Source organism: Bacillus sp. FSL R5-0560 (assembly GCF_037966305.1).
Lineage (GTDB): Bacteria > Bacillota > Bacilli > Bacillales > Bacillaceae > Bacillus > Bacillus mojavensis.
Genome location: NZ_CP150195.1, coordinates 235,172 through 465,857, shown reverse-complemented (window position 1 = coordinate 465,857; position 230,686 = coordinate 235,172). Strand labels below are relative to the sequence as shown.

The following is a 230,686-nucleotide window of genomic DNA, read 5'->3' as shown; positions in this document are numbered from 1 at the left end:
TGCAGTCATATACATAAAAAGGCCTCCAGACATTCGTGATGTGCGGATGAGGTCGCATGGAGATATAGAAAGAGGAAAAAGAGGTTTTCTTTATTAATATAAAACGCTTTCATATAGGATTCAATCACTTATAAATGGGAATTTGGCACTAAGCGGTGTGACAATATTGAAAAAGCATCAGCCGTTATGCTGATGCTTTTTCTTTATGGTATATCGTGGCCTTGTACGGCTGTATAAATACGGAACCACTGATCCTGATCAAGCTTATACGCCAAGGCGTTTACCGCGGCGGAAATCCGCTCGCGTTTTCCGCTTCCGACAATCGGCATGATGCCGGCCGGATGCGTGAAGAGCCATGCGTACATCACCTCGTCCAATGAGGCAGCACCGATTTCAGCCTGAACGGTTTCAAGCGCCGTGCGAATGCGGCGATCTTTTTCCGTGTTTCCGGCGAATACTTTACCGCCTCCAAGCGGCGACCAGGCCATCGGAGAAATCCGTTTTTCCTGACACAGGTTCAATGTGCCGTCCTGAATATTTTCTAATTCATATGCGGAAAGCTCAATTTGATTGGTGACAAGCTTTTCAGGCAGATACGATTCCAGCATCCGATAATGATAGCCTTTAAAGTTCGAAACACCGAAATATCTGACCTTGCCGGAGCTTTTCAGCGCATGAAACGCCTCAGCCACTCCTTCCGGATCCATGAGCGGGTCCGGTCTGTGAATCAGCAGCACATCGATATAATCCGTTCTGAGATTCAAAAGCGACTGTTCAACAGACGCCAGAATATGAGTTTTGCTTGTATTATAATGGTGCGATCGGTGAGCTGGGCGTTCAGGTGATTCAAGAACGATGCCGCATTTTGTGACCAACTCTATGTTTTCCCTTAATCCGGGTGAAAGAGCAAGAGCATTTCCAAACCGTTTTTCGCACGTGTAGCCCCCGTAAATATCCGCATGATCAAAGGTGGTGATACCTTGATCGACACACCACTCAATGAGACTGAGCAGCTCAGCGTCTGAATAGTTCCATTCATTCAGACGCCAAAGCCCGTGTATCACTCTTGAAAATTGAAGATCCTCCGCCAAATGAATACGCTGCATGCAAAATCCCTCTTTTCTTAATAAACCGGGTTTTTGCCCCTTACTAGATCATTCGGCCTCAGACGCCCTTTTTCCTTTCACTCCCGTTAAAAAGGTTTTATTTCGATTGAAATTGCTTTTTTGCTTTTTCGACTACGTAGTGGCTGCCGCCGTGATCTTGAACATTTTGAATCATCATCGCGACAAGCAGATCTTTGTTTTTATAGTCATAGCCGACGAACCAGCCATTTTCGGTGCCGTCTTTATCATCCTTTGATTTTTTCAGCTCGGCTGTTCCCGTTTTTCCAGCCACAGTGATTCCTTTTACGACAGGCTGATACGCTGACCCGCGTTCATCTTCGACTACGCCTTTCAACCCTTTTGTAATATCGGCGGCTCCTTCTTTCGTGAGCACTTGTTTGTGCCAGACATCAGCGGTTTGTGAGTCTTTCTTGATAAGCGTCGGTTTCACGAGGTCTCCATTATCGACAAATGGCGTGTAAGCTGCCGCTAGGTGAAGCGGAGACATTTGCATTTGTCCCTGTCCGTAGCCTGTATCCGCAAGCAAAATGTCTGAGTCTAGCTTGCCGTTTGCGATTGACGATTGCTGGACTGGGAATTCATATGGAATATCCTCTGCAAACCCAAATGTTTTCATGCCTTTTGTAAAGGTGTCCGCACCCATATCAAGCGCGTTTTGTGCAAAGTAAATATTGTCTGACGTGATCAGGGCATGTTCCAAATCCACTTGCTCTAGGCTGTCAGACACTCGTGTAACAGAATAGCCGCCCCAGCTTGAATCTTTCTGCCACTGTTTACCTTTGATTGTTTTCTTCTCTGCTGCTTTAAGCGTGCCGTTTTTCAGGCCGATGGCAGCAGCAATCGGTTTAATTGTAGATCCTGGCGCATATGTTTTGTTGAATTTCGCAGAAAACGGATTGTTTTTGTCTTCGTTTAGTTTTTTCCATTCTTTATCGCTCCATCCGAAAATAAATCCGTTTGGATCGTAAGAAGGCGCGCTGACAAGAGCCAGTGTTTCACCTGTCTGCGGCTGCAGTGCGACTGCCGCTCCGCTGTCATCCTTCAGTTCGTCATACAGCTTTGTTTGTGTTTTGATATCAATTGTGAGATGAAGATCCTCACCGTCTTTCGCTTTCGTTTCAGCGATGACTTCGCCGGTTTGCGGAACGTAGATTTTCCATCCTGTTGTGCCTCTAAGCTTGTCTTCATACACATTTTCAAGACCTGAGATTCCGATGTTTGACGTATCACTGTACGTTCCGTCTTTCTTTTTCTTCAGTTCTTCCCCTGTAATCGCACGAACGTAGCCTGTCAGATGGGCTGTTTTTTCGCCATACGGATAATAGCGTGAGCTGACATTTGTTCTTGTGACGCCTTTTAATGACGTCACTTCAGACACTAATTTTTCTTCGTCCGGCTTTACTTTTTTGACCGGCACGAATGAATCATCTTTGACCCAGCTTTGTTTCAGCTTCTGGTTGATGTCATCTTCAGTTACATCCAGTTTTTTCGCGAGCTCTTTTATGACTTTTTCTTTTTTATCGCCAAGCTCTCCGGGAACAATTCCGATTTCAGGAACATCTGTGTTGACGGCTAAGCCTTTCCCGTTTTTATCGTAGATTTGGCCGCGTTTCGGTTCAATGCTGGCGATTTGAACGGTTTTGTCATCAGCCAGCTGCTTGAAAATAAACGATGGGTCCCAATCTATATTCCATGACTCCTCGTCATCTGTTTTTTCTTTTTTCAGCACAGCGGTATTTTTAAAGCTGACTTTGCCCGCATTTGTGTCCATGCTGACTTTGTATGGGATGTGCTTCATCGTTTCATTGTCTTTATCATCCTCATCCACTTTTCCCGCAGTGACTTTCAGATTTTTTACGCCTGCCTGCTCATAGATGGTTTTATATCTGCTGACGAAATCCTTTTTGGAGATTTCTTTTTTTACATCTTTGGTCAGGCTTTGATACATGTCATCGAATTGCTGATCGTTCCACTGTTTTACGAATGCTTCCATTCGGTCCTCTGGTGAATCTGTTTTGGAGCATCCGATTAATCCGAACAGCCCGATACATAGAAATAATAGTAGAATACACTTTTTACACATGACTTTCCCCTGCCTTCCACTTGTTATTTTCTCTTAAATGAATTAGTACGCGCAAGATTTTTTTGAAAATGAAGGAAAAGGTTCATCGATTTTGCAGAAATCTCCTTTCGTTTCCTGTAAACTATTTGAAAAGAGGGAAAGAAGGGATCGCATGGTCAGAGAAGCAGCTATGCTTCATATTAAAGATGGACTTGAACAAGAATTTGAGGAGGCGTTCCGGCTGGCGGCGCCGATCATTGCCGGAATGAAGGGCTATATCACACATTCTTTATCAAAATGCATGGAAGAAACACATAAGTACCTGCTGCTCGTAGAGTGGGAAACGCTTGAGGACCACACTGAAGGCTTTCGCGGGTCTTCCGAGTACAAAGAGTGGAAAGCCTTGCTGCATCAGTTTTATTCGCCGTTCCCGACGGTTGAGCATTTTCTGGATGTATCATAGATTTATATCATATAAAGCGTAAAACCGATGAGAGAAACAGACCAAACGAAAACGGCAGTATAGATGTTAAATGCCCCTGAGCTGTCGTTTTCTTTTTTGCGTTCTTCAAGTCCCTGAATAAACATGACCGCGCCCAGAAATACGAGCATGACCGATTGGATAACAGAGGTGTGTTCCGTATAGTTAAAAGCGATAAGCGCCAGTATGATAATGATAACCGCAAAAGACATTTTAAAAATGCGAAACAAAAGGACCATCCTTCCTGATATACGAAATATTGAGCGTTATGCCTATATTTGCCTTTGCCCTCCATTATTCTAGCGCACTTTTTTTGTATATAGAACATGAGATGGGGAAATTTAAGTTTCTTTTAATATTTGAATTCATATAAAAAAACGCACCAGTGATCAGGCGCGTTTTCTATGAAACTGATCATTATCGATAACCTAGTCCGCGAAGCACTTCGGCCATTGCCTGATAGCCGCTGCTATTCGGATGGACACCGTCAAAAGACAGGTATTCCTGCTCTTTCCCTTTAAAGACACTGTAAACGTCAGCGATTTTAACATGAGCCGCTGAGGCCAGCGTTTTTAAATGCGAATTAAATGAAGTAATCCATTGATCAGCAATGCCAATGCCGGGGAACGGATTGTATAAATTAAAAACACGGATGGCGTAAGGTGATGGATCTGCCCCTTTGATTTTGGCGATTTGAGCAATCATCTTTTCAAAATTCTCATGACAATGCGCGGAAGCACGACTGAAAATCGTTTCATCCTGAGAAGATTGATAGGATAATACAGATTCAATGAGATCATTTCCGCACCCTGTGATCGTAATCATATCAGCGGCTTTAATTTGTTTTTGAACATAGGGATATGACAGGAGGCCGAGGATTTCCTCTGTATCAAGGCCGGATTTGGCGAAAACCGATACGGCTGTTTTTGATTTCAGATCGGCTTCCATCATGCCCCTGAAGCGCTGGACAAATCCGGCAGAAAACAGCCCTGAGCCTCTCCCCGTCGTTAAAGAATCTCCGAGCGCTGTATATTGAAGCACCATGATCTTTCCTCCACTCATGAACGTCGATACGTTAATGTACGCAGAAGAGAAAAGATCGGCTACTTATGGATACCCGATTTTTCTGGATATCTGCAAAGCGGCTTGTTTTACTTTTTCCGTTAAGTACGGCAGCCTGTCTTCTGTAAATCTCGCTTCAAACCCTGCAATACTGATACCTGCCGCCACCTGGTGATGATGGTTGAAAATCGGCGCACCAATGGCCGCCGTATAATTTTCGAGTTCTGAATAGCTGACGGTATAGCCGTTTTGCACCGAGGTATCAATCGCCTCAAGAAGCTTTGACGGATCTGTAATGGTCCCTGAACTGATCGGAATGAGCTCTGTCTGTTTCATGTACGCTTCAATTTCTTCACGGGGCAGAAAGGACAAAATGCTGCGGGCACATGCTCCTGCGTACAGAGGAGAACGCCGGCCGATTGCAGTGTACAGGCGAACAGTCTGTGTCCCTTCAATTTTCTCCACGTAGATTGCTTCATTTCCGTCCCTCATAATCAATTGAACGGCTTCATCTACTTCACGGCAAAGCTCCTCCATCACAGGCTTGGCTATTTTTCTGATATCGAGTCTGTCCGCGACAAGCTGACCGAATTCCAAAAACACCAATCCCAGCGTATAAACGCCGGATGGGTCTCGATTGAGGAACCCCATTTCTTCCAGTGAGCTGACCATTCGGTGAACAGAGGTCTTCGGCATTCCTGATAGGGAAACGAGTTCGCTTAAAGTAAGGCTTGGTTCATGCAAAAACAAATTGAGCAGCGCCATAGATTTTACTACGGTTTTGTTTTTATTCTGCATCATTCCATCCCCTTTGTTATGTCAGCCATTCCATTTTCATTCTTGTTTTCAGTTCTTTTAGATACTCTTCCCGTTCAATGAAAAGCGCTTCCGCTTCCTGAAGGGACACAGGCTCAAATTGGATGTGCTCGCCCGGCATGATTTGCGAGGCAATCGGAAGATCAGCTGAAATGATGTGAGCGATCCTCGGATAACCTCCCGTCGTTTGCCTATCTGCAAGCAGGATAATCGGATTGCCGTCAGGCGGCACCTGAACTGTTCCAAATGTAACCGCCTCTGACACCATCTCAAGCGGCGCCTTCAATTCAAGCGGTTCCCCTTTGAGCCTGTAGCCCATACGATCGGACTGCGGAGTGACACGAAACGTTTCTTCATAAAACCGCGTTTTCGATTCTTCTGTGAAAAAAGAGAATTGTTTTCCTTCCAGCACTCGGATCACCGGATTCTTTTTTAACGGCAGAAATCTGTATCGGCTGACTGACCAGTTCGGCGCCGCAAATCCTCGCTGGCCAAGGTGTTGGCTCAAGCGGGAGACGATGGTTTTCGAAAGAGATGACATCTCTCCGATCGGCAGTTCATCTTCCTTCTGAAGCGCTCTTCCGTGAAATCCGCCGATGCCCGCTCTGACATACGTGCTTTTGCTTTCCATGACAGCAGGTACATTGAAGCCGCCGGCTATCGCTACATAAGCACGGCTGCCGAGTTTGCAGGGGCCAAAGGTGATCGTGCTGTTTTCCTTAACGAGCACAGGTTTCCAAAGAGGCGCTTCTTCTTCATTCACACGCAGGGTAAAGTCCGCTCCTGTTACAGCAATCAGCGTTGGTTCTGACACATAAAGCGACGGGCCGGGACCCATCAGCGTAATTTCAAGGCCGGCTTCTTTTTCGCTGTTTCCGATCAGCAGATTGGCGATTCGAAGCGACACCGTGTCCATGGCGCCGCTTGCCAGCACGCCGTATTTTTGATACCCCGTTCTGCCTATATCCTGAACCGTTGTGAGCAGTCCGGGCTTTAACACTTTCATGCTCAATTGGACTCCTCCTTATAGGCGTGATAGTCATCCTCTGAGATGCGGGCAAATGTAACAATATCTCCTGCTCTTAATAACGTCGGCGGGTTTTCCTGCGGCCGGAATAGAGCCAGCGGCGTTTTGCCGATCAGCTGCCAGCCGCCCGGTGTCGAAATCGGATAAACGCCTGTTTGCAGTCCCGCAATTCCGACTGAACCGGCTGGTATTGATGGTCTTGGCGACGATTTCCTTGGAGCTGCGATACGTTTGGACATCCCGCCTAAGAACGGAAACCCCGGTGCAAAGCCCAGCATATACACCACATATTCGCCGCCTGTATGAATCTCAATGACTTCTTCGGGTGTCAGATGATTGATCTTAGCCACCTCTTCTAAATCAGGCCCGAATTCACCGCCATAGCAGACGGGAATTTCAACGACGCGGCGGCTGCTTTCATAATCAGCCGTTAGTTCTCCAAGCCGCTCATGAACATCACGTTTCACCTTCTCAAAAGGTGAGCTGATGCCTTGAGGCAAATGCTTGTACACTTCATACATATCATAAAATACGGTAAGACTCGTAAAAGCCGGGATACATTCAATGAATCCCGGAAACGGCTGTTCTTCTATATAAGCGGCAGCGGCATGGACAAGACCGTTTACTTGCTCGCTTATTTTTTCTCCAAATCGGATCATCATTGCAGAATCACCGAGCTGTTCGAATTGTAATCGTTCAGTCATCTTTCTCACCTCGTTTATTTCTCGTTCATCAGGAGGACGAGAGGTTACAGCACCGCAAGCGACTCGTCTCGAATATCTGTGATGAGCATATGCCCCGGCGCATGTGTGATGACCATTTCAGGTTTTACATTCATAGCCACAGCTTGCGGAGTGACCCCGCATGCCCAAAATACAGGAACCTCGCCTTCACGAACAGAAACGGCATCTCCGAAATCCGGATTGCCCAGATCCTGTATGCCGATCGCTTTGGGATTGCCGATATGAATCGGTCCTCCGTGCACAGCCGGAAAACGCGAGGTCACCTGTGCGGCGCGTACAGCGAGCCGTTCAGGAACCGGTCTCATACTGACAACCATCTGTCCATGAAACGGCCCCGCCGGAACACAATCTATATTCGTTTTGTACATCGGAACGTTCGTCCCCTCGTCGATATGTCTGACGGGTATTCCATTATTGATCAGCGCCTGTTCAAAAGAGAAACTGCATCCGATCAGAAAACCGACAAAATTGTCCTCCCAGTATGGCGTGATATCAGATGCTTCCTCCGTCAAAACACCGTGCCTGTATACACGGTATTTTGGAAAATCTGTTCTGATATCCGCATCTGGCGCAACAAGCGACGGCACAGGCGAACCGGATTCCGTCACATCCAGCACCGGACAGGGCTTTTGATTCCGCTGGCAAAACAGCAGAAAGTCAAATGCCAGATCTTTTTTCAAAATCACAAGGTTCGCTTGAGCATAGCCGCCGGACATTCCGGCGGTCGGGCCGTTTATTTTCCCCTCTCGTATGAGAGCGCGCACATCTCTTGGCGCCATCTTGTTCAAATGATCCACTCTTATCAGCTCCACAATTGAGGAAGTTGTGTAAATAACGTGTAGATGCCCATAATCGCCATAACGATGACAACCAGTGCACCTGAGCCTGTCAGCCAAAGCGGATGCTTATAATCACCGACAATGTTTTTCTTATATGCGGCAATGAGCAGCGTTCCAAGCGCAATCGGCAGAATCAAACCGTTCAGAGATCCGACAAGCACGAGAATTTTCGCCGGCTGGCCGATGGTGACAAAGGCTAATGTGGAAACGACAATAAATCCGATAATAATGCCGCGTGAATTCTTTTCAATTTTTGGAGAAAAGGTTTTAAAAAACGAAACAGACGTATAAGCGGCTCCGATAACGGACGTAATGGCTGCTGACCACATGATCAATCCGAAAATTTTATAACCGACATTTCCCGCTGCCAGCTGGAACACAGAGGCGGCCGGGTTGCTTTCGTCAATGTGCAGGCCTTTTGAAACAACACCGAGCACAGCTAAGAAAAGGGCGATTCGCATGATCGATGTAATTAAAATGCCGATAACTGAGCTTTTTGTCACCTGGGGGATGGATTCCTTGCCTTTAATCCCAGCATCAAGCAAACGATGTCCGCCGGCAAATGTGATATATCCTCCGACGGTCCCGCCGACTAATGTGACAATTGCGAATATACTGATATGTTCAGGGACAAATGTGTTCGCCACAGCCTGTCCGACTGGCGGCGCAGACGAAATTGCGACGTACAGCGTTAAGATGATCATGGCAAACCCCGCGATTTGCGTAAAACGATCCATCGCTTTTCCTGCTTCCTTGATGACAAAAATCAGAATTGCGATGACGGCGCTGATTAAGGCGCCTGTTTCTGGTGTAATGCCGAACAAGACTTGAAGTCCGAGCCCAGCCCCTCCGATGTTCCCGATATTAAAGGCAAGTCCGCCAAGCACGACGAGAATGGCGATGAAATATCCCAGTCCGGGAAACACCATATTCGCAATCTCCTGACCCCTTTTTCCTGAGACCGCGATGATACGCCATACGTTGGTTTGAGCGAAGATATCCAAAATAATAGAAATTAAAATAACAAAACCGAAGCTTGCTGCGAGTGTGTTTGTAAATGTTGCGGTTTGTGTCAGGAATCCCGGGCCGATTGCTGATGTTGCCATTAAGAAGGCGGCACCCATGAGCAATGACCAGCTGCCCGTTTTTTTCCCTGCTGTTTTTTTCTGCTGCTCCATCTATTTTCCTCCTTCTGATTACTTCTGGGCTGAAATAGCAGTCACTTCGATTCCCGCCGATGTAAGCTCTTTACGGATTTTTTGCGCAAACGTCAGCGCATGGGCACCGTCTCCGTGAATGCAAACCGTATCTGCTTTTAAGGACACATCTTGTCCTTGCTGAGATTTGACCGTCCCTTCTTTTACCATTTTGATCACCTGAGTGACGGCGGCATCATCGCTTTCAATGAGAGCGTCCGGCTGGGAGCGCGGTGTCAGTGTGCCGTCCGCTTGGTATGTTCTGTCGGCGAATACTTCGCTTGCTGTTTGCAGCCCGATCCGTTCTCCCGCTTTTATAAGCTCGCTCTCAGCAAGGCCGAAAAGAATCAGTCCAGGATCGACCTTGTAGACAGCTTTTGCAATGGCATCCGATAGCTTCTGATCGACTGCAGCCATATTGTACAAAGCGCCGTGCGGCTTGACGTGCTGCATGTGAAGACCTTCCGCTTTTAAAAATCCTGACAAGGCGCCAATTTGATAAACCACAAGATCATACGCTTCCTCTGGAGAAATCGCCATATTTCGGCGGCCAAAGCCGAGTAAATCCGGGAGTCCCGGGTGCGCGCCGATTGTCACGCCTTTTTCAGCAGCAAGGGCAACTGTTTTTCGCATGACACCGGGATCCCCTGCATGAAATCCGCATGCGACATTCGCCGATGTGACAAACTCTAAAATATCTTGATCAAGACCTATCGTATAGGCTCCGAAGCTTTCCCCTAAATCACAATTTAAATCAACTTGAAACACAGAATCCCTCCTGCCAAGCAAATGATTGCTTTATGTATTTTATTGTTCCGAAATTCGGAACGACTATTCCGAATTTTTGAACTTTATTTCATTATATTCAATCATATTAGTTTGTGAAATAACTTTGTTAGAAAACCTACCATGGACCTAGAAGAAAATCTCCCTGATTAAATAGAAAAAGAGTCCTTATCTCAGGACTCTTTTTCTTATAGTACCCAATGGCGTATCGCTTTAGCGACTCCATCTTCTATATTTGTGTCAGTGATCCAATCAGCCGTTTCTTTCACGATGTCTTGAGCATTGCCCATCGCTACGCCCAGCCCCGCTTCTTTGATCATCGCGATATCATTCAAGCTGTCGCCCATCGCCATGATATGTTCCATCGTAAAGCCGAGTTTTTCAGAAACCTTCGCAAGGGCTGCGGCTTTGTTGATGCCGAGCGCGTTGACCTCAATGTTTGTCGGGCTTGAGTTTGTGATTTCGAGCTCTTTATTTTTTCTAAGCTCCGCCAGCACTTCGTTTCGAATGTCGTCATCCTCTATGTCAAATCCGAATTTGAGCCATTCATGATCGGTGATGTTTTCCGGAAACTCGCCTCTCCACACCTTGTTAACGGTTGAAGCCCAGAAATTGGTGTTGTGTTTATTCCGCAAATCCCACATCATTTTGATATGATCCGTGTGGAGCAGCTTGCGTTCCACTAAATTAAAATTCGAATCCCAGATTTCGCTTCCGTTAGCTGTGATTAAAAAAGACGACAGCTCCAGCGACTCAGCCAGTTCCCGGCACGTCATCAGCGTACGGCCCGTGCTGATCACCACATACACGCCTTTATCCTCTGCTTCACGAATGGCTTTACGGTTTTCATCCGAGATCAGCTGCTCGTCATTCAGCAGCGTTCCATCCATATCAATTGCGATCAGCTTGATATCTACATTTTCTCTTTGAACAGACATATATGTACCTCTCTTTATCTTAATTGTGCTTCTTTCTATTCTAATACATTACACCGAGCAGAACAAAAAAGCGATTTCACATGTTTGAGGTGCACTGATAAGAGGAAAACAAATAGTGAGGTGATCAAACATGAAAGAAAGAAAACAGCAGAACCGCCCAAATGAAAATCCCGAGCATAATGACTTAACCGATCCGATACCGAATGAAGAGCTGAAGGAAAACATGAATGATGAAAAACACAAACGCCAGCAAAGAGATGACTCACAAAGCGAACGAGATTACGATACGAAATAATAGAACCCCTCACAAAAATGGTTGTGAAGGGTTTTTTTCATTTCTCAATATAGATGCCGATTTCAGCTTCAGCAACAGGACGCCCGCCCACTGACGCCTTGGCATGTCCAAACACAAACCCGCGGCGATTTCGCGTGACTTCAAACGATAGATCAAGCCGGTCACCCGGTACGGCCGCGCCCAGCTTTTCCGCTTTTTTCACGGATGACAATAAGCCCAAGCTGTTCTCATCTGTAATCCCTGTAAAAGCCGCGGTTTGCGCAAGTGCTTCAATCACAAGTGAAAACGGCATTTCTGTTTGCGTGTCAGTGATAAACCAGTCGTTCTCACTGACCAGCTTATAAGCAGCTGCATGTTTGCCGGGCTCACTTTCAATCACGCCATCAATAAACAAAAACGGATAGCGGTGAGGTAGCATATAAGGTTTCACCATTCTCCACCCTTTCTTTCATTTCATCAAGCATCATCTCTTTTTTGCGTATGTATTCATTTTGCTTGTCTCATCTCACCGAACGGATAAAAGACAAGAGACTCAGTACCAATGATATCTTCATCAGAAGGCATACCCATTCCATTTCTGCTGTCCACCGAATTGAGACGGTTATCTCCCATGACAAAATATTTGCCGGAAGGCACCTCAGCTTTAAAATCATTCGTGAGATTTTCCCCTAACGCTTGCATTTCTTGTTTATGTTCCTTTAGATACGGTTCGTCGACTTTCTTACCGTTTATGTATAGCTGATCATCCTTCATGATAATAGAGTCGCCCGGCAAACCGATTAACCGTTTTATAAATGAACGGCCGCTCTTTTCGTCATGAATCACGATGATGTCGCCTCTCTGAAACCCGCCTGTATATTTGGCTGCTTTGTCCACCAAAATCCGTTCTGAGTCTTTTAGCGTTGGAGCCATTGATGAACCTTCAACAAGATAGGGAATATAAAATGCCATTCTGATCATGAATATGATAGCCAGGATACATGCGATACTGAGTACAATAAATTTGGTTTTTGATTTTTTCTTTAATGTGATCGTTTTTGCGTTCAACTTCTTTCACCTGATACCTTCCTAAAGAATTCCATGTCATTATACAGCATTTGGGATCTTCTTGGTTAGGAATCTGTTGAAATGTTGTAAGTGGCCGAGGCAACTTCGCCCCGGCCTACATAATTATAGGTTTCTTAACCGCGCACAGATTTCGTCCGTGACCTCAGCCGTTGTGCTTTGCCCGCCAATGTCGCGTGTTTTGATGCCGTCACCCGTTACTCGTTCCATCACATCGAGGATCTTTTTCCCCAGCTCTTCCTCTCCGAAATGGTCAAGCATCAGCTTCGCTGTCCAAATCTGGCCGATTGGATTGGCAAGACCCTGACCGGCAATGTCGGGAGCTGAGCCGTGAACCGGTTCGAACATAGACGGGTATTTGCCGTCCGGATTGATGTTCGCAGACGGCGCAATGCCGATGCTCCCCATCAGGCTCGAGCTGATGTCGGTTAAAATATCACCGAACAGGTTGCTTGCCACAATGACATCAAACGTTTCCGGACGCGTCACAAAAAAAGCGGCCAGCGCATCAATATGCTGGGATGACGTTTCAATCTCGCAGTAATCAGAAGCAGTCTGCTGAAAGACTTCATCCCAAAACGGCATCGCGTGATATATGCCATTAGACTTTGTTGCACTTGTCACATGGCCGCGCCGTTTTTTCGCCAATTCGAAGGCAAAGCGCATGACTCGCTCTGTCGCTTTTCTGGTAAACACGGCATTCTGGATGGCAATTTCATCATCGCCCCTGTGAATGCGTCCACCAACTTCACTGTATTCACCCTCACTGTTCTCGCGAATCACCACGAGGTCAAAATCATTTGGATGCAGAAGCGGCGACGTAATGCCTGCCATTTGTTTGGCAGGTCTCATATTAATAGAAAGCTCGAGTTCTCTCCGGATTTTCAGGAGCAGCCCCCATAATGAGATATGGTCGGGAACAAGCTTCGGATTTCCAACCGCCCCTAAGAAAACCGCTTCAAATTGGGTGAGTGTATGTATTCCGTCCTCAGGCATCATTTCGCCGTGTTCCATGTAATAGTCACAGCTCCATGGAAATGACGTAAATGAGAATGACAAACCCCCGTGCACCTCAGCAGCTGTATGAAGCACTTTCTCAGCAGCCGCCACAACTTCTTTTCCTGCTCCGTCTCCCGGTATTGCCGCAATCTCGAATCGTTTCATCGTCATTCTCCTTCCCCTGCTATCGTAAGCGTTTTCTATTATACTAGATTACGAGATGGCAAAAAAAGCCCGTGACGTGCTGTCACGGGTTGGTTATTGATTCAGTTTTTTTAAAACGATGGCATGGAGCGGTTCATGGGACGGGATACCGCACACCTCGTGAAGCACTCCGCTGTATCCTTTTTCCGCGATCAGCGCTTGGAGCTCGACCGCTTCCGGATCACCGGCAAAGTCGAATCGCAGCGCCGCCGCAATGCCTTCAGCCAGTGCATTCGGCGCTTTGATTTTCTTCGCCGGACCTACAAGTCTGTCATTTTCTCCAAGCTTTCTGAGCGGCGATCTCGCCACACGGGTCACATCGTCAGTGATAAATTCATTTTCAAAGCGGCCGATGATTTTTTTAATATATTGCTCGTGCTCTGACTGCTTAAAACCGTACGTTTTGATGAGATAATCACCGGTTTCAAGCAGAGCCGAGTGAACAACACGGCGGATCTCCGGGTGATCGATCGCTTCTTTTATCGTTTTTAATCCGCGCTGATAGCCGACATAGGCCGTTACAGCATGGCCGGTATTTACGGTAAACAGCTTTCGTTCGATGTACGGCGTTAAATCATCAACAAACAGCGCCCCTTTTATTGCCGGTGTTTCCCCGATAAAGCCTGATTCATCGATGACCCATTCAAAGAACGGCTCAACCGACACTTTGAGCGGATCTTCATGATGCTGAATCGGCACAATCCGGTCAACCGCGGAATTCGGGAATCCGACAGTTTGGCCGACAGCCTCCTGTTCCGCCTCTGTTAAGTGGCTGTATACTTCTTTTTTTAAGAAGCTGCTTCCGCCGATCATATTTTCACAGGCAATGATATTCAGCGTGTCAGCACAGGTTCTCCGTCTTAAACCTTCTGCGATACTCGGAGCAATCAGCTTTAACACATTCGGGCCGACTGCCGTCGTGATGAGCGCCGCCTCTTTGATCAGCCGATACAGCTCCTCCGGCTGGCTGCCGCTGTTGATGGCGCTGACCGGGCCGATCACCTCTGACGAATGCCCTTCTTCTGCGAGTTCAACAGTGTATGCCCGTTTTTCATTAAGGAGGCCGACCATCGTGTCATTTACATCCGCAAACACCACTTCATAGCCGGAGTGGTGAAGCAGCGCACCGATAAAGCCCCTCCCGATATTTCCCGCACCGAAATGTAAGGCAATCATGCTAGTTCACCTCGTTGAAAATCGCGATCAAATCTTCTTCGCTTTTCGCAGAAATCAGGCGTTCAATGTTTTCTTCTTCTGAGCAGATGATGGCGATGTTTGACAAAATGTCTAAATGCTCGTTATTTTTTCCGGCAATGCCGAATACGACTTTAGCTATGTTTCCTTCTCCATACTCTACTCCGCCAGGAATTTGAATGATAGAAATTCCTGAGTGAAGCACCTCGCTTTTCGCATCTTCTGTGCCGTGGGGAATGGCAATAAAATTCCCCATGAAGGTAGAAGATGTTTCTTCCCGTTCAAACATTTTTTCAATATAATCGTCTGTCACGTAGCCGTTGTCAATCAGTGTTTGGCCGGCCAATCTGATCGCTTCTTCTTTCGTTGCGACCGTTTGATTAAGTTTGATGTTTTCTTTTGCGAGTACTTGCATGAGTATCACTCTCTTTCTATAAGATTACTTTTTCAGCTTTTCAATCAGCTCGTCGTATTTCGGGCTGTTTAAGAAGTTATCCACTGAGATATGCGTCGCATTCGGCAGCTTTGCTTTCGCGCGGTCTGTTAAATCTTTGTGGGTGATAACAATATCCGCGTCGCTTGGCAGATTGTTAATGGCCGTGTTGGTCACACTGATGTCAAGCTCCGCTTTTTTCACTTTGTTTCTTAAGATGGATGCCCCCATCGCACTTGATCCCATTCCCGCATCACACGCAAAGATAATTTTGTTCACGCTTTCAGGAGACAGCTCAGACGCTTCCTCTGCTTTGGCTTGTTCCGCCTCTAAAGCAGCTGCTGCTTGGCTTTTCTTCCCCTTCATGGACTGCATTTTTTCTGTTGCGGCAGCCAGGTCTTCTTCACTTGCTTTTGAGGATTTCAGGATCACTGCTGAAACGATGAACGATACAGCTGCAGCGACCAATACACCCGCCAATACGCCGAAATAGCCTCCTCTTGGTGTCATTGCCATCAATGCGATAATGCTGCCCGGTGACGAAGCTGCAACTAGACCGGCATTAAAGATAGAAAACGTTAGGAGTCCGCTTGCTCCGCCGGCAATGGCTGCGAGAATCAAGACCGGTTTCATCAAAATATACGGGAAGTAAATTTCGTGAATCCCTCCGAAGAAGTGAATGATTGCCGCTCCAGGAGCCGTTGATTTTGAAGATCCTTTGCCAAAGAACATGTACGCGAGTAAAATGCCGAGTCCTGGTCCAGGGTTTGCTTCTACTAAGAACAGAATCGATTTTCCCGTTTGGGCTGCCTGCTCGATTCCGATTGGGCTTAAGATTCCATGGTTAATGGCGTTGTTTAGGAACAACACTTTCGCCGGCTCCACGAAAACGCTTGCAATAGGCAGCAAATTAGCGTGTACAATGACTTCCACACCAGCTGCCAGCAATTTGTTTAACGTCAGGACAACCGGACCGATGGCGTAAAACGCGAGAATCGTCAAAGCCGCGCCGACTATCCCTGCCGTAAAGTTGTTGATCAGCATTTCAAAGCCTTGTTTGACTTTATCCTTGAACAATTTATCAATCTGTTTAATGAGGTATCCGCCAAGCGGCCCCATTATCATTGCACCTAAAAACATTGGAATATCCGATCCGACAATCACACCGATCGCCGCTGTCGCTCCGACGACTCCGCCGCGGTGGTCGTAAATCATTTTTCCGCCTGTATACGCTATCAAAAGCGGCAGTAAATACGTAATCATCGGGTTGACAAGTGTATTCAGCTGTTCATTCGGAAACCATCCCGCCGGAATAAACAGCGCGGTAATGATGCCCCAAGCGATAAACGCGCCGATATTCGGCATGATCATTCCGCTCAAATAACTGCCGAAGCGCTGAACTTTCACTTTCATGCCGCCTTGCTGCTGTTCTTGCTGCATATATAAATCCTCCCTGTTTTGTTTGTCGCTAAAAGAATGATAATGTCAGAGAATGATGCTTCCCTTTGACTCTATATTAAAACGCTTACAGTCCCTATACAATTGAAAGTAAAGAGGACTTTGGCACATGGGTGTGACAATTTTTTAAAAATAAAAAGACTCCTGGTTTCAGGAGCCTTTTCTCTTTCCTCTATAAATAATGTTTCCGTTTTGAATTACGTACTTTGCGATCATCCGCTCACTCACAATAAAAACGGGATAGGCGCACACAAGTGCAAAAACAGCCATCGGCACATGCTGAACGGCCGGAATCAATGAGCCTGCCGCATTGCGAAGGAGCAGCATCAGATAAATGAGCAGCACGATGACTGCTAATGATACCAGCATAATCGGTGCTGATACTTTATATTCATAAAGCCGTTCCCGGCAGTGTCCGCAGCGAAATTGGCACGGGACATTTGACGATCTGACCATATCGCCTGTCAAAGGTTTGCCGCAGTTCGGGCATACAGTTTCTTTCATATGGTATTTCACTCTCCATTCATATGTCCATTATACCAGAGACCACTCTGTTTCGTTTTGTTACTGTTCAACACATTTTCACATTTTTTATCATCAGCATACTTGTCTCAGTCTCTGAAATCCTCTACGCTTAAGAAGATCTTAATGAAGGGGATGTATGAATGCTTCCGATTAATAGACAGCAGCACATACTTGAGTGGCTGAAAGAAGAAGGCGCCCTAAGAATTTCTGATATCAGTCAACGGTTCGGTGTGTCAGAAATGACGGTATATAGAGATGTGAATCAGCTTGTCCAATCAAACCAGGTGATAAAAACAGCCGGCGGCATCACACTCCCAGTCCGTGCGCCTCAGACTGATCACATGTGCAGCTATTGCCTGAAGCCAGCGAATCAAGCTTATTCGGTCCAGCTGATCACGGTGACACAAGACATTGAACAGCTGTGCTGCGCACATTGCGCGTTTTTGCGGTATGCAGATAAAACGGAAGAGGTTTCTCATTTGATTTGCAGAGACTTTCTGTTACAAACTACGGTCAGTGCCGCTTCGGCTTATTTTGTTGTAAACGCCGAATTAAATCTGCACTGCTGCCAGCCGCAGGCCATACCGTTTGCGACTCTTGACCATGCTGAACGGTTTCAAAAAGGCTTTGGCGGAGCCGTCCGCACCTTCGATCAAGCGCTGGAAGACATGCTACGGGACAGAAAAAAACGCTGCACATGCACCAAGAAATAACACAACATAACTAGCGGAAGGTGGTGTCTGAGTAATGCAACGAAACAGATGGTGGATCTTCCTTCTGCTTTTTCTTGTTTTCCTGCCGAAAACAAGCTTTGCTCACGCCTATATTGTCAAATCTTCACCCGGAGAAAACAGTGAATTAAAAAGCGCTCCCGCACAGGTGGAAATTGAATTTAATGAACCTGTTGAAGAAGGCTTTCACTACATTAAAGTCTATAATTCAGACGGTGACCGGGTGGATACGGACAAAACAGAAATCAAAAAAGACAACAACCACATCATGACCGTGAAGCTGAAAAAAAATCTGCCTCATGACGTGTACAGAGCGGAATGGAATGCCGTTTCAGCAGACGGGCACCCTGTTTCCGGCGTCATTCCGTTCAGCATCGGCAAAGCGGAAGGAGGGTTCAGCAGCCAGAAAACATCAAGCTCAGCGCTTAATCCGGGAACAGCTGCAGACCGTGCCATTCTGTATACAGCCTTTTCTCTGTTTATCGGGACCGTTTTCTTCCATCTCTTCTGGTATAAAGGGGACGAAAAAAAACTCGCCAAACGGACGAAGCGTTTGCTTGTCATCTCAGTCACTGTGCTGGGACTGGCGCTCCTGCTTCAGCTACCGTTACAGACAAAAGCGAATACAGGGGGCGGCTGGGCCAACGCCTTTCAGCCGGGGTATATGAAAGAAACACTGTTTGAAACCGCGGGAGGCACAATTTGGATGATTCAAGCCGTGCTGTACGTACTGCTTGTCCTTTCTGCCATCCCAGTGTTACGCAAAAAGCGTTTTGCGTCCTTCGCATATTGGACAGCGCCGCTCATTTTCTTTTTCGGTCTTCTGCTTGCCAAAGCGTTTACCGGACATGCCGCTGTTGTAGAAGAAAAAACGGTCGGTATCCTGATGGATTTCCTACATTTATCCTCCGCCTCTATCTGGGTCGGCGGAATAGCGGCCATCGTTTTCCTGCTGTCACAGGAGTGGAGACAGCAGGACAAGACGCTTGCATGGGAGACGGTAAAACGGTTCTCTCCATGGGCGCTCACTGCAGTCGGTGTCATTTTGTTCTCGGGCTTGCTCAATGGATTTTTCATCATCCGGTCAATGGATTCACTTTTCCATACGGCGTACGGCCAAGCCTTGTTAGTCAAAAGCGGACTGTTTGTTTTAATGCTGATTCTGGGCGGTATTCATTTTCTGCTCACCAGAAAACGGAAGGGGTCCAAAATCACCCGCACGCTAAAAGCGGAATGGGCAATCGGCATCGCTGTCCTGATCACAGCCGCCGTATTTACAAGTCTGCCAAGTCCGCCTGAGCCTGCACCGGAACCGTTTTATCAAACCAAAGCGATTGAAAACGGGCAAAGTGTGTCTCTCAGCATCAGCCCGAACCAGCCCGGCAAAAACGTGTTTGAACTCAGGGTTACTGATCATAACGGAGACCCAGCAAAAAACATTCAGCAAATCACCTTGACCGTTTATAAAACGGGACTGTCCGGCAGTAAAAACAAAAGCACGTTTCAGTTGAAAGAAAAAACAGATGGTATCTTCCAGACTGAAAACCTGTCTATTAATGAAAAGGGAAACTGGAAGATCAAAGTCCACGGACTGACCGGCGACTTTAACGAAATCAATATCATGTTTACAAAGACAAATTAAGGAGTGTTTGAATTGTTTAAAAAAATCGCATTCACACTATGCCCAGCTGTTATCGGCTCTCTTTTATTCTTTACGGCGCCTGCCAGCGCGCACGTGTCTGTAAAACCGGCTGAATCAGCCGCAGGCTCATGGGAGACCTACACAATGAAGGTTCCTTCCGAAAAAAATCAGCCGACAACAAAGGTTGTTTTAAAAATGCCAAAGAATGTTGAGTTCCAGCAATACGAACCGGTTCCGGGCTGGAAGGTGTCTACTGCAAAACACGACGACAAATCAGTGTCCGTGACGTGGGAAGCCACTGGCGGGGGCATTCAGGAAGGCCAGTTCCAGCAGTTTACCTTTGTTGCCAAAAACCCTGATAAAGCGGATGAAGCCGCTTGGGATGCTTATCAATATTACAAAGACGGCAGCATTGTTGAATGGACAGGCGATGAAGATGCGGAAACGCCTCATGCCATTACAAAAATCACTACATCCAAAGAAGTAACAGACGAGCACGGCGCCACTCAAACGAAAGATGATTCTGCTTCTGCAGACTCAGGTTCATCGGCTCTTGATATAACAGCAATTGTGCTGTCTGCAGCCGCTATTATTTTATCTGTTGCAGCTCTTGTAAAGAAAAAGCGCGCCTAAAGAAAAAGCGATCCAGATGAGTTCTGGATCGCTTTTTTTTGATTTATCCGCGTCCTGCTTGGAAGGAAGGGTATTGTGTCATACCGCCGTCCGCAAATAACGTAATGCCTGTGACGTAGCTGGCTTCCTTCGAAGCAAGCCAGGCTGCCACTGCCGCAATTTCCTCCGGTTCACCGATATATCCCATCGGAATCATGCTTTCTACATCTGCTCTCTGCTTAGGATCAGCAAATTTTTCAGCATTGATTGGCGTGTTGATCGCGCCAGGCCCGATATTGTTGACACGAATGCCTTTCGGCGCATATTCCAGTGCCAATGTTTCCGTCATCAGCTTGATTCCGCCTTTACTTGCCGCATAGTGAACAAATAATGGCCAAGGAATCACTTCATGGACGCTCGACATATTAATGACGCTTCCTTTGATATCATTTTCAACAAAATATTTTATCGCTTCACGGCTTCCTAAAAAGGCGCCTGTTAAGTTCGTGCTGATGACTTTTTCCCAATCCTTGAGCGGCATTTCATGAGACGGTACAGGGTTTTCAAGACCGGCATTATTAATCATAATATCGAGTGTGCCAAACTCTTTAATCGCTGTTTGGACGATGTTTTTTACATCTTCCTCTTTCGTTACGTCTCCTTGGACGACAATGGCTTCACCGCCCGCCTTGATGACCTCTTCTTTTACCTCGTTTGGATCCTGCTTGTTACTGTAGTAGTTGATTACAACTTTTGCCTGCTCCTTGCCGAAGCGAATGGCCATTGCCTTTCCTAGTCCTGAAGCAGCTCCTGTAATAGCGACGACTTTTCCTTTTAAATCCGGATACATATCCATCCTCCTTAATTGTTATGAATTCGTTTTGGCGATTCCTAAGAATACGGCAGCCACAATAATCAGTGCAATCCCGATCGCAATCGCAATCAGCTGGCGTTTTGATTTCTTTTCACGCAGGATAAAAATACCGCCAAGCGTCGAGATGACAATTCCCATTTGAGAAAGAGAAAAGCTTGTGGCAACGCCGACTTTCGGCTGAGAAATAAACAAAAACATATTTCCCCCTGCCCAGATTAAGCCCGGGAGAATATTTCTGATGGCATACTTATTGAAGGGCTTGTGCTTATAGGTTAGTATGACCCCTCCAATGACCATCCCGATCGCCTGCGGCAACAGGGCGGACCATCCAGATACATTGAACAACCTTGCGACAACAACATAAATCAAATATCCCAGTGTCGAGACCAGAAGGATTAAAATGCCCTTTTTTAAGTTGCTCGGCTCTCCATCTTTTTTGTCTTTCTTATCTTCTAATGACGTGAGAACGATACCGACAATAATAAAGATAAGAGCGAGGATTCCAAGTGTAATCGCAATCGGTGTTGACCACTCTCGGAAAACGATGACACCGAACAGTGAGGTGGAAACAAGCTGCATCCCCGTGGAAATCGGCATCGTTTTGGACACACCCATTAACTGAATGCTTTTGAGCTGGTTGCTCTGCCCAAGTGACCAAAATAAGCCGGATATAATTCCAACAATAAAAATGCGCATGGACAGGACGGGTTGGACAAACAAATAAATAACGATAGAAACAATTAACGCCCCGATCGTCGTTCCCAATGTTTGGCTGTAAGGCCCGCCGCCTAATTTAACATTGAAGAGAACAATGCTCCCCCAAAACAAAGCAGGGAGAAGAGCCAGTAATAAATCCATTGTTGGGGAACCTTCTTTCAAAATGTATTTGCTGTTATTTTGGCTGGAATTGATGTGTTTATTCGCTGAAACACAAAAAGAGGTGCCGGATTTTCCGGCACCTATTTAGGAGCATATCATTTCGTTTATAAACCGATGGACATATATTTTGTTTCGAGATATGGTTCAATACCTTCTGAACCGCCTTCACGGCCGATTCCGCTTTCTTTCATTCCGCCGAACGGAGCTTGAACCGCGGACGGCCCCCCGTCATTCCAGCCGATAATTCCGTATTCAAGGTTCTCGGAAATATAAATGCCGCGACGGTAGTTTTCTGTGAAGAAATAAGCAGCCAGTCCGTACGGTGTATCGTTGGCAAGCTCAATGGCTTCATCAATATCTGTAAAAGTGACGATTGGCGCAACAGGGCCAAAGGTTTCCTCGTGCATGATATTCATGGACGTATCGACGTCAGCGAGCACTGTCGGATGGACAAAGTAGCAGCCTTTATCATCGTTTCGTTCATAAGTGCCCCCAGCAACAACCTTCGCTCCTTTTTCAACCGCATCATCAATTTGGCTGACGATTTTTTCAAAGCCTCTTTTGTTGATAATCGGACCGACGTTAACGCCTTCCTCAAGGCCGTTTCCAACCTTCAGCTTGGATACTTGCTCGCTCAGTTTCGCAGCAAATTCATCTTTGATGGATTCATGGACAATGAGCCGGTTGGCGCATACGCAAGTCTGACCCGCGTTTCGGTATTTGGACACCATTGCCTGTTCAACAGCAAGATCAATGTTTGCATCTTCATCCACAATCAGCGGGGCATGTCCGCCGAGCTCCATGGATACGTGTTTCACAGTATCCGCGCTGTTTTTCATCAGGATTTTCCCTACAGGTGTTGATCCTGTAAAGGTGATTTTGCGGATTTTCGGACTGCTTGTAAAAACGTTTCCGATCTCCTCGCCATCACCGATGACAACCTGAAGCACGTCTTTTGGGATACCCGCTTCGTACGCGAGGCGTGCAAGTTCATAGGCTGACAGCGGTGTATCAGGCGCCGGCTTGATGATAAACGTACAGCCGGCAGCAAGAGCAGGCGCCGCTTTACGTGTAATCATCGCATTTGGAAAATTCCATGGCGTAATCGCGGCAACTGGGCCAACGGCTTGGCGCGTTACGACAATTCGTTTTCCGGTTGTCGGAGCCGGAACGGTTCTTCCATACACACGCTTCGCTTCCTCTGCGAACCACTCGATATAACCAGCGCCGTACAGTACCTCGCCGACAGCTTCCTGGTACGGTTTTCCGTTTTCCTTCGTAATTAAATCTGCGAGTTCTTCTTTATGTTCAACGATTAGTTCATACCACTTTTTCAACAGAGACGCTCTTTCGTTCGCTGATGTTTTAGACCATGATTTAAACGCTTGATGTGAACGTTCAATGGCTTCTTCTACTTCTTTGGCTGATTGCTGAGGAATCGTTTTGATCGCCTCGCCTGTAGCCGGGTTGTAGACCGTTAATTGATCTGGCATATTGAACATTCCTTTCTATCTTGGATTTACTTAAAATGATAGCAGACCCGTGCGTATTCTTTCCAATGATTAAGCTCGCAGACCTGCTTCCACAATGTGGAGCCCTTCATTCAGAAGATCATCTGAAATAACCAGCGGCGTCAGGAAGCGGATGATATTGCCGTTGATTCCGGCTGTCAGCAGCAGCAATCCGTTTTGATTCGCGTACGCTGCGATCGCTGCCGCTTTCGCTTTATCAGGTTCACGTGTTTCAGGGTCTTTGACGATCTCGATTGCTGCCATCGCCCCAAGTCTGCGGATGTCACCGATAAACGGGTATTCAGTTTTCCATTCAAGCGCTTTTTCTTCAATGATCCTGCCGATTTCCTCAGAACGTTTATTCAGGCCTTCTTCTTCAATAATATCCAAAACAGCCAATGCCGCCGCGCACCCAAGCGGACTTCCCGCATACGTGCCGCCGAGCTCTCCGGGCGCCGCCGCATCAAGCATTTCCGCGCGTCCAATCACACCGCTTAACGGCAGACCAGCCGCAAGAGACTTCGAAACCGTGATCAGATCTGGGACGACACCAAAATGCTCGATCGCGAAATAAGTACCCGTTCTGGCAAATCCGGTTTGAATTTCATCGGCTACAAAGACGATGCCATGTTCTTTACAGAAGGAAGCAACATGCTGCACAAACCGTTTAGAAGGAATAATGAATCCGCCTTCTCCCTGCACCGGCTCCATCACAACACAGGCTACCGTTTCAGGAGCAACTGCTGCGATAAAGAAGTCATTGAAGGCTTGAATGACCATATCGTCATATGCATCGTCACTCAGTCCGGCAGGCTTCTGATAATAATATGGAAACGGCGCCTGGTATACCTCTGATGCAAATGGACCAAAACCGAATTTGTACGGCTTCACCTTGCTTGTCATGCTCATTGTCATATTCGTGCGTCCGTGGAACCCGCGTGTAAACGAGACAACGCCTTGGCGCTTGGTATACTTTCTGGCGATCTTCACTGCGTTTTCCACCGCTTCCGCTCCGGAGTTGAGGAAAATCGCTTTTTTCTCATGAGTGCCCGGCGCAATGCCGCAAAGCTTTTCAGCTAATTCAATATAAGACGGATACATCATGACGTTAAAGCCCGGATGGATCAGCTCCTCCGCCTGCCGCTTCACAGCTTCTACCACCTTCGGATGCGAGTGTCCGACGTTTAAAGTTCCAATGGCTCCAGCAAAATCAATAAATCTTCGGCCGTCCAAATCATACAGCTCTGCTCCCTCTCCTTTTACCGCCAGGCTGCGGTTTCCGTTGCTCACGCCCTTAGAAACAAATTGGTCCCGTTTTTGCTGCCACTCTGCGGTAGTGAAAGTTGATGCGGTTGTTTGACTCATGTGAATCCCCCCACTGTCATTGTTTTCTTATCATTCTGACTTCTTTTTGGTATGATGAAAAGTACCAATTATAACTTTTTAATGGTATCAGAAGGAGACACCGCAATGGACATCACAATCACTCTCGATCGCTCAGAAAAAGCGGATTATATCTATCAGCAGATTTATCAAAAACTAAAAAACGAAATCCTCAGCCGTAATCTGCTGCCCCACTCGAAGGTTCCCTCCAAACGTGAGCTGGCTGAAAAGCTGAAGGTCAGCGTAAACTCTGTGAATTCAGCCTATCAGCAGCTGCTCGCGGAAGGGTATTTGTACGCTGAAGAAAGAAAGGGTTTTTTCGTGGAACACCTAGACACATTTTCCTCTGAGGAACAGCCCTCATCTTCACTGCCGGATGACCTGAAAGAGGTTCATATCGATCAAAGTAATTGGATATCATTTTCACATATGAGTGCTGATACAGATCATTTTCCAATGAAAAGCTGGTTTCGCTGTGAGCAAAAAGCGGCTGCCCGCTCATACCGCACGCTCGGCGACATGTCTCATCCGCAAGGCATATATGAAGTAAGAGCCGCCATTACAAGGCTCATCTCTCTGACGCGGGGAGTGAAATGCCGGCCTGAACAAATCGTCATCGGGGCGGGCACTCAGGTGCTGATGCAGCTGCTGACGGAGCTTTTGCCTCAGGATGCGGTGTATGCGATGGAGGAGCCTGGTTACAGGCGAATGTACCAGCTTTTGCAACATACCGGAAAACAGGTGAAGACGATTATGCTTGATGAAAAAGGGATTTCCATTTCTGAAATCATCAGACAGAACCCAGATGTATTAATCACTACCCCTTCGCATCAATTCCCGGCCGGAGCGATTATGCCTGTATCCCGGAGAATTCAGCTGCTGAACTGGGCAGCGGAGCAGCCGAGCCGCTATATTATTGAGGATGATTATGACAGCGAGTTTAAATATGACGTAGACAGTATCCCGGCGCTCCAAAGCCTCGACCGCTTTCAAAATGTCATCTATATGGGCACCTTTTCAAAATCACTTCTCCCCGGATTGCGGATCAGCTACATGGTGCTGCCGCCGGAGCTGTTACGGGGTTACAAAAAGCGAGGTTATGACCTGCAGACCTGCTCGTCGCTTACACAGATCGCCTTGCAGGAATTTATTGAGTCTGGAGAATATCAGAAGCATATAAAAAAAATGAAGCAGCATTATAAAGAAAAGAGAGAACGCCTCATCTGCGCATTAGAATCAGAGTTTAGAGGAGAGATCACGGTAAAAGGGGCAAATGCGGGACTGCATTTCGTCACCGAATTTTACACCTGCCGCACGGAACAAGAGATACTCGCGCATGCCGCCGCCCAGCAGCTTGAAATCTTCGGGATGAGCCGGTTCCGCTTAAAAGAAAGCCGTCCGCAGCCGGACAAACCCGCGCTCATCATCGGCTTTGCACGGCTGAGGGAAGAGGACATTCAGGAAGGTGTGCGAAGACTTCGCCGCGCTGTTTATGGGACATAAAAAAATCCCCTGTTCAGGGGATTTTTTACCAGCGCTCCTGGTCCACGTTCAGCACTGCTTTAAGCAGGCCCGGAAATGCCCTTTCCAGATCTTCTGTGCGAAGCGAATAATAACGGCGCTTTCCTTCTATGCGTACTTGAGCGATGCCCGATTCTCTTAATACTTTAAAATGGTGGGACAAGGTCGACTTTGCAACCTGTACATCGGCACAGGTGCCGCACGTTTTCTCTTTTGCTTCGGCCAATTGCTTCACCAGCTCTAAACGAAGCGGATCACTCAGTGCGTGAAGAACCTTTGTCAGCTGCAACGTTTCTGTTTCTGGATGGTTTGGAATGTTCATGACACAAATGTATCACACAACAATTAGAATGACAATTTTACTATTTGAGGGTTTTTCCTTTACCTGATTTTGATTACATGGTACATTTAGTTCGATCAAATTCGAACAATAAATTCAAAAGACAAATGGAGGAGATTTACATGATCGTATTACAAGCTTATATCAAAGTAAAACCCGAAAAACGCGAAGAATTTTTGAGCGAGGCACAATCGCTGGTTCAACATTCAAGAGCCGAGGAAGGCAACGCCCAATACGACCTTTTTGAAAAAGTAGGCGAAGAAAATACATTTGTGATGCTTGAACAATGGAAAGATGAAGCGGCGATGAAATCCCACAATGAAACTGCGCATTTCCAAGGATTTGTAGCAAAAGGCAAAGAACTGCTGAGCGCTCCTCTTGATGTTGTCCGCACAGAACTCAGCGAGTAAGGAAAGGATGTCTCACATGAACGAAGTAATCAAATCATTAACAGATCACCGCTCCATCCGCAGCTATACGGATGAGCCGGTGTCAGAAGAGCAGCTAGACCATATTATACAAGCGGTGCAATCAGCCCCTACTTCTATCAACGGGCAGCAAGTGACTGTCATCGCGATTCAGGATAAAGAGCGGAAAAAGAAAATCTCCGAACTGGCGGGCGGACAGCCTTGGATTGACCAAGCTCCGGTTTTCTTGCTTTTCTGCGCAGACTTCAACCGGGCAAAAATTGCGCTTGAAGATCTGCATGACTTCAACATGGAAATCACAAACGGTTTAGAATCCGTTCTTGTGGGCGCTGTAGATGCCGGCATCGCACTTGGCACGGCGACAGCGGCAGCTGAATCACTCGGGCTTGGCACTGTTCCGATCGGCGCAGTTCGGGGAAACCCAAATGAACTGATCGAGCTGCTTCAGCTTCCAGAATACGTCTTCCCTGTATCTGGTCTTGTCATCGGCCATCCTGCTGATCGTTCAGCGAAAAAACCCCGTCTTCCAAAGGCAGCGGTTTATCATAAAGAAACGTATTTGCAGCAGGACGAGCTGACATCACACATTCAGTCATATGATGAACAAATGGCCGAATACATGAAGAACCGGACCAACGGAAAAGAAACACGAAACTGGTCACAAGGGATCGCCTCATACTATGAGCGCCTGTACTATCCGCATATTCGTGAAATGCTCGAAAAACAAGGGTTTAAAGTTGAAAAATAAGCCTCACCACAGCCTGTCGGAATTCCGGCAGGCCTTTTTATTTGTCCGGATAAAATCCATTGACTTTCATTTTGTTTATTTGGTAAAATTTTATCAATGTTACTCATTGGTTTTCTGTGAACCAATGGGTTTTCTATTGTTCAAGAAAGAAGGAAGCCATGAGATGCTTGATAAAAAAACAGAAATCTTGTTAGCCGCGCGGAAGCTGTTTTCTGAAAAGGATTTTACGTCGGTTTCCATGCAGGCAATCGCGGAAGAATGTAAGATGTCAAAAGCTTCTATATATAAGCTGTTTCAATCCAAGGAAGATTTGCTTTTGGAGCTGCTGACGTTTAACCAAAAGCAGATGGTGGCCGCGGCATCAAGACTGCAGGAAAATACCGCGCTGACACCGGAGGAGCGTTTGATTCAAAAGGTCAAAATGGAGCTGGAAGGATTCAGGCGGAATCAGCAGTTTTTTAATATGCTGACCTACGGAAACCCCAAGCTGCACAATGACCGTGTAAAACAGCATATCCATCAGACCAGATCGACGATTATCTGTTGGCACCGGGATTCGCTGATTCAGGCCTATGGAGAAACCATCCTCCCTTTTGTATGGGATTTGGTTATCATTCTTCACGGCATGATGCGGGAATTTTTAATGCTGATCAAAATAGAGGAAAAACCGCTTGACCTTGACCCGATTGCAGCGTTTATCATCAGCACCCTCAATCAGATTATCAAAAACAGAGAAACGCGGCAGTCCCTGCTTCCGCCTGAGACCATCGAGCTCTATATCCAATCGGCGTCCTCCTACCAGCCAAAGGATAAATCACTCCTGTTATCAGAAAGCCTGAAAGAATTACATAAAGGCATCTCTTCCCTGCCCGCCGCGGATTATGACATCGATGAACTGGCATCAGCTGCAGCCATGCTGGAAGAGGAAGCAAAAAAGGAAGAGCCCCGCGCCTTTTTACTGAAATCACTGATTGGCTATCTGGAACAAACCGGTGTTTTAACACAGCCTATTTCTATGTTAAAAACACTGTTAATTACTTAAAGAAAAGAAGGGATCTTATTGGACACAAGTATTGAAAAAAAACTGTTTAACCGTTCTGTCATTGTCGGCATTTTGTTAGCCGGGGCGTTTGTCGCCATTTTGAACCAGACACTGTTAATTACCGCTCTCCCCCATATCATGAGGGATTTTCATATAGATGCAAACCAAGCCCAATGGCTGACGACTTCATTTATGTTAACGAACGGTATCTTAATTCCGATTACCGCATTTTTAATTGAAAAATTCACGAGCCGTACGCTTCTCATTACGGCGATGAGTATTTTCACTGCCGGAACAATCGTTGGCACGTTTGCCCCGAACTTTCCGGTTCTGCTGGCGGCCCGTATCATTCAGGCGGCCGGAGCCGGCATTATGATGCCGCTCATGCAGACATTATTTTTAACGATTTTTCCGATTGAAAAGCGCGGCCAGGCTATGGGTATGGTCGGATTGGTCATCTCCTTCGCGCCTGCGATCGGGCCGACTCTTTCAGGATGGGCAGTAGAAGCTTTCTCATGGAGATCATTGTTTTATATCATTCTTCCGTTTGCCGTGATCGATTTGCTTCTCGCTATCATTCTTATGAAAAACGTGACGACATTAAGAAAAACACAGATTGATATTTTATCAGTTATCCTGTCGACCCTTGGATTTGGCGGGCTGCTGTATGGCTTCTCAAGCGTCGGCTCTTACGGATGGACCAGCTCAACGGTTCTGGTTTCACTGCTTGTGGGTGTGATCGCGCTGCTCTTATTTATTACAAGACAGATGAAGCTTAAAAAACCGATGCTGGAATTCCGCGTATTTACGTTTGGTATCTTCAGCTTAACAACCCTGCTGGGAACACTTGTCTTTGCTTTATTAATTGGTACGGAAACCATCCTCCCGCTGTATACACAAAACGTCCGAAACGTCACAGCCTTTGATACAGGGCTCATGCTTTTGCCGGGAGCCATTGTGATGGGCTTCATGTCCCCGATTATCGGAAGAATTTTTGACCGTGTCGGCGGAAGAGGCTTGGCGATTGCAGGTTTCTGTATCATCTTCCTGACGTCACTGCCGTTTATGCAGCTGACTGATCATACGTCACTGGCTTGGATTGTCGTTTTATATACCGTTCGTCTCTTAGGGACAGCGATGATTATGATGCCTGTGACAACAGCCGGAATCAATGCGCTGCCGCGCCACTTAATTCCGCACGGAACAGCAATGAACAATACGGTTCGCCAAGTCGGCGGCTCCATCGGAACTGCTCTTCTGGTATCTGTGATGAGCAACCAAGCGGCACATGCAGGAACCACAAATGTGAAACACGCCGCTCTGCACGGCATGAATGCCGCTTTTATCGTGGCAGCCTGTATCGCGCTTGCCGGCTTACTTCTATCCTTCACATTAAAAAAACCTCAGCGCCCTGCCGAACAGCAGCCGGCACGCTGATCCTATAAAAAAAGAGCCCCGCTTTGAGAGCGGAGGCTCTTTTTCATTTTACTTCTCTAAACCGTCTTTCACTTCTTTAATCATTTGCGTCATAGACTCAAGTCCGCCTCCTGATAAGTACCAAGTAGCTGAATCAAGGTATACGACATGATCATTTTTCACGGCGTTTACGTTTTTCACATAGTCGTTTTCAACGACTTGTTTTGTAGATGATGTTTCTCCGATTGCTGTACCGCGGTCAATAACAAACAGGTAATCCGGGTTTGTTTTTGAAATGTACTCATATGAAACGCTTTGTCCGTGAGTAGACGCTTTGATATTTTTATCAGCCGGTGTCACGCCGAATACGTCATGGATCAGGCCGTATCTTGATTTAGAACCAAAGGCGCTGATTTTGCCGTCGTTCGCCATAATCACAAGACCGTTTTTGTTCAGCTTTTCAGGTTTTTTCTTAAGATCTGAAATGGAGTTATCAATTGTTGCAAGTTCGTCTTTTACTTCATCTTCTTTATCAAAGATTTTACCGATTGTTTGTGCATCTGATTTAAATGATTCCATGTATTTCGCTGTGTCTACGCCAAGGTAAATCGTCGGCGCAATTTTAGAGAATTCTTTGTAAGACTCAGATTGTCTTCCTGAGATAATAATGAGATCAGGATCCAAGTCAGCTACTTTTTCAAAGTCTGGCTCTTTTAAGCTTCCGACATCAGCATATTTGTCATCTTTGAATTTGGACAGATAGTTAGGAAGGGCTTGTTTCGGAAGGCCCGCTACTTTATCATCAAGACCTAATTTATCTAATGTATCTAAGCTGCCAAAATCAAATACGACGACTTTTTTAGGATTTTTCGTCACTTTTGTGCCGTTTTTATCCAGCTGGTGTTTCACCGTAATTTGTTCTTTCTTCGTGTCAGATCCTTTGCTGCTTGAGCTTTGGTTTCCGCATGCAGAAATGACAACAGCTGTCACCAATGCGATAAATAGAATTGCAAACTTTTTCATAGTCTTCACCTCTTCTGTATTTTAAGAAAAATAAACACCTATTCTTTGGTTATCTATCGTCTGAATCGGGATGGTCATATCGTAGATTTCTTCGAGCACAGAGGTTTCAATGATCTCCTCCGGCGGCCCCTCTTTTACAATTCGGCCGTTTTTCAAAGCAACGATATAATCAGAGTAGACGGAAGCAAAGTTGATGTCGTGAATCACGATCACGATTGTTTTTCCAAGCTCCTCTACCAGCCTCTTCAGAAGCTTCATTATTTCAACTGAATGTTTCATATCCAGGTTGTTCAGCGGCTCATCAAGAAATATGTAGTCCGTGTCCTGGGCAATGACCATTGCGATAAACGCCCTTTGGCACTGTCCGCCGCTCAGCTGATCCAGGTACTTATCCTGAATCTCCTCCAGCTTCATATAACTGAGCGCCTGGTTGATATGAACCCAGTCTTCCTCTGTCAGCCGTCCCTGTGAATAGGGGAATCTGCCGAAACTGACAAGGTCTTTAATGGTTAGTCTGATATTAATTTGATTCGCCTGCTTTAAAATACTCATTTTTTTGGCAAGCTCTTTGCTGTCGCAGGTTCCGATCTCTTCTCCGTCTATGAAAATCTCACCGGAATCCTTTTTGATCAAGCGGCTCATAATAGACAGCAGCGTACTTTTGCCGGCGCCGTTAGGACCGATAAACGAGGTGATTTTGCCTTTTTGAATCGTGACTGACGTCTCTTCAAGGACAACTTTCCCTCCATATTGTTTGCTTACATTTTTGACCTCTACCATGATTTATTCTCCTTTAACAGCAAGTAGATAAAATAAATCCCGCCGGCAAAATTAATAATAACGCTCAGCGTCGTTGAGAAGGTGAATACTTTCTCAACCACAAATTGTCCCCCGACTAACGCAATAATGCTGATTAAAACAGAACCTGCGATTAAGTATGAATGCTTATATGTTTTCAGAAATTCTCTCGCCAGGTTGACGACGAGAAGCCCCAAGAACATAATCGGGCCGACAAGCGCTGTAGAAACAGAAACAAGGATCGCGATCACGATCAGCATCTGTTTAACAACTTTGTCGTAGTTAATGCCCAAATTGACAGCGTGTTCACGGCCGAGTGAAAGCACGTCAAAAAATCTCGTAAAACGCCAGACATAGATACCGGTCAGCAGGAAGATGATAAAGGCGAGCCATAACAGATCCGTGTTGATGTTGTTAAAGCTGGCAAACATTTTGTCCTGCACAACCTGAAACTCATTCGGGTCAATCAGCATCTGCATAAAGGAAGACAGGCTGCTGAACAGCGTGCCGAACACGATTCCGATGAGCAGAAGGAAGAAGATATTTTTCCCCTCACCTTTGAACATGATCTGATAGAGAACAAAAGAAAACAGCACCATCAGCAACACAGAGATGATGAAGTTGATGTTTTTATTCATGATTACGATATTCATTGAACCGAACAAAAAGATGATGACGGTCTGAATCAGCATATAGAGAGAATCAAGGCCTAAAATGCTGGGCGTCAGGATGCGGTTATTCGAGATCGTTTGGAAGATCATTGTTGAAAACGCAATCGCTCCGCCAGTCAGCATAATGGCAGCGACTTTTTTGATTCTTCTCGGCAGAGTGTAATCCCAATTGCCTAAGTCATAAAACAGAAATAAACCGATACATACAACAGCTATACCAACAAGCAAAGCAATTTTCATCTGGTTACGCATACGCTTTTCTCCTTAACAGCATAAACAGGAAAATGCCGCTGCCGATGATTCCGACCATCAGACCAATCGAGATTTCATAAGGGAAGATAATGACTCTGCCCAATATATCGCAAAACAGAACAAAAACCGCTCCCAGCAGCGCAGTGTGCGGCAGGCTGTTTTTTAGGTTGTCTCCTCTGTAAATCGATACAATGTTCGGGATGATTAAACCGAGAAACGGAAGCATACCGACAGTCAAAATGACAAGTGACGTAATCAGGGATACGATAATGAGCCCGATGTTCACAACCCTTTTATACTTGAGGCCGAGGTTGACAGAAAAGCTTTCTCCCATACCCGCCACTGTAAATTTATCCGCATAAACATAGGCAATGATGACAAGCGGAATACTCAGATAGAGAAGCTCGTATCTCCCTTTCACAACTAAGGAGAAATCCCCCTGAAGCCATGATGACACGTTTTGGATCAAGTCATATTTATACGCGATAAACGTCGCGATTGAGCTGACGATATTCCCGAGCATTAAACCGACAAGCGGAATAAAGATGGTGTCGTTAAACTTAATTCTTTCAAGAATTTTCATAAACAGAAAATTACCGACTAGAGCAAAGACAAAAGCAATCAGCATTTTCATTAATGGACTTGCCGATGTAAACAGAAGCAAGGATATTAAGATTCCCAGCCTCGCCCAGTCCATCGTGCCGGCCGTCGTCGGTGACACGAATTTGTTTCTGGTGATCTGCTGCATAATCAGGCCGCAGATGCTCATGCTCATCCCTGCAATTAAAATGCTGATCAGCCGCGGCAAACGGCTGGCAAAGAGCGTTGATGCCTCTTCTTTGCTTAGATCGAAGAGATCAAGCGGCGACAGATCTTCTACGCCGATAAATACAGAAGTGACTGCTAATATGATAAGTAGAAAAAATAAGTAACGTAGCTTCATGCTGCCTCCTTACATCCTTACAGCAAAAAGAACGTATCTCCTACTCCGCAAGGACTCAAAACAATATGGCCATATAGTAATTGATTATCATTATCATTTACATATTACCACTTTTCTAGTGTTAGTCAATATTCTTTAAAAATATTAACCTCGTTATCTATTCAATTTTACTCATAATTCAAACCATTTTCCATCACAAATCGTTAGTCTGTTTACCATATTTATCTTCACTATGCTTCAACTTCGTCATCAAACCTGACATAATTCCTCTCTGTGAATACAAATGTTCTTTCCACATAGAAATTTCCCCTTGATTTACAAAACTGAAAGAGGGATAATAAATACTAAATTTGTGTGAAAATTTTAAACATTAGGAGATGTAAACATGAAGGTCGTTAAATTCGGAGGCAGCTCACTCGCTTCAGGCGCACAGCTTGAAAAGGTGTTTCAAATCGTAACCTCAGATCCCGCACGCAAAGCTGTAGTGGTGTCGGCTCCGGGCAAACGCTATTCCGAGGATACGAAAGTGACTGATCTCTTAATCACATGTGCTGAACAGTATTTATCATCCGGAAGCTCCCCTGAACTGGCGGAAGCGGTAATTGAACGCTATGCTCTGATCGCAAATGAGCTTCAGCTTGAGCCGTGTATTATAGAAAAAATCCGCGATGATTTGTTTACGCTTTTAGAAGGAGATAAAAGCAATCCCGAACAATATCTGGACGCTGTCAAAGCAAGCGGTGAGGATAACAACGCTAAGCTGATCGCCGCCTATTTCCGCCACAAAGGCGTGAAAGCGGAATATGTAAACCCGAAGGATGCAGGCCTATTTGTAACAAATGAACCCGGCAACGCGCAGGTGCTGCCTGAATCGTATCAAAATCTCTATCAGCTGAGAGAGCGTGAAGGCCTCATCATATTCCCCGGCTTTTTCGGTTTCAGCAAGAATGGCGATGTGATGACATTTTCACGGAGCGGTTCTGATATTACCGGCTCTATTTTGGCCAATGGTCTTCAGGCCGATCTGTACGAAAACTTTACTGATGTAGATGCTGTGTATTCTGTTAATCCTTCCATTGTTGACAACCCGAAGGAAATCCACGAGCTGACATACAGAGAGATGCGCGAGCTCTCGTACGCAGGCTTTTCAGTGTTTCACGATGAAGCGCTCATTCCGGCCTTCAGAGCGGGCATTCCCGTGCAGATCAAAAATACGAACAACCCGTCGGCGAACGGAACACGCGTCGTCAGCAAACGCGATAACACAAACGGGCCTGTCGTCGGTATTGCCAGCGATACCGGCTTTTGCAGTATTTATATCAGCAAGTATTTAATGAACAGAGAAATCGGATTTGGCCGCAGAGCCCTGCAAATCCTTGAAGAACACGGTTTGACGTATGAGCATGTTCCATCGGGAATTGATGACATGACGATCATCTTAAGACAGGGTCAAATGGATGCTTCGGTTGAACGAAGCGTAATGAAGCAGATTAAAGAGGATCTTCATGCCGATGAAGTTATTGTCGAGCACAATCTGGCGCTCATTATGGTTGTAGGAGAAGCAATGCGTCATAATGTCGGCACAACGGCAAGAGCAGCCAAAGCCTTATCAGAGGCAAAAGTGAATATCGAAATGATTAACCAAGGATCTTCTGAAGTGAGCATGATGTTCGGCGTAAAAGAAGCCGAAGAAAGAAAAGCCGTCCAAGCATTATACCGGGAGTTTTTCGCGGGAGTGCTGGTCTCTTAATCTATACATAAAAGCGGGCGGCAGAGCCCGCCTTTTATATTGCCCGCGTCGATCGATGAATTTTTCATTCTTGCCTTGTCCACTATTCCCCTATTCATCTGGCCGATTCCGCATCCATCATAGAGAGGTCAGGATACTCTAACGGTGGCGGTTACGGCTTCGGTTCTTTCGCTTTAATCGTTGTATTGTTTATTCTATTAATTATCGTAGGTACTGCATTTACAAGAGGCTTCTAAGTCTGCAGTACAGCGCCGTAAGACAATATCATTGTCTTACGGCGTTTTTTTAGTTGTTTTCTTTATTTTTCAATCCCTATCCGAAAGCCCTGTCCGCTGCGTTTATGCAGCATATCATAAAGTAATCTCACAGGGAGGTGGCATCAGATGTCTGGTTACGGAAACTCTTTTGCTTTGATTGTTGTGTTATTTATCCTCTTGATTATCGTGGGAGCTGCATTTTTTAACGGAGGCTACTAAGAAAAAGGAATCTCCATGAATCAGGCGGCGCCGTAAGATCCATATCCTGCGTCGCTGTTTCTTTAGAAGAAAACCCCTTCTCTTATTGAGAAGGGGCCTGGTTCTTACGTCATTCCTCTTTCTGTGACATGGAAGTCGGATGCTTCAGCATGTGCAGAGACGCCAACCGCTGTAAAAACAGCTGCTGCAGCCAAACAAATAACAAATAACTTAGATTTCAATTTCATACAAACCTTCACTCCTTTGTATTTGTTTTCTTGCCTCTTCAACTCTAAGAAAGTAGGAAGCAGACAGTTCAAACCATTTTTGTTCATAGTAATATTTTGCTACTTCTAGGGCTAAATCCTCTATATCAGCATACATATTTTTATTTTTTAAGTATTGAAAACATCGTTCGATTCCTTCTGTATTGGGCTGTTCCTGATATAGGGATTGTAAAAACTCAAATTTTACCGCGTAATCTGCATCGTCTGTTTCTTTAGCATATTCATAGCCCCTCTTGTGATATTCCGAAGCCTTCTCATGTTTTCCGCGTTTATAATAAATAAGTGTTATTAAAAAATATGCCTGAGGCAGAGAATTGGTGATTCTGCTGTTTTCAAAAGTAGAAACCGCTTTCTCAAAATGGTCAATGGCAGGGTCGAGAAGGTCTTGATTGTAATAACACAGCCCCAAATTATAAAATGCTCTTCCAACCAATTGGGCTCTTTGTTCCGCTTCCGCCATCTCCAGCGCCAATTTAAAATGCCGTGCGGCTTGTTCGAAATTTCTCTCATCCATGAGGTTAACCCCGAACACGAAATGGCATTGGATAATCCGAACATTATAGGTTTCCTGCTCTACATAAATTTCATATGCATTCTTGATATGAATCAATGAAAAGTACGTTTGCTTCATATAATAATAAGCTTCCGCGATTTTAAAATAAAATTCAGCCCGTTCAATATGATCGGAAACAAAAGAAAGTTTTTTCTCCGCCTGTTTGTAATATGTAATGGCAGAAATAAATTCCCGCTTATCAAACTCATACATTCCGCGGAAGAAATTCACATAGTAATCAAGAAGCCCTTTTAGGTCAGCTTGGTTGCTGTCTATATTTCGTGATAATTCAGACAGGCTTGGCTGGTCTTCGATATTTAATTTCTCCAGCGGCTCGAGATAATCAAGCATAAGCTGGTGGCGAAATTCCATTAGTGAGTAATATAACAGCAAGTTGGAGTCATGCTGCATGTGTTTCAGTTCCTGCTGGATTTCAGCTTTTAGCACCTCGGCATCCGGTACACTGAAGGTCCGGATATATTTGTACCACTCGTTAATTTTTTGACCGACCGCTGAAGAAGGAATTACCCCGCTCTTCATTCCTTCACCCTCTCCCATCAAAAACTGTTTATGTCATATTTTATCATGTTTACAGACTGTCCTAACCCGAAAAACACGCAAACTTTATTTCGGGGGCACGCAATAAAAAAAGGAATACCGAAGCGATGTGAGAAAGAAGGCGGCAGCATCTGATGATATGCCGCCGCCTTACATGATTTATTGCTGTTTTGCAGGTAAAGGAAAGCGGATAATGAAAGTTGTGCCTTCCCCTTGTTCACTCTTAATGTCTATTGTACCTTGATGCATTTCAACAAGCTGCTTGACGATGGAAAGGCCGAGGCCGTATTCTCCGTACGCCGTGTTCGTTCTTGAAATATCAGCTTTATAGAACCGCTCCCAAATATGCTCGATATCCTCTTTTGAGATGCCGATCCCGGTATCTTCAATTTCGATAATGGTCTCTTTATATCCTTCTGTTCCCCGCAGCCAAATTTGCCCGTGTTGCGTAAACTGGATGCTGTTTTTCGTAATGTTCATGAGGATTTGAATTAACCGGTCATAGTCGGCATGAACGATCACGCTGTCCTCCACCTGAATCACCAGCTGATTTTGCTTTTCATCCGCCTGCTGTTCAAGGTGCTCTTTAATGATTTCGAATACCTCTATCAGCGGAACGTTAAGCTTGTTCAAAGTGATTTGCTGAGATCTGATCTTTTCGTAATCGAGATTTTCTTTAACGAGCCGCAGCATTCGTTTCGTTTCCTCACTGATGAGCGAGAAGCATTTTTCTTTATTTTCCTCTGGAATCGTATTGCTGTTCAGCCCTTCAACCAAACCGTTAATGGTTGTCAGCGGCGTTCTTAATTCATGGGATACATCGGCAATAAACTGCCTTCTCCGCTTCTCAAGCCGGTCGATTTCATCCCTTGACTGCTTTAATTTCTTTGCCATGATATTAAAGTCAGACGCCAGCACCCCGATTTCATCCCGATAGCTGTTTTCCAAGTGAATGTCATAGTCGCCGGAAGCTACTTTATCCGTTGCTTCTCTCAGCTTTTGAATTCGTTTCACATGGAATTTGGAGAGCAGCCAGCTGACGAGAATGGTAATGACAAGCGTGCTGATCATCGCGTAAAACATATATAGATTGACCTGATTAATCATTTGCTCAACGCCGCTGATCGGAGAAATCAACAGTACCGCACCTTTAAATTCATTGTTAACAAAAATCGGCTGTGCAACAAGGGAGACCTCATCGTTAAAACGGCCATCCGCTCTGTTCATGACCGTCTGCCCTTTTTTCAGCTTCTCCCACTCCGCTTTCTTCAGCTTTTCCCTTGGGTGAAAGTCTTCAGGGTGAAAATAAGGCACCTGTGCTTCATTAAAGATGATAAACTGTGTTTTTCTTGTCCTTAAAATATCCTGATATGGGTACAGCCGGCGTATATCAACCTGGCCGGTTTGAAATTCGCTTGCAATCTGCATCGCATATGACGTCAGTTCCTCTACTTTATTTTGGTAGGCAAACTCTTTCACGAAGTGAGAAAAAAGAGAAATAATGATAACAAATGCTAAAATTAATATGCTGACATGGCTCAGCAGCAGCTGATATAAATATTTAATCCTCATCAAATTTATACCCTACTCCCCATACAGTATATAGGAAAGGCCTGTCCTCACTTGCAAGCTTTTTCCGCAGCCGTTTAATATGGACATCGACAGTCCGTTCGTCTCCGTAGAACTGATAGCCCCATACCTGCTCTAGCAGCTGCTCTCTGGAAAACACCTGCCGCGGGTTCTGCACAAGGTAATAAAGCAGGTCAAATTCCTTAGGTGTAAGGTTTTCAACAGGCTTTCCGTTTAAAAATACTTCTCTTGTCTTTTTATTGATTTTAAAGCATTCCGATTCAATCGTATCTTCTTCTACTGCCGCCTTGCCCGTCGCCTGATATCTTCTGATCACGGCTTTGATGCGGGCAACCAATGTCAGCGGGCTGAATGGCTTCGTCACATAATCGTCCGCACCCATCTCAAAGCCGATCACCTGATCTGATTCGGTGTCTTTGGCAGTCAGCATGATAATCGGAACCGTGCTTGTCTCCCTTATTTTTCTGCAGATGGTTACGCCGTCCATAGACGGGAGCATAATATCCAGAATCACCAAATCCCAATTTCCTTCCGCAAAACGCTGATACCCCTCTAAACCGTCATGAACAAATTCAGCTTCAAAGCCTTCCTTAAAAAAGAACATTTCTGTCATCGTACAAACACTAACGTTATCTTCTATCATTAAAATTTTCATTGGTTCCTCCGATTGTTTAGATGCTTTTTTTATAATAGCACCATTTTATACAGAAGATTTTGGGTTTCACAATTGTTAGTTTTTATTTCATCAACTAGAAATAGATTGTTCATATTTTTTTCATACCTTTGGACTACTATAAATTTATCAACAAGCAGGCCTGCCTCACAGGCGGTCTTATCCATAAAAATACCTATACGGAGGAACATACATGAATTTTATCAAACGGGCTTTTTGGAACATGAGGGCCAAAAAAGGAAAAACGTTTTTGCAGTTATTTGTGTTTACAGTCATTTGTATATTTGTTCTGTCTGGCCTCACGATCCAGTCAGCAGCTCAAAAATCCAGCGACCTTGCCAGACAGGAGCTGGGCGGAACCGTTACCCTTCAAGTTGACCGCCAAAAACAAATGGAGAAGCAGCAGGACAGCGGTGAAAAACGCAGCTTCGAATCTACACCGATAAAAGTGTCTGATGCCAATAAGCTGACAGCGCTTGATCATGTGAAGAGCTACAACTTCATTACGTCAGCCTCAGCCAACGCCGGAAATTTCGATGCGATTGAAAGCTCAAGCTCTAGTGATTCGAGCACAGACTCAAGCTCAAGCGATACAAAAGGCGCTCCAATGCAAGGCGGGAAACAAATGGTTCAAGCCGATCTTTCGATTGAAGGTGTCATCAGCACGTCGCTGTTAGAGGAATTCTCTGACGGAGATGCAAAAATCACAGATGGGCGCGCGATTACAAAATCTGATGTCGGCAAAAAAGTCACAGTGATCAATGAAACATTAGCAGAAGAAAATGATCTAAGCGTTGGGGATTCCATCACAATTGAATCAGCAACAGACGAAGACACAACAGTCAAACTGAAGATTGTCGGTATTTATAAAACAACGTCTTCAGGCGATGACCAAGCCCAGAATTTCTCATTCTTAAATCCTTACAATAAGCTTTACACACCTTACACAGCAACAGCAGCTCTGAAAGGTGACGATTATAAAAATACGATTGATTCAGCTGTTTATGATATGGACGATGCTGAACATATTGATGCATTCGTTAAAGCAGCGAAGAAAACGTCAATTGACTTTGATACGTTTACATTAAATACAAACGATCAGCTTTACCAGCAAATGGTCGGCCCGATTGAAAATGTAGCTTCTTTCTCTAAAAACGTTGTGTACCTTGTATCAGCGGCAGGCGCTGTCATTCTAGGCCTCATTGTCATGATGTCAATCAGAGAGCGCAAATATGAAATGGGCGTGTTAATGGCGATCGGTGAAAAACGCTGGAAACTGATCGGACAGTTCTTAACTGAGATTCTGATCTTGGCTGTTATCGCGATTGGCATTGCATCATTGACGGGAAATCTAGTTGCGAACCAGCTCGGAAATCAGCTTTTATCCCAGCAGATCAGTTCATCAACTGATTCAACACAAACCGCAAGCGGCCAAATGCCCGGCGGCGGGGGCGGCATGGGCCGCGGAATGTTCGGCCAAAGCTCTTCAAACGCGGGCGTCATTGATTCACTGAATGTGGCCGTTTCTATGAACGATATGCTTGTTCTCGGCGGAATCGGAATGGTAATCGCTGTGATTGCAACGCTGCTGCCGTCTATTTCAGTACTGCGGCTCCACCCGAAAACAATATTGACTAAACAGGAATAGAAAGAGGCGAATCGAATGAGCTTATTAGAATTTCAACAAGTCGGCTATTGGTATAAAGACAAAAGCCAGCCCTTGTTTCAAGATATAAATATCAGCTTTGAAAAAGGTAAATTTTATACAATCGTCGGCACTTCAGGGACAGGAAAGACGACCTTCCTGTCTCTGGCAGGCGGACTTGACGCACCTAGAGAAGGACAAATTCTTTATGGCGGAAAAGCTGTTTCCAAAATCGGACTGACGAATTTCAGAAATAAATATGTATCAATTGTCTTTCAGGCGTACAACTTGCTTCCATATATGACAGCTCTGCAAAATGTGACAACCGCCATGGAAATCACAGGTTCAAAGGAAAAGAACAAAGAAGCATATGCGTTGGAGATGCTGGAGAAGGTCGGCATCAACGAAAAACAAGCCCGGCAAAAGGTGCTGACATTAAGCGGCGGACAGCAGCAGCGTGTTTCCATTACAAGAGCATTTTGCTGTGACACCGATTTAATCGCAGCTGATGAACCGACCGGAAACCTTGATGAGGATACGTCAAAAGAAATTGTGCGGCTCTTTCAGGATTTGGCGCACAAAGAAAATAAATGCATTATCATGGTGACGCATGATGAACAAATTGCAAGGGTATCTGATATAAACATCAGACTTTCACGAGGAAGCTTTACTGTGACGGAAAACGCCGCAGTCGTATAAAAAACGCGCCTCTGCCAGTGCAGACAGGGGCGCAACCTATATCCCCCTTTTATATAGATGTGAACGGTAAAAAGAGCGGCGGCTGCATCCCCCCGCTCTTTTTATTGTTTCTGTTTATCAGCTTGCTTTGATTTCTCTCTTCTTTTCTTTTTCCAAACAGCGAGGATAAACAGAAATAATGGAAACAGCAATTGAAAGGGCAAATGAATGTACAGCGGCACTACCTTCAGCCCTTCATTTAAATGCTCTGAAAAATTGGTGGCAATAGTGATGGAGAGGATGAGTATGCCCAGTCCCATTGGATATGCCAGCTGTGAAGGATTTTTTTCCTTAAAGAGAGTGGACGTACCCACCACCACCGCATACAGGTAGAGGCTGACTTTGAAGAAGCCGCCGATAATCAGTGCCAGCATAAAAAAAATATCAAGCCGATCCAGAAATTCCTCCACTTTGATTGTCTGAATCGTACTTAAAAGCGGAAACTGCGATCGCAATGTCAGATCAACATCAAGCACACTGATATTAATCGCTACGGTAAGCGCCACAATCAATCCGCTGATGACCATAGCGAGCATCCCCACTTTTTTGACATTCTTGCGATCATTGAGATTGGGGAAAATCATGACAAATAAAACAACTTCACCGAACGGCACATACATGGTTTGTGTAAAAACAGAATGAATAACAGGGAAAACCCCGTCTGCTAAAACTGGTTTTAAATTTTTCAGATCGATGGAACCCGATACAATGATCAGCACGAGACCGAGCGCACCCAATAGATACATGGCCCCGAAGAGAAGCTCACCCGCCCGCGCCAGCACTTCAATTCCTTTTCTGACGGCATATATGCAGACCACCATTAGTAAAGCATTTACGATGATAATCGGAGTATCATGGTAAGCAAATGTCAGCAGCATTTCTCCGAAATCACGCAGCACCCGGGCGGCAATATATGCAAAATATAAGATATATAGAAACGAAAAGGTCCAGCTCAGTTTTTTTCCGAGCATATCATCCATGTATTCTTTTGGGGAGAAATCCGGATAGCATTGATAGATCCCCTGATACAAGTAAAAAAGAAATAAACCAACTGCACAGCCTAATAGCACAGCGATCCAGGCATCCCGGCCCGCCATTGTTCCCGGGGTAATCAATAAGGAGCTGCCCAGCTCGAATATGATCATCATGACAAACAGCTGCCTAATGCTGATTTTGGCTTTTTCCATCTGTCACTTCTCCTTTCTCGACCTATTCATCGATTAAGCTGGTTTCTGAGCGGATTATTTCGCAGCCCTGTTCTTCTGATATAGGTCTCCGCCTTTACATCGACAGGCAGATCAGGCAAATATTCTTTGTCCCATGTATCCCTCATTTTTTCCCACTGCTTCGGATACTTTCTGTATATCGTGTCTCCGAATCCGATGAAGTCAATTTTATGTTCCTTTATGTTTTCAACCGCATGGCTGATTTCCTTTTCCAGCTGTTTATTGAGTGCTTTTTCGATATCGGCTAACACCTTTGGATCAGACAAATGAAATGGATATTTTACTGCGTCTATTATGCCTTCAACCGTCACGTGAACATGAATACGGGGACGGCCGTTTCGTATCTCCGGGGTAAGCTTTGTTGCCTGATGCGTGACCTGTAAGCTTACCGCATCTTTTGTCTTGCCCCAATCGGCATTAATAAAGGTGTGCTGGATTTGATTCTTAAGCCAGACGATCCCAACGCTTTCCTTATCCTCAATCCAATATTTTAAATGGCCTGTTTTATCAAACACCGCCAGACCGTTCGCCTGAAGAATGGCTTGCGGGTCAGTCGCCTGTGTGTTTTCCAGGCTGACTCCTTTTTTATCGTCCCCGATCATCCTGTATCCGGGGATCACCGGCGCTTCTGTGGTGATGGCAAGTGTTTTCAAGACATCTTGGATACTGGTTTTAATCACCCGCCCATATTGCGCTTGCGTGAAGTCGAGTGTTTTATTGACTTTATTGGACGGAATTTTATCAATCGGCGTAAGCGTTTTGACGATGTTTTCGGCTTTCGTTTTATGGGCGATGACAATCGTTGCCGTTGTCCTGAATTCCGTATCACGGTCAAGGTTGTCTAACACAAAATTCAAACCTTCCTCTCTCGCCAGCTTTTCACTAACCACGACCAGGTTGGTATGTGCAAAGTAAAGCCGCCTGGATACTTTCATAGAGGCTTTCCTCAGCGCTTCTGTCATGTTGTCGCCTACTATGGAATAGACGGATATAGGCGGTCTGTCCCCCGCACCCCCGCCCTGAAGCCCTCCGGCAACGTTTCCGGGATTAATGATCTGAAAGTGCAGGACGTAGTTCCCTTCATTTGTCCGATCAATACCGATTGCCGAAATAATCGCAAGATCTGTCAGCTCGCGCTTATCCCAGCAGCCGGGCAGCACAATGATGCTCAAAAGCATGATAACAGCTAATACACGTTTACGTATCATCATGATCTCCTTCTCTCAACTCTTTGTTCACCATTCCGCGTGAACCATCCGGCTGAGGACGCTGGTCTTTCCCCTGGCGAACCTTATCTTTCTTGCTGATGGATTCGGGCCTTTTTTGATCGGCCCACCAAGGAACACGGAACAGCGTGTCTTTCACGCCTTGTGAAGAAAAGGGCGCAAGCGGCGACATATAAGGAACACCAAAGGAACGCAGGCTGCATAAATGAACAAACATCATAATAATTCCTAATACCAGCCCGTAAAAACCCATTACGGCAGAAGCAATGATAAAAATAAACCGAATGAGGCGGGCAGATATCGCCATGGCAAACGCCGGCGTTGCGAAGCTGGCAATGGCCGTTATGGCAACGATGATGACCATTGCCGGAGACACGATACCAGCCTGAACAGCAGCTTGGCCGATAACCAGCGCACCTACAATGGACACAGCCGATCCCACAACCCTCGGCAATCTGACCCCAGCTTCCCTGAGAATCTCAAACGCAACCTCCATTGTGATTGCTTCTACAACGGCCGGAAACGGAACGATTTCCCGCTGGGCAGCAATGACGACTAACAGCTGTGTCGGAATCATTTCCTGATGAAACGTCGTGGCTGCCACATAAACAGCCGGTGCGACAAGTGAAATAAAAAAGATAAATATCCGCAAAATCCGTATACTTGTCGCAATGTCAAAGCGTGAATAATAATCTTCAACAGACTGAAAAAATTGAATAAATAAGGCTGGGGCAATCAGAACAAACGGTGTTCCGTCCACAACGATCGCAAATCTTCCTTCTAACAGATTTCCTGCGACGACGTCAGGGCGTTCCGTGTGATACATGGTCGGAAACGTCGTAAACGTTTCATCTTCGATCAGCTGCTCGATGTATCCGGATTCCAAAATACTGTCAATGTCTATTTTTTTCAGGCGCTGCTTCACTTCCTTCAGCACCTTTTCATCACAAATGCCTTGAATGTACATAAGCGCGATATCCGTATTGGTCACAGAACCGATTTTCATTTTTTCGACCCATACATTGGGATTTTTAATATATCGCCGAATCATGGAAATATTGGTTTGCAAAGACTCTGTAAACCCTTGGCGCGGACCACGGAATGACACCTGGGTGCTCGGCTCTTGAATGGAGCGGTGCTCTCCCCCCTGGGTGCTGCAAATAAGCGCCTCATCAGAACCGTCCGCAAAAACCAGCGCATTTCCAAGCATCAATTCAGTGAACAGCTTGTCCCAGCTCTTTTCAGCTTTTACGCCGCCCAGCGGAAGCGTTTTTTCAAGGATCTGCTTCATTGCATGGGCGTTTTGGATGGCTTGATCCTGAATTAAAGGCTCGATTAACGATTCATGAATCGTATTATTATCAACCAAACCTGCGACATAAATAATGGCCAGGTGAACATTATCCTGTTCCCCTGCTTTCACTTCCCGTATGATGACATCAGAGCTGCTTCCGACTTTCTTCTTCACGTCCGCCACATTTTTCGCCAAACTTGAGGAAGCCAGAACGGGCCCTTGTTCTTTTTTCTGCTGATTTCTATCTTCTTGTTTCTGGCTGTCTTTCGTCTCGGTATTTTTCTTTTGCTTAAAAAATGACGGCATACACAAAATACCTTCCCTAATCGTTTTCTCATATTCTTCCTGTTAGCCTCAGGATTATGCATGTGACTGGGCGATCGGGGTATAACTCTCTCATAAAGATAGACACTAAAAGCGGAGGGTGATGAAGGATGAAAATATTAGGCGTGACGGCTGTTTTATTAATTTGTTTGTTAGTGATTTCAGTTTCTATGGATATGCTTCAAGGATTCAGTTTGGGAAAAGCCATTTATAATAATATGTCCAGCTTCAAGATGACATCGGTTGCGGAATGGGCGATGCTTTTATTTTTTGTTTTGATATTGGCGAGAGATATATTCGCGATCTATAAATCGAACAAAAAGAGCCCCTAGAGCGAGGCGCTTTTGTTCAGACGATAATATTGCCGTTTACCTTATCTCTGCTGTTAGTGGTGATGGTTCCTTTGATGATTCGATTTCCGATAATGGTGGAATTCGTTGAGGTGTCCGTTTGAATAGCCACCGCCGTGCTTGGGGAGAGATTGTTGATGGTGTTTCCTGAAATGATAGAGCCTGAGGAGCCGTTGAGATAAATCACAATTGGTTTGCCGGCTGTTCTATTGACTGATATGGTGTTATCAAAAATATCATGAACGCCGGTGCTGATATAGATGGTTACTAGAAGAGGAGATCTTTCAAAGTGGTTTCCGATTATAGAGGTTTTTGCACTTGTCGTACAGTAAATCGGGTAATTTTTAAAGTTTTTAAATGTATTGTTTTTAATGATCGCGCCAGCATTGTTTGTAACAGAAACGGCATACGACTCAAGGGGCGCTTCAAACGCATCGGGGTTCAGTGTATTTCCTTCGATCACCGCGTTTCCTTGAGTGATCCAAATGCCGCGGCTGAATTTTCTCAGCACATTATCTTTAATAATCATATCGCCTCCTGAAATATTCACCCCGTCGATGACTTGAATAAGACAGTTATTCAGAAATGCGGTGTCATCAGACAGCACCGCCCGAAGACCGGTACTTCGCCTTGTTTCAGAGAGTCCGTTTTGAATCTGGTTGCCATCTACCTTTACGTCGGAAGACTGATAAACCAATATCCCAGTGTTTTCAAAATTGCTGATTTTGTTGTTTGTGACAAGAACGCTCTTTCCCCTGACATCAATTCCGGTTGAAAATCCGGTAATAAGATTGCCAGCGATCACTGCATCACTGCTTTCTTTTCCTTGTGAAACACCCAGTCCGGTAATCCCGACTCTAGGCGCCGCAGCCCCGTCTCCCGCCCTTCTGAGAATATTCCCCTTAATAACCGTTTGAGTGCCGTACCCATAGCTGATCGTATTGTCTGAGTGGTTTCCTTCTATTGAAATGCCGTACCCGTTAAAATTGGTCACAGAACTTGAAACGTTTCCATTAAAATAGTTATTGCGAATCGAAACATTGATCGGTTCCTCATAATCAATATTTCCTTCACCATATCCTTCAATGTCAATTCCGAATTTCGGCGCTGTTCCATTTCCCCTTCCGGCATCTTCAATCACGCAGCCCTCCACCGTGACTGTGTCACATCCGGTAATCGAAATGTTATTTCTTCTTGATCGCCGAACCTTACAGCGGCGGATGGTAATGTGCTTTGATGTTCGATAATCGTCATTTGTCGTTAAGCCCCGCGGACTGACAATGATCCCATCTCCGGTAAAATCAGAAATGTTGACATCCTCAACGACAACATTCGAACACCCTTCAATACAAATGCCGAAGCCCCATTCATGTGTTGACCTTACTCCCGCTGACGCATACGTATGCTCATCGCGCTCGCCGATAATTTGTCCACCGGAAATGGTTATATTCTCTTGCTTGCCTACATAAAATGCAGAATACCCCCATGAGCTGTTCGGAATGACTTTGATAATACACTCAGAATCCATGACAATATGAAGATTGCCGGGAACAATAATCCCAGCGTTGCGAAACACCTGATTCGCATCCCCTCCAAGCGTCCCGTCAATTAAATATGTTCCTTTCGGGAACCAGACTGTATGGTACCCCTTTGAAACAGCCGCCTTGAGGCATTGATTAATCAGTTCTGTCGAATCCGTTTTTCCGTCCCCTGAAATACCGAAATCTGCTGCATTCAAGATGAATTCAGCCAATGATCCAGCCTCCTCCTGCATGATTGTTACTATGATATTCGCGGCAGCCCGATCCGCTTGTACATTTCTCTAAAATTTTATTGAAAAAGTATAAAGAAATACTATCGTTAGAAAATGTAACAAAATGAGACATAAGGAACAGGAAAAACTCACTATTTTTATACCCTTATAGTTTTTCCATTCTGGAACTTCTTGAAATAAGTATAATTTATATTGACACAAGTATTATATAAGAATATGATTTTTATAATACACTTTTTTAAGAAAGGGTTTGGCTGACATGGCTTCGATTGATAACGAAACTATCATCAAAAGCGTCCCGCAAAAAGGGTTCTTTGGTCACCCGCGAGGACTATTTACTCTGTTTTTTACTGAATTTTGGGAGCGTTTCTCCTACTATGGCATGAGAGCACTTCTTCTTTACTATTTGTATACAGAGACAGTAAACGGAGGGCTCGGCTTTGACAAAGGCACTGCGGTTGCTATTATGTCAATTTACGGATCTCTCGTATACATGTCCACTATTATTGGCGGATGGCTCGCTGACCGGTTATTCGGTACTGCAAACACTGTGTTTTACGGCGGGATATTCATTATGTTCGGCCATATTGCACTCGCCTTTCCAGGCAGCACCACAGCATTCTATATCAGTATGGCGCTTATCATAATCGGGACAGGTTTATTAAAACCAAACGTTTCAAGCGTAGTTGGAGATCTTTATACAAAAGAAGACGCGCGTCGCGACTCAGGTTTTAGCATCTTCTACATGGGGATTAACCTCGGCGGTTTACTTGCGCCGTTAATTGTCGGAACACTCGGACAGAAGTACAACTATCATCTTGGTTTCGGAGTTGCCGCAGTCGGAATGCTACTCGGACTTATCGTATTTGCTCTGACAAGAAAGAAAAACCTCGGGTTTGCAGGTTCAAATGTGCCGAACCCGCTGTCTAAAAAATCAGCGATTGGCACTGGCATCGGGGCTATCATTGTGGCGATCGCAGTGATTATTGCTTTGCAAACAGGTCTGCTGACGATCAATCGGTTCATCGACCTTGTAAGTATACTCGGTATTTTGATTCCTATTGTTTATTTCATTATCATGTTTACAAGCAAAAAAGCGGACAAAACAGAAAAATCTCGTCTTGCCGCTTACGTTCCTTTGTTTATTGCTGCTGTCATGTTCTGGGCCATTCAGGAACAGGGAGCAACTATTCTTGCGCTTTACGCTGACGAACGCACAAGGCTTTCAGTGGGCGGATTAGAACTTCAGTCATCTTGGTTCCAATCATTAAACCCATTGTTTATCGTCATTTTCGCACCAATTTTCGCATGGTTTTGGATGAAGCTTGGCAAACGCCAGCCGTCTACACCAGTTAAATTTGCGTTCGGAATTATTTTAGCCGGCTTGTCATTTATTATCATGGTATTCCCTGCCATGCAAGGAAAAGAAGCACTCGTCAGTCCGCTTTGGCTCGTTCTCAGTTTCCTGCTTGTCGTACTGGGAGAGCTGTGCCTGTCTCCAGTCGGTTTATCCGTTACAACAAAACTGGCGCCAGCTGCATTCTCTGCACAGACAATGAGTATGTGGTTTCTGACGAACGCAGCAGCCCAAGCAATCAATGCCCAAGTAGCCGGGTTGTTTGATAAAATACCTGAAACAACTTACTTCGGTACCATCGGCTTGATTTCTATCATACTCGGCGGCATTCTGCTGCTGATTTCACCGATCATCAAACGTGCGATGAAAGGTATCCTATAATAAAGAAAATCCCGCAGATCAGCCCTGCGGGATTTTTATTCGTCTATCCATTTTATTAAGCTTTGCTCGAAGGTTTGCGGTTCCTCCAGCATCGGCTGGTGCCCGCTCTTTTCAAAGATGACCTTTTTCACATGCGGATATAAACCGTCAACGGCATCCCACAACGATACAGGAGCAACCAAATAGTCATACCTTCCTAAACCGATATAGACAGGAACACGAACGTCTGCTAACTGCTGTATGAGGTTCATTTGCGCGAAGGTATGTCCCCATAATTCATCTATGATTGGCATATTGGTGGAAACACCTTCCCATAAAGCTGCCGCATCCGGTCTCTCTTTATAAAAGCTTTTCGCTTCAGCGCGAATGCACATGTGCACGAAACGTCTTTCAGGATCTTTTTCTATGTCACCTGCTAAACTAGCAATATCTTTTTCGAAACGTTTCTTTCTCTCAGGACTGGCTGTTTCCCTAAAAAAAGCTTCACTGTCCTGCTGTCTCTTTTGACTGTTATCAGGCGCTGAATTGAGAAGGACGGCCTTCCGCACATGCTCAGGATATTTTCTAGCGTATTCTAATGCCATAAACGCGTGCCCCGAATGCCCCATGATGATAAAGCGTCTTATCGCTTCAATATCGTCCAACACCGCATCCAGGCTTTGATCTTCCGGCCGCAGCGCCCGCGCCGGCTTGGCAAAACCTCTGTGATCGGCAAAGACCCATTGATATTTCTGTTTGATATCCTCATGAAATAGACGCGGGTAGTAAACCGCACTGCCAATCACGAGAATCGGCGCACCCTCTCCTACAAGACAATAAGATAAATCAAAACCGTCTGAATGACAGATCCCCTTTGTGCCCATTCCTCACGCCCCTTTGTTTTTATATGTTTCATTATAAAATAAAAGCCTGACGCATGGCGTCAGGCTTTTTCATTTATCGTTTTAATTCCTCCAGCGTCACTTTCCATCTGTTCAGCACTTCGTCAGCATGGTGAAGCTGTATCCTGACGCCTGAAGTTACATCAGCGTACTTTGCAACATCCTCCTTAGCTGAAGCGATACGGCAGGCAAAGCGTTCCCTTTCATAGACCGCATCGTTCAGCGGCGGGAGCGGCTCACATTGCAGTTTCACGTAATGAGCAGCTCCCTTCCACCATGCTGTGAGCTGAGCTTGTCCCGTACGAAGGATATTTCCCGCTGTCTCTGTGTGTTTCCACAGGGCGATCCGGATATCCGTCCGATTCAGGGCGATGATTTCTCCTGCGCTGATCATGGCGGCATGCGGCATGCCGTCCTCTGATACCGTCTGCAGAACGAAGGCTTCATGCTGCTTCTCTTTCAGGCGTTCTCCGTCAAGCAGCTCAAAGAGACGGTCTGATAGTTGATTCACGCCGATCAGGCCTTTCGTTCCGGAACAGCGGGGACTTCAACCGCTGTTTCTGTTTCTTTTGGATCGATTTTAAAGGCTGGATTATATTTTTCCGGATTTGTAATGCTTTCTGGTTCACAGGATCTCCATGTGAAAAAACATGTTTGGCATTGATAGACTTCCCATGCGCCTTTTACAGGCGATTTGCTCATGACTTCTCCTTTTTTCGAATCACATCGAGGACATGTATGCATATCAATCATCCTTTCCTATTTATTCATCAAGTCCATTAGTTTTTGTTCCCATTCTTTTGTTGTTAATGGAGAATCAAGCGGCTGTGAGTAATGGCCTCTTGTTTCCGGCGCAACAGGTGTTGTGGCGTCAAGAATCATTTTGTGTGTGATTCCTGATGGATTTGATCCCGGGTCAAGCGGCAGAACTGATAAATCCGGTATAATGACCGCATCGTGTTTCGGATGCATTTTTGTAGAGAGCGCCCACATGACCTGCGGCAGGTTGAATGGATCGACATCCTCGTCGACAACGATAACCATTTTGCAGTAGCCTAGTCCGTGCGGGGTTGTGAGCGCTCGCATGCCGACCGCTTTCGCAAATCCGCCGTAGCGGTTTTTTGTTGATACAATCGCGATTAACCCGTGAGTGTACATGGCGTTCACAGCCACAATTTCATTCGGATACGCTTCTTTTAACTGCTGATACAGCGGCACACAAGTATTAATACCGATCATGTAGTCACATTCTGTCCACGGCATGCCTAAGTATAAATGTTCAAAAATCGGGTTGTTTCTGTGATACACACGTTTAATTTTGATAATCGGCATGCTGCGTCCACCGGAATAATGCCCAGTAAATTCACCGAATGGGCCTTCATATTCACGTTCTCCGGCAATGATTTCTCCCTCGAGCACAACTTCTGCTCCCCATGGAATATCAAGGTCAGACAGCTTTGATTTTACGATGCGGTACGGTTCTCCTTGGATTGCTCCCGCCATTTCGTATTCGGATTGGTCATAGAGAAGCGGAGTGGATGCCGCAGTTGTAATGACCGGTTCACATCCGAGCGCAATCGTGACCGGAAGATTGATGCCGCGTTCTTCCGCTTGGCGCAGATGGATCGCAATATCGTGCTGCGGCACAGGCTGTATGCCGAGGCGGTCTTTTCCCTTTACCTGCATTCTGTATATGCCGACATTCTGTTTGCCGAAGTTGTCAGGGTCCTCAAGATCACGAGAGATGACGCATGCTTTGTCTAAATAGTAACCGCCGTCTCCTTGGTTAATCCTGAAAAGAGGCAGGATATCGAACAAATTGATGTCTTCTGTGATTTCATTTTCATGAAATGGCGCTGTTTCTTCGCGTTTGACCTCCATCGGAAACTGTTCATATCGCTTCGCGAATTCAAAAAACTGCTCTTTCACCGGTGTATCTTTCGGCAGTCCGAGCATCATTGCGTGGTTCGGCCAAGAGCCGATGACATTCATCGCGATTTGCGCATTGTTGTAGCCGTAAATATTGTTAAATAACAGTGCGGGGCTTTTATCGCCGAGGTTGCTGGCTGCCCGTGCAGCTGCTCCCAGATCTGGCTCAGGCTTTACCTCTTCATTCACCGTTAACAATTGTCCCTCTTTTTCAAGGGCAGCGAGAAATTCTCTGAAATCTTGATAAGCCATCATCAAGCTCCTCCTTTTTGTTTTTCAATTCCATTCCAGCGCTTTGCCTCAGAAAGGCGTATGCCGAATTGGTCCAAAGTTCTGAATACAATATGGTCGACCATTTCTTCTAAGCTGCTCGGCTGATTATAAAACGCCGGCATGGGCGGAAGAATAATCGTACCCATTTTTGTGAGTGCAAGCATATTTTCGAGATGAATCTGGTTTAAAGGTGTCTCTCTTGTTAAGAGAACGAGCTTTTTTCGCTCTTTCAGCATGACATCCGCCGCGCGAGTCAGCAGATTATCCGCCATCCCGGTACGGATGCTCGCAAGCGATTTCATACTGCACGGCGCCACAATCATGCCATCGGTATCAAACGAGCCGCTGGAGATGGCCGCCGCCTGATCCTTATGCGAGTATGTGTATGTGGCCAGCTTTTCAACTTCTTTTAACGTATAACCTGTTTCATGTTTGATGGTAACGTTAGCCCAAGGAGACACAACGAGATGGGTTTCCACTTCCGTTGCCTTCAGCCATTCTAATAGCCTGACACCGAAAATAGCCCCTGTTGCCCCGGTCATACCGACAACGAGTTTCAAATTTTGCCCCTCCTTTACGCTTGAATTCTGTCTTCATTTCAATCATACTCCTGATATATCCATATGAAAAATATTCGTTAAATCTATATTCAATACCTAAAAGGTATATAAAAGGAGGCGCTTCTTTGGACATCCGTCAGCTGCGATATTTCATTACCATTGCCCAAGAACAAAAGATCACCTCTGCCGCCAAAAAGCTCCATATGGCGCAGCCGCCGTTAAGCAGGCAGCTCAAACAGCTTGAGGATGAGCTGGGTGTTGTATTGTTTGACCGCAATAAGAAAAAACAAATGACCCTTACATATGAAGGAAGCATTTTTCTCAAAAGAGCCAAAGAGATTCTGCACAGGTTTGAAGATGCAGTCATAGAGGTGCAAGAGCTCAGGGAGGAGGTTGCCGGCACGCTGGCTGTGGGTTCGACGATTTATTGTGCGGCTCTAATGCTTGAGAAAGTGACGCAAATGAAAGAAAGATATCCGCACCTCACCTTTAATATTTGGGAAAACGAGCCGGCAACGCTGTTAGAGCTGCTGGAAAGCCGGCAAATCGACGCCGCTGTCACGACAACCATGATAAAAAGCGATACCGTACAATTTAAAAAGCTTGACGACATTCCATGTGTGCTCGTTCTTTCTGATGATGCCGGGTATACATGCGGAGACACCATCCAAATGGAGGATATCCCTTCTTTCCCGCTGATTCTGCTGCGGCCTGTGAACGGAAAAGGTGTTTATAATCAGGTCATGAATGAATTTCAGCGTCTTCAGCTGGAGCCGCGTATTGTTTGTGAATGCCACGACTCAGCAACACTGCTCAGTCTCGTCTCATCAGGATTTGGCGCGTCCATATTGCCCGTCACCATGATTCCTGTTCATATGAGAAACCATATTCACACAGTTAAAATTAAAAACAATCCCTTCGTTATGACACCGGCTGTCATGTGGAGAACTGACAGTTATTTGCCAAAACCGGTGCAGCAATTTTTGAATTTATTTTAAGTGTTTTTGTCTCATGAAAACCAAATACTTGACTCATACTAAAAAAAAGTTATCCTTTAGATTTGTAAGCTATTTTTTTATTTCAATAAAATTAATCAGAAAAGTGGGGAATAGAATGAAAAAAGCACTTTTAGCTTTATTCATGGTCGTAAGCATTGCAGTTCTCGCAGCTTGCGGAGCAGGAAATGACAATCAGTCAAAAGATAACGGAAAAAACGGCGATCTTTGGGCTTCAATTAAGAAAAAAGGCGTACTGACAGTCGGTACAGAAGGAACGTATGAACCGTTCACTTATCATGACAAAGACAATGACAAGCTGACTGGCTATGATGTGGAAGTCATCACAGAAGTCGCAAAACGCCTTGGACTGAAAGCCGAATTTAAGGAAACACAGTGGGACAGCATGTTTGCCGGCCTGAATTCCAAACGGTTTGACGTCGTTGCCAACCAAGTCGGAAAAACAGATCGTGAAGACAAATATGATTTCTCAGACAAATACACAACATCAAGAGCCGTTGTCGTGACGAAAAAAGACAACAACGATATTAAGTCTGAAAAAGACGTAAAAGGAAAAACGTCAGCTCAATCACTGACAAGCAACTATAACAAACTAGCTACAAATGCCGGCGCGAAAGTAGAAGGCGTCGAAGGCATGGCGCAGGCCCTTCAAATGATCCAGCAAGGCCGCGTCGACATGACGTACAACGATAAGCTCGCCGTATTAAACTATTTAAAAACATCAGGCAACAAAAACGTAAAAATCGCGTTTGAAACAGGCGACCCTCAGGAAACGTATTTCACGTTCCGTAAAGGAAGCGGCGAGGCTGTCGACCAAGTCAACAAAGCATTAAAAGAAATGAAAGAGGACGGGACTCTTTCTAAAATCTCTAAAAAATGGTTCGGCGAAGATGTTTCTAAATAATATTCCGGCACTGACGCTTGGCACGGCGATCCCGTGGGATCTGGTGCAGCAGTCATTCTGGCCGATACTTGCAGGGGGAATCTACTATACGATTCCCCTTACGATTCTTTCCTTTATATTCGGAATGATACTGGCGCTGATTACGGCGCTTGCCAGAATGTCGAAAATGAGACCTTTGAGATGGGTGTTCAGCGTATACGTATCCGCCATACGCGGCACGCCACTTCTCGTTCAATTGTTCATCATTTTCTATCTGTTCCCGGCCTTTAACATTACACTAGATCCTTTTCCAAGCGCAGTCATTGCCTTTTCCTTAAACGTCGGCGCCTATGCATCTGAAATCATCAGGGCATCTATTTTATCCGTGCCGAAGGGACAATGGGAAGCTGGCTATACAATTGGCATGACACACCAGAAGACGCTGTTCCGCGTCATTTTGCCACAGGCGTTTCGTGTGTCAATCCCGCCATTATCCAATACCTTTATCAGCCTGATCAAAGATACATCGCTTGCATCTCAGATTCTCGTCGCTGAGCTGTTCAGAAAAGCTCAGGAAATCGGCGCGCGGAATCTCGATCAGATCTTAGTCATTTATATTGAAGCGGCCTTTATTTATTGGATGATCTGCTTCTTGCTTTCGCTCGTCCAGCATGTCATCGAACGGCGTCTTGACCGCTACGTGGCCAAATAAGGAGGTTCCGAGTATGCTTTCCGTTACAGGATTAAACAAATCATTCGGTCAAAATGAAATTTTAAAACAGATAGATATGAAGATAGAAAAAGGAAAAGTCATCGCTATACTTGGGCCTTCCGGTTCAGGGAAAACGACGCTGCTTCGCTGTCTGAACGCGCTGGAGATCCCGAATCGCGGGGAGCTTGCATTTGATGATTTCTCCATCGATTTTTCAAAGAAAGTGAAGCAGTCGGATATCCTTCAGCTCCGCCGGAAATCGGGAATGGTGTTTCAGGCGTATCACCTCTTCCCTCACCGCACAGCCCTTGAAAACGTCATGGAGGGCCCTGTTCAGGTGCAAAAACGCAACAAGGCAGAGGTCAGAAAAGAAGCGATTCAGCTTCTGGAAAAAGTCGGATTGAAGGACAAAATGGATTTATATCCGTTCCAGCTTTCCGGAGGCCAGCAGCAGCGCGTCGGGATTGCCCGCGCACTGGCCATTCAGCCGGAGCTGATGCTGTTTGACGAACCGACCTCAGCGCTTGACCCTGAGCTTGTGGGTGACGTGCTAAAGGTTATCAAGGATTTAGCCAATGAAGGCTGGACCATGGTCGTTGTTACCCATGAAATCAAATTCGCCCAGGAAGTGGCGGACGAAGTCGTCTTCATTGACGGCGGCGTCATCGTGGAGCAGGGGCCGCCGGAGGAAATCTTCTCCGCCCCAAAAGAAGAACGGACCCAGCGGTTTTTGAATCGGATTTTGAACCCGTTGTAAAATCCAAAACAGGGCGCCTGCCGGCGGCCCTGTTTTTTTGTTGAGCCTTGTTCGCCTATTCCGCGCTTCTGTCAGATATGCTACAATGACAATCGATTGATTTTTACGAAAGAAGGGACTTCACGTGAAGCGAGAACTTGTTCTGCGCTGGACATTTTATTTTGCCGGTCTGCTTATTTTGTCTTTTGGTGTATCCCTTACGATAGAAGGAAAAGCGCTAGGGATCAGTCCGTGGGATGCATTTCATTACAGCCTGTTTCAGCACTTCGGGCTTACGATCGGCCAGTGGGCCATCATTATAGGTGCGATCATCGTTGGGTTGACGTCATTGTTTACGAGAGCTTGGCCAAAAATCGGAGCGATACTGAACATGCTGCTCATCGGTATTTTTATAGATTTTTTCAATTTTCTCCTGCCTGAACCCTCCGGTTACATGGCTTCCGCTATTGTCTTCTCTCTCGGCGTGCTGCTGATTGGCTACGGCGTCGGTGTTTATGTATCAGCAGGTCTTGGTGCAGGCCCGCGTGATTCACTGATGATGCTGATTTCAGAAAAAACCGGCTGGAATGTGCAATGGGTGCGAAACGGCATTGAAATCACGATTTTGTTCGCGGCATGGGGCATGGGCGGACCGATTGGGATCGGAACCATTTTGACTGCGATCCTTACTGGGCTGATTTTGCGTTTTTCATTGCCGCAGTCCACACAATTATTACAATATGCTATGGCGAGACGGACAGCCGCTGCCAAAGCGACTCCGCCTCTGCACTAATCTACTGATACACAAAAACCGGACCAATTACATTTGTCCGGTTTTTTGCTTTTCACTCATGTTCTGCAAGCTTGTCTCATAGATTGGTACTATCTCATATAAGAGAAATACAAGAGACGGCAGGTATCATAATGGAAGTTATCCAACAATTTGCTAGACGCTCCTTCAGCATATTGCTCTTTTTCTTTCTACTCTATTGTTTCATCCTCCTTGAACCCGACAAGCTTTCTATTTCTGTTCCGAATTCCCTGCTTAACGTCAATACCATTTTTCTGAGTATTTTACTTGAGTCCATTCCTTTCATCATGCTCGGCATCTTTTTTTCATCACTGATTGACTTGTTCATATCCGATCAATGGATGACCAAATGGATCGTGAAGAACCCATATGGCGCAATTGGCTCCGCTCTCTTGATCAGCATTCTTTCTCCAGTGTGTGAATGTGCGGTGATTCCAGTGGTGCGCCGTCTGATCCAAAAAGGCATGCCTCTGCACGTCGGTACGGTCATTTTAGTCGGAGCTCCTATCTTAAATCCGATTGTCGTATTGTCCACCTACTATGCATTCAGCAAGAACCTGGAGCTTGTCTATGCGCGCTTCGGGCTGGCCGTCGTCATTTGTATCATCACTGGCCTTATGATGTATTGGTTATTCAGAAAGCAATCAATGCTGAAAGAATCTACATCAGACGCGCGGACAGAATACACCCCGCAGCAGCACAGAAACCGCTTGAGATCTATCGTTACCCATGCGATTGAGGAATTCTTCGACATGGGCAGATATTTAATCGCCGGCGCATTTATCGCCAGTCTTTTTCAAACCTTTTTAAATCGGGGAGCTCTCGCTGAACTGGGAACGAGTGATCTGTCAGGTTCGGCTGTCATGATGGGACTTGCATTTGTCCTTTCACTCTGCTCGCATGCGGATGCTTTTGTCGCTTCTACATTCGCCGGCACTTATTCTCACGCTTCCCTTCTCTCCTTTTTGCTGTATGGCCCGATGCTTGATTTGAAAAATATGTTTGTATATGCTTCATGTTTCAAAAAACGCTTTGTGATCGCATTTTTTCTGATCATTTCAGCTTCGGTGCTTGGAATCGCATGGCTCTATGGTGTCATATTCGGATAAAGGGTGGTTGAATTGAAACATACTGCAATGTATTCTTTTGAAGCTGTGGTTCGCGGACTTCTATTAATCGGCTTTGCTTTTATGACCTTAAAACTTTATCTGACAGGCGACATTTTACATTTCATTTCTCCCCGCATGATTTGGTTTACAAAGTTCTTTATCTTAACTGCTTTTACACTCGGGATATTGTCAATCATGTGGCGAAAACAAGACAATCGGTACAGCTGCTCCGTCTGTGCATGCAGTCATCAGCATTCACAGACTCACCCATGGCTGTACAGCTTTTTTCTGATACCTATCGCATCAGGCTTCCTTTTCCCAAACCATGTTTTGACAAATGAAATCGCCCAAAACCGAATGTTTTCCACAAATGGTTCGAAAAGCATTGATGACATCAAATCAGAAACAAAAGCTGGTGATGAAGGAACGACTTCTACACTTCCAAGCGGCTATGAAAAAGAACTGGCGCGGCAAATGGAGCAAGAAGAAACGATATCTGTAGTGGATAAATATTATGTTCCGGTCGTTCATCTTTTGATGGAGAATCCGGAATCTTATGAAGGAAAGGAGATTCATATCAAAGGGTTTGTCTATTTTGACGAACAGCTGAACCGCTATATTATCGGCCGTTATGGAATATCATGCTGTATCGCCGATGCCACGGTTTACGGGCTGCCGGTTGGTTTCTCTAAAAAACCTGATATTAAGGAAGGCGAATGGGTTTACCTAACGGGAAAGCTTACAACGATCGATCAGGACGGCGAACGTCTTCCAAACATTTCTGTGACAAACACACAAAAAATCAGCACACCTAAAAGCCCTTATGTATATGAGATCATCGAGGATCTTACTCCGAAGTAAATCAAAATATGATAGGATGGTTTTGACAATCTTTTGCAGACGGAGGATCTAGAATGAAAATTTACGGAATTTATATGGACCGCCCGCTTTCACAGGCAGAATCGGATCGGCTGATGTCTTTCGTTTCCGCTGAAAAACGGGAGAAATGCCGGAGATTTTATCATAAAGAAGATGCTCACCGCACCCTGCTGGGAGATGTGCTTGTCCGCTCTGTCATCAGCGAGCAGTACCAGCTGAATAAAGCCGATATCCGCTTCAGCGCGCAGGAATACGGGAAGCCTTGCATCCCTGACCTCCCCGATGCCCACTTTAACATTTCCCACTCTGGCCATTGGGTCATCGGCGCATTTGATTCAGATCCGATCGGCGTCGATATTGAAAAAATGAAGCCAATCAGCCTCGGGATTGCCGAACGTTTCTTTTCAAAGACCGAGTACAGCGATCTTTTATCCAAACATAAAGACGAGCAAAACGATTATTTTTATCATTTATGGTCTATGAAAGAAAGCTTTATCAAGCAGGAAGGCAAAGGCCTGTCGCTGCCGCTTGATTCTTTCTCCGTGCGTCTGCATGAGGATGGCCGAGTATCTGTCGAGCTTCCGGAACATCATACGCCTTGCTTTATCAAAACGTATGAGGTAGACCCCGGCTATAAAATGGCCGTGTGCGCCGCCCGCCCTGATTTCCCGGAGGACATCACGATGATCTCGTACGAAGCCCTTTTATAAATGGCTCATCAAAAGCTTAATGCCTCGCTCAATATCTTCCGTCTTTACATTGGAAATATTGATTTTTAATAGATTTTCTTTCGGATAGTCTGATAAATAATGGCGGTCAATTGCTTCAAGGAGAACCTCCTGCTTTTTCGCCTTTTGAATCACTCTTGATGCCGGCAGATCCTCAGGCAGCACCAGATGGGTATGCATGCATGGGGCTTGGCCGCTGGAAAATATAAAGCGGCCGCGGCTCGATTGTCCGTGTGTTTGGATGGCTTCATGAAGTCTGAGGGACCGTTCCTTATAGGAATTTCTGATTTTTTCCTTGTGCCTGCCGAACATTCCGCTTTTGATGTAAATTTCTAACGCAGCTTGAGAAATCATCGAGCAGTCAATATCGTTCAGCTTTTTATACGTATGAAATGTGTCAGTCAGCACATCCGGCAAAACGGCGGCACCCACGCGAAGACCGGGAAACATCATTTTTGAAAAGCTTTTTAAATAAATCACATGTGAGGACAGATCGTATGCGTACAGCGGGTCTGCCTTTTTATTTTCCTCAAGATCACCAAGGTAGTCATCTTCAACAAGATAGACGTCATAGGCTTCTGCCAATCTCACCAGCTCTTGTTTGTCCCGTTCGGCCAGTGAACTCCCAAGCGGGTTATGGAAGCGTGGCATCGTATAAAAAAATTTGATCGGTTCTGTTTGAAACAGCCGCTCGACTTCTGCTAAATCAAGCCCCTCCTCCGTTCTTTTTATCCCGATGGCGGGGATGCCCAGTGTCTCCAGCTGTTCAATCATCAAATGATAGCCTGGCTGTTCAATGGCGATCGTCTTTTTCCCATTGGGAAACGGCATTGCACACAGCAGGGAGAGTGCCTGCTGTACGCCGGATGTGATAAACATATGCCTCTCGTCCGCAAATACCTGCTGATCAGCAAACAGCTTTCGCAGAACAGAGATGAGCGACGGGAGGCCCTTCGGTGTTCCGTATAGAAACAAATCACGCTTGTATGTATCAATCGCTTTGTTGATGCAATGCTGAAAATCCACATACGGAAAAATATCAGGGTCTGGCGCAGATGTTGCAAAGTCGATTGGGCCTGCCTTGCCGTGATGCGGCTTCTTCGTCTTTTTCACAAGATAATAGCCGCTTTTCGGAACAGAATAGATGAGATGACGTTTTTCCAGCTCTTGCAGCGCGCGGATCACCGTGCTTTTGCTGACTTGATAGCGGGTAGACAGCTGCCGGATGGAAGGAAGCCTGTCTCCTTCTTGATAGACACTGCCTTGCATCATTTCCTCTATCTTTATTAAGAGACTGATATACTTCTCCATTCTTTCTCCCCCTGTTTTGTACCGGTACAGTTCATTGTTTTTCTCATTGTACCGTTCCGATCCTCCCCATACAATAAAAGGGAGCGGCCGGCTCTATTATTTATATAAAGGAGCACTTCCTGTATGTATAAAAATCAGCAAACCTCAGCTTATCTTGCAGCGTTGTTAAATGCATTAATTATCGGTTTATCCTTTCTTTTCGTGAAGATCGCCCTGCAATCGGCAGAACCGTTTGATATTCTTGCACATCGGTTCACCCTTGCGTTTGCAGCAGCTACTATCCCTGTCTTATTCGGATGGGTGAAGCTGTCCATCCGTTTAAAAGATGTAATGGCGATTTTGCCGCTCGCCCTGCTGTATCCGGCACTGTTTTTCAGCTTTCAGGCATTTGGCCTGGTGTACTCGTCATCCTCCGAAGCCGGGATCATTCAAGCAGCGATTCCGATTTTTACAATGGTTTTTGCCGCTTATTTTTTAAAAGAGCGATCGACGTGGGCCCAAAAAGGGTTCACCGTGTTATCAGTTGCGGGTGTCATGTTTATTTTTGTGATGAAGGGCGTGAACGTGGAATCGGCCAGCCTAAAGGGGTCTGTACTCATTCTATTGTCCGCGCTGTCTTCAGCTATGTACAATACCGCCGCAAGAAAAATGACACAGCGTTTCCGGCTGATGGAGCTTACCTACATCATGTCAGCGATCGGATTTGTCGTCTTCAATGCCATCGCTTTGGTGCGTCACGGTGCTTCCGGAACGGTCGGCACTTACTTCCATCCATTCAGGGAGCCCGGCTTTATCCTCGCGATTGTGTATTTGGGCGTGTTATCTTCGCTCGTGACTTCGTTTATGTCCAACTATGCGCTGTCCCGGATTGAGGCGTTTAAAATGAGCGCTTTTAATCATTTGTCCACCATCGTGACGATGATTGCCGGAGTTGCGATTCTGAACGAAAGCCTAGCCTGGTATCACCTTGCTGGTGCGGTTTGTATTATCATCGGCGTGCTAGGAAGCAATGCCGGTCTCCGAAAAAGAAAGCAAACCGAAAAATCCATTTCTATGAACAAATGAGATGTTATGTTAGAGTTGAAGGAAAAATGGTTTGAGGTGCAGTGTAAGAATGATTCAACACAGTGTCTTCCTAGAGGGAGCCATATCATTACAAGATATGAGATGTTACTTTTTATACCGGCAAAGAATATCAGCATTGTTTTCTTTTATTTATATTTTTCTTTTATCTTTATTGGTGTATTCACTTTATGGATTTCCGTTTACCGTTTATGACAGCGAAACACTTGAAGTGATATATAATGGTATTTTCATAGCCATTCTATCTTTAATCTTTACATTGCTTTTGATTGCTTTTCATTATATGCGGCTGCGTACCAGCTATAAGAACAATACACGGCTAAAACGCAAAAGGACATATACCATGAACCGGCAAGGCATTCAAATTCAATCCAAAAACGATGTTACGTTGTTTGAATGGGATGAAATAAGGGCAGTTGCAGAATATAAACACTTATTCTCTATCAAAACTTCTAGTCACCAGGTCATCTTAGTTCCTAAACGTTTTTTTGTATTCGAAAATGAGCTCCACTCATTCAGACAGCTTGTAAAAGAACATGTACGTGCCAAAAAAGGAAAACGACAAACTTAAAAGAGGGTGTTCCCTCTTTTATTTAATGAGATATTTTATCTTCTTTCCATCGAGTAACATTCTCTTCAGCTAATGGAGATTAATTTTCAACACTCTCTTCGTTATGAAAATGCTTGTTTTTTTTGATTGGCACCAGCTCCAATAATGCTGATAAACATACCAGCACCAAACACACAACCATAATCAGCAAATAATTATGATTCATATCAAAAAACAATCCGCCCACATACACACTGAGAGCGCCGGCGAATTGATGGATAAAGAAATTGATGCCTAGGAGCGAACCGATTAGCCCGGTTTGAAAGCTTTCAGAAATGGACGCAGCGGTCAGCGGAATCACGCCTGTGTAGCTGAGCCCGAATAACAGCGTAAAGCCCAGGTACCAAAGCTCACTGTTATGAATGCCGAGCGCGGGAATGAGCAGGCAGATCAAGCTAATGAGACGAATGAAAAACAAAATGGAGAGCATCACGCTTCTGCTGCCAAGCAAATCTGACAGCCAGCCTGCCAATAATCCCCCAATGATAATAAACGCCCCGAACGCAGCCATCATTCCGTTGATATGAGAGACATGCGCATCCTCCAGCATGGGAACGAGATGAGCATCAATGATTCCCATTGTAAATCCGCACGTAAATACGCCGAAGTACAGGATATGAATGAGGCGGGACTGCTTTAACACCTTCCAAAATCCTTGCCAGTCATAAGATTTTTTCACGGACTGTCCTTGGACATTGGGAGGGTGCTTCATTCCGAAGGCCAAAAGAGGCAGCAGAACAGCAGCTAAGAAAATGCCCAATATCGTATACGTAGTTTGCCAGCCTGCATAGTAAGGAGCTGCAGCCCAAACTGGTGACAGCAGCAGCAAACCGGCTGAATTTGCATTGGTCAAAATGGCGAGCGCCAAGCCTTTATGCGTGTCAAACCAGCGGCTGATAAAATACTGGGTCGTCACGCCAACCGCGCAGGAATAGCCAATTCCGCCGAGCACACCGTAGATCACGGAAAATATATGGACATTCGGTGAATGCGGGAGCGCCAAAAAGCTTGCGCTGATACAGATGGCGCCGATCCCCATAATCTTTCTGACGCTGAACCGGTCAAGAAAAAAGCCGACAAAAAACTGAACGACACCCGTCGTGATCATAAAAATGCTGACGGAAGCCGAAATCAGCGACCGGTCGGCGTGAAAGGTCTCTGCCATCGGGAGCATAAAAAATTGAAAGGAATTTCTGAATGAGTTCATTCCGATGGCGAAGACAAACGTGAACAGCAATACAAACCATTTCATCTTAGGAGACGCGTGAAGGATGTGCCGAGACATTTTTTCCTGACCTACCTTTATTTGAGTATTGCGACTATTATATCATGAAAAAATTTACATTCTATATCAAAAAAGCGAACAGCACAGCGCTGTTCGCTTCTTCATCAGGAACTGGAAATCGGATGCTGATTCAAAATCGCAAATATCCGTTCAGCCACTTCCTCCGTATGTGACAGCAGAAACATATGCCCGCCGTCAAATTCATGGAACGTGGTATGGTTCGCCCACTTCTTCCAACCTTCCGCATCCCGGATGCATTTTTCGTCATCCAGTCCGTTAAAGACATGGACCGGCGATTGGATCGGTGTCATGTCGTAAAGTTCGAATTGTTCAAGCGCACGGTAATCCGATCTGAACGAAGGCAGGAAAAATGACATGACTTCCTTATTTTCAACGAGCTCTGCAGGCATTCCGCCTAATTTCATAATATGATTGAGAAATTGATCATCAGGCAAATGCGATACTTTTTTCCGTTGAATATGCGGCGGCTGAATCGCAGAGATAATCACGGCCTGCGGAAAAATGCCTTCACGCTCCAGTTTTTGCGCCAGCCTGAAGGTGATCATGCCGCCCATGCTATGCCCGAACAGCACAAACGGCCGATCTGGATGCAAATGTAATTCTTGCTTGTACAAATCAGTCAGCTGCTCGAGATCCTCAACGGCTGACGTTTGATTCGTGCCGTGCCCCGGCGGTTCAGCTGCGAGCATTTCACACTCCCCCTGCAAAAAAGCATGGAGAGGGCGAAATGACGCCGAGTAGCCGCCGGCAAACGGAAAACAGATGAGCTGCGTTTTTTCCGACGCATCAAATGATTTGAACAGTTGGCTCATTGGCCGGCTCCCCCTTTCATCGCTTCCTTAAGAAAGCGTTATGGTTTGTTTATTTAGAAATTCGCGCAAAATCCCGGCATTCCTATCAAGACATTCGCCCTGCAGCATTTCGGCGTGTGTTCCGAAGCCTTTTTTCACCCGGTAAGCGCCCGTTGTCGCCTCTTCCCACGAGGAAAGCCATTCGGGCATTTCAAAGTCAAGATCAGAGGTCAGCAAATCAATGTCTGCTTTTACTTGGCCCGAGCTGATCAGGTTGACGTAGTATGAGTAGAAGGCATGTGTTTTTTTCTTGAGCCCCTGCTTGACGGCTTCACTGTTGAGCGCTTCATTGTCCCGATTTACATTCATCAGGGCTTCGACATCGTTTTCGACCGTGCGTCCGTCCAGATCACTGACGCCTTGTTTTTTATAGGAATCCACCATGATGATCCGCTGTACGGTGCGTCCTTGCTCTTCAAGTTTTTTAGCCGCTTCAAACGCCAGGCTGCACCCTGCTGAATAACCGAACAGTGTCACAGGCCCTTCCGGCTGAAGCTCCTTGATCAGAGCGGCATACCGGTCAAGACGGTTTTCCTCTTCAATAAAGTCAAAGGCGCACAGCTTGTATGACGGCAAGTGCTTGGCCAGGTTCTGATACATTAAGCCATATCCCAATACCGGAGGAAACGCGAAAATGATGTCATCCTGATCCGGATTCATGATTGTTACGTCCTGAAGTCCTTCTGAGCCCCCGTTTTTCAGGTATGCAGAAATGCCGGCAATCGTCGGCGCTTCAAACAAAAGCTTCACCGGAAGGTCAATTCCGAGCTCTTTTTTGATGCGGGAAGCGGCTGTCATCGCCTTTAAGGAATGACCGCCATGCTCGAAGAAATCGTCGTGGATGCTGACTTGCTTTCTCCCGAGAATCTCGGACCAGATTTGTGCAATTGTTTCTTCCGTTTCATCTCGAGGCCCAATCCATTCTTGCGTTATCTGATTTGGCTCCGGTTTTGGCAACAGACGTTTATTGACTTTTCCGTTTGTTGTTAAAGGAAGCTCGTCCAAGAACGTAAATGTCTGCGGCACCATATAAGCAGGAAGCTGTTTTTTCAGATGTGCCTTAACGTCTTCTGCTGAAAGCTGCGTCCGGTTCACGAGGTAGGCGTTGATTGATGCGTCCCCAGACTCATGGCGGTCCACTACGACAACCGCGTCTTTTACCCCGGGATATTCCTGCAGCTGCTTTTCGATTTCTTCCAGCTCGATCCGGTGCCCCCGTATTTTCACTTGATCATCAATACGGCCGGCGTATTCAATCGTTCCGTCAGGCAGCCAGCGAGCGAGATCCCCGGTTCGGTAAAGTGTTTCTCCGGGTTTGAACGAGTTGGCGGTAAATTTCTGCTTTGTCAGCTCGTCACGGTTAACATAGCCTTTTGATACGCCCATTCCGCTGATGCATAGTTCACCGACCGCTCCGAACGGCTGGAGCTGATTTGATTCATTGAGAATATAAACACTCGCATTGCTGATCGGCTTTCCGATTGGCAGAGAGGAGATAGTTCCCGGAATCTCGTGCACGACGTGAGCCGTTGCAAACACCGTGCCCTCAGTCGGGCCGTAGCAGTTAATCAGCTTGCCCGGCCCCATGATCTTCAGTGCTTTCCTGACGTGAGGCACAGACGCGCGTTCTCCTCCGAATAACACACAGCGAAGCCCCTTCAGCCAATCCTCTCCCGCATCTGTGAGAAGATTAAATAAAGCTGTGGTCGCAAACATGACGCTGACATTCTCTTGGCGGATGAGACTCGTGAGACGCTCTGGATCAAGCAGTGTATTTTCATCAGCAATAATCAGTCTTGCTCCATTCAGAATGGAAGCGTAGAAATCAAAGGTAAATGCGTCAAAAGCGTAATTCGATACAGATAAGAACGTGTCTTTTTCAGAAAACGTCATGTAATCAACGTGCTTCACTAATCCTTGAATATTGGCATGCGTCGTGATATTTCCCTTTGGTTTTCCGGTTGTGCCTGATGTATACATGATATACGCCGCATCATCAGGTGCAATCACGGTTTCAGGATCGCTTGCGTCTTCTTCAAAACGGATGGGATCATCAATGATGAGTGTTTGGCCTGTAAACGGTAGCTGATTCGCTTGCTCTTTCATCTCCTGATGTGTAAGCAGACATGCCGCCCCGCTGTCGGTCAGCATATATGAAATTCGGTCATTCGGCAGCTTAGGGTCAACCGGTACATAAGCCGCTCCCGCCTTTAACACACCGAGAATCCCAATCACCAGTTCCAGTGAGCGCTTTGTGTACAATGCAACAACAGAGCCTTTGCCAGCACCTTGCTTTTGCAAACGGCGTGCGAGGCGGTTCGTTTCCTCGTCTAATTCGTGATAGGACAGCGTTCGGCCTGGAAATGTGAGCGCCGGTGCACTTGGATTGACGTCCACCGCCTCCTTGAACCAATCTGTCAGAGGTTTTGGCTCACACGTTTGAGGTGTCGGATTTAAGCCGTTAAGCAAGTACTCTTTTTCTTTTTCATCAATGAAATCAATGGTGTTGACAGGCTGATCGGGATGCTGAATGAGCTGCTGAATCGCTGTGAGAAGCTGGGATTTTAAGCGCAGCATAAACGCTTCATCAAACACATGCTCATTATAGGCAAGCTTGATCAGCATTTCGTCACCCGGGGAGGCCATCAAATTGAGATCATAATTCGACTTCTCAAATACATGAACATCCTCCATATCGAATCCGTTTTGACCGCTTTCTTCATTGCTTGCATCCTGAAGCGGATAATTTTCAAACACGATAATGTGGTCAATCAATTTCGGCTGGTTGGCCTGGCTTTGGATGTCATAAAGCGGCACATATTGATGCGGTTCTGACTCAAGTGACTGTTCCTGAAGCTGCTTGAGCAAACCGTTGAAGGTCATGTTTTCAGCCAATTTCACTCTTCTAGGAACAACGTTGATAAACAGGCCGACCATATGTTCAACGCCTTTGATTTCCGCGGGACGCCCGGAAACGACTGTACCGAAGGTCAAATCGTCAGACCGCTGATAACGGCTGAGCAGTACGCTCCAGACTGCCTGCAAAGCGGTACTCAAAGTGGTGTGCTGAGATTTCGCAAGCTCTGTAAAAGCTTTTGTTTCCGCCTCCGGCAGTGAGAAGAGCAGTTCTTTCGGCTCGTATCCTTCCTTTTGTTTCTTTCTTTGCTCCGCAAACGTCGTCTGTCCTTCAAAGTCTTCCAAGTACTCGCGCCAGTAGCGGAGCGATGCTTGTTTATCCTGCTTTTCAAGCCACTTGATGTATTCCTTATACGGTTTGACAGGCGGCAGACTGTACGGCTTTTGTTCACGCAGGGCGTTGTATACCTTAAACAGATCCTGCACGACGATGCCGAAGCACCATCCGTCCAAAATAATGTGGTGGTAGCTCCACACCCATTCAAAGCTGTTGTCAGCTTTTTTGAAGATGGCTGCTCGCATCGGAATATCACGCGTTAAATCAAAGCCTTTGGTCTTATCCTGTGCTTTGTATTCATTGATTTTATCCGTTTGCTCTCTTTCGGATAAATGTGTCAGATCGATTTCTTCTATATGAAATTGACGTTTTTTTAATACGACTTGAACGGGCCTTTTTACTTTCTCGTGAATGAACACGGTACGAAATACATCGTACCGGTCCATGATGACATTCATGCTCTCTTCAAGGCATTTGATATTAAAGTCGCCCTTTACTTTCATCGTAATTTGTTCAAGGTAAAAGCTCTGGCCGGGATTCAGGATGCTATGAAACAGCATCCCCTCCTGCATCGGCGATAGGTAATACATATCTTGAACCTGATCTTTGCTAAATTGACTCATATGTTTCGCTCCCGCCTTCTGTAATTCCCTTGCATGTTTATTTCAAATTCTCCTCAAGCATGTCAAAGATATCGCCCATCTCATCCATTTCAAGGTCTCCCGCACTGAAGTCGCTCGGTGTGAATTCCTTGTCCTCTTTTTCCGTACAATGGCGGATGATCAGGAGGAGATTTTCTTTAAACCGCTCCATTTGTGCTTCGACCGTTGCTCTTTCATATTCCTTCTCATTGTAGGAGCAAGAAAGAACAAAACGTCCGTTACGGATCATGCCGCTGAAGCTTAAAGCGTACAGGGCTTCTGATTCTTCGCTCACTTGGCGTCCCATATCGAAAGCGGACGGTTCAAAGAAATCCGTTTTCACTTCACTGTCGAATTGGCCTAAATAGTTAAAGCTGATTTCCGGTGTGAAGCCTTGTGCTCCCGCTTGTTCTGTAAAGTAGCGGAGAATGCCGTATCCGACGCCTTTGTCCGGAACGCGGCGCAGGTTTTCTTTGACTGCTTTGATGACCGCCGAGACATCTGTTTCAGACATGTCGAGCACAACAGGATATTGTGCCGTAAACCAGCCAACCGTTCTGGAGATATTCACATTCGGGATGATGTCTTCCCGTCCGTGCCCCTCAAGATTGATGCCGATTTTGACACCGTCTGTCCATTCTTTCATCGTTAATCCGAGCGCGCTGAGAAGAATATCATTGATCTCGGTTCCATATGGCTGATGAACATCTGTTAAGAGGTGTTTAGTGTCTTCTTCATTTAATTCACAGATGACGGATGAGGTATGTTTGACAATCCGCTCCTCTGTTTCATCATCCTTCGGAACAGCAGAAACCTCTTCAGCGTCAATTTGCGCCCAGTATTCAGCCTGCTGCAAAAGGTGTGCTGATTGGCTGAATGCCGCCAATTCTTCTGCCCAATCCTTGAAGGAGTTCGTTTTTTGCGGGAAGACGATTTGCTCTTCTTTCTCCGCCTGCATATAGCCTGATGCAAAGTCTTCAAGTAAAATCCGCCAAGATACGCCGTCGACCACGAGATGGTGTACAGCGATGAGCAGGTGATCCCCTGCTTCCGTGCGGTATAGCTCCCCTTTCAGAAGCGGTCCGTTTTGCAGGTCGAGACTGCTTTGCAGACTGTCAGCGAGAACCTTAATCTGGCTTTTCAGCATATCTTCATCTGAGCCGTACAGATCAACGATTTCGAAGCTGACCTCGCATTCGTCTATCCGTTTATACGCTTGAATGATGTCGCCATTTTCTTCACGGTAGACCATGCGAAGCGCGTCATGATGCTCAATCAGTGCCTGTAATGTCTTTTCAACCCGTTCAGGATCGAAGCCCTTCGCAGAATGAAGCATGACCGACTGATTCCAGTGGTGTTTGTTCGTGAAATTCTTTTCAAAGAACCAGCGCTGAATCGGCGTCAGGATAACTTCGCCCTCCACCGGGCCTTGGTTTGCCTGTTTGCCTTCGGCACGCTCCACGTATTGTGTCAGTTCTTCAATCGTCGGGTGCTGGAAGAGATCCTTCATTTCCAGCTTCCAGCCGTGCTGGTTCAAGCGGCTCGCCATCTGGATTCCTTTAATAGAATCTCCGCCGAGCGAGAAGAAATTGTCGCCGACACCGACTTCAGAAATACCGAGCACGTCCTGCCAAATGCCGGCAAGCAGCTCTTCCATGTCGGTGGACGGTGCTTTGTATTCTCCGCTTCCTGCTTCGATGTCCGGCTCCGGAAGTGCTTTGCGGTCTACTTTTCCGTTTGCAGTAACCGGAAGCTCGTTTAATGTCACCCAGAACGCCGGGATCATGTAGTCTGGCAGAGTTTCCTTGAGCGCCGACTTCAGCGCTTCTATGTCAGCTGTTTCCGGTGTGACATACGCCGCGATCGCTGTATTGCCGCCTTTATCTTTTACAGCTGTCACTGCCGCATCCTGCACCTCAGAAAGCTGGGCCAGCTGCACTTCAATTTCTGACAGCTCGATTCGGTAGCCGCGGACCTTGACCTGCTGGTCGATCCGGCCGATGTATTCGATGCCGCCGCCCGTCCATTTCACCAAGTCGCCCGTTTTGTACATGCGTTCACCCGGCACAAACGGATCTGAGACAAACCGCTTCGCGGTTTCGTCTTCCCTGTTCAGATAGCCCCGCGCCAGTCCGCGTCCCGCCACACAAAGCTCTCCGGTCACGCCCTCCGGCTGAACCTGATGGCTTTCGCTGAGAATGTACACTCTCGTATTGGCGATCGCGCGCCCGATAGAAAGCGAGCCTTCCTCCGGATTGATCTCTGTGCTTGTCGCAACGACGGTGTTTTCGGTTGGCCCGTAGTTGTTGATGAGTTTGTACGGCTGTTTGACCGCACGCTTCAGCTTGTCCCCTCCGGTCAAGAGCACGCGGAGTGACGTGTTCTCTAGCTCCATGAACTGTTCCGCCAGCTGTGTTGGCAGGAAGGTGATCGTCACGCCGTTTGTTTCGAAATAGTCATTCAGGCGGGTGATATCAAGGCGGATCGCTTCATCAATAACGTGAAGCTCAGCGCCGATCGTCCAGGTCGGGAACATCTCCCAAATGGAAGCGTCGAACCCGAAGCCCGCGTACTTCGCACTGCGGTCCTCCGCTGTCATGCCGAACGCGTCATGATGCCAGAAGCACAGGTTGACTAGCGCATGGTGCTCGATCATAACACCCTTCGGCTGTCCGGTCGTTCCTGACGTGTAAATCATATAAGCAAGGTGATCCGCGGTTGTGTCGGTCTGCGGATTTCCCTCATCGTTTTCATCAAGCGGCAGACTCAGGATCGTCCGGTTGCCGTCAAGAAGAATGACCTCGCCCGTATAGCTGTCCGGCACTGAAATGCCTTCCTGTTTCAAGAGAAGCTTCGCACCGCTGTCCTGTAGGATATAATCAATCCGCTGATCCGGATAGTCAGGGTCAATCGGCACAAATGCCGCTCCCGCCTTCAGGACACCAAGCACCGCGGCGGACATTTCAAGCGACGGCTTCGTCAGAATGCCGACGCGTTCATCCGCGCCGATGCCGCAGTCAATCAGAATCCGCGCCAGACGGTTCGCCTTCGCATTCAGCTCGCCGTACGTCCATGACTGCCCGTTATACGTGACAGCCGGGCGGTCTTTATGGCGCTGAACGGTTTCTTCAAACAGCTGATGAACCGTTTTGTCTGTCGGCACAGGCAGCGTTTTTCCTTTCCATGCCTCCAAGAGCGTTTGTTTTTCTGTCTCGTTGACGAGCGACAGGCTGGAAAGCGGCTGGTTTGGATTTTCTGCCACAGCCTGCAATAAGCGGAGGACATATTCGCTCCATTTCTCAGCTGTTTCTCTTGAGAATAGATCCGTCGCATATTCCAGCTGCAGACCGATGCCGTTTTCGTCAGTGAAACCGCCTAATGTCAGATCAAACTTCGATGTTCCCTGATGGGCCTCATAAGGTGAAATCGTGAGATCTTGCAGCTCAAGCTGTTCTTTATCAGGGTTTTCTGTCGTAACCATCACATTAAACAATGGATTTCGGCTCATATCCCGAGGAAGGTCTAACTGGTTGACCAGATCTTCAAACGGATACTCCTGATGCTCAAGCGCTGACAGATTCGTCTCCTTTGCTTGCTCCAGAAGCTCTGCAAATGTCTGCTTTTCTCCTGCTTCCATTCTCAGTGCAAGCGTATTGACGAACATCCCCGGCATGTTTTGCACGTCGGCATTCGTGCGGCCTGCTGTAACCGAGCCGATCAAGATATCCCGCTGTCCGGAGATTTTGCTTAGTAAGACATGGAAGACGGTGTGAAGCACCATATGCAAAGTCGTTCCCGTTTCTGCGAGCAGTTTTTCAATCGCCTTTGCCGTCCCGCTTCCCGCGCGGAAACGGACAGTATCCCCTTCAAAGCTTTGAACAGGCGGTCGGGTGTAATCAAGCGGAAGGTCAAGCTCCGGCAGTTCGCCTGAGAGAACTGATAGCCAGTATTGCTCATGCTCCTTCATCCGTTCTTTCTGTCCGGCTTCATTTTGCCAAACAGCGAAATCCTTATAATGAAGCTTCGGCTCTGGAAGCTGTTCGCCTTTATAAAGCAATGCCAATTCTTTAACGAAAATACCTCTTGATACACCATCCGCGATAATGTGATGCATATCCAATAGAAGCAGATGTTTTTGGTCTGCAATTCGGAGTAATGCCGCGCGAATGAGCGGAGCGTTGCTTAAGTCGAATGGCCTGATAAATTCCTTAATCTTCTGTTCCGCCTCGCCCTCTTCTGCATCAAACACGTGAAGATCAATTGATGCCTCCTCAACAATGCGCTGGACAGGCTCTCCGTCTGCTTCCGTAAATGACGTGCGCAATGATTCATGACGGTTTACGAGCTGGTTAAGTGATTCTCTCAGGCGCGAAATGTGAAGCTCGCCTTCCATCAGAAGAACCGATGGCATATTATAGCTGATCGTCTGCCGGTCAAGCTGATTGAGCACGTACATCCGTTTCTGCGCGGATGACAATGGATACACATCCTGTTTGTCAGCCGGCTTTAACATGTGATAGCCGCCTGATGCTGCCGATTCCTCCATGTAAGCCGCCAGCTGGCGTACAGTCGGCTGCTCGAACAGCGCTTTAAGCGGCACGGTTTTCTCCAATTCCGCCTGTATATTGGCGATGAGCATCATTCCTTTTAGTGAATGGCCGCCTAAATCGAAGAAATTGTCATCGATTCCGATCGCTTCAATGCCGAGTGTTTTCTGCCAGATGCGGCAAAGGCTTTCTTCAAGTGCTGTTTCCGGAGCAGCTGACGCCTCATATCCGGATTGCGCTGCGTTCGGCTTCGGCAATGCGTTTCTGTCGGTCTTCCCGTTTGCCGTGAGCGGGATGACATCTACCTGCACGAAGAAGGCAGGGATCATATGAGACGGCAGTATTTGTGAAAGCTGTTTCCGGAGCTCTGCTTTTTCAATGGCTTGATCCGCCGTATAATACGCGCAAAGCTCTTGAAGCCCGCCCTCAGAAACCGCAAGCACTACCGCTTCTCGAATGTCGCTGAGGCTAAGCATGACCGTTTCAATTTCTTTCGGCTCTATGCGGTAGCCACGGATTTTCACCTGATCATCAGCCCGGCCGATAAATTCAACCGTACCGTCCGCCAGTCTCCGGACGACATCTCCGGTCTTGTACATCAGGCTCCCCGGCGCATACGGGTTTTCAACGAATTTCTCGGATGTGAGCTGAGGACGGCTGAGATATCCTCTGGCAAGCCCCTGTCCTGTGATATATAACTGACCGCTCGCTCCCGGAGGCACAAGCTTCAATGACTCATTTAAGACAAGTGCGCCGGTATTGGCAATCGGCCGTCCGATTGTCGGCCGTTTCGCGAATGTGCCAGGTTCAGTCAGGTCAACCCGTCCGGCAATGGCGCCGATTGTTGCTTCGGTCGGACCGTAGTGATTGATAAATTCGGTATGCCGATATACCTTGCTGAACGCTAGAACATCAGCAGGGATGATCTTTTCTCCTCCCAACACAATCAAGCGCAGGGATTCAAAATGCGGCTCCTTTGTAAAGCTGGCCGTGTTCACCATCGTATGGAACAGGGACGGTGTCAGCTTGATATACGTGATGCCGTGCTCCTTGATATAACGGCCAATCTGATCGGGCGCCGTATAGGTTTCTTTCGGCACAATGTGAAGCTCACCGCCTGCTTGGAGCACAGGGAAAATGCTTGTATAACCCAAGTCGAATGCGTAAGACGAAAGCAAGACAGACTTATCCGTTTTTGTCAGGCCCGCCTCTTTGCTAAACCAAGAAACATAGTTTGTCAGATTGCGATGCTCAATCTGCACACCCTTCGGCTTCCCGGTCGTGCCGGATGTGTAAATGATATATGCAAGATTCTGAGGCCCAGACATCAATTCCGGGCGCTCCTTGTTTTCATTCCGCCAATCCGCTTGATCGATATTGATCGTGGTTCCTTGATATTGCCCTATGGCAGTCATATTTCTTTCATTCACGACTGTAAATCTCGCATCGCTGTCTTCTAATGAATAGCGGATTCGTTCCTCAGGCGTATCCGGATCAATCGGAAGAAAAGCGGCTCCCGCCTTCATGACCCCAAGAATAGCTGTCATTAGGTCAGCTGAACGATCCATGACAACGGCTACGATGTCTTCACTTCCTGCCCCGTGCGCGCGCAAATGATGCGCCAGCTGGTTCGCCTGTTCATCGAGCTCACGATAGGTCAGCTGGTTTCCGCCAGAAATCACAGCCGGATCATCAGGTGTTTGCTGCACCTGTTTTTCGAAAAGTGATACAAACGTGTCTTCGCCAGAATGAGTGGTTTGTTTTTTCTCTTCAAGCAAAGCTGCCGTTTCAGCCGGTGAAAGAATCTCCAAATCAGACAGCCGTACGTTCGGGTTAACCGCAGCTGCTTTGATCAAATTGACAAAGTGGCTGCTCCAGCAGCGGATTGTCTCGTCCTTAAATAAGGCAGTTGCGTAGTCAAAGCTTAAACCGATTTCTTCTTCACGTTCGACAGCTTCCAAGGACAGATCAAATTTCGCCACGTGATGAAGCATAGAATAGGAAGAAATCTTCAAATCTCCTAATTTCAAAGAAGGAATCTCCATGTTCTGCATGTTGAACATAACGCTGAACAGCGGGCTACGGCTTGTGTCCCTTGTGAGCGGCAGCTTTTCAATCAATTCCTCAAGCGGATAGCTTTGGTGCTCGAATGCTTGAAGACTGACCGTTTTGACTTCGTCTAGGAATTGCGCAAAGGTTTTGTCCCCCGCAGGCGCTGTCCGTAATGCCACCGTGTTGACAAACATACCCGGCACACCTTGCAAATCAGGATGTGTTCTGCCCGCAGTCGGTGAGCCGACGATGATGTCATCCTGTGACGCATACTTAGAGAGCAATACATGAAATGCGGCTAAAAGGAACATGTACATTGTTGTGTCTGTTTCTGACAGCAGCGATTTGATTTGAGCCGTGATTTGTTTATCAAGCCCGAACATGACGCGCTCCCCGGAAAAGCTCCGTTCTGCAGGTCGCGGGAAATCCGCCGGAAGGTCAAGAACCGGCAGCTCGCCTTTAAACGTATCCAGCCAGTATGCTTCATCTTTTTGATGATCCGCATGTTCTTTTTGCCAGACAGCGTAATCCTTATAGTGGATCTGCGGGAGCTCCAGATCTGCACCTTGATAGATTTTGGCGAGATCGCCGATGAGAATGCCAGTCGAGCTGCCGTCCGTAATGATATGATGCATATCAATGAGCAGCAGATGGCGTTCTTCTTCAAGCTGGACAAGCTTCGAACGGACGAGCGGCGCGCGGTTTAACTCAAACGGCTGAACAAACGATTTGATCAGCTCCTCCGCGTCTTCTTCCCGTCCCTTGGCAGCCTCCAGCTGGAACGTTATGTTTTTATGAACGGTTTGTACGACTTCTCCGTCTATCATGTCAAACGACGTACGGAGAATTTCGTGCCGATCAATTAATTGCTGAATCGCATGTTCAAGCCGGTCTTTGTTTACTTCTCCCTCCAGCAAAAGTACAGCAGGGACGTTGTAGCTTGTGCTTGCTTGTCCAAGCTGATTGAGGATGTACATTCTCCGCTGGGCCGGGGATACAGGATAATGCTGCTGATAAGGTGCTTGCCTGATCGGTTCAAACGTCTGCTCCTCCTTGCTTTCGCTCTCTTCCAAATACAGTGCCAGTTCTTGAATGGTCGGCTTTTCAAAAAGCACTTTAATCGGTACTTCCTTGTGGAAATGCTCTTGAATTTTCGCCGTCAGCATCATCGCTTTCAGAGAATGTCCGCCGATCATAAAGAAGTTATCTGTAACGCCTGCTTTAACGCCAAGTATCCCTTCCCAAATCTCGGCTAATTTCGTTTCACTCTCTGTTTTGGGTGCTGCATATTCAGACTGCACAGCGTCTGATTGAGGCGCAGGTAGTTCTTTTTTATTGATTTTTCCGTTTGGTGTAAGCGGCAGGCTGTCCATCTGGATCAAATGGGCAGGAACCATATAGTCCGGCAATGATTGTGACAGCGTTTTTCTCAGCCCGCTCACAGACACTTCGCGATCCGCCGTAAAGTACGCGCAAATTTCATTTTCATCCGCTTTGTTCTTGCGAATGATCACGGCAGCCTCTGTCACATGTTCGGCCATGTTCAATTTGTTTTCGATCTCCCCAAGCTCAATCCGGAACCCGCGCACCTTCACCTGGTTATCAATTCTTCCTAAAAACTCGATATTCCCGTCCGGAAGCCATTTCGCCAAGTCGCCAGTTCGATACATTTTTTCACCCGGTCTGAACGGATCTTCGAGAAATTGCTTCTCCGTCAGCTCTGGGAGGTTAACGTAGCCCCGTGCCACGCCGCTTCCCCCGACACACAGTTCACCGGGCACTCCGATCGGCTGCAGACGCTGCTGCTCATCCATGATGTATGCAGTGGAATTTCCGATTGGCTTCCCGATTGGAATTGAACCGCTGTACTCGCGATCAATCAAAAAGCTTGTAGAAAATGTCGTATTTTCTGTCGGGCCGTACCCGTTCCACAGAGAAAGCGACGGCGATGCCTGTTTCACTTTACTTACAATATGCGGCACGAGCGCGTCTCCGCCGATGATTAAATGACGCAGTGTGCCAAACATGCCGGCATCCTTTGCAGCAAGCTGGTTGAATAATGGCGATGTCAGCCACATCGTCGTAATTTTCTGCTCACGCAGGAACGCTGAAAACCGTGTCGCGTCAAGCAGTGTCTCTTTTTTCACCGGATAAAGCGCCGCGCCGTTCAGCAGCGCGCCAAAGACCTCAAATGTGCCGGCATCAAAGCTGACAGCTCCCGTTTGCGCCATGCGGTCTTCTTCATGAACAGGAACGTATCCTGCATTTTTGACGAGACGCAGAATGCTTTTGTGTTCGATCATGACGCCTTTCGGGTTTCCGGTCGAACCTGACGTGTACATGATGTAAGCCAGATCAGTCGGATCGGCGGGCAGATTCAGATTGTCAGCCGTTTCATTCTCTTCAAAGACGCCTTCCAGCGGGAGAACCGGCACTTGCAGCTGATTTGCCTGTTTTGTATAGGCCTCTCCAGCTAAAGCGATCCGAATCGAGCTGTCCTCCGCCATGAAACGGAGCCGATCCTCCGGAAGTGCGGGATCAAGCGGCACATATGCGGCGCCGGCTTTTAAAACAGCCAGTATGGCGGCAACAGTCTCTGCCGAACGGTCATTCATAATGGCTGCTGTTTCACCCTTTTGAAGACCTTGCCCGATAAGCTTTCTCGCCAGACGGTTCGCCGCTTCGTTCAGCTCGCGGTATGTCAGCTCGGCTCCTTCATATACGAGGGCAGTACTTGCAGGTGTCCGCTTTGCTTGTTCTTCAAATACTTGATGAACAGCCATTCCTTCAGGGAGTTCTGTTGAAGTGCTGTTAAAGGTCTCCACAATTTGCCGCTGCTCTTCTTCTCCCACAAGCCCATGCTCACGCACAAAGGCGTCCGGCCGCTCGACAGCGGCTGTCATCATGCGGGTGAGATGTCCTGCTGTCCGTTCAATAAAAGCAGAATCAAATGCAGCGCCGTTATATTTGATTTTGACGGTCCAGGTTTTACCCGGGTAAACAATGAGATTGAAATCAAAGCTTGTTTGTTCAAATGCGCTCTCAACCTTGATAGAGAACCCGAGCCTGTCTTCCATGCTGCCGTTTTCAAGCTCTTGATCAAGCGGATAATTTTCAAAAGCGACAAGATGGTTCAAAAGACTGCTGTCCAAGGCTGAACGTTTTTGAATCTCGTAAAGCGGCACGTAATCGTAGCGCTCCGCCTCCACCGCATGCTGCTGAACAGCTGTGAAAATATCAGCGAATGTAGACTGCCGATCAACCTTTACACGCACAGGAATGGTATTGATGAAGAGCCCCGCCATTGTTTCGATTCCGTTGATTTCAGACGGCCGTCCCGATACGACCGTGCCGAAGACAACATCATTCGTAAAGTTATATTTGCTGAGGACGATTCCCCAGATCGCCTGAAACAGGTTAGGCCCCGTCACTTGATGGCGGTTCGCCGTTTGCTGAATGCGTGCAACCAGTTCCTCATCCCATGTAAATGAGTATTCTCTGTTCACATACTCGTCTTTCTTCTCCGGCAAGCGGCCCGGGAGCACGCTTGGCTGTTCAAAATCCGCCAAGCGTTCGCTCCAGTAGCCTTCCGCTTCTTCATTATCCTGTTTTCCAAGCCACTTAATATAGTCGGAATATGGCTTGCCCTGCCCATTTGCAGGTGCGCGGCCTGCTCTGAGCGCTTCGTAGTTTTGGAACAGGCTTTTCATCAGAACGCCCATGCTCCAGCCGTCCATCATAATATGGTGATTGCTCCAGACAAGATACAGCTGATCTGCATCAAGGCGGAAAACTGCCACCTTGAACAAAATGTCTTTTGCCAGGTTAAAGCCTTGGCGCTGAACGTCTTGTTTGTAACGCTCAATGTGGTCTTTCTGGCGATCCTCGTCTGTATGACTGATATCTTCATAGTGCACCTTTGTCTTGCGTTCCGCTAACACAACCTGACGCGGCTTTTGCAGCTGCTGGTGTACAAATACCGTACGGAGAATATCGTATGACCGGATCAGTTCATTGACGCTTTTCTCAAAGATTTCAAGATCAAAAACACCTTGAATGCCAAGCTCTAATTGTGTGAAGTAAGAGGAAGAATGCGGATCAAGCATCGCATGATACAGCATTCCTTCCTGCATCGGTGTAAGTGCGTACACCTTTTGAATTGATTTTTTGCTCATATGCCACCTCTATTAGAAAATTTCCATTAATTTATCAAGCTCATCCAGCGTCAAATCGTCGTCGCCAAGGTCACTCGGCGTTAGTTCCGTGCCATCTTGAGATAGGCAATGTTCAATGATTCTAAGAAGATGGGCCTTAAAGCTGTCACTGAATGTCTGTATCGTTTTTTCATGAAATTCGAGAGAATGATAGGCCAGTGACATCGTCAGTTTTCCATTTTCAATATATCCGACAACATCAAGCGCGTTCGGTTTTTCCGTGTCCGGGCTTAATGACTGTCCTGATGGCAGCTCTGATCTCGTGAATAAACCTGCATCCGACATTTCGTCGAACTGCCCTAAATAGTTAAAGCTGATATCCGGCTGAATGGAGAACGCCACATCTTCTTTATGCTCCGGCGCTGTCAAATAGCGCAAAATGCCGTAGCCCACTCCCTTATTCGGGATATGTCTGATGTCTTCTTTCATTTGCTTCAGCTGATAAGCCAGATCATCCGCATGCTTCATATCCAGCACCATCGGGAACATACTCGTAAACCAGCCGACTGTCCGGGAAATGGTCAGGTCTTCTACGATATCTTCACGTCCATGCCCCTCTAAATGAACACTCACTTGCTCCTGACCTGTCCACTCCTTCATCGCTAATCCAAATGCCGTCAGCAAAATATCATTCATTTCTGTATGATAAGCCTCATGCACCTTAGTGGTAAGCTGTTCTGTCTCTTCAGCAGTCAGCGAAAATCCGATTGTCTTTGTATGTTTCATTCGCTGATCACTAGATTCGCGGTCTTTCGGAAGCTTCACCGGGACAGTCTGTTCTTCAAGCTGTTTCCAATACTCTTTTTCTTTCAGAAAGGCCTTGGAATTTGCGAAGTCTTGTAATCTCTCTGCATACTCCGCAAACGAATGGGTTTTCTGCGGAAGAACCGGCTCGTTCCCTTGCTCCAGCTGTGTATAAACCGCAGCGAAATCCTCCAGTAAAATCCGCCACGATACACCGTCAACCACTAAGTGGTGAATCACAAGCAGCAAGTGGTCTCCATCTTCCGCTTGGAACAAGCCTGCTTTTAACAAGCCGCCTTCCTTCAAATTGATGCTGCTTTGCAGACGCTCCGCTTCTCTCTCTATGCGGTCTTCATGATCTATAGCCTGCCCCTCAAGTTTGGTGATCTCTAAGTGAACAGAGACAGCATCAAGCCCTTTGTTAAATTGAACGATCTCCCCTTGTTCCTCGCGGTAGACCATGCGAAGCGCGTCATGATGCTCAATCAGTGCCTGCAATGTCTTTTCAACCCGTTCAGGATCAAAGCCCTTCGCGGCATGAAGCATAACCGACTGGTTCCAGTGATGTTTGTTCGTGAAGTTCTTTTCAAAGAACCAGCGCTGAATCGGCGTCAGGATAACTTCGCCCTCCACAGGGCCTTGGTCTGCCTGTTTGCCTTCGGCACGCTCCACGTATTGGGTAAGCTCTTCGATCGTCGGGTGCTGGAAGAGATCCTTCATTTCCAGCTTCCAGCCGTGCTGGTTCAAGCGGCTCGCCATCTGGATGCCTTTAATGGAATCTCCGCCGAGCGAGAAGAAATTGTCGCTGACACCGACTTCAGAAATACCGAGCACGTCCTGCCAAATGCCGGCAAGCAGCTCTTCCATGTCAGTGGACGGCGCTTTGTATTCTCCGTTTCCTGTTTCAATATCCGGCTCCGGCAGCGCTTTGCGGTCTACTTTGCCGTTTGCGGTAACCGGAAGCTCGTTCAACGTCACCCAGAACGCCGGGATCATGTAGTCCGGCAGGGTTTCCTTGAGCGCTGACTTCAGCGCTTCTGTGTCGACAGTTTCCGGTGTGACATAGGCGGCAATTGCGGTATTGCCCGCTTTATCCTTCACAGCTGTCACTGCGGCGTCCTGCACCTGAGAAAGCTGGGCCAGCTGCACTTCGATTTCTGACAGCTCGATTCGGTAGCCGCGGACCTTGACCTGCTGGTCGATCCGGCCGATGTATTCGATGCCGCCGCCGGTCCATTTCACCAAGTCGCCCGTTTTGTACATGCGTTCACCCGGCACAAACGGATCTGAGACAAACCGCTTCGCGGTTTCGTCTTCCCTGTTCAGATAGCCGCGCGCCAGTCCGCGTCCCGCCACACAAAGCTCTCCGGCCACGCCCTCCGGCTGAACCTGATTGCCCTCGCCGAGAATGTACACTCTCGTATTGGCGATCGCGCGCCCGATAGAAAGCGAGCCTTCCTCCGGATTGATCTCTGTGCTTGTCGCAACGACAGTGTTTTCGGTTGGCCCGTAGTTGTTGATGAGTTTGTACGGCTGTTTGACCGCACGCTTCAGCTTGTCCCCTCCGGTCAAGAGCACGCGGAGTGACGTGTTCTCAAGCTCCATAAACTGTTCCGCCAGCTGCGTTGGCAGGAAGGTGATCGTCACGCCGTTTATTTCGAAATAGTCATTCAGGCGGGTGATATCAAGGCGAATCGCTTCATCAATGACGTGAAGCTCAGCGCCGATCGTCCAGGTCGGGAACATCTCCCAAATGGAAGCGTCGAACCCGAAGCCCGCGTACTTCGCACTGCGGTCCTCCGCTGTCATGCCGAACGCGTCATGATGCCAGAAGCACAGGTTGACAAGCGCATGGTGCTCGATCATAACACCCTTCGGCTGTCCGGTCGTTCCTGACGTGTAAATCATATAAGCAAGGTGATCCGCGGTTGTGTCGGTCTGCGGATCTTCCTCATCGTTTTCGTCAAGCGGCAGACTCAGGATCGTCCGGTTGCCGTCAAGAAGAATGACCTCGCCCGTATAGCTGTCCGGCACTGAAATGCCTTCCTGTTTCAAGAGAAGCTTCGCACCGCTGTCCTGTAGGATATATTCAATCCGCTGATCCGGATAGTCAGGGTCAATCGGCACAAATGCCGCTCCCGCCTTCAGGACACCGAGCACCGCGGCGGACATTTCAAGCGACGGCTTCGTCAGAATGCCGACGCGCTCATCCGCGCTGATGCCGCAGTCGATCAAAATCCGCGCCAGACGGTTCGCCTTCGCATTCAGCTCGCCGTACGTCCATGACTGCCCGTTATACGTGACAGCCGGGCGGTCTTTATGGCGCTGAACGGTTTCTTCAAATAGCTGATGAACCGTTTTGTCTGTCGGCACAGGCAGTGTTTTTCCTTTCCATGCCTCCAAGAGCGTTTGTTTTTCTGTCTCGTTGACAAGCGACAGGCTGGAAAGCGGCTGATTTGGATTTTCTGTTACTGCTCCTAAAAGCTGAATCCAGTATTGCTTCCATCGTTCAATCGTTTCCGGTGTAAACAGCGCCGTATTGTATTCAAGAACAAATGTGAGCCCTCCACCGGTTTCGTCAGCTGTCAGCGTGATATCAAACTTGGCCGTTTTCCGTTCAAACGGATGCGGTTCAAGCTCGACTCCTTTCATTGTTAAATCTGTGATGCTCGCATTTTGCATAGAAAATACTGCATCAAATAAAGGATTTCTGCTTGTGTCACGGTGAACCTCAACTTTTCCGATCAGGTCCTCAAGCGGGTAATCCTGCGCTTCAAATGCGCTAAGTGCCGTTTCTTTCACTTCACCAAGATAATCCGCAAACGTCTTATCGCCCTTCGGATATGTGCGCATCGCCAATGTATTGACAAACATTCCGATGACGCGGCTGATGTCCGCTTGGGAACGTCCGGCTACCGGCGAACCCACAATGATATCGTTTTGGCCGCTCAATTTTGATAAAAACGCGCTGTAAGACGCCAGAAGGACCATATACAGAGTGGAATCCGTTTCCTTTGCAAGCTTGCGAAGAGCATCCGCTTTTCCTGCGTCCAATGCAAACACAATCCGGTCTCCTTCAAACGTTTGAACCGCAGGACGGCTGTAATCAGTCGGAAGAGTCAGCACAGGCAGCTCTCCGTCAAGCTCCTTCAGCCAATGCTCCTCTTGCTTCCGGTACAGCTCGGACTGAATAAACTGCTGCTGCCACACGGCATAATCCTTATATTGAATATGAAGCGGCTCAAGGGTTTCTCCGTCGTACAGCTTCGAGAGTTCATCAATCAGCACGCCGACAGACGCTCCGTCAGAAATAATATGGTGCATGTCAAACAGCAGCAGATGCTCAGCTTCTGACAGCTTGATCAGACCCATTCTAAACAGGGGCAGCCGGTCAAGTGTGAACGGACGGATAAACTCAGAAACGATCCGCTCGGTCTCTTCTTCTGGCGCTTCGAAATATGCCATATCAAACGCCGCTTCATCCCAGATTCGCTGCACCGTTTCTCCGTCTTTTATTTCAAAGGTTGTTCTAAAGGCTTCATGACGCTCCATTAACTCATTCATTACACATTTGAGCCTTTCAACATCCAGATGACCCTTCAGGCGCAGAACCGATGGCATGTTGTAGCTTGTGTTCGCTCCTTCAAGCTGCTGAAGCACGTACATCCGTTTTTGCGGAGAAGAAACTGGATACGTCTCTTGTGTCTTTGCCGGTCTTATGCTGACCGCTGTTCCTTTTTCTGCGGCGGCAATAACCTGTGCTAAGCTTTCAACGGTCGGTGATTGGAAAAGATCCTTGAGAGAAAGCTCAGCGCCCAGTTCCTGATGAATCAAGGCAAGCATCTTCATCCCCGCTAACGAGTGTCCGCCGATTTCAAAGAATTGGTCATAGATGCCGATTTTTTCAACCTGAAGCACCTGTGCCCAAATGTCTGCGACTTTTTGTTCTATTTCATTGCGCGGCGCAATATATGAAACACCATTTGAGATGTTGCCGTCAGGAAGCGGAAGCGCCCGCCGGTCGATTTTTCCGTTACCGGTCAGAGGCAGCTCGTCCATTTGGATAAATACCGCAGGAATCATGTACGCCGGCAGATCCTTTGCCGTATGCTCTCTCAGCTCTTGCGCTGTAATTTCACCCTGCCCGACAAAGTACGCGCAAAGCAGTTTGTCTCCCGCACCTTGATCGACAGCAAGCACAACGCTCTCCTGCACACGATCGTGGCTTTGCAGCTGGTGTTCAATTTCTCCGAGCTCAATGCGCTGTCCGCGGATTTTCACCTGGTGGTCTATCCGTCCGATAAATTCGATATCGCCATTCGGCAGCCATCTTGCCAAGTCACCTGTTTTATACATGCGTTCGCCTTTTTTAAACGGATGCGGCACAAATTTCTCCTCAGTCAGTTCAGGGCGGTTGTAATAACCTTTTACGAGGCCTTCCCCGCTGACACACAGTTCTCCCGCGATGCCGGCAGGCTGAACATGTCCTGCGCGGTCAAGAATGTACACTTCCGTATTGCTGACCGGTCTTCCAATCGGAACGGACATCGTATGCTCATCCAATTCATCAACCGGATGATACGTTGCGAAAACCGTGCTTTCAGATGGGCCGTACATGTGAAGCAGCTTGCCTTTTCCAACAGTCTGCAGCGCTTTTTTCACATGATCTACAGAAGCCCGTTCTCCCCCGAACATAATCTTGCGCAAAGTCGACAAGCATCTCGGATTCAAGTCCACAAGAAGATGGAACAGAGCTGTCGTGATCATGAGAATGGTGATATTCTCCCGCTCAATAACGCGAGAAAGACGAGCCATGTCCAGAACAGTTTCTTTCGGAACGAGCACAAGCTTGGCGCCGTTTAAAAGAGAGCCGAATACGTCAAACATAAATGCGTCAAATACATAATTTGAGAGTCCGAGTATCGTATCCTGTTCCGTAATGCTGAGATAATTCGTCTGCTTAACCGTACGCAGAATATTGGCATGTGTCACAATATTTCCCTTTGGCGTTCCTGTCGTTCCGGATGTATACGTCAGGTTGGCCATGGCCGCAGAATCAAACGGCAGAGCGAGATTTTGCGCATCGCCGTGATAGCTTTGATCCTCATCAGCGAGCACGATGACACCCTTGAATTCAGCTTTTTCCGCTAACGCCTTTAATTTCAACTGGGTGAGAAGCACTTTCGCTCCGCTGTCTTGGAAGAAATGCTGCATCCGTTGAATCGGGTGTTCCGGATCAATCGGTACATAAGCCGAACCGGATTTTAATACCGCAAGGATGGACACAATCATGTCCATTGACCGTTCACATAGGACGGCCGCTGTCCTACTTTCGCCGGCTCCCATTGAAAGAATGCCGCGCGCTAAGCGGTTGGCCCGTTCATTCAGCTCTCGATATGTGAGCGATTGCCCTTCATATTGAAGTGCCGGGCGATCCGGCGTTTTGGCAGCCTGCTCCTCAAACAGCTGAACAATCGTTTTGTCTTTCGGATAAGGCGTTCTTTCCGGGTTAAACTGCTGAACTTGTGAGGCGGCTTCCTCTTCAGAAAGAAGGTTGTACTCAGAAATCTGTTTCTCAGGCTCAGCAACTACATCTTCAAGCAGGCGCGCAAAATGCGTGAGCAGCCTGTCTGCCGTGCTTCGTTTAAACAGTTTTGTGCTGTAGTCTAAATCAAGATCAATGCCTCGGTCCGTTTCTCTTGCCTGAACCGTTACATCAAATTTGGCAATGTTGAAGTTGGTTTCATGAATCGACAATGTCAAATCACCGACAGCCGGAATGCCCGCCGCCGCGTTTTGGAGACTGAACATCGTGTCAAACAACGGATGTCTGCTTACATCACGCGGGATGTTCAGGTCTTCAACAAGCCATTCAAATGGATAATCCTGATGAGAAAAGGCATCCAGAACCTGCTGGCGCACACGTGTGAGCAGGCTGTTAAAAGTCTCATCCTGCTTCACTTCGCTGCGAATAGCGAGCGTATTAACGAACATTCCGACAATGCCCTCTGTATCAGAATGATGTCTGCCCGCTGACGGAGTGCCGACAATGATGTCATCCTGCCCCGTATATTTAGACAGGAGCGTATAGTAGGCTGACAGCATGACCATATAAAGTGTGGCGCCATTTTTTTCAGCTAAACGATACAGGCGATTCTTTAACTCTGCATCCAGCTTGATGGAAACCCGGTCTCCTTCAAAGCTTTGGACAGGCGGTCTCGGATAATCGGATAGAAGCTGAAGCACGGGAAGCTCACCCGCAAAGGCTTCCTTCCAATACGCCCGATCCTTTTGGTATCCTTCAGCAGCCTGCGCGCTTTGCCAGACGGCGTAATCTTTATACTGAAGGCGAAGCTCAGGAAGCTGTTCACCGCGGTAAATCTGTGCCAGTTCCTCCAAAATAATGCCGATGGAAACACCGTCAGAAATCAAATGGTGCATATCAAACAGAAGCATATGACGGTTTTCTTCGAGCTCCATCAATCCGATTCTCAACAGCGGCGCTTTCGATAAGTCAAACCGGCGGACAAAAGAAGTCATAACCTCCTCATTTGAGCGGCCGCTTCTTTCAATCATCTCGATGTTGAACTGGACGCTGTCATGAATTTTTTGTCTCGGTATGCTGCCTTCAAGCACAAATGATGTCCTCAGCGACTCGTGGCGGCTGATTAACTTATCAAATGCGTGTTTCAGTTTTTGAATGTCTAAAGGTCCCTCTAAAATAGCTGCCGCCGGCATGTTATATCCGACTCCCGCGTCCTCGAATTGGCTGACAATGTACGTCCGCTGCTGCGCCAGAGAAAGCGGGTAATGCTCCTGTTTTTCAGCCGGCTCAATCGCCGCAAACGTCCGGCCTTCTTTACGCTCGGCCGCCTCAGCAAGAGCGGCGATGGTCGGATGCTCAAACACATATTGCAGCGGGATGTCAGCGCCCGTTTCCTTATGAATCTTTGTTAAAAGCGTCATTGCCTTCAATGAATGACCGCCCGTTTCAAAGAAATTGTCAAAGACCCCGGCTTTCTCAACGCTCAGCACATCCTGCCAAATCTCGGCGATTGTTTTTTCCATTTCGTTTCGAGGTGCGGTATACGCTGTTCCCCTTACCGCTTTTACCTCAAGCGCAAATAGCTTGCGGCGGTCCACTTTTCCGCTTGGCGTGAGCGGAATTTCTGTGATTTCTGTGATGTAGTTCGGCACCATGTAGTCAGGAAGGTGTTTTGCCGCGTGTTCCCGCAGACGCGCAGGAGCAAATTCGCTTCCCGCTTTTTGCACAACATACCCACAAACCTCAAGATTCCCTTGGGCATCAGGCTTTGCCAAGACGACAGCTTTGGCAACATCAGGCGCCTGCTGAAGCACGGTTTCAATTTCTCCAAGCTCAATGCGGTATCCGCGAACTTTGACCTGATCATCTTCTCTTCCTAAATATTCGATCGTTCCATCCGGAAGCCAGCGCACCACATCTCCGGTACGATACATGCTGTCACCGGGCACAAACGGGTCTTGTGAAAATGCCTGAGCTGTCAATTCCGGGAGGTTTAAATAGCCTCGTCCAACACCGTCACCCGCAATATAAAGCTCACCCGCCACGCCTTCCGGCTGCAAACGGCCTTTTTGATCCAAAATATACAAGCGGTTATTCCCAAGTGCTTTCCCGATTGGCACATACGCTGATTGAACTGAACTGTCCGGGTGAACCGGATGAACAGATGCATCCACACACGTTTCAGTCGGCCCGTACACATTGGTCAAACGAGGAACGGCACCCGCTTCTTGAAACAATGTCAGAAGCTTGTCCGCCACAACAGAAGAAAGACCTTCCCCGCCAATCAGCAGGTGTTTGAGCTTAAGACCAGTCAAATCTCCCGCAGCTATCAGCATTTGCAGATGGGCCGGTGTTCCGTCCGTCGCCTCAATTCCGTGTCTGCGGTAATACTCCGCAAGAGCAGCGCCATTCGTCACCGTTTTCTTCGGCACAATATAAAGAGTCTGTCCCAAAAGGAGCGACGCGAAAATCTGTTTCACTGACGCATCAAAGTGGAACGGCGCAAGCAATGCCATCCGCAGGGTCTGGCTCTCACTCTGATAAATGGTCTGCTGCAGAGATTCAACCAAATGATGAACCTGGCGATGCTCGATCATCACTCCTTTTGGACGTCCGGTTGTTCCCGACGTATAAATAATGTAGGCAAGATCATTAGCATTCACATTTGTATCCGAAATAGCATCTGTACCGCTTGCAATCGCCTGATCAAAATCAATAAGCTCAGCAGATGCATCTGGTGACGCAACCTTCGATTCAGTCAAGACGAAGTCCGCACCGCAGTCCTCCAAAATAAATTGGATGCGCTCTGCCGGAAACTCGGGGTCAATCGGCACATAGGCTCCGCCGGCTTTTAAAATCCCCATGATGGCCGTGATCATCCGTTCAGAGCGTTCGAGCAAAACGGCAACCGGGCTGTCTGCACGGACCCCCTTCTCTTTCAGCACATTGGCAATGCGTGCGGATTGTTCATGTAACGTTCGATAAGACAATGCACGATCTTCAAACACAACCGCAGGCTGATCAGCAAGCGATTCCGCCTTTTCTTGGAATAGCGCCGGAATCGTCATGTTCTTGCGGTAATTAACCGGTTCACCGCCAGCCCGCAATAGCAGCCGCTCTTTCTCCGCCTCAGAAATCAGCGTCAATTCATCAATCGTATGATCCGGGTGCGTAAGTGCGTTCTCAAGCAATGCCATCATGCGTTCACAAACAATTTTAATTTCTTCACGCGTCATGAAATCAGTACGGTAGTCAAAGTCAATTGTAAGTTCCCCAGTATCCCATCGATCCTTCACATGAATCGAAACATCATTTAATCCGCTTCCGCTGAAAATGGGCTCAGTCAAAAAGGCTAGATTCTCTTCTTTCTGCCACTGCATCACCTGATATTCAAGCGAAACGGTAAACAGCTTTGTCACAGAGCTGTTTGTTTCACGAAGATCATTAATGAGAAGATTATACGGGTACTTTTGATGCCGAAGAGTCTTCATTAAATCCTTCATCCGGTCTTTAACAAAATCAAAAAACGCCTGTCCGCCGTCAATGTTTGCCCGAAGCGGAACCGTAGAAACAAACATGCCGAGCATCTGCTTCTCTTTCGCATTTGTCCGGTTGCCCATAAATGTACCAGTTACCACATCATTCTGCCCGCTGACTCTGTACAAGTAGGCGGCAAGCACCGATTGAAATACCGATAAAACGCTGACCTTGTGCTCCTCACAAAAGGATAAAATCTGCTGATGCAGCGCCTCAGGCACATCTTGAGAAAATCTCTCAGCATCTAAACTTCCGCCTGCAGGAGCATTCCGTTTCAGGGAAACGAGTTCAGGCACCGTCTCGAATTGCTTGTTCCAGAACGCTTTATCTTTTTCAAACCGCTTTGATTGAGCATAGTCCTGTTCAGACAAAACATGATCGATAAATGAATGCGAGATTCCTCTTTTTGTTTCTGAGCCGCCTGCTAATTCCAAGTAAATATGCATAATGGCGTTTCCGAGAATGTTCATGGAGATCCCGTCAGAAATCACATGATGAACATTTGCATAAAACCATACTTCATTTTCTTTGATGGTAAACAAGGAAAACCGGAATAAGTCACAATCGTACAGAGGCAGAGGTTTTTTCGTTTCCTCCCGGCCCCATTGTGAAATGGATTCTATCGCATGCCGATCTCCAGTGGTGTCAGTATGTTTTATATCAACAGGCTTATACTCGCTTATATATTGAACGGGCTCTCCGTTTTCATCGAGACGCAAACGAAGACGCATTGCGTCATTTCTGCGGACAAACTCTTGGATCGCTTGCTCCACAAGCTTCCAGTCAATTTTTTCAGTTGAAACCAGCTTACCAATACCCGCAAGATTTGAAATACTCGTGTGAGGATAAAATTTTTCTGTATACCAAATTCGTTTTTGTGCATCAGTTAAAGGATAAAAAGTTATTTCCATATTATCTTACCTCCCCTAATCTTCAATAATTTGTAACATGTGCAGGATGATTTCTCTTTCGTATCCATTGACAACTTTTGAATCTAATGGACTAACTGATCAAAAAGCCGAAAGTACTACATCTCAAAAGCGTTGCATCCAAATAAAAAACAACTACCGCTCTTAAAAGCGGGTGCCGTAAGCCTTTATTGCGGGCGGCCGGCACAGGCAGATAAAGACTGCAGTTTCTTTTTCACCAAAGAGAAACATTTTTGCCTAATTCTTCATTGTTTTCAATATTTTTAACCTTTCTAACGTTCACTTTAAATGAAAAAATTGTTTTTATCACCGAAAAATGGGTGAAAAGTTCCATGCGGGATACCGAAAAGATTCCAGTTCTTTTACAGGGGTATTTTTGCGGGATACCGCAAAAATTTCCACTAAACATTATTTACAGAAAAATAAAAATTTTTAAATTGAGCCACTTCGCTACAACCCATTTACTGTTGGAAGCCATTTACAATCTTTACATCCCATATGTTTACCACCCAAAAACCAAAAAACAGGCAATAAAAGACACCCTTAACCGAGAGCGCCTTACAACGATTCCTTAATGACATTTTTGTCGATATCAATCAATTCCATATAGCCTTTCCCCCACTCATACATGGCATCAAGAATAGGCATCAGGCTTTCTCCTTGCGGGGTCAAGGAATATTCAACCTTCGGCGGGACAACCGGATACACTTCCCTGTGAACAATCATATCCTGCTCAAGCTCTCTCAGCTGATTCACGAGGATCTTCTGCGTAATATCAGGAATCAAAGCTTTTAATTCATTAAAACGTTTTGTGCCTTCTTTTCCTAAATGCCACAAAATAAGCATTTTCCATTTACCGCCGATCACTGCTAGCGTCAATTCCTTCTCACAATTAAACCTTTTGTCGTCCATCCGGCTCAAAAGAAATCCCCCTTAGTATACTTTTTATATGTTAGATACGTATCATCACTTACTTACTTTTTAGCAGGCTCTTTTTATTATACTCACTCACAAAAACAAGCGAAAGAAATCTGATTGCCTCTTCTCACAGTATCCTTCAAGTAACTAGTTGACTTCAAAGTGCCTACTTCTCAGCTAAAGTAGGAACCTATAGAATGAGAAATAATTCGAATAAGGGAGTGGATCAACAATGGAATTACAGCTGGCATTAGACCTGGTAAATATCCCCGAAGCCATCGAGCTTGTCAAAGAAGTGGAACAATACATCGACGTGGTTGAGATCGGAACACCGGTTGTCATTAATGAAGGCCTTAGAGCCGTTAAAGAAATAAAAGAAACATTTCCGCAATTGAAGGTCCTGGCAGACCTGAAAATCATGGATGCCGGCGGATACGAAATTATGAAAGCGTCGGAAGCGGGAGCTGACATCATCACCGTGTTAGGAGCTACAGACGATGCAACGATTAAAGGTGCAGTAGAAGAAGCCAAAAAACAGAAGAAGAAAATCTTAGTGGACATGATTAACGTGAAAGATATTGAATCCCGTGCGAAAGAAATTGACGCACTCGGTGTTGACTACATCTGCGTCCACACTGGATACGATCTTCAAGCAGAGGGCAAAAACTCTTTCGAAGAATTAACGACAATCAAAAATACAGTAAAAAACGCAAAAACCGCAATTGCGGGCGGCATCAAACTTGATACACTGCCAGAAGTGATCAAACAAAACCCCGACCTTGTCATTGTTGGGGGCGGAATTACAAGCGCAGCTGATAAAGCAGAGACAGCTTCAAAAATGAAACAGCTTATATCCCAAGGATAATTCATATGAAAACGACTGAATACGTAACGGAAATTCTCAATGAGTTACACCGTTCAGCGGCTTATATTTCTAATGAAGAAGCTGATCAGCTTGCAGATCACATTCTTTCGTCCAACCAAATTTTCACTGCGGGCGCGGGCCGTTCTGGCCTGATGGCAAAATCCTTCGCGATGAGACTGATGCACATGGGCTTCAACGCTCATATTGTCGGTGAGGTTCTCACTCCGCCGCTCCGCAAAGGAGACCTCGTCATTATCGGCTCAGGATCAGGCGAGACAAAGAGCCTGATCAATACAGCAGCTAAAGCAAAAAGCTTACACGGAGTCGTTGCCGCTTTAACCATCAATCCGGATTCGAGCATTGGAAAACAATCGGATCTCATCGTCAAAATGCCCGGTTCTCCTAAAGACCGGTCAAACGGAAGCTATCAAACCATACAGCCAATGGGATCATTATTTGAGCAAACATTGCTGCTATTCTATGATGCAGTCATCTTAAAACTCATGGAGAAAAAAGGACTCGATTCTGAAACCATGTTCACTTACCACGCAAACCTTGAATAGCGTCACATAACCGGCCTGGAGATCAGGCCGGTTTTTGATATTCCTCTAAAATAAAACTTTAAACCCAAAAACCCGATAAGTAATATGACCTACAAATATACAAAGGGAGGAATTATATTGAAAAAGCAAATAAAACTGAAGCTTGGAACTAAAATTCTCGGCTTGGTCTTCGCGGTTATTCTATTGTTTTCTCTATCAGTCGGCGCCGTGATGCTTAAGGACATTACAAGCAGCATGAAAAAAATGGCCACTGACAAGGCGAAAGGCGATCTTGCTTTAAGCAGCACGTATATTGACGACGTGATTTTAGGGAACTGGGAGGTAAAAAACGATAAGCTGTATAAAGGCGAGACACAAATAAACGGAAATGAAGACATTGTTGATCTGCTTGGCAAAAAAACAGGTGACACCGTAACGATTTTTCAAGGAGATACACGAGTGGCAACCAACGTAATGAAAGACGGCGAAAGAGCTGTCGGCACTCAAGCTTCTGCTGAAGTCACTGACGCTGTTTTAAAAAACGGGAAGCAATTCTACGGACAAGCAGATGTGGCGGGCTCCTCTTATCAAACAGCATATATGCCCTTAAAAGATAAGGAAGGCAACATTATCGGTATGCTGTATACAGGAGCCAATCAAAGCATTTTAGCATCGCTTACCCAATCGCTGTTCACTCAATTCGCTATCGTTCTCGCTGTAGTTATTATTATATCTGTCATCCTTGTTCTGCTTTTCACCAGAAGAATCAATCGGCGGCTAAACGTGTTAAAATACGCCTTTGAAAGCGCCGGAAACGGAGATATGACAATAGAAGTTTCAGACAAGTCCGCTGATGAGTTAGCAGAACTGAGTGTCTACTATAATAAGATGAGATTGAAGCTGAATCAGACAATCCAAACCGTACAGCAATCGGCCCTTCAGCTTGCATCAGCCTCTCAGCAGCTTTCAGCCGGAGCTGAAGAAACAAATCAAGCTTCAGAAAAAATCACAGAAGCTGTTCAGCATATTGCAAACGGAGCCAAGCATCAAATCACACGAATTGAAAACAGTGAAAAATCACTGGAGCAAACAACGGCTGACATACGGCAAATTTCTTCAAATACTGTTGCCATTGCTCAGAAAGGACAGCTTGCGCAATCTAAAGCAGACATTGGCCAAAAAGAAATTTCAAATGTTCAGGCACAAATGGATACCATTCACCATTCGATTGAAAAAAGCGGTGAGATCATTCAGCAGCTGGACGGCCGCTCTAAACAAATTGAACAAATCTTATCTGTCATCACCCAAATTGCCGATCAGACAAACCTGCTTGCCCTTAATGCGGCAATTGAAGCTGCCCGAGCCGGAGAACACGGCAAAGGCTTTGCCGTTGTTGCTGATGAAGTTCGCAAATTAGCAGAGGAATCTCAACGGTCTGTCGGACAGATTTCCAAATTAATCGCTGAGATAAAAAATGATATGACTGTATCTGCGCAGTCTGTTGAACATGTGAAAACAGAAGCTGCTGAAGGTGTAAACATGATCCACCGCACCAGAGACGCCTTTAAAGAAATTGCAGCCGCAACAGATGAAATTACTGCAGAAATCAGCGATCTATCAGCATCTGTTACCAACATTTCAGCAAGTACGCAAAAAATAAATGAATCCTTTGCCGCCAATACAACAGACATTAAAGAATCAACAGAAAATACCCGGCAGGCAGCAGCTTTAACAGAAGAGCAATTTGCTGCAATGGAAGAGATTACTGCAGCCTCGGAAACGTTATCCCATTTAGCTGAAGAGCTTACCGGTATCATAAGCCAATTTAAAATGATTAATCAACCTGAAAACAGCTTATAATCTAGTATTAATATTTCAATTTGATAACGTTATTTTCTTAAAAATGAATATTTCGATCTGCTAAAATGACGATTCCTGCAATAAACCTAAGGCAAAACAAAAAATGTTAATCTTTACACCAAGCCCTTTCTGCATTACTCTTGGAGCAGTTTTAAAAGTTGCTGACGCGGGAGGTGATCATCACGAATGGACATTATAAAAACTTTACTTCTCGTAATAGTTGTCATAGCAGCTGCAGCTGTTGGCCTGATTAAGGGAGACTTTTTCTCAGACGAACAAAAAACGTCTCAAACAGAAGAATATGACGAAACAATAGCCTTCCCTTCTGAGCGTTATCCTGAGACAGCAAATCATATCAAGGACGCAATAAGTGAGGGGCATTCAGATGTGTGCACTGTAGACAGAGACGGAGCTGAGGAACGCCGCGAACAATCATTGAAAGACGTACCTACCAAAACAGGGTATGACCGAGATGAATGGCCAATGGCCATGTGCAAAGAAGGCGGTGAAGGGGCTTCTGTAGAATATATTTCTCCCGCTGACAATCGTGGCGCAGGCTCCTGGGTCGGGCATCAGCTGACCGATTACCCTGATGGCACAAAGGTTTTATTTACGATTCAGTAAACAGTTAAAAGAGGAGGAACAGCACATTGATCAAATCATGGAAGCCGCAAGAACTGACGATTTCATATCATCAATTTACTGTATTTCAAAAGGGTTCCGCACCGCCTGTCATCGATTGGACAGATGAAGCGATTGAAAAAGGATATGCGGAAGCGGACGAAGCCATTTCGTTTGAGGCACAGCGAAATTCAAAGGTATATATACTCTTGCGCCTTAACAGTTCAGAAACAGTAGCATCCTATGAAAAAAAAGTGACTGTTCCTTTTCACGTCACAAAAGACGGAATTGAAATTGAAAGCATCATGTCCAAACGGCTCTCCTTCGACCTTCCTAAAGGGAACTATCAATTCACATGCTACACTGTACCGGCTGAGCTGTCAGATCTGCATGCTGACACTTACATCATTGATGCTGTTTCCGTCTAATGAAAAGCCCTGAGAGGAATACTCTCAGGGACTCTTTATATATTTTCTCCATTTTTCTTAATAACGTCCTGATACCAATAAAAGCTTTTTTTCTTCAATCGTTTTAAGTCATATTCATTCTCTTCGTCACGATTCACATAAACAAAGCCGTATCTTTTTTGATAACCGTTCAGCCAGCTTAACAGATCAGTAAATGACCAGCTGCAATATCCGATCAAATCGACTCCATCACTAATGGCCTGTCTGCATTGCTCAAGATGCGATCGCAAATAATCAATTCTATAATCATCATGTATAGTGCCGTCTTCAACTTTATCGAATTCTCCTAAACCGTTTTCTGTAATAAACACAGGAAGCTGATAACGTGTCGTAATGCGGCGGAGCCCGATACGCAATCCTACCGGATCAATCGTCCAATCCCAGTTGCTCGTTGTGAGGTTCGGGTTTTTCTTAGTTTTAAATAGTCCCGGCATCCCTGTTTCCTGATTGGTCCCTTTTTGGCCCGTCGTATTCATTTTCCCTTCTGAAACGCCGTCGAGCGGATTTCGTTCGTAAGTAATCGTTTGATAATAGTTGACACCTACAAAATCCGGCTTCCCTTTGGCAAGCAGCTCCATATCACCCGGTTCGATTGTCGGCGCCCATCCCTGTTTTTCTAAATAGCGGAAAGGAATTTGCGGGTAGGTTCCCCAGCAATACATGTCCAGCCACCAATTATTCATAAATTCTTCAGCATTTTCAAAAGCTGTGATATCCTCTGGATGACTGGTTAAAGGATATGCGGGAGAATAAGCAAAGCTAGGTCCTATTTTGCCTTCGGGCACATATTCTCTGAAGGACTCAATAGCTTTCGCATTTGCCAGAAACGCAATATGATTTGCTTCGTAAAATCGTTTTCTGTCCTTCACGCCAGGCGGATGCATGGCTGTAAGAAAGCCGTGATTAAAATTGTAGTTTTGTTCATTCAACGTTACCCAATATTTCACTTTCTGTCCAAAGCGTTTATAAAGAGTAATGCAGTAATGATTAAAATCCTCTATGATGTTTCTCGACTCAAATCCGCCATACTCGTCCATAAGTGCCTGAGGCAAATCCCAGTGATATAAAGTCAAAACCGGTTCAATGTTATGAGAAAGCAATTCATCAATCAGGTTATCGTAAAATGCCAGACCGGCTTCATTGATTTCTCCTTTTCCTTTTGGAAAAATACGCGGCCAGCTGACAGAGAATCGATATGCTTTCAGCCCCATCTCAGCCATCAGAGCGACATCTTCCTTATAACGGTGATAATGGTCAACTGCAACATCACCATTGGTGCCCTTAAACGTTTTGCCGGGGATTTTCGTAAACACGTCCCATACAGAAGGGCCTTTGCCATCTTCGTTCCATGCTCCTTCAACCTGGTAAGCTGCTGAAGCCGAGCCCCATAAAAAATGTTTCGGAAAAGATTCTGGATGTTGATGGATCATTGTGTTAATCACTCCTGAAGTATTTGATAAACCTATCATAGGCTATGAAACGCGTTTCATAGCAACACGATGTTAATCTCGGAACAGCTCCTCTAATATTTTCTCTCTTTGTTCAAGAAAATACCTGGTTAACTGGACGTGTTCAGTGCTTTCGTATTCTGTATGATGTATACTGCCCCCGTCAAAGCTGAAAATGTCAGCATTCGGATAACCCAGCAAAATTGGGGAGTGAGTGGCAATGATGAATTGTACATTTCCACCCTTCACTAAATCGTGTATGACTCTCAAAAAAGCTAACTGCCGTGCGGGAGAAAGTGCGGCTTCAGGCTCATCTAAAAGATAAATGGCTTTTCCTTTAAAACGATGATGGAACAGCGACATAAAAGACTCACCATGCGATTGCTTGTGCAGCGGCCTTCCGCCATAGGAGAGATATGGCTGCGGAGCATCTCGTTCCACTTCATCAAGGTGAAGAGAAAGCTGATAAAACGATTCTGCTCTTAAGAAGAAACCATTTGTGATCTTAGGAAGCCATGATAATCGTATGTAATCTCCCAAATGAGAGTCTGACTCCTGCAATTCATAGATATTATTACGGCTGCCGCCCGCTGTATTAAATTCACACTTATCCGCAATTGCTTCAAGTAAAGTTGATTTCCCCGAGCCGTTTTCTCCGACAAAAAAAGACACTTCTTTGGTAAATGAAATTTCGTGTAATTGACTTACAGCAGGGATAGTGAATGGGTATCTGTCAAAGGACGGGATCTTTTCTCTAAGGAGTGTGACCTTTTTTAAATACATAGCTTCTCCTCTCGCGTTAAATGAATATATTAAGAAAAATCTTTTGCAGTAGCAAAAAAGCGATCCATCCTAGGACTCCAAAGGATAGCGCTAACCAGAATGGAACATTCGTTTTCAATAGAAATGCCATTATCGCGAGCAAACAAACCGTAGCAGGTATGCCCTTAAGCACACCAGACGCAAATTGACTCAATTGTGCTGTATTTTCGCCCTGCACTTTCATCCAAAACAGGCTTAACAAACTGACTAATGGCAAAGCTGCAATAATTCCTCCATAGGTTGGATGTCTTTTTGATATTTCAGTAACGAATCCAATAATCAGTGCTGAGATGATTATTTTACTGATTACCGCCATTGTTTAGCTTCCTTGCTTAAAATTTCAAATGCTTGTTGAATCAATTCCTTTTCCGATGAGCTTATTCGTTCGATTATTTCATTTAATTTCTCTTTGTCCAGCTGAGTATGCTGTTCAAGAACAGAGCGTCCTTCCTTTGTTAAAACTACCAAAACCTTACGTTCGTCTTGCTGACTTCGACGTTTAGCTGCCAATCCCTTTTGAATCAACCGTTTTGTATGTTCAGATGCTGTATTATGAGAGACAGATAAATACTCTGCTAAAGCTCCTATTGTTGCCTCACCTTGCTTTTCAATATGCTGCATGAGTCGTATCGCCTGATGAGAAATGTTATCTTTTTGCTTGTAGTGTAATGAATAGTAGATGTCGGTCCATTGCTGATTTAATTTATTTATGAAATCCAGTTCCATTATTCACACCCCTCTTTATATCTTATATTACGATATATTCTTTTTGAACGATATAATTTTATAAAAAAAACTTCAATATCATAATGGATAATACCTTTAATCAAAAAAGCATCCAATCTCAATTGGATGCTTAAAGCCTAATGTCTCTTTTCAAATTTATGCTGATGAGAATGGCGTTTCGGAACAAAGCCGTTTTGTTTCATCATTTCAAAGTGTTGGACCATGTGATTTTTGATGTGATCTCCTTTTTCTTTAGGCAGAACGCCGTATTCTACATACTTAGAGATGACATCCTTGCGTTTTTTTAATATGTCTGCTTCCAGCTGTTCAATTTCTTTCTTTTGCTGTTCAGTCAGTGTAACGTTTGCAGGCGGCTGTTGCTGTTGTTTTTCCGCCGCTTCAGCTGTGCCAGTTAAAGAAATAACAGCCGCGGCAATGAGCATTCCGATGATATTGACATTCACTTTTTTCATCCAGTTTATTCCTCCTATCTTTTATCATATATTTTGCTTCATTGTGTTTTTTATGTATACAAAATAAAAAGAGCGAACCATTATTCGCTCTTTCTGATCTGTTCGTCCGTATAAAGTTCTTCTTCTCCCGGTGCTGCGTAAGTAACGTATGTTCCTGCGATAAAATCATGCAGCGTCCGTTTGTCTTCTCTCAGCCCGATCATAAACAGGCTGACAATTAAACCGAGCCCGAAGGTTATGCCGTAAACCAGTGCGGCAATGATGACTCGCATAATCATGGTTACCAGGCCAACCTGTGACCCGTCTTTTTTTACGATTCTGATTCCGCAAATTCTTTTTCCGATGAGATAGCCTTGCCAAAATACCGGCAGCAAAATAGAGTACAGCAAAACGACCATGCTGATGATCATGCTGTCGTTCGGGTCTTTTCCTGTGATCAGCCAATAAATCAGCAAAAGGGGCACCGAGACAATAATGTAATCCAGTAATGAAGCTCCTAGTCTGATCCAAAATCCGGCCGGTTTGTAGATGTTCATGTAACTCCCCCATTATGGTTTCAATTTGACTATGATGTTGCTGTCTTCTTTCTTATCGAATATATCATATGCTCTAGGGGCATCAGCAAGACTTAATTTGTGCGTAATGATATCAGGCGCAGCCGGAATCCCGTTTTATCCAAATGAAGATCAGAGCCGCAAATACCTGTTGCCGTAATTCTGATAATAGCATCTCTTACCTCCTGAATCCGGGGAGCTTCAACCTCTTTGCTGCTTTTAAACTCACAGTCTCATTTGTATACACAATTCGAACTTTTTGAAAACGCCATCAACATATTGCAACCCCCTATGTTCAATGCTATCTTTTTAGTTGATTAACAGATTGGGGGAAACATAGGTGAAATCATTTAAGCAATCAAAAGCCGTTATCTTTAGCTTAACAATGGCTTTCTTTCTTATATTGGCAGCCTGTTCCGGCAAAGATGAAGCCGGTTCCAAGGATTCAGGCTGGAAACAGATCAAAGAAAAAGGAAAAATCGTCGTTGCTACGTCCGGCACACTTTATCCTACGTCCTATCATGATACCGATTCAGGTAAGGATCAACTGACAGGCTATGAGGTTGAAGTTGTTCGAGAAGCGGCTAAGCGTCTCGGGCTGAAAGTCGAGTTCAAGGAAATGGGTATCGACGGGATGCTGACAGCGGTGAACAGCGGCCAGGTTGACGCTGCCGCCAATGATATAGATGTGACAAAGGACCGCGAGAAGAAGTTCGCGTTTTCTTCTCCTTATAAATATTCATACGGCACAGCCATTGTCCGAAAAGATGATTTATCAGGGATCAAAACGCTGAAAGATTTAAAAGGGAAAAAAGCGGCTGGCGCAGCGACAACTGTCTATATGGACGTTGCCAGAAAATACGGCGCCCAAGAAGTTATTTATGATAACGCGACCAACGAGCAGTATTTAAAAGATGTTGCCAACGGCCGCACTGATGTCATCTTAAACGACTATTACCTGCAGACACTGGCACTGGCGGCATTTCCGGATCTTAACATCACGATCCATCCTGACATCAAGTACATGCCGAATAAACAGGCGCTTGTCATGAAAAAAAGCAATACTGAGCTTCAGAAACAAATGAACGAGACGCTGAAAAAGATGAGCAATGACGGCACTTTGACCAAGCTGTCAAAACAATTCTTCAATAAAGCGGATGTATCAAAGAAACTGGATGTCGACGTTCAAGACGTTGACCTTTAATCAGACGCCATGATGTACAGCATTCAGTGGGAATATATTTTCAACACGCAGCTGGCGATAGAATCGTTTCCTTATGTTATAAAAGGTATTGGATACACGTTGCTTATTTCTTTTGTCAGCATGTTTGCCGGAACGGTGATCGGGCTGTTTATATCGCTCGCCAGAATGTCTAAGATTGCCCTGCTGAGATGGCCGGCGCGTCTTTACATTTCTTTTATGCGCGGCGTTCCGATTTTGGTAATCCTGTTTATCCTTTATTTTGGTTTCCCTTATATCGGCATTGAATTTTCTGCCGTTACAGCCGCCTTGATCGGCTTTAGTCTCAACAGCGCTGCTTATATTGCGGAAATTAACCGTTCAGCCATTTCATCCGTTGAAAAAGGACAGTGGGAAGCTGCATCCTCGCTCGGTCTTTCATATTGGCAGACGATGAGGGGGATCATTTTGCCGCAATCGATCCGCATTGCGCTGCCTCCGCTCGCCAATGTTTTGCTTGATTTGATCAAGGCATCCTCGCTCGCCGCGATGATTACGGTGCCGGAATTGCTCCAGCATGCGAAAATTATCGGGGGCCGAGAGTTTGATTACATGACCATGTATATTCTGACCGCACTCATTTATTGGGCCATCTGCTCCGTTGCGGCGGCGTTTCAGAATATCCTTGAGAAGAAATACGCGCATTATCTTTAAACAAACGTTTCATTAAAAAAAGCCGCTCCGCAGGAGACGGCTTTTTCCTATTGATTCAGCTTCCATTTAAATGGATCTTCAAACAGCGACCAATCGGAATCAAACTCATATTCAGTCAGCAAACATTGATCAAGCTCATTTGTAATGGCTTCTTCGTCCAAGTCTGTTCCGATAAACACCAGCTGCGTCAGACGGTCGCCAAACTCTGGGTCCCAATCCTCTAATATTTCCGGCTCCTGCTGTTTGATTTGCTCCTGTTCAAGCTTCGGCATCGCCGCCACCCAATAGGATACCGGCTCAATCGTTACGGACGGGCCGGCTTGTGACATCAGAAGAGCGAGGCTGTTATGCGATGCGCACCAGACGATGCCTTTGGCGCGGACAACATTTTTAGGCATTTGATCCATCCAGTGATAAAAGCGCGTTGAATGAAACGGCAGTCGTCTTTTATAAACAAATGAAGAAATGCCATATTCCTCGGTTTCCGGGGTATGGGCTGCATGGCCTGCTGTCAGCTCTCTTATCCAGCCGGCAGATCCGCTCGCTTCCTCGAAGTTAAATAGCCCTGTATGTAAAATCTCCTGCGGCTTGACGTTCCCTTTGACAGCGCGAATGAATTTAGCCCTTGGCTGCAGGGTGCGAAGGACTTTCTCAAGCTGTTCAAGCTCTTGCTCGCTGACTAAATCACATTTATTTAAGATCAGAACATCGCAAAACTCAATTTGATCGATTAGCAGGTCGGCAATTTCTCTTTCATCCTCTTCCCCAAGTGCTTCTTTGCGGTCCAGAAGGCTGTCACCCGACTGATAGTCATGCCAAAAACGGTTTGCATCGACCACTGTCACCATCGTATCTAACTCACAAAACTTTGTGAGATCGATTCCCAGCTCTTCGTCAATATAAGAAAATGTCTGGGCCACCGGGATCGGTTCGCTGATTCCCGTCGATTCGATTACGATATAATCAAACCGTCCCTCTTTTGCCAGCTTCTCCACTTCGACTAACAAATCCTCGCGAAGTGTGCAGCAAATGCAGCCGTTTGACATTTCCACTAGCTTTTCATCTGTTCTGGAAAGCCCGCCTTCCTGCTTAACCACCCCAGCGTCAATGTTTACCTCACTCATGTCATTTACAATAACGGCTATTTTTAAGCCTTCACGATTTTGCAAAATGCTATTGAGCAGTGTTGTTTTTCCCGCGCCAAGATAGCCGCTAAGTACTGTAACCGGAATTTTTTTCATGTGATCTCATCCTCCCAAAATAGAATCATTACGATTTAAATCATTTACTTCACCGTTTGTGTAATAGTGAATGCCGCTTTTCGCGCCCCAGAAATATTTCTCGCAGTCGGCCCGATTTCAAGTTCCGCAAAGGCACCCATCACGTATAACCCGTTCCCCCATTGCAAATCCTTGCCGACAATCGGAAAGCCGCAGCCGGCAAAAGGCAATTGCTCTGCCTGCGCTGCATTTTGAACCCACTCGAATCGGCTGATGTCAGAGGCAAAGCCTGTTGCCAGCGCGATATGTTCGAATGTGTATGACGATTCCTCTTTCTTCAGCTGTATGTGCAGCCGGCCGTCAGCTGTTTTTTGACATGATATCACTTCATCCTGAATGACCTTTATCCTGCCCTCTTCTCTATAGACAGCAAGCTTTCTTGAGATGTCCTTCGGGAAGGAGCCGCGATGTCTGGCGTTTGTGATCCATTGCCTTCTCTTTTGATAGTCTGACGTTTTGCTGAATCTTTTCATATATTTCGGGCCAAGCCAGCCCGGGTCACTGTCAAAATCATAGGTGCGAAATGGATGCCTCACGAACATCGTCACGTCGTGCCCGTCATCTGAGAGCTTGATGGCGTAATGAGCCGCCGTGATCCCTCCGCCCACAACTGCCGCTTTACCACCTTCCTTTCTTAACCCTTCCACATTCCTGTCAAACACATGGTAAATGCCGTTATTCTGAAATGGCTTTGTCCACTCCGGCCAGCAAGGCTGTTGTGAAAAACTCATAGCTAGTACAACTCTTTCGCTCATGATTGTTTCGGAGGCATCTGTCCTCACTTCCCACAATCCGTTTCTCCTTCTCAAGTCTGTCACCATACCTCTCTTCCACGCCTGATCAATATGTATCTCATCCAATACCGTTTCACAATGCTGATTAAAAAGCGATAAAGAGGGGCGCTTATACCTTCCGAAGAATACCTCCGGCCACTGGCTTTTATCCGCATACGTTTGCAGGCTGAACGGCTCGGTATCCATGTGATGAACCGATGGAGAGCGTAAATAGTTCATCCGAATGCGGCCCGTATTTCGTTTCCAGCACTCAAGAGGCTGTTCATGAGGATCAATGACCACAAGATCCTGTATAGGCACCTTTCCGCTTTTCACCAGATGCACAGCCAAGGTCGAGCCTTGAATTCCGCCGCCAATGATAAGCCATTTATACATAGGAGTAACTCCTCTCTGCACAAAACGTAATTATTACGATTTAAATCGTATGTTCTTTTTCCCTTTTTGTCAACTGCTTTCTATCAGCTGATCACAACTTTTGTGTGGTCAGGTATGTTTTTGTATATCCATGTCGTTGGAGATCCATCCAAACAAACCATCTCAAAACGACCAAATTATGTTGAAGTTTAGATAAAACAAACTCTATCGATCTTTGTTATAGAATAAGAGTTAGATGGATATGGGGAATTTTTTATCGACTGGGGACAATTGGCATTACACAAAGTATACAAGCTTCATAATAAAATTATGCTACAGGCCAATCCTCTAATTTTAATGTTTTTGTCATTTGCTCAATCTCTTTTTAGTACTCCATCCATCATAATGTGATAATTGGTCCCATTTTATTGTTGCTGAGGGTTTATTGATAAAGAACCCATGCTTGCATCTTACATTCAGTTGAAGAGTTTCATTCAAAGAACTTTCATTCACATCCATGAATATTCGAAACTTCATTAAATCAATACACGACTTGGATGAGCATCGAACATAGAAATTAATAAACCCCATTTTGATAGAGATTATCCAAAATGGGGGTTGATTGATAATATTCAATTAAGTCGCTGCTCTATCTGCGACTTTATAAGTGGACTGCTCATTAAAAGCATACGAAGCGCCAGAAACACCAACAATGCCAAATAAAAGCGCTAAACAAATTGCAATTTTACATTTTTTCATTTAAATGTTTCCCCCTTTGAATTTGTTTGCGTGCTTCAATTGCCAATTGATAAAAATCGACCGCATCATGTCTTTTTTCTTTGTTGGTCAGAAAATCAGCAACAGCAACAGCGTATTCTTCCATGTCACCATACAGATTTTTTTCCCTGAAGAACTCGAACACTTCTCTGAGTGTCTGCAAATCAAATGATAAATAAAGCCCTTTAACGAGTTTCAGTTTTCTGCTACCTCTTGATTATTATGACGTTCTGCAATCTTTTTTCCTTCTTCGTACAATTTTAATGCAGCCTGAAGGTCATTTTGTTTTGCCTTAACATAAGCTAAATTAAAGACCGCTTTTGACTCATAGATATGTTTCTGGGCCTTATGAATTTCATAGGCAATTTGAAAATGTTTTTCTGCATTGTCAAGTTCTTCAAGATGATTATAACATAATCCTACATTAAAATGAGCAGAACCAATTAAATGCTGCTCACCTATTTTAACAGCATCTTTTAACGCTTTTTCTGCTGTTTCTAAGGCTTCTTCATAACACATTTTATCAAGCCAGTTACCAAAGATAACAAACTGGCAGTGAACCATTTCTTTTCCATATGTAAGATTGCCCTTATCGTCTTTCTGCCGTTTAAAAATAGCGTATGCCCGTTGAGCATAATTCATGGAGAAATGAGTCTCTTTCATGTAGTAATAGACCTCTGACACTTTGAAATAGAACTCTGCCTTATCTGTATTTGCGGTTTCATCTAATAAATCAAGATATCTCTCGGCTTCTCGATAATATGTTAAAGCAATGACTAAATCTCTTGTCCGGAAATGATACATCCCGGTGAAAAAATGAAAATAAAATTCAATTGTATTCGTAAGAGATTCCGGAGCAAGGTTTTCTCTTGTCTCTTTAAGGCCCTCAAAAACGCTGTCAATATCTTTAACAGAGTCAGGCTCTAAATAAGAAAGCATAATCTCATGCCTCAATTTTAAGAGCTGAAGGTAAACTGCAACCTTCTCGTTTTTCTCCATCTTATTAAATTCATTCTCTACTTTTCTTTTCATTTCCTTTGCTTTCTCTATTCGGCCTTGTTTTATTACAACATACCAGTGATTTATGTCTGTGGTAACAAAATGATATGGGATTAAATCAGGGACAGACAACGATTTACCTCCTTTTCTTTACATTTATTAAATATTATACCACTAAAGACATGTATCAATAGTATTATTTTTTGAAAAATCTCTCTATTCATCCTAATTATGATTTAAAAAGTAAAAAGCCCATATCAAATGATATGGACTCGTTTTTAGCTTTCTTTCTCTTCCGCATGAGAAGAACAAGCTGACAGCAGAATTACCGGCGCAAAAACAGAAATAAATAATAATGAAAGCTTCATAGTCATTCCTCCTGTTTTGAAAACCTAAGCTTCGCATAGGCATCGTGCAGATGAATTGATTCTTCGTTTCGGCATTCAATATCAAAGGCCGATACCCATTCAAGCTCATACAAGTCTGCGGCAATGAGACGGGCCAGATCCTCAACAAATCTGGGATTTTCATATGCTGTTTCCGTTACGGCCTTTTCATCCGGACGCTTTAGCACCGGGTGCAGTCTCGCGCTTGCATTTGATTCTGCAACGTGAAGCAAATCGGCTTTGACATCGACTGGGAGCAGTGCCGCCGGATGAATATCGGCCAAAATGCTGACCGTTCCTCTCTGATTGTGGGCACTGTATTCACTGATTTCCTTAGAGCAAGGACAAAGAGTCGTTACTTTCGCTGAGATACCGGCCCGCTGTTTAAACGGCTGATCTTCGTGGTAGGTGACAGACATCAGCATCTCAGCATGCATCAGCCCCGCTTTCTCCAGCATTGGACTCTTTCTTTCGAAATACCACGGAAACCGAACTTCGACGCAAGCCGAGATTTGATCCATGTTTTCTGCAAGCTCTTTCGTAAATTGCTGAAGGGAAGAAAAAGAGAGAACCCAGCCGTTTTGATGATAGCGTTGAAGCTGCTCTGTTAACCTGCTCATATTGATGCCCTTCTGATTCCGCTGCAGGCTGGCGGTCATGGTAAAGTTCGCTGCTGTCGTTTGCTGAAAAGGCTTCATCGCTGAGACAACAGTAACCGGGTGAGACACATTGGTGACACCTACTTGCTGAATATCAAAAAAATAGTCTTTTCTGATATTCTGAAGGTCCTTCATGTTCTCCTTTTCCACAGGCTTTTGCCCTTTCATGGGACTGACTGACCCAAAATAGTGAAGACGCTCCGTTTTTCCCGGGAGCAGAATGTGCTGTTCCAATCAGAAAACTCCTTCCAATTTAAATCGTAATAATTACTATTTATTCTGATCGGTTCACGAGTTAAAATCAAGGGAAAGTTGAAAACAGCAAAAAAAAAAGACACACACAATCGCGTGTCTCCCATTCAAACATCAAACATCCGCCGGACTGCTTTCCGCGCTCCAGCTTTTTCTCCAGTAATATCCTGCGGCAATCACAAGCACAAACGCCAGCAATGCGATACAGGAAAATGTGATAAATCCGATGGCATATGTGCCTGTCATCTGTTTTAATGACCCTAAAATGTTTGGCAGAAAGAAACCTCCGATGCCTCCTGCTGCGCCGACGATTCCCGTCACCATTCCAATTTCTTTCCGGAAGCGCTGCGGGACGAGCTGAAACACTGCTCCGTTGCCCATTCCGAGTCCCATCATTCCGACAAATAAAAGGATGATAACCACTGAAAGAGACGGCAGACTGCTGACTCCGGCCATGCAAAGGGCCACAATGACAAACAAAACAGAAAGAACCTTCGTGCCCCCGACACGATCTGAAATCCAGCCCCCTACAGGCCGGAAAAAACTGCCGGCTGCTACACATAATGTGACGAAATCTCCTGCATGAATTTTTGACAGCTGGTATTGATCAACGAAGAATATCGCCAAAAAGCTGGACAGCCCCACAAAACCTCCAAACGTGACGCTGTACAGCAGACAGAAAAACCACGTTTCCTTTTGTCCGAACACCTGCCAATAGTTTTTGAGCGGCTGCGGTGCCGGTTGTTCAGGGGAATTCTTCGCCATGAAAACAAATAGAACAAAGACGATGATCAGAGGAAGAAGCGCAATTCCCATCACACTGTGCCAGCCAAACTGCTCTGCAAGCCGGGGGCCAAACAGTGTCGCAAACAAGGTGCCGCTATTACCCGCACCCGCTATCCCCATTGCAAGTCCCTGCAAATGAGGCGGATACCACCGGCTTGCCATAGGAAGCGCAACAGCAAAGCTCGCGCCTGCCACGCCAAGCAGAATGCCGATCGCATAAAGTTCAGTCAGCGACCGGCCTCCAAATGTCCCCCAAAGCAGCGGGATCATTGTCACCAGCATCCCGATGACAGCTGTTTTTTTCGGACCGATTCTGTCCGTTAACACGCCTAATATGATCCGAAACACAGACCCCGATAAAATTGGCACAGCCACGACAAGTCCTTTTTCAAAGGGAGACAGGCCAAAATCCTGAGAAATATAAACACCGAGCGCTCCAAGCATAACCCATATCATAAAACTTACATCAAAGTATAAAAACGAGCAGAGCAAAGTGGACGGGTGACCGCTTGTTTTCAGTTCCGACAGCTTCATAACATTCCCCTTTCTTGACCCTACAAAAATTTCAATTTTCTGAATTAAGAATATATGACCTTATTTTTTCGGAAAAGACATGTGTAAGCTAATGTGACACGTTTAATGCGTTAACTGAGCATTGTGCCATAATTTTTGGTAGGAGAAAAACTTACAAGCTGAGGCAAAGGAGGTCTGGCAAATGAAGAGACAAAGATTAATCGTAGCAGGGAACGGAATGGCCGGAATTCGCTGTATTGAAGAAATATTGAAGCTTCATCGTAACATGTTTGAGATTGTCATTTTCGGCAGCGAACCGCATCCCAACTATAATCGCATTCTCTTATCCTCTGTTTTACAGGGGGAGGCAGCGCTCGATGACATTGTGCTGAACAGCAGTGAATGGTACGCCAAGCAAGGCATAACACTTTACACTGGAGAAACGGTCGTGCAAATCAACACAGATTTGCAGCAAGTCACTACAGATCAAAAACGCAGCCTGTCCTACGACAAATTGATCCTGGCAACAGGCTCCTCCCCTCATATTCTCCCCATACCCGGGACAGACAAAGAAGGTGTTTACGGCTTTCGGACAATAGAAGACTGTCAAGCTATTATCAGCATGGCTGAACATTATCAAAAGGCAGCGGTCATCGGCGCCGGCTTATTAGGCCTTGAAGCGGCTGTCGGCCTGCGGCACCTGGGCATGGATGTCAGCGTCGTTCACCACTCCCCCAACATCATGCAAAAACAGCTCGATCAAACAGCGTCTCGTCTGCTGCGGTCTGAACTGGAACGAAAAGGCTTAACCTTTCTTTTAGAGAAAGACACAGCAGCCATTACAGGAGGCTCACGGGCAGATGGTATCCGATTCAGCGACGGTTCTTCGATAAAAGCAGACTTGATTGTAATGGCGGCTGGTGTAAGACCCAATATCCAATTGGCTGCATCAGCCGGACTCGCCGCAAACCGCGGCTTCATCGTCAATCAATTCATGCAGACGAGCAAACCGAATGTGTATGCCGTCGGGGAATGCGCCGAGCATAACGGAATGGTATACGGATTGGTCGCCCCTCTTTATGAACAAGGAAAAGTCCTCGCACAGCACATCTGCGGCGTTCCATGTGAAGGATATCATGGCTCTGCCCAATCGGCAGCCTTAAAAATAGCGGGAATTGATGTGTGGTCAGCAGGAAAGGTGCACGAAGACGCAGGCACGACGAGCATGAAGCTGCATGATGAACATGCCGGTTGCTACAAAAAAGCGCTCTTTGAGAACGACAAACTGGCTGGCGTTATTTTATTCGGAGACACACGCGATAAACAGCGGCTTCTCGACAGCCTTCTCAAGCAAAGAGACATTTCCATTGTCAAACAGCAGCTGATCGAACCGGATCAAAGCGGTATTTCATTTGCAACCATGCCTCCCACTGAAACCATTTGCCAATGCAACTCAGTGACAAAAGGTCTGATTGAAAAAGCGGTGCACACGAAAGGCTTAAAAACGGTCGAAGAAGTCAAGCAGTGCACAAAAGCATCCGGCTCTTGCGGAGGCTGCAAGCCGCTCGTTGAAGACCTTCTGAAATACATGGCCAGCAGCGAATATACAGAACCAGCCAGCCAGCCTTCGTTTTGCGGCTGCACTGATTTGACGGAAGACGAAGTCATCGCCGAACTGCACCGCTGTCATTTCACTGATCCTGCTGAGGTAATGAATCAGCTTGGCTGGAAAACGAAAAACGGCTGCAATGTTTGTATTCCGGCGCTTCACTATTATATGGAATTGCTGCAGCCCGGCTATATCCAGTCCCCTAAAGCATCGGCCCAGGATACATGCACCCTCATTCCGCAAATGTACGGCGGACTGACAAATGCGAAGGAACTCAGAAACATCGCAAACATCATTGAGACATACGGCATCCCCTATGTTTCAATTACTCACGGCCAGAGGCTGAAGCTTTCCGGATTCCATCCAAATGACCTTGTAAACATCAGAAAAGAACTGAACATGCCAGCTTTCTCTCATCAGCACCGCCGCACGCTGCGAAGTGTCTTAGCATGTACGTGCGGAGAAGATCAATCTATTCAAAAGCTGGCAAGCCATATCGAAAGACATGCTGATATGCTTCCCATGCCCGATCACATATCGATCAGCTTGTCGTGTGAAAAAGACTGCACAACGGCAGCTATACAGGATATCGGCGCCATTCAAACACAAGAGGGCTGGGACATTTACACTGGCGGCATCCGGGGAGCACATGCCCGTTCCGGAATGCTGTTTTGTGTGACAGATAGCGAAAAAAATACTGCCATTATGATGAAAGGCCTTCTTCAATATTATCGCGAAACGGCTCACTACGCAGAAGCGGTTCATCAGTGGATTGACCGCCTCGGCATCATTCATATCAGAGAGGTATTATTTGAACAAGATTTGCGGACACAGCTGCTGGAAAACCTCCAAACAGACCTGTCATTGCTGCAAAATCAGCCTGTACAGTCTGGCGCAATGAAGAAAGGATGAGGCATTTTGACTGAACGACTGCTTAGATATTTCCGGGAAAAACAGCAAGACGTCCAATCAGAAAAAACATACGACACCCAATGTCCGTTTTGCAGCATGCAATGCAAAATGCAGCTTGTGGAACAAACCATCGTTACACGAAAGAGATATACAGCCATCGGCATCCACAATCCTACGACACAAGGCCGTTTATGCATGAAAGGGATGAATGCCCATCAACATGCCCTGCACGCCTCCCGTATCACCCGGCCGCTGCTCAAAAAAAACGGTGAATTTGTGCCTGTTTCCTGGGATGAAGCACTGAACTATATAAAGGAGCAAGTCACCCTGATCCAAGCCAAACACGGCCATGATGCGATGGCTGTCTACGGAAGCGCCTCGATTACGAATGAAGAGGCGTATCTGTTAGGAAAGTTCGCACGAGTCGGCTTACAGACAAAATACATCGATTACAACGGCCGGCTCTGTATGTCCGCCGCAGCAACCGGAGCCAACCAAACATTCGGAGCAGACAGAGGCTTAACGAATCCATTATCGGAAATCCCCCACTCCCGAGTGATCATTTTGGCCGGCACCAATATCGCAGAATGCCAGCCGACCATCATGCCGTATTTTGAACAAGCGAAAGAAAACGGGGCTTATCTCATTGCCATTGACCCCCGGGAAACAGCGACGACAAAAATAGCCGACCTTCATCTAAAAATCAAACCTGGGACAGACGCCGCCCTTGCCAACGGTTTAGTCAAAATCATCATAGACGAACAGCTCATAAACGAAGACTTTATTCGCACACGCACGAACGGATTTGATGAGCTCAAACAGCATATCGGCGCTTTAAATCTGGAAGACATCGCCGAGCAGACAAGTGTTCCTTTAGAGCAAATGCGAAAGGCTGCTATGAAGTTTGCCATGGAAACGTCCGGCCTGCTGTTTACAGCCCGCGGCATTGAACAGCAAACCGATGGTACCGCGGCTGTGAGAGGCTTCTTAAATGTGGTGCTGATCACAGGAAAAATCGGCAAGCCTTACTCGGGCTACGGAGCGATCACCGGACAGGGTAATGGGCAAGGCGCCCGAGAGCATGGCCAAAAAGCAGATCAGCTTCCCGGCTACCGTTCCATCGAAAACGAAGACCATCGGGCTTATATTGCAAAAGTGTGGGGAGTCAATCCGGATGAGCTCCCGCGAAAAGGCGTCTCAGCCTATGAAATGATGGAAAAAATCAACGATGGAGACATTAAAGGACTGTTTCTAATGTGTTCCAATCCAGCAGTCTCCAGCCCAAATGCCAACCTTGTCAAACAGGCGCTGTCAAAACTGACATTCTTTGTTGCAATCGACTTGTTTATATCTGAAACAGCGAAATTTGCAGATGTCATTTTGCCCGCATCCTCTTACTTAGAAGACGAAGGCACGATGACAAATGTGGAAGGCCGCGTGACATTAAGGGAAGCGAGCCGCCCCTGCCCGGGGGAAGCAAAGCATGATTGGCAGATCATTTGCGAGATCGCATCCACTCTCGGAAAAGGCCGTTATTTTCCCTACACGTCTGCGGAGGACATCTTTAACGAATTGAGAGAAGCAAGCCGCGGCGGAATCGCCGATTATTCCGGCATCACATACGACAGGCTCAGACAAGAAGGCGGGATTCACTGGCCGTGTCCGGAACCTGATCACCCCGGAACCGGACGCTTGTTTGAGGTCTCATTTGCACATCCGGATCATAAAGCGGCATTAAGTGTGATCCCAAACGAACCCGTTGTTCCTAAAGAAAAGACGACTGCCGAATATCCGTTGTTTTTAACGACCGGCAGGGTCATGTCTCATTATTTAACAGGTGTCCAAACGAGAAAAAGCGCCTCTTTGGCCGCAAGAGATTTTGAATCATTTATGGAAATCCATCCGAAAACAGCAGCGGCCTACAATATCGAGGACCGTGTTCTCGTGAACATAGAATCTCCTCGCGGAAGCATCACCGTCCGCAGCAAATGGTCAGAACACATCAGAAAAGACACAGTATTTGTTCCCATCCACTGGGCGGATGCCCAAAACGTAAATGACTTGATTGGTGACAGCCTAGATCCAGCGTGTAAAATGCCCGGTTTTAAGGTATGCGCCGTCCGAGTCAGACCTATTTAAATTTTTCATAAAAATTTTAGAAATTTTCGTATATTTTGTTACATTTTATAACATGCATCTTAAATATTTCTTTTTGCTGTGCTACGCTGAAAAAAACATTGATAAGGAGCGGATCATCTGATGGGGAAAAAACAGCTAGTTCTTGTTGGTAATGGAATGGCCGGGGTAAGGGCCATTGAAGAAATACTGAGTGTTTCAAAAGACGAATTCCAAATCACAATTTTTGGTTCCGAACCGCATCCCAACTACAACCGAATCCTTTTGTCAAAAGTGCTGCAAGGCGATACAGATATCAAAGATATTACGTTAAACGATTGGAACTGGTACAAAGAAAACAATATACAATTGTATACCAATGAAACAGTCATCAAAGTGGACATAGAAAGCAAAACCGTCATCACCGATGGCGGCCGAATACAGCCTTATGATGAACTGATCCTGGCTACAGGTTCTGTCCCTTTTATCCTGCCGATTCCGGGCGCAGACAAAAAAGGCGTCACAGCTTTCCGGGACATAAAGGATACAGACACGATGCTCGCCGCGTCAAAACAATATAAAAAAGCAGCCGTCATCGGCGGGGGCTTGCTTGGCTTGGAAGCTGCCCGCGGCCTGCTGAATCTCGGTATGGAAGTCTCCGTTATCCATCTCGCTCCCTTCCTGATGGAACGCCAGCTTGACGCAACGGCCGGACGCCTGCTGCAAAACGAATTAGAAAAACAAGGAATGACCTTTCTGCTTGAAAAGCAAACAGAAGAAATTCTCGGAGATGACCGGGTCGAGGGCGTCAGATTCAAAGACGGCACAAGCGTTGAAGCCGATTTAGTCGTCATGGCCGTCGGCATCCGCCCGAATACAGCGCTTGGGGCCGAAAGCGGCATTCCAGTCAACCGCGGCATCATTGTCAACGATTATATGCAAACCGAAATCCCGCACATTTATGCGGTCGGTGAATGTGCCGAGCACCGAGGAATCGCATACGGACTCGTGGCGCCGCTCTATGAACAGGCGAAAGTGCTCGCTAACCATATCTGCGGTGTTGAAACGAAACCTTATGAAGGCTCCGTTCTCTCCACTCAACTGAAAGTATCAGGAGTTGAGGTCTTTTCTGCCGGTGACTTTCACGAATCAGACGAGAAAAAAGCGATTAAGGTCTTTGATGAACAGGATGGCATTTATAAAAAAGTCGTGCTGCGAGGCAATCAGATTGTCGGAGCTGTTTTATTCGGCGACAGCAGTGAGGGCAACCGCCTGTTTTCGATGATTCAAAAAGAAGCAGATATCTCTGAAACCTCTAAAATCTCAATTTTACAGCCTCTCAACCAAGAAGCGGGCACAAGTCTGACCGCTGCCATGAGCAATGATGAAATCATCTGCGGCTGTAACGGTGTGTCAAAAGGAGCAATTATTCAAGCCATTCAGGAACAGGGCTGTTCATCAACAGATGAAATCAAAGCTTGCACCGGCGCGTCCCGCTCATGCGGAGGCTGTAAGCCGCTCGTAGAAGATATCCTTCAGTATACGCTGGGATCAGACTTTGACGCATCAGCCCAAAAAGAAGCGATTTGCGGCTGCACCTCATTGTCGAGAGATGAGGTAGTCGAAGAAATCAAAGCCAAAGGGCTGTCACATACAAGAGAAGTCATGAACGTGCTCGGCTGGAAAACGCCAGAAGGCTGTTCCAAATGCCGTCCAGCTCTGAACTACTACTTAGGCATGATCAATCCGTCAAAATATGAGGATGACAGAACATCCCGCTTTGTTAATGAACGGATGCACGCCAATATTCAAAAAGACGGTACCTACTCTGTCGTACCGCGGATGTACGGCGGTGTAACCAACTCTCAGGATCTTCGCAAAATCGCTGATGTCGTCGATAAATACGAGATCCCGCTCGTCAAAATGACAGGCGGCCAGCGAATTGACTTGATCGGCGTGAAAAAAGAAGACCTGCCAAAGGTATGGGCCGACCTTGATATGCCGTCAGGCTACGCGTACGGAAAAACACTCCGCACGGTAAAAACATGTGTAGGCGAACAATTCTGCCGCTTTGGCACACAAGACTCCATGGCCCTAGGCATCGACCTTGAGAAAACATTTGAAGGACTCAACACGCCTCATAAAGTGAAAATGGCCGTATCTGCCTGCCCGCGGAACTGTGCGGAGTCCGGCATTAAAGACCTTGGCGTGGTCGGCATCGACGGTGGCTGGGAGCTTTACGTCGGCGGAAACGGCGGAACCCATTTGCGTGCCGGCGACTTGCTGATGAAGGTGAAAACAAATGAAGAAGTCTTGGAATATGCAGGCGCTTACCTTCAATACTACCGGGAAACGGCAAACTACTTAGAACGCACGTCCGCATGGCTGGAGCGCGTCGGTTTATCCCATGTCCAAGATGTTCTAAACGATCCGGAAAAACGGCAGGAGCTGAACGACCGAATGAATGAAACGCTCTCTGTCCACAAAGATCCGTGGAAGGACTTCCTGGAAGATAAACAAACCTCTAAAGAATTATTTGAAAATGTCGTGACCACATCATAATGACAGAAACAAACATTGAGGAGGAATGGACATGGTGAACAAAGACGTCACAAAAGTATGTATCGGAAAAATCGAGGAATTGCCTGAACAATTAGGAAAAACAGTGTATATTGAAGATAAGGAGCTTGCGGTCTTTAAGCTTTCAAACGGGAGCATCCGCGCCATTGAAAACCGCTGTCCCCATAAGGGCGGCGTCCTTGCAGAAGGTATCGTCAGCGGCGAATATGTCTTCTGTCCGATGCACGACTGGAAAATCTCCTTGGAAGACGGAATCGTTCAAGAGCCGGATCACGGCTGTGTCAAAACATACGAAACGCTGATCGAAGGAGAATACGTTTATCTCCAATATTGATCAAAGACCGGATCACTTTTAAAGTGATCCTTCATTTTTTACAGTGACGGAAGGATGACATGATCATGAAAAACGGAATCGTATATTTTGTGGGCGCCGGACCTGGAGATCCAGGGCTCATCACCATAAAAGGAAAACAAGCGCTGGAGGAAGCGGATGTCATTTTGTATGACCGGCTCGCAAACCCAAAGCTGCTCGAATACGCATCACCTGACTGCCAGTTCATTTATTGCGGAAAACTGCCGGACCGCCATTTTATGAAACAGGCAGAGATCAATGCCCTGCTGATTGAAAAAGCGTCAGACGGATTAACCGTTGTCCGTTTGAAGGGCGGAGATCCCAGTGTGTTTGGCAGAGTCGGCGAGGAAGCAGACGCGCTCCACCAGCATGGCATCTGCTTTGAAATGGTGCCGGGCATCACCTCGGGAATCGCCGCGCCGCTGTATGCGGGAATCCCCGTCACGCATCGGGATTTCGCTTCGTCCTTCGCCATGATTACCGCACATGATAAATCATTAAAAGGCACGCCGAACCTTGACTGGGAGGGGCTTGCCCGAAGCGTTCAAACGCTTGTGTTTTACATGGGTGTGAAAAACCTGTCATTTATTTGCCAGCAGCTCATCGCGTACGGAAAATCTCCTTCTGTCCCTGTCATCGTGATTCAATGGGGAACGTGGGGCCGCCAGCGGAGCGTAAAAGGAACGCTGCAGGATATCCATCAAAACATACAGGAACAGCAAATCACAAACCCCGCCATTATCGTCATCGGTGATATTGTAAACGTTCAAACACACAGCTGGTTTGAAAGCAAACCATTCATCGGGCAGCATATGATGGTAGTCACTCATAACGAAGATGAGCATACACTGGCAGACAAGCTGCGCGAATATGGAGCCGATGTCATCGAATGGCCGAAATGGCGGACTGAAAAAATGCCTGTCAACGAGGATATTCTAGAACAGATCAGCGCCTTCGAGGATATTTTCTTCACATCACGCCGTGCGGTTTGCGAATTTTTTCAAGCGCTCGCGTCCAAACGAATCGACATTCGCCAGCTGACCGCACGCCTGAGTGCAGCGTCAGAAGCAGGAAAGGCAGAGCTTATAAAACGCGGCTTCATCATATCCGAGCACCATCACAATTCACCTAAAAAGCTGATTGTCGGCAGCCGTCATTCAGTAGAAGAAATGCTGAAATCAGAGTCCTGTTTGTGCTATATCACCCATGAAAACGTCATAGATGAGCGATTCACCCGCATGACCGAGCGTACGATCAGTGAGTCTCCTCTGCACATGATCATTTGCCCCAGCAAGCAGTCCGCTCAGCAATTGATCAGCGCGGGAGAAGAAATCGGCATTTCAACAGAACCGTCCGCAAGCCGCCCCCCTGTCATCTGTATAGGCGATGACACGCCCGCCGCTGCATACGGGTTTACTGCCGTACAAGACCATGAGCAATTATTTGCGTTTATACAAAATGAGCAAGTGGAGAAAAAGCTCCTCCACAGCTGATGAACAGCCCTTTTCCAAAGGGCTGTTTTTATTTATGAACCAATTTTTTGTGGTGTGTGGAATACATCGCCATATTTTCCGCCTGAGGGTCCAGATAAGATTTCGCACTGTTGACGGCAGTCGGGCCTTCTGTAAAACCGCCGGCAATCAATCTGAGCTTGCTTTCATAATAAGCCGCGTCCCCCGCAACAAACACGCCCGGAAGATTCGTCCGCATATGTCTGTCAGCTTTAATCCGGCCTTCTTCAATCTCGAGACCCCAATCCTTCATCGGGCCGAGATCAATTTTAAACCCGTGATTAATAATGAGCTCATCAAGCTCGATTTCCTCGGGATGTCCAGACGCCGCATGACAAACGGTGACGCTTTCGATGCGTTCATCTGTGCCGCTAAGATGTTCAAGCCGATAAGGAGTAAGCACCCGCACAGATGACTGCTTCATTTTCGTCACGCTGCTTTCCAGTCCGCCGAATTCCTCTCTGCGATGCACGACAGTAACAGACGCCGCAATCGGTTCCAGCTCATTAGCCCAATCGACCGCAGTATCTCCCCCGCCAGAAATCACGACCCGTTTGCCTTTAAACGCATCAAGCTTCTCCACTTTATAATGAAGATTTTTTCCTGCATACCGGCTTGCATCCTGGCTGTCAAACTCATTGACCTCCAGCGTGCCCATGCCGACAGCCAAAATAACGGTTCTTGTATAGTGCTTCTCCCCCTCAGAGCTAGTCAGCACCATGGTTCCGTCATCCAGACGCTCAAATCCGGTCACTCGCTGATTCAGCACAATATCAGGGTCAAACGTCGCCGCCTGCTCCTTCAGCTGTTCGATCAGCTGCTCCCCGGCAATCCCCGGTATCCCGCCAATATCGCGAATCATCTTCTCAGGGAAAAATAAAGACACCTTTCCCCCGAGCCGCGGCAAAAACTCGATCACTTTCGTTTTCAGCTCCCGCATGCCACAGTAAAAAGCCGTAAACAGCCCGATCGGCCCCCCGCCTATAATCGTGACGTCAAATACCTCTTGATTTCCAGCCATCCGTCCTGCCTCCCGTTCCAAATCGATCATTAATGTTATAACGTTTAATTGAGAATGAATATCAATACAAAGTATATCATATTTCCCGAGCCTTTGTTTATTCATTTCTTCTCCTTGTGGTAAATTGTTGAAAACTCTATAATAGGCAGAAAACAAATGGGAGAAACAGATGAAAAGACAAGTCGACACGATCACTTTCGAAGGATACACACTGGAATATTCTATAACAGGCAGTGGAACCCCCATTCTTGTCATGCATGGCGGGCATTCAAATTGTTACGAGGAATTCGGGTACACGGCGCTGGTTGAGCATGAATATTCCATCATCACTCCTTCAAGGCCCGGCTATGGACGGACTTCAAAAGAGATTGGAAAAAGTCTTGCCGACGCCTGCCGTTTCTATGTGAATTTATTAGATCATTTACAAATCGACAGTGTCCATGTGGTGGCCATCTCAGCAGGAGGGCCGAGCGGCATATGCTTTGCCTCACATTATCCGGAAAGGGTAAACACTCTAACCCTGCAATCCGCGGTCACCAAGGAATGGCTCACCCCCAAAGATACTGAATATAAAATGGGGAAAATCCTCTTCCGCCCACCGGTGGAAAAATGGATATGGAAGCTGATTTCTTTTCTAAATAACGCCTTCCCGCGTTTCATGTTTCAAGCCATGAGCCCACAATTCAGCACACTATCGTTTCAGCGAATCAAGTCCATGATGGATGAAAAAGACATAGAAGCATTTCGGAAAATGAACAGCCGGCAGCGCTCAGGTGAAGGATTTCTGCTCGACTTGTCACAAACAGCCTCTATCTCTTCAAAAGAGCTGCAGGCCATCTCATGCCCCGTACTGATTATGCAAAGTGTTTATGATGGATTTATCGACAAGTCACATGCACATTATGCAAAAGAACATATTCCTGACGCTGTTCTCTGTTTGCTTCACTCATGGGGACACCTGATTTGGCTCGGGAAAGAAGCTGCTGAAACAGATAGAATCATACTTCAATTCATGGAATCCTAAACAAGGTGAAACGATCCTTCCTCCTCTTCCGTCAAACAATCAGTGCCTTTTTTCGTGATATAATCAGAGGCAGCTTACCATGAGCGGAGGTTTTATTGTGACAGCACAATCGTCTTTTCTTCAGCTGAATTCTATTTTTATCAGTATTTTAATAGAAGCCATTCCGTTTATTCTGATTGGCGTCATTCTGTCCGGAATCATTCAAATGTTTGTTTCTGAAGAAATGATTGCAAGGATCATGCCGAAAAACCGGTTTCTCGCAGTCTTATTTGGTGCGCTTGCCGGCATCTTATTTCCCGCCTGCGAATGCGGCATTATCCCGATTACGAGGCGGCTTCTGCTAAAAGGGGTTCCCCTGCATGCGGGCGTTGCTTTTATGCTGACCGCTCCTATCATCAATCCCATTGTTTTGTTTTCTACGTATATTGCGTTCGGGAATAGATGGGGCGTGGTCTTTTACCGGGGCGGGCTGGCGCTGGCTGTCTCGGTGATTATTGGCATCATCTTATCCTATCAATTTAAGGATAACCAGCTTTTAAAGCCCGATGAAGCCGGGCATCACCATCATCATCACCACACCCTGTTTCAAAAGCTGGGAGGGACCTTGCGTCACGCCATTGATGAATTTTTCTCCGTGGGGAAATATTTAATGATCGGCGCCTTTATCGCAGCCGCGATGCAGACGTACGTCAAAACATCCACTCTGCTTGCGATCGGACAGAATGATGTATCTTCTTCCCTCGTGATGATGGGGCTTGCGTTTGTCTTATCGCTTTGTTCAGAAGTGGATGCATTTATTGCATCTTCCTTCAGCAGCACATTTTCTTTAGGCTCGCTCATCGCCTTTCTCGTCTTCGGTGCGATGGTTGATATTAAGAATCTCTTGATGATGCTCGCGGCCTTCAAAAAACGATTTGTTTTCCTGCTGATTACGTATATTGTCGTGATCGTCTTAGCGGGATCACTACTTGTAAAGGGGTGATTGGATGTTTCGTCTATTGGTGCTGATGGGATTTACATTTTTCTTTTATCATCTGCATACCTCAGGAAATCTAACAAAATATATCAATATGAAATATTCCTATCTGTCCTTTATTGCGATCTTCCTGCTGGCCATTTTGACAGCTGTTCAAGCGTATTTGTTTGTCAAATCGCCTGAAAAAGGCGGGCATCATCATGACGATGATTGCGGCTGCGGCCATGATCACGAGCATGACCATGAACAAAACAAACCATTTTATCAGCGGTATTTTATTTATCTTGTTTTTCTTTTTCCTTTGGTGTCAGGCATCTTTTTTCCGATTGCGACACTTGACTCATCTATCGTCAAAACAAAAGGGTTCTCGTTTAAGGCCATGGAAAGCGGAGACCACTACTCCCAAACCCAGTATCTGCGGCCTGATGCCAGCCTTTATTATGCGCAAGACAGCTATGACAAGCAGATGAAACAGCTGTATAAAAAATATTCTGGTAAAAAAGAGATTTCTCTGACCGATGATGATTTCTTAAAAGGCATGGAAACCATTTATAACTATCCAGGCGAATTTCTCGGACGGACGATTGAATTTCATGGATTTGCGTATAAAGGAAACGCGATTAACAAAAACCAGCTGTTCGTATTGCGGTTTGGCATTATTCACTGTATCGCTGATTCCGGCGTGTACGGGATGCTTGTGGAGTTTCCGAAGGACATAAACATCAAGGATGATGAATGGATTCAAATTAAGGGCATTCTTGCCTCAGAATATTATCAGCCATTCAAATCCACCCTTCCTGTCGTGAAAGTGACAGACTGGAACACCATTAAAAAACCTGATGATCCGTATGTCTACAGAGGATTTTAATTGAAGACGAAACCAGTACAAGTACTGGTTTCTTTTTTATTTCTTTTTCATCAACATCAAATCAAGATAGAGCTGGCATCGCGTTCTGAAATCGCTTAAATCAATGGATGTCATCTCAAGAATCTGCTTGATGCGGTAATTTAATGTGTTTTGGTGAATAAACAGCTGTTCCGCGGCTGGTTTTGTTTTGCAGTTGTTGAGGAGGTAGATTTCCAGCGTCTTCAGCAGCTCGGTGCTGCTTTCTTGGTCTTTTGCTTTTAGTAAAGCTAAATCCTTATTCTCGTATTCCAAAAAGTCATTTTTCTGTTCAATGCTTTCTAAATAACGATAAATACCGAGCTTCTCATATTCATATGGAATGTTTTCCTGGTTGCCGGTTATTTCTGCGGCTTTAATGACTTCCAATGCTTCTGTATAGCTTTTGCCGAGCTTTAAGATGTGGTCATATTCGTTTCCGATACCGATATAGATAGGGGTAGGAATTTTTTGAAAGTGAAAATGTGTTAACAGCTTGTTAATGAATTCAACAGCTGCTGAGGAGGCGGAGCTTTTTTGGGAAAAACTCGCTACGACGATGACAATATTTGATTCTATCGTTAAGACATGACTGACTTTATCCCGCAAATTCAGGTAAGACCTGATATTTTCCTTTAAATCTTCCACCGCTTCCCCATCCCCATTCGCGGCGTGCAGGATGACAACTGAAAACACAGAAGGCAGCACGGTGTTAATTCTCTCAGCTTCCCGCCTGAGCTCCTTTTCAGAAATAAATTGCTGATAGATAGCCCGTTTGATGAGGTCCTCAGCTCTTTCTTCCTTTTCCTGTTTCAGCTTGTTCGCTTTATAAATAATTTTTCCGACATGGAAGGAGGTCTCGTACAAAAAGTCGAGCTCTTCGTCTGTCAGATCACGATCCAGTTCCTGAATCCAGATGTAGCCCATGACTTCCCCTTTATGCTTTGCACTCACGACTACCCTCTGATTTAACCCAATGCTCTCAATTTTATTGACGCGAAAAGGCTCAGGTTCTGTTTTCAGTTTTTCAATGATCCCGTCCTTCAAAAACCTCTCAAAAATCTGAACTGGACATTTTTTTGAAAAAATAGTCTGCTGGTTCGCAGAATCAAAATGGTTAATATAGTAAGAATTGTAGGCTAACAAAAAGAAATCCGCGCTTTCCAGTATCACTGGTTTTTGCAGCTCATAGCTGATAAAGTCAATCAGCTTATCAACATCTGAAAATGAAAAAACTCTCTCTAAAAGCTCTTCCATACCTTTTTCTCCTATACTTTTTTTACTTTAATCATATCCATACGGGGTCTTTTTGTATAGAAAAAAATACGTTTGTTTCCAAAAGAAAAAACAGCAGTCTTAAAAGGAGAAAAGAGGAAAAAGGGATATCCCCTTCCTCCTCCTTTCGATCTTTATTGTGACATCGTATCTTGGTAGTCTTTAAACTGGTCTGTAACATCTTGTGACGGAGCCTGCGTCAATACGCTGACGAAAAAGACCGACAACAGACTCGCAGCAAAACCAGGTATCATTTCATACAGAAAGTCCGAAAGACCGGCATTCGCCCAAATGATTACAGTTGCTGCTCCCACAATCATGCCGGCGAGTGCCCCCCATTTGGTCATTCGTTTCCAAAACAGACTGAGCAGTACAACCGGCCCGAATGATGCACCGAAGCCCGCCCACGCGTAGCTGACCAACCCAAGGATGGTATTGTTTTTCTCCCAAGCCAGAACTAATGCGACAATTGAAACAGCCAGCACAGCCAGACGGCCCAAAAACACCAGTTCTTTATCAGAAGCTGAGCGCCGGAACATCGACTTATACAAATCCTCTACCAAGGAGCTTGACGTAACAAGCAGCTGGGAAGAAATTGTACTCATAATGGCCGCTAAAATCGCAGAAATTAGAAAGCCTGTAATAATTGGGTGGAATAAAATATTTCCTAATTGGATAAATATGGTCTCCGGGTCCTTCAATGACATGCCCCGCTGATGGTAATAAGCGATTCCGCCCAAGCCTGTCAGCACTGCGCCGACTGCCGAAAGAATCATCCATCCCATTCCAATTCTGCGTGCTCTTTTTATCTCTTTGACAGATGTAATCGCCATAAAACGCACAATGATATGCGGCTGGCCAAAGTAGCCCAAGCCCCATGCAAACAGTGAAATGATGCCAAGAACACTGGTTCCTTTAAAAATATTAAACATATCAGGGTCCACAGAGCGGATCTCAGCAGTTGTTTCACCTATTCCCCCGGTGTGGAAAAACGTAACGATAGGAACGAGAATAAGTGCTGCAAACATAATGATCCCCTGAACAAAATCTGTCCAGCTGACAGCCAGAAAGCCCCCAAACAGGGTGTACGCGACAACAACACCAGTCACAATCCACAAGCCGGTGTGATAATTCATCCCCAAGATGCTGTTGAATAAGACGCCGCCGGACACCATTCCGGACGATACATAAAATGTGAAAAAGACTAAAATGACAATTCCTGAAAACAGTCTGAGGAGCTTTGTTTGATCTCCGAAACGATTTTCAAGGAATCCGGGAATCGTAATCGAATTCCCCGCTTTTTCTGTATATGTTCTCAGCCGCGGCGCGACGTAGAGCCAGTTTGCCCATGCTCCAAGGCAAAGCCCGAACACAATCCAAATACCGCTCAGCCCAGTTGAAAACATGGCGCCCGGAAGCCCCATCAGCAGCCAGCCGCTCATATCGGCAGCTCCCGCACTGAGAGCGGTTACAGCCGGACCTAAGGAACGTCCTCCCAGCATGTAATCCGTCAGGTTTGACGTACGTTTGTAGGCAAAGTAGCCGATTAGCAGCATCCCCGCCATATAAATACAAATTGAAATAATCAGCTGTGTGTTTTCTATGGCACTTCCTCCTCTTTTTTATAGTATATGGATGAAATGGACACCCCCGCAGGGAGGATGCCCATTTAGTCCCGCTTTAGAACATTTCACTGATTGTTTTTGCCTGCATGTGCAGTGCCAGGTAATCCGGACCGCCGGCTTTTGAATCTGTGCCGGACATTTTGAAGCCGCCGAATGGATGGTAGCCAACGATGGCTCCTGTACAGTTGCGGTTAAAGTACAGATTTCCAACATGGAATTCTTGTTTTGCACGCTCAATGTGCTTGCGGTTGTTTGTGATTACCGCTCCCGTTAAACCGTACTCAGTATTGTTCGCCACTTCTAATGCTTCATCAAAGCTTGATACTTTAGAGAAAGCGACAACAGGTCCGAAAATTTCTTCCTGCATGAGTCTTGCTTTCGGATCAAGGTCAGCGAAGATCGTCGGTTTGATGAAGAATCCTTTTGAATCGTCACCAGTACCGCCGCTTACTAATCGGCCTTCCTCTTTTCCGATCTCGATATAGCTCATAATTTTATCATAAGAACCCTGGTCAATAACAGGTCCCATGTAAACATCTGCGCTGTCAGGGCTTGCCGTTACTTTAGACTCTGTGATTTCAATAACGCGCTCTAATACTTGATCATACACTTTTTCATGGACAACAGCACGTGAACCTGCAGAACATTTTTGGCCCGCAAAGCCGAATGCAGATGTAAAGATGGATTGAGCCGCCAATTCAATGTCCGCATCCTCATCGACAACAACCGTATCCTTACCGCCCATTTCAGCGATAACACGCTTTAAGTGCTGCTGGCCTGGCTGAACTTTTGCCGCGCGTTCGAAGATTCTCGTACCGACTTCTCTTGATCCCGTAAACGTGATAAGGCTTGTTTTTGGATGGTCAACAAGGTAGTCACCGACTTCCGCTCCGCTTCCAGGAACAAAGTTGACAACGCCTTTTGGCAGGCCGGATTCTTCAAGAACCTCAACGAATTTCGCAGCAATGACAGGCGTTGCGCTCGCAGGCTTAAGAACAACTGTGTTACCGGTAACGATCGGCGCTACTGTTGTTCCCGCCATAATCGCGAACAAGAAGTTCCAAGGCGGAATAACGACTGTTACGCCAGTCGGCGTGTATACATATTGGTTTTTCTCGCCTTCACGGCTGTTGACCGGTTTGCCTTTTGCCAGTTCAATCATTTGGCGTGCATAATATTCCATGAAGTCAATCGCTTCAGCAGTATCAGCATCTGCCTCGTTCCAAGGCTTCCCTGCTTCTTTCACGAGCAAAGCGGAGAATTCATGCTTTCTGTTGCGGACTTTGGCAGCCGCGCGGAACAGGACAGCCGCTCTTTCTTCCGGAGACGTGTATCTCCACTCTTCAAAGGCTTTAGCCGCCGCTTCAATGGCTTGCTCAGCGTGCTCTTGAGAAGCTTTTGAGACTCTGCCGACAACCTCTTCTTTATTAGCCGGGTTAATGGAAACGATCTTCGCTTCTGTTTCCACTCTTTCACCGTTGATGATAAGCGGATAGTCTTTTCCTAAATATTCGTTTACTGTCGCAAGCGCTTTTTTAAACGCTTCTACGTTGTTTTCGTCTTGGAAATTTGTGAATGGTTCATGTTTGTAAGGTGTTGTCATTGTAATCTCTCCTTTTTTACTTCTTCGTCATTCCTTTGAAAGCAAATGCAATATTTGACGGACGTTCTGCCAGGCGTCTCATAAAGTAGCCGTACCAATCCTCTCCGTAAGGCAGGTAGACTCTCATGTTATAACCTTCTTTTACGAGGCTGAGCTGGGTTTGCGACCGCATGCCGTACAGCATCTGGAATTCAAACATGTCATTGGAAATGCCGTTTTCCCTGGCAAGCTGCTTTGTATAATCGATCATTTTATCGTCATGTGTCGCAATCGCTGTGTAGTGACCATTTAAGAGCTGCTTTCGGATGATTTTTTTGTAGTTCTCATCGACATCGCTTTTTTCCGGAAAAGCCACTTTTTCTGATTCCTTATATGCTCCTTTTACAAGACGAAGGAACGGTTTCAAAGAATCCAAATCGTCAATATCGTTTTCCGTGCGGTACAGATAGGCCTGCAACACCGTGCTTACATACTCATATTTCCTTCTGAAATCCTTGAATATATCAAGCGTTTTCTGGCATCTGACCTCGTCTTCCATGTCTATGGTGACCATGACTTTATGCTTCTCGGCCGTCTGGACGATTTTCGTCATATTTTCATACACTAGATCCATATCTATATCGAGACCTAAAGACGTCATCTTTAAAGAAACGTGTGAGTTCAGCTGCTGATCCGCAATGGTCTCAATGGTTTGGATGCATTCTTCCGTGCGTTCCCTTGCGACCTCGGCGCTGTTCACAAACTCGCCTAAATGATCGACAGTAACTGACAAGCCTTGGCTGTTAAGCTGTCGAATTGTCGGGATTGAACTGTTAAAATCATTCCCGCCGATAATTTTACCCGCTGCTACCCGGCTTCCCCAGTTTCTCGCCATCTTATTGAGAAAGCCGCTTTTGGATAAAAACAAGAAAAAATCTCTTGTGATCACTTCCAACCTCAACACCCCGCAATCTAAGAAGTATTTGTATGAGTTTATTGTAAATGGACAAAACCTCCGTTCACAATATTCTCAAAATACAAAGATTCTGATTATTTTTGTGGGTTTCTCACAATCAGATAGTTAGAAAGTCGGGGGACTTCCTGTCGAAATATGGAGAGAGGAAGCGACATGAAACATCAGCTTCCTCCATCATTCCACACTTCTTCAACAGTATTCAAAAGCAACCGATTCAGCTCAGGCGTGATATCTTTTTTGATGATTTTCAGCGTTTTCGCTGCCTCCATAATCCTTTCAATCTCTGTTTCAATGAACTGGTGAATCACATGAATTCTTGCTTCAAGATCCAGTTCTTCACCTTTTCTTTTGCGCTCAAGCAAGGTTTCCATCTCTGCTCTCAGTTCGGGTTCCGTAATCAATTCATTCATCAAAACAGTAAAATCCATCGGCGGAATGGTTCCGTGCTTTTCAATCCACTTACACGCCAGTATCGGCCGCAGCACGTAAAAATACTTTTTGATTTTCACCTCTTGCCCTTGCAGGTAATCCTTGACGTTTCTTTTTGCCATATTGATATAGTGATACACACTGGCTTCAGGCTTAAACGCTGTGCTTCGCAGCTTTCTCAGCTGCTCTGCGGTCGTAAAGGCTTCGTAATACACAATGTCTGAGGACAGCCACTCAAGCAGCGGAGGGTTTGATTTTTTGAATAGACGCAGCGTTTTTCTCAGTTCCCAGCCGCTGATGTCCAACAAATCGTGGATCGGCTCTTCAATGACATCCCTCTCCTGCTCGATTGAAAAATACCATTCCTTCTTCGGCACATAAATAAAGCGGACATCATAATCGCTGTCTTGCGATGGGAATCCCCAAGCACGGCTCCCTGATTCAACGGCATACACGATTTTAACGCTGTACTCTTGCTCAATTCGTTTTAGTTCATCAATGATTCTTTGTTTCATATATATTCGTCTCCCGTCTTTTCTCATTCCGGCTGTCTGCAGAAAAAAACCGCCCGATGATGCGGCGGCTCTTCGCGTCTGTCAGCCTTTAAGATGCTGCTTAAAGAAGGCAAGCTTTTCCGTTTGAAAGGCAGGGATATACTCATGCCCAAAGTAGCGGTACACCTTCAGCTCTTTTTCTGTCTCCAGATGGTTATAGGCCGCAAACACAGTAGAAGGCGGCGTAATCTTGTCAATCAGCCCGATCGACATTAGTACAGGAACCTTCACCCTGTCAGCCAGATTCATAATATCGAAATACGTTAGTGTATTCATGGCCCGCTCTTCTGTTTCCGGGCTGCCATTTCTTCTGAAAAAGGAATTGATTTCGAGATACGGCTGTTCAAGCGCCACATCGATGGCCCGCTCGAAATTGCTTAAATAAGGATAATCAGCAACAGCGGCTTTCGGAATATCTGACAGAGCAGCGGCCGCAATGGTTATGCCTCCGCCCTGGCTTCCGCCTGTCACGCCGATTCTTGTTTCGTCGACTTCATCAAAGCTGCTGATGACTTCAAGCGCGCGGACGGCGTCCAAATAAACTCCCCGGTAGTAGTATGTATCTTTATCAAGAATTCCTTTTGTCATCCAGCCCAATGCGTGGCCGTGCGGAGAAATACTGGTGTCCTCGCTGCCCTGCTGGCCGCGGACAAGCATGCCGAACGCAGCGTATCCGTGCAGCGCCCAATTGACCATTTCATGAATGTCTCCGTCATAGCTTGCATTGTAGCCGTGATATTTGACGATCGCTGGATGCGGGCCTTCTTTGTCAGGCACCGCATACCAACCGGCAATGCTGGCATTTCCAAAACTTTTATATGTAAGGCGGTATACCTTCACTCCATCAGCAGGATAATCAACCGGCTGTAAGTCAGGAACTGCTTGAACTTCGGCAAGCTTATTCAAAGAGGACTTCCAAAACTCAGAAAAATCTTTTTGGGCAGTTTTGTCAGGCTTATACGTTTGCAATTGGTCGAGCGGCATATCGAATAGTTGCATTTCCGATTATTCTCCTTTGTTTAATAAGATTTAGTTTATTCTATACTATCACGTGCTGAACCTATTTTCTAAATTTTTTAACATCTAATTTCTGATTCAATCCCTCGATGTGAATTCGTTCTTGTGACGAATAGGCTTCTATCCTTGAACACCATACTCACTCTTCTTGATCAAACGTTTGTTTAACCGATTCCCGGCTCAGTTCCATAATGGCCTGTGCGGTCAGAATGACTTAGCGTTTTTTAAAAAATACAAAAACAAGAGTGCGTGATGGCGCGGATTGAAGCGATAAATAGATGACACCCGGATCTTTTCCCTTTTGACCATATTTGGGTCAGTGTTACCCCAAACCGTTTGCGGCAAGGGATTGCGCGATTTTGATGTGCTCGTTTTAAACGCGGCGTTTGGCTTAAAGCCGCTTTCCGCACATAGGTCAAGTACCATCCGGCGAAAACCGTATCCCTTCTTCAGCAAAATAAAAGGAACGTGCTTTGCTATCTCAAGCGGCACGCACGGCTTCCCTCACCTTCCAGTGCTTTATCAATCAGTGCAGTCATTTCGAGCGGCATCCACCTTTGTTTTTCCTTTGATACGACAAGAACGATCGGCTCAGTCAGCAAGGGTTCAATGGAGAGCCTCACATCCTCAATCGGCAAGGATAACCTCTCCCTTTGCCGTTATCTCCTCTAAGGCAGCCGGGTCTTTTTCGATAAGCTGAACCTCCACATGGGGATAATGCGCCAAAAACTGCTTCAGAAGCCGGGGGAAAGGTATATCTCCCTGTTACAGATCGAAAGCTTGTGCCCCAGTCCTGCCTGCATCTTCACCAGCAAGTCATCCCTTAATCGAATGATGTCCTCAGCCTTTTCAATGAAACGGCGGCCGTGCGGTGTCAGCGTATCAGAGCCGTGTGACCTGTGAAAAAGAGTAAGCCCCAGCTCCGTCTCCAGCTTCTTGATTTGCTGGCTGAGAGAAGGCTGGGCGATATGAAGGTGCTCCGCCGCTTCGTCCAAGATATAAAAATGATCATAACAGAAATTGCTAACATCATCCATATCATAACAAACAAAGATGAAAGAGCTGGTTCATTTGGCCAAACGAAACTCCGTTTTCGAAAAACGCTGTGATGTATCGTGATGAGAAGGTATTTGCTGATGGGGAAGATTTAACGATGCTGATCAAATTTGCGGAATGCTGTGCAGAGCAGCAAGTGCTTGATGCGGAGAGGGAGCGGGCCATACGGTGCTGGCATTTGCCCCTTATGTCCAAGAATGCATCGGCATTGATGCGACGCAGGAAATGGTTGACGTTGCTTCATCTTTTGCGGAAGAAAAAGCCGCTGTGAATGTACACTTTCAGAAAGGGACAGCGTCTGACGAAGCCCGAGACACCTTTTGCCTCGAGTTGAATCTAAACGGAAAGCCTGAATCCTTTTGCTTAAAAACGATAATTCATCCAAGGCGTAAAGCGATAAAAAAAAAGCCGTGCATCCCGCACGGCTTTTACATTGGCTGATAAAGATCCCAGCCGATTTTTAGCGTCTCCACAATGTAATCTGCAATCTCTTCAGGAGCAAGGTTGTCTGTTTCCACTTTTGAATTGTGCTTATCATAAATGACTTTTCTCTCGTTAAACAGCTGCTCCATTTCGTCCATTGACCGATTATGCAGCACCGGGCGGCTTTCGATCAGCAAATTCGCGCGCTGCTTCCAGTTCTCCCAAGACAGATCAAGGTGAAGCACCAGACAATGTTCGAGACAGCACTTTCTGATTTCCTCTTGTTTAAAAGAGCCTCCGCCAAGTGAGACAATTTTAAATCTTGTATGATGGCATAAATTCAGGATATATTCTTTTTCTGTTTTCCGGAAAAAGTCTTCACCTTTTTTTTCAAACATCTCAGGGATCGACATGTTGAAATCCTTTTCGATTTCTTGGTCAATATCGATAAAATCTCTATATAATTTCTTAGCGACCAATTGGCCGATTGTCGTTTTTCCTACACCCATGAATCCAATCAGGACGATATTTCTTTCTCTTACTGGGATGGCTCGTTTAGCGTTCATCTTCGGCGAAATCCTCCTAAGGAATGAAAGTTTATCTTCATTATATGCTGATTTTGCGAATATTTATATAGGTACCGGCTCGGGCTTTCTCTATTTCATCGTCAACCGTTCAAGCTTTCCTACAATAAAACATGAGAAAACGCAATGGACGAAACGTCGTTTTTGAGCAGCCGGCTCCGTTTCTTTTTTGCGTTCAACCTTCTTGGTCGGATGAAATTCATTGTACAACATTTTCAGACATAATTTAATACTTCGACGCAAAAAAGCATTAAATGATTAAAAACACCCTTCCTCTATCTGCGTTTATCCGTTTTTCATCAGGGAAAAAGATGACGGGAGGGATTGAGATGAAATTAAGCTTTTGTACAACCGGGTGTAAAAAGCAAAATATAATGGACATCATTTCCTTTGCGAAGGAGCAGTCCTTTGACGGGATTGATTTGTGGTACGGCCACATCGAACAGTATGAACAGGACTTCGGGCCGCTGGACGGCCTTTATACACTGCTGCAGCAACATAATTTGAAGGTGCCCGCGGTCAGCTTATACACCGATTTTGTGACACAAGGAGAAGAAGAGACAAAAGAAGCAGTGAGAAAAGGGCTTCGGGCGGCAAGACAGCTTCACAGCCCGCTCATTCGCGTATTTGTCGGGAATCAGGCGTCAAACAGAACGTCGCCAGAAAAATGGCTGCGTGCGGTTGAGCAATTTCAGCAGGCTGCGCAAATGGCAGACGGCTATGAGGTAAATATCGGTCTGGAAATTCATTACGATACGTATGCCGATACACCTGAAGCTGCTTTAACATTTTTGAAGGATGTCGCCCATCCGAGACTCCGAACGATTTTTGACGGGTCAAATCTGCACGTGAACCGAATTGACCAGCTGCCGGCTTTAGAAAAAACCTTTCATACGATCAGCCATATCCATTTGAAAAACTATCGCTGGAATTTTGAGAACTGGTATCTAAGCGAACCCACTCCGATTTTTCAAGGAGATCTTGATCAAAAAGCATTTTTAAAAGAACTGATAAACAGACAATATGATGGTTTTGTTTCTCTTGAGTATTTTGGAGAACATGCCTTCACCCATATAAAAGAATCGCTCCGCGAATATACGGCTGTTTTTTCCCGCTGACTCTTCGATCGAAGGGTCTTTTTATGTATCATAAACAAAAAGGGGGAAATCACGATGATCGTGTGGATAAACGGGGCGTTCGGTTCCGGAAAAACACAAACGGCGTTTGAACTGCATAGAAGGCTGAAACCGTCTTACGTATATGATCCTGAAAAGATGGGGTTCGCGATGCGTTCAATGATACCGCCGGATATCGCTGAAGACGACTTTCAAAGCTACCCGCTGTGGCGGGAATTCAATTACAGCATGGTTTCCTATTTGTCAGATACATATCAGGGCATCATCATTGTGCCTATGACCATTACGAACGATCAATACTTCGATGACATTATTGGCAGGCTGAGACAGGACGGCCGGACAATTCATCACTTTACCCTGCTGGCTTCAAAGGAAACATTGCTGAAACGCCTGCGCACCAGAGCGGAAGGAAAAAACTCCTGGGCCGCAAAGCAAATCGACCGCTGCATCAACAGCCTGTCTGATAGCCTTTTCACAGAACATCTCCACACAGACCAAATGTCTATTCAGCAGGTCGCAGAAACGATTGCTTCCCAAGCTAATCTGCCGCTCGAGCCTGATTCGAGAGGCAGCCTGCGAAGGTTCACTGATAGATTAATGGTGAAGCTGAATCATATCCGCATCAAATAAAAGACGTTTTGAAAATATGTACATGTAAAGGAATCAATAAATAAAAAGCCCACTACGAGAGTGGGCTTTTTATCATGTTATTTCCACCAGTCATCAAACATAGAAGCTGGGACCTGGCGCTTATGCTCCGTCATGCTGTAGCGTTTCTCCAGCGCTTCTGACGCTTTCGCCGATACTTCTTTTCCTTCGAGATAATCGTCAATTTCATCATAGGAAATGCCTAGCTCAGTTTCATCGGACTGCTGCGGCTTTTCATCCAGCAGATCGGCAGTCGGTTCTTTTAAGTATAAGCGTTCTGGTGCACCCAGCTCTTTCAGCAGGCTTCTTCCCTGACGCTTTGTTAAGCCTGTCAGCGGCAGAAGATCTGCGCCTCCGTCACCGTACTTCGTAAAGAAACCAGTCACGGCTTCGGCCGCATGGTCTGTTCCAATCACAAGAAGGCCTTCTTGGCCGCCGATCGCGTATTGAGCAATCATTCTCGTTCTCGCTTTTACGTTTCCTTTATTAAAGTCTGTCAGCTTATCGCCTGTCTCTTGCTGATATTGATCTGCAAAAGCACTGACTGTTGATTGAATGTCAAATTTCCATGATTTATCCGGCTTGATAAACTTCAGAGCGAGCTGGGCATCATCTTCATCCTGCTGTGTGCCGTGCGGAAGACGGACCGCGATAAATTGAGCGTCTCCGCCCTCCTCGCGAATGCTTTCCACTGCAAGCTGAGCCAGTCTTCCCGCAAGTGTGGAATCTTGGCCGCCGCTAATGCCAAGCACAAGTCCTTTAGTGCCGGTTTTCTTTACATATTGTTTTAAAAAATTGACTCTGTCCTCAATTTCTTGCTTTGGATCAATTGAGGGCTTCACATGTAATTCACGCATAATCTTTTCCTGCATGCTCATCCCAATCATTCCTCCTGTACATTATTGCTTATTTACTGAATCATTTCCCTAAATCGATGAAAATGAATCATGACTGTTATGTATCCATATTAACTATAGCACAGGTCTTATTTCATAGTGAATAAGTGAGATCAGCTGACTTCAACCCGTATGGACGTCACACTGTCGCCATTGCACTTTCCTTTTTCAATCGGACAGGAAGAAAACGCGACAATTAAATCCATCTCCGCCCTGAGTCTGACGTAATCCCCGGCATTTGACAGGGGCGTTTCCACAGACAGGTTCCCCTTTTCATCTAAAACAGTATTCATAAAAATCGCAAACGGATAATGCATATGCGGCTTCGGCACGCCGAACTGCTCAAGCGCCCGGTTCATATTGTCATAACACGTATCCTGGAACTCGTCCTTTTGTTTTCCGTATAACAGCCTGTTCATGTCAGGACGGCAGGCGGGCAGAAGCAGGTCATGCTTGCCGACCGTATCCTCAATGAGCGTCAGCATCGGTTTATACAAATTAGAGTAAATATGATCGTTGACCTTCACATGAATGGAATGATTGGCATCAATGGTCGCTCCCTGATCAAGATGCTCATAAAAATCCTTTGCATGGTACGCCACAAAATCAGCAACCTGCTGCCCCTCTACATCAACCACCTTCAAAATCTGGCCCTTTTTCAGCTTCAGGCCGAGCCCTTTCTTCGGCTGAACGATATATTGCTTTGTCATCCGCTTCGCTCCTTTTTTTTATTAGTATGAACGTTTGCCATCGCCTCCATGTAAAAAGAGGCAAAAATCCGATGCATATAAGCCTTGCGCGGGTTGCAATCTAACCTTAGATAAAAGGGGTTGAATGTAAATGAGTCAAACAAAAAAAGACCAAGAAAAAGGAAATCTGGCTTGGTGGCAGCTTTCATTAATCGGGATTGGATGCACAATCGGAACAGGATTTTTTCTCGGTTCCAGCATCGCAATTGTAAAAAGCGGATTTTCCGTTCTATTATCATTTCTCATTGCGGCGATCGGCACGTATTTTGTATTCGAACAGCTTGCCAAACTATCGGCAAAACACCCTGAAAAGGGCTCATTCTGTTCATATGCGAGAAAAGCATTCGGAAGGTGGGCCGGCTTCAGCAACGGCTGGGTGTACTGGTCATCTGAAATGCTGATTACCGGAAGCCAGCTGACAGCCATTTCGTTATTTACGAAGCATTGGTTTCCCCAAGTGCCGCTGTGGGTATTTGCCTCCATCTACGCTGTACTTGGGCTTCTCATTATTTTTACCGGACTTTCTGTTTTTGAAAAAACAGAAAACGTGCTGGCTGTTATCAAAACTGCCGCTATCTTCATGTTTATCGTTATTGCCATTCTGGCTTTGTGCGGCATATTGTCAGGCGGAAAGCCGGAGGTGCAGATTCCGAATGAGACAAAAGAATTTTTCCCATTCGGAGCTATGGGGCTGTGGACAGGCCTTATTTATGCATTTTACGCGTTTGGCGGAATTGAAGTTATGGGGCTCATGACGGTTCACTTAAAAAAGCCGGAGGAAGCCTCAAAGTCAGGCAAGCTGATGCTGGCAACGCTGGCGATTATTTATATCATTTCAATCGGGCTCGCTTTGCTATTAGTTCCTTTACACAAGTTTACAGAACAGGACAGCCCATTTATTACGTCTTTAAAAGGATTTCATCTTGAAGTAATTCTTGATATTTTCAACGGCATTTTTATTATCGCGGGCTTCTCGACCCTTGTCGCTTCACTCTTTGCTGTGACAACATTGCTTTGTACGATGGCCGATGACGGCGACGCGCCGAAATGCTTTACTCTAAAAGAAGGCAAAAAAATATGCTGGCCCGCGCTCGGATTAACATTTGCGGGGCTTATCGTGTCTATCGTACTGTCTCTAGTGCTGCCTAAAAATATTTACGAGCACATGACAACAGCGGCCGGGCTGATGCTTTTATACACTTGGCTGTTTATCCTGTTCTCCAGCAAAAAGCTGACCGATCCGGCAGCCATGGCGAAAACGCAAATTTATTTGGCGACAATTCTGATCGCGGCGGCTGTGTCCGGCACGCTGTTTGAAAAATCGAGCCGACCCGGATTTTTTGTCAGCTTGGGATTTCTAGCTGTCATTGCCGTTGTCACCTTGATTTATCAAAAAAAGCAGGGACATAAAGACCGCCCTGCCAGCTCGTGAACTATTTCATTTTGTTAAACATGTTCTTTAAATATGAAAACGGGCATTTTGATACGTGTTTTTCATCATCCCGGAGAAAATACTGTTTCCATTCCCGATTATCCTTTCCTCCGTACCAGCCTAAATGCGGATGAATCGGAGCTTGATCGTAAGCCTGTAAACGGGATCGGATCAGCCTGCTCATGTTTCGGCCAAATGCGGTTGAATCATTTAGATTTTCAAACACCCATCTCGGCTGAAACGTGATCATAAAATAAGGGAAGCTTCGGCTTCTCCTCGCATCATGAGCCGGCGTTGCACACAGAATAAAATACGGCTCGCCGTTAAAACAAAACTCCCACTTATAATGCTCTGGATCGGCCGGCATATCTGCCGGCCACTCTTTTTCATCTTGTTCGCTCAGTCTATTTAAAAAGCTCCAAAACAGCTCTTCATACGCCTCAATGGAATAATGCTCAGCCAAAACTTCCGGTGTATCAAACAACACAACGAGAGATGCGTATTTTCCTGTGTCCCGCGATATTTTGCCGTACTCCGCAAGCAGTGGTGCCAGTTCCTCCGCTGTACGGTTTTCCCGCGGATCTCCGGCAAAAGCAATGCGAAGCTGATCAGTCAGAAATGCCTGGCGGCCGGGAATGCAAGGAAACGTATCCGCGTCATCCGCCACAGTTTCTGCCAATAGCTCAAAAGCGATTCTTTGCCATTCCGGGAACTCAGTTTGATTCCGTTCCAGAAAACTTTTGGTGTAAATCCCTTTCACCATTGATCCACCTCCAGTATCATCTGGATACTATATTAAAATGGAAGGCGGCAGGTGACTGTCCTTTCATGAATCAGCCCAATAACTCTTTGATGCCCTGATAACCGAAGTAAAACCCGAATACAAGAAGAGATATGCCTGCGATTGCGGTCAAGCCCCTTAACAGCTTTTCATTAAGCAGGTTTCTGAAAGTGCTGGCTGCAATGGCCATGCAAAAATCCCAGATTAAGATACCAATCATAATGCCAGAACTATAAATGAGTAGCTGATTCACATTGTAAGTCTCAGCCGTTTTCGCAAGAATGCTCCCGTAAATCCCAAGCCAAAACAGGATACTCAGTGGATTGGACAGTGAAATGAGAAAACCCGATGCAAATGTTTTTCTGTAGGACGGCTTCCCCTTCGAGCTGCGTACATCCATCGCTTCCCTGATATTCTTCAGCGTTTCAATACCGGTATAGGTCAGTACAAAAAAACCGAAAAGCCACAAGAACGTTTTTACGAATGGAGCGGTCAGAAACTGTGACAGTCCGAAATAGATGAATATCATATACAGTCCGTCAGCAGTCATGGCGCCTAAACCAAAAATCCACGCATGCCAAAATCCATTTTTAATGCCTTTATCGATTTGCGCCGCATTGACAGGTCCCACAGGCGCAGACAAGGACAGCCCCAGCACAATATAACTCAAAAAAGTGTTCACCGGCCCGTACTCCCCTCTCTTACTCAACTTGTACAATTTATTCGGGAACGGGCCAAGCTATGCACAAAAATCACCTATTGTTTCAACCGGTCAAGCTCTTCCTCCATAATATCGGAGGCTTTGCCGATAAAACCGAAAATCAGTTCCAATTCCTCCTCCGTATACTCGCGGCACAGATCCATCGTGGACTCTGACAATGAACGGAACAAATCCTTCACATGCTGTTTAGAAGCGGTAAGAGGCACGATAATCACTCTTCTGCGGTCGTTCGGGTCCCTTTCACGAGCCACATACCCCGCTTTTTCCAGCCGGTCAACAAGCGCCGTAACGGAACCGGTGCTGAGTCCCGTTTTTTTCCCCAGTTCACCGGCCGTCATTGGTCCTGCTTCATTTAATATGTCAGCTGATTTCAAATCGGTAGGAAACAGACCGAGAGCTTGAGCAGCCGCCTGATGAAACAGAATGGTTCTAGCACCCAATTTCCGAAAAATCTGAATGGCAGCCTTTTCCAACTCACTTCTGGAATTTCTTGTTGACAACTGACAGTCCTCCCTATAAAATCAAATTTATCTTGATAATCGAGATAATTAACAATCAAACTATTATCATGATATCAAACCTTACTTAAAAAAGGTAGAGGAGGTAGAATAAATGGATACAACAGCCGCAAAAAATCCTTCCACTAAATTTGTGGTTCTTGGTCTTTTGCTGGGCATTTTAATGTCCGCGATGGACAATACAATTGTTGCCACCGCGATGGGCAGCATTGTAGCGGATCTTGGAAGCTTTGATAAATTCGCTTGGGTGACTGCATCCTATATGGTGGCAGTCATGGCTGGGATGCCGATTTACGGCAAGCTTTCCGATATGTACGGCCGAAAACGTTTTTTCCTGTTTGGACTTATTTTTTTCTTAATCGGTTCGGCATTATGCGGAATTGCACAAACCATGAACCAGCTAATCATCTACCGGGCCATTCAGGGGATTGGCGGCGGAGCGCTCCTGCCGATTGCCTTTACGATCATCTTTGATTTATTTCCGCCGGAAAAGCGCGGAAAAATGTCGGGCATGTTCGGCGCTGTATTTGGATTATCAAGTGTTCTCGGCCCGCTGTTAGGCGCTATTATCACAGACGCTATCAGCTGGCACTGGGTGTTTTACATCAACGTCCCTATCGGCGCACTGTCATTGTTTTTCATCATCCGCTATTACAAAGAATCGCTGGAGCATAAAAAGCAGAAAATTGATTGGGGCGGCGCGATTACTTTAGTCGTATCCATTGTATGCCTAATGTTCGCACTTGAGCTCGGCGGCAAAACATACGACTGGAATTCGATACAAATCATAGGCCTGTTTATCATTTTCGCGGTTTTCTTTATTGCCTTTTTTATTGTGGAGAGAAAAGCGGAAGAACCGATTATCTCCTTCTGGATGTTTAAGAACCGCTTGTTTGCCACAGCGCAGATTCTCGCTTTTCTTTATGGCGGAACATTCATTATTTTAGCAGTGTTTATTCCGATTTTCGTACAGGCAGTATACGGCAGTTCAGCGACAAGCGCAGGCTTTATTCTGACACCGATGATGATCGGATCAGTGATCGGAAGTATGATCGGCGGAATCTTCCAAACGAAGGCAAGCTTCCGCAATCTGATGCTGATTTCCGTCATATCTTTCTTTATCGGCATGCTGCTGCTTTCCAATATGACGCCGGACACAGCGCGCGTATGGCTGACTGTCTTTATGATGATTTCAGGCTTCGGCGTAGGCTTTAACTTCTCGCTGCTCCCAGCAGCATCCATGAATGATTTAGAACCTCGTTTTCGGGGAACGGCCAACTCCACCAATTCATTTTTACGATCCTTCGGCATGACGCTCGGTGTCACGATTTTCGGCACGGTTCAGACAAACGTGTTCACAAACCAGCTAAGCGACGCCTTCGGCGGGATGAAAGGCTCCGCCGGCTCAGGCGCGCCACAGAATATCGGTGATCCGCAAGCGATTTTCCAAGCCGGCACACGATCACAGATCCCTGCTGCAATTCTGAATCGGATCATCGACGCCATGTCCTCAAGCATCACATATGTCTTTTTACTAGCTTTGATTCCAATTGTTCTCGCGGCGATTACCGTTTTGTTTATGGGAAAAACAAGAGTCAAAACAACTGAGGAAATGACGAAGAAAGCAAATTAATGAAAAAGCAGTACACCCTGGGTGTACTGCTTTTTTCTATTAAACACCTAATCTTGCTAGAATAAATGTCCATATGCAGATGATCAATAGCAAAATCAGGCTGTACGCTACTGTCCGTTTAAACAGCTTTGATTCCTTCCCTGTCTGGCCGACCGCGGCAGCGGCAATGGCGATAGATTGCGGAGAAACGAGCTTCGCCATTACCCCGCCCGCCGTATTTGCGGCTAACAGCAAATCAGAACCGGCCCCGATCTGCGCACCGGTGACGACCTGCAAGTGACCGAACAGCGCATTATTGCTGACAACTGAGCCAGTGATGAACACGCCGATCCAGCCGAGAACAGGACTGACAAACGGGAACAAATCGCCTGTTTTCGCCAGTGCCAGCCCGATGGAAGAGCTAAGCCCCGCGAAGTTGGCCAGATTGGCAAACGCCATCACAAAGCAGATCGTGACAATTGGCATCCACAGTTCCTTCCCCGTCTCCTTCAAGCAACTGAAACCATCCCGATAAGAGAAATTTTTGCTGAACAGTCCCGTAACAATGACCGCCGCTAAAATCGCTGTACCGGTCGCTGACAGCAGATCAACTTTAAAGACTGCATCTAACGGCATGGCAGATGGGGCAATGGGCGGCATCTTCATAATTTGCTGATGCAGAAAAGGCATTTTCAAAAGAAGCGTTGTTTGATACAACAGTCCGCCTTCTTGGAAAAGCGCTTTGAAGGCAGGAAGGCTCCAGATGGTGATCGCCGCGGTTAAAATGTAGAAAGGTGACCACGCCTTGGCAATGTCTGCCGCGCTGTATCTTTTTTTCTCACTAGCTTCTCCGGCTCCCTGCTCACGGTAAATCTGTTTCGGCTGCCACTTTTGCAGGAAGAGCGCAAGCCCGCCCATACTGAACAGCGCCGCCAAAATGTTAGCTAATTCCGGTCCGAGCACAGCCATTGTCAGCGTCTGAACCGCTGTATACAGTCCGCTGACAACCAACAAGGCAGGCCAGGTTTGTTTGATTCCCTTCATCCGGTCTAATATGAACACGAGTAAAAACGGAATCAGAAATGTAATGATCGGCAGTGTCCAGATCAATGCCCGTGACAATTCAAGAGCAGACAAGTTTCCAATTTGCGCGCCTGTAATCACCGGTATCCCGATCGCGCCGAAGGCTCCAGAGGCAGCGTTCGCAATTAAGCAGAGCGCAGCCGCCTTTAACGGTTTAAAGCCAAGTTCGACGAGCAGCGCCGCACTGATTGCAATCGGAACACCAAAGCCGGCCGCACCTTCCAAAAATGCGTTAAAACAAAAACCGATTAATAATAGCTGTAATCTTTGGTCAGGCGAGATGCCGGCAATGCTGGAACGAATAATGGTAAACTTCCCGGTTTTCACAGCGATTTTATAGAGCCACACTGCCATCAGGACGATGTAGCCGATCGGCCATAAACCGCTTCCGATGCCTAATAAAACAGAAGAAACAGCTTTTTCAACCGGCATATGAAATGCCAAAACGGCAACCAAAAAGCTGACGGCTAGGGTAAGAAATGCCGCAAGAATGCCTTTCATCTTAAAAACGGTTAAAGCTAAGAGAAAAAAGAGAATCGGAGTGAGCGCCACAAGTGCGCTCACATACTCGTTTCCAAACGGATCATACAACTGCTCCCACATTGACAATCAGCCCTTTACTCTATAGTTGCGATTAGTTGACCTTTTGTTCTGCAAAATGAGGTTTTAAAATATTTTTAAGGACGTCTGCGCTGTGAAGGAACTGTTCTTTTTCTTTCTCATTTAAGTTCAGCTCAGTGATGTCTGCGATACCTCCGCGGTTTACGACAGCCGGAACGCCGATGTATACGTCATCTGCGCCGTATTGTCCCTCCAAATAGGTGCTGACAGTTAAAATGCTGTTTTCATTATGAAGAATGGCTTTTGTAATGCGGGCAAGGCTCATCGCAACACCATAATAAGTCGCACCTTTTTTCTCAATGATATGGTAAGCGGCGTTTTTCACGTCATCTACGATCTGGTCTAGCTCCTCTTGTTTGTACGCATCGTTTTTCTCAACGAGTTCACCGACAGGCACACCGCCGACATTTGCGTGGCTCCAGACAGGAAGCTCAGTATCGCCGTGTTCACCGATAATATGCGCGTGCACGTTTTGAGGCGCTGCGCCAAAGTATTCGCTCAGCATGTAACGAAATCTCGCAGAATCAAGTGTTGTGCCGCTTCCGATCACTCGCTCTTTTGGCAGGCCGCTGAATTTCCATGTTGCATAAGTCAGAATATCAACCGGATTTGTCGCGATTAAGAAAATGCCGTCAAATCCGCTGGCCATGACTTCACTGACGATTCCTTTGAAGATCTTTAAGTTCTTTTCTACTAATTCAAGGCGTGTCTCACCAGGCTTTTGGTTTGCACCGGCACAAATGCAGACAATATCAGCATCCTTGCAGTCTTCATATGTTCCGAAAGATGTTTTGACCGGATGCGGCGCAAACGCCTTTCCGTGGTTTAAATCCATTACATCGCCCATTGCTTTTTCTTTATTTAAATCAATGACCACAAGTTCATCTGTGATCCCTTGGTTAATTAACGCAAATGCATAACTGCTTCCAACAAAACCCGCTCCGATTAAAGCTACTTTATTTACATGTTTATTCATCATTAATCATCCTTCCAGGGTATGTTTTTCTTCGATGACTGTTTGTGAAGTATTTCACATTTATATTGTGCAACACTTCACAAACTTTTGCAAGAGAAAAGATTTGTCTGATTTATGAACAAAAAAAGAAACCATCCTCTATGATGATTTCTTCTTAGACTCCTTTTTTACCGATCTTCTGTAAGACAGCTTCACGATCCCGAATCGTAGCAGAAACAGAACGCCGCCGCAGACGATAAATAAGAGAAACATTTTCAGCCAAGCGAAGAATGTATGGGGAATCCCCCTGTCATACATCGTAAGCACCACTACCGCAAAGGCGACAGCTATTGATTCTGTGAACTGCTGCTTCACCCGTTTATGCAGTTCTTTCTCGGTGTCTATTCTCGGCATCAGCATTCCAGAAGCAGATGCCCTGATGCAGTAATATAAGATGATAATGAACAAAAACACAAGGCTCGTGACCCATTCTTTAAACGGAAATTCAAACATAATGCCGCGGATGATCACATCCAGCAGCGCAATCGCCCCGGCTAACATGCCGATCTCCGACCAGATTTTTTGTTCTTTTTCTTTTACTCTCTTATTTTTCCCATTCACGCCTGAAAGTCTGTTATGCAGATTATTCATGACCTTCCTCCCGCACTTTTACGAATGGCTTATGGCTTACATGTTACAATAACAGCCTGCGCTTCTGCAACGAATAAATGAAAAGCCCGCCGTACAAGCCGGCGGGCAGCAATGTTTAATACGGCCCCCAATTGATCAAGACACCGATACAAATAAACACAAGCCCGATTAAGAACCAAATCAGAGCGAGCGGCAGCATAAACCGAAGCCACTTGACGTACGGAATCCCGCTGGCGGCAAGCACTGCCATCAAAACGCCGGACGTCGGGTTCACACAGTTGACAACCCCTTCTCCAAGCATAACCGCTTCCACCGCGACCTGTCTCGTGATTCCCATCAAATCAGCGAGCGGCGCCAAAATCGGAATGAACACAACCGCTTCGCCCGATCCTGAAGAGATGAGAAAATGAAGCAACGCACTGGCGATATACATGCCGATTGCGCCGGCCATCGGACTGAATCCGTCCAACACCGAAGCCAAAGCATTGACGACTGTATCCAGCAGCTTTCCATTTTCAAGAATGACAGAAATGCTCCGCGCCATCCCGACAATCAGCGCACCGTATACAAGACTCTGACAGCCGGTAATAAAAGTTTTGGCAATATCGTTTGCCGCAAGTCCTCCAATGAATCCGGCAAGGACCGAAATAAAAATAAATGTCGCAGCCATTTGGGAATCTGACCAGCCAAGCTTCAATGCGCCGTACAAAAATCCGATCAGTGACAAACCTGCGACTCCCAAAATCAGCTTATGGCGAACGGTAAAGGGGACAGACTTATCTTCTTCTTGATTCGCATCGCTCAATCCTGCCGCCGGGAACCAGTTTGTGCCTAACACGCTGGCATCCTTTGAGTTCTTTAATTTTCTTGTATACCAATAGATATAAATGATAGAAGACAGCAAAAAGCATATGTATATGACCACACGAAGGCCGATCCCCGAAAACAGAGGCAGCTCCGCAATCGATTGCGATAAGCCAAGCGGGGACGGTGATAAAACGGTAGAGTTAAACCCGGCATAGCAGCCTATATAAATAACAGCTGCACCCGCGACCGCGTCCCATTTTAAGGAGCGTGCGACAATAAGGCCGATGGGGATAAATCCGATCACTGAGTTCACGACAATTCCGGTCGTTCCAAGAACAGAAAACAACGCACCGACAATACAAATAAATAATAATTGCTTTGTGCGGAACTTGCTGATGACATTGTAAATCAGTCCGTTGATGGCACCTGTTTTTTCTAAAATAGCGATCGTGCCGCCTGTGAATAAAATCAGAAAAATAATAGGGGCTGAGCCGACCATCCCATCCTGAAGTGAAGTGAAAAAGCTGATCAGGCTGACCGGAGACTGTTCAATTGAATGGTAGCTTCCCGGCACCGCAGTGGTAACCTCTCCCTTCGTCACACGGTCAAATTCTCCCGCCGGCACAATATACGAAGCAACGGCGCACATGAAAGCGATGATAAATAAGAGGACATAGGCGTCAGGCATGTTAAAGGCGGTACGTTTTTTCTTCGGCTGTGTTTCGGCTGCTGGCATACTCATATTTCGATCCATCCCCTCTTTTTAGAAAATACCTATTATTCTGAAAAATATAAATATGTGCTATATTATAAACAGCCTATCTACCTGTTTCAATATAAAAAAAGGAAAGAAGGAGGTTTTTCTCCCATGCAAAAACTCTCAGAAGAAATGAAACAAACCGTAATGGACATCTTTGAACATCTTCACGCCAATCCAGAAGTCAGCTGGAAAGAATATGAGACAACTGCATTTCTTAAACAAAAACTCGAAGATGCAGGGTGCCGCACGCGCACGTTTTCAGATTGCACCGGAGTTGTCGGTGAAATGGGTTCGGGCTCGCCTGTTGTAGCTGTCCGTGCTGACATTGATGCATTATGGCAGGAGGTCAACGGCACATTTCGCGCCAATCATTCCTGCGGACATGATTCGCATATGACAATGGCTTTAGGTACGTTAATGCTGCTGAAAAAACAGCCGCAGCTTCCGAGCGGAACGATCCGTTTTATCTTTCAGCCCGCAGAAGAAAAAGGCGGCGGCGCTCTAAAAATGATAGAAGAAGGCGTGCTTGATGACGTCGACTATTTGTATGGCGTCCACGTCCGTCCAATTCAGGAAACCCAAAACGGACGCTGCGCCCCATCCATTCTGCACGGGTCAAGCCAGCACATCGAAGGCACAATCATTGGAGAGGAAGCTCATGGCGCGCGGCCGCACCTTGGCAAAAACAGCATCGAAATCGCGGCATTCCTCGTCCATAAGCTGGGACTGATTCACATCGATCCGAAAATTCCGCACACAGTCAAAATGACAAAGCTTCAAGCCGGCGGCGACAGCTCCAACATCATTCCCGGAAAAGCGACCTTCAGCCTTGACCTGCGGGCGCAAACAAATGAAGCCATGGAGACGCTGATCGCAGAAACAGAAAGAGCCTGCGAAGCGGCTGCCGCGGCATTCGATGCGACAATTGAACTTCACAAAGAACACAGCCTTCCGGCAGCAACCCAAAATAAAGAAGCTGAAGGCATTATGGCTGAAGCGATCACAGACGTTATCGGAGCTGATCAGCTCGATGAACCGCTTGTCACAACCGGCGGTGAAGACTTTCATTTTTATGCCGTGAAAGTGCCGAATCTTAAAACGACCATGCTTGGCCTCGGCTGCGGACTTCAGCCAGGACTCCATCACCCGCATATGACCTTTGACAGAAACGCGATGTTTACCGGGATTCACATTTTAGCAAACGCTGTGTTAAAAACGTTCCAAAAAGCCGATACACTCGCATCAGCCAATGCTTCTTAAATCAAAAAAGCAGCCTGCGAACAGGCTGCTTTCTTCATTATTTCTTCAGATCTTCAATTGAGTTGACGTTTTTCATATATTGAGGCACAACAAGACCCATCTTCACGCCAGTTATACTGACGCCTACATCATCATATTTGCCTTTATATTTGACAGCGTATGGTTTATGGGTATTCGGCAGCCATGCGGAAAGGGATGCGTCCGCGCTTCCCGTCGCAATCGCCGTCCACATCGGACCAGCTTCTACCTGAGTGAGTTTCACGTCATAGCCCAAGTCTTCTAAGACTTTGCCCATAACGTTTGTACTTGCAATCTCACTGTCCCACGCCACATAGGCAAGGTTGATTTTGTCTCCCTTCACCTTTTGCACGCCTTTGGTCCACTCCGCGATTTGATCCTTGTGCTTCTTCACATAATCAGCAGCGGCTTTGGAAGGTTTCTCGCCTTCTTCCACCTTGATCATCACTTCACCCATGTCGTCTTGCGTCCATTTAAACTGGCTCAGAAGCTTAACGGCATTCGGCTGTTCTTTGCTGAAGCCTTTTCTGGTGATTGTATGAATCTCCTCAGCACTGCCGTAAGTTTTTTTCGGATCATCAAGATATTTTAATTTATATCTGGAGAACATCCAGTGCGGAGTCCATCCTGTGATAATAATTGGTTTCTTCCGGTCGTATGACTTTTTGAGCGTAGCAGTCATAGCAGCGCTTGACGATGAAATCAGTGTCCAGTCGTTCAGGTTATAATCCTTCAACGCTTGATCAGTCAGGCTCATAATACCTGAACCGGGGTCAATCCCGATGATCGTCTTGTTCACCTGTTCAGCTGCGGACGCATTTTCGTCGTTTTCTGATCCGCAAGCCGCAAGTGAGAGTGCCAGCATGGCGGAAACACCGATACCGATGATTTTTTTAAACATCAGGCATTCCCCCTGCTTTTCTTCTTCACTTTAATATTTTGTGTAATACGGTCGAGCGTAATCGCAACGATAACGATAGCGATACCTGCTTCTACACCGACCCCTGTTTTCAGCTGTGTAACGGCGCTGTATACTTCTGAACCTAGCCCAGGCGCACCGACCATTGCTGCGATAACAACCATTGATAATGCAAGCATGATACTTTGGTTGATCCCGGCAAGAATGGTTTTTGTGGCAAGCGGAAGCTGAACCTTAATCAAACGCTGAGCTGTTGTAGAACCAAACGCTTCAGTTGCTTCAATCAGATCCGCAGGCACTTGTTTAATACCGAGAACCGTCATACGGATTGTCGGCGGCATTGCGAAGATAACAGACGCAACCACACCCGGCACAACACCGATATTAAAGAAGAAAATTGCCGGCAAAAGATATACGAAAGCAGGCATTGTCTGCATTAAATCAAGGATAGGCGTTACGATACGGCGAACCGTTTCTTTCTGAGATGCCCAAATTCCGATCGGCACACCGACCACAATCGAAATAATGACGGACGTGACAACCAGCGCTAACGTTTGCAGCATTGGGTCCCAATATCCTAAATAATCAATAACGAGAAAGCCAATTAAAGTAAACAGCGCAATTCCTCTCGTACTGATCCACCATGCAAGAGCTGCGAAAATAATCGTTAACAAAATAGAAGGAATAAATCCAAGCCCGGTTACAATCCCGTTTACAAAAATGGCCAAGCCATTTGCGATTCCATCGAGGAATCCGCCAAACGTTATCGTAATCCAATCAACAAAACGGTCAATGATGTCTGCTAAAGGTATTCTAGGCAGTCTATCCAATTTACTTCACCTCCCGTACAGAAGGATCTTGTGTTTGCTCAGCAGTGCCTTCAACATTGATATAATCGTTATTGCCTGCAAGTGCGCCAATCAGCGCGCCTCTTACGACAATTCCTTTCATTCTTTGCTTTTCATCTACAACCGCAATTGGAATATTCGCGTCAGAAACAACGTCAAAAATCTCAGTCAGATACGTATTCTCTGGTACAGTCGTAAATTCCTTATTCAAGATATCCTGAAGGGATAAATCAGACTCGGCTGCTTTTTTCGCATCAGCCGCATAAATGACACCTAACAATTGTTTTTGTTTATCGACTGCATAAATAGATGAAATCCCTAGGTTTTTCATCAGTGTTAATGCAACGCGCGGCCCTTTATCAATCCGCACCGTTTCAGCGCGCTTCATAATGTGGCCGGCAGTTAATACTTTAGACAAATCAACGTCCTCAACGAATTTCTCAACATATTCGTTGGATGGATTCATGAGGATTTCTTCCGGCGTGCCGATTTGAACGATGTTTCCGTCCTTCATCAGCGCGATTCTGTCGCCGATGCGAAGCGCTTCATCCAGGTCGTGCGTAATAAAAATAATCGTTTTTCCGACATTATCATGCAGATCCAAAAGCTCATCCTGCATGTCTTTACGGATTAATGGATCAAGCGCACTAAACGCTTCATCCATCAGAAGGATGTCCGGATTATTCGTCAAAGCGCGGGCAAGGCCGACACGCTGCTGCATCCCGCCCGAAAGCTGGTCAGGGTATTGGTGTTCAAATCCTTCAAGTCCGACAAGTTTAAGCGACTCAAGCGCTTTTTGCTGGCGCTCCTGTTTGTCTACACCTTGAAGCTCCAGTCCGTATTCTGTGTTTTCAAGTATCGTTCTGTGCGGGAACAAAGCGAACTTTTGGAAGACCATACTGATTTTTTTCCGGCGGACTTCCCGGAGCTGGTCTTTAGACATATTTGTTATCATGTCACCATCAATGTAAATTTTTCCGGCAGTCGGTTCAATAAGCCGGTTTAACAGCCGTACTAAAGTTGATTTACCGCTCCCTGATAGACCCATGATGACAAATATCTCACCATCATATACATCAAAATCTGCTTGGTTAACCCCAACGGTTGATCCGGTTGCTTTCAGGATCTCTTTTTTATTTTTTCCGTCGGCAAGCATTTGAACTGCTTTCTTGGTTTGTTTCCCAAAAATCTTAGAGACTTTCTCGACTTTTATCTTAATCGGTTTCTCATCTACACTCATATTTTCCCTCCATATTAAGCAATCTTTATTACCGTAACACTTATGTAACAACACACACAAACCGCATATTCTCTTTTATTCTGTACCATTTCATGATAAACATCCCTGTGACCTCAAGATCTTATTTATGCTTCTAAATACTCTGTAATCCTCCTTTATTATTGTATTTTACGGGTAAAATTAAGCCTTTTTAAATTGAAAACGCTTTTATTGAATCGAAATTCCCTCTTCCTCTTATGACTTCAAGCTCCTTTACTGGAAAAATAAGTTGCTTTTTCAAATCAAACAAGCAGAAAAAACGAACCGCAAGCTGCCGGTTCCCATGTAAAAAGCACCTCATGATGAGGTGCTTTTGTTTATTCAAGCTCAGTTTGTTTCGTTTCTGTCCCCAAAATCAAAATACACACGACCGCCAGTAAAATGGCAATGCAAAAGATTGAAAAAATCACTGAAAACGAAATATGGCGGGCGGCGAGTGTTCCGACGAGCAGCGGGCCGAAAATGCCGCCGATTCTTCCAAACGCCGCTGTGGTTCCTGAGCCTGTCGCGCGAATTGCTGTTGGATATTGCTCCGGTGTATAGGCATACAGAACGCCCCACGCGCCAAGATTAAAAAAGGATAACAGCATTCCAGCCGTCAGCAGCAGACCTAAGGAATCTGCCGTTCCGAAGAAATACGCGCTTCCCGCTGTTCCGATCAAATAAATGACCAGTATCCATTTCCGGCCCGCCTTTTCGATCAGCCACGCAGCCGAAAAATAGCCCGGAAGCTGAGCAAGCGTCATCAGCAGAACATATTCAAAGCTTTGAATCATACTGAATCCTTTTAACAGCATCACACTCGGCAGCCATAAAAACATGCCATAATAAGAAAAGACAACGCAGAACCAGACGATCGACAGCATCACCGTCGGCCGTACATACTGTTTCGCCCAAACGCTTTTAACGTTCTCCCACACCGATTTCTTTTTCATAGAAAGCGATTCGTACTTCGGCGAATCAGGCAATCCTGTCCGCAAGTACAGCGCATAAAACGCCGACAGTGCGGTTAAAAGCAAAGCCGCCTGCCAGCCGAAGCTTGGAATGACAAAATAGGAAATAAGCGCCGCTGCCAGCCAGCCCACAGCCCAAAAGCTTTCGAGAAGCACAATGACCCGGCCCCGCTTTTCAGGCACAACCGCTTCCGAAACAAGCGTTGAAGCGACAGGCAGTTCGCCGCCAAGTCCCATCCCAATCACAAAACGGAGAATGAGAAATGCCGATAAGCTTGTGACGAAGGCTGATATCCCGCTTCCGATTGAAAAGCATAAAAGGGTAATGATAAATACTTTTTTACGGCCGATTCGATCAGCCAGCAATCCAAACAAAAACGCACCCACAGCCATGCCGATGGAATTCACGCTTCCGATCCATTTCATTTCCTCGGGCGAAAGATTCCACTCCACGTGGAGCGCGGCGATAATAAACGATAATATTCCGACATCCATTGCATCAAACAGCCACCCTAAACCGGCGACACCCAGCAGCTTACGCTGGGATATAGGCTGTTGTTTTCCCATAGCCAACACCTCTGATATGCAAAATGATTACCGTTTAAGTTTACACCTGTCTTTACACATTGTCATTACCTAATTGATGTCAATCAAAAACCCCGCTTATGATTCACAAGCGGGGGTCTTTTTATTGCTGTAATGCTGCTTTTTTAATATTATCCTGCAGCTGGGCAATTCGTCTTGCGCCCTCTTCCCGGAGGCGTTTGTTTTCTTCTTCGATTTGTTTTGTTTCCTGCATGCCGCTGACAATCGTGTTCCAAGAGGATTCGATCGTTTCTATATCAATGCTCGGTCTGCCGGCCATTCTGGCAATTTCAACACTCTGATTCGAGATGTTCTCCGCATTGCGTTTCAGCATCTCGTTTGTCCGGCGGTCAAGCTCGCTCATAGAATCAGCCACAAGCTTTTGGCGTTTCACTGTAACGGCCTGAATAATGCCGTTTTTGAAAATCGGAATCGTGATAATAAAAGCAGAGTTGATCTTGCCGATCAGCTTAGCATTACCGCGCTGAAGGAGACGGATCTGCGGTGCGGTTTGAAGTGCCACCATTCGCGCCATATCAAGATCATACACGCGTTCCTCAAGCGCCTGAATGCCGTTGCGCAGCGTATCAAGCTGCATTTGCGCAAGCTGGTTTCCGCTTGCCGCTTTTTCTTCATAGGAAGGAAGGATTGACTGCATCTCTTCCAGCTTCATTTGTCCGGCAACAACGTATTTTTCAAGCTCCATGTAGTAGTTGATATTGTTTTCATACATTTCATCGAGCGTGTAGTTTGTTTTTGTCATCTCATCTTTATACTTGGAAATCTCAACGTTGATTTTTTCAATTTCTCCGCCAAGCGTCTGATACTTTTTAAAGATTTTCTCAATCATGCTGCCGCCGCGTTTGAAGATTTTGGCCATCAGTCCCTTTGGCTCGTCAAAATCATTTTTGTCAAAGCGGTCCATGATTTTTCCAAGCTGAGTCAGCATCGTGCCTGAATCTGTCACACTTGTTGTTTTCATCATCCCCAAGATGCGGTCAGAGAACTTGGAAATTTCAACAGCCGGCTCCTTTCCGTACTCCAGCAGCTCCATTTGGTTTTTCACGTCAATTTGCTGGGCGAGGCGCTGCACCTCTGGTTCCTGGCGGAGCTGCAGGCGGATATCGTCTGCCTTTTGCTGAGAAATTTCTTCGTTTTTATCGAGAACAAGCGGATTTTGATTTTCTGTTGTCATGCTTTTCTTCTCTCCTTACTTTTGGGTAATCGTTCTGAACAGCCTTTTCACGAGCGAGGGCTCTTTATAGTCCTGCTGAAACACCATGTCGTCCAGCCAGTGAATATCATACTGATCCTCTTCGATATAATGCTCAATGTCTTGATGTCCGGGAGGATTATAAATGACGATATCAATGCCGATTTCATTCAAAAACAGCAGGGCTGCGGCGTCTGATCGTGTGAGCTCACCGTTCATTTCCGTATGATACAGCACCAGTTTCGGAACGGTCTGCGCATAGTCGAACATTTGAATCAATTTCAGCAGGTTAGCGGGAAGGTTTGTTGTTTGTTTAAACAAGTAGATCTGAACATCCTTGACCTGTTCCTGATGCAATGCCTTCAGCCGCGGGTGTCTGCACATTCTCGAGATCGTTTTGGCGATCGCGGTCTGAATGCCTGCCGGAAGCTGTTTGTACTGCCATACATTGCTTGCGATCAGCTTCTCCGGATCAATGTTTCCTTCATGATCAAGCGCGTGGCTGTAATGAAATTGATAGTTTGATTTGATTTCTTCTGTAAACGGAAAGCTTCGAACCATCTCCGTTTCTGGATAGTCCGCCATTGTATGAAGTCTGTTCCAATATTCTTTATTGTCCTTCGACACGCCCATAATTTTGGCAAACACATTCGGAATGTCGATTGAATGTTTATCGGCTTTGAAATTCGGGCGAATAAACGCACGTTCTTTCACAATTAAAAACAATTCATCATAGGTCGTTTTCAGCGTCACGGAAACCGGTGTGTGATCTCTGAACTGCCAAGGCTTGTACAGCATGGATTCCTCGTGATTCAGCACATGCTCAAATTCCTTTGTCGATCGATACGCCACCGTTGATTTACGGTCAGGTTTTTCTTTCGGGAATGGCTGAAGGTCTGAGACATCCGGAAGCTTTTCCGTGAAGCTTAGCTCCTGCTTAGGATCAACGAGCGTCAGCTGATCGGTTCCCGCGGGATGAAACAATAGGACATCACAGCCGACAAGCATCAAGTAATATAAGAAATACAGCTGGCTTTTCGTCGCGTCTCCATACCAGACCACCTTCGGCATCTCCCGCTCTATATCGGCTTTTTCCAGCCAAGGATTCAGGTGGTTCAAGGAAAACTTTGAAACATCAAGAAGCACTCTGCGAAAATCAGGGTGATTCAGTCCCTGCTCATGATTTTCGGCAAAGGTATGTAACAGCGTCATCAGTGCTTTTCTTAAATGGCGGTGCAACATGGGATTGGAATGCTTCGCAATCAGCTGTTCCCCGTCCAGAAAGGCGACAAAGCGGCTGACCGAAAGGCCTTTTTCCTGCTGATTGATGGAATGAATATGCTGAAGCGCCTGAAAAGTTTCGGGTGCAATTGTTTTATCAAGCGTTTCGCTCAGGACATAAATATGATCGTTTACAGAAAGATCATACAGCTCGTTAAAGTAGTCGGTCTCATCAATGGGCGTGCCCAGTATTTGCCCGGCAAGCCGCGAAAAAGAAAGACCTTGTTCATTCTCATAGTGATCCCGCTCCGGCAATGGCTGAAACAGCATACTTTTCCAATCGCCATGAGCCGGAACAGCTTTATGGATGGTTAACTCTTCTTGTCTCATCATATCCTCCTTTCTGGTTTTTTTGTGTGTTTTATACGTGTTTTAATTTGGATATTTGCGATAAAACTAACGCTGTGATTTCTTCTCCCGCCAGCATGCCGCTTGCAGCCGTTTTGCGAAGTTTCGGATCGTGACTTAATACCTCGCCGTGCGCGGGTGCGATGCCAAAATCGGCTTCACGGATCAGTTCAAGATCAAGCAGAGAATCTCCAGCCGTATAAATTTCATCAAGAGTGAGCCTGGATTTCAGGTATTCGACCGCTTTCCACTTATTAAGCGGATTGGGAATAAAGTAAAGCTTTCGCCCCTGCAGGGATACTTGCCAGCCCTTATCGGCTCCCCACTTTTTCACAGCGGATATATCGATGTACGGTATTTTTTCCTCATGTAAAATGAGATACACAAAATAGTGATGGGCGATTCGGGTTCTTTTTACCGCATCTGATAACGAGAGACCTGCAATTTCCCTCAGCATGGCCTCGATCGGCAGACACGACGCCAGCTCCTCTTTCATCAGCTCGTCCCACTCTTTCAGAGGCTCGCCGCCTTTTAAGATGCACCCGCCATTTGTTGTCACCGCATATTCCGGCACAATGTCCTGCTGGAAACATAGGAGTCTCTTATACTGTTCGTTTGTACGCGTGGTGACGGGAATAAAATAGTGATCCTTCTGAATCTGATTTATATGTTCTTTTACGGCTGAGGAAATATAAGAAAGCTCCCGCCCATTTAATGTTTCAATCAGCTCAATCCCGGCCTCCTTATCGGGCGTGCCGATCATGCGCCTTGAATAAATTAATGTTCTGTCTAAATCGCTGGCAAACGCGTTCATAGGCTTTTCTCCGCCGGACGAATCAGCCCGCAGCAGCTGTAAGACATGTTCTCGTATTCTTCTACAGGTACTCCCCGATCCTTTGCCAGTAAAAGAATATGTTTCAGCGTTTCTTCAGCGCCAGGCTGAATTAGTATTTTCCAAGGCACTCTGCGAAGAAGCACACGGGTCGTTTCTCCGACTCCCGGTTTGATCAGGTTCGTATTGCTGATGCCAAATTGCTCTCGGATCGTCTCAATGGAAACCAAGCCGCTCCAATCCGGTTTCATACGTGCGCGCTGCAAGCCAATCGCCAGGCGTTCTGCTTCTTTAAGAATAGACGGAAATTGCTCGGCTATCGTTTCAATATAGAATACAGAAACATCCTCTTCGCTCAGCTCACGGTAATATTTCGCCCCGTGAAAATCATCCGGCCCGATCCATTTTTCATTTAAGACCGTGCGGCTGACAAGACCCGATACTGTAGAGTTCAAGCAGGCACTCGGAATCAGAAAATCCTCCTTCGTTCCGTAGATGTCCGCGCAATCACCCGGATCGGCAAGCACCGCAATTTCTGAGGAAAGTCTCGTATTCCAGCGCTGGTTAAACTGTTGGATGGATCGGTTCAGTTCTTTTGTAATAGCGCCTTTGCCTGTCCAGCCGTCGATAAAAGCGATCTTTCCGTCTGGATGATGCTTCAGCATATACTGCAAGGCGTTTTCATCAATTCCTCTGTCCCGAATAATCGATATGCTGTAGTGCGGAACTGAGATGTGATACTTCATTTTGATGTACCGTTTGATCAATACACCGATCGGCGTGCCCGCCCTTGCCAGGCTGCACAAAACCGTATCGTTGCCGTGTTTGGCGAAAAGCTGCTCCGCCACAGCTCCGGCCGCCAACGCAACCTTCTGTTTACTGTCATCAAGCGAGGCATAAAACAGTTTCATATACTCATCTGTCGGCTTATATTCGATCGGCAGCATCTCAGAGTAATGGGTGCCGCTTTGAATCGACCGTTCCCGTTCTTCCGTGCTTTTTTCAATCGAAACGGCGGACAAATCTTTTAATAGAAAGGTGACATCCTCCTTCGGATAGCTTCCAATCCGGTCAATTATCTCTGTCAATTCAGATCACGCCTTTCCTGAAAGGGTTACAATGTGGATATGCGGGACTTCTTTTTCTTTGAATATATGAAAAATCGGCTGTAACGCCTCATCCGAAACGGTCTTTTCAAGACAGAAAAAGACTTCGTCATACGCTCCGGCGGGGAGGTTATAGATAAAATGGCGAACCCCCTCATCTTCGGGATTCATAAATGAATATCCGTTCTGCACAGCATAGCCCTCTTTGGCAACAGGGTGAATCGGACTGCAGGTAGTAGAGTGATAAGAAATAGAGCCGTGAAGATTCGCTGCGATGTTCATAGGGATGTACATCAGCTCTCCCGTTCCGAGCACAAGCGTTCTTCTCCCCTTCCGATATTGTTCCACATGCTGCGCAGCTAGGCGGCAGGCCTCGTGAACGGCCTGCCTGTCACTCGCCTTTAAGCCAAATCGCCCTGTTTCTTTCACATAAAAATGCTCGTCTGCGAATGTGGCCGGCTGATAGGGTAAGGATGCAAAGAAGCCGGACAAGTCGATGTCTGTTCTGTTTATTGCTGATTCCTGCGGCTTCGGTTTGTAATCATAGGTAGACTCTGACAAAAGCTCTCCCTTAAAGGAAATGCGCCCAGACAGTAAAGCTGTTGTTGATATGGTAACCCCTAATTCCCGTTCCGCTTCAGCATAAGCTTGTTTGTGTTCCTCAGTCCGCCAATCCAATAAAGACAAAACAGCGTATTCTTTGCGGGGAAATTTCGATTGTATATCCCGAATGATATGCAATGCCGTTTTTCCTGTTGTGATTTCATCATCCACGAGAATCACAGGGCAATTGTTGTTGATCATATGAGGTTCCGCATAGCACAGCTGGTCGGTCGCATGGGAGTGCTCCTCGACAAATGTAATGGAAGGCTCATTGTTTCGTATTTGTTCACGTGTTGTATGGACATACAAGGCATTCTCAATGCAGTCATAAACCGCGTGTCCAAGTGCTGTCGCCGTTTCCGCAAACCCGATCACAAGCGGCGCCTCCTCTAGTGCCACGCGCTGCTTTTGCAATGTTCGATAAGCATTACGAAGGCCGCTGTCCGTTCCTGAAAGAAACCCGTTCAGAATGTCAGCCTTCTCCTTCAGCTCACGCCCCGTTTTTCGTTCAGCGTACTCCAAAGCAAGCAGCCCTGACGCCAAAAGCGGCTTCAGCGGATGAACTGGAATATGCTTTCCCAGCACTTTGCTGACAAATAAAAAACCCCTTTTTTTGTTTACACGCGCCGCCATTTCAAATAAGATTTGCTCCGGAATAGAAAGCGGATTGTCAGTGACCGACAGATCAACCGCCATATTGTCCAATATTTGAAGTGGTTTGCTGTTCGTTGAGCAAATCGGAGAAAGATCGGTTTTCATGATACACCCCATAGATTTCTGATTTTATTATGATGTTCTCAGCCCATTTCATATGGGGCTTCATTTCATTCATTTTGTTGGAAAAATGGCTTTTCATCACACCGATTGAACCGTTTCCGTGATGAATAATGCTTAAGGCATCCATATAGTCTTCCTTTGATACAACATACAGGCTGTTTACCGCTTTAAGCTGAGACGGGTGAATGACCGTTTTCCCGTGAATCCCGTTAGCGATATCAAGCTCTGTTTCCTTCACCAAACCTTTGACATGCTCATTCAGCTCAGCAGGCTGGTGTCCTGATAGAAGGTGAGGCTTTTGCGTTGCCTGGAAATATTCCCAGACCGGTCCAGAAACAACAAACGTCCGGCCGAAATAATTGATGACATCTGCCATAAAATCAGCAATCAGGCGAATATCATAGATGGTTTGCCCCGGCTTTCTCCGGATGCCGTATAACCCGCACAAATCAGTCGCACCGATTCGCACGTTTAAAATCAAGTCCTGATATTGATGCAGTACCGCACTCAGCTCTCCGAAAGCCTCTGTCCGCGTCTCTTTTGAAAGCAAATCGGGCGTTTCTAAAATCGGCATTCCATAAATCGGCGCTCTCCTATCGCGAGAGATGTTTTTCAGCGTTTCCGCATAGTCACGGGCGTTGACTCCTGAACATTTCGGAAACACAAAACCGGTTAACAAATGGAGAAGGTGCTTTAAGCGGCCGGCCAGCTCCTGCATCTGCTTCGGAGAACGCACCCTTACAAACATGAGCGGAAGATTTTCCGGTTCTATTTTGTTTTGCTGAATTGCCTGTTCTATACGCTCAAGCTGAATGTTAAGATTATGTTCAGCCTGCTCGACTTCATGATCCCCAATCGCATCCTCTAAGCAGAACACAACGGACGTAAGGTCCTCGTATTTTTGTTCAGTAATCATAGCGCCGATGTCGTGGCGGGTTGCAGGCATATATAATAGGGCTCCCAGCGCTTGTTCAAGCCACTTTTTCGGCGCCTCTTTCGTGACCTGTTTCGGCACTTGATAAAATACATGCTCTTCTTGACGCGCTGATAAATAGTGGAAATACCGCAAACCAGTCACCCTCTTTTCTGTAACAAAAAAGGAAGGACATGAAACTCCCTCCTTGTTTTGTTTTATTCTTCTTTTGACGCAGCTGTTTGTTCGCGCACCTGCTTTTGTTTGTTGATATAGTGAATGATAAATGTTACCGCAAATGCAGCGATAATGATAATGAAGAATACAGAATGCGGCATTTCATAATGGAAAGCGCTCCCTGCCATTTTCAGCGCGATAATTCCGATTAACACGAATGCTGTGTTTTCAAGCTCAGGGATTTTATCGATCAGCACAAGGAATACTTTTGCGACTGTACGCATCATTAAAATACCCAGCATACCGCCGATCAAAAGAACCCATACTTTTTCAGATACCGCAAACGCGGCTAAGATGCTGTCCACAGAAAAGGCAAGGTCCATCAGTTCAACTGAAATAACAGTTGCCCAGAAGATCCCGAATGTACGGACCATCCAAGAATTTTTCTTAATACCGTCTGCTTCCTCTTCTTTTTCTCCGATCCAAAAGTGCTTAATGACGAGCCAAGCCAGGTAAAGCGCGCCAAGCACCTTGATCCACCAGAATTTAATGAGAAGCATACCGAGTCCAATGAAAATAAATCGGAAAATATACGCTCCGAATAAACCATACGTTAACGCTTTTTTACGCTGTTTTTCCGGAAGGTGTTTCACCATTACCGCAAGAACTAACGCGTTATCGGCCGATAAAAGGCCTTCCAGCACAACAAGGGAACCGATCAGACCCCAAGAAACCGGATCAGTCAGAACTTCCCCCCACATTTCCCAATCGAAAAATGAAGCATACGTAGACATGATGTGATGTAAAAATTCCAAGTTTTTTCCTCCTATTAATTCAAAACGGTGACTGCTTTATTTGTCACTCGCTTACACCTGCAAACCGTAGTTCCGGCATAATGAAGCAAGGCCGCCGGAAAAACCGCTGCCGATCGCATTGAACTTCCACTCGTTTCCGTGTCTGTACAGCTCACATACGACAACGGCTGTTTCAATGGAGAAATCTTCCCCCAAATCGAAGCGAAGAAGCTCATTTTGAGTCTCTTCATCTGCAACGCGTACAAACGCGTTTGACACTTGTCCAAAGTTTTGGCTGCGTGCTTCCGCGTCATGAATGGTAACTGTGATGCCGATTTTCTCAATGTGAGCAGGGATTTTTGAAAAATCAACGATGATCTGCTCATCATCTCCGTCGCCTTCTCCGGTGCGGTTGTCACCCGTATGGATGACACCGCCGCTCGGATGCTCAAGGTTATTATAGAAGACGAAATCGAGATCATTCACGCAGTTATCATGCGCATCCACTAAAAAGGCTGAAGCATCCAGGTCAAAATCGTGTCCGCCTGAGTACTTATTTGTATCCCAGCCTAAACCGATCACCGCTTTTGTGAGTCCCGGATTTGTTTTCGTTAAATCCACACGCTGTCCTTTTGCTAATTGAATGGCCATACTGCCTCTCTCCTTTCTGCTCTTCGTAATATATCTTAACCGACTTGCAAGCCGTAATCTGTTGCGATGCGGGCAAGACCGCCTTGGTAGCCTGAGCCGATAGCGGAGAATTTCCATTCGCCGTTATGTCTGTAAAGCTCTCCAGCGATAATTGCCGTTTCAATAGAGAAATCTTCCGCAAGATCGTAACGAATAAGCTCTTCATTTGTTTCTTCATTGACAATGCGTACAAACGCATTTGACACTTGTCCAAAGTTTTGGCTGCGCGCTTCCGCTTCGTGAATCGTGATAACAAATGAGATTTTGTCGATATTGGCAGGTACGGCGCTGAGATTGACTTTTACATTCTCGTCATCACCCTCGCCAAGGCCTGTCAGGTTATCGCCTGAATGAACGACTGAACCGTTTCCGCCTTCAAGCTGGTTATAGAAAATAAAATCATTTTGAGATGCGCATTTTCCAGACGCATCTAAAAGAAACACACTTGAGTCAAGATCAAAGTCATGTCCGCCGTCATACTTATTCGTATCCCAGCCCAAACCGACAACAACCTTTGAAAGACCCGGATTCGTTTTTGTTAAATCTACTTTTTGTCCTTTTGCCAATGAAATTGCCATGTTTCATCCACTCCTTTTTCTTTTATACGTATCGGTTGACAATATCTTCTAATCTCGTATCGTTTGTGCCTTCGCCGACCGCCGCGAATTTCCACTCGCCGTCCTGGCGGTAGATTTCAGCCGTAATCAGGCTTGTTCTGCCGGCATAATTGTCTTTCAAGTTGTATTTGAGCATTTCTTCATGATTTGATTGATCAACAACACGGATAAAAGCATTTTGAATCATGCCGAAATCCTGTTTTCTTCTTACGCAATCATAAATATTCACAACAAATACAAGCTTATTAATGTTGGCAGGCACTTTCGCCAAATCAATTAAAATCTGCTCATCATCGCCCGCTCCGTCGCCTGTCAGGTTGTCACCTGTGTGCTTGACACTGCCGCAGCGGCTTTTCAGGTTTCCAAAATAAATGACATTTTTCTTATCAGTGAACTTGCCGTTTTCCAGCATCAGCACTGATGCGTCACAGTCAATATTTGGTCCGCCTCCGCCGAGCAGCTTTCCAAAAAAGCCGCCGCCTGATGAAACAGGGTCCCAGCCGAGACCGACCATCAATTTTGACAGGCCCGCTTTTCCTTTTGTTAAATCAATTCGCTGACCTTTTTCTAAAGAAATTGCCACACGATTCACTCCTAATCATCGAAATGTGAATATAGTCACATTTATTTTTACGTACAAACGTAACTTGAATGCCGTAAATTATTAATATATACGTTTTTTATTATATCAAAGTTTCGTAAAAGTTTAGAATAATTGACGAAAATCCTCGAAAAAAATCTCCCATATTTGATATATCTTTAGCAAATCATATGAATGACGGATCTTAAACAAACCATTTGACGTGAGCGAGTCATTTTGCCTATTCTTGTATCACATTCTAAAAAGCAACGGAAAGGAAGCGGCCTTTTGATTCATTTAAGCATACTTGATCAGGCACCTGTTTCTAAAGGAGAAAGCCCCGTGACAGCCCTTCAGCATTCGGTTGAGCTGGCCGGACGAAGTGAAGAGTGGGGCTATAAGCGTTATTGGTTTGCCGAACACCACAGCACGAAAGGACTGGCAAGCACGGCACCGGAAATTATGATCGCACGCATCGCGGCTCACACCAACAAGATTCGTGTCGGGTCTGGCGGTGTGCTTCTGCCTCAGTACAGCCCGTTTAAGGTGGCCGAAACCTTTCGCCAGCTTGAGGCCTTGTATCCGAACCGGATTGACCTCGGCCTCGGGCGTTCGCCGGGCGGAACGACGAAAACCCGGCTCGCATTAACTGACGGCATCAAAAAAAGCTTAACCGATTTTAACAGACAGCTTCAGGATGTTTCTTATTTTCTGACCGATTCGCTTCCCGCCGGGCATCCGTATGCCGGGATCAAAGCAGCGCCTCTTATTGATACAGTGCCGGAGCTTTGGGTGCTTGGATTGGGGGAAAACAGCGCAAGGCGAGCGGCCCATCAGGGAATCGGATATGTATTTGGACATTTTATCAACCCCGAACGAGGGGAAAGCGCGTTTCGCGTTTATCGTGAAAACTTTCAGCCATCAGCCCATTTCACATCTCCAGCCGCACTGTTTACGATCTTTGTCATTTGCGCAAAAACAGATGAAGAGGCAGAGGAGCTCGCGTTAAGCCAAGATTTGTGGCTTCTTCGCGTCGGGAAAGGCTTGGACAGCAGGGTGCCAAGCATTGAGGAAGCGAAAGCATACCACTATACCGAATCAGATAAAAACCAAATACGAGAAAACAGAAAACGCATGGTCATCGGTTCTCCAAGCACTGTAAAACAGCAGCTTCTAGAGCTGGCTGACCGCTATGAAACAAATGAAATGATGGTTCTTTGCAATGTGTTTGACTTCGAGGCGAAAAAAGAATCATATGAGCGTCTTGCAGAGTTATTTCTATAAAAAAAGCAGTTTTTCCTGAAGGAAAAACTGCTTTTTATTTTTACCTGCGTCCTTTTTTACGCTGGGTTTCTTTTTTGATAAACGTCCATATCCCTTGAACTGCAAACCCAATCAAGAGCAGAACAATTAACAGCAGAGTAATGGAAGGCCCTGGCGGTGTGCCGAGCTGATAAGATGATGTCAGTCCCATAAATACACTGAATAAGGAAATGAGGATGGCTGACATAAATACCATATTAAAGCCTTTGGCGATTCTAATGGCGAAAGCTGCCGGCAATACGAGCAGTGCCGATACGAGCAGTACGCCGATAATCGGAATAATAACTGAGATCGCAAGACCAGTGACAATACTGAATGACATCGACAGAATGTTTGTATTGATTCCGGACGTTTTGGCTGTTGCTTCATCAAATGTCAGCAGGTAGAGCGGCCTTTTTAATACGATAAAATAGAGCAGGATCAACAATGTAATGATGCCGATAATATAGACCTGCTGCTGGTTAACCGTCACGAGCGACCCGAATAAGTACTGGTCAATGCTCATAGTGGCAGCGCCTTTCGAAAGGCTGATTAAAAACATCGCGAAGGACAGACCCGCCGCCATTAAAATGGCAATCGATACTTCCGAGTATGTCCGATATGCCCGCCGCATGTATTCAATTCCGACCGCGCCGATGGTCACAACGACTATGCTCGCCGCGGTAATATTGGTGCTGAGGAAAAAGCCGATGGCCACACCCGACAGTGAAATATGCGAGAGTGTGTCAGCCATTAAGGCCTGCCTTCTAAGCACAAGGTATACCCCTAGAATCGGGGCCATGATGGCGATCATGCCGCCTGCTAGAAAAGCTCGTCGCATGAATTCCAAGTCAAACATTTCCATCCGCCTTTTTCTCCTCTCTCTAATCGAATCACTTTATCTAAAAACTGCTGTACTTCATTTTGTTCATGAGTGACCATCACAACTGTGCGATTGTGATTTTTCACCAAGTGGTGCATGAATTCGTAAAACCCTTTTCTGCTGTCATAATCAACCGCTGTGGTCGGTTCGTCCAGCATTAAGAGATCGGGATTGCTGGCAAGCATTCTGGCAATACAGATTTTCTGCTTCTGGCCGCCCGACAAGTCACCGATTTTCCGATGGCGAAGCTCCCACATTTCCACCATTTTCAGGGCTTTTTCTACTTCGATATGATCTTCTTCATTCAAACGTTTAAACCATTTCCCTTTTGTGTACCGGCCGGATTGGACAAGCTCAAGCACGGTGCTCGGAAAACCTGCATTAAATGAAGAAATTTGCTGCGGGACATACCCTATAGTCAGACGTTTGCCGTCTGCATTCTTTTTACTGATTGTTACTGTGCCTTCCCACGGTTTCAGCATGCCGAGCATCACTTTTATCAGCGTTGATTTAGAAGCGCCGTTTGGTCCTGTAATGCCGACAAACTCGCCGCTTTCAATATCAAGAGATACTTTATCCAACACAGGCGTGTGGGAATAGCCAAACACGATATCTTTCAATGAGACGAGATTCATGTCAATCTTCCTTTCTCACAAAGAAATAGTGTGCACCCTCCGGCGCACACTATCTTTTTATTTATCCAATAGTGAATCTTTCAGGGCATCGAGGTTTTGTTTCATGATGTCGATGTACCCTACACCTTTATCCTGTTCTTCTTTGCTTAAGCCTTCCAGCGTATTCAGCACTTCTGTTTTCGCGCCGATTTCACTGGCTAGCGTATCTGCAACCTTGGAGGATGCAACTTCTTCAAAATATATGATTTTCACGTCATGCTCTTTGGCATACGTTTTCAGTTTTGCTAGGTCAGCTGCACTCGGCTCTTGTTCAGGAGAAAGCCCCGCAATCGGAACCTGAGTCAGGCCGTATTCTTTTGCCAAATAGCCAAAAGCTGTGTGCTGTGTGATAAATTCTTTTTTCGCCGCTTTTTTTACGGTTGTACGATATAGTTTATCAAGATCCTGCAGTTTTGCAATATATTCTTTACTATTTTTCTCATAGTATTCTTTGTTATCCGGGTCTTGCTTCACGATTTGCGCAGTAATGTTTTCAACTTCCTTTTGCGCTAAAACAGGGCTGAGCCATACATGGGGGTCCATTTCATGGCTGTGTTCATGCTCTTCGTGATCTCCGTGTTCGTGTTCATGCTCATGTTCATGTTCTTCTTCAGAGCCCTCCATTAAATCAATGCCCTTGCTCGCATTTACGAAAACTGCATGATCTTGGCCCATGCTTTTTTCGGTTGAAGGAACCCAGGTTTCCATGTATTTGCTATTATAAACGAACAAATCTGCGTCCTGAATGCTTGCAATATCCTTCGGCGTCGGCTCCCAGTCGTGCGGTTCGACTGAAGATGGAATTAATAGATCCACATCGCCCTTATCTTTCACAATTTGTTTCGTAAATTCATACATCGGGTAGAACGTCGTGACAATGTGCAGTTTATCACTCTTTGAATCCGTTGACCCTTTTGTTGATGAGTTGCCGCATGCCGCGACCAATAAGAAGCACGCTGCAATCACAAACAAACCGCTCCATTTTTTAAACATAACGAATATCCCCTCTTTTTCACAATGACTTTAAATCAAAATGATAACGATTTTGCAATCCTATATAATAATAAACCGAAGTCATTACGTTTTGCAAGATTAATTTTATGTTAACGTTATGTTTTTATTATTTCCGTTTGCAGCGCAAATATATGTACTGAAAAACCCGGCAAACTGCGCCGGGTTGACTTCTTATTCTCTTTCATTCAAAAGATATACTCTGCTCTCGTAAGGCTGAAACACCATTTCATCAGCAATATCACTGTTTTTATAATTGCTGAGAAGAAGGGACGCCTGGTCCTTGCTGCAAAGCTCCGGCCAGTGGAATACAGCCTGCTCTTTTGAAAAATTATTTACCACCAAAAGCTGCTGGTTGCCATTCCCCCTAACGTATACAAACAGCTGCGGATCATCTGGGAGCAAGAGACCGTAGCTTCCTTTTATGAGATCTGCATATTGCTTTCTCAGGCTGATCACCTTTTTGTAATAGGCTAAAATGGAATCGGTATCTGCCTCCGCTTCCTCAGCATTGATGGATGTATAGTTCGGATTGACCTTCAGCCATGGCGTTCCATCCGTGAATCCGGCATTCTTCCCGCTGCTCCATTGCATCGGCGTCCGGGCATGATCCCGGCTTTTGGCCAAGATAGAAGCCATCACTTCTTCAGGATCATAGCCGTTTTCAAACACCCGTTTATGATACATATTGATCGTTTGGATATCTTTGTAGTCCTCAATTCTCATAAACGGCGCGTTTGTCATGCCGATTTCTTCTCCTTGATAAATATACGGCGTGCCTTTCATAAAATAAAGGACAGTGGCAAGCATTTTCGCGGACTCTTTGCGGTATCTCCCTTCATCTCCGAAACGGGAAACAATCCGCGGCTGGTCGTGGTTGCACCAAAACAGTGTATTCCAGCCTTTATGTTCAAGCGTCTTCTGCCACTTTGATAATACGGATTTTAAATCAGATAGCTCCAGGGGCTTCAGATCCCAATGTTCTTTTCCCGGCTGCTGGTCAAGCTCCATATGCTGAAAGTGAAAAATCATATTCAGTTCATGCTTATCAGTTCCCGTATACGTCAAGCCGTCCTCCGGTGTGACAGAGCCAACCTCGCCGACCGACATGACATCGTATTGTGAAAATACTTCATCTGTCATCTCTTTTAAATAGTCATGGATACGTTCGCCGTTCGGCTGGAAGGGTTTCGGTTCTGCGCGCTGATTGACGTAGTCCTCATATGAAGGAAGGAACTCTTTCTTTGAGATCAGATGAAGTTGGTCTATGCGCAAGCCGTCGACCCCTTTATCGAGCCAAAACTTCATCATGTCATATACGGCTTGGCGAACGTCAGGATTTTCCCAGTTTAAGTCAGCTTGTTTGAAGGCATTCATGTGCAAATAATATTCGCCAGTGTGCTCCTCATATTGCCAAACTGGACGCCCGTAGTCTGACACCCAGTCCGTTGGCGGGCCGTTTTTTGTGCCGGGGCGCCATAAGTAATAGCTGCGGTACTTGCTGTTTTTGTCCAGCTCCGCTTCTTTAAACCACGGATGCTCGACTGAAGTGTGGTTTAGGACAAAATCCATGACAAGCTTTAAGCCGCGCTGATGCACCTCGTCAAGCAGATCATGAAAATCCTCCATTGTGCCGTAAGAATCCATAATCGTCTTATGGTCAATTACATCATAACCGTAATCAACATTTGGAGAAGGATAGATGGGACATATCCAAATCACATCTGCCCCAAGCTCCTTTATGTAGTCCAGCCGGGAAATTATTCCCCGCAAATCCCCGATCCCATCTCCATTACTGTCCTGAAAACTTCTTGGATATATTTGATAAACGACTGCATCCTTCCACCAGTCTTTTTTCATCCCGCACTCCCCCTGTTTTTCTTTCTACTCGAGCTGAGACGGATAGAGTGTCATTCCGCCGTCCACAAACAGTGTTGTACCGGTCACATAACTCGCTTCTCCCGATACGAGCCAAGCCGCTGCAGCCGCCACTTCTTCCGGTTGTCCAAAGGCTCTCATCGGAATTTTTTTCAATTGCTTTTGTCTGTTTTCTTCTTTTTTCGTGTCGACGTTGGACTCTGTGGCGATGGTGCCCGGTGCTATTGCGTTGACGCGAATTCCCTTGTCTGCATAGTTAAGCGCCAGCGTTTCCGTCATCATCTTGATGCCGCCTTTAGAAGTTGAGTATTGAATATTGACTGGGCGCGGAATCTGCTGATGAACACTTGAGATATTGAGCACGTTTCCTTTGATATTGTTCTTCATCATGTGATTGAGCGCGGCTTTTGCCCCCATAAAGGTTCCCGTTACGTTTACATCAATGACTCTTTGCCAATCTTCAAGGCTCATCTCATGCGGCATGGCTTCTGCACCGTTGAAGCCTGAATTGTTCACCATTACATCAAGCGTGCCAAAGTGCTCCAAAGCGGCATCCATTAGCGCCTGAATCCCTTCTTCCTTTGACACATCCGCTTCGACTACGACGGCTTTTCCTCCGTTTTGCTTAATAATGTCCACTGTTTCATCGGCTCCTGACGGGTCGCTGTGATAATTCACAACCACATTCATTTTCTCCTGCCCAAAGCGTTCCGCAATGGCTCTCCCGATTCCTTTTGAAGAGCCTGTTACGATGGCTGTTTTCCCGATTAAATCTTTATACATAAATGATTTCCTCCTCTGATTTTCCTTTGTGTACTGGAAAATACCCTGTTTTCCCGGGTTGAAAACAGCATAAAAAAAGCAGAGAACCTTATCGGTTCTCTGCCATCTCTTATTGGAAGCGCTGCTCGGCAAGTGTCTTTTTTATGTCCATCAGCCTGCGGTAAAAGAAAGCGGCGGACTCATAATTTTGCTGCTGATTGAAGCGTTCTGCCGCGTCCTGCATCAGCTCTTCTGCATCAGCGAAAAGCTGGCGGGATTCCAAAAGGTCAAAGCATTCTTCGAGCACCTTCCTGTCGCCGCTGCCAAGATAAAGCTCATGAATAAGGCGGAATTTTGTTAAGTACATGTCATCCGCCCATTCTGCCGCGCTTGTAACCCCGTGTTGATACGTCTCTATTGCTTTGTCGTATTTTCCTTCTTTACAGTAGATATGTGTCAGTGAAAATACAGCTTGAACGGTCTGCTGAAATTTGTGCTTTTCAAAAATGGCGGCGGCCTTCTTAAAATAGCCCTCCGCTTCGCTAAGATCTCCCAAGCTGTACTTACAGTGGCCTACGTTATAATGAGCCGCAGCAATCATGTATGCTTCCTCAAGCTGACTGGCATAATCCAAAGCGCTGCACAGGTGCTTGAGTGCCTTTTCGTGATGATAGACATCCGTCAAATTTCCGGCAATGATAAATTCACACTGCACGCGGCGGCGGCCGTACAGTTCGTATTTCGTATAGATATCAAGCGCCTGGCTTGCATAATTCATCGAAAAATACGTTTGTTTGATGTGATAGTACACTTCTGCGACCTTAAAAAGAAATTCAGCTTTTTCAATCTCATCTTCCACATACTCCAGCTTTTCCTCGGCATGCTTATAATGATCAATGGCTAAAATGAAATTTTTCTGCTTAAATTCGTACATCCCTCTGAAATAGTAAAAATAATATTCTAATAAGCCCGTCAGTTTTTGCTGATTGCTTTCAATTTCATTCAGCATGTCAGAGAACGGAGGCTCGGTGTCGCTGTCTTTCACCGGCATCAGCTTGTCCAGCATGATCCGATGCCGAAATTCCATCAAAGAAAAATATAATAGTAAATCCTGATTTTCTTCCATGTCTTCTAATTCGTACTCGATCTCCTGCTTTAATGCTTCTGCTTGATCTGCTTCAAACGCACGAATGTGTTTATACCATTCGTTTAGTTTTACCGCCACTTCTTCAGATGGAATCTTTGCTCTCAATGATCTGCCTCCTTCCTCCTGCTACTATTTATGTTATATTTTATCATAGCTAGTCTCTTTTAGAGAGAGTCAATGGCTTAAAACATAACATTCAGCAACTCATGAGAAAGTGAGAACGGTATGAAATTAATAGCAAAAACATCTTTCATCTTATGCCTCCTGTTTGTGGCGGACCTTTGTTTTTCATATGTGCGGCACGCATGGCACTCTCAAACCGCTCTGCAGGACAGGCCTGTTCCTTCCGCTCTTGATCCGATTGTGAAGCAGAATGCCGACACCCTCAAGGCTGCCGCATCAAATAAAGGCATCTCGATCGTGATTACTGAAGGATTCAGATCCTTTAAGGAACAAGACAAATTATATAAGCAAGGACGCACAAAAAAAGGGAATATTGTCACCTACGCAAAAGGAGGGGAATCGTATCATAATTATGGTTTGGCGATTGATTTCGCTCTTCAGAAAAAGGATGGCAGCATCTTATGGGATATGGATTACGACGGCAATCAAAACGGGAAATCAGATTGGCTGGAGGTCGTCACCATCGCTAAAAAACTCGGATTTGAGTGGGGCGGGGATTGGGAACGGTTCAAGGATTATCCCCACTTGCAAATGATACCTGACTAGACACCCTCACAGCCTCTTCTTTTTTCTTTTATGCGCGTCAATATATGGAGGATAAATCGGCTTATACACAAGCTTATAATGCTGATGGCTGCCTGCTGAAAAATCAGGCTGCCACTCCAGCCTCACATCAAACGCAGATAAAAATGCTTCTCTCGCTTCGTCGGCTGAAACATCCGGTTTATGGTTGATTGTTTCTAATAGCTCTGGGTCTATATCCGGAGCCATAAAAGCGTCAATTTTTCCGGTTTCCGGGTTGACGATGATGCGGGCAGCACCGAACCGCAGCGGTATTCCTTTATACCAGACAGAAAAGTGATTGCGAACCCTGCCTCTTTCATCGATTCGGATTGGGTTCACTCTGAAAAACTCATCTGCTCTTGGATAGAGCGCGTACAAAAACTGAAGCGCTGTCTCTTGGCATTCTTCCGTTGAGTAATGGCCGGAAACTTGATGTTCCATGAAGGAAATAGCTGCTTTTAATTTCCCTGTTTTTTTATCAGTCTTCATTTTGATTGTATTTTTATTTCTCGTTGCAAAATAGCTTCCTATGCTTAAATCCTTCCGCTCGGGTGCAGTGCCTTTGCGCCAAGTGCTTCCAAGTTCATCTCCGAAGTCCCTTTCACCGACTTTTTTCATATCAGAAGTAAGTCCCAGCATTTCATATATATCGGTTTCTTCTTTTTTTTCAAGCGGCGGGAGAGGCGCCCCGTTTTCCGTTCTTTCATCCGATATGTGCTGGTCAGGCACAATTTCGTCTACATCCGCTGGATAGTTGTAACCCGGCAAAATCGGTTCATAGACGAGTCTGGGCAATTGTTCATCATCAATGACGTCATACATAAGCCGTAAAGACATTGTATTGACGTAATGGGAAATGACCTTCTCTTTCTCTACGAATTCCTTTGGGATGTCGGCTTTGTTCCCTTCTCCGTAATATAAAAAATGGACAATCTGTCCGCTGCGTGTGATATCTATTAAAAATCCTGAATTGGGGAGCGAGAGGCCCAGCTGTTTTTTTGTATAAACAAACCGGATGTGATGCCCTCGTTCTTCCTTGGCTTGAAAATGAAATTTCATAAATGTGGCCGGATGGTGGGCTGCGGCAAACTGAAGAGCTGTCAGCTTCAGCTCGGCATCTGGGAGCTTTTTGTCCTGCTCGAGGCCGGCGGCTGTTGAAAATGTGAGCAAAGCGCCGTCGCTCGCGAGTTCTACGATAATTTGCTTTTCCGGATCTTCAGGGTCCTTCCAAATGAAGTATGCATGCCCCTTCTTCTTTTGTTTTTGAGCATAATCTTCTATCTCAAGCTCATAGTGCGGCGGTACATTTCCGATCTCTTGCGCCTTCTTTTTCAGCTGTTTGTTTACCAATGAAGTCATCCTTTCAAAGAGTCTACGACAAAGAGAACCTTGTTTATTATATAAAAAGACCCTTCTTCTTTTAAAGTGAAGAAAGGTCCTTTTCTATTAAGGAAACTGGATTTCCACATTCTCTCTATTACTTTTTTCATGCATCAGCCAGTACACACGCCGAAAATGTGTGACTTTTGGCTGTTTTACAATGCACTTATGACAGCCTCACCAGTATGGGCATCAATCAATCTCGGATATACCGGCTTGTAGACGAGACGATAGCTGTTTTCTTCATCTTCTCCGTATTCTCTCTCCCAGCCAAGCTCCACTTTAAAATAGCGCCAAAAGATAGACTTGGCTTGTTCCGGTGAAATGGATGGAACTGGGTCAACAGCTTTGAGCACTTCAGGGTCAATGTCCGGTCCCATATAAACGGTAATGCGCCCAGTCTGGCGGCTGACGCAGATTCTGACCTGCCCAAACCGAAGCGGAACTCCGTTACAGTGCACGTCAAACGTAAAGCCGGCTGACGAACCTTCTTCACCTTGTTTATCGTATTTGATCTTAAAATATTGATCAGCATTCGGGAATAACGCGAACAGAAAACGAATGGCGATTTTTTCGCACTCTTCCTCGCTTACGGTATTCGGCCCTTTTTCGTCTATAAACGACATAACACCTTCGAGTTTTCCAGTTTCTTTGTTATGGGTGGTTTTCAGCACTTGGTGAACCCGTCCTCTAAACCAGCTATCCATGCTTTTATCCGCCGGTTGATACACAGGAACATCCGGATTCCGCCAGACGATCCCGATTCTTCCATTTCCTATATCTGCTTCCCTTACTTTTACCAGTCCGCTGTTCAAGCCGACCATGCTGCCAGGGTCTGCATTTTCGTGAATGTCTTCGAATAAGGGAAGGGGAAAGCTTTCTGACTCCACGTAATCATCATCACATATTTCTTTCTCTTCACTTACATCTGCAGGTACAGCAATGCCCGCCTTTTCAAACTCATACACCAAATGCGGCTGATCGTCTCCGTTTTTGTAGACAGAGCGATGAAGGATCTCAAATAGGAGAGTGACATCTATATCTTTCTTGAAATAAGCCATTGCTTCTTTTTCATCTGCGACCTGTTCCGGCTTGATTATATTGCACGCTTTCCCGTAATACCGAAAATACACCACCTCCCCTGATAAGGAGACATCAGCCATAAAACCGCTCATAGGAAGCGGCAGTCCGTCTTCCATTTGAACATATGAAAACCTTACTTTGTCATCAAATGCCTCATCATTTTCTTCACGGACAAACGCAGACGGAGCTTCAGGATAATGAGAGTTCACGAACTGAATCAAGATATCCTCTATTTGGTCTTCGGACAGCTTCTCACTGCTTTCAGGCTCAACATCTCGAGAAAGCCCTTCCAGCTGTCCGTCCGGTCCAAGCTCTACGATGATCCCTTTGTGTTCATCCTGCGGATCTATCCAGCAAAAATACGACCTTTTCCGTTCATCACCATAATCTTCAATTTCCAGCTTTAAGTGTGTCGGCACACGGCCGATTTCCAGTGCTTTTTGTTTCAATTCCTCTTTTTTCACCAAGGCGGCCCCCTTCTTCGTTCGAATGTCACCCTTCGACTGATCACAAAGTAATAGTCTAATATACACAAATTTCTGTGTTTTCCAGTTTTACCAGAACATTTTTCACCAAAAATAGTATGATGAACCTATTCAATATAAAAGCTAATAATCTTAAAATTAATTCCGTTGCAACTTTTTATAGGTCATCAATCGCAAAGAAGGACGGAGTTTCCAGAAATATGGGTAAAACCATGAGAAAAGAACCGATTTTTTTGGCTGCATCATGTCAATCCATTCAAAAAGATTCAATTCTCAAAGACAAAAGACTCCCCTTTCCCAAAACCATTTGAGGAGGAAAAATGAATGTTTCAGAAAAAAACGTACGCTGTTTTCCTTGTTCTCCTGCTGATGCTGTTTACAGCTGCTTGTTCCGGAAGTAAAACAAGCGCGGAGAAGAAAAGTTCAGAAACAGAAAAAAGCGCAGATATAGCTCAAGTTAAGATCAAAGATGTCTCTTATACACTTCCGTCTCAGTATGATAAGTCAACTTCAGATGATCAGCTCGTGTTAAAGGTAAATGTCGCTGTGAAAAACACAGGGAAAGATCCGCTTAATGTAGACCATATGGATTTCACTTTGTATCAAGGTGATACCAAAATGTCTGACACAGATCCTGAAGACTATAACGAAAAGCTGCAGGGCAGCACGATTAACGCTGACAAATCGGTTGAAGGAAATCTTTTCTTCGTTGTAGATAAAGGCGAAAAATACGAGCTGAATTACACGCCGGAATCTTACGGTGATAAGAAGCCAAAATCAGTTACATTCAATATTGACGGAAAAGACAAAAAAATCCTTGCGACAGCAGATCAGCTCCAAGACTCTGCGAAAGCTTTATCGGCATATATAGATGTCCTTCTTTTCGGTAAAGATAACAAAGATTTCGAAAAAATCACCGGCGCGAACAAAAATGAAATTGTGAACGACTTTAACGAGTCAGCAAAAGACGGCTACCTCTCAGCTTCAGGCCTTTCAAGCACATATGCGGACAGCAAAGCGCTTGATAATATCGTGAACGGCATTAAAGCAGGATTAAGCAAAAACTCATCGATTCAAGCGAAAACAACTTCCATCTCAAAAGATGAAGCCATTGTAGAAGCTACAATTAAACCAGTCGACGCTTCTTCTCTCTCAGACCGCATCGAGGACAGAATGAAAGACTACTACAGCAAGAATTCAGGTGCGAGCTATGAAGATGCTGTAAAATATGCGCTTCAAGTCTATCCAGAAGAGTTCAAAAAGCTTGGCCCGGCTTCAAGTGAAAAAACGGTTGAAGTGAAAATGAAGAAAAATGACATCGACCAGTGGCAGCTTGATATGGACGATTACAGAGCAGCAGAATTAGTTGAAGCATTCATTAAAGAATAAACATCAAAAGGAAATAGCCCCAGGGCTATTTCCTTTTTCATTTAAAAATCCCGCTGATGAAATCTGCTTCATCATCCGTCAGTTCAACATCTAAGGTTTTCAGGTTATCCTTCAGCTGTTCCGGGCGCTTAGCACCTGGAATGATGGCGTCTACAGCCGGTCTCGTTAACAGCCACGCCAAGGCGACATGGGCCGTCTCTGCTTTCTTTTCTTCAGCTACCGCTTTGAGCTTGTCTACTTTTTTCAGGTTTTGAATAAAGGTTTCTCCCTGGAATTGCGGGTTGTTCTTTCGATTGTCGTCAAAGGCATCATCTTTTGTAAACTTTCCGGTCAGCAGCCCGGATGCGAGCGGGAAATACGGAATAAAAGAAATCCCGTGTTTTTCACAGTATGGGAGCAGCTCCTTCTCAGCATCACGCTGAATTAAAGAGTATTCTGACTGAAAGACCTCCAAGTAGCCGTCCGCATTAAATTCCTGCAATTGCTGATAATTGAGATTCGAGGCTCCAATCGCTTTGATTTTCCCTTCATCCTTCAGTTCCTTCAGCGTGCCCGCGACTTCTGCAAGAGGTGTCTTGCCATCCGGAAAATGAACATAATATAGATCGATGTAATCTGTCTTCAGCCGATTCAGGCTCTTTTCCACCTCGCCGCGAAGAAAGTCCCGGCTGTTGTCTAATTCAATGCGGCCGTTTCCTTCTTTATGGGCTCCTTTAGAGGCGATCATGAGCTGATCCCGGACACCGCGTTCCTGAACGACCTCACCGATTAATTCTTCGGATCGCCCTAATCCATATATAAAGGCGGTATCGATAAAGTTCACGCCGCCGTCCAAAGCCGTGCGAACCAAGTCCTTGCCAGTTTCATCATTCAGATTCGGAAACAGATTATGCCCGCCGACCGCATTTGCGCCGAATCCGATCCGTTTCACCTGTAAATTCGTTTTCCCAAGTGCACGTGTTTGATCCATTGTCCCTTCTCCTTCCGAAATGATTTGATGAAAAATAGCGCAGGTTCCACTTTTTGTATTAGATATCCTTTTTCTATTTTCCTTCTTTTTTCAGCATACACAAAAAGGAGAAAGTGTATTTCTCCTTTTGCAAGTTTATTTTGGCAGAACCCATTTGTCTTTTAAGAAGCAGGCTCTGGCCAGTAAAAAGAAAATGGCGATGAGCACGACGATGGTTCCGCACGTATATAGAATGGCAGCCGGATTTATCATCCCGAATAATAGCTGTTTAAATAAGGCGTGCAGATTTAGGAACGGGATGAAAAAGTAAGATAGATCGATTTGATTCGGCGCCTTATTGAAGATGAAAAACATCGGGAATATAGGCAGAAAGACGACAAGAGACATATAGCTCTGCGCTTCTTTTACCGTGCCGGAAATGATGCTGATCAAAAGCTCCATTGCGGCGATCAGCATGGCAGAAAGCATGATGATCAAGGCTGAGGCTCCGATAATGCCCCATAAGTGATCTCCCAGCTGAAAGGCTGTTCTTAACTTTTCCGTAAATAAGACGGTGCACAGAATCAGAAAGATCAGTGATAATACGCCAGAGGCTATTCCGAAGGTAGAAACCGCAAGCCACTTGCCGATTAACACTTTGTTTCTGCTGACCGGTGTCAGCAGCAGCGCTTCTATGGATTTCCGGTCCTTTTCTCCAGCAATAATGTCAAGAGCGATTGGCATGGCACCGGAAACGATTGATGTTAGAAGCAGCATCGGAAGAATGGCAGAAAGCATGATCGCAGAAACGCCTTGCTCTTCATCTGCTTCTTTTTGTTGAACTGAGAACGGCTGGATCACCGAATGGTCAATATGTTTACTCGTTAAACGTTTTTGAACAATTTCATTTTTGTACTGCTCTAAGGCAGATTGCACAAGCTGCATAGCATTTGATGACCCTTGATCGACCGAGCTGCCGTAAACGTCAACCTTAAAAGTTGTCATACTGGTGATATAAGAATCAAACTCTTTCGGGATGTTCAGATACACATCCGCTTTCCCGTCATCGACCGCCTGTTCAGGTTTTGCGAATGTCTTTACACTGATTTCCTCAATCGCATTCAGCTTGTTTTCCAGCTCTGAAGGCAGGGAGTGGCCGACAGCGATCGTGTACTGCTCCCCTTTGTCCGAAAGCATGCTTTCGTAGAAAAACACAAGGCCCAGCATCGTAATTATCGGAACTAAGATCGTCAGTAAAATTGTTTTTCTGTCCCGTAAAGCGTCGGTCATCTCTTTTTTATAAATCTGTCCTACCATTTATGAAATCCCCCTGACCAGCTTAGACATAAAGATGTAGTTCAAATCGTCACTGCGTTCACTCTCGTATAGTGTTTCAAGTGCTCCTCTGTAAATGACCTCTCCGCTGTGCATCATAATGACACTGTCACAGAGCGCCTGAACCTCCTCCATAATGTGGCTGGAGAACAGGATGGTTTTGTGTTCTCTTTTCAGCTGCTGAATAAATTCACGGAAGATGTTGCTTGACGTAATATCTAGTCCTGTCGTCGGCTCGTCAAATAAAATGATATCCGGATCGTGAATCAGCGCCCTGGCAATGGCGACCTTCTGCCTCATTCCTTTTGAAAACCCGCCCACTCTTCGGTCCATATAATCACGCATGCCGAACCGTTTTGATAAATCCTCAATTCTCGCTTTGATTTCATGGCGGTTCAGCCCGTACAGCCGGCCAAAGTACTGTAAATTTTCTTTTGCCGTCATCCGGTCATAGAGTCCTGTTTCTCCTCCGAATAAGACACCGATTCGTTTCTTGACCTCGGCCGGCTGCTTGGCCGTGTCAAAGCCGTCCACTGTGATCGTACCCTGTGTCGGTTCAAGCAGGGTCGCGACCATTCTCAGCAACGTTGTTTTGCCGGCTCCGTTTTCTCCGAGAATGCCGACGACTTCTCCTTTTTGAATTGTTAAGCTTACATCACGCACAGCTTTGACTACTTTTTTCTTATCTGTAAACCTGCGGCTGCAATCCGTCAGTGTAATCATGTCACAATCTCCCTTTTTGTTATTTCTAGTAATGACTATATACGAAAAGTTTGATTTGTTGGATAAAGTTGTCGCGAAGAGTTCTTTTTATGTCGCGAAATGGGATAAAATAAAGATGATTCTATCTAACTAGGGGAATGATAATGGTAAAAGTCGGACTAGTCGATGATTATCGAGTAGATTTAGAGAAGCTGGAAGCAATCGTGTCCAGAATGCAGGATGTCGAAATTGTCTTTGCCACCGATTCGGCTGAGGAAGCTTACAGCCGAGTGAAGAACGAGGACATCGATCTTCTGCTTGCCGATATTGAGATGCCTCACATGTCAGGCTACGAGCTGGCGGATTTAATCAGATCTCATTCGCTGGATGTGGATGTGATTTTCGTCACCGGCAACAGCGGCTATGCGGTTCACGCTTTTGATCTGAACGTCCACGACTATATTATGAAGCCGTACCACGCCGATCGTCTCAGCTCCTCCTTCGAACGTTATTTCAAAAAGAAAACGGAAACGAGCTTGAACGGGCGGATTTTGATTAAACAAAAATCTAAAATGCATGTGCTGCAAAAGAAGGATATTATTTTCGCCGAACGCACAGGACGGTCAACGACGATTGTGACAACATCTGAAGAAGTGCAAACGTATCAAACATTGAACGATATTAAAGGCGATCTGCCGGAGAAGGATTTTCTTCGTTCGCACCGCTCCTTTATTATCAACATTCATTACATTAAACACTTTTCCGCTTATACGAAGCATTCGTTTACGGTTTCGTTTGAGGGAACATCTAAAAAAGCGATGATCACCAAGCAGCAGCTTGATTATTTTCAAAACTATTATTTTTGAGGAGCGCAGGTTGTGATGACTCTGTTTCAATGTCTTTATTTGTTTTTATTCAGTTTCATATTTTATCAGTCGGCGTCCATTCTTTCACACAGCACATCCGTTTCTTGGCTCGCCGCTGCTTTAGGCGCGGCGGCAGCGGTTTTATACATATGGAAAACGAAGCCTATGCAGGATCGCTGTCCCCTTCAGCTCTATTTATGTATCGCCGTGATTCACATTCTGTCGGCGGTGTTTTTGCTGATCGTCGCTTCTGGATGGGCGGTGCTGCTTGTAATGATGATATTCGCGGCAGGTGAATGGCTCCGCATCGGGCTATGCCGCTCGCTGACAAAGCTTTATGAACAAATCGATTGGCTGACTCAGGCTGAACAGCACGCCAATCGAATGCTGATGGATGTCAGGAGCCGGAATCACGATACAATGAAGCATATCACAGCGCTCAGCTCGGCGCAGTCAGAGCCGGACACACAAACATACATAAACCATTGGGAAGACCAGTACAGTCAATATGACCGTTTTTTAAAAGGAGAGAATGCGTACCTTGCAGGGGTGCTGTATGACTTTCTGGAAAAAGCAAAAGCTTCGAATGTGAACGTTTCACTGCATTTGCATACGCCGCTTTCTTCCCTCCCTTTCTCTCCCGCTGATCAGGTCAGCCTGGCCGGCAACCTATTAGAAAATGCGCTCGACAGCGCCGCAGAGGCCCCTGAGAAAGCGGAGATCAAGCTGGAGACATCACTGCGAAGCGGGCTTTATGTGCTGATTTGTGAAAATACAACACCCGGCATGGAACCGAAAGTGCTCGATACACTGTTTCAGTCATTCGGCCATACGACGAAGAGCGGCACTCATGAAGGAATGGGCACTTATGTGATCCAAAAGCTGGTGAATCAAGCTTTTGGCAAGCTTGATTTTACATATCGCCATCCTGTCTTCCGATTAGAAATCAAAATTCCGTTCCAAAAATAAAAAACCTTGAAAAGCTTGGCTTTTCAAGGTTTTTTGTTCGTCATTACGATGTTAATGATTGTGCAAAGCGATCCGCTTCATCCTGGAGCGTGCTTTCAATTTCTTTGTAGCGGCTTGAAATCGTTGATGCGCTTACGCCGTATTTTTTCGCCAGTTTAGCTTGGGAAACGGTAGCGCCGTCAAGAGAGATTGCATTCACATAATATTCAACTGCCGCCGCAAAAGCTTCCGGCTTTCTGATGACAGGTGACTTTTTCTCGCAAAACGATTTCCAAATGTCAATGACTGCCGGAATCAGTTCATCCGGATATTCATCTCCGCTCATGCCTTTTTCGATCGCCGCCGCTGTTTCTTTCTCCATGTCGTTTGCCCACTCAACGTTGCTTTCTTGAACAGGCTCCGCTTGCTGCGGCTGTTCATCTTTTTCCGCTAACAGCGCGAAAAGTACGTTGTTGAACTCCTGCTTCATGAAGTCCTCCGGCGTTTTGCCGTTTTTCACTGCAGCATCCGCATATGTCTTCACCTTGCTGATCAGCTCTTCCGTTCTCTTCACTGGGAAGATTGTGAACTGCATGAAGAATTCCGCTTTTTCGGCTTCGTGGATCGGATAGCCGAGAATCAAGCTTCCTACTGGCGGGAGGTCTTGATTCGTGACGTCCATTTCCACGTCGAATTGCTTTTTCGTAATGACATCTTCAAAATGAATGACTGCTTCTTTCATATCCTTCAGCAGCAATAAAGCAGGCGTCATGCTCTTCCAGGATTCAACGATCTCACGTGTTTTCGGGCGGGTGATCGAATCGCCTTTTTTCTGAAGGTACTCTTCAAAGATCGTTTTGTCACCAGCGAGCGGGTGGAAGAAGATTCCCCAGATTCCCAAATTAAATACACTGATGTCCTTTGTCTGCCTGTCCATAGTAGAAAGAAAATCATGCTGGTTGATGAAACCCGAAATGCTTTCTCTATGTACTGTGAAGGCATACTCCACTAAGTCTTCCTGAATTTGTTTTGCTTCTTTTGCCGCTAATTCTGTCGGGAAGTCGACAACTTTATTTCCGCAGCATTTTTTATATTTCTTACCGCTGCCGCATGGGCAAGGGGCATTTCTTTTCACTTTTCCCACAATAAACCCTCCGAATTCTGTTGTAACTTTTCTATTTTAACAAAAATAACTTCTGAGGGCTTGGTTTCGGGCTAAAAAAGAATTTGGTAATGTGACAGCCTGGTTCATGATGTAAATTTACCTATGACTTTTTCATCAACTTTTGTGATTTAAGACTTATAACCTATTCCCGCTTTAGGCCCTTCTTTTTTACAATCATTAGGTGTTTATCTAAAATTTTTAAGGAAGTGTTTATGTTGGAACTAGCTGGTTTTATGCTGCGCGCCTGCGCTCTTGTGCTTGACGTGGTCATTGCGGCCGCAGTGATTTTAGCATCCGGATTTATGTTTGGCGACGGGTCCGCTGGCGTCATCGCTGTCGCCATTTTGATGCTGCTTGTGTATCCTTTGCTGATGCCGCTGACAAATTGGAAGGGTACGCTGGGCAAAAAAATCATCGGGCTGCAAATTGTAAGAGACGAAACACACGAGAAAATCTCCCTCCCTCAGGCTATTGTCCGTTACATGATAGCGTGGGTGCATGTGTTTTCCCGCCTGATCTATTTAACAGCCGCATTTACGAAGAAAAAACAAGCCGTTCATGATATGGCTGCGAAAACAATTGTGCTGAAAGCAGAATAACCTTGAAGAATAGGATTCTTCAAGGTTATGTTTCTCATTAGTTCGTATTTTGTCCGCCGCCGTTAAGCCCTTCTTTAATCAGGCTGTTGACTTGGCTGCTGTACAGAAGGCCGATATGTCCGACACCGTGGATACGAACATTTTTTGCCCCTTCTAAGTTAGACAGATAGTTCATAACAATCATGTCCGCCGAGCTGTAAATGGACGTATATAAAATCTTTTGATTTGGGTCCGTTCCCGGAAGCGCCTTGTTTGAAACGAGACGGTTCGCGCCGCCAAGCGTTACGACGTTTTCAATTTTATTACCGCCATCCAGATTTTTTATGTAGTAAAGCGTGTTAGCGCCGCCCATGCTGTGAGCGACAATATCCACTTTTTTCGCACCGGTTTCATCTAATACCTTTTTCACAAAACGCGATAATACTGGACCGTTGTTTAAGTTATTGCCTGTCTTGTCCCAAAAATCTACAGCATACAGCTTGTCCCGTGACCAGCCCTGTGATACCAAATAAGTTTTAATACCGGCAAAGTTAAAAGAAGCTCCGCCAATTCCATGAACCATTACCACTGGATTATGTTCAGCGGCTTTCGCTGACGGCTGCATCGCAAACATGGATGTAACTGACAGCACAACAATTGTTACAAGTGCAATGATCTTACCTCTTAAAAGTTTCATAATTTCCTCCTTTTTTTGTAACAAATTCTTAAATTATAATACTTTGCCAAATTAATTAAGTAAAGGGTAAATTTGACTTATTTTTAAAGAAATTTTAAGGTTGAGAGAACATTTCAGCTATTTTGATCCCGAAAACGCACAAAAAGAAGGCTTTTCCGCCTTCTTTTCTTTAATATTCATTAAAATAGTCTTGGATTTTCCTAGGATCATCTGTTTTGGTGAGCGCGAGCATTAACAATATCCGGGCTTTTTGCGGATTTAAGGAGTTTGATGCCAAAAGGTCGTTTTTCACATAGTCGCCGTTCGATGTGACGACACCATTTCCCGTACGGGTTGAGCGAACCACTGTGACGCCTTTTTTAACCGCTCTGACTGCCCCCTTTTCGGCTGCGTCAGATAAAGATCCGTTGCCTGATCCCGCGAAGACTATACCTTTTGCGCCAGCCTTTACAGCCGCATCAAACAGATAGCTTCCGTCATTTTGGTAGCCGTACAGAATGTCTACTTGCGGCAGTTTATCAAGGCTGGAAATGGAGAACTCCGAATCCTTTGTATGCTTGCGTGTGATTTCATTATGAAAATAAATGTCATCGGCAATCGTTCCGATGTATCCCATTTCTTCTGATTTAAAGGTATCTGTTGCGGTTGTGTTGGTTTTTGTAACATACCGTGCTGAAGCAATGCGGTCATTGAGAACGACGAGCGTCCCTTTCCCTTTTGCCTCTTGTGCGCCGGCCACTTTAACTGCGTTGTACAAGTTGGACGAGCCATCAGCACTGATGGCTGTGGACGGCCTCATCGAACCGACAACAACAATCGGTTTATCACTTTTTACAGTGAGATTCAGAAAATAAGCCGTTTCTTCTAATGTATCTGTTCCGTGGGTCACAACAATACCGTCGACATCTTTTGAAGAAAGCAGTTTGCTGACTCTTTTTCCGAGCTTCAGCAATGTTTTGTTATCAATGTTTGTGCTTCCGACATTAACCACTTGCTCGCCGCTGACATTCGCAATGTCCTTCATCTCTGGCACCGCTTCGATCAGAGACTCAACGCCAACGACACCTGCTTTATATTCAGTTGTAGAGGTTTTTGATTTATTGGCTCCGGCAATCGTCCCTCCTGTCGCCAGTATTTTAATAGTTGGAAGGTCATTCTTTTTGGAAGCAGAAGCTGAAGAAACTTTTTGTGTCTGCGTTTTTTCTTTTGGAGATTCTTTTGCTTCAGGAGATTGTGAGCATCCGGTAAAAACAAGCAATAGTGCGGTAAAAAGGATCAGTAAGAGGAATCGTTGTGTTTTCATGTTTTTCTCTCCTTTGGAAGGTAACGTCTCTACGCCTTTTAATAATTGAATATTTCATTTATTCAGTCAAAATGTGCGTCAGGTTATCTCTCAGCTTTTTTATATGCTTATTTTATTTTCTTATTCGAGTTTCTTTATCTTGACATTCGATGGGTGAATCATGATAATAGACCAGTCACTATATTTTATGATAGCAATTCAGTAAGGTGGGAATGTTATGAGCTATGGAGATGCTCGTGAGAAAATCCTTTCTGCAGCTACCCGGCTTTTTCAGCTGCAGGGGTATTACGGAACGGGACTGAACCAGATTATTAAAGAAAGCGGTGCACCTAAAGGCTCTCTTTACTACCACTTTCCCGGCGGTAAAGAACAGCTGGCAATTGAAGCCGTGAATGAAATGAAGGAATACATCCGCCAAAAAATCACAGACTGCCTGGACGTGAGCCCTGATCCCGCGGAAGGCATTCAAGCCTTTTTGAAGGAGCTCTCCTGTCAATTCTCATGCACAGAGGACATTGAAGGCCTGCCCGTCGGCTTGCTTGCAGCAGAGACATCATTAAAAAGCGAGTCTTTGCGAAAAGCCTGTGATGAAGCCTACAAAGCGTGGTCCCTTGTGTTTGAGGAAAAATTGCAGCTATCAGGTTACAGCGAGAGCCATGCCAAGGAAGCAGGCATCGTCATTAACGCCATGATTGAAGGCGGCATTCTTTTATCATTAACAGCAAAAGACAGCACACCGCTTCTTCATATCTCCAGCCGCATTCCAGCACTGTTGAAGAAATAAATAAAGAGACATACTACTACAAGCTGAATGAATACATTCAGATGAATGAGAGGAGAAATACATTTGGAAACAGCAGCTAAAGCATCTCAGCAATATAAAGTGATGCCCATTATGATATCTTTGCTGACGGCCGGTTTTATCGGCATGTTCAGTGAAACAGCGTTGAATATTGCGTTAACTGACCTTATGAAGGAGTTACACATTACAGCGGCAACCGTTCAATGGTTAACAACAGGCTATTTGCTTGTCCTCGGTATTCTTGTTCCTGTTTCAGGTCTGCTATTGCAGTGGTTTACAACAAGACAGCTTTTTACTGTGTCACTGATCTTTTCAATCATAGGCACCCTGATTGCGGCGCTTGCGCCTAGCTTTTCATTTTTATTAGCGGCGAGAATCGTTCAGGCACTTGGAACGGGACTCCTTTTACCGCTCATGTTTAATACGATTTTGGTGATTTTTCCGCCTCATAAACGGGGAGCGGCTATGGGGACAATCGGACTTGTCATTATGTTTGCGCCGGCAATCGGCCCTACATTTTCCGGATTGGTTCTTGAGCACCTTAACTGGCACTGGATTTTCTGGATCTCTCTTCCGTTCCTTGTGCTTGCGCTCATTTTCGGTATCCTGTACATGCAAAATGTGTCTGACATCACAAAACCGAAAATTGATGTCCTGTCTATTATTCTGTCGACGATCGGTTTCGGCGGCATTGTGTTTGGATTCAGCAACGCGGGTGAAGGTTCTGGCGGATGGTCCAGCCCGACTGTGATCGTTTCACTTATTGTCGGTGTTATCGCCCTTATTCTATTTTCAATCCGTCAGCTTACGATGAAGCAGCCGATGATGAACCTGCGTGCGTTCAGATACCCGATGTTTATTTTGGGTGTCATTATGGTCTTTATTTGCATGATGGTCATCCTGTCATCCATGCTGCTTCTGCCGATGTACTTACAAGGCGGCTTAGTCCTAACAGCATTTGCCTCAGGACTTATTCTCTTGCCGGGCGGTATTTTAAACGGATTTATGTCACCTGTCACAGGCCGTCTGTTTGATAAATACGGACCTAAGTGGCTTGTTATTCCGGGATTTTTGATTGTCACTATTGTTCTGTGGCTCTTCTCAAATCTCACGACAGCTTCCACAGCAGTGCTGATTATCGTGCTGCATACCTGCTTGATGATCGGGATCTCCATGATTATGATGCCTGCTCAGACAAACGGTTTAAACCAGCTTCCGCGTGAGTTTTATCCGGACGGCACTGCCATTATGAACACACTTCAGCAAATGGCGGGCGCGATCGGGACAGCGGTTGCGGTCAGCATCATGGCTGCCGGTCAGCATGACTACATGAGCAGCGTAAAAAATCCAGCCGATCCAGCAGTCATTCCGCAGGCGTTGACAGCAGGCGTTCAGCATGCGTTTGTCTTTGCGATGATTGTTGCGATTATCGGTTTAATTGCCGCTTTCTTTTTGAAGCGAGTAAAGGTTGATCAATAAGAAAACCCCCTGATCTTAAGGTCAGGGGGTTTTTTATGCCTATATCAGACAACACACTCAAGCAAGACGCGAGCGGCGCTGAAGAAGGTGAACATCTATTTTTAGATGATCGCTTTTAACGTGCGGATAACATCGCCGCCAATTCATCAATCGCATAACGCAGTTCGCCCTTCGTATTGTAAAAGTGAGGAGCGAGACGGATGACATTGTCCCGCGGAGCGCAAATCACGTTTTTCTTCTTTAGTAACGCCGCCGTTTCCGATGCCCGTTCATCCCGAATGGAAATCATGCCCGGCTGTGGTCCCGATGGCGCCCCCGCAAGCTTCATCCCTTTTTCAGCAGCATATTGACACGCATCGGCAATCACCGCTTTTATATGATCACGGATACGAGATATTCCGATTTGATTCAACAGCGATAAAGCCGCAGCCGCTGCATACACGCTAATAAAAGCAGGGGTTCCTGTTTGAAAACGCCTCGCGCCTTCTGCATAAGACGACACCCCAAACCCGTTTTCCCGCCCGAACCAAGCAGATGCTTTTGGCTTCAGCTCATTCGCCAGCTCTTTTCTCACATAAAGAAATGCCATGCCCGGTATGCCGAGCATATACTTTCTGGTGCCTGCCGCCAGCAGATCAATGCCCCATTCCTTCACATCAATGGGAATATGCCCTGCAGATTGATAAGCATCCACAAATAACATCGATCCCTTTCTCTTGGTGATGGCAGCGATGGCTTTTATATCCTGAATGCAGCCGTCACGGTAATGAACGTGCGGAACACAGGTCAGCACCGTCTCTTCCGTGATAGATGTTTCATATTGTTCGAGCGGCAGCTCACCGTCTATTGAAGGGATCACAGATACATTATAATCAGATTGCGCCTGCCAAATATGAGACACCGCCGGAAAATCCATCTCCGTGTATACAACATGTTTCTTTTTAACAGCAGACAAGGATGATGCCACGGAAATCAGCGCATCAGAAACTGACGGCACAATCGCAATCTCATCCGGCTCAGCACCTATCAGCCTCGCAAACTCGTTTCTGGCGCGCTCTGTCTTGTCAATCGCTTCATTCCAGTTCGTCCCCCTATGCAGCAAGCTGTCATGATAATCTTGTATCGCCTTTGACACCGGCTCTGCCAACGCGCTCTGTGAGCAGCTGGCAAGCATGATGCGGCTCTGCACAGTTGGGAACAGATGTCGGTACTGCTGCGGCAAATGTTCCATTCTGATTCACTCCTTTTTATTATTTTGATGAAAAATCCAGAAATAAACAATAGAATAATAGAAAAGGAGATGGTAACCATGAGAAAAAAAGTGCTTTTCACAGGTTTTGATCCTTTTGATCAGGAAACTGTCAATCCATCGTGGGAAGCGGTGAAACAGCTGAATGGCTTTGAAACGGATCAGGTGATCATCGCTTCGGAACAAATTCCAACTGTGTTCAGAACCGCTCTCGACACTTTGCGGCAATCGATTCATAAGCATCAGCCGGACATCGTGATCTGCGTCGGGCAAGCCGGAGGCCGGATGCAGGTAACACCGGAACGGGTCGCGATCAATCTTGCAGACGCGCGTATTCCGGATAATGAAGGAAGCCAGCCGATTGATGAGGAGATTGTTCCCGGCGGGCCTGCCGCTTACTGGACAGGACTTCCGATTAAACGCATCACATCTCAAATGAAGGAAAACGGCATTCCGGCAACTGTTTCCTATACGGCCGGCACATTTGTATGCAACTATCTGTTCTACGGGTTAATGGATCACATTCACCGTATGTCTCCGCACATTCACGGCGGGTTTATCCACATTCCGTACATTCCGGAGCAAACAATCGACAAAACAGCGCCGAGCCTCAGCCTGGACATGATCGTCAAAGCATTGAGGATCGCCGCTGTTACGGCCGCACAATATGATCAGGATACGAAGTCACCCGGCGGCGCGCTGCACTAAGCGGCGGCCGCTTCACTGGTCAGTCTCTTTTTGTATACAAACGCTGATAGTGTGACGCTCACTTCAAACAGGACAAGCAGCGGAATCATGACGAGAAAATCAGAGATAAAGTCTGGCGGGGTAATCAATATGGACACCACGATCAGCAGAAAATAGGACAGCTTTCTCGCTTTGGCCAGCCGGTATGGATTTAAGATGCCTAACCTCGTCAAAAACATCACCACGAGCGGCATTTCAAACAGAAAACCAAACGGCAGGCTCAAATTCACCATAAACCTGAAATAGCGGTCAGCGGTAAACATTGTCTCAAAATGTCCGGCAGACAAATGGGTCAAAAAGCCGAGAACGATCGGAAACAACACAAAATATCCGAACGAGATGCCGGCCAGAAACAGGGCGAATAATCCCGGTATGTACATCAGTGTCACTTTTCGCTCCGTATTTGTCAGCGCCGGCGCTACAAAACGCCAAAGCTGATAGGCGGCAACGGGGATGGAGGCGGCAATCGCACAAATGCCGGCAAGCATCATATATACCCAGAGAATTTCACTCGGTCCGAGAACAGCTAATTTTCCGTCAAAATCTCTGATCAGCCAATCATAAATATCCTCCACAAACAAAAAAGCCGTAATTAAAAACAGAAGAAAAGCCGCAAGTGTGAAAATAATCCGACGGCGAAGCTCTTCTAAATGTCCGATCAGATGAGTTTCTTTTTTATCCATATAAAAAAGCCCTCCCTTTCATGAGAAAAAGAGGCAGACCATGCGTCTGCCTCATCAGCACTCAGCCTGCGTTTTTGTCCTGCTTAACCGCTGACAGCTCAGCTGATTTTTCTTCTTTTTCATCACCAGACACAAGTGATTTTGTGGCGCTTTTGAATTCCAGCAAAGTCCGACCGGCGGCTCGCCCGATTTCAGGAAGCTTTGAAGGGCCAAAAATAATGAGGGCGATGACAAAGATCAGAATCAAGCCGGGTATTCCAATATTTGAAAACATCATGTATCACTCCTTAATGCGTAATTTTTGCCCGCTTTTTGATCATTTGTTTTTCATGGGCTTTGTTGTGCTCAAAGAAACGATCCTCTTCGACTTCATTGGATTGTTTCACTCCGCCTTGAACCATTGTCGAGGATACCTTTCTCAATCCGGTTTGGTCTTTTTGATAGACGAATGAAGCCCGTGTGGAAATGGCTGCTCCCGGCTCTGTCACAAATGGCATTACCCGATAATCAGCTTTCCACTGGTGAGGCGTCACTGTACAGCGGACATATCCGCGGTAATCGTTAAAGAACTTGATATGTGGATTTTCCTTTAAAATTTGATCGGTATCCGCCCGCTTATCCGCTCCGTTTCCTCCGGATGTGATGGAGGTGCCGACAAATTCAGCCCCGAAAATTTTCGAGCTTGTTTTATTAAAATCGACATGCAGATTCGATGCCCAGCTTGCGTGTACATCTCCTGTCAGCACGACAACATTATTTAAATTTTTGCTTTTAATGAAATTGACGACCCGTTCGCGCTGAGCCGGATAACCGTCCCATGAATCCATGCTGTAGATCGGGCTTGAGCTTGTCCCGAAATTCCACTTTGCAAAGAAGATTTGCTGTGCCAGCACATTCCAATATGCAGTCGAGCTGTTTAAATTGTTGAAAAGCCACTGCTCCTGTTCTTTTCCTAACAGGGTCCGATTCGGATTGAGCGATTCATCAGATGGCGGCTTATTGCCATCGTTATTGGCTTGGTCATCTCTGTATTGGCGTGTATCCAGCACATTAAATGATGCCAGATTTCCGTACGTAAAGTGGCGGTACAGCTGCATATCCGGACCATTTGGCAGAGAGGAGATGCGGAGCGGCATATGCTCATAATAAGCCTGATACGCCGCCGCACGGCGCAGTACAAACGCATCAACCGACTGCCCTTTTTCCGGGATTTTATTGGCATAGTTATTTTCAACTTCATGGTCGTCCCACGTGACAACCCACGGAAACGCCGCATGCGCCGCTTTTAAATTAGCGTCTGAACGGTATTGGGCATGGCGGTTTCGATAGTCCTGCAGCGTAATGATTTCTGCGCTGTTGTGTGTACGGACATTGCCTGTTTTCGATACATATTCATTTGGCCCGTACTCATATATGTAATCACCAAGATGGAAGACAAGGTCCAGCTTTTCCTTCGCCATATGTTTGTAGGCTGTATAATAGCCATGCTCATATTGCTGGCAAGAAGCGAAGGCAAAGGTCATTTTCGGCACATTGGCACCAGGGGCGGGCAGTGTTTTTGTTTTTCCGACAGGACTTAGCTCATGTCCGGTTTTGAATCGGTAATAGTACACTTTGTTCGGCTCAAGCCCGTCCGCTTCCACGTGAACAGAATGAGCGAGGCTCGGTTTGGCCATTTCAGTGCCCTTTCTTACGATCTTGCGGAAGTGCTCATCCTTTGCCACTTCCCATTTGACAGGCACAGCCTGGTTCGGCATCCCCCCGCCGTTCAGCGGATCTGGCGCCAAACGCGTCCAGAGCACAACGCTGTCAGAAAGCGGATCTCCTGAAGCAACGCCGAGCGTAAACGGATAACTAGAGAACTTAGGTGCAGCATTTACTTCAAATGCTCCGACTGACTGAGCAATGGTTAACCCAAGAGAAAGCCCCGCAATTTTTCCAGCCCCCTGAATAAATTTGCGGCGGTCAAACGTATTGTTCTGAAAGCTTTCGTCTTTCAATTTCTTTACCCATTCGTCAAAACGACTGTCATATGCCATTCCAGATCCCCTCTCTTCTCATTGATCGCTTTCATTATAGGAAACTATTGTTAATTAGCTGTGAAGAAGTGTGAACGGTTTGTAAGCACTGAACATGGGAAACAGGACTTCCTTCACAGCCCTTTCGCCGAAACATGCCGTTAGCTGGCAAAACGGCGTATTTTCTGCAAATCCTGTCGTTTGCAAGCCGCCCTTTTTACCTATTTTTCTTCACATGATCTTAAAAAAACAAAAACACCGAGCGATTTTGCATAATCACTCAGTGTTCGGGAAGGCTGTCTGTTATTTAGAAAACAATCTGCTGAAAAAGCCCTTTCTTTCCGGTTTTACAGCAGCAGGTTCTTGTTCTATTAAAATTCCTTTTTCCTTCACTTCTTTCAGCCAAAATGGTAATTCAGTAAGCAATGCATCATAAAGCTCATCATCAGAGATGCGTTCAATGTCTTCGATATGCAGGAAGTTTGCGTTATCAACAACACGTCCTTCTAGCGTATCCAGTTTATTAAGAAAATCGAAGTTGCCGTTACCGATGCCGACAAACTGCCAAAACACCGGTTTATCAGAGGCCGCTTCAATAATGGGTTTGATCGTTTTTTTACAGCCGCCATCATTAATAAAAACGATAAAAGCGGGATATGAACTCGGTTCTTCCACAACATATTTATGTAACACATCCTTCATGACCGGCGGCTCATCATTTCTCCCGAATTTATGCAAGAGCTCATTATTTAAAATTTCGCGATCAACATAGCCTGAAAAATCGATTTCAGAGACTGGCTTTAACCGTGAGAATTCATTATCATAAACCCATACATCCAGCAGGCCGTTATCATCAAATTGATCAGCCACTGCCAAAATCCGCTCCACCACTTTTTGAACCGTCCCGTTTTTGTACAGCGTTCTCATTGAACCGGTAATATCCAGCACCAGTCCGACACGAGCCGTCACCTTGGTTAACTGCTTTTTCTCCAGTACGATTTTTATGCTCTTCTTTTGCAGGTCAATTGTCGCCATTTTGTCATCTCCTGTAGTTCTTTTCTACGATTATCTCACAGAAATATTTTCCAATAAAGAAAAAACACCGTTCAAATGCGAACGGCGTCCTGCCCTAAAAAGTGTTATATACGTTTTCACATGTTTCGGCCGTCGGCTGATAAAAACAATGTGACTTGTATCTGGCTACAAACGGCTGGTTATACCAGGTTGACGGGCAGTTTCCTCCCGGCTTGAAATACCATAGGCTGAATTTTGCCGGCCAGAACCTCTCCCCGTTTATCGTCCGGCGCGCCAAGGCCCGCTCGCTTTCCCGAGGTCTTTGATAAAAGTATCCATGGGTCACCGCTTCAAACGCATGCGGCTGAAAAATCATCTGCCTGATGGTGCGGAGGCCTTTAAAATCAGAGCAATTGGCCCTCAGCCGATTAATCCCAACATTGCCGACAAGCAGCATCCCCTGCTTACCTTCACCTTCCGCTTCCGCTCTGAGCAGCCGTGCCATCAAGTTGACATCAGCACTTGTTGCTCTCACAACCGCCATCACGTCACCTCCCCTTTTCTCCTTTCATCATATTGCAATACCCAAAGAGTGATGACGGAGGGACAGGAGAAGTTTTAAAATTTATTCTCGGAATTGCTACAGAGGCCAAATATCAGTGCGATAAAAAACGGGCGGGTGAGCTTAGGGAACTTCCGATAAAAGCCTTGCTTCCACGGACCGGCCAGTCCCCTATTTGCAACCGCCGCCAATATGCTTTATGAAAAACACAAAATAATGTTTAACTTTCCGTATTTGAGGAATCATACATAACAAATCAGACAATAGAAGGAGGAACCTTATCATGACACATGTGAAAGCGCTCGCGATTAAAGGTATTATGACAATTATTGTCTTGTATTTAGTGCTGGGTCTTGGCTTTGGTTTCACGTTTGGTGATACGCTGCTGATGACAGTTGTGTTAGGGGTCATTTCTTATTTGCTTGGAGACCTTTATGTCTTGCCCCGGTGGAACAATATGATCGCCACTTTGGCTGATTTCGGTTTGGCATTTCTCGTGATTTGGCTGATGGGCATGCCGCTTTCTATGGGAATGACTGGCGGAGAAATTGCGCTGGCGGCTCTATTTGGAGCAATCGCCATGGCCATCGGGGAATATTGCTTCCATTTCTATATGATGAGCAAAGAAATTGGCAAAAAGCATTATCTTGAAACAAGAACAGATTCATAATCAAAAGGCCGGTGCTGACAGCATCGGCCTTTTATAAAACGTCTTCCCGGTCTATGTTTCGGACAGACCAAATCGCTATCAAGATGCCGATCGCACCTAAAGAAAGCGGAATATAGATAATCGTTGCCAACGAAAACTCGGGGCTTTGCTGACTGAGCAGAATCGTCAATATAACCGAAGAAATGATGGCAGCCGGAACAGAGCGTTTCCTCATCCCAAACCATAAAGGAATGAAACTCAAGCACGCAGCCGAAGCAGCATATATCGCCATACTGCCGATCTCTTGTCCGATAGTCTGGACTGATAACATCGCAGGTGTAAGTTGATAATATTGATTGATTTGCGCAAAGATGAATGCAAGCACAATTTCAGACACCATAATGGTGATAAACGTCAGTCCGCCTGTAATCAGCAGCTTGGCAGCAATCAGTTTTTTCCGGCTGATGGGATATGTAAACATGACGGTTATAGTTTTATTTTTGTACTCGCTGATAATCAATTTGGCAATCAGCACACTGGCAAAAACAACAAATACAGACCTTACAAACGTTCCAAGCAGAAATAACGTGGATACCGCATCAGTCATCATCTCTGGCTGCGGGAGTTTTTTTTCTTCTGAAGCAATCAAACACATAAATCCGAGGATGCATAGATTTGCAATAACGGCGCCTCTGTAATACCAGCCTAATTTTATTTTTTTCAATTCAAGTTTCATTACATTCAACATATTGTCTCAACTCCGTATTCAGGCATCTTGTTTGTCTGCTTTCCTGACTGCCATGTATGAAAAAAACAAACCGACAGCCGCAAGAGATAATGGAATATATACAATGGAAGAAAGGGACAGGCCCGGGCTTGTTGAACTCATCAGTATGACAATCACGACAGATGAAATGATGGTTGCCGGGACAGAGTGCTTACGCATCCCAAAAAAGATGGGAACTAAACTGGTTCCCGCGGCGCCAAAAGCGAAAACCGCCATTTTTACCGAATGCTGAGACATGACATCGGCGCTCAATTCTCCCGGAATGACATGGTAGATCGAGTTCAGCATATAGTAAGCGGTTGCTACGAACGCATTTGAGACCAAAATGGTGATAAACGTCAGCCCGCCTGAGATGCTAAGCTTGGCAGCGAGCAGTTTTTTCCGGCTGACCGGGTACGTGAACATCACTTGAATCGTTTTGTTTTTATATTCCGAAATGACTAATTTGGCGATCAGCACGGCGCCAAAAACGATAAACACCGCTCTGACAAAAGTGCCAATGACGACAAATGCTTCATCCATGCTTTGGAACGACTCGGTGCCCTCCGCTTTTTCTGTGTAACTGACCAACCACATAAAGCCAAGGATAATCAGGTTGGCAATGATGACTCCTCTTACATACCATCCCATCTTCATCTTCCTTAATTCGATTCTGATCAATTTGAGCAACGATCCCGTCTCCTTTACGCACTGATGTGATTGCCATTGATCAGGCTGATGAAGTAGTCCTCCAGTGACGTATACTTTTTATTCATTGATTCGATGTCTACATCATTTAAAATCAGCGCTTTTGATATGGCACCCTGTGTTAATTGAGCGTCATAAATTCGGATGGTTTTGTCATTTAAGATTTTAAAGTTGGCAATGTGAAGTTCTTTCTCAAGCACAAAGCAGGCTTTTGTCTGATTCGTCGTAACGAGTTCAATGTATTCTGTGTTTTGTCCTCTGACATCTTCCATCGACACCTCTTCCAGCAGCCTGCCGTCACGAATGACGCCGATTGTATCCGCAATTTGTTCGATTTCACTCAGCATATGGCTGGAGATCAGCAGTGTCATTCCATACTCCTTGCTTAATACTTGAAATAAGTTTCTGATCTTTTTAATTCCGACAGGATCAAGGCCGTTTACCGGCTCATCCAATATAAGCAGTTCAGGTTTGGTGAGGATGGCCCGCGCTATGCCGAGCCGCTGTTTCATTCCAAGCGAAAATGTTTTGACGGGTTTCTTGTCGATCTGTTTTAAATTCACCATATCGAGCACTTCTTGAATGGCTTTTTTATTGTGATATCCCATATATGCACAATGCAGCTCTAAATTTTCGATAGCCGTCAGATTTTCATAGAAAATCGGATATTCAATCATGCTGCCGATCTTGCCGAGCACCTCATATGACGTATGGGTAAAATGGTTTCCGAGGATATTGATTTCACCGCTTGTCGGTTTAACAAGACTTGTCAGCATTTTCATGATGGTTGTTTTCCCCGCTCCGTTCGGGCCAAGAAAGCCGTAAATTTCACCTTTTTTGATATGCATGCTGACATCTGATACGACTTCTTTGCCTTGAAACGTTTTGGTCAGTCCGGTTGTTTGCACAATGTAAGTCAACGTTGTTGCTCCTTTCCCCTTGTTCCTGTTTTCTATTGTAGCGGCGGGCCCTGTCTTTTTTATTTCTTCATTCTTAAGAAATTCTTACGATTGTTAATAGGTCATTCGTTTTAATGTAATCGTAAACGCAGTCCGTTTATACGGGTTGCTATGAAGAGAGATGGAGCCCCCCATTTTTTCCACAAGCCTTTTCGTGATCGTTAAACCGAGACCGCTCCCCTGGAATGCTTTGTTTCTTGATTCTTCAAGTGTGTACAGCCTTTCAAATACCCGCTGCTGATCTGTTTCACTGATCCCTTTTCCGCGGTCCCATACAGAGATGGCGATGCTTGTCTCATCATAAGAAAGTGATAATCCGATAACCTTGCCATCCGCGCCATATTGAATCGCGTTGGATAATACATTTTGCAGGATACGGTCCAGCGCCTCTTCATTTGCATGCGCGTATACCGGCGTATCCGGTATATCAATCTCCGTGTTAAAACCTTTTGCCTGAACGACATCATAGTAATGCAGGATATTTCGTTTGCAGACTTCGTTGATATGTATTTTTGTGATCGGGATTTGTTTATCTTCAGATTCCAATTTGGCTAAATCAAAAAAAGAGTGGATCATTTGGATGAGTTCATTTGTTTTTTGGTGGAGCTTCTCAAGCAGCCTTTCCCGCTCTTTGTCCGGCATATCCCGGTCACTTTGGATGGCTTCGATATAACCGAGAATGACCGTCAGAGGTGTTTTGAGATCGTGCGACATATTGGTCAGCATCCGTCTCATGGAATGCTCTGTTTTTGCAAACCGGGCGTTGATATGCTGATGACCCTCGGCAAGCAGATTGATGTTGACGAGCAGGTCCCTGAGCGCACGGTCATCTGTATGCAGTAAAACCTGATCGGCCGATTCATTGTCAAGCATGGCGCCAAGCTTTTCTGCCGTATACGTCAAATTCCTGTCCCGGTTCTTTTTCATCATATATTGAATGACATTTAGACACGCCAAAGCGATGACAGCGGAAATCGTTAATACTGTCATTCTAAAACTCTCCCCATTTATAGCCGATGCCCCATAATGTTTTGATATATTGAGGAGACGATGGATCATCTTCAATCTTTTCTCTCAGCCGTCTCATATGTACATTAATGATATTTTGGTCGCCAAAGTACTCCTCATTCCATACGGAACGATAGATTTGTTCTTTCGTAAATACCTTCTTAGGATTTGATGCAAATAGTGTCAGCAGCTGCCATTCGGTTGACGTCAGCTGAAGCGGTTCGCCGTTTTTCAGAACGGACACATTGTCTATATCGATCGTCAGCTGGTGAACACGAATCACCTGATGTTCAGCCGGTTCACTCGATGAATATTGCGTCGCCCTCCGTATCGCTGCTTTGACTCTGGCTGTCAGTTCAATCATCGAAAACGGTTTTGCAATGTAATCATCTGCCCCGAATCCCAGGCCCAGTGCTTTATCAACATCTCCGTCTTTTGCTGAAATCATTAAAACAGGGATTTTGCTTTTTTCCCGGATGATTTTCAGAAAATCCATGCCGTTCAGCTTCGGGAGCATGATATCAAGCAGAATCAAATCGTATGAATCCTGCTGAAACAGCCGGATGCCTTCTTCACCGTCGAAGGCATGTACCATCTCAAAGCCTTCTTTTGTTAAATAATGATCCACCATTTCACTGATTGAATGGTCGTCCTCCACAAGCAATATGCGCTGCATCCTCTCACCTAACCTTTTTCATAGTCAAAAAAACACACATGTCATTACGCTTATTGTAATTGAAAAACATGTGTGTTTTACAAAATTTATTCTTTTTTCCTGTTTTCAGCTTTCTCCTGCAGCCGCTCTGCTCATCTCAGTTCAGTTTTTCTCCTTTACTTGTTCATATGTTTTTGGATAAAATCCAAAAGCGTATTCCCTTGTGCAGTAAGAATGACCCCCTTTCCGCTGCATGCCGGACAAGGTTTGCCTTCTATTTCACCGGCTCTTTCACAATGCGGACAAGCAATCTCCAGATCATCAGTTGCGATTACCATTTGAATTCCTCCTTTCCCATTGATCAAACCTGGACCACCAGCCTTCTTCCATCGGCCGTCACCTCCTTTAAGAAACACAAAAACCCCCATCCTATCAAAGGACGAGGGTCTCGCGGTACCACCTTTATTAACAGCTAAAAAGCCATTCGCTCATCAGTACAGAAAACGTCAGTTTCGATACTCCTCGCTTGGTAACGGGGAGAGAATCCCGGCATTGCCTACTATCTATTCAGCAAAGCAATTCAGAAGCCCATTCGGCATCAGGGGAGGATCGGTTCACACCTGCCACCGACTCTCTGAACCCCGCTCACTGATGCTTACTTGCTCTTCCTCACAATTGTTAATCCGTTCTTTCTTTTTTAAAATTTATAATACTCCGTCAATTCAAGGAAGTCAATTCTTAATCCAATTTAGATTGGCCAAGTGCTTCCAGAGCCATATTTATGTGCTCCTCCTGCTGTGTCTGAAGAGCGAACTTGGCAATTTCCAGCGGATACGCCGCCTGCATCTCTGAGATGTGATCCTGCATTTTTGACCATACACGGCCGCCTGCTTGATCATAGCATTCAAGCAAACGGGCTGTTTCTTTTTCTCCAAAAATCATGTGGTAAAAGACAAAATCCTTAGCTGGATCGGCGACTTTCGCTTCTGTCCAATCCAGAAGGCCTGTGATGTGTTCGGTTTGATCAATAAGGATATGCGCCGGATGGAGATCGCCGTGTATCAGCGCGGAAAAACCGGGCCAGTATGCATCATCATTGATCCACGTTTGCCATCTTTCCCAAAGCTGCTTAGATACGCCAAGCTTATTCTTTACATCATCCATAGATTGAGCTGTCATTTGCCTAAAATCTTCTGGCTTCACCACTTCTATTCCGGATAGGCCGGCAGATGTTTGATACATGCCATGTAATTCTGCCAGTATTTCGGCAAGTGTATGAATAAAACCGTCTGACGGCGGCTGATGATTCATATTCCATACATACTGTTTCTGTTCCAAATCGATCCAAGCAGCAGGCGTTCCGCTAAGCTTCGGGTAAGCGATCAATTCCGGCGTATGAATTTTCCAATCAGGCACATCAGCTGTAAGATTCACGCGGAGAAAGGCAAGCGTTCTGCCTTCTGAAGCTGCTCTTCCAACAACATCGCTTCGTCGCGGTTTTCGCAGCACCCATGGCATACCTGAATCATCCTCAGCAAATACAACATGAAAATCCATTCCCGTTTCATTCAGTTGAGCGTTATCAGAGTGAACCGTCAAACCTTGATTGCGCGCAAGGGCGACAATTTCAGTGATAAGCTGCCTTTCGATAGGGTTTGTCATCTCTTTTCCCCTTTCTCATATTCCGCCTGTCGTTAGAGAGAAGGGATGTTTTTAAGGAACAAAAAAAGAGGGCAGCATCGCCACCCTCTTTTCATGACCATATAAGGGTACATACATAGGCAGATTCATCCCGATTCCCCGCATCCAGGCGAGAGTCGTTCACTATTGAATTCGTGTCAATCGGAATCTAATGAATGCCATGTCAGAACCCCTCCGTTCATTGTACGTTGATTTTCATTTTACATCATATTCCAGTGTTAATCTACTATAAAAAATGAATCAAGTCACAGGCGCGGGATTAAACAAACACAAATCATTGTGAAGGCCCCAATGGTCCGCCCATGTTTGTTTCCTGCCGCTCGCTACATCTATGATCATCCGAAAAATCTCCCAGCCGACTTCTTCGATACTGGCCTCTCCGGTAGCGATTCGCCCGGCATTGATATCGATTAAATCCGCCCAATGCTCTGTTAATGAATGGCGTGTAGATACTTTCAGCACCGGCGCAGCAGCCAATCCATATGGTGTTCCTCTGCCTGTCGTAAAGACCTGCAGATTCATGCCTGCCGCCAGCTGAAGGGTTCCGCACACAAAGTCGCTTGCCGGCGTCGCCGCAAACAGCAACCCCTTTTTCTCTGCCTTTTCTCCAGGCCCGAGCACACCCGAAATGGGACTTGTGCCTGACTTTGCTACCGATCCTAATGCTTTTTCCACCACATTGGATAAACCGCCTTTTTTATTGCCAGGTGACGGATTGGCGCTTCTGTCTGCTTCCCCCCGCCGCAGATAGCTGTCATACCACTTCATCTCATCGATCAGCGAACGTCCGACCTCTTCGCTGACAGCCCGGGGCGTTAATAAGTGAATCGCATCCCGCACCTCAGTCACTTCAGAAAACAAGACCGTTGCGCCTGCCCGAACCAACAAATCAGCCGCATATCCCACTGCCGGATTCGCCGTCACGCCGGAAAAGGCATCACTGCCGCCGCATTGCAAGCCAATTACCAAGTCAGAAGCAGGGCAGGTTACACGGACTCTGCTGTTGAGTCTGATTAACCGCTCCTCCGCCATTTCCATGATCGAATGAATCATATTCGCAAAGCCTCGATGATCTTGAAGTGAAATGATATGATCTTTTTTCTCAGGTGCAATCCGTGCCGGGAGGAGCTTTTCACATCCTAATCCGACCACCATCACTTCCCCGCCGAAGTTCGGATGCTTTGCCAGGTTTTGAATCGTGCGGATGGGAATAACAGCGTCTGGGGCATTGATGGCCACCCCGCATCCATATTGATGATGAAGCGGCACGACATCATCGACATTAGGATATTTAGGGAGAAGCTCTTCTTTTATCCGTTTTACCGCATAATCCAGCACACCGACGACACACTGAACACTTGTGGTGATACCGAGAATGTTTTTCGTCCCCGCACTGCCGTCAGCATTTCGATATCCTTCAAACGTATAGCCTTCAAGAGGCGGCAGCGGTTTGGGCACTTTGTTTGCGAGAGGAAGATCATCTAAAGCCGGAGGAGCAGGCATTCTTACCAAGGCTTCCCGAACCCAGCTCCCTCGTTTGATCGTCTCATCGGCAAATCCGATCACCTCTCCGTAACGCACAATCTCATCCCCTTGATTGAGATCAGTTAAGGCGACCTTATGTCCTTGAGGGACATCCTCTTCAAGTACGAGCCCGCATGAAAACACAGTGCCCTTTGGCAGTCCTCCGTCATTGACGATAATCGCCGTGTTATCTGTAACATTCACTTTGATGTAAAGAGGCGTTTGGTTTTGCCTGAGGTTCATTGCCATAAGAAAATCACTCCTCATATCTTAGTAAGCGTTTTCTAAATCGGTTCAAGAAAAGCCGCAGATCTTACGTTTCAACTGCGGCTGTTTCAACAATTATTGATCATCCATACCCTTCAGAATTTTGTCACGGACAAATTTCAAATGCTCATACATGTGGTAATGAGCCTGGTAAGGGTCTCTTTTGGCAAGAGCGTCATAGATTTTTTTGTGGTATTCGACCGTTACATCCCTCTCCCTATACGGAATCTGGCTGTCGATTTTTGCATGGGTGATTAGCAGGGATTGAATCATGCCTTCGACAACGGGATTATTGGCACTTAACGCTATAATTCGATGGAATTCTTTATCTGCTTCTCCATAATTGTTGTCAGTGCTGCTGGCGATGTCGTCGATTGTTTTCTGTAAACGTTCGAGCTCATCTTCATTTATTTTTTCCGCGGCAATCGTCACCAGCCCGAGTTCTAACGCCATCCGCGCTTCAATAATAGCCGGAAGATTATCTGTCGCCAAAGCAAGCATGACGGAAAAAGGCTGCATCCCGATTTTGTCGTTGAAATACGTGCCGCCGCGGGTTTTTCTCGTGATAACACCCAGCGTCTCTAGTGAGCTAAGCGCCTCGCGAAGCACCGGTCTGCTGACATGTAAGATATCCATTAGCTCCATTTCTGTGGGCAATTTGTCTCCGGCCTTTAATTGTCCGCTTGATAGTAAATGGACAATCCGTTCAATGACTTGCTTAGCTAATGTTTTCCGATTGACTGTATCCACCTTCAGATCTTCTAAACCTTCGTACACGAACAACTCTCCTTTCAGTTGTTCAATTGTAAGACAAAATATTCGTTATGACAATATTTAGAATAAAACTTATCGCACGAGACATGGGCGCTTGCGGTCAAACTCCCAATTGCTGATCAGAAACTGCATAGGGATTGCATCATTCCGTGCGCCTAAATTCATTTTTCGATAGAGATCATGCGCTTTTTCCACTTGTTCCATATCAATGTCGATGCCAAGCCCAGGCTTATCAGGCACCTTCACACAGCCATCAGCAATTTCTAAAGGCTGTTTGGTTAAACGCTGTCCGTCCTGCCAGATCCAATGGGTATCAATCGCCGTGATTCGTCCCGGAGCAGCGGCCGCGACATGAGTAAACATGGCAAGGGAGATATCAAAATGATTATTAGAATGCGAGCCCCACGTCAGCCCCCAATCATGGCACATCTGTGCAACCCGTACCGATCCCTGCATCGTCCAGAAATGAGGATCAGCCAGCGGAATATCGACCGCATGCAGCTGAAGCGCGTGCCCCATTTCCCGCCAGTCAGTCGCTATCATGTTTGTCGCGGTCGGCAAGCCTGTCGCGCGGCGGAACTCAGCCATCACTTCACGTGCGGAATAACCATATTCCGCCCCGCACGGATCTTCTGCATACGCGAGCACATCATGCTTTCCTTTGCATAATGCAATGGCTTCCTCTAATGACCACGCCCCGTTCGGATCAAGGGTGATTCTTGCCTCTGGAAAACGTTTTGATAATGCAGTGACAGCTTTGATTTCATCCTCTCCTGACAGCACCCCGCCTTTTAGCTTGAAATCCTGAAAGCCGTAGCGCTCCTGTGCGGATTCGGCAAGACGTACAATGGCCTCAGGCGTCAGCGCTTCCTCATGGCGAAGGCGGAACCAATCGCAATCTGAGTGCTGATTGCTTTGATACGGCAATGTCGTCCGCCTTCGGTCACCGATGTAAAATAGGTAACCGAGCATCTTGACCTCATCCCGCTGCTGTCCTTCGCCCAACAAGGCCGCGACTGGTTCCTGAAGAAACTTTCCAAGCAAATCTAACAAAGCCGCTTCCAGCGCCGTAACGGCATGGACTGTAGTGCGCAAATCAAACGTCTGGATTCCGCGGCCTCCCCTGTCCTGGTCCGCAAACTGCTTTCTGACTGTTTGCAAAATCGACTGGTACGCGCCGATCGATTTACCGACAACAAGCGGCTCTGCAAGCTCCAGCGTGCGGCGAATAGCTTCTCCGCCCGGCACCTCGCCCACACCCTGATTCCCGCTGCTGTCTGTTAAGACGACAAGATTCCGGGTAAAAAACGGGCTGTGGGCGCCACTTAAATTCAGCAGCATACTGTCATGCCCCGCGACTGGAATTACTCTCATTTCAGTAATTGATGGAATATTCGATCTTTTTTCTTTTTGAACCTGTTCTTGTATGGATGAACTCATGTTTTCTCCTCCTTATAAAGCGCTTTCATAAATATTAGACAGGCAATGATTGATCGGGGTCTTGCTGTTGTTTCTTTAATACGACCCGTTTGATCGGCCCGACCAGCAGCAAATAGCTGAGAACTGCTGCAATCGCATTAGCGCCGACAAAAACGAGCGCGCCATTAAAAGATCCTGTGGCATTCACGATGTAGCCGATAATAATCGGAGTCGTAATCGAGGCGATGTTTCCGAATGTATTGAACAAACCGCCGCTTAATCCCGCACACTCTTTTGGCGACGTGTCCGACACGACAGCCCAGCCCAATGCGCCAAAGCCTTTTCCGAAGAACGCGAGTGACATGATCACAACGACGAGCCACGCTGAATCTGTATAGTTGCAGATAATCATGCTGCAAGACAGCAGCATGCCGACAATGATCGGTCCTTTTCTCGCAAAGGTGAGAGAATGGCCTTTTTTCAGTAAAAAATCAGACACGATGCCTCCAAGCACGCCGCCCGCAAATCCACACAGCGCCGGGAGGGAAGCCACAAACCCCGCTTCAAGAATGGACATTCCGCGGGCCTGAACCAAATATACCGGAAACCATGTGAGAAAAAAATAGGTGAGAGTTGTAATGCAATATTGAGCGATGTACACGCCAATCAGCATGCGGTTGGTTAATAACTGTTTGATATACGGCCATTTTGATTCTTTTTCCTGCTTGCTTTGACTGTCATCCATTGAAATTAGCCCGCCGCCTTCTTCAATGTACGCAAGCTCGGCTTTGTTAACCTTCGGATGTTTTTTCGGTTCATATACCGTTTTTAACCAGATAAAAGCCAGAAGAATTCCCGCGGCCCCCATCACTACGAAGACGGAATGCCAGCCAAAAGAGTGGGTGAGCCAGCCCATTAAAGGAGAAAAAATGACGATTGCGAAGTATTGAGCTGAGTTAAAAAAGGCTGACGCTGTACCGCGTTCGGAGCTTGGGAACCAGGAAGCAACCACTCTGCCGTTTCCGGGAAATGAAGGTGCCTCAGATAGCCCGACTAAAAAGCGCAGCGCAAACAGCAGGATAATCGCTGTGCCAGCGGTAAAAAAGCCAATCGCCCCTTGCAGCAGCGTGAAAAATGACCAGAAAAAGATGCTTAACGCAATAACCGTCTTTGAGCCAAACCGATCCAGCAGCCAGCCTCCGGGAAGCTGCCCGATGACATAAGCCCAGCCGAAAGCAGAAAACACATACCCCATAGCGACCGAGTCCAGTCCAAGGTCATGCTGGACGGAATCTCCCGTAATCGAAAGCGTCGCACGATCTGCGTAGTTAATAGACGTCACAAGAAACAGCATAAACACGATGAACCAGCGTACAGAGGTTTTTTTGCCCGCCGGCGAAACATTCGCATGGTCTTTTTTCATAATATCTTCTCCTTTGTCAAAGTAGAGAATCATATGCTGGCTGGTGATAAGGCTTGGAAAGAGACAAGCGCCTCTTTCCAGCACCTTTATTGCTTCACAAACACGGTTTTGATCGCCGTGAAAAAGTCCTTCGCAGCCTCACCCTGTTCGCGGGAGTGAGAGCTTGATTGCTTCATGCCGCCAAATGGCGCCTGAAGCTCAACCCCTGCGCTTTCTGCATTGATCCGAACAAGCCCGGCTTCAATCTCATCAACGAATGAAAGCATACGGCCGATGTTTTGCGTAAAAATAGATGCACTTAATCCGAACTTCACATCATTGGCGAGGTCTAAAGCCTCCTCCATCGTGTCCACCTTTAACAGAGCGATGACCGGCCCGAAAATTTCCTCCTGGGCAATCGCCATGTCAGATGTCACGTTGTCAAAAATGGCAGGCTGCACATAATATCCGTTTTGATACTTTCCATCCTCCAGCTTTTCTCCTCCAATCAAAAGGGAAGCGCCTTCTTGTTTGCCTTTTTCAATATACGATAGGCAATTATCAAGCTGATTTTTACTAGCAATCGGTCCCATCCAGACGTTTTCGTTCAAGCTGTCTCCAATCGTAATCTCCTTTGTGCGCTGCACCAATTTTTCTTTAAAGCGGTCGTAAATTCCGCTTTGGACAATGACACGGCTCGTTGCGGTGCACTTCTGGCCCGTTGAACGGAAAGCGCCTGTCACCACGGCTTCCGCTGCCGCTACAAGATCAGCATCATCCGCTACGATCACCGGATTTTTCCCGCCCATTTCAAGCTGATATTTGGCGCCTCTCGCTAAAGCGGCTTGCCCGATGATTTTCCCAACCTGATTCGAACCCGTGAATGTAATGGCATTGACCCCGTCATGTTCGGCAATGCCTTGGCCGACAACTGACCCTTGGCCAGTCACCAAATTGATGACTCCCGCCGGAAGCCCCGCTTCTTCAAAACAAGCAATGATCTTCGCACATGTAACGGCAGTTTCTGTTGCCGGTTTGATGACAACAGTATTGCCGTACACCAATGCCGGCGCCATTTTCCAAATCGGGATCGCGACCGGGAAGTTCCACGGCGAAATCACACCGACGACACCGAGCGGGACACGGGTTGTAAACATCAGTGCGTCTTTGTCAGTGGACGGGATGACATCGCCTGTTTTGCGCATGCCCTCGCCGGCGTAATAGCGAAGAATCGCAATGCCGCGAGCGGTTTCTCCTTTTGCTTCCGGCAGGGTTTTTCCCATTTCACGCGTCGCACATGCGGCGATGTCCTCTAAGCGCTGTTCCATAATATCGGCAGTTTTGTACAGCAATTGGCCCCGTTCTGCACCCGTCAGCTTTCTCCATCCCGTTTTTGCCTCATGGGCGGCGGCGACGGCCCGGTTTACATCGTCAGCCGTTGAACTCTGCACATAGCCGACGATGTCGTTCACATCGGCAGGATTTTCCGACTTGATCATACCGCCTGATTGAGATTTGACCCACTCTCCATTAATAAAATTGAGATATGTGTTTTTTTCCGTGATTACAGTCATGCCCATTGCCCCTTTCAGGTTTTTATGTTCGTCAAACCGTCGCGGCCTTCTTCGGGAAACGATCCGCCGCTTGCTTTAAAATGGCTTCTAATTGCTGATAATGTTCTTTTTCAACCGGCCCGACAGGCGGTCTGGCTGTATTTCTCACATTCATCCCCATAATCTCCATACCGGCTTTGATCAAGGATACCGCGTACCCTTTCCGCTGCTTCCGAATATCGTTGATCGGCAGAATGACATGCTGATAGAGTTCCTTCACTGCATCGTTGTTTCCGTTTTTCAAAGCTTCATAGAACATCCGGGAAATATGCGGAATATAATTCGAAATGGCTGAAGAATATGAGTAAAAACCGATTGGCAGGTAGGACGGCATCGTCACTTCAGCCATCGGCATTCCGTTAAGCCATCCCAAGCGGTCACCGATTGTATAGGCGAGGTTGATATTCAAATCCATGTTCCCCACTCCGTCTTTCACACCAACAAGCTGTTCAAGCTCCGTCAGCCGCTTGATCTGTTCAAGAGAAAATACGGCATTGTCGCGCTGATATAAAATGGCATTCAAGTCTGTGCTTTCAATAATCGTTTTGGCGTACTGATACAGCCCCTCCTGTTCGCCATGCACCAAATACGGAGGAAGGATCAAATAGCCGTCAGCGCCTTTTTTCTCCGATATGCGTGCCCAATCAAGCGCGGTGCTGAGATTGCCGCCCACGCCCGTATAGACCGGGACCTTTCCTCCCGCAGCCGAAACCGCGACTTCAACCATGTTTTCGTATTCTTTCTGGCTAAGGGACTGAAACTCCCCTGACCCACAGGCGATAAAAATCGCTTCCAAGCCTTCTTCCAGCAAAAACTCGATATTTTGAAACAGAGCTTCTTCCTCCAGCTTTCCTTGTGTATTAAAAGGCGCAACCGGAAAACCTAAAATCCCTTCAGGTGCTTTTCTTATACGGCTCATGTACAAAACCTCCTGTCATTTGTGTAAACAGCTCATTTGAAAGCGCTTTAAAAATGTGCGGCTGCATATCCTCTCCTTCCCGTATATCCTTTTGTTTTATTGTAAGACAAATAAACAATAAGTCAATAACTTTATTTTCTGACTCTTCATAAAAAAGTCAGAAAGCCGCGTTTTCCGCATAAAAAAACAGCCGTTGGTATCCGGCTGTTTTTTCACATACTTCTTTCTTTCATCGTTTCGTTCAAAAGCTTCGCTTCTAAAAAAAATACGTGGATAAATTTTTTCATATTCACTCTGGCAGGGGCGAGGGGTTTCGCATCTTTGGATTGAATTTCTTTCATTTTTTGGCTGACGACCGGGAAATCAAAGAATTTTGATGCGTAGGTTTCGAATTTAGGGTTCGAAAAATCAGTTGTGCCCAATGAGGCAAAATGGTCCAGCGAATGAATGATGGCCCTGCGGATTCGCTGTTCCGAGGCTTTCATTTCACGATTGATTTCCGTTTGTGATGCCGCAGCTCCAAGCTTTCGTTCCGCTACTTGTGTGAAAATTTGTTTTAAAGAAGGGATATTTTTTTCGTAAGGCTCAGATTGTTCATGCTCAGCTAAATACTGAAGGACCGCCATCATATCATGAGCGCCGCCTTCACCCATCATGCCGAGCTCGGATAGCAAGAATGTTCCCGCTTCTTTTAAGCTGTTGTCATTTTTATACTGAGACCGTGCTTTTCGTTCGGTTCGGTTGACCAGCCGGCTTAAAGAGTTTTGGATATCTCCGATCGAGTTTTCAAGCTGAATCCGTTCCTTCACCTTTTGCAGAACAGTTACAATTTCAATACGGTTTATCGGTTTATGAATAAAATATTCAATGCCGAGAGAATACGCTTCTCCGACCATTTCTTTAGCTTCCACTTGTGAGATCATCACGATTTTCCCAGAATAATAGTCCTTGATTCGGCGTATGGTCTCAATTCCGTCCCGCCCGGGCATTAATAAATCGATTAATAAAATATCAATCTGCTTAAATTGCAATATATGCCCTTCCACTTGGCTTCCGTCTTCCGCTTCACCCGCAGCCTCTCCAAGATCCTCATCCTCTATGATCTGCCTTAAAATTGACCGTACCGCACGGTCATCATCAGCGATAAAAAAACGCATATTATCTGTTCATCCTTTCTGAATCAAATGCCTGGCAGGCAGCCTGATGGTAAAGACCACTCCTTGCTGCTGGTTGTGAAACTTAATGTTTCCCTCAAGCTCTGTCACGATTTCCTTGACGTAGGAAAGCCCAATTCCGGTTGAAGGTGTGCCAAACTCGTCATACGTTGAGGTAAAGCCCGGATCAAACACAATATCTCCTATTTTCTCCGAAATGCCGGGACCATTGTCTTCCACCTGAAATTCTATCATACTCTCATCTGGCTTTCGGAGCCTCAGGCTGACCGTTCCCTCATCCCCCATTGCCTCAACTGCGTTTGCCGTCAAATTATTAATGATAGAAAGAACGATAAATACATGATAATCATCGTGCTCCCCCTCTATTGAACAATGAAAATTGATCTGTTTGCCCAATGATTCAGCGTACTTTTCATTCATTCGAATAACAAGCCGGAAAAGGTCAGAGGCATTCATATAATCTTTAAAACTTTCATTGGAAATCAGTTTCGAAAGCCCGGCGAATATCCTCTGGTTGTCCTTTTTCACTTCATGAATTTCCCCGGCCAGCCTTAAGATCCTGCCGCCGAGCTGATCGTCCTTGCCCTTTACTTCCCGGTAGAGCTGATAGGATTCGTTTGTCACATGCTCTGTCGTTTTCAGCGTCTTTTTTAAATGCACTGTTTCTTCATATAAATTCGACACGATCATCAGCATGTGCTCATTTTGCCGCCTTGTCTGCTTTTCTCTGGACTGCGTTTCATACAGTTTCAGCACGTTAAAAAAGCTGATCACAATAAATGTATGAGAAATCGCAACGACCGCGATATCCGTTATTTTCTCAGGCGTCACCACTGTATGAAAAATAAGAAACTGAACAACCAGCTCGACGCTATCGGAAGCAATTTCAATCATAAATCCGTAAAAACCGAGCATAACCGGCCGATCACGATAGCGGTTCGCCCGCAACACATAAAACAGACATGCAAACGTCATGTAAAAGAAAAAGCCTGACGCTTGATCATACAGGATTGGAATCAGTCCAGCGTGTCTTCCGTCCCATAATTCCAATAAGACACGAAATACGAAAACCGATGTTCCAGTCAAAAACCCCGGCAATACAGCGGACACATGCCGCAGCAGCACTAAGAAAAAGAAAAAAGCCGGCGCGCCGAAGCTGATTCGGAACTCTTCATTGAGGGGATAAAATTTCAGTTCGCCTGCAAGCGGCACAGTAATCAGCATGAGCGCCAGTATATATGCGTCTTTCTCAAAAAAACGTTCCAGTTTAATTATGATCACATCCTCATTTTTATTTTGAGGAAAGGACAAAAAACCTGCAAATTTCTTTCGACCCAGTATGTAAGCTTTTTATAAAACCAACGGCTTATTTTCGAAAATTTTTTGTCGTATTTTGTATGATTCTGTAGTCTCTATTATACAGTTATGATACCTTTCCGCACTCATGAAAGCGTTTAACGCCTCGTCTGTCTTCGATTATACTCCGCCTCAGTCCCAAATAGCTAAAACAGATAGGAGGAATTTGATGAAAGAACTGATAAAAGAACGCCCGGAAGAAAAGAACCTGGCGTCGCAGCTGTATGAATGGGTAGAACATTACCGCCCCTTTGCCGCCAATGGACAAAGCGCAAATTATATCCCCGCGTTAGGAAATGTCAATGACTCACAGCTCGGCATTTGTATATTGGAGCCTAATGGAGCAATGATACATGCCGGCGATTGGAACGTCCCTTTTACCCTGCAAAGCATTTCAAAAGTCATCAGCTTTATCGCTGCGTGTATGAGCCGCGGCATTCCCTATGTGCTTGACCGCGTCGATGTCGAGCCGACAGGTGACGCCTTTAATTCCATCATCCGTCTCGAAATGCACAAGCCCGGAAAACCGTTTAACCCCATGATTAACGCGGGTGCCATTACCATCGCCTCGCTTCTTCCGGGAGAGACAGCCCGCGATAGGCTGGAGTATCTGTATTCTGTCATTGAAACATTAATAGGGAAACGGCCCAGAATACATGAGGAAGTTTTCCGGTCTGAATGGGAAACCGCCCACCGCAACAGGGCACTGGCCTACTACTTAAAAGAGACAAACTTTTTAGAAGCCGATGTGGAAGAAACGCTCGAGGTGTACCTGAAGCAATGCGCCATGGAAGGCACGACAGAAGACATTGCATTGATCGGCCTGATCCTTGCTCATGACGGTTATCACCCGATTCACCGCCAGCAGGTGATCCCGAAAGATGTAGCAAAGCTCGCCAAGGCTTTAATGCTGACATGCGGTATGTATAATGCCTCCGGCAAATATGCGGCATTTGTCGGGGTGCCGGCCAAAAGCGGTGTCTCTGGCGGCATCATGGCGCTGGTTCCCCCAAGCGCCAGGAGAGAGCAGCCTTTCCAAAACGGATGCGGCATCGGCATTTACGGGCCTGCCATTGATGAATACGGCAACAGCCTGACTGGCGGCATGCTGCTGAAGCACATCGCACAGGAGTGGGAACTCAGCATTTTTTAAAATAAAAAACGAGGTGATTGTATGCAGCAATTCCTGGAACATATCGTCGGTTTCGCAAATGATTTTTTGTGGTCAAAGCTATTAATTGTATTGCTTCTTTCTCTGGGAATCTATTTTACGTTCAGGCTTAAATTTTTACAGGTTCGCATGCTGAAGGAAATGGTCAGGGTGTTAAAGGAAGGCGCTGCATCCCGCTCTAAAAACAGCATCTCTCCGTTTCAAGCGTTTTGTATCAGCATGGCAGCTCGTGTCGGCACCGGAAACATTACGGGTATTGCCATTGCGATTGCGCTGGGCGGGCCCGGTGCGATTTTCTGGATGTGGATTATTGCCATTATCGGGTCAGCGTCAAGCTTTGTCGAAAGTACACTGGCTCAAATTTATAAGGTGAAAGATGCAAACGGCTTCCGTGGCGGTCCTGCTTATTATATGGAAAAAGGACTGAACAAAAGATGGATGGGCGCCTTGTTCGCCGTTTTAATCACGCTGTCGTTCGGTATCGTCTTTAACTCGGTTCAATCAAATACGGTCAGTCTCGCGTTTGAAAACGCGTTCGGCACAAACCGCCTGACACTTGGACTCATCTTAATTGCTGTGTTTGGAACGATTATCTTTGGCGGAGTCAAACGCATCGCAAAACTGGCTGAATATATTGTTGTTGTTTTGGCTGTCCTGTATATCGGAGTCGCTTTTTTCGTGATTCTCACAAACATCACCCAGCTACCTGCCGTTTTTGCGCTAATTGTCAAAAACGCGTTTGGATTTGACCAGGCGGCCGGCGGCGCTTTGGGAGCGGCTTTAATGCAGGGTGTCAGACGGGGGATTTTTTCAAACGAAGCGGGAATGGGAAGCGCACCAAATGCCGCTGCCACCGCGACGACAAGCCATCCTGTAAAACAAGGGCTGATCCAGGCATTTGGTGTGCTTACTGATACGCTAGTCATTTGTACAAGCACGGCCTTTATCATCCTGTTTTCAGACGCCTATCATACCCCGGGACTGAGCGGAATCGCCTTAACTCAAGCCTCTCTCAGCTCCCATATCGGACCATGGGCATCAGGCTTTCTCGCCATCCTGATCCTCTTATTCGGATTCTGTGCCTTGATCGGCAACTATTATTACGGCGAAACCAATATCGGCTTTTTGAACAAAAGCAAAAAACTGATATTCGTCTATCGCATCGGCGTGCTTGCAATGATCGTGTTTGGCTGTGTGGCCAAGGTGCAGCTTGTATGGGATTTGGCTGATTTGTTTATGGGCTTGATGGTCGTCGTCAACTTAATCGCCATTTTCTTATTATCGAAGGTGGTTTTTGCGGCTCTCCAGGACTATACCCGGCAGAAAAAAGCGGGCAAAGACCCTGTTTTTTATAAAGATGTCATAAAAGATCATGAGCGGATTGAATGCTGGGAGCTTTCAGAAACTTCTGCTGATCCTCATAACAAACAAATATCGTAATGCATGCAGAAGGTGTTCAGATCAATGGAATCTGAACACCTTTATCATTCGTTTGATTGACAAACGTTAAGACGTCCTTTACCATTTTCATATCTTTTCAAAAAATCAGAAAGAAGGATCAGAACAGCCTATGAATCCAATTCAGCATCTATTAGATACATACCCGCTTATCGTGTTAGACGGCGCGATGGCAACCGAGCTTGAACGTAAAGGCTGCGACTTGAATGACAGTCTTTGGTCGGCAAAAATCCTGATGGAGCGGCCGGAGCTGATCAAACAAGTTCATGCCGATTACTTCGCTGCAGGCGCCGACTGTGCGATCACCGCCAGCTATCAGTCTACGTTTGAAGGCTTCGCCGCACGCGGGCTCAGCGAAGCGGAAGCCCGCCGGCTTATCCAGATGTCCGTCAGCATCGCGGCCGAAGCCCGTGATGAATTTTGGGCACAGAAAGAAAACCGTTTGAATCGGCCAAAACCGATCGTTGCGGCCTCTGTCGGGCCGTATGGCGCCTATCTTGCGGATGGCTCCGAGTATCGAGGAAACTACGGAATCTCTGAGGATGAGCTGGCTGAATTTCACCGCCCCCGCATGAAAGCCCTGATTGACGCCGGTGCGGATGTTTTGGCATGCGAAACGATTCCATGTCTCACTGAGGCAAAAGCAATTGTCCGCTTGCTGAAAGAATTTCCTGACACATATGCGTGGTTCAGCTTCAGCGCAAAAGACGGTCTGCATATCAGTGACGGAACCCCTGCCGCTGACTGCGCGTCATGGCTTGATCAGCACAGCCAAGCGGCGGCGGTCGGCATCAACTGCACTCCGCTTCAGCATATCTCTTCATTAATAGCTGAGCTAAAGAAGAACACATCTAAACCGATTATCGTCTATCCGAATTCAGGCGAACAGTATGATCCGGACACCAAAACGTGGAACGGCGCAGCATGCGGCGAGCCTTACGGACAAAGCGCGCGCCTCTGGTTTGAAAACGGAGCAAAGCTGATCGGCGGCTGCTGCCGGACAAAACCGGAGGATATTAAAGAAATCGCCGGCTGGGCCCGGACTTTAAAAACCACTTGACTTATCGGAATTGTTTGTATATTCTAACTTAAAAGCCGGCTTGCCGGAATCTCGTGTCCCCCGCTGACATGAGATTTTTTATTAGGAAGACATCAAATCGCCGTATAGAAAGTTGGAAAAAGATGAAACCCGCTCACAACAAGAATGAGACAAACTTTCAGAGAAGTATGAAAAGCAGACACCTCTTTATGCTTTCATTAGGAGGCGTCATTGGAACCGGTCTGTTCTTAAGCTCAGGCTATACCATTCAGCAGGCAGGCCCTGCCGGAACCATACTTGCGTACTTAGTCGGCGCGGGAATTGTCTATTTGGTCATGCTGTGCCTTGGCGAATTGTCTGTAGCCATGCCAGTGACAGGCGCGTTTCATACCTATGCAGCAACATACATAGGACCGGGCACAGGTTTTACGGTCGCTTGGCTGTACTGGCTCACATGGGCCGTTGCATTGGGATCTGAATTCACAGCGGCAGGCCTGTTAATGCAGCGCTGGTTCCCCGATACGTCTGTTTGGATGTGGAGCGCCGTTTTTGCTTTGTTGATTTTCCTGCTGAACGCGTTTTCGGTCAAGTTTTTCGCTGAATCAGAGTTTTGGTTTTCCAGCATTAAAGTATTAGCCATCGTATTATTTATTCTTTTAGGCGGCTCCGCAATGTTCGGCATCATCCCGATCAAAGACGGGGGCGCTGCTCCGATGCTGTCAAACTTCACAGCGGAAGGCGGGCTCTTTCCGAATGGATTTGTCCCCATTTTCATGACCATGCTGTCTGTCAACTTTGCCTTCTCAGGAACTGAGCTGATCGGAATTGCCGCGGGAGAAAGCGTCGATCCCGACAAGACCATACCAAAAGCGATTAAAACAACGGTCTGGCGTCTCTCACTCTTCTTTATCGGAACCATTTTTGTACTCTCAGGGCTGATTCCGATTCAAGAAGCGGGCGTTATCAAAAGCCCATTTGTTGCAGTCTTTGACAGAGTCGGTGTACCGTACGCAGCTGACATCATGAACTTTGTCATTCTGACAGCCATCCTGTCAGCCGCTAATTCCGGACTTTACGCATCGTCCCGTATGCTTTGGTCACTGTCAAAAGAACAGACGCTTCACCCAACATTTGCAAAGCTGACATCAAAGGGAATTCCGCTAAACGCGCTGGTGTTCAGCATGATCGGCGGCATCCTGTCATTACTGTCCAGCGTATTTGCGCCAGACACGGTGTACGTTATACTCGTATCGATTTCCGGCTTTGCCGTCGTTGTCGTTTGGATGGGCATCGCCGCTTCTCAATTCATGTTCAGAAAACGTTATCTGGAAGCGGGAAACAAGGTCACGGATTTGAAATACCGTACGCCTTGGTACCCATTTGTGCCGATTGCCGCATTTCTTTTATGTCTGGCATCCGTAATTGGCATTGCCTTTGATCCGAATCAAAGAATCGCGTTATATTGCGGTGTGCCGTTTATGGCCATCTGCTATGCGGTGTATTACACGAAAAACCGCAAAAGCCGTCCGGCCGCCGATATGACCCATTCAAAATAAAAGAACCTGCCCCAAGGCAGGTTCTTTTTCTATCCTCATACTTCCACTGTCCAATGAAACGGATCTTTCACTTTTCCAAGCTGAATGTCGGTTATCGTTTGATACAGCTTTTTTGAAATTTCTCCTATTTGCCTGTCGTTCACAATCACCGTTCTTCCATGGATATTGAGTTCGCCGACAGGCGTAACAACTGCAGCCGTACCTGTGCCGAATACCTCTGTCAATTCCCCTCGTGCGGAGGCTGCATAAATATCATCGATCGATATCTTTTCTTCCCGGACCGGGATGCCCCAGCTTCGGATCAGCTCAATAGCAGAAGCTCGTGTAATCCCGCTCAAAATGCTTCCGCTTAATGCAGGAGTCACAACCTCTCCATTTATGACGAAAAAGATATTCATGCTCCCTACCTCTTCCGCGTATTTCTTTTCAATGGCATCCAGCCACAGCACCTGATCATAGCCTAATTCATTCGCCTTCTGCTGCGCCTGAAGACTCGCCGCGTAATTTCCTGACGTCTTGGCATTTCCGACTCCGCCATTGACTGCCCGCACAAACTCATCTTCCACATAGATGTTAATCGGTTGCAGCTGATCGCCATAGTAAGAGCCGACAGGCGAAAGCACGATCATAAATGTATAGTTTTTTGACGCCTTTACACCGAGACTCGGTTCAGTGGCAATAACAAACGGACGAATATACAGCGACGTTCCCTTTTCCCTCGGGACCCACTCTTTTTCCAGCTCGACCAATTGCGTCAGTGCCTCCAGCACCAGCTCCTCGTCTAGAGGAGGCATACTCATTCGCTGACATGATCTGTTCAGCCTTTTGATATTTTGCTCCGGCCTGAACAGCAGCACCCTGCCATCTTCAGTTCTGTATGCCTTCAAGCCTTCAAAGACAGCCTGGCCGTAATGAAAAACAGAAGAAGACGGATCGAGCATAATCGGTGCATAAGGAGTAAGTCTAGGATGATGCCAGCCCTTTTCCTCCTCATAATCCATCACAAACATATAATCTGTAAAATATTTGCCGAACCCTAAGGATGATGGGTCTGGTTTTTCCTTCTTTGATGTGATTTTCTCTCGTTCAATAAGCTTGTTCACTGATAAGCACACCTTTCCAGATTAATTTGTTTAAATTTTCTGTCAATTTTGAGCTGCAGATCGGTAATGCCATTCTTTTTTTACAGGCGGTTTTCCGTTCTCATATGGTATAAGAGGGCTCAATTATAAATGTCAGAATATTCTCTATCGTCTTCGGCTATTATACACTACATTTCGTGTAAGATGAAGGTGAAGTTAAAGAAAAAACAGCCAGAGATTTTTCCGGCTGTTTTGGTTAAACTGCTAAAAACAAAATGACAGCATGACAAATCAGCAGAATATAAACCGCGATCCCTAACTGCCAGTTGACCTTCCGCGCCAATGCAAAAACAATCATCAAGGCCGGCAAGATCGCTGTTCCAGCCAGCTTATTGACCGTCGAATCCGGGCTGTTCGTTGCATCATAATGAATCGGCATATCTGCCGGAAGAAATGGATAAAAGACCATAGAGAGTATGACAGCCGCAATGACAGACCCCCACACCACTTTTTCATTCATCAATAGAAACATAGAACCATTCCTCCTCATCACATTCCTAAAACAATAAAACGTTCTTTATCTCCCATTGCTTTACGATTGATATGACTGTTCTACGGTGAATTTCGTTCGGTCTCCTCTTGTAATAATTTGAGCATATTCTACTACTTCTTCATTTTTATCATAGGTGAGGGATTCCGATAAAAACGCAGGCGCTCCAACATTGGTTAACAGGTGTCCGCTGATCGTTTCATCCGTTAAAATCGGTTCTATCGATTCCGTACCCCTGCTGATTTCGATATTGTATTTTGTTCTTAATAATTCAAACAGAGATCCGGTGCACTCTTCCTGCACCAATCCCGGTGCCGCTTTCCAAGGTATATATGAGGTATGGTATTGCAAAGGTTCACCCTCGGCGTATCTGACTCTGACAAGCTTGTTGACAGGCTCATTCTCTTTCATTTTCAGCAGCTCGGCTATGGAATGGTCAGCAGGGATCACCACAAGTTCAAGCACTTTTGACTCAGAACGCAGCCCCCTCATTTGTTCTGCAAAACTCGTAATCTTATGCGGAATCGGCGTTTGGATTTTAGCTGCCGATACAAAAGTTCCTTTTCCCTGGATTCTCTGAATATATCCTTCAAGCTCAAGCTGCTGCAAAGCCAGCCTTACAGTTGTTCTGCTGACATCATATTGTTCGCAAAACTCACTCTCTGTCGGCAGCTGATCATTCGCCTGATACTTGCCCGACTTGATTAATTCAATGATTTTAAATTTGATAACAGAATATAAAGCTGCCATTTCATCCTCCCCATTCTGTATGTAAACCGATCTTTTTTGAATGAAACCATAATACCATCTGCTTTCCTATTTTGAAAGATTTGTATTCTCTTTTGTAACAAATTTTCAGAAAATAACGTTGACAATTTTATGATAACGGTGCTAAATTCGTAATGACAAATATCATAAATTGATCATAACAAATATGATGCTTGTCTATTCCATTGAGGGGGTGTCAGATGAAGATCATCGTTGCTGATCATTATGAAGATCTCTGTAAGTTAAGCGCTGTCATTATTAAGGAATGTGTGCAGGCTAAGAAAGATGCCGTTCTCGGCCTAGCAACAGGAAGCACGCCGGTCGGCTTGTACAAGCAACTGATTTCAGACTATCAGGCAGGCGAAATTGATTTTTCAAAGGTTATAACATTTAATTTAGATGAATACGCGGGCCTCTCTCCATCTCATCCACAAAGTTATAACAAATTTATGCACGAGCATCTTTTTCAGCATATCAATGTTCAGCCTGACCATATTCATATCCCGCAAGGAGACAACCCGCAGCTTGAGGCTGAGTGCAAAGTGTATGAGGAGCTTATCCGCCAGGCGGGAGGCATTGATGTGCAAATCCTTGGCATCGGCTCGAATGGCCATATTGGTTTTAATGAACCCGGCTCTGATTTTGAGGAGCGGACACGAATCGTCAGGCTGTCTGAAAGCACGATACAGGCAAATGCCAGATTTTTCGGCGGCGATCCTGTCCTTGTGCCGAGACTTGCCGTTTCAATGGGCATCAAAACGATCATGGAATTCAGCAAACACATTGTGTTATTAGCAAATGGCGAGGAAAAAGCGGACGCGATCCAAAAAATGGCTGAAGGCCCTGTGACACCGGAGGTACCAGCCTCGATTCTTCAACAACACAATCACGTTACCGTTATCGCCGATCCAAAAGCAGCTCAAAAACTGAAGAACTTATCATACTTATCAAACAAATAGAAGGAGACTGTTATGTTTAAAAAGGCATTTCAAATTCTGCAACAGCTTGGCCGCGCTTTGATGACTCCGGTTGCCGTCCTCCCGGCAGCGGGTCTGCTGCTCCGTTTCGGTGACAAGGATTTACTGAACATTCCTATTATAAAGGATGCGGGCGGCGTTGTATTCGATAACCTGCCGCTGATTTTCGCCGTGGGTGTCGCGATTGGTTTAGCTGGCGGCGAAGGAGTGGCCGGACTTGCCGCTGTCATCGGATACTTGATTTTAACCGTCACCCTGGATAACATGGGAAAATTACTCGGCCTTCAGCCTCCTTATGAAGGGGCCGAGCATCTGATTGATATGGGTGTATTCGGCGGCATTATCATCGGGCTGCTTGCCGCATTTTTGTACAAGCGTTTTTCATCAATAGAGCTGCATCCCGTCCTTGGATTTTTCTCAGGAAAACGATTTGTCCCGATTATTACTTCGGTCAGCTCATTGGTCATCGGCGTTATTTTCTCATTTGTTTGGCCGCTAATTCAGAACGGAATAAACGCCGCCAGCAGCTTAATTGCCGATTCAACGGTCGGCCTGTTCTTTTATGCAACAATCTATCGCTTACTGATTCCTTTTGGACTGCATCATATTTTTTATACACCTTTCTATTTTATGATGGGGGAATACACAGATCCATCAACAGGCAATACCGTAACCGGCGATCTGACAAGGTTCTTCGCAGGAGACCCGACTGCGGGACGTTTTATGATGGGGGATTTCCCTTACATGATTTTCTGTCTGCCGGCAATCGCGCTTGCCATCATCCATACCGCGCGGCCCGAAAAAAAGAAAATGATTTCCGGCGTCATGATTTCAGCAGCGCTTACGTCTATGCTCACTGGAATTACCGAGCCAGTTGAATTTGCTTTCTTGTTCGTCGCGCCTGTGCTTTATTTAATAAACTCTATTCTTGCCGGTGTCATCTTTGTCGTGTGTGATCTACTCCATGTCCGTCACGGCTACACCTTCTCGGGCGGAGGAATTGACTATGTGCTGAATTACGGGCTTTCGACAAATGGCTGGGTCGTCATTCCTGTCGGGGTCGTCTTCGCCTTCATTTATTACTATTTGTTCCGTTATGCGATTTTGAAATGGAATCTGAAAACACCCGGCCGTGAAGCAGATGAAGGTGACCAAAGTGAAGCCAAATCTCCTGTTTCAAAAGACCAGCTCGCCTTCCACGTATTGCAGGCGCTGGGCGGCCAGCAAAATATCGCCAACCTCGACGCATGTATTACAAGGCTGCGTGTCACCGTTCATCAGCCAAGCCAAGTGAACAAGGACGAACTAAAACAGCTTGGGGCGGTAGGTGTGCTAGAAGTGAACAACAACTTCCAAGCGATTTTCGGCACAAAGTCAGATGCTTTAAAAGACGATATCAAAACAATTATGGCTGGAGGCGTCCCGGCTACCGCCGCGACGCTTGATGCTGAAGCCCCGCCCCAGCAGGAGCCTCCTGCCGAAGAGTCTTTTATCTATCCGGTACAGGGAGAAATACTCTCCCTATCCGACGTGCCTGATCCAGTGTTTTCAGAAAAAATGATGGGTGAGGGTTTTGCGATTGATCCCACAGAAGGAAAAGTCGTTGCCCCCGCTGACGGCGAGATTGTATCCATATTTCCGACAAAGCACGCCATTGGCTTTACAAGCACTGGCGGCACGGAAATATTGATTCATGTCGGCATTGATACGGTGAAGCTGAACGGTAAAGGCTTTGAAGCTCATGTCACGAGCGGCCAAACCGTCAAACAAGGCGAACTGCTTCTAACCTTTGATTTGAATGACATTAAGCAGCATGCCGCTTCCGCCATAACGCCTATTATTTTCACCAATGTATCTGAGGAAGAGATGAACCGTATGAACATGAAGTAAAAAAGTCCCCCTGATGCGGGGGACTTTTTAGCCAACATAATGAAAGCGCTGTCAAAATAAATTTTTAAAAAAGGGGTTTGCATTTGATTCACGAATGGTATGAATAAGCCTCATCATATCATTCTAAAGGGGGATTCATTTGAAAAAATTTATCGCGTTTCAAATTTTAATCGCATTGGCTATCGGCGCTGTGATCGGCCACTTTTTTCCTGATTTCGGAATGGCACTCAGGCCTGTCGGTGACGGGTTTATCCGCCTGATTAAAATGATTGTCGTGCCGATTGTATTTTCTACCATTGTCATTGGAGCTGCTGGAAGCGGAAGTATGAAAAAGATGGGCAGCCTCGGCGTAAAGACCATAATCTGGTTTGAAGTGATCACCACTTTGGTGCTGGGCCTGGGACTTTTATTGGCAAATGTCTTAAAACCAGGTGTCGGGCTGGATCTTTCTCACTTAGCGAAAAAAGATATTCATGAGCTTTCCGGCTATACAGAGAAAGTCGTGGATATCAAACAAATGATCCTCGATATTATCCCGACAAACATTATTGATGTCATGGCCAGAAATGATTTACTCGCTGTCATTTTCTTTGCGATTTTATTCGGTGTTGCCGCTGCTGGTATCGGCAAAGCCTCTGAACCAGTGATGAATTTTTTTGAATCAGTCGCTCAGATTATGTTTAAACTGACGCAAATCGTCATGGTGACCGCTCCTATCGGCGTGCTTGCCTTGATGGCCGCCTCTGTAGGCCAATATGGCATCGAACTCCTCCTCCCCATGTTTAAATTAGTCGGTACTGTTTTTCTTGGTCTGTTTCTGATCCTCTTTGTCCTCTTTCCGCTTGTTGGTCTCATTTTTCACTTTAAGTATTTTGAAGTGCTGAAAATGATATGGGATCTGTTTCTGATTGCGTTTTCCACAACCAGCACCGAAACCATTCTTCCTCAGCTTATGGATCGAATGGAGAAATACGGCTGTCCGAAACGAGTGGTATCATTTGTCGTTCCCTCCGGCTTATCGCTGAATTGTGACGGATCAAGCCTATACTTATCGGTTTCCTGTATTTTCTTGGCGCAGGCCTTCAATGTAGACATGACGCTGTCACAGCAGCTTCTCATGATGCTTGTGCTTGTCATGACCAGCAAAGGCATCGCCGCTGTTCCGTCAGGCTCCCTTGTCGTCCTTTTGGCGACTGCAAACGCTGTGGGGCTGCCTGCTGAAGGCGTCGCCATTATTGCGGGCGTGGACCGCATCATGGATATGGCCCGAACTGGTGTGAATGTGCCGGGACACGCGGTCGCCTGCATCGTGGTTTCTAAATGGGAAAAGGCCTTCCGCCAAAAAGAATGGGCCGCCGCAAACGGACAAACGGAAAGCATGTAAAAAAAGAACACCTCTGCATAAGAGGTGTTCTTTCCATATTATTCAGCAGCAGCGTGCTCTTCTTTTTCAATCGCTGCAAGTCTGGCGCTAACTTCTTCCGCCGTCATATTGTGTTCTTGTGCATATAAGTTTCTTGGGTTCGTGCGGCATTCGTGGCTGCAGCTGCGCATATATTTGTACTCATTTTCCGGTGTACATATGATTTTCTTATTGCATGATGGATTTGCACAGTTGACATACCGTTCACACGGTTCACCCGTAAAGTAATCTTTCCCGACAATGACATGCTCGACACGGTTGACCGGCACGCTGATTCTTTCATCGAATACGTAGCATTGACCGTCCCAAAGCTTTCCTTGCACCTCAGGATCTTTTCCGTATGTGACGATTCCGCCGTCAAGCTGTGATACATCTTCAAAGCCTTGCTTCATCAGCCAGCCTGAGAATTTTTCACAGCGCACGCCGCCCGTGCAGTATGTCAAAATCTTTTTGCCTTCCAGCATCTCTTTATTTTCTTCGATCCACTCTGGCAATTCACGGAACGCCTCGATATCAGGACGGACAGCTCCTCTAAAATGGCCGAGATCATACTCATAATCATTACGCGCATCGAGGACGACTGTATCAGGATCCTGCATCTTTTCAAAGAATTCTTTAGGCTTCAAGTGCTTTCCTGTTGTTTCATTCGGGTCCACATCATCCTCAAGGCGAAGCGTCACAAGCTCTTTTTTATGACGGACGAACATTTTCTTGAACGCATGATTTTCTTCTTCATCAATCTTGAACACCATATCCGCAAATCGTGGATCAGCTTTCATCGCTTGCATATATTGTTCAGTCTGCTCAAACGTACCTGATACCGTACCGTTAATCCCTTCAGCTGATACAAGAATACGGCCTAACAAACCAAGCTCCTTACAAAAAGCCAGATGCTGCTCTCTAAACACCTCCGGCTCTTCAATCGGAACATATTTATAGTAAAGTAATACTCTGTATTGTTTTTCCATGATATAAACACCCTGTTCAATGATATAGTTAGTTGTTATGCACACTCTTACTATATCATACAGGAAAACATCTCAAAGATGAACACATCCGCCTAGACTGATAAAAATATCCAAACTCTTACAAACCCAGGCAGCGAGTGGGTTCGCGGAAAAACTATAGTATTTTCCATTCATTTACTAGTAAATACACCATGTATTTTTCAGATAACTATACTTATAATTCTTCCTCAAACGATAAATTAATAGGCTCATCTAAAAGCTCTCCCGGCATTACAAGATTTGTTGAAGGAACGCTCTCGTCTACCTCTTCAAAAACAACATGATCCATCCACACGTGGCCTGGTCCCGATAGCTGAACGCCGAATGAAATGACAGCACTATTTTCAGGAACATCTAATACAATAGCGTAATGATTCCAATTGGTTGTTCCTGTTATTGGTCTGTTGCTCATATTATCAAATTGAAGAACATCTTCAGCCGCACTGTCCACCCGCATCCAAAGCGATGCGAAATGCTTTACGCCTTTTGTTTTGATAAAACAAGATAAACGCAATCTTTTCCCGAGATAACGATCCGCCTTAAATTGCTGCATCATTGTCGCAAATTCCCCGACCTCCTGAACCATTGTTGACTTTAAATACCCCGACGCCTTGCCCTGATGCACATTTTCCCGATCAACCCCCATTTCAAATTGAAATGGATGACTGCCGCTTAATACCCAACCCCTCATTTTTTTCTCCATCCAAGATTCCTCCTTTTTTGCAGTAAAACGTTTCATAAATGTTCGGTATGCTCCCGGCGGCATGTGATACATTTTTTTAAAGGCCCGGGTAAACGCCTCTTGAGATTCAAACTGATAATGCAAGGCAATGTCGATAATGCGAACATCTGTATAAAGCAAAGCAGCTGCTGCATTCGCAAGACGTCTTAAACGAATATAAGAAACAACCGACATGCCAATTTCTTTTTGAAAAATCCGATGAAAATGAAATTTAGAAAAGCCTGAAACGTTTACAATATCCTTGCCAGATATCGGCTCATGCAAATGTGATTCAAGCCAATCAATGGTTTGCTGAACAGCTTTTTCATAATACATGGGACAATTTAATCTCCTTTCTGTTTCAGAATAAAAGATCCCGCCTTACATGTTTTGATTATGTTTGCGATATGTAAAAATCCCCTGTGTGTTTACACAGGGGATCTTCTTTCCTCACTTTATAATAACAGAAGGCGTTATATGCTCCAGCCAAATCACACCGTCATATTGTTCCTTCAATATCATTTGCTCCTCCATGAAACCCCAATACAGTGCTGTACGCGGCGTATACATCCATGAAGTTCCTTTGCTTTTTTTGGTATGAAGAAAATCAACAAAGACCGATGGATGGTTCGCAGCTTTCAGCAAGTCTTCGAGACTTCCAGCCGGCGGCGGACTTGTTACTGGATTAACGGTCTTATTATCGGAGCTATCCAGACTGGCTCCAGAGTACGCATAGATTCCAATGGTATAGGTCTGTTTTTTCAGCCGCTCAGGCAAATAATCACCCATGTTAGGACCGTTTAGCTGTACCCAGTCCTTTATCATTTTGGTATTCTGTTTGCGAAGATGGTAATTGTGACCCCAGACAATGATCTTCTCTTTTGGATAAAGAGTTTCCGCAACCCACTGAAATTGTTCAGCCATCATGCGGTCTCTCATAAAGAATGAAAAATCCTCCACATTCTCCGGATACTCCAATAGCCTTTCTTTCATTTCTTCCAGCATGTATGTTTCCATTACGTCAATTCTCAGCTGAAGGGAATGCACAAAGATCTCATAAGCTTTCGGCTCTTTCGGAAGGTGCGCTTTTAGCGTTGAAGCATGTGTTTCACCGAACTTGATCAGCTCCCGGTAGTTTTTCACAAGCGCTTCCTTCTTTTGCGTAAATTCTTCCAGCGTTTTGCTGTTTGACACTAAGCTGAAAAAATCATGTTCTGATTGGGAAAGCAGCTCGGCTTTTTCAGGGTCCACCGCCTTTACCCATTGATTCACAGCACCGTCGAATGAATTTTTGAGGCTTTGAATATCAAATCCAGTGAGAATAAGCGGATCGCCTTTCTCTTTTTGCTCTTTCATATAATCAAACAGTTCAATCACATCTGCTGTGTGCCATACGGGGTAAATGGAATTTTTCATTATGCTCTTCGGGGTTAATTGATCCATGTGAAGGTAGGATGCATTTGCTTCGGGAAAGCCAGACTCAAAGGCCAGTACATCATATCCCAGTTCTTCGTGGAGGTATTTGATCATGCGGACCTTTGTTGCGTTCATCTCACCTGAACCATGTGTGGTTTCTCCTAACTGAACGATTCGTTTTCCTTTCAGCACTTTCTTCAGAAATCGCAGATCTTTGTTTGAAGCATTGGAAGAATCCAGTGGATGGGCATTCTGTTCAATCCAGCGATCCCAATGTTTTTCTTCAGAAGCAGCACGGGCGGGCACCGCAAAAGAAGAGAACGCCAGACAGACGATCAGCAGCGGCAAGGTTATTTTTATTAACTTACGTTTCAAATCTATCTCCCCTTTTCTGTTAGGTTCTCTAGTAGTTACGAGATAGATATAGAAAAAGTTTCCTTTTCAGTTATAAAAAAAAGCTTCTACTGATAGAAGCCGTTAAGAGCCTTTCATCGCCTGATGAAAATAAAACCGGTATGTATTTCTCAAAAACGTCTCAACCGGAAGCTGCACATCCGTTTGGTATTTGCTGATGATGAATGGAAACCGCTCCAATCCTTTGTGGCGCAAATCGTTCACTTGCTCTGCATCACTTGCCGCCTCTTGCAGAACTATTTCAACAATCGGCCAGCACGCTTCCTGCACCTTGTGAAGAGCCGCTCCATCTCCGGTTTGCTGATAATGTGTGATCCAGCTGACGATTTGTTTTTCCATTACTCTCACCTTTCTTCAAAAAAAGAGGCGCCGCTTTCATTTGCGAGCTCCTCTTCTTTACTCTCCATAACCTATCAATTGCCCGACTTGGACTTCTTGGCCTTCTGTTAAATCAGCGGAAGGCTGGAATGCGTCTTTTTCAAAGATCAAAATGACGGTTGAACCAAATGAAAAGTACCCCAGCTCCTCGCCGATCTTCAATTGATCACTTGTGCTGGTCTGCACGATTGAGTTAATATTCATCGCGCCGACAGGAATCATCAGCACGTTTCGATTGCCGCTATTCAACCCATAAACAACTCGGTAATTTTTCGACAGTACATCTTTTCCGTATTTTAACCCAAACTGATTCACCGGGTATGAACGGTTTCCGAGTTCTGCCAGCTTTTGATATGTGCAGCTGATCGGCGAATGAAAGCGGTGGTAATGCCGCGGGCTTAAATACAGCACAACGAAATATCCACCGTTGTATTGATGATCAGCACTTTTACAGCCGGTCAATTCAGCGAATGAATAGTCTTTCCCCTTTACCGTAAAGGTTTGATTATGATTGATTGTTCCTATCGTCTGAACGACACCGTCAACGGGGCTGACCACAGCATGCGCCTCATTTGAAACAGGGCGCCGCTCCAAATTAATATTCCGAATAAACAATTCGGAAAGCGAACCGTAATCAGCGGCCGTTCCGTCTACATCATTCCAGTTAATTTGAAAGTGTTTAGAGAAGAGCGGAATGACCGGCTTACTGATTTTCGATTCACAAAATCCTTTGATCAGGCAGGATGATAATCGATGGTTCGTCAGTTCTATCAATGATCGGTACAGAATCTTTACAGCCGTATTAAACATGAATAATCCCTATCACCCTTCCGATTGTAATAAAAACAAAGCACCACAAAAAGGCGCCGATCGCTGCATATGCAATATACGTTTTCAGCTCCATTTTGCCGATTCCCGAAAAGTAACACGTCACATGCCGGACGCCTGGAATAAAATAACCTAATATAAGAGAATACGGTCCGTATTTTTTCATCCATTTTTCTACTTTCAGCATTCTTTTTTCCTTCAAACCGACCCATTTGCCATACTTATCGATAAACGGACGCCCGGCCTTTCTGCCGATTATGTAGCTGATCATCATGCCTAACAGGGCTCCAACAAAGCTGATAAAAATGGCAAGCTCATAATTCAGCACATCAATATGCGTAAAATAACCGACGATTGTCATCATGACTTCGTCGGGTATCGGCAATCCTATAATCCCAAGAACAAGCATCAAAAAAATAGCGAGATAACCATAATCCGCTATCAGCTGCTGCACTAATTCCATCTTTCGGACTCCAGATTTTCTGCTTCTGCTGCGTGTTTTTTAAAATGAGGAAATTTCACCTTGCTCACCATGAGATAAGACAGTCCGCATGTGCCGAGCGCCAGCAGGATCGGGTTATTCACAAAGCATAAAATGACGAGACACATTGCCGCAAATGGAATCGGCATTCCGATAAACGTCGGAAGCTTGCTTTGTTCAACATTAAATTTAGAGAGCCGAAGCATTCCGCAAATACTGTAAGCCAGCGCGCATAGTATCCCAATAAAGGGCAGAGCATATAAAGCGACACTGTAGGCGAGCATGGATGGCGCCACACCAAATGTAACCAGATCCGCAAATGAATCCAGTTCTTTCCCCATATCAGATACAGCATTCAGCTTACGAGCAGCCATTCCATCGAAGAAATCGAGAAACATGCCGGTAAAAATGAAAATCACTGCTGAATGGATGTTGTGAAATATTAAAGAATGAACCGCCAAAAGCCCGCAAATAAAGTTTCCTATCGTAATCATACTGGGTATATAATTCACAGTGTAACCAAACCTCCAATTGAAAAAAACCTTATATCAACACGACGTTGTATATCGAATCAGCGTTACAGGAAAAATCTCTCTATTAAACATGATAACATAGACTGCCAAAAAAAAAGCAGCACTCAAATTCTATTATTATACAACATTTGTTACCTTTTGAACAATGAATGCCAGTCTTTTCAATTTATGTACTCATTTCATTTTCGCCTAAAAATGACATTACACGTTTATTGACATAGTCCGGCTGCTCCAGAGGTAACAGGTGTCCCGCGTTCTTGACCATTTCCGTCTGAATTTCCGCGACTAATACAGAAGCTCTTTCTAAAGCCATTTGCTGATGGTACATCACTTCATGCTCGCCGAACATCAGCAGTATCGGAACCGTGATTGACTTTAACTCCGCGTCTGTGAACACGTAGGGAAAGCCATTTTCTTTTGGTGTCAGACTTCTTTTCTCATCCTGCCACTTGACTCCAGCCTTGATCTGCTTTTGCAGCTTGGGATGAAGCTGATAGCGGCCGGCCGTCAGCCACTTGATGTAAGCATCAGCCCCGTTCGGCTCACTAAGGCCTGCGGCATATTTATAGACATCCGGATGAAATGATATAAACGCTTCAGCAGGACTGATGACCACTGCCCTCTCCACTCTTTCAGGCATATCAAGCAGAAAATTTACTGTATGAAGCCCGCCAAGGGAAAATCCGGCCAGATGTGCTTTCTTAAGTCCAAGTGAATCAAAAACATCTTTCAGCCAATGAACGCAATCAGCTCTCGTATCCAGAGAGGCTGTTGGTATACTTTTATTTTTGTCTCCTATTATATCGACTGCATATGTACGATATTGATCGCTCCACTCGGCGATATTCGGATACCACATGACGGAGCTGAAGAGTCCTCCGTGAAGCAGTACAAGCGAAGGTGCGTCCTTTGGCCCACTTGCCATGATATGTGTTTTTCCGAAACGAGTAGAAACATAGAAAGCTTCCGAATCAATCGGCCACAAAGAAAGGCTTTCATCATAAGCCTGGTAAAAGCATGTACCGCCTTCAGCCGCGGCAAGCTGCATTGAATCCTGTTTCATCTTTTTCTTTTTCCTCCGACTTTCATTTATAAATAGAGAAAGGAGATTGCCCTTTCTTGTAAGAAAAAATACCCATTCTTATTATCTCATATAACAATTTTCCAGTATATAGTTTGATCGTATACGAAGATCAATAAAAAAAGACGCTCTTCCTAAACTTGAAGGAAAACCGTCTACTCTTTAAAGATTAATGGAATAACCTTATTTTTTTTGTCCTTTGTTAATGACACTTGATGCGTCACAGACGTTTCATTCTTCGTCAAAGCGATGGAATAGTCACCCTTTTTGCCGGTATCCCATGTGATGTCTCCGTTTTTGTCTGTTAAACCGAGAATCTCACCGATCTCTGTATTCGGCTTCTGATCTGATGCCGGCGCTTTGACAATTGTCACTTGAACGCCTTCCATCGGTAACCCGGCATCGTCTTCCACATGAAGGGTCACAGGGATCGTTGTTTCTTTCGAAGCAGAATCTGAATGCGCCTGAGAGCTGCATCCGCATAAAAATAAAATAGAAATGAAAACGGCCAGTTTTCCGTATTTATTGATTTGCCCAATATTGAATATTATTGAATACATCATTCGTCACCCTTGTTCCCAAGTTATATGACGATCCTCCGTTGGTATGAATTGCAATGGCCGTCTGCCCCGTATCACTATAATTGCGGTAAACAGGCGAGCCGCTTTGGCAGCCGTACGTATCAGTTGTATAGGTCAGCTTATACGTTTCCGCAGAGCGAATCGGCTTTGTATCAGACCACATGGTGCCGAAAGTCTTGTCACACGGATATCCTGTAACTGATGTAGAGAGGCCGACGGGGCTGCTGCTGTTTGTTGTTCTATAACCATACCAGCCAACCGTGTTGCCAGGAGAACCATTTAGTTTTATTGCACCGTAATCATAATTGGTATCTTTGCTTTCCGTCCATCCTTTAACGGAGTAAAACATCGTGCCGGAATAAGTGCCGTATGGATACGATGAACCATTGCGGCCCGGCGCAGCAGTTATTGAAGAAGCCCACCCGTGATCCTGGCTGTACACACAATGTCCTGCCGTTACCACAGTATTTGGATTTACTAAAAAGCCTGTGCACCCATAAGTGCTTGAGGTATTGGGATATTTGATAGATAGCTGAACCGTTGCTCTGTAAGGAAATGACGTAGTGCCTGAGATTCTGACGCGTTCATCAGATCCGATGACACTTGAAGGCTTTAAGGATTTAATGTTTTTTTCTGATTCTATGAGACCCTGTAATGTTTTGCTTGTTTTTCCGGTTCCTTCATAAGGATCAGAAACCAATTCCGCTTTCGATGTCTGGTTATTGCTGACTTCAGCTTCTTTTCCAGTATTGGAGACAGAGGTTTGCGGGTTCTCTGCCGCTTTTGCCGGCGTTCCGAAAGATACTGCCGCTGCCGTTCCCAAACACAAAATCGTAAAACCTGCAATGCATTTTTTTCTGAATCTTGAGACTACTCTCATTTTAGTCATCCCCCTCCTTTTATGTCAACCAGCCTTTCGTTGGAAGACTTTTACATTATAATCAGGAATCCGATTCTTATGATAAAATTTTTGGATGTGATGATAAAAAAAGCGGGCCATGTATTAAGACAAGGCCCGCCCATTTCATTTCTATTGAATCGATAGTTGATCCAGCGCTTTCTTCGCGTTTTCTCGCGCTTTTTCAACGGTGTCAGCCGCAGAAAGCGCAACCGCCATACGGCGTCCGATCTTCGTTATCGGCTTTCCAAACACGCGCACTTGTGTCTTTGGCACTGCCAGCGCGTTTTCCAAACCTTCAACAGTGTAGTCCGCTGACTCTTCCGGTGCTTTGAGGGGCCGGCTGGCGCCTAGAGAAAGCTGTGTGATTTCTGTAATCGGAAAGCCGAGAATCGCCCGTACATGCAGCGCGAATTCCGACAAATTTTGCGTCACCAGCGTCACAAGACCTGTATCATGCGGTCGAGGAGACACCTCACTGAAATACACCTTGTCTTTCGCAAGGAAAAGCTCAACGCCAAACAGACCGTACCCGCCAAGCTCATCCGTAACGGCTTTCGCAATATGCTTCGCCTCTTCAATTTGCTGCTCTGTCATATGATGCGGCTGCCATGATTCGATATAGTCTCCATCCTTTTGCACATGGCCAATCGGCGCACAAAATACCGTACCGTTCACTGCACGCACAGTTAAGAGTGTAATTTCTGATTCAAACGGGATAAACTCCTCGACGATCACGCGTCCGTTCTTCACGCGTCCGCCTTCCATCGCCGTCTCCCAGCAGCTCTCCAAATCCGCTTCAGAGCGGCATACGCTTTGGCCTTTTCCCGAAGAACTCATCAGCGGTTTGACGACACAAGGGAAGCCGATATGAGCTGCAGCCTGTACAAATTCTTCATATGTATTCGCAAATTCATAGCCTGCCGTCGCAAGCCCGAGCGTTTCTGCCGCAAGCCGCCTGATGCCTTCCCGATCCATCGTCAGCTTTGCTGCACGCGCATTTGGGATCACGTGAAATCCTTCCTCTTCAAGCTTCAGCAATTCATCCGTCGCGATCGCCTCAACCTCAGGCACAATCAAATCAGGTTTTTCTTTCTCAATAATGTGTCTGATCTGCTCACGATCCAGCATGTCAATGACATAGCTTTTATGCGCCGCCTGCATCGCCGGAGCATGCTCGTAGCTGTCTACCGCCACCGTCTCTACCCCAAGACGCTGGGCTTCAATCACAACCTCTTTCCCCAGTTCACCTGAGCCTAACAATAAAACCTTCTTTGATTGATACATCTTTGCCCCTCCTATCTGTTCAAAAACCATTATAACTGAAATATTCAAAAAATAAATTTCGCGATAAAAAAGCTAAAATAAGAAAACCCTTATTTTAGCTTATGATTCCAATACATTGATTGCCGCCACAACATCCGCTTCACGATAAGAACCCATTAAACATAACGATTCTTCCGGCTTGCACGCGTGAGCCGCAACAACTTTCTTCGCATGCTCTTGATTCTTATAGATGCCTAAATCACTCAGTTTCACCGGGAAGCCAAGCTGCTGATAAAACGGAATCAGCTCTTCAATTTCCTGATTTCGCTTCTCAAGCGCAAGCTGAATCAGTATGCCGTACGCCACCTTTTGTCCGTGCAGTACATGATGGGTTTCCGGGATAAAACTCAGACCGTTGTGAACCGCATGGGCACCCGCCATCCTGCCGAAGCGTCCGGCATAACCGCCTACAGTCCCCGCCAAAGTAATAATGGTTTCTGCTACAGCTGTGAAAGAAGCCGAGGCTTCCCCTTTCTCAAGGCTTTCAACAGCCTTAAGGCTTTCTTGCAGCAAAAGATCACGAATATAGACAGACTGCCTGAGCCCCGCTTGGACCATTAATGAAACAGACTCCTTCGTATTTCTGATAATCGCTTCCGCTTCATACCATTTCGCAAGCGTGTCGCCAATTCCGCTTTTAACATACTGTATCGGAGAAGAAAGCAGCAATAACGGATCAACGAGTGTCAAATAGCTGGAACGTTTATGATAATCGACTCGGATAAAGTTGCCTTCTTGATCATAGATCACACTCAGCGGCGTACTTGCCGCGCAAGTTCCCGGGATTGTCGGAACAGTTATGACTTCAATATCCAAACGATCTGCGACAGCTTTTGCGGTGTCTAACACTGTTCCGCCGCCAATCCCAATAATGAGATCAGCAGATGCCGCTTGTTCCGCAATCTCCCTTATTGCTTCAGGCGAGCTATACCCTTTATGCTGAATTACTCTCCACTCCGGCGGAATCGCAGCATACGTTTGAAATGCCTTAGACGACTTAATGCCCGTTACAACAACAGGATGCTCCCATTCCTTCACAAATACCGGCAGCTCTTTTACAATTCCTTGTTTGCATATGTATTGATTCGGACCGCTTCGGACAATATCTTCTGGCTGCATTTCCATCTCTCCTCCATTTTTTCATCAATCATCTCACTCTCCTTCAAATGGTGTCAATCCGCTTTCCCCGCAAACCAGCCGCCTATGGCATAAGCGCTGAAAAATGGGGCAACATCGGTAAGCCCTGCCTTATAAAGCAGTTCCTCTTCCTGTGATGACATCAATACAAAACTGCATGAACATAAGTTAAAATATGCTCATGCAGTTTTTTAGTTTATTATGATTTGGAGGTTTATACATAATGAAAAATGATCAAATCATTTTTGAAAAAACG

General features: G+C 45.9%; 205 protein-coding genes, 10 pseudogenes and 1 other annotated feature (2 of these 216 cut by a window edge). Of the genes and pseudogenes, 67 read left to right on the top strand and 148 right to left on the bottom strand.

The window, feature by feature from the left end; translation table 11 throughout:
• The 3 genes from NST56_RS02390 to NST56_RS02380 form a co-directional block, all read right to left on the bottom strand.
• On the bottom strand, window positions 1–15 hold the 5' end (the start) of the coding sequence (locus NST56_RS02390; protein ID WP_339179699.1) for a transcription antiterminator. The gene continues 2,070 nt to the left of window position 1, outside the view; 15 of the gene's 2,085 nt are visible here — the first part of the coding sequence; the start codon lies at window positions 13–15; the stop codon falls past the left edge of the window.
• A 188-nt stretch (window positions 16–203) separates the two neighbouring features.
• Window positions 204–1,106 (bottom strand): aldo/keto reductase family oxidoreductase, encoded by a 903-nt coding sequence (locus NST56_RS02385; RefSeq protein WP_268504098.1) that lies wholly within the window; start codon window positions 1,104–1,106, stop codon window positions 204–206.
• Window positions 1,107–1,203: 97 nt separating this feature from the next.
• A complete protein-coding gene (locus NST56_RS02380) occupies window positions 1,204–3,210 on the bottom strand; it encodes a penicillin-binding transpeptidase domain-containing protein (protein ID WP_339179694.1) in 2,007 nt (668 codons plus the stop codon).
• Between the two features lie 151 nt (window positions 3,211–3,361).
• Between NST56_RS02380 and NST56_RS02375 the strand changes: the two genes are divergently transcribed.
• Window positions 3,362–3,652 (top strand): antibiotic biosynthesis monooxygenase, encoded by a 291-nt coding sequence (locus NST56_RS02375; protein ID WP_268504102.1) that lies wholly within the window; start codon window positions 3,362–3,364, stop codon window positions 3,650–3,652.
• Between the two features lie 2 nt (window positions 3,653–3,654).
• Here NST56_RS02375 and NST56_RS02370 read toward each other — a convergent pair whose 3' ends face one another.
• The 9 genes from NST56_RS02370 to NST56_RS02330 form a co-directional block, all read right to left on the bottom strand.
• Window positions 3,655–3,900, bottom strand: coding sequence for a YczI family protein (locus NST56_RS02370; protein WP_010333057.1), 246 nt, complete (start codon window positions 3,898–3,900; stop codon window positions 3,655–3,657).
• Between the two features lie 187 nt (window positions 3,901–4,087).
• Window positions 4,088–4,714 (bottom strand): GDSL-type esterase/lipase family protein, encoded by a 627-nt coding sequence (locus NST56_RS02365; protein WP_339179691.1) that lies wholly within the window; start codon window positions 4,712–4,714, stop codon window positions 4,088–4,090.
• Window positions 4,715–4,777: 63 nt separating this feature from the next.
• Window positions 4,778–5,530, bottom strand: a complete 753-nt coding sequence (locus tag NST56_RS02360) for an IclR family transcriptional regulator (protein ID WP_326231913.1) — start codon at window positions 5,528–5,530, stop codon at window positions 4,778–4,780.
• A gap of 16 nt (window positions 5,531–5,546) precedes the next feature.
• Window positions 5,547–6,554 carry a biotin-dependent carboxyltransferase family protein gene (locus tag NST56_RS02355; RefSeq protein ID WP_339182048.1) on the bottom strand — a complete coding sequence of 336 codons (1,008 nt, stop codon included), beginning with the start codon at window positions 6,552–6,554 and terminating at the stop codon, window positions 5,547–5,549.
• A 2-nt stretch (window positions 6,555–6,556) separates the two neighbouring features.
• Window positions 6,557–7,279 carry a 5-oxoprolinase subunit PxpB gene (pxpB, locus tag NST56_RS02350; RefSeq protein ID WP_339179689.1) on the bottom strand — a complete coding sequence of 241 codons (723 nt, stop codon included), beginning with the start codon at window positions 7,277–7,279 and terminating at the stop codon, window positions 6,557–6,559.
• A gap of 44 nt (window positions 7,280–7,323) precedes the next feature.
• Entirely contained in the window at window positions 7,324–8,115 is a 792-nt protein-coding gene (locus NST56_RS02345) for a putative hydro-lyase (protein WP_268471677.1), read from the bottom strand.
• A gap of 5 nt (window positions 8,116–8,120) precedes the next feature.
• Window positions 8,121–9,335, bottom strand: coding sequence for an NRAMP family divalent metal transporter (locus NST56_RS02340; protein ID WP_010333051.1), 1,215 nt, complete (start codon window positions 9,333–9,335; stop codon window positions 8,121–8,123).
• 18 nt (window positions 9,336–9,353) lie between these two features.
• The gene (pxpA, locus tag NST56_RS02335; protein ID WP_168746948.1) at window positions 9,354–10,121 is read right to left on the bottom strand and encodes a 5-oxoprolinase subunit PxpA; all 768 of its coding nucleotides are present in this window, start codon (window positions 10,119–10,121) and stop codon (window positions 9,354–9,356) included.
• A gap of 206 nt (window positions 10,122–10,327) precedes the next feature.
• On the bottom strand, window positions 10,328–11,077 hold the full coding sequence (locus NST56_RS02330) for a Cof-type HAD-IIB family hydrolase (protein ID WP_339179684.1): 750 nt from the start codon (window positions 11,075–11,077) through the stop codon (window positions 10,328–10,330).
• A 130-nt stretch (window positions 11,078–11,207) separates the two neighbouring features.
• On the opposite strand from NST56_RS02330, the gene NST56_RS02325 reads away from it, so the two are divergent.
• Complete coding sequence (locus NST56_RS02325) at window positions 11,208–11,372, top strand: hypothetical protein (RefSeq protein ID WP_010333048.1); 165 nt, start codon at window positions 11,208–11,210, stop codon at window positions 11,370–11,372.
• 37 nt (window positions 11,373–11,409) lie between these two features.
• On the opposite strand, the gene NST56_RS02320 is transcribed toward NST56_RS02325, so the two are convergent.
• The 7 genes from NST56_RS02320 to NST56_RS02290 form a co-directional block, all read right to left on the bottom strand.
• Window positions 11,410–11,790 carry a 3-hydroxyacyl-ACP dehydratase FabZ family protein gene (locus NST56_RS02320; protein WP_339182045.1) on the bottom strand — a complete coding sequence of 127 codons (381 nt, stop codon included), beginning with the start codon at window positions 11,788–11,790 and terminating at the stop codon, window positions 11,410–11,412.
• A gap of 68 nt (window positions 11,791–11,858) precedes the next feature.
• Window positions 11,859–12,419 (bottom strand): signal peptidase I, encoded by a 561-nt coding sequence (gene lepB / locus NST56_RS02315; protein ID WP_339179681.1) that lies wholly within the window; start codon window positions 12,417–12,419, stop codon window positions 11,859–11,861.
• Window positions 12,420–12,542: 123 nt separating this feature from the next.
• Entirely contained in the window at window positions 12,543–13,607 is a 1,065-nt protein-coding gene (locus NST56_RS02310) for a tartrate dehydrogenase (RefSeq protein WP_286059043.1), read from the bottom strand.
• 87 nt (window positions 13,608–13,694) lie between these two features.
• Window positions 13,695–14,816 (bottom strand): mannitol-1-phosphate 5-dehydrogenase, encoded by a 1,122-nt coding sequence (locus tag NST56_RS02305; RefSeq protein WP_339179676.1) that lies wholly within the window; start codon window positions 14,814–14,816, stop codon window positions 13,695–13,697.
• Between the two features lies 1 nt (window position 14,817).
• Entirely contained in the window at window positions 14,818–15,249 is a 432-nt protein-coding gene (locus NST56_RS02300) for a PTS sugar transporter subunit IIA (RefSeq protein ID WP_268471681.1), read from the bottom strand.
• Between the two features lie 24 nt (window positions 15,250–15,273).
• Window positions 15,274–16,707 carry a PTS mannitol transporter subunit IICB gene (locus tag NST56_RS02295; protein ID WP_339179672.1) on the bottom strand — a complete coding sequence of 478 codons (1,434 nt, stop codon included), beginning with the start codon at window positions 16,705–16,707 and terminating at the stop codon, window positions 15,274–15,276.
• 168 nt (window positions 16,708–16,875) lie between these two features.
• Window positions 16,876–17,229: a hypothetical protein gene (locus NST56_RS02290; protein ID WP_010333041.1), complete on the bottom strand. Its 354-nt coding sequence runs from the start codon at window positions 17,227–17,229 to the stop codon at window positions 16,876–16,878.
• Between the two features lie 161 nt (window positions 17,230–17,390).
• Here NST56_RS02290 and ycnK point away from each other — a divergent pair, with 161 nt between their 5' ends.
• From ycnK to NST56_RS02275, 3 genes are read left to right on the top strand one after another with little or no spacing between them, the layout of a single operon-like run.
• Window positions 17,391–17,963, top strand: a complete 573-nt coding sequence (gene ycnK / locus NST56_RS02285) for a copper uptake transcriptional regulator YcnK (RefSeq protein WP_168746941.1) — start codon at window positions 17,391–17,393, stop codon at window positions 17,961–17,963.
• Window positions 17,964–17,997: 34 nt separating this feature from the next.
• A complete protein-coding gene (locus NST56_RS02280) occupies window positions 17,998–19,623 on the top strand; it encodes a copper resistance CopC/CopD family protein (protein WP_339179667.1) in 1,626 nt (541 codons plus the stop codon).
• 12 nt (window positions 19,624–19,635) lie between these two features.
• Complete coding sequence (locus NST56_RS02275) at window positions 19,636–20,256, top strand: DUF1775 domain-containing protein (protein WP_268444297.1); 621 nt, start codon at window positions 19,636–19,638, stop codon at window positions 20,254–20,256.
• 43 nt (window positions 20,257–20,299) lie between these two features.
• Here NST56_RS02275 and gdh read toward each other — a convergent pair whose 3' ends face one another.
• From gdh to gabT, 4 genes are all read right to left on the bottom strand, one after another.
• Window positions 20,300–21,085 carry a glucose 1-dehydrogenase gene (gene gdh / locus NST56_RS02270; RefSeq protein WP_010333037.1) on the bottom strand — a complete coding sequence of 262 codons (786 nt, stop codon included), beginning with the start codon at window positions 21,083–21,085 and terminating at the stop codon, window positions 20,300–20,302.
• An 18-nt stretch (window positions 21,086–21,103) separates the two neighbouring features.
• A complete protein-coding gene (gene glcU, locus NST56_RS02265; RefSeq protein WP_010333036.1) occupies window positions 21,104–21,967 on the bottom strand; it encodes a glucose uptake protein GlcU in 864 nt (287 codons plus the stop codon).
• A gap of 125 nt (window positions 21,968–22,092) precedes the next feature.
• Entirely contained in the window at window positions 22,093–23,481 is a 1,389-nt protein-coding gene (gene gabD / locus NST56_RS02260) for a succinate-semialdehyde dehydrogenase (RefSeq protein ID WP_010333035.1), read from the bottom strand.
• A 69-nt stretch (window positions 23,482–23,550) separates the two neighbouring features.
• Window positions 23,551–24,864, bottom strand: coding sequence for a 4-aminobutyrate--2-oxoglutarate transaminase (gabT, locus tag NST56_RS02255; protein WP_339179660.1), 1,314 nt, complete (start codon window positions 24,862–24,864; stop codon window positions 23,551–23,553).
• Window positions 24,865–24,969: 105 nt separating this feature from the next.
• Here gabT and NST56_RS02250 point away from each other — a divergent pair.
• Window positions 24,970–26,407, top strand: a pseudogene (locus NST56_RS02250) (PLP-dependent aminotransferase family protein); the annotation flags it as partial.
• A gap of 3 nt (window positions 26,408–26,410) precedes the next feature.
• Here the strand turns inward: NST56_RS02250 and NST56_RS02245 are convergent.
• Complete coding sequence (locus tag NST56_RS02245) at window positions 26,411–26,725, bottom strand: metalloregulator ArsR/SmtB family transcription factor (RefSeq protein ID WP_010333032.1); 315 nt, start codon at window positions 26,723–26,725, stop codon at window positions 26,411–26,413.
• A 140-nt stretch (window positions 26,726–26,865) separates the two neighbouring features.
• On the opposite strand from NST56_RS02245, the gene NST56_RS02240 reads away from it, so the two are divergent.
• From NST56_RS02240 to NST56_RS02225, 4 genes are all read left to right on the top strand, one after another.
• Entirely contained in the window at window positions 26,866–27,153 is a 288-nt protein-coding gene (locus tag NST56_RS02240; RefSeq protein ID WP_003225015.1) for a putative quinol monooxygenase, read from the top strand.
• A 16-nt stretch (window positions 27,154–27,169) separates the two neighbouring features.
• Window positions 27,170–27,919: an NADPH-dependent oxidoreductase gene (locus NST56_RS02235; RefSeq protein WP_339179656.1), complete on the top strand. Its 750-nt coding sequence runs from the start codon at window positions 27,170–27,172 to the stop codon at window positions 27,917–27,919.
• A 163-nt stretch (window positions 27,920–28,082) separates the two neighbouring features.
• Window positions 28,083–28,961: a helix-turn-helix domain-containing protein gene (locus NST56_RS02230; protein ID WP_339179654.1), complete on the top strand. Its 879-nt coding sequence runs from the start codon at window positions 28,083–28,085 to the stop codon at window positions 28,959–28,961.
• Between the two features lie 18 nt (window positions 28,962–28,979).
• Window positions 28,980–30,398: an MDR family MFS transporter gene (locus NST56_RS02225; protein WP_339179652.1), complete on the top strand. Its 1,419-nt coding sequence runs from the start codon at window positions 28,980–28,982 to the stop codon at window positions 30,396–30,398.
• Window positions 30,399–30,446: 48 nt separating this feature from the next.
• Here the strand turns inward: NST56_RS02225 and NST56_RS02220 are convergent, their stop codons facing one another.
• Genes NST56_RS02220 through yclN form a run of 4 tightly spaced genes read right to left on the bottom strand, consistent with a single transcriptional unit; the run spans window position 30,447 to window position 34,064 of the window.
• Window positions 30,447–31,400 carry a siderophore ABC transporter substrate-binding protein gene (locus NST56_RS02220; RefSeq protein ID WP_339179650.1) on the bottom strand — a complete coding sequence of 318 codons (954 nt, stop codon included), beginning with the start codon at window positions 31,398–31,400 and terminating at the stop codon, window positions 30,447–30,449.
• 21 nt (window positions 31,401–31,421) lie between these two features.
• The gene (yclP, locus tag NST56_RS02215) at window positions 31,422–32,180 is read right to left on the bottom strand and encodes a petrobactin ABC transporter ATP-binding protein YclP (RefSeq protein ID WP_268444292.1); all 759 of its coding nucleotides are present in this window, start codon (window positions 32,178–32,180) and stop codon (window positions 31,422–31,424) included.
• Window positions 32,174–33,121 (bottom strand): petrobactin ABC transporter permease YclO, encoded by a 948-nt coding sequence (gene yclO, locus NST56_RS02210; protein ID WP_010333026.1) that lies wholly within the window; start codon window positions 33,119–33,121, stop codon window positions 32,174–32,176. The genes yclP and yclO overlap by 7 nt, the downstream gene beginning before the upstream one ends.
• On the bottom strand, window positions 33,114–34,064 hold the full coding sequence (gene yclN / locus NST56_RS02205) for a petrobactin ABC transporter permease YclN (protein ID WP_010333025.1): 951 nt from the start codon (window positions 34,062–34,064) through the stop codon (window positions 33,114–33,116). The genes yclO and yclN overlap by 8 nt, the downstream gene beginning before the upstream one ends.
• Window positions 34,065–34,449: 385 nt before the next feature.
• Between yclN and NST56_RS02200 the strand changes: the two genes are divergently transcribed.
• The 3 genes from NST56_RS02200 (at window position 34,450) to NST56_RS02190 (ending at window position 36,290) form a co-directional block, all read left to right on the top strand.
• Window positions 34,450–35,814 carry an aspartate kinase gene (locus tag NST56_RS02200; protein ID WP_268444290.1) on the top strand — a complete coding sequence of 455 codons (1,365 nt, stop codon included), beginning with the start codon at window positions 34,450–34,452 and terminating at the stop codon, window positions 35,812–35,814.
• A gap of 116 nt (window positions 35,815–35,930) precedes the next feature.
• The gene (locus NST56_RS02195; protein ID WP_268504129.1) at window positions 35,931–36,050 is read left to right on the top strand and encodes a YjcZ family sporulation protein; all 120 of its coding nucleotides are present in this window, start codon (window positions 35,931–35,933) and stop codon (window positions 36,048–36,050) included.
• A gap of 147 nt (window positions 36,051–36,197) precedes the next feature.
• On the top strand, window positions 36,198–36,290 hold the full coding sequence (locus NST56_RS02190; RefSeq protein ID WP_026014660.1) for a YjcZ family sporulation protein: 93 nt from the start codon (window positions 36,198–36,200) through the stop codon (window positions 36,288–36,290).
• 104 nt (window positions 36,291–36,394) lie between these two features.
• Here the strand turns inward: NST56_RS02190 and NST56_RS02185 are convergent, their stop codons facing one another.
• The 4 genes from NST56_RS02185 to yclJ form a co-directional block, all read right to left on the bottom strand.
• Entirely contained in the window at window positions 36,395–36,517 is a 123-nt protein-coding gene (locus tag NST56_RS02185; RefSeq protein ID WP_010333023.1) for a PhrC/PhrF family phosphatase-inhibitory pheromone, read from the bottom strand.
• A complete protein-coding gene (gene rapC / locus NST56_RS02180) occupies window positions 36,501–37,649 on the bottom strand; it encodes a response regulator aspartate phosphatase RapC (RefSeq protein WP_268444289.1) in 1,149 nt (382 codons plus the stop codon). The genes NST56_RS02185 and rapC overlap by 17 nt, the downstream gene beginning before the upstream one ends.
• Before the next feature lie 177 nt (window positions 37,650–37,826).
• Window positions 37,827–39,242, bottom strand: a complete 1,416-nt coding sequence (locus NST56_RS02175) for a HAMP domain-containing sensor histidine kinase (protein ID WP_268444288.1) — start codon at window positions 39,240–39,242, stop codon at window positions 37,827–37,829.
• Complete coding sequence (gene yclJ / locus NST56_RS02170) at window positions 39,229–39,912, bottom strand: two-component system response regulator YclJ (protein ID WP_010333020.1); 684 nt, start codon at window positions 39,910–39,912, stop codon at window positions 39,229–39,231. Before yclJ ends, NST56_RS02175 begins: the two co-directional genes overlap by 14 nt.
• A 211-nt stretch (window positions 39,913–40,123) precedes the next feature.
• Here yclJ and NST56_RS02165 point away from each other — a divergent pair, with 211 nt between their 5' ends.
• Both NST56_RS02165 and NST56_RS02160 read left to right on the top strand, forming a co-directional pair.
• Window positions 40,124–41,578, top strand: a complete 1,455-nt coding sequence (locus tag NST56_RS02165; RefSeq protein ID WP_268504114.1) for an ABC transporter permease — start codon at window positions 40,124–40,126, stop codon at window positions 41,576–41,578.
• A 15-nt stretch (window positions 41,579–41,593) separates the two neighbouring features.
• On the top strand, window positions 41,594–42,274 hold the full coding sequence (locus NST56_RS02160; RefSeq protein WP_339179639.1) for an ABC transporter ATP-binding protein: 681 nt from the start codon (window positions 41,594–41,596) through the stop codon (window positions 42,272–42,274).
• A 101-nt stretch (window positions 42,275–42,375) separates the two neighbouring features.
• On the opposite strand, the gene NST56_RS02155 is transcribed toward NST56_RS02160, so the two are convergent.
• Genes NST56_RS02155 through gerKA form a run of 3 tightly spaced genes read right to left on the bottom strand, consistent with a single transcriptional unit; the run spans window position 42,376 to window position 46,365 of the window.
• The gene (locus NST56_RS02155) at window positions 42,376–43,500 is read right to left on the bottom strand and encodes a spore germination protein (RefSeq protein ID WP_168746926.1); all 1,125 of its coding nucleotides are present in this window, start codon (window positions 43,498–43,500) and stop codon (window positions 42,376–42,378) included.
• 26 nt (window positions 43,501–43,526) lie between these two features.
• Window positions 43,527–44,747 carry a Ger(x)C family spore germination protein gene (locus NST56_RS02150; protein WP_229149890.1) on the bottom strand — a complete coding sequence of 407 codons (1,221 nt, stop codon included), beginning with the start codon at window positions 44,745–44,747 and terminating at the stop codon, window positions 43,527–43,529.
• Window positions 44,737–46,365, bottom strand: coding sequence for a spore germination protein GerKA (gene gerKA, locus NST56_RS02145; protein WP_010333014.1), 1,629 nt, complete (start codon window positions 46,363–46,365; stop codon window positions 44,737–44,739). The genes NST56_RS02150 and gerKA overlap by 11 nt, the downstream gene beginning before the upstream one ends.
• A gap of 128 nt (window positions 46,366–46,493) precedes the next feature.
• Here gerKA and NST56_RS02140 point away from each other — a divergent pair, with 128 nt between their 5' ends.
• Window positions 46,494–46,715 (top strand): hypothetical protein, encoded by a 222-nt coding sequence (locus NST56_RS02140; RefSeq protein ID WP_010333013.1) that lies wholly within the window; start codon window positions 46,494–46,496, stop codon window positions 46,713–46,715.
• A gap of 16 nt (window positions 46,716–46,731) precedes the next feature.
• Here NST56_RS02140 and NST56_RS02135 read toward each other — a convergent pair whose 3' ends face one another.
• Window positions 46,732–48,486, bottom strand: a complete 1,755-nt coding sequence (locus NST56_RS02135; protein ID WP_339179632.1) for a right-handed parallel beta-helix repeat-containing protein — start codon at window positions 48,484–48,486, stop codon at window positions 46,732–46,734.
• A 280-nt stretch (window positions 48,487–48,766) separates the two neighbouring features.
• On the opposite strand from NST56_RS02135, the gene NST56_RS02130 reads away from it, so the two are divergent.
• Window positions 48,767–50,245, top strand: coding sequence for a peptide MFS transporter (locus NST56_RS02130; RefSeq protein ID WP_326217667.1), 1,479 nt, complete (start codon window positions 48,767–48,769; stop codon window positions 50,243–50,245).
• A 35-nt stretch (window positions 50,246–50,280) separates the two neighbouring features.
• Here the strand turns inward: NST56_RS02130 and NST56_RS02125 are convergent, their stop codons facing one another.
• The 5 genes and pseudogenes from NST56_RS02125 to NST56_RS02105 all read right to left on the bottom strand — a co-directional run bounded on the left by NST56_RS02125 (window position 50,281) and on the right by NST56_RS02105 (window position 53,925).
• Window positions 50,281–51,108, bottom strand: a complete 828-nt coding sequence (locus NST56_RS02125; protein ID WP_339179629.1) for an alpha/beta hydrolase — start codon at window positions 51,106–51,108, stop codon at window positions 50,281–50,283.
• A 73-nt stretch (window positions 51,109–51,181) separates the two neighbouring features.
• Window positions 51,182–51,646 carry a pyridoxamine 5'-phosphate oxidase family protein gene (locus tag NST56_RS02120; RefSeq protein WP_268504130.1) on the bottom strand — a complete coding sequence of 155 codons (465 nt, stop codon included), beginning with the start codon at window positions 51,644–51,646 and terminating at the stop codon, window positions 51,182–51,184.
• Entirely contained in the window at window positions 51,643–51,870 is a 228-nt protein-coding gene (bsdD, locus tag NST56_RS02115) for a phenolic acid decarboxylase subunit BsdD (RefSeq protein WP_010333008.1), read from the bottom strand. Before bsdD ends, NST56_RS02120 begins: the two co-directional genes overlap by 4 nt.
• Before the next feature lie 15 nt (window positions 51,871–51,885).
• On the bottom strand, window positions 51,886–53,307 hold the full coding sequence (gene bsdC, locus NST56_RS02110) for a phenolic acid decarboxylase BsdC (RefSeq protein WP_010333007.1): 1,422 nt from the start codon (window positions 53,305–53,307) through the stop codon (window positions 51,886–51,888).
• Window positions 53,308–53,309: 2 nt separating this feature from the next.
• Window positions 53,310–53,925 (bottom strand): annotated as a pseudogene (locus NST56_RS02105) (non-oxidative hydroxyarylic acid decarboxylases subunit B).
• 88 nt (window positions 53,926–54,013) lie between these two features.
• Between NST56_RS02105 and NST56_RS02100 the strand changes: the two are divergent.
• From NST56_RS02100 to NST56_RS02065, 8 genes are all read left to right on the top strand, one after another.
• Complete coding sequence (locus NST56_RS02100) at window positions 54,014–54,886, top strand: LysR family transcriptional regulator (protein WP_229149882.1); 873 nt, start codon at window positions 54,014–54,016, stop codon at window positions 54,884–54,886.
• 115 nt (window positions 54,887–55,001) lie between these two features.
• Window positions 55,002–55,808, top strand: a complete 807-nt coding sequence (gene tcyA, locus NST56_RS02095) for a cystine ABC transporter substrate-binding lipoprotein TcyA (RefSeq protein WP_010333004.1) — start codon at window positions 55,002–55,004, stop codon at window positions 55,806–55,808.
• A complete protein-coding gene (gene tcyB, locus NST56_RS02090; RefSeq protein ID WP_339179624.1) occupies window positions 55,795–56,499 on the top strand; it encodes a cystine ABC transporter permease TcyB in 705 nt (234 codons plus the stop codon). The genes tcyA and tcyB overlap by 14 nt, the downstream gene beginning before the upstream one ends.
• A 13-nt stretch (window positions 56,500–56,512) precedes the next feature.
• Complete coding sequence (gene tcyC / locus NST56_RS02085) at window positions 56,513–57,256, top strand: cystine ABC transporter ATP-binding protein TcyC (protein ID WP_010333002.1); 744 nt, start codon at window positions 56,513–56,515, stop codon at window positions 57,254–57,256.
• Between the two features lie 124 nt (window positions 57,257–57,380).
• Window positions 57,381–58,028 carry a YitT family protein gene (locus NST56_RS02080; RefSeq protein ID WP_010333001.1) on the top strand — a complete coding sequence of 216 codons (648 nt, stop codon included), beginning with the start codon at window positions 57,381–57,383 and terminating at the stop codon, window positions 58,026–58,028.
• Between the two features lie 131 nt (window positions 58,029–58,159).
• Window positions 58,160–59,155 carry a permease gene (locus NST56_RS02075; protein WP_339179621.1) on the top strand — a complete coding sequence of 332 codons (996 nt, stop codon included), beginning with the start codon at window positions 58,160–58,162 and terminating at the stop codon, window positions 59,153–59,155.
• Window positions 59,156–59,167: 12 nt separating this feature from the next.
• Entirely contained in the window at window positions 59,168–60,016 is an 849-nt protein-coding gene (locus NST56_RS02070) for a TIGR03943 family protein (RefSeq protein WP_339179619.1), read from the top strand.
• Between the two features lie 53 nt (window positions 60,017–60,069).
• Window positions 60,070–60,744 (top strand): 4'-phosphopantetheinyl transferase superfamily protein, encoded by a 675-nt coding sequence (locus tag NST56_RS02065; RefSeq protein WP_010332998.1) that lies wholly within the window; start codon window positions 60,070–60,072, stop codon window positions 60,742–60,744.
• Here the strand turns inward: NST56_RS02065 and NST56_RS02060 are convergent.
• A complete protein-coding gene (locus tag NST56_RS02060) occupies window positions 60,739–62,073 on the bottom strand; it encodes a PLP-dependent aminotransferase family protein (protein WP_326201397.1) in 1,335 nt (444 codons plus the stop codon). The genes NST56_RS02065 and NST56_RS02060 overlap by 6 nt on opposite strands.
• 123 nt (window positions 62,074–62,196) lie before the next feature.
• Between NST56_RS02060 and NST56_RS02055 the strand changes: the two genes are divergently transcribed.
• Both NST56_RS02055 and NST56_RS02050 read left to right on the top strand, forming a co-directional pair.
• On the top strand, window positions 62,197–63,138 hold the full coding sequence (locus NST56_RS02055; protein WP_339179613.1) for a DMT family transporter: 942 nt from the start codon (window positions 62,197–62,199) through the stop codon (window positions 63,136–63,138).
• Between the two features lie 49 nt (window positions 63,139–63,187).
• A complete protein-coding gene (locus NST56_RS02050) occupies window positions 63,188–63,727 on the top strand; it encodes a YcxB family protein (RefSeq protein WP_326196147.1) in 540 nt (179 codons plus the stop codon).
• A gap of 79 nt (window positions 63,728–63,806) precedes the next feature.
• Here NST56_RS02050 and NST56_RS02045 read toward each other — a convergent pair whose 3' ends face one another.
• The 8 genes and pseudogenes from NST56_RS02045 to hxlR all read right to left on the bottom strand — a co-directional run bounded on the left by NST56_RS02045 (window position 63,807) and on the right by hxlR (window position 92,246).
• Entirely contained in the window at window positions 63,807–65,051 is a 1,245-nt protein-coding gene (locus NST56_RS02045) for an MFS transporter (protein WP_339179610.1), read from the bottom strand.
• Between the two features lie 104 nt (window positions 65,052–65,155).
• Window positions 65,156–65,884, bottom strand: coding sequence for a surfactin biosynthesis thioesterase SrfAD (gene srfAD / locus NST56_RS02040; protein WP_010332992.1), 729 nt, complete (start codon window positions 65,882–65,884; stop codon window positions 65,156–65,158).
• Window positions 65,885–65,911: 27 nt separating this feature from the next.
• Window positions 65,912–69,739 carry a surfactin non-ribosomal peptide synthetase SrfAC gene (gene srfAC / locus NST56_RS02035; protein ID WP_339179608.1) on the bottom strand — a complete coding sequence of 1,276 codons (3,828 nt, stop codon included), beginning with the start codon at window positions 69,737–69,739 and terminating at the stop codon, window positions 65,912–65,914.
• A gap of 37 nt (window positions 69,740–69,776) precedes the next feature.
• Window positions 69,777–77,309, bottom strand: a pseudogene (srfAB, locus tag NST56_RS02030) (surfactin non-ribosomal peptide synthetase SrfAB); the annotation flags it as partial.
• Complete coding sequence (gene comS / locus NST56_RS02025) at window positions 77,255–77,395, bottom strand: competence protein ComS (protein ID WP_229150297.1); 141 nt, start codon at window positions 77,393–77,395, stop codon at window positions 77,255–77,257. The gene comS and the pseudogene srfAB (NST56_RS02030), both read right to left, overlap by 55 nt.
• A 43-nt stretch (window positions 77,396–77,438) precedes the next feature.
• A pseudogene (srfAB, locus tag NST56_RS02020) lies at window positions 77,439–80,531 on the bottom strand (surfactin non-ribosomal peptide synthetase SrfAB); the annotation flags it as partial.
• Window positions 80,532–80,543: 12 nt separating this feature from the next.
• Window positions 80,544–91,307 (bottom strand): surfactin non-ribosomal peptide synthetase SrfAA, encoded by a 10,764-nt coding sequence (srfAA, locus tag NST56_RS02015; RefSeq protein WP_339179605.1) that lies wholly within the window; start codon window positions 91,305–91,307, stop codon window positions 80,544–80,546.
• Window positions 91,308–91,883: 576 nt separating this feature from the next.
• A complete protein-coding gene (hxlR, locus tag NST56_RS02010; protein WP_003241118.1) occupies window positions 91,884–92,246 on the bottom strand; it encodes a transcriptional activator HxlR in 363 nt (120 codons plus the stop codon).
• Between the two features lie 229 nt (window positions 92,247–92,475).
• On the opposite strand from hxlR, the gene hxlA reads away from it, so the two are divergent.
• The 5 genes from hxlA (at window position 92,476) to NST56_RS01985 (ending at window position 96,559) form a co-directional block, all read left to right on the top strand.
• On the top strand, window positions 92,476–93,108 hold the full coding sequence (gene hxlA / locus NST56_RS02005; protein WP_010332988.1) for a 3-hexulose-6-phosphate synthase: 633 nt from the start codon (window positions 92,476–92,478) through the stop codon (window positions 93,106–93,108).
• Window positions 93,109–93,113: 5 nt separating this feature from the next.
• Entirely contained in the window at window positions 93,114–93,671 is a 558-nt protein-coding gene (hxlB, locus tag NST56_RS02000) for a 6-phospho-3-hexuloisomerase (protein ID WP_326191170.1), read from the top strand.
• 114 nt (window positions 93,672–93,785) lie between these two features.
• Window positions 93,786–95,510: a methyl-accepting chemotaxis protein TlpC gene (gene tlpC / locus NST56_RS01995; protein WP_339182038.1), complete on the top strand. Its 1,725-nt coding sequence runs from the start codon at window positions 93,786–93,788 to the stop codon at window positions 95,508–95,510.
• 186 nt (window positions 95,511–95,696) lie between these two features.
• Window positions 95,697–96,134: a DNA-entry nuclease gene (gene nucA / locus NST56_RS01990; protein WP_010332985.1), complete on the top strand. Its 438-nt coding sequence runs from the start codon at window positions 95,697–95,699 to the stop codon at window positions 96,132–96,134.
• A 26-nt stretch (window positions 96,135–96,160) separates the two neighbouring features.
• Window positions 96,161–96,559: a competence protein ComJ gene (locus tag NST56_RS01985; protein ID WP_339179599.1), complete on the top strand. Its 399-nt coding sequence runs from the start codon at window positions 96,161–96,163 to the stop codon at window positions 96,557–96,559.
• 35 nt (window positions 96,560–96,594) lie between these two features.
• Here NST56_RS01985 and NST56_RS01980 read toward each other — a convergent pair whose 3' ends face one another.
• The 7 genes and pseudogenes from NST56_RS01980 to NST56_RS01950 all read right to left on the bottom strand — a co-directional run.
• Window positions 96,595–98,028, bottom strand: coding sequence for a family 1 glycosylhydrolase (locus NST56_RS01980; protein ID WP_339179596.1), 1,434 nt, complete (start codon window positions 98,026–98,028; stop codon window positions 96,595–96,597).
• A gap of 72 nt (window positions 98,029–98,100) precedes the next feature.
• A complete protein-coding gene (locus NST56_RS01975; RefSeq protein WP_339179593.1) occupies window positions 98,101–98,829 on the bottom strand; it encodes an AAA family ATPase in 729 nt (242 codons plus the stop codon).
• Between the two features lie 16 nt (window positions 98,830–98,845).
• Complete coding sequence (locus NST56_RS01970; RefSeq protein ID WP_326191173.1) at window positions 98,846–99,184, bottom strand: DUF3147 family protein; 339 nt, start codon at window positions 99,182–99,184, stop codon at window positions 98,846–98,848.
• A complete protein-coding gene (locus tag NST56_RS01965) occupies window positions 99,175–99,594 on the bottom strand; it encodes a MarR family transcriptional regulator (protein ID WP_326191174.1) in 420 nt (139 codons plus the stop codon). The genes NST56_RS01970 and NST56_RS01965 overlap by 10 nt, the downstream gene beginning before the upstream one ends.
• A 137-nt stretch (window positions 99,595–99,731) precedes the next feature.
• Complete coding sequence (locus tag NST56_RS01960) at window positions 99,732–100,067, bottom strand: YckD family protein (protein WP_010332980.1); 336 nt, start codon at window positions 100,065–100,067, stop codon at window positions 99,732–99,734.
• An 80-nt stretch (window positions 100,068–100,147) separates the two neighbouring features.
• Window positions 100,148–100,603, bottom strand: coding sequence for an RDD family protein (locus NST56_RS01955; protein ID WP_010332978.1), 456 nt, complete (start codon window positions 100,601–100,603; stop codon window positions 100,148–100,150).
• Window positions 100,604–100,615: 12 nt separating this feature from the next.
• Window positions 100,616–100,717 (bottom strand): annotated as a pseudogene (locus NST56_RS01950) (formaldehyde dehydrogenase); the annotation flags it as partial.
• Window positions 100,718–100,961: 244 nt separating this feature from the next.
• On the opposite strand from NST56_RS01950, the gene NST56_RS01945 reads away from it, so the two are divergent.
• On the top strand, window positions 100,962–101,825 hold the full coding sequence (locus tag NST56_RS01945; protein ID WP_268444256.1) for a transporter substrate-binding domain-containing protein: 864 nt from the start codon (window positions 100,962–100,964) through the stop codon (window positions 101,823–101,825).
• A 9-nt stretch (window positions 101,826–101,834) separates the two neighbouring features.
• Window positions 101,835–102,515, top strand: coding sequence for an ABC transporter permease subunit (locus NST56_RS01940; RefSeq protein ID WP_026014657.1), 681 nt, complete (start codon window positions 101,835–101,837; stop codon window positions 102,513–102,515).
• A 47-nt stretch (window positions 102,516–102,562) separates the two neighbouring features.
• On the opposite strand, the gene zinU is transcribed toward NST56_RS01940, so the two are convergent.
• The 8 genes and pseudogenes from zinU to NST56_RS01900 all read right to left on the bottom strand — a co-directional run bounded on the left by zinU (window position 102,563) and on the right by NST56_RS01900 (window position 109,336).
• Entirely contained in the window at window positions 102,563–103,756 is a 1,194-nt protein-coding gene (gene zinU / locus NST56_RS01935) for a zinc metallochaperone ZinU (RefSeq protein ID WP_010332975.1), read from the bottom strand.
• 44 nt (window positions 103,757–103,800) lie between these two features.
• A complete protein-coding gene (locus NST56_RS01930) occupies window positions 103,801–104,964 on the bottom strand; it encodes an FAD-dependent oxidoreductase (protein ID WP_268449017.1) in 1,164 nt (387 codons plus the stop codon).
• A 615-nt stretch (window positions 104,965–105,579) separates the two neighbouring features.
• Complete coding sequence (locus tag NST56_RS01925; protein WP_267496093.1) at window positions 105,580–105,702, bottom strand: hypothetical protein; 123 nt, start codon at window positions 105,700–105,702, stop codon at window positions 105,580–105,582.
• A complete protein-coding gene (locus tag NST56_RS01920; RefSeq protein ID WP_339179583.1) occupies window positions 105,689–105,826 on the bottom strand; it encodes a response regulator aspartate phosphatase I in 138 nt (45 codons plus the stop codon). Before NST56_RS01920 ends, NST56_RS01925 begins: the two co-directional genes overlap by 14 nt.
• 89 nt (window positions 105,827–105,915) lie before the next feature.
• Window positions 105,916–106,851 (bottom strand): tetratricopeptide repeat protein, encoded by a 936-nt coding sequence (locus NST56_RS01915; RefSeq protein WP_339179580.1) that lies wholly within the window; start codon window positions 106,849–106,851, stop codon window positions 105,916–105,918.
• A 158-nt stretch (window positions 106,852–107,009) separates the two neighbouring features.
• Window positions 107,010–107,087 (bottom strand): annotated as a pseudogene (locus NST56_RS01910) (L,D-transpeptidase); the annotation flags it as partial.
• 2 nt (window positions 107,088–107,089) lie between these two features.
• Window positions 107,090–107,998: a GTP cyclohydrolase FolE2 gene (gene folE2, locus NST56_RS01905; protein WP_010332972.1), complete on the bottom strand. Its 909-nt coding sequence runs from the start codon at window positions 107,996–107,998 to the stop codon at window positions 107,090–107,092.
• A 132-nt stretch (window positions 107,999–108,130) separates the two neighbouring features.
• Window positions 108,131–109,336 (bottom strand): nitrate/nitrite transporter, encoded by a 1,206-nt coding sequence (locus NST56_RS01900; RefSeq protein ID WP_339179575.1) that lies wholly within the window; start codon window positions 109,334–109,336, stop codon window positions 108,131–108,133.
• Window positions 109,337–109,517: 181 nt separating this feature from the next.
• Here NST56_RS01900 and nirB point away from each other — a divergent pair, with 181 nt between their 5' ends.
• From nirB to cobA, 5 genes are all read left to right on the top strand, one after another.
• Window positions 109,518–111,836, top strand: coding sequence for a nitrite reductase large subunit NirB (nirB, locus tag NST56_RS01895; protein ID WP_339179572.1), 2,319 nt, complete (start codon window positions 109,518–109,520; stop codon window positions 111,834–111,836).
• Window positions 111,837–111,842: 6 nt separating this feature from the next.
• The gene (locus tag NST56_RS01890) at window positions 111,843–113,975 is read left to right on the top strand and encodes a nitrate reductase (protein ID WP_339179570.1); all 2,133 of its coding nucleotides are present in this window, start codon (window positions 111,843–111,845) and stop codon (window positions 113,973–113,975) included.
• A gap of 120 nt (window positions 113,976–114,095) precedes the next feature.
• A complete protein-coding gene (gene nasD / locus NST56_RS01885; protein ID WP_339179568.1) occupies window positions 114,096–116,513 on the top strand; it encodes an NADPH-nitrite reductase in 2,418 nt (805 codons plus the stop codon).
• Window positions 116,514–116,544: 31 nt separating this feature from the next.
• The gene (gene nirD / locus NST56_RS01880; protein ID WP_286059074.1) at window positions 116,545–116,865 is read left to right on the top strand and encodes a nitrite reductase small subunit NirD; all 321 of its coding nucleotides are present in this window, start codon (window positions 116,545–116,547) and stop codon (window positions 116,863–116,865) included.
• 59 nt (window positions 116,866–116,924) lie between these two features.
• Window positions 116,925–118,376 (top strand): uroporphyrinogen-III C-methyltransferase, encoded by a 1,452-nt coding sequence (gene cobA, locus NST56_RS01875; RefSeq protein WP_339179562.1) that lies wholly within the window; start codon window positions 116,925–116,927, stop codon window positions 118,374–118,376.
• A gap of 28 nt (window positions 118,377–118,404) precedes the next feature.
• Here the strand turns inward: cobA and NST56_RS01870 are convergent, their stop codons facing one another.
• A complete protein-coding gene (locus NST56_RS01870) occupies window positions 118,405–119,415 on the bottom strand; it encodes an NAD(P)/FAD-dependent oxidoreductase (RefSeq protein ID WP_339179560.1) in 1,011 nt (336 codons plus the stop codon).
• Window positions 119,416–119,584: 169 nt separating this feature from the next.
• On the opposite strand from NST56_RS01870, the gene NST56_RS01865 reads away from it, so the two are divergent.
• From NST56_RS01865 to NST56_RS01855, 3 genes are all read left to right on the top strand, one after another.
• Entirely contained in the window at window positions 119,585–120,439 is an 855-nt protein-coding gene (locus NST56_RS01865) for an alpha/beta hydrolase (protein ID WP_339179557.1), read from the top strand.
• 97 nt (window positions 120,440–120,536) lie between these two features.
• Window positions 120,537–121,421: a permease gene (locus NST56_RS01860; RefSeq protein WP_339179555.1), complete on the top strand. Its 885-nt coding sequence runs from the start codon at window positions 120,537–120,539 to the stop codon at window positions 121,419–121,421.
• A gap of 4 nt (window positions 121,422–121,425) precedes the next feature.
• A complete protein-coding gene (locus NST56_RS01855; RefSeq protein ID WP_339179554.1) occupies window positions 121,426–122,283 on the top strand; it encodes a TIGR03943 family protein in 858 nt (285 codons plus the stop codon).
• A gap of 36 nt (window positions 122,284–122,319) precedes the next feature.
• On the opposite strand, the gene putR is transcribed toward NST56_RS01855, so the two are convergent.
• The 7 genes and pseudogenes from putR to NST56_RS01820 all read right to left on the bottom strand — a co-directional run bounded on the left by putR (window position 122,320) and on the right by NST56_RS01820 (window position 130,793).
• Entirely contained in the window at window positions 122,320–123,555 is a 1,236-nt protein-coding gene (putR, locus tag NST56_RS01850) for a proline utilization transcriptional regulator PutR (RefSeq protein ID WP_229149698.1), read from the bottom strand.
• Window positions 123,556–123,707: 152 nt separating this feature from the next.
• Window positions 123,708–125,129 carry a sodium/proline symporter PutP gene (gene putP, locus NST56_RS01845; protein ID WP_339179552.1) on the bottom strand — a complete coding sequence of 474 codons (1,422 nt, stop codon included), beginning with the start codon at window positions 125,127–125,129 and terminating at the stop codon, window positions 123,708–123,710.
• Between the two features lie 124 nt (window positions 125,130–125,253).
• A complete protein-coding gene (gene pruA, locus NST56_RS01840) occupies window positions 125,254–126,801 on the bottom strand; it encodes an L-glutamate gamma-semialdehyde dehydrogenase (RefSeq protein WP_010332959.1) in 1,548 nt (515 codons plus the stop codon).
• A gap of 16 nt (window positions 126,802–126,817) precedes the next feature.
• Window positions 126,818–127,729 (bottom strand): proline dehydrogenase PutB, encoded by a 912-nt coding sequence (gene putB / locus NST56_RS01835; protein WP_081638229.1) that lies wholly within the window; start codon window positions 127,727–127,729, stop codon window positions 126,818–126,820.
• A gap of 188 nt (window positions 127,730–127,917) precedes the next feature.
• Window positions 127,918–128,700: a nucleotidyltransferase domain-containing protein gene (locus tag NST56_RS01830; RefSeq protein ID WP_024120156.1), complete on the bottom strand. Its 783-nt coding sequence runs from the start codon at window positions 128,698–128,700 to the stop codon at window positions 127,918–127,920.
• 81 nt (window positions 128,701–128,781) lie between these two features.
• Window positions 128,782–129,738: a cephalosporin C deacetylase gene (gene cah, locus NST56_RS01825; RefSeq protein ID WP_339179548.1), complete on the bottom strand. Its 957-nt coding sequence runs from the start codon at window positions 129,736–129,738 to the stop codon at window positions 128,782–128,784.
• A 157-nt stretch (window positions 129,739–129,895) separates the two neighbouring features.
• Window positions 129,896–130,793 (bottom strand): annotated as a pseudogene (locus tag NST56_RS01820) (LysR substrate-binding domain-containing protein).
• Window positions 130,794–130,864: 71 nt separating this feature from the next.
• On the opposite strand from NST56_RS01820, the pseudogene NST56_RS01815 reads away from it, so the two are divergent.
• Window positions 130,865–131,212: pseudogene (locus NST56_RS01815) on the top strand (class I SAM-dependent methyltransferase).
• A gap of 28 nt (window positions 131,213–131,240) precedes the next feature.
• On the opposite strand, the gene NST56_RS01810 reads toward NST56_RS01815, so the two are convergent.
• Complete coding sequence (locus NST56_RS01810; RefSeq protein WP_127696038.1) at window positions 131,241–131,801, bottom strand: shikimate kinase; 561 nt, start codon at window positions 131,799–131,801, stop codon at window positions 131,241–131,243.
• 347 nt (window positions 131,802–132,148) lie between these two features.
• On the opposite strand from NST56_RS01810, the gene NST56_RS01805 reads away from it, so the two are divergent.
• Window positions 132,149–132,937 carry a sugar phosphate isomerase/epimerase family protein gene (locus tag NST56_RS01805; protein ID WP_339179542.1) on the top strand — a complete coding sequence of 263 codons (789 nt, stop codon included), beginning with the start codon at window positions 132,149–132,151 and terminating at the stop codon, window positions 132,935–132,937.
• Between the two features lie 54 nt (window positions 132,938–132,991).
• Window positions 132,992–133,585 (top strand): tunicamycin resistance ATP-binding TmrB, encoded by a 594-nt coding sequence (gene tmrB, locus NST56_RS01800; RefSeq protein WP_326196127.1) that lies wholly within the window; start codon window positions 132,992–132,994, stop codon window positions 133,583–133,585.
• A 77-nt stretch (window positions 133,586–133,662) separates the two neighbouring features.
• Here tmrB and nadE read toward each other — a convergent pair whose 3' ends face one another.
• Both nadE and NST56_RS01790 read right to left on the bottom strand, forming a co-directional pair.
• Window positions 133,663–134,481 carry an ammonia-dependent NAD(+) synthetase gene (nadE, locus tag NST56_RS01795; RefSeq protein ID WP_339179539.1) on the bottom strand — a complete coding sequence of 273 codons (819 nt, stop codon included), beginning with the start codon at window positions 134,479–134,481 and terminating at the stop codon, window positions 133,663–133,665.
• A gap of 131 nt (window positions 134,482–134,612) precedes the next feature.
• On the bottom strand, window positions 134,613–135,209 hold the full coding sequence (locus NST56_RS01790) for a DUF1989 domain-containing protein (protein ID WP_010332950.1): 597 nt from the start codon (window positions 135,207–135,209) through the stop codon (window positions 134,613–134,615).
• Window positions 135,210–135,339: 130 nt separating this feature from the next.
• Here NST56_RS01790 and NST56_RS01785 point away from each other — a divergent pair, with 130 nt between their 5' ends.
• On the top strand, window positions 135,340–136,680 hold the full coding sequence (locus tag NST56_RS01785) for an amino acid permease (protein ID WP_326196126.1): 1,341 nt from the start codon (window positions 135,340–135,342) through the stop codon (window positions 136,678–136,680).
• Window position 136,681: 1 nt separating this feature from the next.
• Here NST56_RS01785 and NST56_RS01780 read toward each other — a convergent pair whose 3' ends face one another.
• From NST56_RS01780 to NST56_RS01770, 3 genes are all read right to left on the bottom strand, one after another.
• A complete protein-coding gene (locus NST56_RS01780) occupies window positions 136,682–137,443 on the bottom strand; it encodes a YqcI/YcgG family protein (RefSeq protein ID WP_229149690.1) in 762 nt (253 codons plus the stop codon).
• 70 nt (window positions 137,444–137,513) lie between these two features.
• A complete protein-coding gene (locus tag NST56_RS01775) occupies window positions 137,514–138,143 on the bottom strand; it encodes a LysE family translocator (protein WP_010332947.1) in 630 nt (209 codons plus the stop codon).
• A 74-nt stretch (window positions 138,144–138,217) separates the two neighbouring features.
• Window positions 138,218–138,682: a MarR family transcriptional regulator gene (locus NST56_RS01770; protein WP_339179532.1), complete on the bottom strand. Its 465-nt coding sequence runs from the start codon at window positions 138,680–138,682 to the stop codon at window positions 138,218–138,220.
• A 112-nt stretch (window positions 138,683–138,794) separates the two neighbouring features.
• Between NST56_RS01770 and bmr3 the strand changes: the two genes are divergently transcribed.
• Window positions 138,795–140,333: a multidrug efflux MFS transporter Bmr3 gene (gene bmr3, locus NST56_RS01765; protein ID WP_339179529.1), complete on the top strand. Its 1,539-nt coding sequence runs from the start codon at window positions 138,795–138,797 to the stop codon at window positions 140,331–140,333.
• Between the two features lie 39 nt (window positions 140,334–140,372).
• On the opposite strand, the gene NST56_RS01760 is transcribed toward bmr3, so the two are convergent.
• From NST56_RS01760 to NST56_RS01745, 4 genes are all read right to left on the bottom strand, one after another.
• Window positions 140,373–141,998 carry an L-lactate permease gene (locus NST56_RS01760; RefSeq protein WP_339179527.1) on the bottom strand — a complete coding sequence of 542 codons (1,626 nt, stop codon included), beginning with the start codon at window positions 141,996–141,998 and terminating at the stop codon, window positions 140,373–140,375.
• Between the two features lie 31 nt (window positions 141,999–142,029).
• Window positions 142,030–142,995, bottom strand: a complete 966-nt coding sequence (locus NST56_RS01755; RefSeq protein ID WP_010332943.1) for an L-lactate dehydrogenase — start codon at window positions 142,993–142,995, stop codon at window positions 142,030–142,032.
• A gap of 135 nt (window positions 142,996–143,130) precedes the next feature.
• A complete protein-coding gene (locus tag NST56_RS01750; protein ID WP_339179524.1) occupies window positions 143,131–143,622 on the bottom strand; it encodes a DUF6773 family protein in 492 nt (163 codons plus the stop codon).
• A gap of 115 nt (window positions 143,623–143,737) precedes the next feature.
• On the bottom strand, window positions 143,738–145,171 hold the full coding sequence (locus tag NST56_RS01745; protein WP_339179521.1) for a YfcC family protein: 1,434 nt from the start codon (window positions 145,169–145,171) through the stop codon (window positions 143,738–143,740).
• A gap of 126 nt (window positions 145,172–145,297) precedes the next feature.
• Between NST56_RS01745 and NST56_RS01740 the strand changes: the two genes are divergently transcribed.
• Entirely contained in the window at window positions 145,298–146,449 is a 1,152-nt protein-coding gene (locus tag NST56_RS01740; protein WP_268448969.1) for a M20 peptidase aminoacylase family protein, read from the top strand.
• Between the two features lie 37 nt (window positions 146,450–146,486).
• On the opposite strand, the gene NST56_RS01735 is transcribed toward NST56_RS01740, so the two are convergent.
• The 14 genes from NST56_RS01735 to NST56_RS01670 all read right to left on the bottom strand — a co-directional run bounded on the left by NST56_RS01735 (window position 146,487) and on the right by NST56_RS01670 (window position 160,985).
• Window positions 146,487–147,368: a glycine betaine ABC transporter substrate-binding protein gene (locus NST56_RS01735; protein WP_010332939.1), complete on the bottom strand. Its 882-nt coding sequence runs from the start codon at window positions 147,366–147,368 to the stop codon at window positions 146,487–146,489.
• Complete coding sequence (gene opuAB / locus NST56_RS01730; RefSeq protein WP_010332937.1) at window positions 147,368–148,216, bottom strand: glycine/proline betaine ABC transporter permease subunit OpuAB; 849 nt, start codon at window positions 148,214–148,216, stop codon at window positions 147,368–147,370. Before opuAB ends, NST56_RS01735 begins: the two co-directional genes overlap by 1 nt.
• Window position 148,217: 1 nt before the next feature.
• Complete coding sequence (gene opuAA / locus NST56_RS01725; protein ID WP_229149674.1) at window positions 148,218–149,474, bottom strand: glycine/proline betaine ABC transporter ATP-binding protein OpuAA; 1,257 nt, start codon at window positions 149,472–149,474, stop codon at window positions 148,218–148,220.
• A gap of 356 nt (window positions 149,475–149,830) precedes the next feature.
• On the bottom strand, window positions 149,831–151,033 hold the full coding sequence (niaP, locus tag NST56_RS01720) for a niacin permease NiaP (protein ID WP_339179516.1): 1,203 nt from the start codon (window positions 151,031–151,033) through the stop codon (window positions 149,831–149,833).
• 121 nt (window positions 151,034–151,154) lie between these two features.
• Window positions 151,155–152,246, bottom strand: a complete 1,092-nt coding sequence (locus NST56_RS01715; protein WP_010332934.1) for a toxic anion resistance protein — start codon at window positions 152,244–152,246, stop codon at window positions 151,155–151,157.
• A 15-nt stretch (window positions 152,247–152,261) separates the two neighbouring features.
• On the bottom strand, window positions 152,262–153,875 hold the full coding sequence (locus tag NST56_RS01710; RefSeq protein ID WP_339182035.1) for a YceG family protein: 1,614 nt from the start codon (window positions 153,873–153,875) through the stop codon (window positions 152,262–152,264).
• Between the two features lie 31 nt (window positions 153,876–153,906).
• A complete protein-coding gene (locus NST56_RS01705) occupies window positions 153,907–154,707 on the bottom strand; it encodes an HAD family hydrolase (RefSeq protein WP_339179512.1) in 801 nt (266 codons plus the stop codon).
• Entirely contained in the window at window positions 154,704–155,813 is a 1,110-nt protein-coding gene (locus tag NST56_RS01700; RefSeq protein ID WP_339179510.1) for a cysteine protease StiP family protein, read from the bottom strand. Before NST56_RS01700 ends, NST56_RS01705 begins: the two co-directional genes overlap by 4 nt.
• Window positions 155,814–155,819: 6 nt before the next feature.
• Complete coding sequence (locus NST56_RS01695) at window positions 155,820–157,130, bottom strand: phosphoribosyltransferase family protein (RefSeq protein WP_339182032.1); 1,311 nt, start codon at window positions 157,128–157,130, stop codon at window positions 155,820–155,822.
• A complete protein-coding gene (locus NST56_RS01690; protein ID WP_168746873.1) occupies window positions 157,120–158,280 on the bottom strand; it encodes an HpcH/HpaI aldolase/citrate lyase family protein in 1,161 nt (386 codons plus the stop codon). Before NST56_RS01690 ends, NST56_RS01695 begins: the two co-directional genes overlap by 11 nt.
• A 62-nt stretch (window positions 158,281–158,342) precedes the next feature.
• The gene (locus tag NST56_RS01685; protein ID WP_010332928.1) at window positions 158,343–159,116 is read right to left on the bottom strand and encodes a TerC family protein; all 774 of its coding nucleotides are present in this window, start codon (window positions 159,114–159,116) and stop codon (window positions 158,343–158,345) included.
• 51 nt (window positions 159,117–159,167) lie between these two features.
• Window positions 159,168–159,746: a TerD family protein gene (locus NST56_RS01680; protein ID WP_010332927.1), complete on the bottom strand. Its 579-nt coding sequence runs from the start codon at window positions 159,744–159,746 to the stop codon at window positions 159,168–159,170.
• A gap of 35 nt (window positions 159,747–159,781) precedes the next feature.
• On the bottom strand, window positions 159,782–160,363 hold the full coding sequence (locus NST56_RS01675) for a TerD family protein (protein ID WP_010332926.1): 582 nt from the start codon (window positions 160,361–160,363) through the stop codon (window positions 159,782–159,784).
• 22 nt (window positions 160,364–160,385) lie between these two features.
• Window positions 160,386–160,985: a TerD family protein gene (locus tag NST56_RS01670; protein ID WP_010332925.1), complete on the bottom strand. Its 600-nt coding sequence runs from the start codon at window positions 160,983–160,985 to the stop codon at window positions 160,386–160,388.
• 285 nt (window positions 160,986–161,270) lie between these two features.
• On the opposite strand from NST56_RS01670, the gene NST56_RS01665 reads away from it, so the two are divergent.
• Window positions 161,271–162,266 carry an LLM class flavin-dependent oxidoreductase gene (locus tag NST56_RS01665; protein WP_010332924.1) on the top strand — a complete coding sequence of 332 codons (996 nt, stop codon included), beginning with the start codon at window positions 161,271–161,273 and terminating at the stop codon, window positions 162,264–162,266.
• Window positions 162,267–162,306: 40 nt separating this feature from the next.
• Here NST56_RS01665 and znuB read toward each other — a convergent pair whose 3' ends face one another.
• The 6 genes from znuB to NST56_RS01635 form a co-directional block, all read right to left on the bottom strand.
• Window positions 162,307–163,149 (bottom strand): zinc ABC transporter permease ZnuB, encoded by an 843-nt coding sequence (gene znuB / locus NST56_RS01660; protein WP_229149659.1) that lies wholly within the window; start codon window positions 163,147–163,149, stop codon window positions 162,307–162,309.
• Window positions 163,107–163,802 carry a zinc ABC transporter ATP-binding protein ZnuC gene (gene znuC, locus NST56_RS01655; RefSeq protein ID WP_010332922.1) on the bottom strand — a complete coding sequence of 232 codons (696 nt, stop codon included), beginning with the start codon at window positions 163,800–163,802 and terminating at the stop codon, window positions 163,107–163,109. Before znuC ends, znuB begins: the two co-directional genes overlap by 43 nt.
• Before the next feature lie 57 nt (window positions 163,803–163,859).
• Window positions 163,860–164,834 carry a metal ABC transporter substrate-binding protein gene (locus tag NST56_RS01650; RefSeq protein WP_168746872.1) on the bottom strand — a complete coding sequence of 325 codons (975 nt, stop codon included), beginning with the start codon at window positions 164,832–164,834 and terminating at the stop codon, window positions 163,860–163,862.
• 192 nt (window positions 164,835–165,026) lie between these two features.
• Window positions 165,027–166,712, bottom strand: coding sequence for an alpha-glucosidase (locus NST56_RS01645; protein ID WP_339179503.1), 1,686 nt, complete (start codon window positions 166,710–166,712; stop codon window positions 165,027–165,029).
• 24 nt (window positions 166,713–166,736) lie between these two features.
• On the bottom strand, window positions 166,737–167,513 hold the full coding sequence (locus tag NST56_RS01640; RefSeq protein ID WP_268506241.1) for an SDR family oxidoreductase: 777 nt from the start codon (window positions 167,511–167,513) through the stop codon (window positions 166,737–166,739).
• Between the two features lie 109 nt (window positions 167,514–167,622).
• Window positions 167,623–168,744 (bottom strand): Rap family tetratricopeptide repeat protein, encoded by a 1,122-nt coding sequence (locus tag NST56_RS01635; protein ID WP_010332918.1) that lies wholly within the window; start codon window positions 168,742–168,744, stop codon window positions 167,623–167,625.
• 120 nt (window positions 168,745–168,864) lie between these two features.
• On the opposite strand from NST56_RS01635, the gene NST56_RS01630 reads away from it, so the two are divergent.
• Window positions 168,865–169,368, top strand: coding sequence for a M15 family metallopeptidase (locus NST56_RS01630; protein WP_339179498.1), 504 nt, complete (start codon window positions 168,865–168,867; stop codon window positions 169,366–169,368).
• A gap of 6 nt (window positions 169,369–169,374) precedes the next feature.
• Here the strand turns inward: NST56_RS01630 and NST56_RS01625 are convergent, their stop codons facing one another.
• Window positions 169,375–170,736 (bottom strand): YcdB/YcdC domain-containing protein, encoded by a 1,362-nt coding sequence (locus tag NST56_RS01625; protein WP_268444209.1) that lies wholly within the window; start codon window positions 170,734–170,736, stop codon window positions 169,375–169,377.
• A 185-nt stretch (window positions 170,737–170,921) separates the two neighbouring features.
• Window positions 170,922–172,340 carry a YcdB/YcdC domain-containing protein gene (locus tag NST56_RS01620; RefSeq protein WP_339182029.1) on the bottom strand — a complete coding sequence of 473 codons (1,419 nt, stop codon included), beginning with the start codon at window positions 172,338–172,340 and terminating at the stop codon, window positions 170,922–170,924.
• A gap of 318 nt (window positions 172,341–172,658) precedes the next feature.
• Between NST56_RS01620 and NST56_RS01615 the strand changes: the two genes are divergently transcribed.
• Complete coding sequence (locus NST56_RS01615; RefSeq protein WP_268444206.1) at window positions 172,659–173,723, top strand: DUF4352 domain-containing protein; 1,065 nt, start codon at window positions 172,659–172,661, stop codon at window positions 173,721–173,723.
• Window positions 173,724–173,760: 37 nt separating this feature from the next.
• Here the strand turns inward: NST56_RS01615 and NST56_RS01610 are convergent, their stop codons facing one another.
• The 3 genes from NST56_RS01610 to natA form a co-directional block, all read right to left on the bottom strand.
• Window positions 173,761–174,693, bottom strand: coding sequence for an aldo/keto reductase (locus NST56_RS01610; protein WP_268448949.1), 933 nt, complete (start codon window positions 174,691–174,693; stop codon window positions 173,761–173,763).
• 135 nt (window positions 174,694–174,828) lie between these two features.
• On the bottom strand, window positions 174,829–175,989 hold the full coding sequence (locus NST56_RS01605; RefSeq protein ID WP_268448947.1) for an ABC transporter permease: 1,161 nt from the start codon (window positions 175,987–175,989) through the stop codon (window positions 174,829–174,831).
• Window positions 175,990–176,730: a sodium ABC transporter ATP-binding protein NatA gene (natA, locus tag NST56_RS01600; RefSeq protein WP_010332911.1), complete on the bottom strand. Its 741-nt coding sequence runs from the start codon at window positions 176,728–176,730 to the stop codon at window positions 175,990–175,992.
• Between the two features lie 143 nt (window positions 176,731–176,873).
• Between natA and NST56_RS01595 the strand changes: the two genes are divergently transcribed.
• Together NST56_RS01595 and NST56_RS01590 are read left to right on the top strand one after the other, a co-directional pair.
• Window positions 176,874–177,575 (top strand): LytTR family DNA-binding domain-containing protein, encoded by a 702-nt coding sequence (locus NST56_RS01595; RefSeq protein ID WP_010332910.1) that lies wholly within the window; start codon window positions 176,874–176,876, stop codon window positions 177,573–177,575.
• Window positions 177,576–177,587: 12 nt separating this feature from the next.
• Entirely contained in the window at window positions 177,588–178,544 is a 957-nt protein-coding gene (locus NST56_RS01590; RefSeq protein WP_268448944.1) for a GHKL domain-containing protein, read from the top strand.
• Between the two features lie 43 nt (window positions 178,545–178,587).
• Here NST56_RS01590 and NST56_RS01585 read toward each other — a convergent pair whose 3' ends face one another.
• Window positions 178,588–179,667: a helix-turn-helix domain-containing protein gene (locus NST56_RS01585; protein WP_268448940.1), complete on the bottom strand. Its 1,080-nt coding sequence runs from the start codon at window positions 179,665–179,667 to the stop codon at window positions 178,588–178,590.
• 236 nt (window positions 179,668–179,903) lie between these two features.
• Between NST56_RS01585 and NST56_RS01580 the strand changes: the two genes are divergently transcribed.
• Window positions 179,904–180,287 carry an RDD family protein gene (locus NST56_RS01580; protein ID WP_168746862.1) on the top strand — a complete coding sequence of 128 codons (384 nt, stop codon included), beginning with the start codon at window positions 179,904–179,906 and terminating at the stop codon, window positions 180,285–180,287.
• Between the two features lie 37 nt (window positions 180,288–180,324).
• On the opposite strand, the gene NST56_RS01575 is transcribed toward NST56_RS01580, so the two are convergent.
• Both NST56_RS01575 and NST56_RS01570 read right to left on the bottom strand, forming a co-directional pair.
• Window positions 180,325–180,963, bottom strand: a complete 639-nt coding sequence (locus NST56_RS01575; RefSeq protein WP_268448936.1) for a triacylglycerol lipase — start codon at window positions 180,961–180,963, stop codon at window positions 180,325–180,327.
• A 169-nt stretch (window positions 180,964–181,132) separates the two neighbouring features.
• The gene (locus NST56_RS01570; RefSeq protein WP_268448934.1) at window positions 181,133–182,266 is read right to left on the bottom strand and encodes a type II asparaginase; all 1,134 of its coding nucleotides are present in this window, start codon (window positions 182,264–182,266) and stop codon (window positions 181,133–181,135) included.
• A gap of 217 nt (window positions 182,267–182,483) precedes the next feature.
• On the opposite strand from NST56_RS01570, the gene NST56_RS01565 reads away from it, so the two are divergent.
• A complete protein-coding gene (locus NST56_RS01565) occupies window positions 182,484–183,050 on the top strand; it encodes a TetR/AcrR family transcriptional regulator (RefSeq protein ID WP_010332904.1) in 567 nt (188 codons plus the stop codon).
• A gap of 57 nt (window positions 183,051–183,107) precedes the next feature.
• The gene (gene lmr(B) / locus NST56_RS01560; protein WP_081720880.1) at window positions 183,108–184,547 is read left to right on the top strand and encodes a lincomycin efflux MFS transporter Lmr(B); all 1,440 of its coding nucleotides are present in this window, start codon (window positions 183,108–183,110) and stop codon (window positions 184,545–184,547) included.
• Between the two features lie 115 nt (window positions 184,548–184,662).
• Here lmr(B) and NST56_RS01555 read toward each other — a convergent pair whose 3' ends face one another.
• Window positions 184,663–185,778: an aminotransferase class V-fold PLP-dependent enzyme gene (locus NST56_RS01555; RefSeq protein WP_268506224.1), complete on the bottom strand. Its 1,116-nt coding sequence runs from the start codon at window positions 185,776–185,778 to the stop codon at window positions 184,663–184,665.
• 78 nt (window positions 185,779–185,856) lie between these two features.
• Between NST56_RS01555 and pcp the strand changes: the two genes are divergently transcribed.
• Window positions 185,857–186,504 carry a pyroglutamyl-peptidase I gene (gene pcp / locus NST56_RS01550; protein WP_339179484.1) on the top strand — a complete coding sequence of 216 codons (648 nt, stop codon included), beginning with the start codon at window positions 185,857–185,859 and terminating at the stop codon, window positions 186,502–186,504.
• Here the strand turns inward: pcp and tatC are convergent.
• The 6 genes from tatC to NST56_RS01520 all read right to left on the bottom strand — a co-directional run bounded on the left by tatC (window position 186,501) and on the right by NST56_RS01520 (window position 190,802).
• Window positions 186,501–187,226, bottom strand: a complete 726-nt coding sequence (gene tatC / locus NST56_RS01545) for a twin-arginine translocase subunit TatC (protein WP_010332900.1) — start codon at window positions 187,224–187,226, stop codon at window positions 186,501–186,503. The genes pcp and tatC overlap by 4 nt on opposite strands.
• Before the next feature lie 61 nt (window positions 187,227–187,287).
• On the bottom strand, window positions 187,288–187,500 hold the full coding sequence (gene tatAD / locus NST56_RS01540; protein ID WP_010332899.1) for a sec-independent protein translocase protein TatAD: 213 nt from the start codon (window positions 187,498–187,500) through the stop codon (window positions 187,288–187,290).
• A 13-nt stretch (window positions 187,501–187,513) separates the two neighbouring features.
• Complete coding sequence (gene phoD / locus NST56_RS01535) at window positions 187,514–189,265, bottom strand: alkaline phosphatase PhoD (RefSeq protein WP_010332898.1); 1,752 nt, start codon at window positions 189,263–189,265, stop codon at window positions 187,514–187,516.
• Between the two features lie 54 nt (window positions 189,266–189,319).
• A complete protein-coding gene (locus NST56_RS01530) occupies window positions 189,320–189,469 on the bottom strand; it encodes a hypothetical protein (protein ID WP_339182025.1) in 150 nt (49 codons plus the stop codon).
• Between the two features lie 78 nt (window positions 189,470–189,547).
• Window positions 189,548–190,279 (bottom strand): VWA domain-containing protein, encoded by a 732-nt coding sequence (locus tag NST56_RS01525; protein WP_339179480.1) that lies wholly within the window; start codon window positions 190,277–190,279, stop codon window positions 189,548–189,550.
• 94 nt (window positions 190,280–190,373) lie between these two features.
• The gene (locus NST56_RS01520; RefSeq protein WP_010332896.1) at window positions 190,374–190,802 is read right to left on the bottom strand and encodes a cell wall hydrolase; all 429 of its coding nucleotides are present in this window, start codon (window positions 190,800–190,802) and stop codon (window positions 190,374–190,376) included.
• A gap of 301 nt (window positions 190,803–191,103) precedes the next feature.
• Between NST56_RS01520 and NST56_RS01515 the strand changes: the two genes are divergently transcribed.
• Together NST56_RS01515 and NST56_RS01510 are read left to right on the top strand one after the other, a co-directional pair.
• On the top strand, window positions 191,104–191,490 hold the full coding sequence (locus NST56_RS01515; RefSeq protein WP_010332895.1) for a YndM family protein: 387 nt from the start codon (window positions 191,104–191,106) through the stop codon (window positions 191,488–191,490).
• Window positions 191,462–191,524, top strand: a pseudogene (locus tag NST56_RS01510) (hypothetical protein); the annotation flags it as partial. The gene NST56_RS01515 and the pseudogene NST56_RS01510, both read left to right, overlap by 29 nt.
• On the opposite strand, the gene NST56_RS01505 reads toward NST56_RS01510, so the two are convergent.
• The 15 genes from NST56_RS01505 to NST56_RS01435 form a co-directional block, all read right to left on the bottom strand.
• On the bottom strand, window positions 191,522–192,217 hold the full coding sequence (locus NST56_RS01505; protein ID WP_339179477.1) for an ABC transporter permease: 696 nt from the start codon (window positions 192,215–192,217) through the stop codon (window positions 191,522–191,524). The pseudogene NST56_RS01510 and the gene NST56_RS01505 sit on opposite strands and share 3 nt — an antisense overlap.
• 18 nt (window positions 192,218–192,235) lie before the next feature.
• Window positions 192,236–192,925 (bottom strand): ABC transporter permease, encoded by a 690-nt coding sequence (locus tag NST56_RS01500; RefSeq protein ID WP_339179475.1) that lies wholly within the window; start codon window positions 192,923–192,925, stop codon window positions 192,236–192,238.
• Window positions 192,926–192,939: 14 nt separating this feature from the next.
• The gene (locus NST56_RS01495) at window positions 192,940–193,863 is read right to left on the bottom strand and encodes an ABC transporter ATP-binding protein (protein ID WP_010332892.1); all 924 of its coding nucleotides are present in this window, start codon (window positions 193,861–193,863) and stop codon (window positions 192,940–192,942) included.
• Between the two features lie 93 nt (window positions 193,864–193,956).
• Window positions 193,957–194,892: an ATP-binding protein gene (locus tag NST56_RS01490; RefSeq protein ID WP_339179472.1), complete on the bottom strand. Its 936-nt coding sequence runs from the start codon at window positions 194,890–194,892 to the stop codon at window positions 193,957–193,959.
• 1 nt (window position 194,893) lies between these two features.
• A complete protein-coding gene (locus tag NST56_RS01485; RefSeq protein ID WP_339182023.1) occupies window positions 194,894–195,574 on the bottom strand; it encodes a response regulator transcription factor in 681 nt (226 codons plus the stop codon).
• A 167-nt stretch (window positions 195,575–195,741) separates the two neighbouring features.
• On the bottom strand, window positions 195,742–195,903 hold the full coding sequence (locus NST56_RS01480) for a tryptophan RNA-binding attenuator protein inhibitory protein (RefSeq protein ID WP_010332889.1): 162 nt from the start codon (window positions 195,901–195,903) through the stop codon (window positions 195,742–195,744).
• A 94-nt stretch (window positions 195,904–195,997) separates the two neighbouring features.
• Window positions 195,998–196,247 (bottom strand) — a binding site (T-box leader).
• Window positions 196,248–196,303: 56 nt separating this feature from the next.
• Window positions 196,304–197,227, bottom strand: coding sequence for a macrolide 2'-phosphotransferase MphK (mphK, locus tag NST56_RS01475; protein WP_326330786.1), 924 nt, complete (start codon window positions 197,225–197,227; stop codon window positions 196,304–196,306).
• Between the two features lie 279 nt (window positions 197,228–197,506).
• The gene (garD, locus tag NST56_RS01470) at window positions 197,507–199,039 is read right to left on the bottom strand and encodes a galactarate dehydratase (protein WP_339179466.1); all 1,533 of its coding nucleotides are present in this window, start codon (window positions 199,037–199,039) and stop codon (window positions 197,507–197,509) included.
• A 93-nt stretch (window positions 199,040–199,132) separates the two neighbouring features.
• Window positions 199,133–199,834, bottom strand: a complete 702-nt coding sequence (locus NST56_RS01465) for a FadR/GntR family transcriptional regulator (protein WP_010332886.1) — start codon at window positions 199,832–199,834, stop codon at window positions 199,133–199,135.
• Window positions 199,835–199,903: 69 nt separating this feature from the next.
• Window positions 199,904–201,271 carry a glucarate dehydratase gene (gene gudD, locus NST56_RS01460; protein WP_339179464.1) on the bottom strand — a complete coding sequence of 456 codons (1,368 nt, stop codon included), beginning with the start codon at window positions 201,269–201,271 and terminating at the stop codon, window positions 199,904–199,906.
• Between the two features lie 34 nt (window positions 201,272–201,305).
• The gene (gene gudP, locus NST56_RS01455; RefSeq protein ID WP_268448908.1) at window positions 201,306–202,673 is read right to left on the bottom strand and encodes a glucarate transporter GudP; all 1,368 of its coding nucleotides are present in this window, start codon (window positions 202,671–202,673) and stop codon (window positions 201,306–201,308) included.
• Window positions 202,674–202,759: 86 nt separating this feature from the next.
• Window positions 202,760–204,226, bottom strand: coding sequence for an alpha-ketoglutaric semialdehyde dehydrogenase GucD (gene gucD / locus NST56_RS01450; RefSeq protein WP_339179461.1), 1,467 nt, complete (start codon window positions 204,224–204,226; stop codon window positions 202,760–202,762).
• A 31-nt stretch (window positions 204,227–204,257) separates the two neighbouring features.
• Complete coding sequence (gene kdgD, locus NST56_RS01445) at window positions 204,258–205,184, bottom strand: 5-dehydro-4-deoxyglucarate dehydratase (protein WP_010332881.1); 927 nt, start codon at window positions 205,182–205,184, stop codon at window positions 204,258–204,260.
• Window positions 205,185–205,396: 212 nt separating this feature from the next.
• Window positions 205,397–206,341 carry a DNA-binding domain-containing protein gene (locus NST56_RS01440; RefSeq protein WP_010332880.1) on the bottom strand — a complete coding sequence of 315 codons (945 nt, stop codon included), beginning with the start codon at window positions 206,339–206,341 and terminating at the stop codon, window positions 205,397–205,399.
• A 9-nt stretch (window positions 206,342–206,350) separates the two neighbouring features.
• Window positions 206,351–207,583 carry a sensor histidine kinase gene (locus tag NST56_RS01435; protein WP_168749344.1) on the bottom strand — a complete coding sequence of 411 codons (1,233 nt, stop codon included), beginning with the start codon at window positions 207,581–207,583 and terminating at the stop codon, window positions 206,351–206,353.
• A 301-nt stretch (window positions 207,584–207,884) separates the two neighbouring features.
• Between NST56_RS01435 and NST56_RS01430 the strand changes: the two genes are divergently transcribed.
• The 4 genes from NST56_RS01430 to mmuP all read left to right on the top strand — a co-directional run bounded on the left by NST56_RS01430 (window position 207,885) and on the right by mmuP (window position 212,939).
• Complete coding sequence (locus tag NST56_RS01430) at window positions 207,885–208,868, top strand: glutaminase (protein ID WP_168746846.1); 984 nt, start codon at window positions 207,885–207,887, stop codon at window positions 208,866–208,868.
• A gap of 21 nt (window positions 208,869–208,889) precedes the next feature.
• Window positions 208,890–210,326 carry an alanine/glycine:cation symporter family protein gene (locus NST56_RS01425; RefSeq protein ID WP_024120080.1) on the top strand — a complete coding sequence of 479 codons (1,437 nt, stop codon included), beginning with the start codon at window positions 208,890–208,892 and terminating at the stop codon, window positions 210,324–210,326.
• A 130-nt stretch (window positions 210,327–210,456) separates the two neighbouring features.
• A complete protein-coding gene (gene mmuM / locus NST56_RS01420; protein WP_339179454.1) occupies window positions 210,457–211,404 on the top strand; it encodes a homocysteine S-methyltransferase in 948 nt (315 codons plus the stop codon).
• A gap of 122 nt (window positions 211,405–211,526) precedes the next feature.
• Window positions 211,527–212,939: an S-methylmethionine permease gene (gene mmuP / locus NST56_RS01415; RefSeq protein WP_268506199.1), complete on the top strand. Its 1,413-nt coding sequence runs from the start codon at window positions 211,527–211,529 to the stop codon at window positions 212,937–212,939.
• A 35-nt stretch (window positions 212,940–212,974) separates the two neighbouring features.
• Here mmuP and NST56_RS01410 read toward each other — a convergent pair whose 3' ends face one another.
• The 3 genes from NST56_RS01410 to gamR all read right to left on the bottom strand — a co-directional run bounded on the left by NST56_RS01410 (window position 212,975) and on the right by gamR (window position 215,321).
• Entirely contained in the window at window positions 212,975–214,042 is a 1,068-nt protein-coding gene (locus NST56_RS01410) for a branched-chain amino acid aminotransferase (protein WP_168746842.1), read from the bottom strand.
• Window positions 214,043–214,277: 235 nt separating this feature from the next.
• Window positions 214,278–214,553, bottom strand: coding sequence for a DUF1648 domain-containing protein (locus tag NST56_RS01405; protein ID WP_168746841.1), 276 nt, complete (start codon window positions 214,551–214,553; stop codon window positions 214,278–214,280).
• Window positions 214,554–214,613: 60 nt separating this feature from the next.
• A complete protein-coding gene (gene gamR, locus NST56_RS01400; protein WP_010332873.1) occupies window positions 214,614–215,321 on the bottom strand; it encodes a transcriptional regulator GamR in 708 nt (235 codons plus the stop codon).
• Window positions 215,322–215,539: 218 nt separating this feature from the next.
• Here gamR and nagB point away from each other — a divergent pair, with 218 nt between their 5' ends.
• The 3 genes from nagB (at window position 215,540) to gltP (ending at window position 219,590) form a co-directional block, all read left to right on the top strand.
• A complete protein-coding gene (gene nagB / locus NST56_RS01395; RefSeq protein WP_229149612.1) occupies window positions 215,540–216,298 on the top strand; it encodes a glucosamine-6-phosphate deaminase in 759 nt (252 codons plus the stop codon).
• A 12-nt stretch (window positions 216,299–216,310) separates the two neighbouring features.
• Window positions 216,311–218,206, top strand: a complete 1,896-nt coding sequence (gene ptsG / locus NST56_RS01390; protein ID WP_339179447.1) for a glucose-specific PTS transporter subunit IIBC — start codon at window positions 216,311–216,313, stop codon at window positions 218,204–218,206.
• 139 nt (window positions 218,207–218,345) lie between these two features.
• Window positions 218,346–219,590, top strand: coding sequence for a glutamate-aspartate/proton symporter GltP (gltP, locus tag NST56_RS01385; protein WP_101860214.1), 1,245 nt, complete (start codon window positions 218,346–218,348; stop codon window positions 219,588–219,590).
• A gap of 38 nt (window positions 219,591–219,628) precedes the next feature.
• Here the strand turns inward: gltP and NST56_RS01380 are convergent, their stop codons facing one another.
• The 12 genes from NST56_RS01380 to NST56_RS01325 form a co-directional block, all read right to left on the bottom strand.
• A complete protein-coding gene (locus NST56_RS01380; RefSeq protein ID WP_010332869.1) occupies window positions 219,629–220,597 on the bottom strand; it encodes a rhodanese-related sulfurtransferase in 969 nt (322 codons plus the stop codon).
• A 214-nt stretch (window positions 220,598–220,811) separates the two neighbouring features.
• A complete protein-coding gene (locus NST56_RS01375; protein WP_268506197.1) occupies window positions 220,812–221,693 on the bottom strand; it encodes an AraC family transcriptional regulator in 882 nt (293 codons plus the stop codon).
• A gap of 114 nt (window positions 221,694–221,807) precedes the next feature.
• Window positions 221,808–223,148: an erythromycin esterase family protein gene (locus NST56_RS01370; RefSeq protein ID WP_268506196.1), complete on the bottom strand. Its 1,341-nt coding sequence runs from the start codon at window positions 223,146–223,148 to the stop codon at window positions 221,808–221,810.
• A 102-nt stretch (window positions 223,149–223,250) separates the two neighbouring features.
• Window positions 223,251–223,526 carry a hypothetical protein gene (locus NST56_RS01365; RefSeq protein WP_268506194.1) on the bottom strand — a complete coding sequence of 92 codons (276 nt, stop codon included), beginning with the start codon at window positions 223,524–223,526 and terminating at the stop codon, window positions 223,251–223,253.
• A 57-nt stretch (window positions 223,527–223,583) separates the two neighbouring features.
• Window positions 223,584–224,375, bottom strand: a complete 792-nt coding sequence (locus NST56_RS01360; protein WP_168746834.1) for a phosphatidylserine decarboxylase — start codon at window positions 224,373–224,375, stop codon at window positions 223,584–223,586.
• A complete protein-coding gene (locus NST56_RS01355) occupies window positions 224,368–224,856 on the bottom strand; it encodes a DedA family protein (protein WP_010332864.1) in 489 nt (162 codons plus the stop codon). Before NST56_RS01355 ends, NST56_RS01360 begins: the two co-directional genes overlap by 8 nt.
• Window positions 224,847–225,386, bottom strand: a complete 540-nt coding sequence (pssA, locus tag NST56_RS01350; RefSeq protein ID WP_010332863.1) for a CDP-diacylglycerol--serine O-phosphatidyltransferase — start codon at window positions 225,384–225,386, stop codon at window positions 224,847–224,849. Before pssA ends, NST56_RS01355 begins: the two co-directional genes overlap by 10 nt.
• Window positions 225,387–225,573: 187 nt before the next feature.
• A complete protein-coding gene (locus tag NST56_RS01345; RefSeq protein ID WP_339179434.1) occupies window positions 225,574–226,470 on the bottom strand; it encodes an alpha/beta hydrolase in 897 nt (298 codons plus the stop codon).
• A gap of 173 nt (window positions 226,471–226,643) precedes the next feature.
• Window positions 226,644–227,048, bottom strand: coding sequence for a DUF2606 family protein (locus tag NST56_RS01340; protein WP_339182021.1), 405 nt, complete (start codon window positions 227,046–227,048; stop codon window positions 226,644–226,646).
• A complete protein-coding gene (locus tag NST56_RS01335; protein WP_268448861.1) occupies window positions 227,011–227,949 on the bottom strand; it encodes a serine protease in 939 nt (312 codons plus the stop codon). The genes NST56_RS01340 and NST56_RS01335 overlap by 38 nt, the downstream gene beginning before the upstream one ends.
• 150 nt (window positions 227,950–228,099) lie before the next feature.
• Window positions 228,100–229,254, bottom strand: a complete 1,155-nt coding sequence (purT, locus tag NST56_RS01330) for a phosphoribosylglycinamide formyltransferase 2 (RefSeq protein WP_339179431.1) — start codon at window positions 229,252–229,254, stop codon at window positions 228,100–228,102.
• Between the two features lie 99 nt (window positions 229,255–229,353).
• Window positions 229,354–230,412 (bottom strand): iron-containing alcohol dehydrogenase family protein, encoded by a 1,059-nt coding sequence (locus NST56_RS01325; protein WP_339179428.1) that lies wholly within the window; start codon window positions 230,410–230,412, stop codon window positions 229,354–229,356.
• A 241-nt stretch (window positions 230,413–230,653) separates the two neighbouring features.
• On the opposite strand from NST56_RS01325, the pseudogene NST56_RS01320 reads away from it, so the two are divergent.
• Window positions 230,654–230,686: pseudogene (locus NST56_RS01320) on the top strand (hypothetical protein); it runs 883 nt beyond the window's last position.

What these genes read in the sequence shown, in the direction of transcription:
- NST56_RS01365 (WP_268506194.1), bottom strand. Translation starts at nt 223,526, where the DNA reads ATGGAAAAACAAATCGTCAGCTGGATCACACATTATCAGCAAACCGGA.
- NST56_RS02150 (WP_229149890.1), bottom strand. Translation starts at nt 44,747, where the DNA reads ATGATACGTAAACGTGTATTAGCTGTTATCATGCTTTTGAGCATCATT.
- NST56_RS02075 (WP_339179621.1), top strand. Translation starts at nt 58,160, where the DNA reads ATGGAAGTTATCCAACAATTTGCTAGACGCTCCTTCAGCATATTGCTC.
- cobA (WP_339179562.1), top strand. Translation starts at nt 116,925, where the DNA reads ATGATCATGAAAAACGGAATCGTATATTTTGTGGGCGCCGGACCTGGA.
- NST56_RS01970 (WP_326191173.1), bottom strand. Translation starts at nt 99,184, where the DNA reads ATGGCGGTAATCAGTAAAATAATCATCTCAGCACTGATTATTGGATTC.
- NST56_RS01695 (WP_339182032.1), bottom strand. Translation starts at nt 157,130, where the DNA reads ATGGCGGTTGATCTGTCGGTCACTGACAATCCGCTTTCTATTCCGGAG.
- NST56_RS01750 (WP_339179524.1), bottom strand. Translation starts at nt 143,622, where the DNA reads ATGAATAATCTGCATAACAGACTTTCAGGCGTGAATGGGAAAAATAAG.
- gabD (WP_010333035.1), bottom strand. Translation starts at nt 23,481, where the DNA reads ATGCCAGATCAATTAACGGTCTACAACCCGGCTACAGGCGAGGCGATC.
- NST56_RS01515 (WP_010332895.1), top strand. Translation starts at nt 191,104, where the DNA reads ATGACACATGTGAAAGCGCTCGCGATTAAAGGTATTATGACAATTATT.
- NST56_RS01375 (WP_268506197.1), bottom strand. Translation starts at nt 221,693, where the DNA reads ATGTATTATGAAAAAGCTGTTCAGCAAACCATTGATTGGCTTGAATCA.
- NST56_RS01870 (WP_339179560.1), bottom strand. Translation starts at nt 119,415, where the DNA reads ATGGCTGGAAATCAAGAGGTATTTGACGTCACGATTATAGGCGGGGGG.
- NST56_RS01785 (WP_326196126.1), top strand. Translation starts at nt 135,340, where the DNA reads ATGAGTCAAACAAAAAAAGACCAAGAAAAAGGAAATCTGGCTTGGTGG.
- yclJ (WP_010333020.1), bottom strand. Translation starts at nt 39,912, where the DNA reads ATGAAAATTTTAATGATAGAAGATAACGTTAGTGTTTGTACGATGACA.
- NST56_RS01605 (WP_268448947.1), bottom strand. Translation starts at nt 175,989, where the DNA reads ATGGTAGGACAGATTTATAAAAAAGAGATGACCGACGCTTTACGGGAC.
- NST56_RS01555 (WP_268506224.1), bottom strand. Translation starts at nt 185,778, where the DNA reads ATGGAACATTTGCCGCAGCAGTACCGACATCTGTTCCCAACTGTGCAG.
- NST56_RS01570 (WP_268448934.1), bottom strand. Translation starts at nt 182,266, where the DNA reads ATGAAAACACAACGATTCCTCTTACTGATCCTTTTTACCGCACTATTG.
- NST56_RS01760 (WP_339179527.1), bottom strand. Translation starts at nt 141,998, where the DNA reads ATGTGGGAGCAGTTGTATGATCCGTTTGGAAACGAGTATGTGAGCGCA.
- NST56_RS01980 (WP_339179596.1), bottom strand. Translation starts at nt 98,028, where the DNA reads ATGATCCATCAACATCCAGAATCTTTTCCGAAACATTTTTTATGGGGC.
- niaP (WP_339179516.1), bottom strand. Translation starts at nt 151,033, where the DNA reads ATGGGAAAACAACAGCCTATATCCCAGCGTAAGCTGCTGGGTGTCGCC.
- NST56_RS02235 (WP_339179656.1), top strand. Translation starts at nt 27,170, where the DNA reads ATGAACGAAGTAATCAAATCATTAACAGATCACCGCTCCATCCGCAGC.
- NST56_RS01710 (WP_339182035.1), bottom strand. Translation starts at nt 153,875, where the DNA reads ATGAGACAAGAAGAGTTAACCATCCATAAAGCTGTTCCGGCTCATGGC.
- gamR (WP_010332873.1), bottom strand. Translation starts at nt 215,321, where the DNA reads ATGGCAGCTTTATATTCTGTTATCAAATTTAAAATCATTGAATTAATC.
- pruA (WP_010332959.1), bottom strand. Translation starts at nt 126,801, where the DNA reads ATGACAACACCTTACAAACATGAACCATTCACAAATTTCCAAGACGAA.
- rapC (WP_268444289.1), bottom strand. Translation starts at nt 37,649, where the DNA reads ATGAAGAGCGGGGTAATTCCTTCTTCAGCGGTCGGTCAAAAAATTAAC.
- garD (WP_339179466.1), bottom strand. Translation starts at nt 199,039, where the DNA reads ATGGCAATGAACCTCAGGCAAAACCAAACGCCTCTTTACATCAAAGTG.
- NST56_RS01940 (WP_026014657.1), top strand. Translation starts at nt 101,835, where the DNA reads ATGATGTACAGCATTCAGTGGGAATATATTTTCAACACGCAGCTGGCG.
- NST56_RS02360 (WP_326231913.1), bottom strand. Translation starts at nt 5,530, where the DNA reads ATGCAGAATAAAAACAAAACCGTAGTAAAATCTATGGCGCTGCTCAAT.
- NST56_RS01565 (WP_010332904.1), top strand. Translation starts at nt 182,484, where the DNA reads ATGAGCTATGGAGATGCTCGTGAGAAAATCCTTTCTGCAGCTACCCGG.
- NST56_RS01865 (WP_339179557.1), top strand. Translation starts at nt 119,585, where the DNA reads ATGAAAAGACAAGTCGACACGATCACTTTCGAAGGATACACACTGGAA.
- srfAA (WP_339179605.1), bottom strand. Translation starts at nt 91,307, where the DNA reads ATGGAAATAACTTTTTATCCTTTAACTGATGCACAAAAACGAATTTGG.
- gabT (WP_339179660.1), bottom strand. Translation starts at nt 24,864, where the DNA reads ATGAGTCAAACAACCGCATCAACTTTCACTACCGCAGAGTGGCAGCAA.
- NST56_RS01745 (WP_339179521.1), bottom strand. Translation starts at nt 145,171, where the DNA reads ATGAGTATGCCAGCAGCCGAAACACAGCCGAAGAAAAAACGTACCGCC.
- zinU (WP_010332975.1), bottom strand. Translation starts at nt 103,756, where the DNA reads ATGAAAAAAATTCCGGTTACAGTACTTAGCGGCTATCTTGGCGCGGGA.
- NST56_RS01610 (WP_268448949.1), bottom strand. Translation starts at nt 174,693, where the DNA reads ATGGATCAAACACGTGCACTTGGGAAAACGAATTTACAGGTGAAACGG.
- NST56_RS02295 (WP_339179672.1), bottom strand. Translation starts at nt 16,707, where the DNA reads ATGCAGCAAGAACAGCAGCAAGGCGGCATGAAAGTGAAAGTTCAGCGC.
- NST56_RS02185 (WP_010333023.1), bottom strand. Translation starts at nt 36,517, where the DNA reads ATGAAATTGAAATCTAAGTTATTTGTTATTTGTTTGGCTGCAGCAGCT.
- yclP (WP_268444292.1), bottom strand. Translation starts at nt 32,180, where the DNA reads ATGGTAGAGGTCAAAAATGTAAGCAAACAATATGGAGGGAAAGTTGTC.
- mmuP (WP_268506199.1), top strand. Translation starts at nt 211,527, where the DNA reads ATGAAACCCGCTCACAACAAGAATGAGACAAACTTTCAGAGAAGTATG.
- NST56_RS01930 (WP_268449017.1), bottom strand. Translation starts at nt 104,964, where the DNA reads ATGTATAAATGGCTTATCATTGGCGGCGGAATTCAAGGCTCGACCTTG.
- NST56_RS02280 (WP_339179667.1), top strand. Translation starts at nt 17,998, where the DNA reads ATGCAACGAAACAGATGGTGGATCTTCCTTCTGCTTTTTCTTGTTTTC.
- NST56_RS02140 (WP_010333013.1), top strand. Translation starts at nt 46,494, where the DNA reads ATGAAAATATTAGGCGTGACGGCTGTTTTATTAATTTGTTTGTTAGTG.
- NST56_RS01965 (WP_326191174.1), bottom strand. Translation starts at nt 99,594, where the DNA reads ATGGAACTGGATTTCATAAATAAATTAAATCAGCAATGGACCGACATC.
- nasD (WP_339179568.1), top strand. Translation starts at nt 114,096, where the DNA reads ATGGGGAAAAAACAGCTAGTTCTTGTTGGTAATGGAATGGCCGGGGTA.
- tcyC (WP_010333002.1), top strand. Translation starts at nt 56,513, where the DNA reads ATGCTTTCCGTTACAGGATTAAACAAATCATTCGGTCAAAATGAAATT.
- tatAD (WP_010332899.1), bottom strand. Translation starts at nt 187,500, where the DNA reads ATGTTTTCAAATATTGGAATACCCGGCTTGATTCTGATCTTTGTCATC.
- NST56_RS01595 (WP_010332910.1), top strand. Translation starts at nt 176,874, where the DNA reads ATGGTAAAAGTCGGACTAGTCGATGATTATCGAGTAGATTTAGAGAAG.
- NST56_RS01975 (WP_339179593.1), bottom strand. Translation starts at nt 98,829, where the DNA reads ATGTATTTAAAAAAGGTCACACTCCTTAGAGAAAAGATCCCGTCCTTT.
- NST56_RS01920 (WP_339179583.1), bottom strand. Translation starts at nt 105,826, where the DNA reads ATGGAAGAATACGCTGTTGCTGTTGCTGATTTTCTGACCAACAAAGAA.
- nucA (WP_010332985.1), top strand. Translation starts at nt 95,697, where the DNA reads ATGGACATTATAAAAACTTTACTTCTCGTAATAGTTGTCATAGCAGCT.
- NST56_RS02160 (WP_339179639.1), top strand. Translation starts at nt 41,594, where the DNA reads ATGAGCTTATTAGAATTTCAACAAGTCGGCTATTGGTATAAAGACAAA.
- NST56_RS01615 (WP_268444206.1), top strand. Translation starts at nt 172,659, where the DNA reads ATGTTTCAGAAAAAAACGTACGCTGTTTTCCTTGTTCTCCTGCTGATG.
- NST56_RS02365 (WP_339179691.1), bottom strand. Translation starts at nt 4,714, where the DNA reads ATGGTGCTTCAATATACAGCGCTCGGAGATTCTTTAACGACGGGGAGA.
- ptsG (WP_339179447.1), top strand. Translation starts at nt 216,311, where the DNA reads ATGTTTAAAAAGGCATTTCAAATTCTGCAACAGCTTGGCCGCGCTTTG.
- NST56_RS01360 (WP_168746834.1), bottom strand. Translation starts at nt 224,375, where the DNA reads ATGTTTAATACGGCTGTAAAGATTCTGTACCGATCATTGATAGAACTG.
- NST56_RS02200 (WP_268444290.1), top strand. Translation starts at nt 34,450, where the DNA reads ATGAAGGTCGTTAAATTCGGAGGCAGCTCACTCGCTTCAGGCGCACAG.
- gucD (WP_339179461.1), bottom strand. Translation starts at nt 204,226, where the DNA reads ATGACTGTAATCACGGAAAAAAACACATATCTCAATTTTATTAATGGA.
- mmuM (WP_339179454.1), top strand. Translation starts at nt 210,457, where the DNA reads ATGAATCCAATTCAGCATCTATTAGATACATACCCGCTTATCGTGTTA.
- NST56_RS01480 (WP_010332889.1), bottom strand. Translation starts at nt 195,903, where the DNA reads ATGGTAATCGCAACTGATGATCTGGAGATTGCTTGTCCGCATTGTGAA.
- bmr3 (WP_339179529.1), top strand. Translation starts at nt 138,795, where the DNA reads ATGGATACAACAGCCGCAAAAAATCCTTCCACTAAATTTGTGGTTCTT.
- NST56_RS01705 (WP_339179512.1), bottom strand. Translation starts at nt 154,707, where the DNA reads ATGAACGCGTTTGCCAGCGATTTAGACAGAACATTAATTTATTCAAGG.
- NST56_RS01960 (WP_010332980.1), bottom strand. Translation starts at nt 100,067, where the DNA reads ATGAAAAAAGTGAATGTCAATATCATCGGAATGCTCATTGCCGCGGCT.
- NST56_RS02305 (WP_339179676.1), bottom strand. Translation starts at nt 14,816, where the DNA reads ATGATTGCCTTACATTTCGGTGCGGGAAATATCGGGAGGGGCTTTATC.
- bsdC (WP_010333007.1), bottom strand. Translation starts at nt 53,307, where the DNA reads ATGGCTTATCAAGATTTCAGAGAATTTCTCGCTGCCCTTGAAAAAGAG.
- yclO (WP_010333026.1), bottom strand. Translation starts at nt 33,121, where the DNA reads ATGCGTAACCAGATGAAAATTGCTTTGCTTGTTGGTATAGCTGTTGTA.
- NST56_RS02320 (WP_339182045.1), bottom strand. Translation starts at nt 11,790, where the DNA reads ATGCTACCTCACCGCTATCCGTTTTTGTTTATTGATGGCGTGATTGAA.
- yclN (WP_010333025.1), bottom strand. Translation starts at nt 34,064, where the DNA reads ATGAAGCTACGTTACTTATTTTTTCTACTTATCATATTAGCAGTCACT.
- tatC (WP_010332900.1), bottom strand. Translation starts at nt 187,226, where the DNA reads ATGGATAAAAAAGAAACTCATCTGATCGGACATTTAGAAGAGCTTCGC.
- NST56_RS02385 (WP_268504098.1), bottom strand. Translation starts at nt 1,106, where the DNA reads ATGCAGCGTATTCATTTGGCGGAGGATCTTCAATTTTCAAGAGTGATA.
- glcU (WP_010333036.1), bottom strand. Translation starts at nt 21,967, where the DNA reads ATGGATTTATTACTGGCTCTTCTCCCTGCTTTGTTTTGGGGGAGCATT.
- NST56_RS01435 (WP_168749344.1), bottom strand. Translation starts at nt 207,583, where the DNA reads ATGCTGATTACTGTGCCGCTTGCAGGCGAACTGAAATTTTATCCCCTC.
- NST56_RS01425 (WP_024120080.1), top strand. Translation starts at nt 208,890, where the DNA reads ATGCAGCAATTCCTGGAACATATCGTCGGTTTCGCAAATGATTTTTTG.
- NST56_RS01430 (WP_168746846.1), top strand. Translation starts at nt 207,885, where the DNA reads ATGAAAGAACTGATAAAAGAACGCCCGGAAGAAAAGAACCTGGCGTCG.
- gudP (WP_268448908.1), bottom strand. Translation starts at nt 202,673, where the DNA reads ATGAAAAAAGACCATGCGAATGTTTCGCCGGCGGGCAAAAAAACCTCT.
- NST56_RS02340 (WP_010333051.1), bottom strand. Translation starts at nt 9,335, where the DNA reads ATGGAGCAGCAGAAAAAAACAGCAGGGAAAAAAACGGGCAGCTGGTCA.
- gudD (WP_339179464.1), bottom strand. Translation starts at nt 201,271, where the DNA reads ATGAGTTCATCCATACAAGAACAGGTTCAAAAAGAAAAAAGATCGAAT.
- NST56_RS01715 (WP_010332934.1), bottom strand. Translation starts at nt 152,246, where the DNA reads ATGACAACAGAAAATCAAAATCCGCTTGTTCTCGATAAAAACGAAGAA.
- hxlA (WP_010332988.1), top strand. Translation starts at nt 92,476, where the DNA reads ATGGAATTACAGCTGGCATTAGACCTGGTAAATATCCCCGAAGCCATC.
- NST56_RS01680 (WP_010332927.1), bottom strand. Translation starts at nt 159,746, where the DNA reads ATGGCCATTCAATTAGCAAAAGGACAGCGTGTGGATTTAACGAAAACA.
- NST56_RS02165 (WP_268504114.1), top strand. Translation starts at nt 40,124, where the DNA reads ATGAATTTTATCAAACGGGCTTTTTGGAACATGAGGGCCAAAAAAGGA.
- nirB (WP_339179572.1), top strand. Translation starts at nt 109,518, where the DNA reads ATGAAGAGACAAAGATTAATCGTAGCAGGGAACGGAATGGCCGGAATT.
- NST56_RS02330 (WP_339179684.1), bottom strand. Translation starts at nt 11,077, where the DNA reads ATGTCTGTTCAAAGAGAAAATGTAGATATCAAGCTGATCGCAATTGAT.
- NST56_RS01900 (WP_339179575.1), bottom strand. Translation starts at nt 109,336, where the DNA reads ATGAAGCTGTCGGAACTGAAAACAAGCGGTCACCCGTCCACTTTGCTC.
- tmrB (WP_326196127.1), top strand. Translation starts at nt 132,992, where the DNA reads ATGATCGTGTGGATAAACGGGGCGTTCGGTTCCGGAAAAACACAAACG.
- NST56_RS01735 (WP_010332939.1), bottom strand. Translation starts at nt 147,368, where the DNA reads ATGTTTAAAAAAATCATCGGTATCGGTGTTTCCGCCATGCTGGCACTC.
- NST56_RS01675 (WP_010332926.1), bottom strand. Translation starts at nt 160,363, where the DNA reads ATGGCAATTTCATTGGCAAAAGGACAAAAAGTAGATTTAACAAAAACG.
- NST56_RS01650 (WP_168746872.1), bottom strand. Translation starts at nt 164,834, where the DNA reads ATGTTTAAAAAATGGAGCGGTTTGTTTGTGATTGCAGCGTGCTTCTTA.
- putP (WP_339179552.1), bottom strand. Translation starts at nt 125,129, where the DNA reads ATGCTGCTAATCGGCTACTTTGCCTACAAACGTACGTCAAACCTGACG.
- tcyB (WP_339179624.1), top strand. Translation starts at nt 55,795, where the DNA reads ATGTTTCTAAATAATATTCCGGCACTGACGCTTGGCACGGCGATCCCG.
- NST56_RS01810 (WP_127696038.1), bottom strand. Translation starts at nt 131,801, where the DNA reads ATGAACGCTAAACGAGCCATCCCAGTAAGAGAAAGAAATATCGTCCTG.
- NST56_RS01805 (WP_339179542.1), top strand. Translation starts at nt 132,149, where the DNA reads ATGAAATTAAGCTTTTGTACAACCGGGTGTAAAAAGCAAAATATAATG.
- NST56_RS02125 (WP_339179629.1), bottom strand. Translation starts at nt 51,108, where the DNA reads ATGGGCACAAAGGGGATCTGTCATTCAGACGGTTTTGATTTATCTTAT.
- NST56_RS02045 (WP_339179610.1), bottom strand. Translation starts at nt 65,051, where the DNA reads ATGTCTCGGCACATCCTTCACGCGTCTCCTAAGATGAAATGGTTTGTA.
- tcyA (WP_010333004.1), top strand. Translation starts at nt 55,002, where the DNA reads ATGAAAAAAGCACTTTTAGCTTTATTCATGGTCGTAAGCATTGCAGTT.
- natA (WP_010332911.1), bottom strand. Translation starts at nt 176,730, where the DNA reads ATGATTACACTGACGGATTGCAGCCGCAGGTTTACAGATAAGAAAAAA.
- NST56_RS01830 (WP_024120156.1), bottom strand. Translation starts at nt 128,700, where the DNA reads ATGAAACAAAGAATCATTGATGAACTAAAACGAATTGAGCAAGAGTAC.
- putR (WP_229149698.1), bottom strand. Translation starts at nt 123,555, where the DNA reads ATGGAAGAGCTTTTAGAGAGAGTTTTTTCATTTTCAGATGTTGATAAG.
- pcp (WP_339179484.1), top strand. Translation starts at nt 185,857, where the DNA reads ATGAGAAAAAAAGTGCTTTTCACAGGTTTTGATCCTTTTGATCAGGAA.
- cah (WP_339179548.1), bottom strand. Translation starts at nt 129,738, where the DNA reads ATGCAACTATTCGATATGCCGCTCGACCAATTGCAAACGTATAAGCCT.
- NST56_RS02290 (WP_010333041.1), bottom strand. Translation starts at nt 17,229, where the DNA reads ATGAAAGAAACTGTATGCCCGAACTGCGGCAAACCTTTGACAGGCGAT.
- NST56_RS02355 (WP_339182048.1), bottom strand. Translation starts at nt 6,554, where the DNA reads ATGAAAGTGTTAAAGCCCGGACTGCTCACAACGGTTCAGGATATAGGC.
- NST56_RS02375 (WP_268504102.1), top strand. Translation starts at nt 3,362, where the DNA reads ATGGTCAGAGAAGCAGCTATGCTTCATATTAAAGATGGACTTGAACAA.
- NST56_RS01345 (WP_339179434.1), bottom strand. Translation starts at nt 226,470, where the DNA reads ATGAAACAGGATTCAATGCAGCTTGCCGCGGCTGAAGGCGGTACATGC.
- NST56_RS01520 (WP_010332896.1), bottom strand. Translation starts at nt 190,802, where the DNA reads ATGGCGGTTGTGAGAGCAACAAGTGCTGATGTCAACTTGATGGCACGG.
- hxlB (WP_326191170.1), top strand. Translation starts at nt 93,114, where the DNA reads ATGAAAACGACTGAATACGTAACGGAAATTCTCAATGAGTTACACCGT.
- ycnK (WP_168746941.1), top strand. Translation starts at nt 17,391, where the DNA reads ATGCTTCCGATTAATAGACAGCAGCACATACTTGAGTGGCTGAAAGAA.
- NST56_RS01440 (WP_010332880.1), bottom strand. Translation starts at nt 206,341, where the DNA reads ATGCGTTTTTTTATCGCTGATGATGACCGTGCGGTACGGTCAATTTTA.
- NST56_RS01405 (WP_168746841.1), bottom strand. Translation starts at nt 214,553, where the DNA reads ATGTTTCTATTGATGAATGAAAAAGTGGTGTGGGGGTCTGTCATTGCG.
- nagB (WP_229149612.1), top strand. Translation starts at nt 215,540, where the DNA reads ATGAAGATCATCGTTGCTGATCATTATGAAGATCTCTGTAAGTTAAGC.
- NST56_RS01755 (WP_010332943.1), bottom strand. Translation starts at nt 142,995, where the DNA reads ATGATGAATAAACATGTAAATAAAGTAGCTTTAATCGGAGCGGGTTTT.
- NST56_RS02245 (WP_010333032.1), bottom strand. Translation starts at nt 26,725, where the DNA reads ATGAACATTCCAAACCATCCAGAAACAGAAACGTTGCAGCTGACAAAG.
- opuAA (WP_229149674.1), bottom strand. Translation starts at nt 149,474, where the DNA reads ATGAGTGTAGATGAGAAACCGATTAAGATAAAAGTCGAGAAAGTCTCT.
- NST56_RS02130 (WP_326217667.1), top strand. Translation starts at nt 48,767, where the DNA reads ATGGCTTCGATTGATAACGAAACTATCATCAAAAGCGTCCCGCAAAAA.
- phoD (WP_010332898.1), bottom strand. Translation starts at nt 189,265, where the DNA reads ATGGCATATGACAGTCGTTTTGACGAATGGGTAAAGAAATTGAAAGAC.
- mphK (WP_326330786.1), bottom strand. Translation starts at nt 197,227, where the DNA reads ATGACAAACCCTATCGAAAGGCAGCTTATCACTGAAATTGTCGCCCTT.
- NST56_RS02050 (WP_326196147.1), top strand. Translation starts at nt 63,188, where the DNA reads ATGATTCAACACAGTGTCTTCCTAGAGGGAGCCATATCATTACAAGAT.
- NST56_RS01955 (WP_010332978.1), bottom strand. Translation starts at nt 100,603, where the DNA reads ATGAACATCTACAAACCGGCCGGATTTTGGATCAGACTAGGAGCTTCA.
- purT (WP_339179431.1), bottom strand. Translation starts at nt 229,254, where the DNA reads ATGTATCAATCAAAGAAGGTTTTATTGTTAGGCTCAGGTGAACTGGGG.
- srfAD (WP_010332992.1), bottom strand. Translation starts at nt 65,884, where the DNA reads ATGAGCCAACTGTTCAAATCATTTGATGCGTCGGAAAAAACGCAGCTC.
- nadE (WP_339179539.1), bottom strand. Translation starts at nt 134,481, where the DNA reads ATGAGCATGCAGGAAAAGATTATGCGTGAATTACATGTGAAGCCCTCA.
- NST56_RS01525 (WP_339179480.1), bottom strand. Translation starts at nt 190,279, where the DNA reads ATGGCGACAATTGACCTGCAAAAGAAGAGCATAAAAATCGTACTGGAG.
- znuB (WP_229149659.1), bottom strand. Translation starts at nt 163,149, where the DNA reads ATGGAAATGTTTGACTTGGAATTCATGCGACGAGCTTTTCTAGCAGGC.
- NST56_RS02380 (WP_339179694.1), bottom strand. Translation starts at nt 3,210, where the DNA reads ATGTGTAAAAAGTGTATTCTACTATTATTTCTATGTATCGGGCTGTTC.
- NST56_RS01640 (WP_268506241.1), bottom strand. Translation starts at nt 167,513, where the DNA reads ATGTATAAAGATTTAATCGGGAAAACAGCCATCGTAACAGGCTCTTCA.
- NST56_RS02155 (WP_168746926.1), bottom strand. Translation starts at nt 43,500, where the DNA reads ATGGAAAAAGCCAAAATCAGCATTAGGCAGCTGTTTGTCATGATGATC.
- NST56_RS01630 (WP_339179498.1), top strand. Translation starts at nt 168,865, where the DNA reads ATGAAATTAATAGCAAAAACATCTTTCATCTTATGCCTCCTGTTTGTG.
- NST56_RS01380 (WP_010332869.1), bottom strand. Translation starts at nt 220,597, where the DNA reads ATGGAAAAACAATACAGAGTATTACTTTACTATAAATATGTTCCGATT.
- NST56_RS01575 (WP_268448936.1), bottom strand. Translation starts at nt 180,963, where the DNA reads ATGAAACTTTTAAGAGGTAAGATCATTGCACTTGTAACAATTGTTGTG.
- bsdD (WP_010333008.1), bottom strand. Translation starts at nt 51,870, where the DNA reads ATGCATACATGTCCTCGATGTGATTCGAAAAAAGGAGAAGTCATGAGC.
- NST56_RS01355 (WP_010332864.1), bottom strand. Translation starts at nt 224,856, where the DNA reads ATGGAATTAGTGCAGCAGCTGATAGCGGATTATGGTTATCTCGCTATT.
- kdgD (WP_010332881.1), bottom strand. Translation starts at nt 205,184, where the DNA reads ATGAGCCGTATAAGAAAAGCACCTGAAGGGATTTTAGGTTTTCCGGTT.
- NST56_RS02055 (WP_339179613.1), top strand. Translation starts at nt 62,197, where the DNA reads ATGTATAAAAATCAGCAAACCTCAGCTTATCTTGCAGCGTTGTTAAAT.
- NST56_RS01340 (WP_339182021.1), bottom strand. Translation starts at nt 227,048, where the DNA reads ATGTATTCAATAATATTCAATATTGGGCAAATCAATAAATACGGAAAA.
- NST56_RS01490 (WP_339179472.1), bottom strand. Translation starts at nt 194,892, where the DNA reads ATGACAGTATTAACGATTTCCGCTGTCATCGCTTTGGCGTGTCTAAAT.
- NST56_RS02310 (WP_286059043.1), bottom strand. Translation starts at nt 13,607, where the DNA reads ATGACGATGAAACGATTCGAGATTGCGGCAATACCGGGAGACGGAGCA.
- gerKA (WP_010333014.1), bottom strand. Translation starts at nt 46,365, where the DNA reads ATGCCGTCATTTTTTAAGCAAAAGAAAAATACCGAGACGAAAGACAGC.
- NST56_RS02230 (WP_339179654.1), top strand. Translation starts at nt 28,083, where the DNA reads ATGCTTGATAAAAAAACAGAAATCTTGTTAGCCGCGCGGAAGCTGTTT.
- znuC (WP_010332922.1), bottom strand. Translation starts at nt 163,802, where the DNA reads ATGAATCTCGTCTCATTGAAAGATATCGTGTTTGGCTATTCCCACACG.
- NST56_RS02060 (WP_326201397.1), bottom strand. Translation starts at nt 62,073, where the DNA reads ATGGAGAAGTATATCAGTCTCTTAATAAAGATAGAGGAAATGATGCAA.
- srfAC (WP_339179608.1), bottom strand. Translation starts at nt 69,739, where the DNA reads ATGAGTCAATTTAGCAAAGATCAGGTTCAAGATATGTATTACCTATCG.
- NST56_RS02325 (WP_010333048.1), top strand. Translation starts at nt 11,208, where the DNA reads ATGAAAGAAAGAAAACAGCAGAACCGCCCAAATGAAAATCCCGAGCAT.
- NST56_RS01740 (WP_268448969.1), top strand. Translation starts at nt 145,298, where the DNA reads ATGCAAAAACTCTCAGAAGAAATGAAACAAACCGTAATGGACATCTTT.
- NST56_RS01325 (WP_339179428.1), bottom strand. Translation starts at nt 230,412, where the DNA reads ATGCAGCCAGAAGATATTGTCCGAAGCGGTCCGAATCAATACATATGC.
- NST56_RS01790 (WP_010332950.1), bottom strand. Translation starts at nt 135,209, where the DNA reads ATGACAAAGCAATATATCGTTCAGCCGAAGAAAGGGCTCGGCCTGAAG.
- NST56_RS02220 (WP_339179650.1), bottom strand. Translation starts at nt 31,400, where the DNA reads ATGAAAAAGTTTGCAATTCTATTTATCGCATTGGTGACAGCTGTTGTC.
- NST56_RS02190 (WP_026014660.1), top strand. Translation starts at nt 36,198, where the DNA reads ATGTCTGGTTACGGAAACTCTTTTGCTTTGATTGTTGTGTTATTTATC.
- NST56_RS02300 (WP_268471681.1), bottom strand. Translation starts at nt 15,249, where the DNA reads ATGCAAGTACTCGCAAAAGAAAACATCAAACTTAATCAAACGGTCGCA.
- NST56_RS01855 (WP_339179554.1), top strand. Translation starts at nt 121,426, where the DNA reads ATGTTTCGTCTATTGGTGCTGATGGGATTTACATTTTTCTTTTATCAT.
- nirD (WP_286059074.1), top strand. Translation starts at nt 116,545, where the DNA reads ATGGTGAACAAAGACGTCACAAAAGTATGTATCGGAAAAATCGAGGAA.
- NST56_RS01645 (WP_339179503.1), bottom strand. Translation starts at nt 166,712, where the DNA reads ATGAAAAAAGACTGGTGGAAGGATGCAGTCGTTTATCAAATATATCCA.
- NST56_RS02065 (WP_010332998.1), top strand. Translation starts at nt 60,070, where the DNA reads ATGAAAATTTACGGAATTTATATGGACCGCCCGCTTTCACAGGCAGAA.
- NST56_RS01925 (WP_267496093.1), bottom strand. Translation starts at nt 105,702, where the DNA reads ATGAAAAAATGTAAAATTGCAATTTGTTTAGCGCTTTTATTTGGCATT.
- NST56_RS02240 (WP_003225015.1), top strand. Translation starts at nt 26,866, where the DNA reads ATGATCGTATTACAAGCTTATATCAAAGTAAAACCCGAAAAACGCGAA.
- gdh (WP_010333037.1), bottom strand. Translation starts at nt 21,085, where the DNA reads ATGTATCCGGATTTAAAAGGAAAAGTCGTCGCTATTACAGGAGCTGCT.
- NST56_RS01505 (WP_339179477.1), bottom strand. Translation starts at nt 192,217, where the DNA reads ATGTTGAATGTAATGAAACTTGAATTGAAAAAAATAAAATTAGGCTGG.
- NST56_RS01335 (WP_268448861.1), bottom strand. Translation starts at nt 227,949, where the DNA reads ATGAGAGTAGTCTCAAGATTCAGAAAAAAATGCATTGCAGGTTTTACG.
- NST56_RS01780 (WP_229149690.1), bottom strand. Translation starts at nt 137,443, where the DNA reads ATGGTGAAAGGGATTTACACCAAAAGTTTTCTGGAACGGAATCAAACT.
- pxpB (WP_339179689.1), bottom strand. Translation starts at nt 7,279, where the DNA reads ATGACTGAACGATTACAATTCGAACAGCTCGGTGATTCTGCAATGATG.